Below are 224,416 nucleotides of genomic sequence, written 5' to 3' on the forward strand. Positions count from 1 at the left end.
TCGGTTTCGGCCATTTCCAGCACCGCACCGCCGGTTTCCTGATTGGCCTGGCCGATGGCTTCACGCACTTGCGCCAGGGTGATGCCGAGGCTGGCCAGTTTTACCGGATCGGGCTGTACCTGATACTGCTTGACCATGCCGCCGAGGGTGGCGACTTCGGCGACGTTGGGCAGGGTCTTGAGCTCGAACTTGAGGAACCAGTCCTGCAACGCGCGCAACTGCGCCAGATCGTGCTGGCCGCTGCGATCCACCAGCGCGTACTGATAGATCCAGCCGACCCCGGTGGCATCCGGGCCCAACGCCGGTTTGGCACTGGCCGGCAGACGACTCTGAATCTGGCTCAGGTACTCCAGCACCCGCGAGCGCGCCCAGTATTGATCGGTGCCATCCTCGAACAACACGTACACAAAGCTGTCACCGAAAAACGAATAGCCGCGCACGGTTTTCGCTCCCGGCACCGAAAGCATGGTGGTGGTCAGCGGATAGGTCACCTGGTTCTCGACGATCTGCGGCGCCTGTCCGGGGTACGGCGTGCGGATAATCACCTGCACATCGGACAAGTCCGGCAGTGCATCGATCGGCGTGCTCTGCACCGACCACGCACCCCATCCCGTGACGGACAGCGTCACCAGCAGCACCAGAAAACGGTTGGCCACGGACCAGCGAATCAGCGCGGCAATCATGGCTGGCTCCCCGAGGCTTGGCCGTCCGTCTCAAGCGGGGCGGCTACGATGCCTTTCAGGCTGGCCTCGGAGTCGAGCAGGAACTGGCCGGAAGTCACAACCTTCTGCCCTTCTTCCAGGCCTTGGAGGATCACCGTTTTGCCGTCGCTTTCCTGTCCGGGCCGTACCTCCACCGGGCGATAGTGACCCGCGTCCTCGGCCAGCATGACCAAGGCACGCTTGCCGGTGCGGATCACCGCTTCGCTCGGCACCCACAGGCTGTCCTGCCCGGTCAAGCGGTTCAGCCGTACTTGAACGGTCATTCCCGGACGCAAGCGACCCTCGGGGTTGGCCAGTTCGACGCGCACGCGCAGGGTGCGGCTGTCCGGGCTGGTGTCCGGCAGAATTGCGCTGACCTTGCCGTTGAACACGGTGCCGGGAAACGCCGGCAATCGTGCTTCGATGGATTGCCCTTCGGTGATGGAACCGGTCTGTGCTTCCGGCACCGCCACGGCGAGCCATACGCTTCCCAGACCATTGATCCGCGCCAGCGTCTCGCCGCTCGCCACGGTCATGCCGGTGCGCACATTGAGTTCCTGTACCACGCCGCCCACCGGGCTGGTGACGGTGAGGTTCGGCTGAACCTTGCCGCTGCGTTCCACCTGGGCAATCAGGCTCGATGGCATGCCGGTCAGTTGCAAGCGTTGGCGCGCCGCCGAAATCAGCTCTTGGTCGCCGCTGCGCCTGAGGGCCAGAAACTCGGTCTGCGATGCCGCCCAGTCCGGTACGAGAATGTCCGCCAATGGCGCCCCCACCGCCAGCACATCTCCCGGTGCCAGGGCATAGACCCGTTCGACAAAACCGCTGGTGCGAGTCTGGATCACCGCCACATCGCGCTCGTTGAAGGCCAGTACACCGGTCACGTCGAGGCTGGAGGAAAACCGCCCGCGCACAACCGTTGCCGTGCGCAGCCCCAGATTCTGGGTCAGGCCCGGATCGATGCTGACCGTCGCATTGCCTGCGCCTTCGCTGGCGTATCGCGGCACCAGTTGCATGTCCATGAAGGGCGACTTGCCCGGTTTATCGAACTTCTGCTGCGGGTACATCGGGTCGTACCAGTACAGGGCCTTGGGTTCGGTGCCCTGCTCCGCTGCCGCACCGGATTCGCCAGCCATGCGCTGATAAGCCACGCCGTAGCCCGCAGCAACACCCACCGCAAGGGCGAGGCCGGCCAGCCAGAAGCTGTTGTGTTTTGGTAGGTTCACAGGCTGCTCTCCCCGTAGGCGAAATGCAGTCGCGCAGCGGTCAGTGCGCGCTGTTCTTCCACGTCGATCTGTTTGAAGCGAGCCTCGATCAGCTCACGGCGCGCGTTGACCACCGCGTTCAGATCGCCCTTGCCCGCGCGATAACTGGCCAGACTCAAGTCGACTTTTTCTTTGGCCAGCGGCACGAGACTTTGCTGACTGCGCAGCAGCGCCCGGTCGAGGCGCGCGTAGTCGGCCAACTGGTTTTCCAATTGCTCGGTGTGCTCACGGGACAGGGCTTCGCGCTCGGCTTCCAGTTGGCTGAGCTCGGCTTGTCGGGCGGCGATTGTCGGGTTCTGGCGCGTCTCGGGAAACAGCGGCAGATCCCAGGAAAACTGCACGCTGACCATGTCGCCGAATTCGCGGCCACGGTGCTGGTAATCCACTTCCCAGCTCCAATCGGACTTTTTCTCGGACACAGCTTCTTGCACCTTCGCCTGCGCTTCGCGGGTCATGGGCGCAAACGCGGCCAGTTCGGGATGGTGTTGCAGTTGGTGATTGAAGGTGACGGGCTCGACCGACCATTGCGGCAGGTTGCCTTCGGGTATGTCGTTGGCGGCGGTGCCGATCCAGCGTTTTAGCGCCGCCCGGGCCTGGGTGCGTTCCAGCGTCAGGTTGTCTTCTTGCTCCGCCAGTCGGGCAGCTTCCTGCTTGGGCGTTACAGCGTCGGCGGGTTGCGCCCGACCGCCGGCGATCTGCGCCCGCACGGTATCGCTCAGCAGGCGGTTCTCCTTGTAGAAGTCCTGAAGCAGCGCCTGTTTGCGCTCCACCGAATAGCTGCCGATCCATGCCAGCGCGGTGGCCTGACGGACTTTCAGCCGTTCGATGCGACGTTCTGCCGCCGCACGCTCGATGGCTGCATCGGCGACTTCGATGCGCGCCTTGCGCTTGTCGCCATTGGGCATTTCCTGGCGCCAGCCGACCATTTGCATGGTCATGAAGTCCTGGTCGAGGCTATAGCGATCCGGACCGCCCACGGGATAGTTCTGCACGCCCAGCACCAGTTTCGGATCGGGCAACTCCCCCGCCGGGATGGCGGCGCTGCTGGCGGCCTGGATCTTTGCATCTTGCGCATTCAGCGACGGCGCATTGGTTTCCGCCAGCCGCAGCGCTTCATCGAGTGTCAGCGCGGCGGCGAAACCCGGCCACGCGAGCACGCTTGCCGCAAAGCCGGCCGCGAAGGGCCAACCTGTGCACTTGAGTTTCATGTTTACGATTCCTGTGATCGTCCGCTGCGCGCGGCGTAAAACACGCGCACAGCCAATCCACTCCGCCGGGGCGGAATGAGTTTTCAAGGGAGACAGGAATCAGACGCGGGGCGGTCGCCAGACCCCGGACGGGGTCGCTACGGGCAGGGAATCACTGAAGAAAGAATGCGTCACGGGGCTAAACACGGTGACAGGCGGCTTGAGGATCGCGACTTGCAGCACGCCGCCGGTCTTGCACTCCTGGCCTGGCTTGCAGGGTGTGCCATGGTCGGCAGGACTTTTCATGTCCTTGCAGCAATCCATGCCCATGCCATCCATCATCGCCATGCCCATGGCTTGCATCGGGCAGGGTTCTGTCGGTGTCTGCACGCCCGCCATCCCGCTGAGGGGAAGCGCCAGGCTGATCAGGAAGACGAGACAAAACCGCAGGTAGCGTTTCATGGCCGGAAGTCTAGTTGCGAGAAACGGGATTCACAATCGGATGCCGGCGATATCAGCGGATGAGCATTAAGCCAGGATTAGCAGCGGAAAATCATGCAGCGCTCGAACGATCACCTAACCTCATTGATTGTGTGTTCAACCGGAATCGCCAGTCCCATGCGCAACGCCTTGAAGTCATTGATGTTCGTCGCCCTGATCCTGCTCGGTCCGGGGCTGGCCATGGTGTCGGCAGCTGAAGCGCCGGGCGCGGCCGACAGCGGTGCCCCGCTCCCCGGCGTGACCCAGAATGATCTGCAAGCCCTGCAACAACGCCTCGACGGCCTCAAGCAGCAGATCTCGTCCGCCAACAATTACAATCAGCTCGAAGGCCCGCAGGATCGGGTGCAGGCGTTCATTCTCGATATTGATCGGCTGTCGGCTTCGCTGTTGCCGCAACAGGCACAACTGACCGTGCAACTGGGCGTTCTGGGGGCGGCGCCCACGGAAACGGTAGCCGCCGAACAGGCCGATATCGCCGCACAACGGGCGGCGCTGATCGAGCAGAAGAACAAGGTCGATACCGCGCTGAAGAATCTGGCCACGCTCAAGCAGAACGCTACCGATCTGATCACCCAGATCGCCGGCATTCGCCGCACGTTGCTGGAAAGCGAACTCACCCTGCGTACCGACAGCGTGCTCAGCCCCGATTTCTGGTCGCCGATGGTCGACCCCGATCCTACCGATCGCCAACGCCTGCAGATGTTCGTCGACCAGATCAAGGAAACCGGCAACGAGGCCTGGCAGCCGGGGCAACGGATCTACACCAGCGTGCTGGTGGTGCTGTCCTTCATGGTCTGGACCCTGGGCCGACGGCTCGCCGACCGTTGGCTGGCGTGGGTGTGTATTCATCGCATGCCCGAAGGCCGCTTGCGCCGCAGTTCGCTGGCTTTCGCCTCGGCGCTGGCGACACTGGCAACCACCGCGATGGCCCTGGAGCTGCTGTATTACGCCTGCACCCGGCATGTGCCGCTGCCGCCGATGCTGGCGACGTTCTCCGACGAATTCCAGAAAGTCGTGTACGCCTGCGTGATGATCACCAGCCTGAGCCGCGCCTTGCTGTCCACCGAGCACCCGTCGTGGCGGTTGCCGGCGATTGCCGAACCGGTAGCCCTCACGCTCAAGCCTTTCGCCAGGGTCCTGGCCGCGACGCTGCTGGTACTGATAACGGCGGTGCAGGTCGGCAATTCGTCCGGCATGAGCAGCCAGATCGTGATCACCGGCCGTGGCATCATCGCGCTGGTGGTATTGGCCATCGTCACCGTGCTGCTGATGCGCGTCGGCAAGGTGCGCAAGGCGCTGGCGGCGGCCGGAGATGCGCAGGTGACGGGCAACACCCTGACCGGGGTGATTTACACCGTGACCACGCTGGCGATGGTCATTTCACTCGGCGCGTTGCTGGCTGGCTACGTATCGCTGGCGCGGTTCATCACCTATGAACTGGTGTGGGCGTTTATCGTACTGTCCGGTTTCTACCTGCTGATGCAGTTGCTCAAGGACAGCTGCGAATACTTCTTCTCGCCCCGCCACTCCAGCGGCAAGGCCTTGAAGCAACTGCTGGGCGTCGGCGACCGGCGCCTCGAACAGGCCTCGACCCTGCTGGCCGGCTTGGGTCGGGCGGCGTTGCTGTTGCTGGCGGGGATCACGCTGTTCGTGGGCGGCATCGGCACCACGTTGGGTCAATTGGCCAACAGCATCGGCACCATTCTCGGCGGCGCCGGCCTGCGCAAGCTGAACATCGTTCCCGGGCATTTGCTCAACGCGGTGCTGGCGCTATTGATCGGTATCTACCTGATCCGTGCCCTGCGCCGCTGGCTCGACAATGAGTTCCTGCCCAAGACCGACATGGACCCCGGTATGTGTGCGTCGCTCAGCACGCTGTTTTCCAACATCGGCTACGCGGTGGTGATTCTGCTGACGCTGTCGTCGCTGGGCGTGCAGTGGACCAACTTGGCGTGGATCGTCAGCGCGCTGTCGGTGGGGATCGGTTTCGGTCTGCAGGAGATCGTGAAGAACTTTGTCTCGGGACTGATTCTGCTCACCGAACGCCCGGTCAAGGTCGGCGACCTGATCAGCATCAGCGGCGTCGAGGGCGACATCCGCCGGATCAACGTGCGCGCCACTGAAATCCAGCTCAGCGACCGCTCCATCGTGATCGTGCCCAACTCGCAACTGATCTCGCAGAACCTGCGCAACGTCACCCTCGGCGGCAGCGCCCAGGGCGTGGCGACGCTGGAGCTGATGTTCCCGCTGGACATCGACCCCGAGCAGGTCAAAGGCCTGCTGCTCGACACCTACAAAGAGCACGAAACCATCCTCGGCAAACCGGCGCCGTTCGTGCGCTTCAGCAAACTTTCACCCGATGGCATCACGTTGACCGTGACGGGTTACGTCGACAGCCCGAGGATTGTCGGCAAGACCAAGAGTGATTTGTTGTTCGAGATTCTCAAGCGGCTGGGGGCGGCGGGGATTGAGTTGGCCAAGCCACCGCAGCCGGGCAGCTGAGGCCCTTCAGCCCAATGGCCCGATACCATCTATAGTCACATCGTTCACCTCATGGGGATTCGTCAGAAGTTTGCTGTTGGCCGTGTTCGATCAGAACTCCAGTTCCCCTGACAACCCAAGTGAAAATGGAGAAAGTCATGGCCTTGGTCGATCCGCGGAACAACGAATACGACGTGAACAAACTTGGCACTGCCAGCATCGTCGGGCACGTGAGCACTGACAGCGCCCGAATCTGGATTCGTGTCTATAAGGCGGGAGAATGGGCGCTGGTCTGGTCCGAAAAGGCGTTGGTCGGGGACCTGTTCACGCTAGATGGCAAAACCATTGAGCTGTTTCTAAAAGGTCAGGGATGCGACCCCAAAAACATACGGTCGTACAAGTTCAGTGAAGACTCGGATCTGACCAATACCTTCGACATTACCAATCTGAAACCGAACACCACCTACTACTATTACTTGATGAGTCAGAAGCCTACGTCCAAAAGTATGTGGCGCAGAACAGAAATCGGATATCAAAAGATCTACTCCTTTACCACCATGGCGCAATCCATGCCCGATTTCAGCTTCGGATTCTATAGCTGCCATGACCCGTTCAACGCCAATAACAGCAATGGTGCGTGGCCCTTGTTTCTCAGCAGAGCCAACAACGCAAAAGTCAGATTCGTCATTGGCGGTGGCGATCAGGTCTATGTGGACTGCCAGGAAAACAAATACTTTCCGGACATCTGGGAATGGCTGCAGAACAACAAGGACGATCTGATCGCGGCTTTTACAAAAGACGGAAAGCTGCTCACCGCGGGCCTTGATGCTTACCTTCTGAGCCTCTACCGCTGGTATTACCGTGTGTACTGGAATTTCCCTCAAATGCAGGAGATCTTTTCGAAAACGCCTCAATACATGATTTGGGATGACCATGAAATCATGGATGGCTGGGGATCGCGAACCAACACGGAGCGTCTGGAAATTCTTTCAAGGTACTTCAAGAAAGACGACCCCGACATTGACCAGCAACTTATAGACTCGATGTGGAACGCGGCAAGAACAGCCTATTTTGAATATGGCCACAGTCACAATCCTCCCACCAACATTGTAAGGTCGTTATTGAAAACGCCCGAAAAATGCGTCTGGGACTATAACTTCATAAAGGGGACAACCCCATTCTACGTGCTCGACCTGCGCGGGCATCATGATGTTGAAAGAGCCCAGAACAGACTGCTTGGAGATGATCAGGTTGCACGCTTTCTAGGCTGGCTGGATACGCCGCCCGTCAAAAAATCAAAAATCGTGTTTGTGGTCAGTTCCGTTCCAGTCGTTCACTGGCGATCCATCGTATTGACGGCAGGGTCCTTGATTAACAGCCTCAAGGACGACTTCATGGATGAATGGGATCATCCCTCCAACCATGTTGAAAGAAATCTTCTGCTGGGAAAAATATTCGCTGCCTTCGATGCCGAAGGCCGGACGTTGGTGTTCTTGAGCGGCGATGTTCATTGTGCTGCCGCCTTCAGGTTGCAACATAAAATCTATCGCCAGGCCAACGTTTACCAGATCACTTCTAGTGCCATTTCGCGAATGCCCGCCGGGCAGGCTGTCTCTGCCGGAATAGCCAAATCCGGTACGCTCAGTGGTAATGACAATGTCCAGTTCGAGCACCTGTTCAGCCATTCGGAAGACAAGAACTTCGCCATTTTCCATGTAAAAAACAGTGATTCGATAACCGTCGACCTTTGCTGGCCGGGCGGCACCGAAGGCGAAGCCGTCATAAAGACCCTCGAGTTGGAATAGACCACAAAAGGGGACAGATTTATTTTCTGAAAATAAATCTGTCCCCCTTTTGTGCTTTCGGCCGAAACCGTTGCTTTGATTCAGGAAGGCAGGCTGCTCTGGGCAATCGGCTCGATTTCGGTACACGTCGTCGGCTCGCTCGCAATGACTGCGACGGGGCTGTTGTCCTATCAATTGATTGGCACGCGTTAAGGAGACCGAAATGAAAGGTTTTCTGGTGATTTTCTTCACTCAACAAAACCGCCGCCATCAAGGAAAGATGCTCGGCGACTGGCTTGTCGATCTGGCAAAGGAACTGGGCCTGCGCGGCGCGACCCTTTCCACCGGGATCGAGGGATTCGGCCACACCGGCCGGCTGCATTCCTCGCATTTTTTCGAGTTAGCGGATCAGCCGACCGAAATTCGCATGGCGATTACGGAGGAAGAGTCCGAACGAATGTTCAAACGGCTGGAGGCGGAAGACATTTCGGTGTTTTACATAAAGACGCCGATTGAAATGGGCTTTGTCGGTAAAAAGGCCGACAGCCCTCCGCCATAGCGAAGTCTTGCAGACAAAACCAAAACGATGCGGGTTATATAACTTGCCTCACTCTTCAGTGGAAAGGCTCGGCTCCTGGCTGGCTTCAGCTTCCATCTTCAAGCGGTCAGCCTTGCTGATGTACTTGGGCTTGTTGCTTTTCGGCGCCAGTTTGGCGTTGGCCTTTCTGGATTTTTCCTTGAAGAGTTGTTGCAGCTTTTTCTGACGGTTCATGTTTTTTGACCTGCTTGAAAGTTGGTGAATGATATCAGCCCTGAGTCGGGTTCAAGCGAGCACTTCAGTGATCCACCGCACCTGCCGGGTCAGGTCCTGTACCTTCTCTTCGGGCACCGCATGTCGCGCGCGACCGAAGTGCGTCAGAGTCTGCTGTTTGTGCCGCAACCGGTGCCGCCACTTGCTGACAAACGCCGGGCTGCGCGCCTGCAATTGCAGCGGGCCGAAGTACAGTTCTTCGGCGGTGTACGTCACCGGGCCGTCGCGCTCGGCGACGATGATTTCGTAGTCGAAGCGGTTTTCCTGCAGGACTTCCTCGCAGAGGATCCGGTAGTCGTTGTCCATCAACCATTGGCGCAGCGGTTGTTCGCCGCCGTTGGGTTGCAGGATCAGGCGTTCACGGCCGCTCAGGCGCGCTTTGCCAGCTTCGAGAATGTCGCGGATGGTCTCACCACCCATGCCGCACATCGTAATTGCATTGATCCCGTCGTCCGGTTCGACAGCCATCAAGCCATTGGCCAGACGCACGGTGATCTGCTGCTGCAGATCGTTCTCGCACACGGCACGTTCAGCCGAGCGAAATGGCGTCAGCGCCATCTCCCCCGCCACCGCTGCTTCGATGGCGCCGCGACGCATCAACGCCACCGGCAGGTAGCCGTGATCCGAGCCGATATCGGCCAAGCGCGCACCGGCGGGTACGTGTGCAGCGACACGCTCCAGGCGCATGGACAAAGTCTGTTGGTTCAACCGCAACCCCTTTTACATTGAGCGTCCGGCACCAGTGGCCGGATCGGGGCGCGATTCTGGGGGGCTGCGCGGTGTATTTCAAATTTATATGACCGGGCGCAATGATCAGACCAACACCGTCAACCATGCCGACAACAACAGCAAAAACGCCAGCACGGCATTCATGCGCCTGAATGCCCGTGGCGAACCAAAGAACCGCGCACTGCCCACTCCCAGCGCCGCCCACGCCGTCATGCACGGCAGACAGACCAGCAGAAACACAAAGGCCAACAGCACCATCCGCGTACTCTCGTCACCGCTCCCACCAAACACGCTCACCACCGCCACCGCCATCATCCACACTTTGGGATTGATCAGTTGCAGGCCGGCGGCGCCATAAACGCCGATCCCTTCTTCATCCGCCGTTGCCGGGTCAAGGGACGGCGGCGTACTGCGAAAAATCTGCCACGCCAGCCAGCTCAGCCACAGCACTCCGGCCCAGGCCATCGCCTGCTGCAACCGGGGATAGCGCAGCAATGTTTCGCCGACGCCGAGCCCGACCACCAACACCACCAGCGCCGCCGACAGACAGGCACCGAAGATGATCGGCAGCGTGGCCACCATCCCGCGTCGCAAACTGTGGCTCATCACCAGAATATTGGTCGGCCCCGGGGTGATCGAGGCAACGAAGGAAAACAGCAGAAAGGGCAACAACGATTCCATGGCATGGACTCCGGATCAGAACAGGAGTCCATGGTCGCGGTTGCATGGGGTTCAGTCTGGAAGGTTTGAGCAGCGCTTGCGGTAATCCGCCGGGGTCAGGTGATAGGCGCGGCGAAACCAGCGGCCCAGATGGCTTTGATCGGCAAACCCGAGCGCACTGGCGACGTTGGCGGGCGTTTCTCCTCGCGCCAGCATTTGCCGGGCCCGAGCCAGTCTTAGCTGGATCAAGTAGCCATGGGGTGCCAGACCGAAAGCCGACTTGAAGGCCCGGGTCAGCCGAAAGCGATCAACCCCGCAGGCCCGGGCCAGATCATCCAGGCCGATGTCTTCGAAGGCATGGGCATGCAGGTAGTCCCGCGCCACCTGCGCCACGCGCGGCAAGCGTGGATCGAACGCCTGACGTTTGCGCCAGTCGAGGTGGGACGTCAAAGCCCCCAGCAAGTGGTCGACAGCGCTCTGCCGGACGATGCGCAGGTCGCCGTGATGCAAGGCGTGAAAGGCTTGATTGATGGAAGTGGCCAGACGCGGATCCTGGCTCAGGGTGTCGGCGAATCCGAGCTGGCGGTTGTCCGGCGCCTGCTCGAACAGCGCCAGCAACTCGCGCTCCAGCCAATGCGGATCGAGATAGAGCATCGAATAGGTAAAGCCTTCCTCGGTGGGCGCGTGCCCGTCGTGAATCTCCCCCGGCTCCAGCATGAAGATCTTGCCCGGCGTACTGAAGTGCCGCACCCGCCGGCAATCGAACTGTTGAACCCCTTGCTCGGTGACACCCACCAGAAAACTGTCATGCCAGTGCGGATCGTAGGCATGCCCCTGGAAATGGGCACGAATCGACTCGATGCCGGTATCGGCATCCTGGGACAGGTCGATCCAGTTGCGTTTGTCCACGCAAGGCTCCAGAAAAACGGGTTCAGCCGCTACGTTACCGCGCTTCACGTCGATGCGTTTAGAAGATTTGTGCAGGTTGCCCGACGCAGGCGAGACGCAAATTTAATGAACCCTCGGTTTCACCGCCCGCCTAACCGAATGACCATCAGGAGGTAGCTCATGCAAATCGAAACCACGTGGATCGTACTGGCCATCATTCTTTTGCTCGTGGAACTGTGGGCAATCAACCGAGTGCGCAAGAGCGAAGGGAAATCGAGCAACAAGGGCGTCTGGATCGTACTGATCGTGTTTGTACCACTACTGGGACTGATCGCCTGGGCGCTGGCCGGACCGAAACACGCAACCCAGGCCTGAATCTGCGAAAAGCGCAATACAACCAGGCCCCGATCATTCGGGGCTTTTTCATGGACGGCGGATTTGTATCGCACTGTGTACGCAATGCCTGCTGATACACACGCCCTTAACTCGGGAGCAAAACCGAAACAGCACGGATACACCGGCAGGCTTTACTGGGATCCAGTTCAGAAGGGTTCACCCAGAACCCCATCCCCGTCGATTGCAAAGGAGCCTGACCATGAAACAAGCACTGCACACCACCGCTACCGGCAACTCCCGTCGTCGCCTGCTGGGCCTGTCGATTCTCGCCACCGCCCTGATGCAATTCGGCGCGTACGCCAACGCGCAATCGGCGGCGCCGGAACCGGTCAAGGTCGTAGCCGCCAGCGTGAAAGCCGACCTGCCCTTCGGCCCGTTGAAACATGTGAAAGTCGGTGTGCTGGACGTGGCCTACGCCGAAACCGGCCCGGCCGATGGCCCGGTGGTAATTCTCCTGCACGGCTGGCCGTACGACATTCACAGCTACGACGAAGTCGCACCGATTCTGGCGGCCAAAGGTTATCGGGTGCTGATGCCGTACGCCCGGGGTTATGGCGACACGCACTTCCTTTCCGACAAGACTGTGCGTAATGGGCAGCCTGCGGCGCTCGCCAGTGACGTGATCGATTTCATGGATGCACTGAAAATCAAAAAAGCCGTACTCGGCGGCTATGACTGGGGCGCACGCTCGGCGGATATCGTCTCGGCGCTGTGGCCGGAGCGAGTCAAAGCGCTGGTGTCAGTCAGCGGCTACCTGATCGGCAATCAGGCCGCCGGCAAGAACCCGCTGCCGCCCAAGGCCGAGCTGCAATGGTGGTATCAGTTCTACTTCGCCACCGACCGCGGTGCCGCCGGTTACGCCAAGAACACCCACGACTTCGCCAAGCTGATCTGGCAGACCGCCTCACCAAAATGGGCCCTCGACGACGCCACGTTCGACCGCAGCGCCAAGGCCCTGGAAAACCCGGATCACGTCGCCATCACCGTGTTCAACTACCGCTGGCGTCTGGGCCTGGTGCAGGGTGAAAGCCAGTACGAAGCGCTGGAGCAGAAACTCGCCACCGCGCCATCGATCAGCGTGCCGACCATCACCCTGGAAGGCGATGCCAACGGCGCGCCACACCCGGCGCCCGAGGATTACGCCAAACGCTTCACCGGCAAGTACGAATTCCGGCTGATCAACGGCGGCATCGGCCACAACCTGCCGCAGGAAAGTCCGCAGACCTTCGCCAAGGCGATCATCGACGCCGATCACCTCTGAAGCAGTACGCCGAACGGCTCGTCATTTGACGAGCCGTTTTTCCTTGGACGGCCGATAACCGAAATAGGCGCTGTAGCACTTGCTGAAATGACTCGGCGACACAAACCCGCAAGCCACCAGCACATCCACTTGGGACAACTCGGTGTGTTGCAGCAGACGCCGGGCCTCGGTGATCCGCAATTCCATGTAATAACGCTGCGGTGTGGTGCCCAGTTGTTCCTTGAACAGCCGCTCCAGCTGACGCCGGGAACGCCCGGCATACACCGCCAGTTGTTCCAGCTCCAGCGGTTCTTCGAGGTTGGCATCCATCAGCTTCACCACTTCGCGCAACGGCGCGCTGACGCTGATGTTTTCGGTGGGTTTGATCCGCCGGTAACGCGATTCCTCGAACGCCAGAATGTCTTCAATGCCCTCGACCAGCGCCTTGTCGTGCAGACCCTTGATCCAGTCCAGCGCCATGTGGAATGCCCCGGACGGACTCGATGCCGTCAACCGGTCGCGGTCGATCACATAGGGCTCGCTGCTGACCTGGGTCGCTTTGGAGATTTCCGCCAACGCTGGCCGATGCTCCGGGTGAATTGCACAGCGATACCCTTCCAGCACCCCTGCCCGCCCCAGAAACCATGAGCCGTTCCACAACCCGGCGAGTATCACTCCCGCCTCGGCGGCCATTTTAAGCAGGCCGATGAACTCGTCGCTGGCCTTCAATTCCGTGCGGTAACCGCCGCAGATCACCAGCAGGTCCAGCTCCTGCAACACACTCGCCTCAAGCCGTGAATCCGGGCGGATCACCAGCCCCAGATCGCTGATCACTTCGCCGTCGCTCAGGCCGAAGGTGCGGGTGGAAAACAGACCGGGGCGCAGCAGATTGGCGGTGACAAGGGTGTCCAGCGCCTGGGTAAAGGCCGGCAGGGAAAAATGCTCCAGCAGCACGAACCCGGTGCGGGTCATGCGCCCCGCACCGGCGGAAGGCTCGTTCAGGTAGCGAAGGTTCTTGCCCTTCATGCCACCGCTGAATTGACGTCGTTCGATCAAGATGCGGTCCATCAGTTACTTGTTATGCCGCCATGCTAACCGCCGGGACGGCAAAATACTCGGGAATGAATGCACCGGGCCCAAGCCTGAACGACCGTGCCTGAGGCCTGCGTCCCAACGTCGCAGGCCCGGCACCTTGGCAAACGCCGCACAAGGCTTAAAATCGCGCCTCCTCTTGCAGTCGCCCGACCGGCGCCTGCCCGCAGCCATGACAACCCTCAGGTTTGAACAGCCGGCCACTTTCACCAAGTGCGCCAGGCCCAATCGTCCTGCCCGTTCGGCGGTCGTTTGTCTTCAACACACTTCGGCTTGGCACTCGCATGCGCAGAGGCGCACGTTCCGCTGTTCGATCACTTGAGGTTTTTATGACACCGCGTTTGCTGGCCATGGCGCTGGCGCCCCTGCTCGGGCTATTCATTGTTGCCCTGGGCAACGGCTTTCTGTCTTCCTTGACCACCCTGCGCCTGGGCGCGGCCGGCGAATCGGCGACGATGATCGGCATCGTGTCCTCGGCCTATTTCGCCGGCCTGACGCTTGGCGCGATCTTCAATGACCGGCTGATCCTGCGCATCGGCCACATCCGCGCCTACAGCAGCTTCGCCTCGCTGATCGCCGCGACAATCCTGCTGCAAGGGCTGTTTTATGACACCTGGGGCTGGGTCGTCCTGCGCTTGATCAACGGCTGGGCCACGGTCGGCGTGTTTCTGGTGATCGAGAGCTGGCTGCTGCTGGCCGGTGACGCGAAAATTCGCGGCCGTCTGCTGGCGCTGTACATGATCGTCCTCTACGGCGCCGGGGTACTGGGTCAGGCGTTTTTGGGAAAAATCACCGGGCTCGGCGACACTGCGCCATTCATGGTTGCCGGCATGCTCGCGACCCTGTCGGTGCTGCCGATCGTAATCCTGCCGCGCGTGTCGCCGTTGCTGGAACAAGTCGAACCGCTCAAGCCACGGGCGCTACTGGGTGTGTCGCCCACCGGACTGGTCGGCTGCTTCGGCTCCGGCGTCACCATCGCGGCGATCTACACCCTGCTGCCGCTGTACCTGCAACGCATCGGCCTGAACGTCGGCGAAGTCGGCAGCATGATGGCATGGACGATCCTCGGCGCGATGCTCCTGCAATACCCGGTCGGGCGCTGGTCCGATCGCAAGGATCGTCTGCAAGTGCTGACCGTACTCTGCGCCGCGTGCACCGTGCTGTCGCTGGTGATCGTGCTGGTGCCGCTGTCCTCGGCCATGCTCGCGGCGATGTTGTTCCTGCTGGGTGGCGGCGTGTTCGCGTTGTACCCGGTTGCGGTCAGCCACGCTGCCGACCGTGCACCGGTCGAAACCTTGGTGCCGATGATTCAGGGCATGCTGCTGATCAATTCGCTGGGCTCGGCGATGAGCCCGCTGCTGATTTCCCCGGCGATGAACGCTCACGGCGAAACCGGCCTGTTCTGGGCCTTCGCGCTGGTCAACCTGGCCATGGTGACGTTCTTCTTCTGGCGCCGAGGCAAGCGCCCGGTGCCGGCCAACCCGGCGCCGTTTGCGGCGGCAGCGACGTTCTCGCCAACTGGCGCGGAGCTGCGGGTGACCGAGGATCTGCGGCAGGCCGCGCAGGAACATCCGCCGATGGTCGACGCGTTGAGTGGCGAAGCGGCGCCGCCAACGGGATCGCGCTACGAAGCCAGTTGAGTTCTGGCAGGCATAAAAAAACCGGTGACCTTCGTCACCGGTTTTTTATTGCCTCTGAATCAGTGCGGCGCCCGAGGAATGGTCTTCATCAGGTCTTCAGGGCTGATATGCCCCACCACACTGCCCGGCTGCGGCATGTTCAGGATGTGGCCCTTCATCTTGCCGATCACGTGCATCTCGCACGGCTTGCAGTCGAACTTCAGGGTCAGCACTTCATCGCCGTGAATCAGCTGCATTGGCGCGACTTTGGTTTTCACGCCGGTCACGCCTTTGGCCTGTTTCGGGCACAGGTTGAAGGAGAACCGCAGACAGTGCTTGGTGATCATCACCGGCACTTCGCCCGCCTCTTCGTGGGCCTCGTACGCCGCGTCGATCAGCTTCACGCCGTGACGGTGGTAGAAGTCACGAGCCTTCTGGTTGTAGACGTTGGCCAGGAACGACAGATGCGCCTCCGGGTACACCGGCGGTGGCGTGGTCTCGGCCTTGCGCGAACCGCGCGGGTGGGCGGCAACGCGGGCGGCGGTCAGCGCTTCGATCACTTCGCGGCGCAACGACTTGAGCTGCGAGTTCGGGATGAAGAACGCTTGTGGCGCATCGAGTTTGATCGAGGTCGCGTGGTACTCGGTGGTGCCGAGCTGGCCGAGCAGGTCATGCAAGGTGTCCAGCGCCTGTTCCGGTTTGTTGGCGACGCCGAACGGGCCGTCCAGCGCAACGCTGGCGCTGATGCCCTCTTCACTGGTCACGGTCAGTTCCAGACGCTCTTCACGCAGCTTCGCCAGCCAGCTCACGCCGATACGACGCTCGGCGGACGTCTTGAGCAAGGCCTGCTGCCAGTTGTGGTCGAGGTTGCGGTTCAGCGGGTGGTTCGGGCGCAGCTTGTACAGGCCTTCCGGCATTTCGTTCGGCTCGACGCGGTAGCGGTAGCGCTTCTCGCCTTCTTCCTCGAACTCGCCCTTGGCTTCGGCGATGTTGGCGCGGAAACCCACCACTTCGCGTTTGACCAGCACGTTGAGGCCGTCGCCGTTGGACAGCGGCTCGTGGGTGATCACTTGCATGTCACGCTTGCCGACTTTCTCGACCGTGCCCACCGCCAGACCGGTGAAGGTCGGCGAATCGAACGCGCCGATGTCGATCTTGCGCTCGCTGACGAAGTAGTCGGTGCTGCCACGGTGGAAGGTCTTTTCCGGGTCCGGCATGAAGAAATGCGCGGTGCGGCCGCTGGAGGCGCGGGCCAGGTCCGGGCGGTCGTTGAGCACGTCGTCGAGGCGCTGGCGGTAATAGGCGGTGATGTTCTTCACATAGCCCATGTCCTTGTAGCGACCTTCGATCTTGAACGAACGCACACCGGCCTCGACCAGCGCGCGGATGTTGGCGCTCTGGTTGTTGTCCTTCATCGACAGCAGGTGTTTTTCGTAGGCGATCACGCCACCCTTTTCGTCTTTCAGGGTGTACGGCAGACGGCAGGCCTGGGAGCAGTCGCCACGGTTGGCACTGCGCCCGGTCTGCGCGTGGGAAATGTTGCACTGACCGGAAAACGCCACGCACAACGCGCCGTGGATGAAGAACTCGATAGCGGCATCGGTTTCATCGGCGATCGCGCGGATTTCCTTGAGGTTCAGTTCACGGGCCAGTACCAGTTGCGAGAAACCGGCCTGATCGAGGAACTTCGCCCGCTCAAGGGTGCGGATGTCGGTCTGGGTGCTGGCGTGCAGCTCGATGGGTGGAATGTCCAGCTCCATCACGCCCAGGTCCTGGACGATCAGCGCATCGACGCCGGCGTCGTACAACTGATGGATCAGCTTGCGCGCCGGCTCCAGTTCGTTGTCGTGCAGGATGGTGTTGATGGTGGTGAAGATGCGCGCGTGATAGCGACGGGCAAATTCCACCAGTTCGGCGATTTCGCTCACCTCGTTGCACGCGTTGTGGCGCGCCCCGAAGCTCGGGCCGCCGATGTACACCGCGTCGGCGCCATGCAGGATGGCCTCGCGGGCGATGGCCACGTCACGGGCGGGGCTGAGCAGTTCCAGGTGATGTTTGGGCAAGGACATATGTTTTTTTAGTCAGGCTGTCACGGTCGAGGCGCGCATTGTAGCCGCGAAACGCGCGAGCGGCACGCCTGTGCTGCCGGGTGGCAGCCCTGCTCAGGGCAGAACTGCCAAACCGAACCGCAAACTCAGGCCTTCGCGGCCATCGCAGTCACTTCCACCTTCATCCCTTCAACCGCCAGAGCCGCCACGCCAACCGCCGCTCGCACCGGCCATGGCTTGGCGAAGAAACGCTTGTACACTTCGTTGAACGCAGCGCGATCAGCCATATCAGTCAGGTAGATGGTCAGGTGCAGCACGCGGTCCATCGAACTGCCGGCCTTTTCCAGCGCGACTTTCAGCGCCTGCAACGTGCATTCGCTTTGCGCGGTGACGTCGCCCAGTTCCAGGCTGCCGTCGGCACGGGTCGGAATCTGGGTCGACATCAGGATGCCGTTGAATTCGGTCACGTCCGAAGAGATCGAGTCTGCATCCGGATCCGGGGTGTAGGTGATGTCTTGGTTGGCCATGGGAAAGTCCTTCGCTGGCAGTGAGGACGGCGCCATCGCGCGCCGTTTCGGGCGGCCAGTTTACAGACACGCTCGCCGGTTGGAAGACCAGACATCGAGTGTTACCCGTGCGCCAATATCCGTCGCAACTCCAGCGCATTGCCCAGCGCCGCTCCGCTGGCGGTATTGTCGAAGATGCACCAAGTGTCGACGCCATCGACAGCCGCCACCCGCAAATCACCGGCGAGCCTTTCCAGATACGCCGAGTCATAGGGGCTGTAATAAATGCGCGGCGAGCCGTGCAGCCGCCAGTAGCGCACGCCCGGCCAGCCGCACGGAGCCGCATCGGCGCTGATTCGCGAGGGATCGACCACCGCTTGCGCGATGCGATATGCCATCAACAACAGCTCGGCGGCGGCCCAGGTTTCGTGGCGCGGCTCCAACACCACGGCCCCGGAATAACGCTGGCGCAACGCGATGAAAAAGGCCTCGGCAATCGGTTCGTCAAACGCCAGCGACGGCGGCAATTGCAGCAGCAGACAACCCAGGCGATCTCCCAGTCCCGAACACTGCTCAAGAAATGCATCGAGCTCCGGTTCGCAGTCCCGCAGACGTTGCTCATGGCTGATCGACTTCGGCATCTTCACGCAGAAGCGAAAGCCGTCCGTTACCGACTCGGCCCAGCGGACGTAGGTTTGGCGCTTGTGCGGGCGATAAAAGGAACTGTTTATTTCCACGCCATTGAGGTGTGCGGCATAGCGTTGCAGGTGGGTGCCCTGCTCCGGGAATGACGGCCAGTATTCGCGAGGCAGGCTCCAACCCGCGCAACCAATAAAGATCGACGACGCACTCAAAACAGCACCTTGCCCGCTTCGCGCATGAAGATTTCCACGGTTTTCGGGCCGATGCCGTCGAAGGCTTGCAAACGCTTTTCGAAGTCCTGGCGGTCGGTGCTCGCCTCGACCATGTTCATGACCCGCCCGGCATACTCTTCATTCAGTTGGGCAGCCAGCGCGAGCAGTCGCTTGGCGGTGGTTTCGTCGTAACGCACGTAATGCGCCTCGCCAAGCATCCGCACCAGTTCGCGGTGAGTGCAATGGCCGAGCTTGCGCGGCGTATCGCGCTGGTGTCGTTCAACGATCACTCGATAGGCTTCGGCCGCAATCTCGGCCTGGATGCGTTTGCCCATCAGGAAACTGGCGAGCAGCCATTTGAAAAGCGCTGATTCGCTTAGCGGGTGGAGGCTGATATGCAAGTCTTCGGCGTTGATGGTTTTGGTCATGCAGCTTTTGAGCGAACGTCGGCGTGATGAGTGCGAGGCAGGCGACGAATGGTTTTTGGGGCAAAAAGCGTCAGGCTTCTCCTCGTTGGGTGATGATCGATAAACAGGTTTGGGTCGCGCCGTTTAAAGGCATGTCGGAATGCGTCCGGATGCCTACAAATCCTTGCGCCAGAGCCTACCGCTACGCCAGAATCCGCCGGCTTGTGCGCCTTGGGGTCGGCCGGTAACTTGGATCGGGTCACTGATTTCCAGTGATCGGGTTTAGTAGCCCGTTGGTATTTGAAGAGTGCACAGGTGTCTGTCAGTCAGGTATTCCCATACCTGTATTTGATGGTGGTTGTGCGTAGGGTGCCCCCGGGCACGCCGGCTTTCTTCTTTTCCCCGGTCTACTAACCTGCGCACAGCTGCCTCCACCCCTGTTTAGTAGCTCGGGTCTGGCGGCTTCAAAACAGGAAAAGAATGAATATGTTCAAGGTAACTCCGAATCCTCCGGTCACCGAACCGGCCAGCATCACCGATCCAACTTCCCCCTACGAATGCCCTGACTCGAAGAAATTCAACGAAGCCGCCAACCGCGCCCTCGACTACCACCTGGGCCCGATATCAGCCCACATGATGGCCGCGCCCTACTCCCCCAACCGCCTCTACCAGGCCAACCCGGCCAGCAACAACGAATCCCTGCTCGCCGACGCCGTCGAAACCCTCGGTTCGGCCAACGTCATGCTCAACAACTTCGTCGACCTCCTCGAAGGCCCCCACCGCAAGACCGCGCAAGGCATCGCGCAGATCGTGATGCTGGCGGAACTGGCGGTGAATCAGGTGCTGGATAACGTTGTGCCGACGGAGTAATCCCTAGCACCGCAATACCCTGTGGGAGCTGCGGTGCGACGATTCGACTTGCCAGCGATGACGTGCGATAAGACGACATCGATATCGAATGTGCCAACCTCATCGCTGGCAAGCCAGCTCCCACAGATTCCGTGTGCAACCAGCCACTCCAAGTCTCGTCGAGTGGACATCCAACAGAACCCAATTATGCTCAAAGAAACCCCGCCCTCCCGCGAGGTCGACAGTCTGTGCACGCTCCACGAAACACCTGCTCCAGCACCAACCAAAGGCCTCGGGTACGCGACGTTGATGAAGTGCTCCGGCCTATAACAACAAGCACGACGGAGAACACCCATGGCCGTACTCGACAGCATGTCCACCGGCAGTGCGCCGCACCCGCACCACAGTGTCAGCAAAGAGGAGCGCAAGGTCATCTTCGCCTCGTCCCTCGGCACGGTGTTCGAGTGGTACGACTTTTACCTCTACGGCTCGCTCGCCGCGATCATCGCCAAGCACTTTTTCGCCGGAGTCAACGAGACCACGGCGTTCATCTTCGCCCTGCTCGCCTTCGCCGCCGGTTTTGCAGTGCGGCCGTTTGGGGCGGTGGTGTTCGGGCGCTTGGGCGACATGATCGGGCGCAAGCACACCTTTCTGATCACGATTGTGATCATGGGTGTGTCGACGGCGATTGTGGGGCTCCTGCCCGCTTACGCGACCATCGGGGTCGCGGCGCCGATCATTCTGATTACCCTGCGGTTGCTGCAAGGGCTGGCGTTGGGCGGTGAATACGGTGGCGCGGCGACTTATGTGGCCGAGCATGCACCGAAGGGCAAACGCGGGTATTTCACGTCGTGGATTCAGACCACCGCGACGCTGGGGCTGTTTCTCTCGCTGCTGGTGATTCTGGCCTGCCGCACCGCGCTGGGCACCGAGGCATTCGAGGCCTGGGGCTGGCGGATTCCGTTCCTGTTGTCGATCCTGCTGCTGGCGGTGTCGGTGTACATCCGTTTGCAGCTGAACGAATCACCGGTGTTCAAGAAAATGAAGGAAGAAGGTAAATCCTCCAAGGCGCCGCTGACCGAATCCTTCGCCCGCTGGGACAACCTGAAAATCGTGATCATGGCCCTGCTCGGCGGCACCGCCGGGCAAGCGGTGGTCTGGTACACCGGGCAGTTCTACGCGCTGTTTTTTCTGCTGCAAACCCTGAAGATCGACCCGCAGACCGCCAACCTGTTGATCGCCGGTTCGCTGTTGATCGGTACACCGTTCTTCGTGATTTTCGGCAGTCTGTCCGACCGCATCGGGCGCAAGGGCATCATCATGGCCGGGTGCATTCTGGCAGCGGTGACCTACTTCCCGATCTTCCACGCGCTGACCCAGTACGGTAACCCCGACGTGTTCGTCGCCCAGGAAAAGAACCCGGTCAAAGTGGTCGCCAACCCTGACCAATGCTCGTTCCAGTTCGACCCGGTGGGCAAGGCCAAATTCACCAGCTCCTGCGACCTGGCGAAAACCATCCTGGCCAAACGGGCCATCCCGTATGAAAACGTGGTGGCCGAACCGGGCACCGTGGCCCAGGTGCGCATTGGCGACAAGGTCATCGAAAGTTTCGAAGGCACGGCCATGCCGGCCGCCGACTTCAAGACCCGCAACGATGCCTTCACCGCCAGCCTCGGCACGGCGCTGAAAGAAGCCGGGTATCCGGAAAAGGCTGATCCGGCCAAGACCAATTATCCGATGGTGCTGCTCCTGCTGACCGTGCTGGTGATCTACGTGACCATGGTCTACGGCCCGATTGCGGCATGGCTGGTCGAGCTGTTCCCGGCGCGCATCCGCTACACCTCGATGTCGCTGCCCTACCACATCGGTAACGGCTGGTTCGGCGGGTTCCTGCCGACGGTGGCGTTCGCCATGGTCGCGGCTACCGGGGATATCTACTACGGCTTGTGGTACCCGATTGTCATCGCGGTGATGACGGCGATTCTCGGCATCTTCTTCATGCCGGAAACCAAGGATCGCGACATCCATCACACCTGACACCGTGGCGGCCCTCTTTCATCGAGAGAGGGCCGCCGCTTGTTTCAACGCACGTTGCGATACAGCATCAACCTTGCGCTTTCGTGCAGTCCCCGGGTCAGCTCGACCAGTCGTTGAAATTCCTCGGGATGCGCATCGGCGACGTTCTCCAGCGGTGTCGCCGATTTCAGGTCGTGCAACGTCGGCGCACTGCCGTCGTGTTGCATTTGCAGCAAATGATCCTTCGTCACTCCGCCGATCAGCGGGAACGTTCCTTCGCGCAATACCAACGGCACCACCCGCTCGCCTTCAGGCGCCGGTTGCTGCAGGTCGCGGCCCATGGCACGGTTGTCGAAAGCCACGCCGGCCATACCCGCCACGGTTGGCAGCAGATCGGCAAGCCCCACCGACTCTTCGATCACCTTGGGTTTCAGCAGTCCCGGCGCATGAATCAACATCGGCACATGATTACTTTCCAGCCCCAGTTGTTCGAAAGCCGGCGGCATGTGCGGGATGCGGCTGATGCGCGTGTTGTGGTCGCCGAAGAACACGAAAATCGTGTTGTCGTAGTATCCGCCAGCCTTGGCCAGTTCCATCAGGCGACCGATGTTGAAGTCCAGCAACCGCACCGCGTTGTATTGCTCGACGCTGCGCGAGCCGGCGTTTTGCACCTGCTCCAGCGAGAGATTGCTGACTTCGAATCCGTCGTTGTCCTTGGGAATGGTGAACGGCCGGTGATTGCCCGAGGTCTGCACGTAGGCGAAGAACGGTTTGTCCTTGGGCAGTGCGCGCAGAATCTCATCGCCTTCCTTGAACAGGTCCAGATCGGAAATCCCCCACACATCGACCCGTGGCGAACGCCAGTCGCGCTCCTCGTACAGGCGCACGCCGTCGATGCTCTGCTGGATCAGTGCATTGATATTGGCCCAACCGGCGTTGCCGCCGATCATATAGAGCTTCTGGTAGTCAGTGAACGCGTTGATCAGCGTGCGCTGGTTGGTGATCAGCGGATGGCGGGTAGCGGTCTCCTGACGGGTCACGTCGGGGACGCCGGTGATGCTCGCCCATACGGTTTTCGCGGTGCCGGTGACCGGGACGTAGAAATGTTTGAAGAACCAGCTCTCCTTTGCCAAACGATCAAGATTTGGTGTCGGGTTCAACGGGTTGCCATAGGCGCCCACCGCGCTGGTACCGAGGGATTCGAGCATGACAAACATCACGTTCGGCGCCCTCTTACCCGCGACGCGATAAGGCTGCACGGCTTGCTGACGCTCAAAGGTGAGGTTTTGCACATCCGGCCGATCCACCCCCAGATAACGGGAAATCACCGAGTAATGCGCCCGCACCTGCGCCTCGTCGAACTGCGCCTGCCCGGCCTTGAGCGTGTCGTAGAGAAACAGCACCGGGTTCAGGCCCACGGCGGCAATCTGTCCGTTGCCGGAAAAGAACGCATCGCTCCAGCGCAGCGGCACCGGGTTTTCCAGGTTGAGCTTGTCGACCCGGCCCAACAGCGCCAGCAGGACGGTCACCAACCCGAGCCCCGCGCCTATGGCGACTGAACGGCGGCGAATCGCCCGAGGTTCACGGGCCAGTGTCAGCCGTTCCAGGCGCACAAAACCGTAGAACCACAGCACAAGCACCGCGAGCCAGCCCAACGCAATCCACAGCACCGGATAGGTTTCCCAAACCATTTGCTGCGAGATCTGCGCATCGTCCAGATAACGCAGCACCGTGGCGTTGATCCGCACGCCGAGGTAGGCGTAATGGCCGAAGTCGATGATGTACACCAGACCGATCAGACCCAGCGCCAGCAACAGATAAACCCGGGCCACGCCGCGCAATCTCGGCACAGTGGTCAGATTCCAGCGCGGCAACCACGCCAGCACCGCCAATGGCAACACCAGCAATAGCGCCAGCCTCAAGTCGAAACGAAAACCTATGCCCAGGGTTTGCAGCCAGTGTGGATCGATAAAGAACTGCGCGACATCTCCCCCGGAAAACCCGAACAAGAACACCAGCCGCAGCAAGGCAAACAGCAGAAACGCCAAACCTGTCGCGCCCAAGCCATAGCGCAGGCGACGCGATTGCAACCACCCCATTGTTTACCTCTGTGTTGTTCGTTGAGATGGCAGGGATTGCCACGCGGTCTTAATGCAAAGTCCAAATCCGGCAATCACGCAATAACCCGCCAGCAGCGGATCGATCAGGTAATCCCAGTAGTTTTCCGAAGGCTTGAGGCGCAGCGCGAACGCCAACGTGGCCAGTGCCAGCATCGCCACACCCAGCGAGTTACGCAGCCACAACAGCACCAGAGTCGCCAGCCCGACAACCACGATCATCGGCCGTGGATTGAAGCCCCACCGGTAAGGATCGACATACGTCAGGCCCATTGTCGCCGGGTACAACAGCACCGTCAGCACCACGAACAGTCCCAGAATCTGACCCCGTGTCAGCGGTGTCAGTTGAGGAACCACCCCCAGGCGCAACAACGCGGCCCAGCTGAGAAACACCAGCGTGGTGATCGCCAGATCATCGGTGAAACTACGCACATACGCCGCCAGCGGCAGGCCGTTGAGCGAAATGAAGCTGACCAGTGCCAGCGCCGGTAACAGCCACGGACGCCAGCGTTGAGTGAATTGAAAGGAACCCAGCAAAACAAAACCGAGCAGGATGAAACTCAAATGGGCTTGCCAGAGAAACAGCATCACAGGCGCTCCGCCAGCCAGGCATCGTTGAAGCTGACATGTTTGATGAAAGTGTTGTTCCAGGAATAAACCAAGTGATACAGGCCATCGCTGCCACGGCTGAAGTACGGGTATTCGTACTCGAATTCACAGCCTTCGGGCTTGCACACGCGGTAGTCGAGGTTGCTCAGGAAACGCTGTTCCAGCGGCAAACGCTGAGCGCCACTTGAGGCGCGAAAGCCTTCGCCGATGATTGCCTTGTAGGCCTCTGGCGAAAACGGCTGGCCGAGGGGATCGGGGGACTGGTCGAGTTCGATGACATTGCGCCAGTCGTTGAGGTTGGCATTGGTGCCGTACAGGCTGAGCTTGAAACGCCCGTCGCGCAGGTCATTGAGCGCCACCAGCAAACCGTCATCGGCGGTGCCCACGGCTGCCAGCGACGAGTTGGGGTTGGCCGGTTCCAGCGGATACGGTTCGCTCCAGGTTTGCCCGGCGTCTTCGGTGCGACTGGCCAGCACCTTGTGATGGGTTTCACCGGCATAACGCAGCATCGCCACGGCGCGGCGCTCGTCCTGCGGCACGATAGTCGGTTGCAACGAATGCTTGCCCCGGCTGATGCGGAATTTGTCGATCACGGCGCCGTCCGTGCTCAGGTACAGGTATTCGGCGAACTTGCCCATGAACTCGTGATATACCGGCAGGCCGATCGAGCCGTCGGCATGAAACACAGGCGCGGCGCGCACCAGAGTGCTGATGTTGAAGAACGGCGAAGTGATCAGCTGTCGAGGTGCGGTCCAGTTGCGCCCCAAGTCATCGGAGACCATCACGTTGATCGCACTGGTGGCCCAGCCGCCGACGGACACCGACACGTAGAACATCCACAAACGCTGGTCCGGCGCGAGAGCGATCACCGGATTGCCGAGTTTACGGATGTAGCGCTGGGTGTCGGCCACCGTCGATTCGCGTGTGGCCAACACTTGTTCGGCGCCCCACTCCGCAGTCTTGGCGTTGAAGCGCGCGGTGCGGATCTGCACGTCGGCGGCGCCTTCGCGCGAGCCGGCGAACCACACGGCCATCAGGTCGCCGCCGGGCAACGCAGTGACCGAAGACGAGTGCACGAAATCATCCAGTTCCGAGGACACGAAACGACTGCTGTACATCGGCTCGGCCGCATTCGCCGAGGGCCGGGCGGCAGGCGTTTCAACTGCGAACTGCGCCAGCACATGCTCCGGGTGACTGCGCCACGCCGCGATAAAAATCAGGCTCACCGCAAGCGCGGCGACAACGAACTTCAAACGAAAGGACAAGGCACGCATAGGCAGCTCATGGCGGTTACGAGATGGCAGACCATCGAAAGAACATCCCTGTCATCGGCCCGGATCGTCCGGCAAACGGCGCCGGCGCCCGGTAAGCATCGACAACGGCAGGTTGTCGCGTACCTGAACACTTTCAAACAGCGCGGCCGCGATGTGCACGATGACCAGCGCCAGCAAGGCATCGGCGGCAGTTTCGTGGACTTGCAACGGCCAGTCGGCGCCCCACAGGGCATCGATTTTTTCCATGGCCCAGCCGCTGAGGCCGACGGTCAGCATCGCCAGCAGCATCGCGATCATCACCAGTGCGCCAATCGGCGAATGCCCGAGACGATGCTCGGGCCGCCCGGCGATCAGCGACCGGGCATGGGCCGCCAACCGTGACGGCGTCGGCCAGAAGTCCGACCAGCGCGCACTGCGCGGCCCGACGAATCCCCACACCAGACGCACCAGCAGCCAGCCCATGGCGTAATAACCGAGCCAGACATGCCAGTCGTCACCGGCTTCATTGAAGAAGTAGTTGGCGGCAAAGACCCCGGCGATGGACAGGTGAAACATCCGTACCACCGGGTCCCAGAGGCGCAGGGACTCGCGTGGCATCAGCCCTTGATCTCGGTTTTCACCGCTTTGCCGCTGACCGGATCGTGATAGATCTCGACCTTGCGTTTGTCCTTGTCGAAGCCATAGATCTCGTAGCAGTTGCCGTCGGTGACCTTGAACTTGCTGATTTCGTAGCCCTGGGATTTCAGTTGTTCCTGAAAGGCTTTCTGGTCCTGCCACTGCGAACGTTCGGCCGTGGTGCATTGCGGGCCGGCGACGGCCAAGGGGCTGGCGACAATCAGGGACAACAGCATAAGTTTGCGCATGGAAGCACTCTCGCTGGATGGAAAGGCCTCACTGTGCAAAACCAAGCTTAACGAAAGCTTAGTTGGCAACGAGTCGTAACATCTTCGCCGCCACAAGGGCTGCCAAGGCAGCAAAGCGAGCGGCATGATGCCGCCGAACACGCGCCCGATTTCCTACAGAGAAAATGCCATGCGCCTACTTCTGGTCGAAGATGACCGCGCCCTCGGCCAGGGCATCCGCGTCGCCCTGAGCAACGAGGGCTACACCCTCGACTGGCTGCAGGACGGCGTCAGTGCGCTGCATGCATTGCGCAGCGAAAGCTTCGATCTGTTGCTGCTCGACCTCGGCCTGCCAAGGCTCGACGGGCTAGCGCTGCTGCAACAATTGCGTGCCACGCAGCACGATTTGCCGGTGTTGATCCTCACCGCCCGAGACGGCACCGCCGAACGCATCGCCGGGCTGGATGCAGGCGCTGACGATTATCTGGTCAAGCCGTTCGATGTCGACGAACTCAAAGCGCGCATCCGTGCTCTGCTACGACGCAGTCAGGGCCGTGCGCAACCGGTGCTGGAACATGCTGGCGTCTGCCTCGACCCAATCAGCCAGCAAGTCACCTGGCGCGGCAGCACGGTGGTGGTCACGCCGATGGAATATCAGTTGTTGCATCAACTGATGGCCCGCCCCGGCAAAGTCGTCACCCGCGAACGCCTGTCGTGCACCTTGTACGGCTGGCAGGAACGGGTCGAAAGCAACACCCTGGAGGTGCTGATTCACAACCTGCGCAAGAAGCTTTCCGCCGAACTGATCCGCACCGTGCGCGGTGTGGGTTACGTCGTGGAACTCAAGCCATGAACTCGATACGCGCGCGGATTCTGCTGCCGGTGCTGTTTCTAGTGTTGCTCGGCGATGTGCTGATCAGTTGGGCGGTTTTGCGTTACAGCCACCATGAAATCGAAGAAATCTACGACGCCCAACTGGCGCAAAGTGCTCGCCTGCTGCAAGGCGTGCTGGCGCAGCGTGCGCCCGGCGACAACGATTGGGAGCGTCTGCATCAGGCCTTCGACGAAGCGATGAGCCGGGTCGGTGATGGCGAGGCGGCTCATCCCTATGAGACACGGTTGACCTTTCAGGTCTGGCGCAACGACGGTCAGTTGCTGATGCGTTCGGCCGAAGCGCCGATTCTGGATGCACCGCCCGCCACCCTCGGCGCCCATGACCTGATGGAAAACGGTCGCGACTGGTGCGCCTTCCTGCTCCAGGATCCGCGACAAGGCCTGTTGATCTGGGTCGGTGAGCGCGACGATATTCGCCAGGACCTGATCACCCGCATCGTCGGCCATACCCTGTGGCCGAGCCTGATCGGCGTGCCGTTGCTGACCATTTTGATCTGGCTGACCATCGGCTGGGGTTTGCAACCGCTGCGGGCCATGGCCCGCTCGATCCGTGGTCGCGACACCGACACCCTGAAACCGCTGCACCTGAGCCCCCTGCCCCAGGATCTGGAGCCGATGCAGACCGCGCTCAACCGCTTGCTGCAACAGATCGACAACCTGCTGGCCCGGGAGCGACGCTTTATCGCCGATGCCGCCCACGAGCTGCGCACGCCGTTGGCAATCCTGCGGATTCACGCGCAGAACGCGCAGTTGGCCAACACCCCGCAACAACGCGAAGAAGCACTGGAGTTTCTGGTCAGCGCCGTGGACCGCGCCACGCGCATCGCCAGCCAGTTGCTGACCATGGCGCGCATCGAACCGCGTCTGGCGTCCCCGGAAAACTCTCACGTCGAATTGACCGCGCTGGTGCGCGAGGAACTGGCCGAGCTGACGCCACTGGCCCTGGAAAAAGACGTCGAGCTGATCCTCGACAGCGATCATCACTGCCCGGTCGACACCGATCCGGTAGCGTTGGCCATCGCTCTGCAAAATCTGGTAACCAATGCGCTGAACTTCGCGCCACCCGGCAGCGAGGTGCGGGTTCAGGTGCAGCCACAGGCCTGCGGTTCGGTGTCGATCAGCGTCGAAGATGCCGGCCCTGGCATCGATGAGCAGCAATATGCGCGGCTGTTCGAACGCTTCTACAGCGAGGGCCACGCCAATGGCGCCGGTCTCGGGCTGGCCATCGTGCAGATGATCGTGAGCAAGATCGGCAGCACCTTGCAGCTGTACAACCGACCCGAAGGCGGGCTGCGCGCCGAGCTGCGAATCCCTGCGGGATCAACCGAACCTGCGCCGGGCATTTAACGAAATTTTCATGTTTGCCTGCCTATGATCCGGGCCTTCGTTGGGGAGTAACCTGCTTCCGAGCTCCTCGGAAGCGTTCGTATCAACATATTCGGCAACATGCCGTGGTGCGAACACCTTCGGGTTGGTGAGACCGACGACACATCCATGCCGAAAGTCGGGCGTGTGGTTGTGTCGTTGACTCATGGCCCGACTGGAAGTATTGCCCGTGAATCCTGTTTCCCTGATCTTCCTCGCACTCGCCATGTCCACGGATGCCTTCGCGGCCGCCATCGGCAAGGGCTCCAGCCTGCACAAACCACGCCTGACCGAAGCCCTGCGCACCGGCCTGATCTTCGGCGTCATTGAGGCGATCACCCCGATCATCGGCTGGCTCATCGGCCAGGCCGCCACTCGCTGGGTGGAAAGCTGGGACCACTGGATCGCCTTCACCCTGCTGGTCGCGCTGGGCCTGCACATGATCTACAACGGCCTCAAGCATGAGGAAGCGGAAGAGGAAAAACCGGGGCAGCACTCGTTCTTCATTCTCGCTGTCACGGCCTTCGCCACCAGCATCGACGCGCTGGCCGTCGGCGTCGGCCTGGCGTTTGCCGATGTGAATATCTGGGTAGCCGCAGCCGCGATTGGCCTGGCGACCATGACCATGGTCACCATTGGCGTGATGCTGGGTCGGGTGCTCGGCACCGTGGTCGGCAAGCGTGCGGAAATCGTCGGTGGCGTGGTGTTGATGATCGTCGGCGCGACAATTCTCTACGAACACCTTTCGGCTTGATCCTGAATACCGGTGTCAGGGCGTTTGCCAACGTCCCGGCACCGGCGTAATCCGTTTGTGTCATGTCGCTGTCATTCTCGGTTGCTAACGTCCTCGCGCCTCTTTGCTCCGACTGCCAAGGTGACCTTCCCGGTGTACTCAAGCCCGACGCGCCAGACCATCATCCTCAGATCCGCCGATATGTCCTGCGACGATTTCGGCGCGTTGTTCTCCCGTATGTTCGGCAATCGTTACGGCGACACACCGCCACCGCCCAAGGACATCATCATCGGCGGCGTGTACGGGCGGCACGACGGGGTCAGTTTCCGGCGCATGCATTACCGGGGCGATTTCACGGTGGCGTTCCCCGAGCCCTACGACGAAATCACCTTCGTGATTCCCACCGCCGGCCGGATCATCTTCAACGACTCCGCCGAATCCCTGGGCCTGCCGCACATCGGGTTGGCCATCGACAAGGCGGATCTGCGCTCGATGCGCTTCGTCGACAATCATGCCCAGCACGGCATGTCGATCAGCCGCGCCGCGCTCACCGAACGCCTGTCGTCACTGCTGGGCCGACCGATCGTGCACAAGCTGCATTTCGAGCCGAGGGTGGATCTGAACAGCCCGGCGTTTCAGGGCATTCGCGCATTGATCGACCTGGCCACCGGCACCGAATTCGACCTGTTGTTGAACGCCGGTTCGCTGATGCCATCGCGCCTGCGGGAGATGCTGGTGGACGCCGTGCTGGAAGCCTGGCCGCACAATTTCAGCGAAGCCTTGCGCCGCCCCGAAGCATCGATTGCGCCACGGCATGTGAAGCAAGCCATCGAGTACATTCAGGCGCATCCCGAACAATTGGTCAGCGGGACGGATCTGGCGGGGCTGGTCAACGTCAGCCTGCGGGCGTTGCAGGAAGGTTTCCGGCGTTTTGTCGGCACCTCGATTGTCGCCTACCAGCGACAGGTCAGGCTGGAGCGTGCCTGCGAAGCGCTGAAGCGAGGTCCATCGTCTTCGGTGACCGACGTGGCCCTGCAATACGGATTCAGCAACGTCGGCCGGTTCTGCCAGTATTTTCAGGATGCCTACGGCGTGAGCCCCGCAGAAATGCGAAAAGGACTGCGCTGAGGCAGTCCTTTTCTTCACCTTTGGTTGATCAGAACTGATAGCTGGCCTTGAGCCCGCCGCTGAAGCCGTGGCTGTCGCCCCCGCCGCTGGCTCCGACTTCGGCGCCCAGGCTAAGCGCGCCGAGGTTGGCCATCAGGTTGACGCCGCCGCTGAACTGATCGCGGTTGTCGAACGCCGCGCGCTGTTCGATATCCAGCCCCAGCAGATGGCCTTCGCTGTCGACCTGATGATCGCCCAGCACACGCTCGTAGCCGACCCGCACACCCGGCACCAGTTGCCACGCGCCCACCGGCATCGGGGCGAACGAGACGTCGAGATTGGCCACGGCGCTGCGGCGGGTTTGCTGGAGACTGTCAACGTCGAGGGCCAGTTCGCTGCCCGTCTCCCGGAAGCCCGACAGGTCCAGACGGCTGACGCGCACACCGAGGCTCGGCTCCAGAACCACATCGTTCATCGGCAGGCGATAACCCAGCGCCAGCGTCGCGCCGCTGAGATTACCGTGGGTGTCGCCCTTCGCCGAACCGAGGCCGCCGCCGAGGTCGCGCTTGCTGTCGTAGTCAACGTAACCGGCGCTGAGGTTGGCATCGGCAAACAAACCACGCTCCAGACTGGTGAAGCCATAACGGGCACCAAGATTGAGGAAGGTGAAATCAGTGTCAGCCTCGCCACCCGCCCCGCCGACAGTGCCTTTGCTGTAACCGATACCGCCGCGCGCGCTGAGTTGTTCGGAGAAGCGCTGGGTGACGCCAACCATCAGGCCCTGACTGTGTTCGTTGCTGCTTTGCGCATGGGCCGAGCCGTCGGTGCCCAGATAACCGGCGAGCACGGTGCTCCACAACCGGTACTGGCCGACTTTCAGGTCGGTGCCACTGGCGAATGGCGAGGCGGCTTGTTCAATCATCGCGTTCTGACGCAGCAAGTAACTGGCGGCGTCCGCATGGACCTGGCCGCCCACCGTGGACTCGACGCCACCGAGGGTGCCGGCGTCGATAGCCGATTGCAGGTAGTAGTTATAGGCGCTGTAGGTGCCGGACAGTTTGCTGTTCTGCATCTCCTGCAACAGTTGCGCACCGGCGGCGGCGTTGCCGATCAGCCCGGCCTGACCCGGCAGGCTGTTGTACTCGACCATTTTGCCGCGCAACACGTAAATGGTTTCCTGGGACAGACCCAGGCCCTGTTTGAGGTAGTTGTCCATGCTGCCGTATTGCGCGGTCACCTGGTCCAGGCCCGCTTGCAGATAACTCGCTTCCACACCCAGCAGCGGCGCGTAAACCGCGGCCATGCTCGGCGGCATCATCGCCAACGTCTTGGCCACACGGGCGGCGGTGTAGTCGTTGGTCGCCAGGTAGTTGCTCATGATCGTTGCGTTGTCGACCCCGGCGATGCTTTGCAGCACGGCGGCCGTCCAGCCGGTGCGGTCTTTGCCGGCGGTGCAATGGAACAGCGCGGCACCGTCGACGCCCGCCAGTTCATTGAACAGCACGCCCAACTGACCGCGCATGCCGGCGTCGCTGACAAAGGCGCGGTTGGTCTCCTGCATCATCGCAATCGCATCGGCCGCGCTCTTGAACGAGACCGTGGTGATGTTCGCGCCCGACGTGGTGGCGCCGATGATGTCGATGTTCTGGTAGGTCGCACCGCTGATCATCGTGTCCGGCGTACCGGCGATTTCGCTGGGCGTACGCAGGTCATAAACGGCCTTGATCCCTAGACCGTTGAGGGTCGCCAGATCCGACGCTGTCGGCGTCAGCGCATTCGAGCGATAAAACACACCGGCGCGCATCGTGCCGTCATGGGTCGTCGAGTAGGCCGTGGTGATACCGGCGACATCGCGGAAGTTGTCGATGCCCTGCAGGCGCGGGGTATCAAGGGTGGCCGCGTGGGCGACGGCAATGGACAAACTCAACACGGACAGCGAACACAGAAGACGTGGAAACACGATGCAGCCTCATTGGAAACCGGTTGGGCTGCCCACTATCTATAACGAAATGTGACTGAATATGGCAAAACCTCGAAAAGCGTAAATGGCGGCGCGATCTGTCCGGTGGGCGCGCGTTCTGTCCGTCAGGCAGGCTAAATCCCTGCCGAACTTTGACGTTTTTTTTGCAAGAGGCAGGGTAAAGTGCCCTCTCCGGCCATCCTGGAAGCAGTCAATGAACCTCCAAAGCCCTCAAGACGCCGACGATGAAATCCTCAATCAGGCGGCGCACTGGTGCCTGCGCCTGCAAGACGAAACCTGCACACCTGACGAACGCCAGGCCTTCCAGCAATGGATTCAGAGCAGTCCGCGCCATGCCTTCGAGTACGCGAAGATGCTTGAGGTCTGGGAGTTGAGCGATCAATTGCCCGACGAGCAAGACAAGTCGAAAAAACGCAAAGCCACGACGCTGCCGTGCAGCTTCGAAGAGTTTCAACGCAACCTGGCGCAGCGCAATTAGCATCGTGCGAGGATCGACGCCAACAGCAGAAGGCGTCACTTGAGGCAACGCCTTGTCCTTGATTGAGGGTTAGAATCCCTCGGGTTCGGCTAACCAGCTTAAGGATGATCCCGGCATGTCCTCCCTCGACACCTCCCTGCAAGACACAGCCGCCCCCGACGGCGTCTGCTTCGGCTGCGGCGGCAGCAACCCGCACGGCTTGCACATCAAGAGTTTCTGGCATGAAGACGGCGTGCACGTCATGGCCGAGCACGTGCCCGAGGCCAAATACTGCGGCTGGCCGGAGCTGGTTTACGGCGGTTTGATCGCGATGCTGGTGGACTGCCATTCCAACTGGACCGCGATGGCTTACCACTACCGCGCCGAAGGCCGTGAAGCCGAAAGCCTGCCGCGCATCAACTGCGTCACCGGCAACCTTGGCATCAAATTCATCAAGCCGACGCCCATGGGCGTGCCGCTGACGTTGAAAGCCCGAGTCGACGGTGAAGTCGGACGCAAGAGCCGGGTGATCTGCGAGGTGTACGCCGGGGATGTGCTGACGGCGGTGGGTGATTCGGTGTTTGTGCGGGTGGATACGGAGCAATTGGCGGCGGCCGCTCATGGGCGGAATGCAGACCAATGAGTACCAAAGCAATAAACATGGCACTGATTGTCGTCATCAGCCTGATGGGGGTTGGCACCCTGAATTGGCTGATGAACGAATCCTGGCTGATCGCCACGCAAGCAAGCGGCGAAGATGCGTTCTTGTATCTGATAATCGAGATTTTGCAGGCGGTGGCCATCCACTCGGTGGTAGTGGCATTCATCCCGCTGCTGTTGGCGTTCTTTAGAAAAACACTCGCCAGTTATGTCGTGCTGTTACTGATGCTGTCGCTCTACATGCTGCTTATCACCGGTATCAACGCGGTCGGCCCGGCCATCGCCGGACTCATGATCGCAGCAGTGGTTTATGCGGTGTTCACAAAATCAGTCAACCTGATCCGGTACTTTCGCGCGAAGTGACCCGATTCACCGTTTTACCTGGAGCCTCCGCCATGCCCGATCGCAAAATCATCATCCCCGAATCCATGAAAACCATCGTCGAACGCGCCGGTTACGCCCCGGCGATTCTGGTCGGCGACACGCTTTATTGCGCCGGCCAGGTGGGCCGGACGGCTGATTTGAAGGTCATCGAAGACCCCGAGCAGCAATTCATCCGTGCCTGGGAAAACCTCGACGAAGTGCTGAAAGCCGGTGATTGCACCTTCAACGATGTGGTGGAGATGACCACCTATCACGTCGACATGAGCCAACACATGCCGGTGTTCCGTGACGTGAAAAACCGCGTATTCCCCAAAGGCTTCTGCGCCTGGACCTGCATCGGCGTCAGCGAACTGGCCCATCCGGGGCTGCTGGTGGAAATCAAATGTGTGGCGGTGCGCAGGCGCGCTATACCTGAGTAACGCCATTCCCCCTCATTGAGGTGTTGAACGATGGACTTGACCCTCTACTACCACCCGTTGTCGTCCTACTGCCACAAGGTGTTGATCGCCCTTTACGAACACGGCACCGCGTTCGACAGGCGTGTCATCGACCTGTCCAGCGAAGCCGAGCGGGCCGAACTGCGGGCCCTGTGGCCACTGGTCAAATTCCCGGTGCTGCAGGATCGCGCACGCCAGCGCAGCGTGCCGGAGTCGAGTGTGATCATCGAATATCTGGATCACTATCACGCCAGGGCTGGTCGACTGATCCCCACAGACTGGGACACCGCGCTGCAAGTGCGTTTGTGGGACCGGTTTTTCGACAACTACGTGATGACGCCGATGTCGCAGATCGTCGCCGACCGCATCCACAGCAGAAACGCCGACCTGAGCAGCCAGCGCACGTTGCTGAACACCGCCTACGACATGCTGGAAAATCAGTTGGCGACCCATCCATGGATCGCCAGCCCGGACTACAGCATGGCCGATTGCTCCGCCAGCCCGGCGCTGTTTTATGCCAGTACGCTGGTGCCGTTTGGCGCCGACCGCCCTCGTCTCAGCGCCTATTTCGAGCGGCTGGTGCAGCGCCCCTCTTTCCGCCAGGTGATCGACGAAGCCAAACCGTGGTTTGACTTCTATCCCTTTGCCGAAGCGCTTCCCCAACGGTTCCGTTGAGCAAGCGCCTCACGCCGGCTGGTGACTGGTCACGCAGTGAATGCCGCCTCCGCCGGCCGCGATGGCGTCGATGTTGATCTGCACCACGTCGCGGTTCGGGTAGAGCCTTTTCAGCAGGTCGAAGGCTTTCTTGTCGGCGTCCTTGTCGCCAAACTCCGGGGCGATCACCGCGCCGTTGATCACGAAATAGTTGATGTAGCCGGCCGCAAAATCGTCATTGTCCTTGTTGAACTTGGTCTTGCGCGGCTTCAACGGTGGCGAAACGGTGTGGATCTGCAACGGGCGACCTTCGGCGTCGGTGGCCTTTTTCAGGATTTCCAGATGCGCCAGCGTGACCTTGTTGTCGTAGGATTTCGGGTCGGTGTCGAGGTTGGCGATCACCACGCCGGGCGTGACGAAGCGCGCGTAGAAATCAACGTGGGCATCGGTGATGTCCTTGCCCTTGATGCCCGGCAGCCAGATGATCTTGCGCAAACCGAGGCGCGCTTTCAGTTCCGCCTCGACATCAGCCTTGCTCCAGCCGGGGTTGCGGTTTTCATTGACCCAGCAGCTTTCGGTCATGATCGCGGTGCCGTGGCCGTCGACTTCAATGCCCCCGCCCTCGCCCACCAGTTCGCTGCGGACGTAGGTCGCTTGCGCGTCTTGCGCCACGCGTTTGGCGATCTTCGCGTCCTTCGAGTGCTGCTGCTTGTTGCCCCAGCCGCTGAAGTTGAAATCCACCGCGCCCAGGCCGTTCTTGTCGTCGATGACAAAATTGGCGCTGATGTCACGCATCCAGATGTCGTCGAGGTTGGCGATCTGGTAGGTGATGTTGGACGTGCCGCAAATTTCTTCCGCCAGGCTGCGTTCGCTGCTGCGGCAGTAGATGATCAGCGGTTCGTAACGAGCGATGGCACGGGCGATCCGGCCCAGCGCTTCCTGGACGTCTTCGGTGAAGTCTTCCCAGATCGCGTCCTGCGCGCCGAAGGCCATGTAGGCGCGTTCGTGCTTGTCGCCCTCGTCGGGCATGAACCAGCGACCTTCGCTGGCCGCCAGCACGCGCGCCGGGGACAGGTCGAGGCCCATGACGGCAGCGCCTACGCCGGCGGCGACTGAAACCTGTTTGATGAACTCGCGACGAGTCGGCATGTGTACGTTCCTGATGTGGAAGGGGCCACCGAAGTGGCCCGGAAAAATCACTTTGCAGTGGCGGTCTTGAACTTGGTCCAGGTGCGCATGCGGGCGCGCATGTCAGCCTGGGGAATATCCTTGCCCGGTATCAGACGAGCATAGGTCGCATCGTCGAGGTAGATGTCCGGGTTGTTGCGCATCGCCTCATCCACGTTTGGCCGGGCCTTGGCATTGGAGGTCGGGTAGCCGGTGAAATTGCTGATCGCGGCCATGTTCTCCGGGCGCATCACGAAATTGATGAACGCATAGGCATATTCCGGGTGTTTGGCATCCACCGGAATGGCCATGGTGTCCATCCACACCGTGGTGCCCTCACGGGGCACGCGGTACTGGAAGCGGGTCTGCTTGCCGGCGCTGTCCGAGGTGCGCTGGGCCTGGGTCATGTCGCCGCTGTAGCCGAGGGACAGGCACAGGTTGCCGTTGACCAGATCGGTCACCGGTTGCGACTGGAACTTGCGGATGTACGGCCGCAGCTTCATCAGCAAGTCACTGGCCGCCGCCAGATCCGCAGGCTTGGCGCTGCGCGGATCACGACCGAGATAATTGAGCACCACGGCCAGCACTTCGTCCGGCGAGTCGATCATCGAAATCCCGCAATCGGCGAACTTCGCCGCCAGCTCCGGCTTGAACAGCATGTCGAGGCTGTTGACCGGCGCATCGGCCATGCGCTGCTTGATCTGCTCGGCGTTGTAGGTCAGGCCGATAGTGCCCCAGGTATACGGCACGGTGGCCTTGTTCGAATGCTCGTAATGGCTGCGCAGTTTTTGCAGGCCCGGTTCGATGTCGTTCATCGCCGTGATCTTCGAAGCATCCAGTGGCAACAGGCTGCCGGCGCGCATCAGGCGTTCAGCCACGGTGTCACCGGGGAAGATCAGGTCGTAGCCGCTGCCGCCGGAGAGCATCTTGGCCTCCAGGGTTTCGCTGCCGTCCATCACGTCGTAGATCACCTTGACCCCGGTTTCGGCGGTGAACTTTGTGAGCGTGTCTTCAGCGAAATAGTCCGCCCAGTTGTACAGGCGCAAGGTCTTGTCTTCAGCGTGTACGGCGGGCATCAAACCGGTCAGCGCCAGGCCCAGAGCGCCCAGCAACCACTTGTGTGAAGTAGGCATATCAGACTCCTTGAGGATTCCAGCGGGCGTGAAGGTGACGGCCGTCCTGACTCAACAACGCGCCGTACATTTCCGGGCGACGGTCGCGGTAGATGCCCCAGCTCAGGCGCTCTTCACGCATGGCTGCCAGATCCAGGCTTTGCACCAATACGCCGGTGCTGGCGCGATCGGCTTCGGCGAGCATTTTTCCCTTGTGGTTGCAGATGAACGACGAGCCGTAGAAATTCATTTGCAGCGTCGCATTGGTGCCGGCCACTTCGCGGCCAACGCGGTTGGAGGCGATCACCGGCAGCAGGTTGGCAGCGGCGTGGCCGCGCATGGTCATCTGCCAGTGGTCCCGCGAATCCAGATTCGCGCAGCCCGGTTCCGAGCCGATGGCGGTCGGGAAAAGCAGCACCTCAGCGCCCATCAACGCCAGACAGCGAGCGGTTTCCGGGAACCACTGATCCCAGCAGATGCCAACGCCGAGGCGACCGAACGCGGTGTCCCAGACCTTGAAGCTGGTGTCGCCGGGACTGAAATATTCCTTCTCCTGATAGCCGATGGCGTTGGGGATGTGGGTCTTGCGGTACACGCCCAACAGCCGCCCGTCGGCATCGGCCACGCTCAGGGAATTGAAGTAGGCATTGCCGGCCTTCTCGTACCAGCTCAGCGGCAGCACCACGCCAAGTTCCCGGGCCAGCGCGGCGAAGCGCGACAGCACCTGACTGTCGCGGTACTCCTCGGCCAGCGCCATGTGATGGTGACTCTGCTCGATGCAGAAATACGGCGTGGCGAACAATTCCTGCAACAGGATCACTTGCGCACCCTGCGCTGCTGCTTCACGCACCAATTGCTCGGCGCGGTCGAGGTTGCTTTTCAGGTCCCAGGTGCACGGCATCTGGATGGTGGCGACTTTGAGCATCGTCATCGATCACCCCTCCACCGGACAGGCAGGCTGCTGTTGGGTGATGCAGTGCACACCGCCGCCGCCATGGGCCAGATGATTGATCCGCACCGGCACCACTTCGCGGCCAGGGAACGCCTTGGCCAGGGTTTCTGCCGCGACATGGTCGGCCTCGATGCCGTACGCCGGCATGATGATCGCGCCGTTGGCGATGTAGAAATTGGTGTACGAGGCGCAGAACACTTCGGCTTCGGTGTCCACGGCATCGGTGGCTTCGTACAGCTCGATCAGCTCGAACTTGCGGCCCTGGGCGTCGGTGGCCAGTTCCAGTGCGCGGCGGTTTTCCCGCACCACTTCGGCGTACACCGAGCTGCGATCATGAGTGGCATCCACCAGCAACACGCCCGGACGGGCGAAGGCGCAGACGCCATCGACGTGACCGTCGGTCATGTCGCCGGTGACGTAGTCCGGATCCCCCGGCAGCCAGATGGTTTTCTTCACGCCGAGCAAACGACTGAAGATATCTTCCATCTCGGCCTTGCTCACGCCGGGGTTACGGTTCGGGTTGAGCAGCACCGATTCGGTGGTGATCAGCGTGCCTTCGCCGTCCACGTGAATCGCGCCGCCCTCATTGCTCAGCGCTGTGCCGAAGCACTCGCCACCCAAATGATTGAGTACGCGGCGGGCCAGGCTTTCGTCCAGATCATGGGCCGACTTGCCGCCCCAGGCATTGAAGCGCCAGCTCACACCGGCCAGACCTTGCTCTGGATGAACGACGAAGCTCGGGCCGGAGTCGCGGCACCAGCTGTCGTTGACCGCCAGCGGAATCAATTCGATGTTCGGCCCGCACAAGGCTTTGGCGCTGGCGATGGCCAACGGATCGACAACCATTTTCACCGGTTCGAACCGGGCGATGACGTTGGCGACGCGGGCGAAATTTTCCTGCACCAACGGCAACGTGACGCCCCAGCCCGACTCCCACAGGGCCTGATTGTGTGGCCAGACCATCCAGGTCGCCGCATGCGTCACCCACTCTGCCGGCATCATCCAACCGCTGTTGTTGTTTTTGTTCTGCTGCATGGTAAAAAGCCCTTTGAGTTAAGCCATTGTGTTCAATGAAAACAGCCTTGGCGGCGTTGACGTGCATGCTAATGGCGGCCTGACGGGCAAACAAACGATGGATTTAGCGGAAAACTGATTAGAGGAACTTATCGATCATGCTGAAACACTGGCCGCCCCTCAGCTCGTTGCGCGGCTTCGAAGCCGCCGCAAGGCTGGGCAGTTTTCACAAAGCCGCCGAGGAACTGAGCCTCACGCAGTCGGCCATCAGCCAGCAGATCCGCAGCCTTGAGGCGTACCTGGAGCAGCCGCTGTTTTTCCGCAGCGGGCGCAGCGTGGCGCTGACCGACGCCGGCCACGATCTGCTCAGCACGACTCAGGCGATGTTGCAGCAACTGTCGGTTGGCATTCGGCGGTTGGGGCAGTACCAGAAACCCAATCAACTGGTGCTCAACACCACGCCGGCGTTTGCCCGGCATTGGTTATTGCCACGGCTGGGGGATTTCCGCCGTCATCATCCGAATGTGGATCTGTGGATTTTCAGCACCGATGAAGTGCCGGACATGGCGACCCAGACCATCGATCTGGCGGTGCGCGACGACATCAGTTCTCAGGCCGAATGCAGCTTCAAAGTGCTGCACGCTGATCGACTTTATCCGGCGTGCCATCCGAGCCTGCTGAGCATGCCGAGCGCACAGCGGACGACGCTGCACGGCGAGCGGGAAATGGACTGGAGCCATTGGGCGGTGGAGTCCGGGATCGACGTCGGCCAGCAGGATCAGGGCCTGAACTTCTCTGATCCAGGCCTGTTGCTGGACGCTGCCTGCGGTGGGCTCGGCATTGCGCTGGTCAGCCAGTTGCTCAGTCGCAAGGCCCGGGCCGACGGGCTGTTGCAGCCCTTGGTGGACGACACTATTCGCGGCCCGAACTGGGCGCTGCTGACTCACCGCGACAGCGAAGGCGATCCGATGGCCCGCAGTTTCACCGAGTGGTTGCTGGCGAACCTGAGCGATCAATAACCGGAGCGTGGCGGGCCATCACCTCGGCGATCCAGTCGATGAACACCCGCAGCTTGCGGCTGATGTGGCGGTTCGGCGGGTAGGCAACGTAGAGCGGCATCGGATCGAGGCGCCAGTCTTCGAACAGCGGCACCAGATCACCGCTGGCCTCGTGGGCCCTGGACATGTACTTGGGCAACCACAACACGCCCAGCCCCGCGAGGCCCGCCGACAGGTAGGCATTGCCGTCATCGACGGCCAGCACGTGGCGGCCCTTGATCTGCAGATCTTCGTGTTCGTTGTGCAGGGCATACGGCACCGGTTTGCCGGTGCGTGCCCAGAGGAAACCGACCACCCGGTGATGGCTGTCTTCCAGCTCCCGGGGATGCGCCGGGGTGCCGGCGCGGGCCAGGTAACTCGGCGCGGCGTACACGCCAAGTTGAAGATCCGCCACCTTCCGGGCCATCAGCGACTGATCCCGTAGCTCCCCGCCACGCACCACGCAGTCAACGTTTTCATCAATGATGTCGACGATCCGGTCGCTGACGCCCATGTCGATCTGGATTTCCGGGTAACGCGCACAAAACTCGGGCAGCGCCGGCACCAGAATCAGATTGGCCAGAGGGCTCGGCACATCGACCCGCAAGCGACCCTTGGGCTGCGCCGCCGCGCCAGGAAGACTGGTTTCGGCATCGTCCATGTCCGCCAGCAGCTTGATCACCCGCTCGTAGTAAGCCGCGCCGTCCGCCGTGGCGTTGACCTTGCGCGTGGTGCGATTGAGCAACTTGACCCGCAGGCGTGCCTCCAGTTGCTGAATGAGCTGGGTCACGGTGGTCTTGCTCATGTGCAGGGTCTCGGCAGCCTTGGTGAAACTGCCCGCCTCCACCACCCGTGCGAAGGCCTGCATCGCGTCAAAGCGGTCCATATTCAACCTCTAATGGCGGCTCGATTGTTTGGAATTTGCAAACAGTGATCGCCAAGGTTGCGCGTTTATCGCGTCGACGCAAGTCCCTAGAGTTTCTCCATCACAGGTTTCAAACCATTGAAGGAGACACCCCATGCCCCATGCCCAGCCAAAACGCGACGTGGTTTTCCCGCCCGGACGCCATGCCCTCTACGAGCGCAATCGCTATTCGCCGGCGGTTCGCTCCAACGGTTTTCTGTTCGTCTCAGGGCAAGTCGGCAGTCTTGAGGACGGCTCGCCCGAGCAGGATCTGAAGCAGCAGGTGCGACTGGCTTTCACCAACCTGAATTCGATTCTCGGCGCAGCCGGTGGCAGCTTCGATGACGTGGTGGACGTGACCGTGTTCATTGTCGACCCGCAATCGACCTTCGAAACCATCTGGGAAGTGGTGCCCGAGTTCTGGGGCGAGGCGCCGTATCCGACCATTACGGCGGTCGGCGTGACGTGGCTTTACGGGTTTCAATTCGAGATCAAGGTGATTGCCAAAGTGCCGGAGGCGTAAGTCGGTGCGCAGGGAGCGCTCACACTTTTGCAACACACTCGGGAGCGTAATCCGCCAGACTTTTCCCCGAACTCCCGAGAACGAGTAAGCATGAACGTTACGATCCGCAACGAACGCCCTGAAGACATCAGTGCCATCGCCCGAATCACCGAGGCCGCGTTCCAGCACGAAGAACACTCCAGCCACACCGAACAATTCATCGTCAACGCGTTGCGCCGCGCCGGTCAGCTCAGCGTTTCAATGGTGGCGGTGGAGAACGACACGGTGGTCGGCCATGTCGCCATTTCACCGGTCACGATTTCCTCCGGAACACAGGACTGGTACGGCCTCGGCCCGATCTCCGTGTGCCCGACCCGCCAGCAGCAAGGCATCGGCTCGGCACTGATGAAAGCCTCGCTGGCGGAGTTGCAGCGTATCGGTGGTGTTGGTTGCGTGGTGCTTGGCGATCCGGGCTACTACGGCCGCTTCGGCTTCAAGGCCCATGCAGGCCTGGAACTGCCAGGGATTCCGGAGGAGTACTTTCAGGCGTTGTCGTTTGACGGCGAGTTGCCGGTGGGTACCGTCAAGTATCACGAGGCTTTCGACGCTACTGCATAAAAACCAAAAGAACCAAAAGAACCAAAAGGGGACAGATTTATTAAATCAAATAAATCTGTCCCCTTTTAAGATCGCGGCCTCCACCTTCCGGACAAGCCTGCCCGTCGCAATAATCTGTAAACTCTCCCCTCTTTCACCGCCCTCTCATCCAGGCGGCCATCACCTCTTTATATTGCGGAGTCAGCCTTGCGTCTGTTTCACACCTCCGACTGGCACCTTGGGCAAAACCTGCACGGGCAGGAGCGCGATTTCGAGCACGCCTGTTTTCTCGAGTGGCTGTTGCGTCAAATGAAGCTGGCGCAGCCGGACGTGCTGCTGATTGCCGGTGACATCTTCGACACGGTCAATCCACCGGTCAAAGCCCAGGAACGCCTTTACGATTTCATCGTCAGCGCCCACGAGCAGCAGCCGTTGCTGACTATCGTGATGATCGCCGGCAACCACGACTCCGGCTCGCGGATCGAACTGCCCGCACCGTTGATGCGGCGTTTGCGCACCCATGCGTTGGGCCGGGTGTTGTGGCTGGATGACGGCCAGCTCGATTCGGAACGTCTGTTGTTGCCGCTGCCGGATGCGTCCGGCGAGATCGCCGCGTGGTGCCTGGCGCTGCCGTTTCTGCGGCCTGCCGAGGTGACTGGCGCGCATCTGGGTGACAACTATCTGCGCGGCATTGGCCAGGTGCATGAATGGCTGATCGAAGCGGCCAACGCCAAGCGCCAGCCGGGTCAGGCACTGGTCGCCATCAGCCATGCACACATGGCCGGTGGGTCGGTATCGGAAGACTCCGAACGCAGCCTGATCATCGGCAACGCCGAAGCCCTGCCTGCCAGTCTGTTCGGGCCGAGCATCAGCTACGTCGCCCTCGGCCATTTGCACAAGCCGCAGAAGGTCAATGGCGAAGAACGGATTCGCTACAGCGGCTCGCCGATCCCGTTGTCGTTTTCCGAAATCAGTTATCAGCATCAGGTGCTCGACGTCGTTCTGGACGGCGAAACCCTGGTCAGCGTCGAGCCAATGCTGATCCCCCGCTCCGTCAATCTGCAACGCCTCGGTCCTGCGCCGCTGGCGGAAATCCTGCTGCAACTGGCCGACCTGCCGAACATCGACCTGCTGGCCGAAACCCAGCGCCAGCCGTGGCTGGAAGTGCGCGTGACCCTCGACGAGCCACAACCGGATCTGCGTCATCAGGTCGAAAGTGCCCTGCAAGGCAAGGCTGTGCGACTGGTGCGGATCGCCGCCGAATATGCCGGCAACCGTGGCGCTGACGGCGTCGACGACGGCGGCGCTCTGATCGAGCTGGACCAACTCACGCCGCAGGAATTGTTCCGCCGCGCCTGGCTCGACAATTATGGCAACGAGGTCGACGAGCAGACCCTCAAGGACTTCGCCACGCTGCTGCAGGACGTACAAATGGAGGGCGAGCAGCCATGAAGATTCTCGCCATTCGTTTGAAGAACCTTGCTTCGCTGGCCGGTCCGTTCGAGATCGACTTCACCGCCGAACCGCTGGCCAGCGCCGGTCTGTTCGCCATCACCGGCCCCACCGGCGCCGGCAAAAGTACCTTGCTCGATGCCTTGTGCCTGGCGCTGTTCGGCGCTGTGCCGCGTCTGAACAACACCGGGCGTGACGCCAAGGTGCCGGACGCCGACGGCGAAATCGCCACCGGCGACCCGCGTACCCTGCTGCGTCGTGGTACAGGCGAAGGGTTTGCCGAAGTGGATTTTGTCGGTGTCGATGGCCGCCGCTATCGCGCTCGCTGGGAAGCCAACCGCGCCCGGGAAAAGGCTGGCGGCAAGTTGCAGGCCAGCCGCCAGAGCCTGCGCGACATCGATCAGGATCAACTGCTCGCCAGCCAGAAAGGCGAGTACAAGGTTCAGCTCGAAGCCGCGCTGGGCCTGAACTTCGAACAGTTCACCCGCGCCGTGCTGCTGGCCCAGAGTGAGTTCAGTGCGTTCCTCAAGGCCGATGACAACGACCGCAGCGAACTGCTGGAAAAACTCACCGACACGGCGCTCTACACCCGCCTCGGCCGCCGCGCGTTCGACAAGACCAAAGAGGCTCGCGAAGCCCACAAGCAGCTGCAGGATCAGGCTACCGGCGTGACCCCGCTGCCGCCCGAGGCCCGTGCCGAACTCGACGAACGCTTCAACGCTGCCCAGCAGCAATTGAAGTTGCAGCAGGCGCAGCTCAAACAGATCGAGCAACAGCACGACTGGCTCAAGGAACTGCTGCGACTGCAAGACTCGCAACAAGCCGCCGCCGAACAGCTGCGCAGCGCCGAGCACGAGCGAGAGTCGCTGGCCGGTGAGCGTCTGAAGCTCACCCGCCTGGAACAGCTCGCCCCGCAACGGCACCAGTTCGCCCGTAAAACCGAACTGGATGCACAGCTGACGCCACTCGCTGCGCAGATCCACGCGCACACCCAACAGCAAGGCGAACTGGCTGAGCGCCAGACGCGACTGGAACAGGATCTCGCCGCAGCGCAGATCGCCCTGACCCAGGCGCAAGCGCAGCAAAGCGAAAGCGCACCGCTGTTGCGTCAGGCCTTCGAAGAGCAAAGCACCCTCGCCCGCCTCGCCAAGGATGTCGCGTCCGGCACCGAAGCGAAGCAATCCGCCGAACAAGCCTGCACCCAGGGCCAGAGCACAATCCAGACCTTGCTCGATCAGCAGAAACAGGTCGCCGAACGCTTGCAGCGCATTGCCGCCGATCTTGAGCAGAGCGCTCAATTGGCACCGTTGAGCGAAGCCTGGAATGCCTACCGCGACCGCTTGCAGCAACTGATGCTGATCGGCAACCGGTTGAACAAGGGCGAGAGCGAACTGGCGAATCTCCAACAGAACGCCGCCCGAGCAACCGAAGAACTCGCCACACAAAAGCAGCAGCTGGAAGTGCTGTTCAAGGAGGCTGGCGCGGAGCCGGACGCCGTCGCCGAGCAGATCGGCATCCTCGGCACCCTGCTACAGGACAACCGCAAACAACTGCGCGCGGTAGAAGACCTGGCGCGCCTGTGGGCCAGTCAGCAGGACCTGGACAAGCGCAGTGCCGAGTTGCAACAGCGTCAGCTCGATGCGCAACAGGAGCGCGAGCGCCGGACCCAGGACGGGGTGAAAACCAAATCTGAACTGATCGTCGCCGAACAGACCTTCAACGTCACCCGTGAACTGCTCGAACGTCAGCGTCTGGCCCGCAGTGCCAGCGTCGAAGAGCTGCGTGCGCAGTTGCAGGACGACCAGCCGTGCCCGGTCTGCGGCAGCAACGAACATCCATATCACCAGCCGGAAGCTCTTCTGCAAAGCCTCGGCCGTCACGATGAAAGCGAGCAGGCCAGCGCGCAGCAAGCGGTCGATCAACTGAAGGAAAAACTCACCGAACTGCGTACCAGCGTCGGTGGCGTGATTGCCCAACAGAAAGAGTTGCTGCAACAGCAGGAACAACTGGCGGCACAACAGCAAGCACTGACGCTGAGCATCGAGTCTCATCCGCTGGCTGCGCAATTATTGAATCAGGACAGCGACAAGCGCGCGGCCTGGCTGACGCGCCAGAACGATCAACTGAACCAGAGCATCACCCAGGACGAACAGCGCCAGACCGCCCTGCTCACGCTGCAACAGGACGCGGCGCGCCTGACCCAGCAATTTCGTCAAGCCGAAACCGCTCACCAGCAAGCGGCCCAGCATCTGAGCAATCAGCAACGCGAGCTGAACGCCGACCGTCAACGTCTGGACGAAGAGCTCGCAGCCTTCGCCACACTGCTGCCCTCCGAGACGCACGAAGCCCTGCGCGCCGAACCGGCCGCGACCTTCATGCAGCTTGACCGGCAGATCGCCGAGCGTCTGGCGCAAGTTGATCAGCAAAAAGACGAACTGGCCGAACAGCAACAACGCCAGCAGACGCTTGAGAAGGAACAGGATCGCCAGCAAAGCCGCGTGCAGCAACTGCAAAACGCTGAACAGCAGCTCAACGCACTGACCGCTCAGCAACAGGCCAGCCAGGAGAAACTGGCGCAATTGCTGGGCGCTCACAACTGCGCCGAACACTGGCAGCAGCAGCTGGAGCAGGCTGTGGAACAGGCGCGCAACGCCGAATCCACCACGACTCAGGCGCTGCAAGCCGTACGCACGCAGCTTGTGCAAATCGCCGCCGAACTCAAAGCGCAGCAGGAGCGTTTGCAGGCGCTGGAAACCGAAGATCGCGATCTGGCCGGCAAAATTGCCGACTGGCGCGCTCGTCACCCGGAACTGGATGACGGCGGTCTCGAAGATCTGTTGCGGGTCGACGACGCGCAGGTCGGCGAGCTGCGCGAGCGTTTGCAGCGCAACGATAAGGCCCTGGAACACGCCAAAGTGCTGTTGCAGGAGCGCGATCGCCAGTTGCTTGAACATCAGGCACAACACAACGGCGACCTCGAAGCCGAGCAACTTGTCACTGCCCTCGCCGACCTGCAGAACCAGTGCGGCGTCAGTGAACAGCTCTGTGCCGAACTGCGTGCCGAGCAAGTCGAAGATCAGCGTCGGCAGAACGCCAACGCCGCACTGGCGCAGCAGATCGCCGACGCCTATGCCGAGTATCAGCGCTGGGCGCGCCTCAATGCCTTGATCGGTTCGGCCACCGGCGACACCTTCCGCAAGATCGCCCAGGCCTACAACCTCGACCTGCTGGTGCATCACGCCAACGCGCAACTGCGCCAACTGGTCAAACGCTATCGCCTCAAGCGGGGCGGCAGCATGCTCGGCCTGCTGGTGATGGACACCGAGATGGGCGATGAACTGCGCTCGGTGCATTCGCTGTCCGGCGGCGAGACCTTCCTGGTGTCGCTGGCCCTTGCATTGGGTCTGGCATCGATGGCATCGAGCACGCTGAAGATTGAATCGCTGTTCATCGACGAAGGCTTTGGCAGCCTCGATCCGGAGTCCCTGCAACTGGCCATGGACGCCCTCGACGGTTTGCAGGCTCAGGGTCGCAAAGTCGCGGTAATTTCCCACGTGCAGGAAATGCACGAGCGGATTCCGGTACAGATTCAGGTACAGCGCCAGGGCAATGGTTTGAGCACACTGGAGGTGAAATGAACACGCTGTATTCGTTCCGCCGCTGCCCGTACGCGATGCGCGCGCGGATGGCCCTGCGCTATTCGGGCGTGCCGGTAGAGATCGTTGAAGTCAGCCTCAAGGCCAAACCGGCCGAGATGCTGGCGATCTCGCCCAAGGGCACGGTGCCGGTGCTGGATGCGGATGGCCAGGTGATCGATGAGAGCCTGGAGATCATGCGTTGGGCGCTGGCGAAGAACGATCGGGATGACTGGCTACTCGGTGGCGACTCCAGGATTGCCGAGTTGATCGAAGCCAACGATCAAGTGTTCAAGGTGCACCTGAATCGCTACAAGTACGCCGAACGTTATCCGGAACAGCCGATGGAGGTCTATCGCGCGGAAGGTGCGCTGTTCCTGCAGAAGCTCAATGAGTTACTCGAGAACCGCGACTACTTGCTGACCGATCATCCTTGCCTGGCCGATATCGCGCTGCTGCCCTTCGTACGCCAGTTTGCCCATGTCGATCGCGACTGGTTTGCGACGACGCCTTATGAGCGATTGCAGGCTTGGCTACAGCGCTTTCTTGAGTCGGACCTGTTTACCGCCATCATGAAAAAGTAAGCGCCTTACGCCAGCACCTGGCACATGCCGATGGCCGAGCAATCCACTTGGAACGGTCCGAAAAAACTCGCTTCGGTTTTCACCGGTGGATTGCCGGCCAGCAGCCCTAGCGCATTGGCCCGTTCGATGTTGTGGGCGATGGTGTGATTGGCCTCTATGGCCCGGGCCAGCCCGCCGACCGAGCCCTGGCCGAATCCCAACAGGGACGCGCCATTGGTCATGATCGCCAGACCGGCGATGACCCAGAATCTGTAGCCTTTCATGCTCCGACGGCTCCCGCGAGTTCAACTGAATCTACCGCTGCGTTTTGCGAGCGGAGTTCGAACTGGACGGCGGGATGCGCGACCTGGATCGGCGCTTCGAATGTGTGTTGCGACTGCGACGAGAGGCTGACGAACAGCACCATGACCAGGTACAGACCGATGGCCAGGTAGGCGCCGCGTTTGGCGGAAGTGATGATTGAACTGGCCATGATGTGTGCTCCGTGGACAATGTTTCGACGCCCACAGATTCAATCAAAAAAGCCGGGGTAACCACTCAGCGTTTACCATAGTAACCATCAGCTTCGTTGATTATTTAGCCGGTCTATCTCGGCGTTTGAAAATGTCTATCGCCTGACAATACACGCGCAAAAAACTGCCCAAGGCTGCGATCTTTTGATTTTGCTTTTGATAAACAAGATCAAAGGATCGCAGCCTTGGGCAGTTCCAGGGCGTGACGGAAATTTCAGTGTTGGGCTTTGTGATCCAGCGCGGCGTAGAAGTTGGCGCTCTGTTGCAGGTATTTCTGGGTGTAGCTCTGGGTGTGGGATTTTTTGTCGCTGATTTCAACGTTGGCGCTGGCTGGCAGAGCCACGGTGGCGGAGATGGCGGAAGCGGCGATGATCGAGAAGAGATTGAAGTTCATGGCGGTAACCCTCGTGTTCGGTTGGCTTGCTTGCCCGGTTGGGCCGTGAAGCAAACTTAACGCTCGAGGGTTGCTCGCTTGAAATGCTTTGTACCATTACCTGTTATCAGCAGGATTAATACAAAGCGTCAGGCCCCGTAGACCGGGGCCTGCGGCTTATTGACGCACGATAAACTTGAGGTCGCTCGGGGCATCCATCGGCAGTTTCTGCACGGTTTTGCCCAGCAGACCGGTCTTGCCGTCGCGCTCGACCACGACAATCTGGTTGCTCTTCTGGTTGGCGATCAGCAGAAATTTGCCGCTCGGATCGAGGCTGAATTCACGCGGGTGATCGCCTTCCACCGAACGTCGCTGCAGTTCCTTGAGCTGGCCGTTGGCCGGGTCGATGGCAAATACCAGCAGCTGATTGGCGGTGCCACGGTTGCTGACGTAGAGGAATTTGCCATCGGCGGACGCATGCAGCGCCGCAGCGGCTTTGTCCGACGTCGGCTGGCCGCCCGCCAGATCAACCATTTGCGTCTGGGTCAGCACGCCGTCCTTGTAGTCGAACACCGCGACTTGCGCGCTCATTTCCATGGTCAGCCAGGCATGCTTGCCGTCAGCGCTGAACAACAGATGACGCGGCCCGCTGCCCGGTGGCAGTTGCACCGAGGCGGTTTTTGCCGGGGTCAGCGGCAGGTCCGGGTTGGCCTTCGGATCAAATTGATAGATGAAGACCTTGTCCGCGCCCAGGTCATTGGAGAACACATAACGGCCGTCCGGCGAGGAAATCGTCGAGTGCACGTGGTTCGAGGCCTGACGCTCGGGATTGACCCGGCTCGCCGGGTGCGCGCTCATCTGCACCACCGGCTTGAGCTTGCCGTCGCTGCCCACCGGCAACACCGCGAGGGTGCCGCCCGGATCTTCAACCACCGAGTAGTTGCTGACGAACAGATGACTGGCGTCGCCGCTGAGGCTCGAATGGGTCGGCTCGTTGCCCAGGCTCTGGACCTGATTGATCAGGGTCAGGGCGTGAGTCTTGGGATCGATCGAATAACTGCTGACGCGACCGACCGGGTCTTTCTGGCCCGGACCGTTTTCGTTGACCACGAACAACCGATGCTGGTCCTTGGACAGGGTCAGCCACGACGGGTTTTCGCTCTTGATCACTTGCAGCGGCTTGGCGGCGATCTGGCCGGTGGCGCTGTCGAAGCTCATCCGGTAGATGCCCTGGCTGGTGCCGGCGGTGTAGGAGCCGACCAGCAACTGGAAGCTTTCGGCCGAGGCACTGGACAGGCCCATCGCACCGACGCTGCCGGCCATCAGCAACGGCCAGAATTTACGCATGTTCATTCGGTTTCATCCTCGTCGTCGGCGCTGCTGAGCACATCGCCGAGGCAGACCAGACGGTGTTCGCCGACAGTTTTGGTGTCGCTGGCAAAACCGATGATCAACCAGCTCTGCAGGTCCTGGTCAAACGTCGCCGCTTCAACCTGGGCCGGTGTGAACTCCCAATGCTTGGCCGTTCGGCCATCGATGCACTCGATATGCAGGTTATCGTCTTCATCGAGGGCGAATTCGAAGGCGTGCAGGCCGTCGATTTCGACCATACCGCAGTGTTCGAGGGCGTTGAGAAGGGTGTCTGGTACGGCAGTCATGTCGATCATGTCTTTCAGGGGGAAAGTGGCAATGATAGCTCAATGTGGCCGCCGGGCCTCAGGGGACCTTGTCCACACAAGGCCCGGCGATTCGGCTTAGAGCGCTTCGCGTGAAGGCTTGCCGTCGACCAATCGCTGAATCCGCAGCGGGTTGGCGTTTTTCAACGGTTCCGGCAGCAGGTTGTCGGGGTAGTTCTGAAAGCACACCGGGCGCAGGAAACGATCGATGGCCAAGGTGCCGACCGAGGTGCCGCGCGCATCGGACGTCGCCGGATACGGTCCGCCGTGGACCATCGAATCACACACCTCGACGCCGGTCGGGTAACCGTTAAGCAGAATTCGGCCGACCTTCTGTTCCAGCAACGGCGTCAGCTCCGGGAATTGCGCAAAGTCAGCCGGTTCGCCAATGATCGTCGCCGTCAGTTGCCCATGCAGACCGTGCAGCGCCGCACTCAGTTGCACCTGATCCGCCACTTCGACGATCACCGTAGTCGGGCCGAACACTTCCTCTTGAAGTACTTCATCGACATCGATCAACAGGCTGGCATTGGCCTTGAACAACTGCGGATGTGCTTGATTACCCAACTGAGGGTTGCCGGCCAGATGCTCGATACCGGCATGCGCCAAGAGTTTTTCCAGACCCTTGCCGTAGCTGCCGAGGGTCCCGGCATTGAGCATGGTTTGCGCCGGTTGATCAGCGATCAGCGCGGCGAGTTGCTCGACGAACGTCGTGAACTGCGGCGAGCGAATGCCGATCACTAATCCCGGGTTGGTACAGAACTGACCGCAGCCCTGCACCACCGATGCAGTGAGATCTCGAGCGACGGATTCCGAACGAACGGCCAAGGCCTGAGGCAGGATGATCACAGGGTTGATGCTCGACATCTCGGCGAACACCGGGATCGGTTGGGGCCGTGCCGCTGCCATGTCGCACAGTGCCCGTCCACCCTTCAGCGAACCGGTGAAGCCGACGGCTTGAATGGCGGGATGCTTGACCAGCCATTCACCCACGCCGCCGCCATAAATCATGTTGAACACGCCGGCCGGCATCGCGGTTTTTTCTGCCGCCCGAATCACCGCGTCGGCCACGAGTTCGGCCGTGGCCATGTGACCGCTGTGGGCCTTGAACACCACCGGGCAACCGGCGGCCAGCGCCGACGCGGTGTCGCCGCCAGCGGTGGAGAATGCCAGCGGAAAGTTGCTCGCGCCGAACACCGCCACCGGGCCCAAGCCGATGCGGTATTGGCGCAGATCGGGACGCGGCAGCGGCTGGCGATCCGGCAGCGGCAGATCAATCCGCGCACCGTAGAAATCACCACGCCGCAGGACTTTGGCGAACAACCGCATCTGGCCGCTGGTGCGGCCACGCTCACCCTGAATCCGTCCGGCAGGCAGCGCGGTCTCACGGCAGACCACCGCGACAAAATCATCGCCCAGCGCGTCCAGTTCATCGGCGATTGCATCGAGGAACTGCGCGCGTCGTTCGGCGCTCAAGCTGCGATAGGCCGGGTAGGCAGAAGCGGCCGCTTTGGCGGCAGCGTCCACTTCCTCGTCCGTGGCCTGGATGAAATCGTGAGGCAAGGGTTCACCCGTCGTGGCGTCGATGCTGTGCAACTTGACGCTGCCCGCCGCGCTGCGACGCCCGCCGATGTAGTTGTGACCGAGAATCTGAGTCATGGGATCTCCTTAAAGGGTGCCGATGCTGTCCGGTTGGAAAACCGCTTCAACCGGGGCGATGCCGTTGACCAGCGGCGCGCCGAATTCGGCCTGGCTGATCTCGAACACGTCGCCGGGCTGTGTGCGAACGCCGTCAGCGAACGACAGGGTCGCGGTGCCGAAAAAGTGAATGTGCACGTCGCCCGGACGCAGGAACTGGCTGTACTTGAAGTGGTGGTATTCGAGGTTCGCCAGGCTATGGCACATGTTGGCCTCGCCGCTGAGGAACTCGTTCTGCCACAGCACTTCGCCGTCGCGCAGGATGCGGCTGGTACCGGCCAGGTGTTGCGGCAATTCACCCACGCGCAGTTCCGGGCCGTAGCTGCAACTGCGCAGTTTCGAGTGAGCCAGGTACAGGTAGTTCTTGCGCTCCATGACGTGATCGGAGAATTCGTTGCCCACCGCGAAACCGAGGCGATACGGCTTGCCGTCGTGGCCGATAACATAGAGGCCGGCCATCTCCGGCTCTTCGCCGGCGTCTTCGGCAAACGGCGGTAGCGGGAACGGCTGCCCAGGGCGCACGACGATGCCGCCATCACCCTTATAGAACCATTCCGGTTGCACCCCGGCCTGCCCCGCCGCCGGTTTGCCGCCCTCCACGCCCCATTTGAAGATGCGCATGGTGTCGGTCATCGCCGCGTCGTCGCCGGCCTGCTGGTGCATCTTGTCCCGGGCCGATGCGCTGCCGAGGTGCGTGAGACCGGTGCCGCTGACCAGCAGGTGCGCGGGATCCGGGTGGTCCAGCGGCGGGAGGATGCGCAGGTCTTTGAGCAACTGCGCATAGTCGTGGCTGATGCCGAGGCCGAGGGCCTGCACTTGCTGCGCGAGGGTGCTGCCGGCTTCAATCGCGGCCAGGGCGAGATCACGAACCGTGCGCGCATCCTGCACTTCGCGCACCAGACCGCCCTCGACCACCCCGACGCGGCGCTCGCCGTTACTCAATTCGAATTGAACCAGATGCATGATGTTCTCCTGTTGAATCAAACGCTGAATCGGTATCAGGTGCGCGTTGCGCCGCGTGCACTCGCTGCAAATTGGTCGACTGGCAATACGTGTTTACGCTCCAGCAAGCGATAGACGACGCCCGTCAAAATCAGCCCGAACACCATCACCCCGGACAGGAAGTACAGGCCCGACGCGAGGTTGCCGGTGTATTCCTTCAACGCGCCGATCACGAACGGGCCGATGTAGCCGCCGAGGTTGCCAACCGAGTTGATCAAGGCAATGCCCGCCGCCGCACTGGCACCGGCAAAGAACCGCCCCGGCAAAGTCCAGAACACCGCCGTGCAGGAAAACAGCGCGAACGCCACAAGACACAACGCCGCCAGTTGCGCCACCGGCAAGGACAGCCAGGCACTGAGGAACAGGCCGAGGGCGCCCAGCACATAAAGCACCGCCAGATGCCCATAGCGATCATTCATGCGGTCGGAACTGCGCGGCACGATCAGCAGGCCGACGATGCCGAAGATGTACGGCACCGACGAGACGAAACCGGTCACCAGATCGCTGCCGCCGAACTGTTTGATCAGAGTCGGCAGCCACAGGCCAAGTCCATAGATGCTCAGTGTCACCGGCAGATAGAACAGCGCCAGCAGCAACACACGTTTGTCCTTGAGCGCATGCAGCGGATTGCCGTGGCGGGTCTGGCCGTACTCCTGCAGATCCTTTTTCAGCTCGCCGGTCAGCCAGTCCTTCTCCCCCTGATCCATCCATTTCACTTGCTGCGGGCCATCCGGCAGCCAGCGCAATACCGGCCAGGTCAGCAGGATCGCCGGGGTGCCGATGACGATGAACAGCCATTGCCAGCCATGCAGACCGAGGATGCCGTCCATGCCCAGCAGGCCGCCGGACACGGGGCCGGTGATCATCATCGCGATGGGTTGGGAAAGGATGAACAGCCCGAGGATCTTGCCGCGATGGCGCACCGGGAACCATTGGGTGATGTAGTACAGAACGCCGGGAAAGAACCCCGCCTCCGCCGCGCCAAGCAGAAAGCGCATGACGTAGAAACTGTGCGGACCCTGGACAAAAGCCATGCCGATGGTAATCGCGCCCCAGGTGATCATGATCCGCGCGAACCAGCGCCGCGCACCGAAGCGTTCGAGCATCAGGTTGCTGGGGATCTCCAGCAGAAAGTAGCCAATGAAAAACAGCCCGGCCCCGAGGCCGTAGGCGGCATCGCCGATGCCGATGTCAGCGCCCATGTGCAGCTTGGCGAAGCCGACGGCGGAGCGATCCACATAGGCAATCAGGTACAGCAGGATCAGGAATGGAATCAGTTTCAGCGTGATGCGCCGGACAAGCCGCAGTTCCTGGCTCATGGGATCGGTCTCCGATTGTTGTTTTTATGGAACCTCGGGGGACGCCTCTCGCGGAAAACCGCCAGGGCCATCCCTCCGTCGAAAACGACTATATAGTAATACTAATTACCCAACAACACTTCCAAACAGTCGATTTTGCGCTTATGTTTAGCCGAGGCTCGCAAACAATAGTCTTACAATAAGAGAATCGATCATGTCTGATAAGCACCCCACCCTGCGCTCCGCCCAATGGTTTGGCACGGCCGACAAGAACGGCTTCATGTACCGCAGCTGGATGAAGAATCAGGGCATCGCCGACCATCAGTTCCATGGCAAACCGATCATCGGCATCTGCAACACCTGGTCGGAACTGACGCCGTGCAACGCGCACTTCCGCCAGATTGCCGAGCACGTCAAACGCGGTGTGATCGAGGCCGGCGGCTTCCCGGTGGAATTCCCGGTGTTCTCCAACGGCGAATCAAACCTGCGCCCGACCGCCATGCTCACCCGCAACCTGGCGAGCATGGACGTCGAGGAAGCGATTCGCGGTAACCCGATTGACGGCGTGGTGCTGCTGACCGGTTGCGACAAGACCACCCCGGCGCTGCTGATGGGCGCGGCCAGTTGCGACGTGCCGGCGATCGTCGTCACTGGCGGGCCGATGCTCAACGGCAAGCACAAGGGTAAGGACATTGGCTCCGGCACGGTGGTCTGGCAGCTCAGCGAACAGGTCAAGGCCGGCACCATCACGATTGACGATTTTCTTGCGGCCGAGGGCGGCATGTCCCGCTCGGCCGGCACCTGCAACACCATGGGCACCGCGTCGACCATGGCCTGCATGGCCGAAGCACTGGGCACGTCCCTGCCGCACAACGCGGCGATTCCGGCGGTGGATGCGCGGCGTTATGTGCTGGCGCACATGTCCGGCATGCGTGCGGTCGAGATGGTGCGAGAAGACTTGAAGCTGTCGAAAATCCTGACCAAGGAGGCTTTCGAAAACGCGATCCGGGTCAACGCAGCGATTGGCGGTTCGACCAACGCGGTGATCCACCTCAAAGCCATCGCCGGGCGCATTGGTGTCGAGCTGGATCTGGACGACTGGACCCGCATCGGCCGTGGCATGCCAACCATCGTCGACCTGCAACCGTCCGGACGTTTCCTGATGGAAGAGTTCTACTACGCGGGCGGCTTGCCGGCCGTGCTCCGGCGCCTCGGAGAGGCCAATCTGATTCCGAATCCGGACGCGTTGACGGTCAATGGCAAATCCATCGGCGAGAACACCAAGGACGCACCGATCTACGGCGAAGACGAAGTAATCCGCACCCTCGACAATCCGATCCGCGCCGACGGCGGGATCTGCGTGTTACGCGGCAACCTGGCGCCCCTGGGCGCGGTGCTCAAGCCGTCCGCCGCCACGCCGGAACTGATGCAGCACCGTGGCCGCGCGGTCGTATTCGAGAATTTCGATATGTACAAGGCGCGGATCAACGACCCGGAGCTGGATGTCGATGCGAACTCGATTCTGGTGATGAAAAACTGCGGGCCGAAGGGTTATCCGGGCATGGCCGAAGTCGGCAACATGGGTTTGCCGGCCAAGTTGCTGGCCCAGGGTGTGACGGATATGGTGCGCATTTCTGATGCACGCATGAGCGGCACCGCGTATGGCACCGTCGTGTTGCACGTCGCCCCGGAAGCGGCGGCCGGCGGGCCGTTGGCGGTGGTTAAGGAAGGCGACTGGATCGAGCTGGACTGCGCCAGTGGGCGTTTACACCTGGATATTCCGGACGCTGAACTGGCGGCGCGCATGGCGGATCTGCAACCACCGCAGCAGCTGTTGGTGGGTGGTTATCGTCAGTTGTACATCGACCATGTGCTGCAGGCGGATCAGGGTTGCGACTTTGATTTCCTGGTCGGCTGTCGAGGTGCTGAAGTCCCCCGCCACTCCCATTAACACCGCTGTCCTCTGTGGGAGCTGGCAAGCCAGCTCCCACATTTGCTTTGTGTATCTGCCTCAAGATTGTGTGGTGCCTGCTATGATGCGCGGCATCTCCATCGCTCAGGATCGTGCCGCTCCCCATGGATTACCGCAAACCTTCCGACCGCAAAAGCATGCACTCGCGCATTGTCCAGGAACTGGGCATGCAGATCGTCTCCGGCCGTTTTCTGCCCGACGACAAACTGCCCGCCGAAGCCTTGCTCTGCGAGGAATACGCGGTCAGTCGGCCGGTGTTGCGCGAAGCCACGCGGGTGTTGGTGGCCAAGGGGCTGGTGTACTCGAAACCGCGGGTCGGCACCGTGGTCAAACCGCGCCGCGAATGGCACATGCTCGACCCGGACGTACTGCACTGGCTGATGCAAAGCAGCCCGCAGAATGAGTTCTTCAACGTGCTGACCAGCGTGCGCAGCATCATCGAACCGGCCGCCGCCGCCCTCGCCGCCCAGCACGCCACGGATGCTGACATAGCAGCCATCGGCGAAGCCTACCAACGCATGGAAGCTGCACCGACCCCGGAAGCCTTGCTGCAACCGGATCTGGATTTCCACAGCCGCATCGCCGACGCAACCCACAACGACTTGCTGGCGAACCTGTGCAACATGCTGTCGGTGGCAATTGCCGAGGCGTTGAAGCATTCCAACCAGCGGCCGAATCTGCATGAACTGGCGTTGCCTCGGCACAAGGCGATTCTGACCGCCATCGAGAACCGTGATGCGTTGGGGGCTCGGCATGCGACGTTGGTGCAGCTGGATGATGCGCGGAGTGCGCTGAGTGTTGTGCTCGGCACCGAACTTTCCTGAAGACATAAAAAAGCCGCAACCCTTGGGTTGCGGCTTTTTCGTTTCAGGCTCGCCGATCAGTGAGCAAACAACGAATTGCCCTTCTGCCCCGCCAGTTTCTCCGGCTTGATCAGGAACTTGGCCAGTGCCGGCAGCAGCCACAGCGCACCGAACATGTTCCACAGCAGCATGAAGGTCAGCATCAGGCCCATGTCGGCCTGGAACTTGATCGCCGAGAAGATCCAGGTGCACACGCCGATGGCCAGGCACAGGCCGGTGAACAGTACCGCTTTACCGGTCGACTTCAGGGTCTGGTAATAGGCTTCCTGCAACGGCAGGCCGGCACGCAGGAAACTTTCCAGACGGCTGTAGATGTAGATGCCGTAGTCCACGCCGATCCCCACACCCAGCGCCACCACCGGCAGCGTCGCTACCTTCACGCCGATGCCCATGAACGCCATCAGCGCGTTGCCCAGTACCGAGGTCAGCACCAGTGGCAGCACGATGCACAGGGTCGCCGCCCAGGAACGGAAGGTGATCATGCACATCACCGCCACGCAGATGTACACCAGAATCAGGATGGTCAGTTCAGCCTGCTTGATGACTTCGTTGGTGGCTGCTTCGATCCCGGCGTTACCCGCCGCGAGTATGAATTCCAGACCGTCCTTGTTGTTGTCCCTGGCGAATTCCTGCACGGCTTTCACCGCACGGTCGAGGGTTTCAGCCTTGTGGTCGTTGAGGAACACCAGCACCGGCGCCAGCGAGCAACTGTTGTTGTACAGGCCATCGGCACGGGCGATGGAGTTGTTCAGCACGTCCGGGTTGCGCGACAGGGTTTCCCATTTCAGGTTGCCCTCGTTCATGCCCTTGATCATCTGCTTGGACACGGTCACCAGCGAGATCGCCGACTGCACGCCCTCGGTGTTCTGCATCTTCCACATCAGCTCATCGATCGGCGCCATGGCTTCGTAGCGCGAACAGCCTTCGGACTTGGTCTTGACCATCACCACCAGTACGTCGGAGCTGGTGGAGTAGTTGTTGATGATGAAGTTGTTGTCCTTGTTGTAGCGCGAGTCCGGACGCAGTTCCGGCGCGCCCTGGTCGAGGTCGCCGATCTTCAGGTTCTGGCTGTACCAGAGGCCGCCACCGAAGGCGATCAGCGCCAGCGCGATGGACACAGGTGCGACTTTCGGGCTGGCGAAATTCGACAGCAGGCGCCAGAACGGATGTTCGCGGTTCGCATCCTTCTTGCTCTTGGCGATGGCGCGCTTGCTGATGCCAACGTAGGAAATCGCCACCGGTAGCAGGATCAGGTTGGTGAACACGATCACCGCAACGCCGATGGACGCGCCGATAGCCAGTTCGCGGATCACGCCGATGTCGATGATCAGCAACGTGATGAAGCCCACCGCATCCGCGAGAATCGCGATCATCCCCGGCAGGAACAACTGCCGGAAGGTGCGCCGCGCGGCGGTCAGGGCGTTGTCCGCCTCGCTCGATTGCAGGGCAATACCGTTGATCTTCTGCACGCCGTGGGAAATGCCGATGGCAAAGATCAGGAACGGCACCAGCATCGAATACGGATCGAGGCCGAATCCGAAGAAGTGCATCAACCCCAGTTGCCAGACCACCGCCACCAGCGTGGTGCTCAACACCGCCACGGTACTGCGCAGGCAGTTGGTGAACCACAGCAGCAGGATCAGGGTGATGACGAAAGCGATGCCGAAGAACATCACCACCATCACCAGACCATCGATCAGGTCCCCGACCTTCTTGGCGAAACCGACGATGTGGATCTTGACGTTGGGGTTCTGCGCCTCGAACTTGTTGCGGATCTTGTCTTCCAGTTCATGGGAGAACTGGCGGTAGTCCAGCGCCAGCAACTTGCCCTGGTCCTGCGGGTCGGGGTAGGACTCCAGCAGCGGGATGTCGACGATGCTCGACTTGAAGTCGTTGGCCACCAGACGCCCGACCTGACCCGACTTGAGCACGTTGTTGCGCAGCATGTCGAGGCTGTCCTGGGAGCCGTCGTAGCTCTGCGGGATCACTTCACCGCCGGCGAAACCTTCCTCGGTCACTTCGGTCCAGCGCACGCTCGGGCTCCACAGCGATTTCAGGCCGGAGCGGTCGACGCCGGAGATGTAGAACACCTCGTCGTTGATCTGGCGCAGGGTCTCCATGTACTCCTTGGAGAAGATGTCACCGTCCTTGGCCTCCACCGAAATGCGCACGGTGTTGCCCAGGTTCGTCAGATCGTTGCGGTGCTCCATCATCTTCTCGATGAACGGATGCTTGAGCGGGATCATTTTTTCGAAACTGGTGGACGGCCGGATCAGCGTGGCCTGCCAGAACAGGAAAATGCTGACCAGCAGGCAGATCACGATCACTGCCGGGCGGTTGTTGAAGATCAGGCGTTCGAGGAACGTCGCCTTGTCCTGATGATGAGTGCTCAAGGAAGTCATAGCCCCGCCTTCTTATTATTGATTCGGCTCATTTGCCCAGCTCGGTGCCGTTTGGCGTGGTGGTGTGGACGCCACCCTGCCCGCTCAGGATCAGGTTGCCGTTGCCGGCGGCGGTGACCGACGACAGCGAGATGCGATCCGGGCGGTTGAACACGCTGAAGGTTTCACCGTTGTCGCTGCTGCTGATCACCGTGCCGCCGTTGCCGACGATGATGATGGAGCCGTCGTCGAGCCGCGTGGCACCGGACAGGCCGAACTCCAGCGCACCGCGCGCAGCCTTCAGTTCAACCTGCTGCCAGGTGCTGCCGAAATCGGTGGAGCGGTAGAGGTTGCCGCGCAGTCCGTAGGCCAGCAGCGTGGAAGGCTGGGCGGTGCCGATCACACCAAACAGCGAGCCTTGATACGGGCCGTCGATTTTTTCCCAGGTCTGGCCCCAGTCGGCGGAACGAAACATCGCGCCCTGCTCGCCCACAATGAACAGCCCGGCGTCCTTGACGGCGGCGATGGCGTTGAGGTGGAACTGGTCCTGGTTGTCGAGGCGGTCGCTGACGTCTTGCCAGTGCTTGCCGCCATCGGTGGTCTCGAGCAATGCGCCGTAGGCACCCACGGCCAGGCCGTTGTTGAGGTCCTTGAACCAGAGGTCGAGCAGCGGCGATTCGCGCTTGAGGTCTTCGAACTGTTTGGTCCAGGTCTGACCGCCGTCTTCACTGGCGAGGATCTGCGCGTCATGGCCGACAGCCCAGCCGTGCTTGTCATCGACGAAATACACGGCCGTCAGCAACTGGCGGCTCGGCACCTTGGCCTGGGTCCAGGACTTGCCCTGGTCGTCGGAATAGAGAATGTGCCCGCGATCCCCGACCGCCACCAGCCGGGATCCGGCGTGAACGACATCGAGCATCAGGCTTTTCGGGGCCTTGGCCGATTCGATGGCGTAGACCACGTCGGCGGGCGCTTCGGCAGCCAGGACAGGCGCCGACAAGGTGGCAAAGCCCAGCAGAGAGAGTGCTGTGGCCAGCAACGCGGTGTTGCGAAACGCCGGCGGGCGGCAACGACTCATAGACCTTCCCCTATTTATTATTGTTAGGCCATTCGGCCTTCAAGGGCGCCGCAAGCGTGCTCCGGCGGCGGTTGGTCAGAAGCATAGTCCTGAAACCCGCAATCCAGAGCCACTTCGGAAGCTGGCTCATCCTATCGGGCATTCGAAACGTCTGACAATCGGCGCAACGTTATCTTTTGTTAACCGAAAGGGATTACGTCGGCGGCTGAATGCGCGGGCATTCGTCCGACTGATGGAAGGGAATCTTGCGTGGGGGACTTGCACGATCGGTATTATGGTATACCATCAGACGCACAGACACTCTTTATCCCCTACGGAGCAGCTCATGAGTTTCGAAATTCGCAAGATCGTCAGCTATGTCGAAGAGACGTTCATTGAAGGCGGCAAAGCGGCCGACACGCCTGTAACCATGGCCGGCCTGGCCGTCGTGATGAAAAACCCGTGGGTCGGAAATGGCTTTGTCGAAGACCTCAAGCCGCAGATCCGAGCCAACTGCTCCGACCTCGGCGCGATGATGGTCGAGCGTCTGGTGGGCATCATCGGCGGCGCCGAGAAGATCGAGGCTTACGGCAAGGCTGCGGTGGTCGGTGCCGATGGCGAGATCGAACACGCCTCGGCGGTGATCCACACCCTGCGTTTCGGCAACCACTACCGCGAAGCGGTGAAGGCCAAGAGTTACCTGAGTTTCACCAACAAGCGTGGCGGTCCGGGCACTTCGATTCAGATCCCGATGATGCACAAGGACGACGAAGGCCTGCGCTCGCACTACATCACTCTGGAAATGCAGATCGAAGACGCCCCGCGTGCCGACGAAATCGTCGTGGTGCTCGGTTGTGCCGACGGAGGCCGCCTGCACCCGCGCATCGGTAACCGTTACATCGATCTTGAAGAACTGGCTGCCGAAAAAGCCCAGTAATCACAATAAAAAGGCATTGCAGGAGCGCTCCATGATTCGGCCTACCGCTGAACTCACCCCGGCCGGCACCAGTTATCTGGCGACCGGCCAAGGCCAACCCGTGGTGTTGATCCACGGTGTGGGCCTGAACAAAGAAATGTGGGGCGGCCAGATCGTTGGCCTGGCCACGCAATACCGGGTGATCGCCTACGACATGCTCGGCCATGGCGCCAGCCCGCGACCGGCCAGCGGCACCGCCCTGCTCGGTTATGCCGATCAGTTGCTGGAGCTGCTCGACCACCTGCAATTGCCCTTGGCATCAGTGATCGGTTTTTCCATGGGCGGTCTGGTGGCGCGGGCCTTTGCCCTGCATTACCCGGAGCGCCTGAAAAGCCTGGTGGTGCTCAACAGCGTGTTCAACCGCAGCGAAGAGCAGCGCGCCGGGGTCATCGCCCGCACCGCGCAGGCTGCCGAACATGGGCCGGACGCGAATGCCGAAGCGGCGCTGTCGCGCTGGTTCAGCCGTGAGTATCAGGCGGCCAACCCGGCGCAGATCGCCGCGATTCGCCAGACCCTGGCCGGCAATGACCCGCAGGGTTACCTGACCACCTACGAATTGTTCGCCACCCAGGACATGTACCGCGCCGACGATCTGGGCAGCATTCAGGCGCCGACGCTAATCGCCACCGGCGAGCTGGACCCCGGATCGACGCCGGAAATGGCCGAGCAACTGGCCGCGCGCATTCCCGGCGCGAAGGTTGCCGTGCTGCCCGAGCAACGGCATATGATGCCGGTAGAGTCGCCTCGGCTGGTGAACCAGACACTGCTGGAATTTCTCGAAACCGCACACGCCCGACAAAACCATATAAAGGGGATCGTTGCATGACACTCGCACGCTTCCAGATGTGCATCGGCGGAGAATGGGTCGACGCCCTCTCCGGCAAGACTTTCGAAAGCCTCAACCCTGCGCTGGCCGAGCCTTGGGCCGAACTGCCCGACGCCGATGAAGCCGATGTCGAACGCGCCGTGCAAGCCGCACAGACCGCCTTCGAAAGCCCGGCATGGCGTGGCCTGACCGCCACCGCTCGCGGCAAGCTGCTGCGTCGTCTCGGTGACCTGATCGCAGAAAACAAGGAACAACTGGCGCAGCTGGAAAGCCGCGACAACGGCAAACTGATCCGCGAAACTCGGGGTCAGGTCGGTTATCTGCCGGAGTTTTTCCACTACACTGCCGGCCTTGCCGACAAGCTCGAAGGCGGCACCCTGCCGCTGGACAAGCCCGACCTGTTTGCCTACACCGTGCACGAAGCCATGGGTGTGGTCGCCGCGATCATTCCGTGGAACAGCCCGCTCTATCTGACCGCGATCAAACTGGCGCCGGCGCTGGCAGCGGGCAACACCATCGTGATCAAGCCGTCGGAACACGCCTCGGCGACCATTCTGGAATTGGCGCGCCTGGCCCTCGAAGCCGGAATTCCACCGGGCGTGGTCAACGTCGTCACCGGTTACGGCCCGAGCACCGGCGCCGCCCTCACCCGTCATCCACTGATCCGCAAGATCGCCTTCACCGGCGGCGCGGCCACGGCCCGACATGTGGTGCGCAGCAGCGCCGAGAACTTCGCCAAGCTGTCGCTGGAACTGGGCGGCAAGTCGCCGAACATCATCTTCGCCGACGCTGATCTCGACAGCGCAATCAATGGTGCAATTGCCGGGATTTACGCGGCGTCCGGCCAGAGCTGCGTATCCGGTTCGCGACTGCTGGTGCAGGACGAAATCTACGACGAGTTCGTCAGCCGACTGGTGGAACGCGCCCGGCGCATCCGCATCGGTAACCCGCAGGATGACAGCAGCGAAATGGGCCCGATGGCTACCGCGCAGCAACTGGCGGTGGTTGAAGGTCTGGTGGCGGATGCCATCGCTGAAGGTGCGCGCCTGCGACTGGGTGGCAAGCGCCCGAGTGGCGTCGGTGACGGCTGGTTCTATGAACCGACGCTGTTCGAGTGCGACCGCAATTCGATGAAGATCATGCAGGAAGAAGTCTTTGGTCCGGTGGCCTCGGTGATTCGTTTCAAAGATGAAGCCGAAGCACTGGCGATTGCCAACGACTCGCAGTTCGGCCTCGCCGCCGGCATCTGGACCCGTGATCTGGGCCGCGCCCATCGCCTGGCCCGGGACGTGCGTTCGGGAATCATCTGGGTCAACACCTACCGCGCGGTGTCGGCGATGGCACCGATCGGAGGCTTCAAGAACAGTGGCTATGGACGCGAAAGCGGCATCGACTCGGTGCTGGCCTACACCGAACTGAAAACGGTGTGGATCAACCTCTCCCAGGCACCGATGCCTGATCCGTTTGTGATGCGCTAGGAGTCCAGCGACATGATCGAACCCGGTATTTACAAAGACGTCATGAGCTCGTTTCCGTCCGGGGTCACGGTGGTCACCACCCTCGACCCGGACGGCAGCATCGTCGGGATCACCGCCAGCGCCTTCAGTGCTCTGTCGATTGATCCGGCGCTGGTACTGTTCTGTCCCAACTACGCCTCCGACACCTACCCGGTGCTGCGCGACAGCAAGCGTTTCGCGATCCATTTGCTGTCCGCCGACCAGACCGCCGAGGCCTACGCTTTCGCTGGCAAAGGCAAGGACAAGGCCAACGGCATCGACTGGCATTTGAGCGAGCTCGGTAACCCGATCCTCGCCAAGGCCACGGCGATCATCGAGTGCGAGCTGTGGCGCGAATACGACGGCGGCGACCACGCGATCATCGTTGGCGCGGTGAAGAACCTGATCCTGCCGGAGCAACCGGTGACGCCGATGATTTATCACAAGGGCAAGCTCGGCGCGTTGCCGACACTGGGTTGAGCGGAGGACACATGAGCAACGAGAAATATGAGCAAGGCCTGAAGATCCGCACCCAGGTGCTCGGCAAAGACTATGTGCAGCGCTCGATCAAGAACGCCGACGACTTCAACCGCCCGCTGCAGGAAATGGTCACCGAATACTGCTGGGGCCATGTCTGGGGGCGCGAGGGCCTGTCGCTTAAGGAGCGCAGCATGATCAACCTGGCGATGATCTCCGCGCTGAACCGCCCGCACGAACTGAAACTGCATGTGCGTGGCGCCTTGCGTAACGGCCTGAGTCGTGAGCAAATACGCGAAATTCTGCTTCAGGTCGGTATTTATTGCGGCGTCCCGGCAGCCGTGGACAGTTTCCGGCTCGCCCGTGAAGCCTTCGCCGAAGCCGACGCCGAGGCCTCCAGTTAACCCCTCGGCTGTTTTGATGCCCGTCTGGCATGGACAGCCACCTTAAAGAGCGGACCCCATGAAACGCCTGCCACTCGACGACAGCTTCAAGGTCAATCGCAACCCCGTCACCCTGCGCGAAATCGTGCTGGATAAACTGCGAAGCGCCATCATGAACTTCCAGCTGCTACCGGGCGATCGCCTGGTGGAGCGCGATCTGTGCGATCGCCTGGGCGTGAGCCGTACGTCGGTGCGTGAAGCCTTGCGTCACCTGGAATCCGAAGGCCTGGTGGAATTCGCCGACGCCAAGGGCCCGCGCGTGGCGATCATCACCCTCGCCGATGCCGTCGACATTTATGAACTGCGTTGCGTGCTTGAAGGCTTGATCGTCCAGCTGTTCACCCTGCGCGCCAAGGCCAAGGACATCAAGGCCCTGGAAAAAGCCCTCGACGAGAACCGCAAAGCGCTCAAGGATGGCGAGCTGCAACAGGTGATCGACTCGGTGCAGGGTTTCTACGACGTGCTGCTGGAAGGCTCGGGCAACCATGTGGCGGCCACCCAGTTGCGTCAGTTGCAGGCGCGCATCAGCTACCTGCGAGCAACGTCGGTATCCCAGGAAAACCGTCGCGGCGCCAGTAATCACGAGATGGAAAAAATGGTCGAGGCGATCAAGAGCGGCGATCCGCTGGCGGCGCATCAGGCGTGCGTCGATCACGTTCGTGCGGCGGCGGCAGTGGCCCTCGATTACCTGAAGCGCAAACAGGAAGAAACCGGCGCCACACCGGCGATCACCCTGCCCATCGCGCTGAAAGAACCGCGCATAGGTCACTGACATGTTCAGCCCGAGCTTTTGCCCGAAATGCGGTGGCGCTGACCTCGGTCAGCAGGTGCCGCCGGGCGATACGCACGAGCGCCTGATGTGCCGCAGCTGCGGCTACATCCACTATGTGAACCCGAAAATCATCGCCGGCTGCATCATTGAGCAGGACGGCAAATACCTCTTGTGCCAACGGGCGATCCCTCCGCGCCCGGGCACCTGGACCCTGCCCGCCGGTTTCATGGAAAGCGGCGAAACCACCGAACAGGCCGCCCTGCGCGAAGTCTGGGAAGAAAGCGGCGTACGCGCGGAAATCGTCTCGCCTTACTCGATCTTCAGCGTGCCGAAGATCAGCGAGGTCTACATCATCTTCCGCGCCCTCGCACTGGAGATCACCGGCCAGTACGGCCCGGAAACCCAGGACTGCAAATTCTTCGCCCCCGAAGACATTCCGTGGGACCAGATCTACTACCCGGCGATCCGGCAGATCCTCGAACGCTACATCGAGGAACGCCAGGCCGGGGTGTATGGCATGTACATGGGCAATGACGACAGCGGCAAGATTCATTTCATGCGTTGATCGCGCTGCTTACGGCGCCATCCCTTCGACAATAACGATCTCCGCCCTCGCCCACTCCTCCCGGTAGCTCTTCGCTTCCTGATACGCCGCCGAGCGATAGCACGCCACCGCCTGCTCGTAACTGTCGAACTCGATCACCACACTGCGCTGCGGCGTCGTCCGGCCTTCCACCGCTTCGCTGCGCCCGCCTCTCGCCAGAAACTTCGCACCAAACTCGGCGAACGCTTTCGGCGCGCGCTGGGTGTATTGGCTGTAGTGATCGGGATCGGTGATGTCCACGTGAGCAATCCAGTACGCCTTCATAGTGACCTCTTGGTTGAATTTGTATTATGGTATACCACGAATTTCATCCACATCGAGAGTCCAGCATGGCCTTCAACAGCATCGAAGAAATCATCGAAGATTATCGCCTCGGCAAAATGGTGTTGCTGGTCGATGACGAAGACCGGGAAAACGAAGGCGACCTGCTACTGGCCGCCGACCGTTGCACGCCCGAAGCGATCAGTTTCATGGCTCGTGAGGCTCGGGGGCTGATCTGCCTGACGTTGACCGACGATCACTGCCAGCGCCTGGGGCTGGAGCAGATGGTACCGAGCAATGGCAGCGTGTTCAGCACCGCGTTCACAGTTTCCATTGAAGCGGCGGTCGGCGTGACTACCGGGATTTCCGCCGCTGACCGCGCTTGTACGGTGGCCGCTGCGGTGGCGCCAAATGCTCGCGCAGAAGACTTGGTGCAACCCGGCCATATCTTCCCGCTGCGCGCCAAGGAAGGTGGCGTGCTGACCCGTGCCGGCCACACCGAGGCCGGTTGCGATCTGGCGCGTCTGGCGGGTTTCACCCCGGCCTCGGTGATCGTCGAGGTGATGAACGACGACGGCACCATGGCCCGTCGTCCGGATCTGGAAGTCTTTGCGCGCAAGCACGGGATCAAGATCGGCACCATCGCCGACCTGATCCACTATCGCCTGAGCACCGAACACACCATCGAACGCATCGGCGAACGGGAATTGCCGACGGTGCATGGCACCTTCCGTTTGATCACCTTCGAAGACCGCATCGAGGGCGGCGTACACATGGCGATGGTCATGGGTGAATTGCGCCGTGAGGAACCGACGCTGGTGCGTGTGCATGTGATCGACCCGCTGCGGGATCTGGTCGGCGCCGAGTACAGCGGGCCGACGAACTGGACGCTGTGGGCAGCGCTGCAACGGGTCGCCGCCGAAGGCCATGGCGTGGTCGTGGTGCTGGCCAATCATGAGTCGTCGCAGGCGTTGCTGGAGCGGGTGCCGCAACTGACACAGCCGCCACGGCAGTTCAGTCGTTCGCAATCGCGGATCTATTCGGAGGTTGGCACCGGGGCGCAGATTCTGCAGAACCTGGGCGTCGGCAAGCTGCGCCACCTGGGCCCGCCGCTGAAATACGCCGGTTTGACTGGCTACGATCTGGAAGTGGTCGAGAGCATTCCGTTCACCGAATAACCCTGTTTGCCAGATAGCCGGTAAGGCAAAGTGCTTGCACAAAGTTTGGAATACCATAATATGATATTCCATAGACCGGACGACCTGAAAAACCGTCCAGCTACTGCTCCCGACAGGCGGGCAACAACGCAAGCCCGCTCAAAAACACAACAATGAGGGCGTAAAAATGGTGTTGAACAAAGCTGCAACCGCGATCTTTCTTGCGGGACTGCTGAGCGTGACCGGTCAGGCCGCGATGGCCGCCGTGAGTGTGAACTTTGTCAGCTGGGGCGGTAGCACCCAGGATGCGCAGAAACAGGCTTGGGCTGATCCGTTCAGCAAGGCCAGCGGCATCACCGTCGTGCAGGACGGCCCGACCGACTACGGCAAACTCAAGGCCATGGTCGAAAGCGGCAACGTTCAATGGGACGTGGTCGACGTCGAAGCCGATTTCGCCCTGCGCGCCGCGTCCGAGGGCCTGCTCGAACCCCTCGATTTCAAACAGATCCAGCGCGACAAGATCGACCCACGCTTCGTCAGCGACTATGGCGTCGGCTCGTTCTTCTTCTCCTTCGTCCTCGGCTATAACGAGGGCAAACTCGGCGCCAACAAGCCGCAGGACTGGAGCGCACTGTTCGACACCAAGACCTACCCCGGCAAACGCGCCCTGTACAAATGGCCGAGCCCCGGCGTGCTTGAACTGGCCCTGCTCGCCGACGGCGTACCGGCCGACAAGCTCTACCCGCTGGACCTGGATCGCGCCTTCAAGAAACTCGACACCATCAAGAAAGACATCGTCTGGTGGGGCGGCGGCGCGCAATCGCAGCAACTGCTGGCCTCCGGTGAAGCGAGCATGGGCCAGTTCTGGAACGGCCGGATTCACGCCCTGCAAGAAGACGGCGCACCGGTGGGCGTGAGCTGGAAACAGAACCTCGTAATGGCTGACATTCTGGTCGTGCCAAAGGGCTCGAAAAACAAGGACGCGGCGATGAAGTTCCTGGCCAGCGCCAGCAGTGCCAAGGGTCAAGCGGACTTCTCCAACCTGACCGCCTATGCCCCGGTCAACGTCGACAGTGTGCAGCGTCTGGACTCGACGCTGGCCCCGAACCTGCCGACTGCCTACGCTAAGGATCAGATCACTCTTGATTTCGCGTACTGGGCCAAGAATGGCCAGTCCATCGCGACACGGTGGAACGAATGGCTGGTCAAATGAAAATGGCGGCCACCGCGTCCCGTCCCTCCACTGCCACCGGGAGCGCCGCCAGCGCTGCCGGGTCGGCCGCCGGAAAAAAGGCCAGTACGATGGCGCCAGCCCCGTCCCTCAAGCAACGCTGGCGCGGCGCCGGCAACCTCGCGCCGGCGCTGCTGTTCCTCGGCCTGTTCTTTCTCGCGCCGTTGATTGGCCTGCTGTTGCGCGGCGTGCTGGAACCGGTGCCGGGCCTTGGCAACTACGAACAACTGTTCGCCAACTCGGCTTACGCACGGGTGCTGTTCAACACCTTCTCGGTGGCAGGACTGGTGACGGTGTTCAGCCTGTTGCTGGGCTTTCCGCTGGCATGGGCGATCACTCTGGTGCCGCGCGGCTGGGGCCGCTGGATCCTCAACATCGTGCTGCTGTCGATGTGGACCAGTCTCCTCGCCCGCACTTATTCGTGGCTGGTGCTGTTACAGGCTTCGGGCGTCATCAATAAAGCCTTGATGGCCATGGGCATCATCGATCAGCCGCTGGAAATGGTGCACAACCTGACCGGCGTGGTGATCGGCATGAGCTACATCATGATCCCGTTCATCGTGCTGCCGTTGCAGGCGACCATGCAGGCCATCGACCCGATGATCCTGCAGGCCGGCTCGATCTGTGGCGCGAGCCCGTGGACCAACTTCTTCCGGGTGTTCCTGCCGCTGTGCCGGCCGGGTCTGGCGTCCGGCGGGTTGATGGTGTTCGTGATGTCGCTCGGTTACTACGTCACCCCGGCGCTGCTGGGCGGGGCGCAGAACATGATGCTGCCGGAGTTCATCATTCAGCAGGTGCAGTCGTTCCTCAACTGGGGCCTGGCCAGCGCCGGCGCCGCGTTGCTGATCGTCATCACGCTGGTGCTGTTCTACGTCTACCTGAAGCTGCAGCCGGAATCCCCGGTTGGCGCCAGTAACGCGAGGTAAGCCGAGATGCTCCTGACCCCCAATGCCATGAGCCGCCGGATGCGCTTCGGCCTGTACGCCACCACCGGGCTGATCGCGCTGTTTCTGCTGCTGCCGATCGTTTTTATTGTCCTGCTGTCGTTCGGCTCGTCCCAGTGGCTGGTATTCCCGCCGCCGGGCTGGACGCTGAAATGGTACGGCCAGTTCTTCTCCAACGCCGACTGGATGAACGCAGCGGCAGCCAGCCTCAAGGTTGCGGTACTGACCACGATCTGCGCCGTGGCCCTAGGTTTGCCGACTGCTTTCGCCCTGGTGCGCGGACGCTTCCCCGGCCGGGAAATGCTCTACGGCCTGTTCACCCTGCCGATGATCGTGCCGCTGGTGATCATCGCCGTGGCGGTGTACGCGCTGTTCCTCAAGCTCGGCTACACCGGGACGATGTTCGCCTTCGTCGTCAGCCATGTGATCGTTGCGCTGCCGTTCACCATCATCTCGATCATCAACTCGCTGAAGCTGTTCGATCAGTCGATTGAAGATGCGGCGGTGATCTGCGGGGCGTCACGCCTGCAAGCGGTGTTCAAGGTGACCTTTCCGGCGATTCGTCCGGGGATGGTGGCCGGCGCCCTCTTCGCTTTCCTGGTTTCGTGGGACGAAGTAGTGCTGAGCGTGATGATGGCCAGCCCGACCCTGCAAACCCTTCCCGTGAAAATGTGGACCACCCTGCGCCAGGACCTGACGCCCGTGATCGCCGTCGCCTCGACGCTGCTGATCGGCCTGTCGGTATTGGTCATGGTGATCGCCGCCGCGCTGCGCCGGCGCAACGAAATCAGCGCCTGAGCGCCAGGAGTACGACATGAGTGCCGTGATCAAAGACGCATCCCAGCAGAACGACAAACCCCTGGTCAGCCTGCGCAACCTGAACAAGCACTACGGCGATTTCGCCGCCGTGGACAACATCTCGCTGGACATCAAGGACGGCGAGTTCCTGACCTTTCTCGGCTCCAGCGGCTCGGGCAAAAGCACCACACTGTCGATGCTCGCCGGGTTCGAAACCCCGAGCAGCGGCGAGATCCTGGTCAACTGCCAGTCGCTGGTCAACGTGCCGCCGCACAAACGCGACATCGGCATGGTGTTCCAGCGTTACTCGCTGTTCCCGCATCTGTCGGTGCGCGACAACATCGCGTTCCCGCTGGCGATCCGCAAACTCGCGGCGGCCGAGCGTGACAAACGTGTCGACGCGATGCTGAAACTGGTGCAACTGGAGCAGTTCGCCCATCGCCGCCCTTCGCAACTGTCCGGCGGCCAGCAGCAACGGGTCGCCATCGCCCGGGCGCTGGTTTACGAGCCACGCATCCTGTTGATGGACGAACCCCTCGGCGCGCTGGACAAGAAACTTCGTGAAGATTTGCAGGATGAATTGCGCCAACTGCACCGCCGCCTCGGCATCACCATCGTCTACGTGACCCACGATCAGGAAGAAGCCATGCGCCTGTCCCAGCGCATCGCGATTTTCAGTCACGGCAAGATTGTCGGGCTCGGCAGCGGTTATGACCTGTACCAGAATCCGCCGAATGCATTTGTGGCGTCGTTCCTCGGCAACTCGAACTTCCTCAAGCTCAAGGCACAGGGCAACGGCGCGGCGAGTTTTGAAGGGCAGTCGCTGTCGATTCGCCTGACTGCCGGATTGCAGACCGGGCAGGATGTTTTGCTGATGGTGCGCCCGGAAAAGGCGTTGGCGTTGAGTGTGCAGCAGGCGAATGACGAGCCGTTGGCGGCGGGTTGGAACGAGGTTTCGGCGAAGGTGGTCGAGGTGCTGTTTCTGGGTGAGAGCCAGACCTGCAGTGTGGTGACTTCCGGCGGGACTTCGATGACGGTGAAGGCGCTGTCGGCGGCGGGGATGCCGTTGAAGGCTGGCGATCCGGTGCAGGTGCGCTGGGCGACGTCTGATGCCTGCGTCTACACCGAGTGGGCCGAAAGCGATCTGAACAAAGCCGCGGGTGCTCACTGACCTGCGGACGTTTCGCGTGTTACTTGCGGCCACCGCAACGTCGGGTTGCGGTGGCCTTTTTTTCAAGCGATGGCCGTAAAACCTTCGATCTGATCAGGCCAGGTCGTCAACACCTCAAACCCGTCCTCCGTAACCGCCACCATGTGTTCCCACTGCGCCGACAGCGAGCCATCCTTGGTCAGCACGGTCCAGCCATCCGGCATGTTCTTCACATGGCGCTTGCCGGCATTGAGCATCGGCTCAATGGTGAAGATCATCCCCGCTTTCAGCTTCAGGCCCTGATTCGGGTAGCCGTAATGCAGCACTTGCGGCTCATCGTGATAGACCTTGCCGATCCCGTGCCCGCAGTATTCGCGCACCACGCTGAAACCTTCCCTTTCCGCCAGACTTTGAATCGCATGACCGATGTCACCCAGGGTGGCGCCCGGACGCACCACGCGAATACCGGCGCACATGGCCTCATAGGTGGTCTTGATCAGATGCTGCGCCTGGGCTGAAGCCTCGCCGACCACGTACATGCGGCTGGTGTCACCGAACCAGCCGTCCTTGATCACGGCGATGTCGAGGTTGAGGATGTCGCCATCCTTCAAAGGCGTGCCCGATGGAATGCCGTGACAGACCACGTCGTTGACCGACGCGCAGACGGTTTTCGGGAAGCCGTGATAACCGACGTTGGCCGGAATGGCTTTCTGCACATTGACGATGTAGTCGTTGCACAAGCGGTCGAGTTGATCAGTGGTAACGCCAGCCTTGACGTGCGGCACCAGCATCGCCAGTACCTCGGCTGCCAGTTGGCCGGCCACGCGGGATTGGGCGATTTCAGCCCGGGTATTGATCTTGATCGGGTTTCTCATGCCTTGGCTGCCTCTTGAACCGGGATGTTCTGCGCGGCATCGGCCAAGGCACAGATTTGTTGCAGATCCAGACCACCCGCCAGCTCGGCGCGAATCAGCAACCGGCAAATGGCGTGGTGATCAAGGTCGGGATAGAGCTCGGCGAGCATGCCGATGCGCATCCAGTGCTCGGCCTGCGCGTTGATCGAGCGGCTCAGTGCGTTGCTGGAGATGCGCAGATTCTCGTGCATGTCCTCTGAAATCTTTACGATGCCCATGACAAAATCCGATATGGAATATATATGTAACGTATATTAATCGGGCATTCCTTAGAATTGCAAATTTCGCTGACGAGTCAAATCGCAGGCAAAAAAAAGCTGCCAGAGTTGGCAGCCAAAATCATGAAAAGCACGCGATGTATTGAGGGCAAGTATGGACACCCGATAATGACAGTGTCATGACAGCGCTAGATTCATTGAACCGCCCTCCGCGCGTCATCAGGTTGTCATTGAAGCCATTGCAGAATCCTCGCAAACCGCCCGGGCCTGGGGCGGTGGATTTTGCAAGGATTCCCATGAAAGAAGACGCCTCGGTATTTGCTGCCATCGATCTCGGTTCGAATGCGTTTCGAATGATGATCGGCCAGTCGGTCCGCAGCAGAAAGGGCTTCATGATTCAGGAAGTGAAAACCTTGCGTGAACCGGTGCGGCTGGCCGAGGGATTCGATGCCCGGGCGCTCGACGAAATGGCGCTGGATCGCGGCTGGCAGGCCCTGGCGCGGTTCGGCAAAAAGCTGCGCGGATTCGAGCAGGGCCCTGAGCGCCCGCTACTTTCGCAATGGCGAGATTTCCCCCGGAGCCCTTCAAGAGGCTGAGCGTGTGGCCATCCTGCAATTCGAGAAAGTCGCCCGCCGCTATCGCGCCCAGGGCTGGCAGCAGACCATCGGCTCCTCGGGCACGGCACGGATGTTGGCCAAAGTGCTCAAGGCCAATCGCCTGAACGACTACGGTCATGGCGGCATCACCTACGGCGGCCTGCTGCGGCTGTCGCTTCGCCTGCTGGAAGTCAGCAATGTGCGGCAACTGAAACTCGCCGGTCTGCAGCCCCATCGTCAGAGCATCCTGCCCGGCGGTCTGGTGGTCATGCTCGCCGCCTTCAAGGTGTTCGGCATCGCGCAAATGCAGCCGTCGGAGCCCGGTTTGAGGCTGGGTGTTCTGCACGGCCTGATGAGCAACCACTGATCGGTTTTCGCTGCCGGATATTCATCGTCAGATCAAGCTGTTCATGCCGCTGAAGACGCCCTTTGAATACTCGATGACGCCTCTGTGTAAACCTCGGTAAATCGCTCCCTTCCCCTCTCTGATTTCGTTCTATGGTTAGATCGAAATGGCTGAATTGCACGCTGACTAATGGTTGCGACAGTTGATGTCTGCGCCTATGTTGCACGCGAGCTTTTCCCCCGCGAATGGAACGCGATCAACACCACAAAGAGGTGAAGAAATGTCAAAGGAATCACGCCCTGCCGTACTTGGGCTGATCGGCAATACTCCGCTGGTACAAGTCACCCGCTTCGATACCGGTCTGTGCACTCTGTTTCTCAAGCTCGAATCCCAGAACCCCGGCGGCTCGATCAAGGATCGTATCGGCCTGGCGATGATCGACGCCGCCGAGCGCGACGGTCGCCTGCAACCCGGTGGCACCATCGTTGAAGCCACTGCCGGCAACACCGGCCTGGGCCTGGCATTGGTAGGCCGCGCCAAGGGCTACCGCGTCGTGCTGGTGGTGCCGGACAAGATGTCCACGGAAAAAGTCCTGCACCTCAAGGCCATGGGCGCCGAAGTGCACATCACCCGCTCCGATGTCGGCAAGGGCCACCCCGAGTATTACCAGGACGTCGCCGCCCGTCTGGCGAAAGACATCCCCGGCGCATTCTTCGCCGACCAGTTCAACAACCCCGCCAACCCGCTGGCCCACGAATGCAGCACCGCGCCTGAAATCTGGGCGCAAACCGAGCATGATCTGGATGCCATCGTGGTCGGCGTCGGTTCCGCCGGTACGCTGACCGGTCTGACCCGTTTCTTCAAACGCGTACAACCAGACCTCGAGATGGTCCTGGCCGACCCGGTCGGTTCGGTCATGGCTGAATACAGCCGCAGCAAGCACCTCGGCACTGCCGGTTCGTGGGCGGTGGAAGGCATCGGCGAAGACTTCATTCCGTCGATCACCGACCTGTCGAGCGTGCGCAGCGCCTACTCGATCAGCGACGAAGAAAGCTTCGATCACGCCCGCCAGTTGCTGCGTTCCGAGGGCATTCTCGGTGGTTCGTCCACCGGCACCCTGCTCGCTGCCGCGCTGCGTTACTGCCGTGAGCAGACTGTGCCGAAACGTGTGGTCAGCTTCGTCTGCGACACCGGTACACGCTACCTGTCGAAGGTCTACAACGACCAGTGGATGACCGATCAGGGCCTGTTGCAGCGCAAACGCTACGGCGATTTGCGCGACCTCATTGCCCGTCGCTTCGAAGACGGCAAAGTGGTCAGCGTCGGCCCGGACGACACCCTGATGACCGCGTTCCAGCGCATGCGCCTGGCGGATGTTTCGCAACTGCCGGTGCTGGTGGAAGGCAAACAACTGGTCGGTGTGATCGACGAATCGGACATTCTGGTGCGCGTACACGAAGATGCCACGCTCTTCAGCAAACCCGTCGCCAGCGCGATGACGGACAAACTGCAAACCCTCGCCCCCGCCGCGACCCTGGCTGAACTGGAAGCCGTGCTCAGCAGCGGCCTGGTGGCGATCATTGCCGACGCCTCGGGCTTCCACGGCCTGATCACCCGCGTCGACATGCTCAACCAACTACGGAGATCCCTTGCATGAGTCAGCACGACAAGAACGCCCGCCCGCAGGGTTTCGCCACTCGCGTGATCCACGCCGGACAAACGCCGGACCCGACCACCGGCGCGCTGATGCCGCCGATCTACGCCAACTCCACCTATCTGCAAGACAGCCCCGGCGTGCACAAGGGGTTCGACTACGGCCGCTCGCACAACCCGACGCGTTTTGCCCTGGAGCGTTGCGTGGCGGATCTGGAGGGCGGCACTCAGGCATTTGCCTTCGCGTCCGGGCTGGCGACCATTTCCACCGTGCTCGAACTGATCGACGCCGGGTCGCACATCGTCTCCGGCAATGACTTGTATGGCGGAACGTTCCGCCTGTTCGACAAGGTGCGCCAGCGCAGCGCCGGGCATCGTTTCAGTTACGTCGACCTGGCCGACCTGTCCGCGTTCGAAGCATCGTTACAGGACGACACACGCATGGTCATGGTCGAAACCCCGACCAACCCGTTGCTGAGTCTGTCCGACCTCGCCGCCATCGCGCGCATCTGCAAGGCGCGCGGGATCATCTGCGTGGCCGACAACACCTTCGCCAGCCCGTGGATCCAGCGTCCGCTGGAACTGGGTTTCGACATCGTGCTGCACTCGACCACCAAATACCTGAACGGTCACTCCGACGTGATCGGCGGCATCGCGGTGGTTGGCGACAATCCTGCGCTGGCCGAGCGCCTGGGCTTCCTGCAGAACGCTGTCGGCGCCATCTCGGGCCCGTTCGACGCTTTCCTCACCCTGCGCGGCGTGAAGACACTGGCGCTGCGCATGGAACGTCATTGCAGTAACGCACTGGATCTGGCTCGCTGGCTGGAACAACAGCCTCAGGTGAAGCGCGTCTACTACCCTGGCCTGGAATCCCATCCGCAGCACGAACTGGCCAGGCGTCAGATGCGTGGTTTCGGCGGGATGATTTCCCTGGATCTGAACAGTGATCTGGCAGGCGCTCGCCGCTTCCTGGAGAACGTGCAGATTTTCGCCCTGGCCGAAAGCCTCGGCGGTGTGGAAAGCTTGATCGAGCACCCGGCGATCATGACTCACGCGACCATCCCGGCCGAAACCCGTGCCAAGCTTGGTATCGGTGACAGCCTGGTGCGTCTGTCGGTGGGCGTCGAGGATATCGAAGACCTGCGGGCGGATCTGGCGCAGGCCCTGGCCAGTATCTAATCCGCAAAAACGTCAAAGCCCGCACGAGGCGGGCTTTGGTGTTTGAGTAGGCGGCCAGTGCTGGTCTCTGGCTTACGAGGTTTATCAGGACTCCCACAGTACAGGCAATGTGCTCTGCTGCTTCACACGGCATAAGGGCTGGAACCCAGCGCGGGGTTCTTTCTAACCGTGTACCCTTCGGAACGCGCCCAACGCCTCCTCGCTATCCGCTTGCGCATCAGTCTGCGTCTTCGCCTACATTCTTGAGCCTAGCAAACACGCTGTGTTGCGCTACGCGTTTTTTAGATTGATTGTTTTCTAGCGTTTGCCTGCAAGGAAGCTAACCGACTATCGCCTTCAAGGCCCTTCCTCCTGCCACCCGCCGAGGGCGAACTATACTTTTGAATTCGCTGTCCGGATTTCATGTAAACCGTCGACACCCGTGCGCCTTGTGGTGCGCCCGTGCCAATCGCCAATCTGGTTAACCCCGGGCCAACGAGCCGCGCCGTCACCGATGTTCGACGGGCAATGCTCGGATGCTTTGTGGCTGATGGGTCGTGGAGAAAATCATGAAACACAAGCTTTGGTCAGGCCTGGTCCTGGCGGTCGCGGCAATGATGGTAGTGATGCCCGAAGTCTGGGCGGCGCAGGCGCAGGCTGTGGCGTCTGACGGGGCGGATCATGTGGGTGCAGGTTCGGTAGCCTCGGATGGCTCGGATCACGTTGGCGCCAAAGCCGTCGCATCTGACGGTGCCGATCATGTGGGCGCTGGGGCCGTCGCCTCTGATGGGGCCGATCACGTGGGCGCTGGGGCCGTCGCTTCCGATGGGGCCGATCACGTGGGCGCTGGGGCCGTCGCCTCTGATGGGGCCGATCACGTGGGCGCCGGCGCAGTCGCTTCCGATGGGGCCGATCACGTGGGCGCTGGGGCCGTCGCCTCTGATGGGGCCGATCACGTGGGCGCTGGGGCCGTCGCTTCCGATGGTGCCGACCACGTGGGCGCCGGCGCAGTCGCCTCCGATGGCGCAGACAAGGTGGACGCCAGACGGCTCGCCTACTCTCGCCGTGGCGTGGGCTCCGATCAGGTAGCGTCCGCCCTCATGACCGGCAGCTATTCAGACCAGTTCAACAGTCCTCAGTAGTGCTTTTTGGCGCGACCGGCGGCCCGCCGGTTGCGCCGCACTAGCACATTTGTGCTAATCGACCACCCCGTTCCCTGGCGTTATATTCCCTCGCAACCCCCGACATTCCCCAACATTGCCGCTGCGCAGTGCGCGGGATCGTTGTGCCTGGAAAAACAACAACATCAAGGAAGCAACACCATGAAACTGCATCTCTGCCTCACCAGAATCACCGTCCTGGGTGCCCTGCTCCTCGGCGCCACCGGTTGCCAGACCGCCAAGCCCACCGAAGACAGCATGCGCGAACGGGCCCAGACCGTCATCGGCAAGCCTGTTTCCAAAATCGGCAACATCCGCAACGACAGCACCCTGACCTACTACACCGCCTACACCGCCGCCGGCGAATACAACTGCGAACTGCCCAGTGGCGCAATCATCGCGGTCGCCAGCATGGGCATCATGACGCCTCCGCTGTCCTGCCTGCCCAAAGGCGCGTCGCCGATTCCGGTCCAGTAAACCGTTACACCGCCTTCTCATCCGGTAAAGGATTGCGTTCGATCATGAAAACACTCATCGCCACTCTCAGCCTCGCCGCCGTCGTGCTCACCGGCTGCGCCACACCGAAACAATGGGAAGCCACCGGCGGCAGCAAGACCGATGGCGTCGTCCAGGTTTCCTATGAACTGGGCCAGTTCGAAAGCGGGCAAACCTCCGCTGCACAGGGGCTGGCCACGGCCGAAGGACGCTGCAAAGTCTGGGGCTACAAGAGCGCCGAAGTCTCCGGCTCGGAGAAAAATATCTGCCGCACCATGGGCCAGTACAACTGCCTGCAAACCACCATCACGCAGGACTATCTGTGTAAGCGCTGACCGCTTCGGTCTGCCGGTCGCGCAGCGCACGCAAGGTCGCGCGCAGCTCGGCCGGGCGTACCGGTTTGGAAAGAATAGCTATCTGGCGGTCATGCAGGGCCGCCTGGATTTTCTCGATGTCGTGCCCGGTGATGATCATGGCCGGCACCGCAAAACCCCGCTGACGGCGAACTTCGTCGATGCACTCGATACCGGTGCTGTGCGAGCCGAGATCATAGTCGGCAACGATGATGTCGCAATCGGTGACCAGCCCCTGCCCCGTCAGTTCGGCCTGCACGACACAGCCCCAGCGCTCCAGCAGCGCCGAGGTCGCCAGCAGAACGTTATGGTCATCCTCCACCAGACACACCTTCAACCCCGTCAGCAATCCGACTTGACGAACCTCGTCGCGACTGACCGGCAACTGCGGTGCCGCCCGTGACAACCCCAGCAGCGTCACAGCCGTGCCATGCCCCAGCCGCGAGCGAATCAACACATCGACACCGATCATCTGCCCCAGCCGCTTGACGATCGACAGGCCCAGCCCCACGCCTTCAACGTCCTTGTCACGCAATTGACGGGCCCGATAAAACTCCTCGAAAACCCTGGGCAGATGCTCCTCGGCGATGCCGCTGCCACGGTCATACACCACGATGGCCAACCCCGCGCCCTTTCTACGCACGCCCACCAGCACCGGCCGCTGCGCGCCATATTTGAAGCAGTTGGACAGCACGTTCTGCACCATGGTCGCCAACAGGGCCGGGTCGGTGCGCACCCAATGCTCGCAGCGGTGCAGGCGCAGATCGACCCCGGCCCAACGCGCGGCTTCGGCATTCTGACGAATCAGTTCCGTCAGCCACTGCCCCAGCTCCAGCGTTTGCATCCTGGGTTGAACCCGGCCGTTATCGAGGGTGTACAGATCGAGGATCGAGCGGAAAAGCTGCGACACGTTGAGCAGCGACCGGTCGATATTGTCCACCAGCCGCCGCTCTTCCTCGCCCAGCCGCGACTCGCGAAGACACGCGGTAAACAGGCCGATGGAGTGGATCGGCTGGCGCAGGTCGTGACTGGCCTGGGCCAGGAATCGCGATTTCTCCAGATTCGCCGCGACGGCCTCTTCAGAGGCCTTGCGCGTGCGCTCCAGCAGCAAGTGCGCGTACACCGGAATCACCGTGCTGGTGATCATCAGCATCAGCACCATGAACGGTTGCGCCTGCCAGTACGGCGTCAACCGATAGACCGCCAACAGTGCCAGCAAGGCCAGCACCGTGGCAATCGCCAGATAGCGCGAGCCGTAGCGCATGCCGTTACCGAGGTTGACCCAAACCATGACGGCATAGATGGGCAGCGCCGCCTCGCCACCGACCACCAGACCAAAGCAGGTGCCGGTGTAATCGTGGACCATGCCGAAAATCCGCCGCGCCGGATAATGCCCCGGCCAACGCACGATGGCCTGGCGCAGCCCGACGGAGGCCAGCAAAAACAGGGCAATGTAAGTGACGACCGGCAGATAGGTATCGAAGTGCTGGTCCGGCAGGAAACCGAGCACGGTCATGTAAACCAAGGCGATACTGGCGATGATGATGCGCAGGTTAGCCTGGTCGAGCTCGGTGTTCTTCTCGAACTTCATGGGGAACGTCCTTGTGCGGTAATCGTCAGATTCAGCACGAATCGACAGGCAATGCCTTCGCCCGGTGCTAAGGTGCACGCCGTGAGCAATGCCTACCCAGGGAGGGTTGTGCCATGACATGCCGAATCATCATAGCCGACGATCATCCGCTGTTTCGCGAAGCGATGCTGCGCACGGTTCAGCGCCTGCTGCCTGAAGCACTGATCGACGAAGCCGGCGACCTCGACAGCGTGCTCGCCCTGCTGCCTTCCGGTGATGAGCCGGACACCTTGATCCTCGATCTGCGCTTCCCCGGCCTGACTTGCGTCAGCCAGCTCGGTGAGCTGCGCCGACGTTTGCCGCGTACCACGCTGATCGTGGTGTCGATGGTGGATGACGAGGCGCTGATCGGCGAAGTCATGTCAGCGGGCATCGACGGTTTCATCGGCAAGAACATCGCCCCCGATGAAATCGGCGAGGCCATCCTGGCGATCCGCGAAGGCGAAGTGCTTGTGAAGTTCGCCCCGTCGGGCCTGCTGCCACTGGAAACTGGCGCCACCCTCACCCCGCGCCAGCAGGATGTGCTGCGGCTGATTGCGCAGGGCAAGACCAACAAGGAAATCGCCCGTGAGCTGGATATTTCCCCGTTCACGGTGCGGATTCATGTGTCGTCTTTGTTGCGGGTGCTCAACGTGCCATCGCGGGCAGCGGCGGCAGTCAAGTATTCCGGTGCGGGTTAGTGTCCGCAGCCGTGATTACGGATCAACCTGTGCCATCAGTTCCTGCACCGACTCCTGGCGTTTCGCATAACGCTGCGCCAGCACCGCGCAGACCATCAATTGAATCTGATGAAACAGCATCAGCGGCAGGATCAGCACACCGATGGTGCTGCCGGCGAACAACACCTGCGCCATCGGCACACCAGTGGCCAGGCTCTTTTTCGAGCCGCAGAACAGGATGGTGATGCGGTCTTCCAGGTTGAAGCCAAACAGCTTGCCCAGTAGCGTCGACGCCAGCAGCACTAGCCCCAGCAGGACGCAGCAGGCCACCACCAGCCCCAGCAGGTCGATGACCGGGATCTGATGCCAGATGCCTTCGTTCACCGCCTCGCTGAACGCGCCGTAGACCACCAGCAGAATCGAACCCTGATCGACGAACTTCAGCCAGTTCTTGTTTCGGCCGACCCAAGCGCCGATCCAGCGGCGGGCGATCTGCCCTGCGATGAATGGCAGCAGCAGTTGCACGCTGATTTTCAGGATCGCGTCGACGGTCGAGCCTCCGTCGCCATGCACGTTCAACAACAACGTCACCAGCAACGGCGTCAGAAAAATCCCGAACAGACTGGACGCCGCCGCGCTGCAAATCGCCGCCGGAATGTTGCCCCGGGCCAGCGAGGTGAAGGCAATCGCCGATTGCACCGTGGCCGGCAGTGCACAGAGATAGAGCATGCCCATGTACAGGTTGTCACCGATCATCGGCGACAACAGCGGTTTGAGCGCCAGCCCCAGCAGCGGGAACAGGACAAAAGTCAGGCTGAACACCAACAGATGCAGGCGCCAGTGACCGGCGCCGGCGATGATCGATTCGCGCGAAAGCTTGGCGCCGTGCAGGAAAAACAGCAGCGCAATTGCAATGTTGGTCAGCCAGCCGAAGCCGACCGCGACCTGGCCGCTGGCGGGCAGGAAGCTGGCAAGCAGCACCACGGCGACGAGGGTCAGGGTGAAGTTGTCGGGCAGGAATCTTGGGCGCGTCATGGTTTGTTCATCCGGGGGTTGCCAGTACGTGGAAGCGACTCTAACGTGACTGGAAATTACCGACTAACGCCGAAGAGCCGCAAGATGCCGCCAAAAGGACACGACAAGAGCGTCAGACGCAGCATCCCCGGGCTGCCGAGCCTGCCGCGCCCGTTGTACGGACGCACCGAATCGCTGCCCAATCGCGCCCTGACCCGCCGCCACAGTCATCCGTGGGTGCAATTGTCTTACGCGATCCAGGGCGTACTTGAAGTACAGACCGCCGCCGGTCGTTTCGTCGCCCCGCCAGAGCGCGCCGTGTGGATTCCGGCGGGGGTGCCCCATCGGGTATTCAGTTCGCCGCACACGGAAATGCGCGGCCTGTACATCGATTGCAGCGTGGCGGGTTGGGCGCTGGAGCGCTGTCATGTGCTCGGCGTGAGCGATCTTTTGCGCGAGTTGATCCGGGCCTTCAGTCAGATTCCTGTCGAGTATGACCAGAGCGGCCCTCACGGGCGCTTGGCGCAGGTAATCCTCGACCAATTGGCCGAAGCCCCGCAAATCGACCTGATGCTGCCACTGCCTCAGGACATCCGTTTGCGGCAGATTTATCAAAGTCTCGAGCAACATCCGCAACAGCAGACCACACTCAGTCACTGGAGCGAAAAGTTCGGCGTGACCGAGAAAACCCTCAGCCGGCTGTTCTTGCGCGATACCGGCCTGACTTTTCGCGCATGGCGCCAGCGCTTGCGTCTGCTGGGTGCGCTGACGCCGCTGGAGCGTGGCGAACGCGTCACGGAAGTGGCTCTGGCCTGCGGTTATGATTCGACGTCGGCCTTCATCGCAGCCTTTCGCCAGCAGTTTGGCGAAACGCCCGGAGAATTTTTTCGATGATTTTTGTCGATATTTATCGAATTAAGACATGCCAATCGGCAAACTTCAGGGTAGAGTTTCGCCCATCAAGAATCTTTGACATCTTTCGACGATAACAATGATCTACAACCCTTTAGCGAACCTGTCGGCGGTAACAGCATGATCGAAGTCACTGAAGTCTCCATTGCTCAACTGCGCTCGGCGCTCGAATCCGGCCAGACCACCGCGGTTGAACTGGTCCAGGCCTATCTGGCGCGCATCGATGCCTTTGACGGCCCGGACACCGCCACTGCCCTGAACGCGGTGGTCGTGCGCAACCCCGAAGCCCTGAAAGAAGCCCAGGCCTCCGATGCCCGCCGCGCCAAGGGGCAAACCCTTGGTCCGCTGGACGGCATCCCCTACACCGCCAAGGACAGCTATCTGGTCAAAGGCCTGACCGCTGCGTCCGGCAGCCCTGCGTTCGCCGATCTGGTGGCCCAGCGTGATGCGTTCACCATCGAGCGCCTGCGTGCGGGCGGCGCGATCTGCCTGGGCAAGACCAACATGCCGCCGATGGCCAATGGCGGGATGCAGCGCGGGGTCTACGGCCGCGCTGAAAGCCCGTACAACGCCGCTTATCTGACTGCGCCGTTTGCTTCCGGCTCGTCGAACGGTGCCGGCACCGCCACTGCTGCAAGCTTCTCGGCATTCGGTCTGGCGGAAGAGACCTGGTCGAGCGGTCGTGGCCCGGCATCCAACAATGGCCTGTGCGCCTACACGCCATCCCGCGGGGTGATTTCGGTGCGCGGCAACTGGCCGCTGACGCCGACCATGGACGTGGTGGTGCCCTACGCCCGCACCATGGCCGATCTGCTGGAAGTGCTCGACGTGGTGGTCGCCGAAGACACCGACACCCGTGGCGACCTGTGGCGCCTGCAACCCTGGGTGCCGATCCCGAGCGTCGCCTCGGTACGCCCTGCTTCCTATCTCGATCTGGCGGTGAAAAGTGACGCCCTGGCTGGCAAACGCCTGGGCGTGCCGCGCATGTACATCAACGCCGACCCTGAGGCCGGCACCAGCGAAGCACCGGGCATCGGCGGCCCGACCGGGCAACGCATCAACACCCGCGCTTCGGTGATCGACCTGTGGAAACAGGCCCGTCAGGCCCTCGAAGCGGCCGGCGCCGAAGTCATCGAAGTGGATTTCCCGCTGGTGTCAAACTGCGAAGGCGATCGTCCGGGCGCACCGACCGTGTTCAATCGCGGCATCGTCTCTAAAGAGTTCATGCACGATGAGCTGTGGGATTTGTCTGCCTGGGCGTTCGATGATTTCCTGCGCGCCAATGGCGATCCGAAACTCAATCGTCTGGCCGACGTCGACGGGCCGAAAATATTCCCTCACGATCCGGGCACCCTGCCCAACCGTGAAGGCGACCTCGCCGCCGGGATGGACGAATACGTGCGCATGGCCGAACGCGGCATCACGCCGTGGGATCAGATCCCGACTTTGCCGGACGGTCTGCGCGGCCTGGAGAAAACCCGCAAGCTCGACCTCGAAGACTGGATGGATCGCCTGGGCCTCGACGCTGTGCTGTTCCCGACCAACGCTGACGTGGGTCCGGCTGACGCCGACGTCAACCCGGCCTCGGCGGACATCGCCTGGAGCAACGGCATCTGGGTTGCCAATGGCAACCTCGCGATCCGCCACCTCGGCGTGCCGACCGTCACCGTGCCGATGGGCGTGATGGCCGATATTGGCATGCCAGTGGGGCTGACGTTTGCTGGTCGTGCCTATGACGACTCGACGTTGCTGCGCTTGGCGGCGGCGTTTGAAGCGACAGGGTCGAAACGCCTGGTGCCGCCACGTACGCCGGCACTGGTGGCAGGCAAGTAAATGCAAAACGGCGGGATCAATTGATCCCGCCATTTTTTTATCGCTCTGCCAGTTCTTCCAGCAAATCCGCCGAAGGCACGAAGAACAGACTGCCGGTCACCGCCGTGCTGAAGTCCAGCAACCGATCATAGTTTCCGGGTGGCTTTCCGACGAACATGTTTTCCAGCATCTGCTCCAGCGGTTCGGGCGAACGTGCATAACCGATGAAGTAAGTGCCAAATTCACCTGCGCCGGGCCGACCGAACGGCATATTGTCGCGCAGGATCTTCACTTCCTCGCCGTCCTTGGTGATGGTGGTCAACGCGCTGTGGGAGTTGCTCGGCTTGACCGAATCGTCGAGCTCGATATCGGACAGTTTGGTCCGCCCGATCACCCGTTCCTGCGCTTCGACCGGCAATTCGTTCCACGCCTTCATGTTGTGCAGATACTTCTGCACCAGCACGTAACTGCCACCGCTGAACGCGGGATCTTCATCGCCGACGAGCGTGAAATGCTCGGCTTTGCGTCCGACCGGGTTCTCCGTGCCGTCGACAAAACCGATGATGCTGCGCATGTCGAAATAGCGGAAACCCTGCACTTCGTCGGTCACGGTCACGACGCCGTCCAGCGACGACATCAATTGCGTGGCCAACTCGAAACACAGGTCCATCTGATCGGCACGAATGTGCAGCAGCAAATCACCGGGCGTGGAAACCGCGCGCCGTCCTTCTACACCGAATTCACGAAAGTCATGCAGCGACGCCGGTCGCGGACTGCCGAACAGGCGATCCCAGGCGCTGGAAGAAAACCCGCAAACGCAGGACAGGTTGCCCGAGGGCACGCGCTTGCCGACCGAGCGTGTCAGGCCTGCGATATCGGCGCACCAGCCGCGGACTGTTTCAGCCGCCTCGGCTTCGGCGTTGAGGGTCGCCACGATGAATATCGCAGCGCTGGTGATCGGGCTGCAGACGGCTTGAGGATCTGGCGTGTCGATGATCGTCGCTCCTGGCATGATGGACTGACTCGATAGCGAGGTTAGCAAAGAAGTGTTGAATGAAGTATTACCCGCATCTGCCCATCTCACCTGACAGTTCGTTATTCACGAACAATACCCACGAAATAAACGATTTTTCTTCCTCGGAATTCTCCTACTAGCATGGCCCCGTCTACCCCGAAAAACATAAAGACAGGGAGAACGACATGCATCCCCTCAACATCGGCGAACCCTGGATGTGGGCCGCCTTCATCGTTTTTGTCCTCGCCATGCTGGCCGTTGACCTGTTTGTCTTCGGCGGGCGCAAGGCACATCGGGTCTCGGTGCGCGAAGCCTCATCCTGGGTGATTGCGTGGTGCATGCTGGCAATGGCCTTTGCCGGGCTGCTCTGGTGGTACCTGAACGGCGAATTCGGGCCCGAAATCGCCCAGCGCAAGACCCTGGAATTCCTCACCGGTTATTTGATCGAGCAGTCGCTGTCGATCGACAACATGTTCGTCTTCGTGATGATTTTCGGCTATTTCGCCGTGCCGCCGGAGTTGCAACGTCGGGTGCTGTTGTACGGCGTGCTCGGCGCGATCGTGATGCGCGCGGCGATGATCTTTGCCGGGGTGTGGCTGGTCTCGCAGTTCACGTGGCTGCTGTATGTGTTCGGCGTGTTCCTGATCATCACCGGGATCAAGATGCTGGTGTTCGCCGAACAGCAACCGGACCTCGATAACAATCCGCTTCTGCGCTGGGTGCGCGGGCATCTACGGATCACCAACGGCTTTCACGGTGAACGCTTTTTCGTGCTGCAGAACGGCGTGCGCTGGGCCACGCCGATGTTTCTGGTGCTGGTGCTGATCGAGGCCAGCGACTTGATGTTCGCGGTCGACAGCATCCCGGCAATTTTCGCCGTGACGACCGATCCGTTCATCATTTTCACCTCGAACATCTTCGCAATCATGGGCCTGCGGGCGCTGTACTTTTTGCTGGCGGACATGGCCGACCGCTTTCACCTGCTCAAGTACGGACTGGCGCTGGTGCTGGTGTTCATCGGCGGGAAGATGACGGCGATGCCGTGGTTTCACATGCCGGTGGAGTGGTCGCTGGCGATTGTCGGCGGGCTGATTCTGGCGTCGGTGTTGCTCAGTCTGGTGCTGACGAAGGGTCAATCGCCCGAGGAAAGTCAGGCGAAATAAAAGCCGTGGGAGCCAATGGCTCCCACGGCTTTGAACCTATTTATCGGACTTGATGCTGGTCCACACCCGCGTCCGCACCCGCTCCAGTTTCTGCGGCAATGGCTGCACCACATACAGCGTCTTCAGCGCCTCGCTGGTCGGTGTCAGGTTCGGGTTGTCGGTGATTTCCTTGTTGATCAGCGGCAGCGAATCCTTGTTGGCATTCGGGTAGCCGAGGAAGTCACTGATTGAGGCGATGACCTTCGGATCGAGCAGGTTGTTGAGGAACTCGTGAGCCTCTTCAACGTTCTTCGCGCTCTTCGGAATGGCGAAGGTGTCGAACCAGATCGGCGCGCCCTCCTTCGGCAGACGCCAGTCGACCACCACGCCGTTCTTCGCCTCTTTGGCGCGGTTACCAAACTGGTAGAAGCTGCCGGAATAACCGATGGCCACGCAGATGTCGCCGTTGGCGATGTCGGTCATGTACTTGGCCGAGTTGAAATAGGTGACGTAAGGGCGAACCTTGAGCATCAGGTCCTTGGCTTTCTCATAGTCGGCCGGGTTCTGGCTGTTCGGGTCGAGGCCGAGGTAATGCAGGGCCAACGGCAGGATTTCCGACGGTGAATCAAGCATCGCCACGCCGCAGGATTTGAGCTTTTCCATGTTCTCGGGCTTGAACACCAGATCCCAACTGTCCACCGGCGCATTCTCGCCGAGTGCAGCCTTGACCTTGGCCGGGTTGAAACCGATCAGCACCGTGCCGACCATGTACGGCACGCCGTACTGATTGCCAGGGTCGTTGGAATCGAGCAACTTGAGCAGCGCCGGGTCCTGATGGCTCCAGTTCGGCAGTTTGGACTTGTCGAGTTTCTGGAACACGCCGGCCTTGATCTGGGTATCGAGGAACTGGTTCGACGGCACTACCAGGTCATAGCCGGAGTTGCCGGTCAGCAGCTTGGCTTCGAGGGATTCATTGGTGTCGAAGGTGTCCCAGGTCACTTTGATCTTGCTTTTGGCGGCGAAGTCCTTGGGCACCGACGGCAGGATGTAATCCGCCCAGTTGTACACCCGCAGTTCGCGCTGTTCGGCCTGGACGGCGCCGGCCAGCAGCGTCAGCCCACAGACAGTGGCGCCCAGAATGCGTTTCATCGTGACCATGTTGTGTTTCCCCGAATGCAGCGTGAGTCGATGGTTTTTATGTTCTGTACACGGCAGCGGCTGTCAGGTCAGCCAAGGGCAAGGAAGGCGCAGCGTCTTGTTGTGGCTTCGATTCTTGCCGACAGCGTAGCCGCAGCACAGTAGCCGGTTGGCCAAAAGGGGATCGATATGGCCAATTTGCGTGACCATCAGAATACTGAAACGACAATGCCCGGTGAATGGCCGGGCATTGTGTGAAGCAGCTGTGCAGGCGATCAGTCAGTGAAACCCAACCGCGCCGCCCTGCTCTGCTGTGCCTGCCCGCGCGTCGCCAGGCAGTAATACAACGGGCAGGTCACGATGAGGCCGACCAGCCAGGAGAGGTCCGCGCCCTCCACGAGATTGGCGTACGGGCCCACATACAACGATGTGTTGGCAAATGGCAGCTGCACAATGATGCCGATGAAATAGGCAATGATCGCGTGCAGATTGAAACGCCCATAAATTCCGCCATCGGCACGAAAGATCGAGGCGATGTCGTAGCGGCCGCCCTTGATCAGGTAGAAGTCGATCAGGTTGATCGAGGCCCACGGCACCAACACCAGCAGCAGCGCCAGAATCAGGCCGATGAACTCGGAAATGAAATCCGCCGACGCCCCCAGCGCCACCACGCAGCAGCCCGCCAGCACCACGCTGGACAGTATCACCCGCACCTTGATGCTCGGCGTCCATTGGCTGGCGAAGGTCTGAATCGAGGTGATGATCGACAGCACCGCGCCATACAGATTCAGCGCGTTGTGGCTGATGATGTTGAGCAGGAACAGCACCATCAGAATCGGCCCCAGCCAACCGGTGGACTGCTTGACCGCCGCCATCGCTTCGGTGCCCTCGGGTGTCGCCAGCACCGCCACCGCGCCGAAGGTAAACGACAGAATCGTGCCCAGCGTGGCGCCCAGGTAAGTCGCGATAAATGGCTTGCTGATACCGATGTCCGCCGGCAGGTACCGGGAATAGTCCGAGACGTACGGCGAGAAACTGATCTGCCAGATAATCCCCAGCGACACCGTTGCCAGCCACCCGGACAGATTGAAGCTGCCACGGGTGAAGAAGTCCGCCGGCAAGTCGTGGGCAAAGATGTAGATGAAGCCGGCCAGCAACGCACTGCCCATCACCCAGGTGCCGATGCGGTTGAGCGTATGGATGAAGTTGTAGCCGATCACGCCGATGGCCGTAGCACTGAGGGCGCCGATCAGAATGCTCAGCGGCGCAGGCACCGACGGCGCAATGCCGACGATGGATTTGCCGGCGAGCACGATGTTGGAAATGAAGAAACCGATGTAGATGATTGCGGCGAAAAACACGATCAGCAGCGCACCGTAACGCCCGAACTGACCACGACTCTGCACCATCTGCGGAATGCCCATGCGCGGGCCTTGCGCCGACGCCAGGGCGATCACCACGCCGCCGATCATGTGCCCCAGCGCAATCGCCAGCAGCCCCCAGAACAGGTCGAGATGAAACACCTGGACCACCATGGCGCCGGTGACGATGGGCAGTGGCGCAATGTTGGTGCTGAACCAAAGGGTGAAAAGGTCGCGGGCCTTCCCGTGGCGTTCCGCGAGTGGGACGTAGTCGACCGTATGATTCTCGATCAACGGATCTTGCCGGGACATCTGGGACATATATGAACTCGATTGGGTCTGTTCTTATCGTTGTATGAAGCCAAACCGGGGACGTTCTTGGCCGCCCCTCAGATGAACACCATATTATGGTATTCCAACATTTTCACAATACTGATCCGCTGTTTGCGGCGGCAACTGATCCGGCATCCTCCCCGAAAGCCAGGCTTTACGGCTAGACGAAAGCCCCGCAAATGTTGAGTTTCCGACGAATGCACCACGTTTATCGTTTCACCAAAAAAGCGCTTGCAATCGATGTATTACGGTATACCATCAGACCCACAAACGAATAAAAACACGCTTCACCGCACTCGAGGATTGACCAATGATCGATGCTGCCGTCTACAAACAAGTCATGGGCTCGTTCCCGTCTGGCGTCACCGTCATCACCACGCTTGATGACGACGGCCAGATCGTCGGCCTGACCGCCAGCGCGTTCAGTTCGCTGTCGATGGACCCGGCCCTGGTGCTGTTCTGCCCCAACTACAGCTCCGACTCCTATCCCGTCCTGATCAAGAACAAACGCTTTGCCATTCACGTGCTGTCCGGCGGCCAGCAGAGCGAAGCCTACGCCTTCGCCCGCAAAGGCAAGGACAAGGCGCAGGGCATCGAGTGGACGCTGAGCGAACTGGGCAACCCGATTCTGGCGAACGCGACAGCTATCATCGAGTGTGAGCTGTGGCGCGAATACGAAGGCGGCGACCACGCGATCATGGTCGGCGCGGTGAAAAACCTCATCGTCCCTCAGCAGGACGCCGGCCCGCTGGTGTACTGCCACGGCAAGATGGGCGCCCTTCCCGCCTTCGCCTGACCCGCACGATTGCACTTAAACAGGCCGGCAAGCGACCGGCCGACCACAAGAGATTCGAGGTAGCGTCATGAAATTTTCCCTGTTCGTACACATGGAACGCTGGGACGAAAGCGTCAGCCACCGTCAACTGTTCGAAGACCTGACCGAACTGACGTTGATGGCCGAGGCCGGTGGTTTCAGCACCGTGTGGATCGGCGAACACCATGCCATGGAATACACCATCTCGCCGAGCCCGATGCCGCTGCTGGCCTACCTCGCCGCCAAAACCACCACCATTCATCTGGGCGCCGGCACCATCATTGCGCCGTTCTGGCATCCGCTGCGAGTCGCGGGTGAATGCGCCCTGCTCGACGTGATCAGCAACGGCCGGATGGAAGTCGGCCTGGCGCGTGGCGCCTATCAGGTGGAATTCGACCGCATGGCTGGCGGCATGCCTGCTTCCAGCGGCGGCCAGGCGTTGCGGGAAATGGTCCCGGTGGTGCGCGCCCTGTGGCAAGGCGACTATGCCCACAACGGCGAGATCTGGAAATTCCCTACTTCCACCAGCGTGCCGAAACCGGTCCAGAAGCCGAACCCGCCGATGTGGATCGCCGCCCGGGACCCGGACTCGCACAACTTCGCCGTGGCCAACGGCTGCAATGTGATGGTCACGCCACTGATGAAAGGCGATGAAGAAGTCCTCGACCTGAAGAACAAGTTCCAGACAGCACTGGACAACAACCCGGATGTGCCGCGTCCACAATTGATGGTGCTGCGTCATACCCACGTGCACGCGGCGGATGACCCGGAAGGCTGGAAGGTTGGCGCGAAAGCCATTTCACGTTTCTATCGCACCTTCGATGCGTGGTTCGGCAACAAGGAAACTCCGGTTAATGGCTTCCTCGCCCCGAGCCCGGAAGAGAAATTTGCCGGCCGGCCGGAGTTTGAACTGGAGAGCCTGCACAAGACCGCGATGATCGGCACGCCGGAAGAGATCATTCCGCGTATCAAGTACTACCAGGAACTGGGGGTGGATGAGTTCAGTTTCTGGTGCGACAACAGCTTGCCGCATGCGGAGAAGAAGAAGTCGCTGGAGTTGTTTATCAAGCACGTGGTGCCGGCGTTTAGATAGACCTGCCACCCGACATATGAAAACGCCCCGAGATGTTCGGGGCGTTTTCATTTGGGGATTAAAGGCAACGATGGCTCTGTCGGATCAGGCAGAAAGAAGCGCGCTGTCAGCCAGCATGTTGCCATTGCCGTGACGAACAGTACGACCATTCCGAACATCTCATCGGAAAAGGTCGCACCCTTAACGTCCGATACAACGGCCAGGACAAACGGTGTCACCCATAAAGTCGCCAACGCGGCGCCCGTCAGTGCAATCACTGAGCAGGCTCGGTTCGTCCGTTTGACCTTCATCAGTGCAATCACCATCGCGAACACCAAAAACGGTACAAGAAATATCACCTCAGCGAGCAAGGGACCGAGAAACGGCATCAACATCAACTCCCCTCCCACGGCCTCACCCATCAGCCGTGGATTCATGGCCAGATGGAAGATCGTTGCAAGGGTCTTGATGATGCTGCCAATGAAACCCGGGACCAGTGGACAAAGAAGAAAAGCGAGGAACACTTTCAGACGCGGGTATTTTTCCACTTCACTCAACGTCTGGATCCTTTTCGGACAATTAGCTCCGTCATTGTTTTGGTCCCTAGTCGAAAAATTCTTTTCGTCGATAAACAACTCGGTCAGTTTGCGGCGTCACCGGGAGTTCACCAGCACCAAATGAAACTACCCAGTTACACCCCAGATTGGAGTCCTGATAGGCGGCGTATTGACACACTATGCCCTCCACTTCTTCAGCGTCCTCCTCGCTATCCTCCTCAAGATAAAACTTGATCAACCATCCATGTTCATCTCGAGATAAAACCACCATCCTGAAGTTTGGAGTAATTGCACCCAGCATTGCTTGAACAAGCATCAAAACCTGGAAATTCCAGTCTTTCAGATCCGCCAGATCTTTCATCTTTGAGTCCAGTAAGGGTTGGTAGGGACAATGCTTGGTTTTGTTCTCCCCTTAATAATAAAGACATTGGTCGGCTGGTTATCATAACCAGCGCCCTTATTCACATTAATCCCGGTCACGCCTTCATTTTGACAATCGGAACCCGGATGTTTCGCAGATCAACCAGGGAAAACCGGCCACAGCATCTGAGAACGTTCCAAGAAGCGAAACATCCGACAGATCCGGCGCACTTCACTTCAATGCTCAACAGCCCGTTTCGTCGCCACATCCTCCGGCGCCAGTACCCGGCCATCGGCTGACAGCAATTCCAGCTTCCTGATCGGCTTTCCCTTCTGCGCATCGACCATCACCGACCCCGGCTCACCGGGCTCGAACATGAACTCCCCGCCCCACTGCGACAGCGCGACGATCACGGTTTGCAGCGCCCGCCCCTTTTCCGTCAGCACGTATTCCTTGTAGGCACTACCATCGGACGCCGGCACCAGGCGCAGGATGTCGCGCTCCACCAGGCTTTTGAGGCGAACGCTCAAGATGTTCTTGGCGATTTCCAGACTTCTCTCGAAATCGCCGAAACGGCGGATGCCTTCCAGTGCATCACGGACGATCAGCAACGACCACCAATCGCCGATCAGGTCCAGCGTCCGGGCGACCGGGCAGACATTGCCGGCAAGGCTTTTGCGCTTCATTTCGGGTGTCTCCAGCAATTCGGCAGGTTCGATTCGGTTGCATCTTACAACCTGCGTTGCAAAAACCGATAACGCCATGCGCCAGGAACTTAGCACCTGCGTACAAGTGGCCGAGCTGCTTTGTCGCGATAGTGATTGCTGCCACCACGGCAACCACATAGAGCCAACCTCCAAGGAGTTTCCATGAGCACATTCACCACCCAAGACGGAACCGAGATCTATTTCAAGGACTGGGGCAGCGGCAAGCCCGTGTTGTTCAGCCATGGCTGGCCGCTGGACGCCGACATGTGGGAATACCAGATGGAGTACCTGAGCAGCCGCGGCTACCGCACCATCGCCTTCGACCGTCGTGGTTTCGGGCGCTCCGAGCAGCCATGGACCGGTTACGACTACGACACCTTCGCCGATGACATCGCGCAACTGATCGAGCACCTGGATCTACGTGACGTGACCCTCGTCGGTTTCTCCATGGGCGGCGGCGATGTCAGCCGCTACATTGCGCGTCACGGCAACGAACGTGTTGCCGGGCTGGTGCTGCTGGGCGCGGTGACGCCGCTGTTCGGACAGAAACCGGACTTCGCCGAAGGCGTCGACAAGTCGGTGTTCGACGGGATCAAGGCCGGCCTGCTGAAGGATCGTGCACAGTTCATCGCCGATTTCGCCGCACCGTTCTACGGCACCAACCAGGGCCAGAAGGTCTCCGATGGCGTACTGACGCAAACCTTGAACATCGCCCTGCTGGCTTCGCTGAAAGGCACGCTGGATTGCGTCACCGCTTTCTCGGAAACCGACTTCCGCCCGGACATGGCGAAAATCGATGTGCCGACCCTGGTGATTCATGGCGACGGCGACCAGATCGTGCCGTTCGAAACCACCGGCAAACGCGCCGCCGCACAGATCAAGGGCGCCGAACTGAAGGTGTATGCCGGGGCGCCCCACGGCTTCGCCGTGACCCATGCGCAGCAATTGAATGAAGACCTGCTGGCGTTTCTCAATCGCTGAGTCCGTGTGATCTGAACACGCCTTGCAAAGGGCCGCCGACAACCCTGTCGGCGGCCCTTTTTTTCGTTGTCCCGGATTCCGGTGCCATGGCGAGACCCAGCATTTACGGGGCTTCTAAGCCTCTGCATCACGTTTTTATCTTCACATGCCAGCTTAATAATATTTTACCGATAACCACCCCCTCCCTAGTCTGATCCCAAGCACAGAGAACAGGTCGACAGCGACCTGAATCCAACGGCCTCGTGAGAAGGGATCAGAGATGACCACTGAAATAATAAAAACAGACACGCTTGTTGTCGGCGCCGGTCAAGCGGGTGTGGCCATGAGTGAACACCTGAGCAAACTCGGTGTGCCGCACCTGGTGCTGGAGCGCAGCCGCATTGCCGAACGCTGGCGCACCGGGCGCTGGGATTCGCTGGTGGCCAATGGTCCGGCGTGGCACGACCGCTTTCCGGGGATGGAATTCGACGATGTCGATCCGGATGGTTTTGCCCACAAGGAACGCGTTGCGGACTACTTCGAAGCCTATGCGAAGAAATTCAATGCGCCAATTCGCACCGGCGTCGATGTGAAAAGCGTGGTGCGCAATGTCGGGCGTCCGGGTTTCACCGTAGAGACCTCCGAGGGCGTGATTGAAGCGGCCCGCGTCGTCGCCGCCACCGGCCCGTTCCAGCGTCCGGTGATTCCGGCGATTGCGCCGAAGGATGAACGTCTGCTGCAGATTCACTCGGCCGACTATCGCAACCCGCAACAGCTGCCGGCCGGTGCGGTGCTAGTGGTCGGTGCCGGTTCGTCGGGCGTGCAGATCGCCGACGAATTGCAGCGTTCGGGCAAGCAGGTTTACCTCTCGGTCGGTGCCCATGACCGCCCTCCTCGCGCTTATCGCAACCGCGATTTCTGCTGGTGGCTCGGCGTACTCGGCGAGTGGGATCAGGCCGCAATGAAACCCGGCCGCGAACACGTGACCATCGCCGTCAGCGGCGCCCACGGTGGCCGCACCATCGACTTCCGTGGCCTGGCCCATCGCGGCATGACTCTGGTCGGTGTGACCGAGTCATTCAGTAACGGTGTGGTGACCTTCAAGCAAGACCTGCGCGACAACCTCAAGCGTGGCGACGAGAACTATCTCGCGCTGCTGGATGCCGCCGACGCCTACATCGAACGCAACGGCCTCGATCTGCCGCTGGAACCGGAAGCCCGGGAAACCTATCCGGACCCTGAATGCGTGAAGAACCCGCTGACCGATCTCGATCTGGCTGCCGCCGGGATCACCTCGATCATCTGGGCCACCGGTTTTGCCGTGGATTATTCCTGGCTGAAAGTTGCCGCGTTCGACGACAACGGCAAACCACAACACCAGCGCGGTGTGTCCAGCGAAGCGGGTGTGTATTTCCTCGGTCTGCCGTGGCAGTCACGACGCGGGTCGTCGTTCATCTGGGGCGTGTGGCACGACGCCAAGCACGTGGCCGATCACATCGCCACCCAGCGCAAATACCTGGCCTATCGCGATGCCGAACAACGCGAAGCCGCGCTGCACAACAACGCTGTCGACACCGTCGACGCTTGATTTCCCTCTTCCATACCGGCGCCTGTCGCGCCGGGATCGATTTCGTCAGGAGCCTCACATGAGTCAGCCAACACACACCCGCATTCGCATGTTCAACACCAAGGACACTTACCCGAACCAGACCCTGGACAACGATCTGTGCCAGGCCGTGCGTGCCGGCAACACCGTGTATGTCCGTGGTCAGGTCGGCACCAATTTCGATGGCGAACTGGTCGGCCTCGGCGACCCGCGCGCGCAGACCGAACAGGCCATGCGCAACGTCAAGCAATTGCTCGAAGAGGCCGGCAGCGACCTGAGCCATATCGTCAAGACCACCACTTACCTGATCGACCCGCGCTACCGCGAGCCGGTGTATCAGGAAGTCGGCAAATGGCTGAAAGGCGTGTTCCCGATTTCCACCGGGCTGGTGGTGTCGGCCTTGGGTCAGCCGCAGTGGCTGATGGAGATCGATGTGGTTGCGGTGATTCCCGAGTAATTCGACCTTAGCGAAAGGAGGCCACACATGACATTTTCCATCGCCGCCCGTTGCCCCGAAACCGGTCAGTTCGGCATCGCCATCAGTTCCTCCAGCATCGCCGTCGGTGCCCGCTGCCCGTGGCTGCTGCCCGGTGTCGGCGCGGTGTCGAGCCAGAACATCACCCTGCCGTCGCTCGGCCCGGAAGTGCTCGCCCTGATGGAGCAAGGCCTGGCGCCGGAGGCGGCGCTGGACAAGGTGCTGACTCGCAACGGCTACAGCCAGTACCGGCAGATCACGGCGATCAACCACCTCGGCCAGACCGCACATTTCAGCGGCGCGCAAACCCTGGGCGTGCACAACGCCGTGTCTGGCGAACAGTGCGTGGCGGCGGGCAACATGCTCGCCGGGCGCTCGGTGATCGAAGCCATGGTCAGCGCCTTCGAGGATGGCGAAGGCCAATTGGCCGATCGCCTGCTCAAGGCTTTGCACGCCGCTCAGGCCTTGGGCGGTGAAGCGGGTCCGGTGCATTCAGCGGCCGTGGTCGTGGTCGGCGAGCTGACCTGGCCCATCGTCAACCTGCGGGTGGACTGGGCCGATGAAGACCCGATCGGGCAATTGCAAAAACTCTGGGACGCCTATCGTCCGCAGCTGCAGGACTACATCGACCGCGCTCTCGATCCGGCCAAGGCACCGGGCTACGGAGTTGCCGGAGACGACCGATGAGCGACAGCGTCGCATTGCTCAAGTCGCTGGTGAGGTTCGACACCACCAGCCGCGAGTCCAACCTGCAATTGATCGACTTCGTGCGCAGCTACCTCGAAGGTTTCGATGTGCCGTGCGAGCTGATCTACAACGATGAGCGCAGCAAGGCCAATCTGTTCGCCACGATTGGACCGGCGGATTTGCCTGGCATCGTGTTGTCGGGGCACACCGATGTGGTGCCTGCCGATGGTCAGCCATGGACCGTGCCGCCGTTCGAATTGAGCGAGCGCGACGGCAAGCTTTACGGTCGCGGCACCGCAGACATGAAGGGCTACATCGCCTGCGTGCTCGCATTGGTGCCGTCGTTGATCGAAGCACCTTTGCGTATGCCGGTGCACATTGCCCTGTCCTATGACGAAGAGGTCGGCTGCCTCGGCGTGCGTTCGTTGCTCAAGGTGCTGGAGCAGCGTCCGGTCAAACCGCTGTTGTGCATCATCGGAGAGCCGACCGAACTCAAACCGGTGCTCGGGCACAAGGGCAAACTGGCGATGCGCTGCGATGTCCAGGGTCACGCCTGTCACTCGGCCTATGCGCCGCTCGGGGTCAACGCCATCGAATGCGCCGCCGAGCTGATCGGCGAACTGGGACGCATCGGTCGGCAGCTAAAGGATGAACACCTCGACCCGCGTTTCGACCCGCCGTACTCCACGGTGCAAACCGGTGTGATCAGCGGCGGAAAAGCCCTGAACATCGTCCCTGCCGACTGCCGTTTCGACTTCGAAATCCGCGCCCTGCCCTCGCAGGATCCGGCGGTCGTCGCCCAGCAGCTCAAGGTTTACGCCGAACAACAAATGCTGCCGCGCATGCGGGCCGTCAGCGAACAAAGTGATATCCGCTTCAGCGAACTGTCGGCGTATCCGGGGCTGGCGACTGATACCCGGAGCCAGGCAGCGCAATTGATCGCCACGTTCTGTGGTTCGGATGATTTCGGCACGGTGGCGTTTGGCACTGAAGGCGGATTGTTCGACGCAGTGGGGATTCCCACGGTTGTGTGCGGCCCCGGGAGCATGGATCAGGGCCACAAGCCGGACGAGTTCGTCAGCCTCGATCAACTCAAGGCCTGTGATGAGATGCTGCAACGGATGCTGGCGTCGATTCGACTTTGAAAAACCGGTCTTGCTGCTGGACTCATGTCCGCAGTCGAGCCGCAGGATCACCGACAGACAGCTGCTCCAATGGAGGTCAGCTGCGTGACCGTTCATGGCTCTGAAACACCCGAAACAGAGCACTTTCAGCTGACAAGAGAGCCTCGTTTTTTTAACGCCTGAAGCAACAAAACTACTAATTTATCTCTCCCCTTTCCTTGCCCATGATCGACCCCAACAAGAAATGCGCCGTCCGTGCCGGCGCTCACTGAAGTACGTCCACGTACTCGTCCTTGCCTTGGAGTTCGTCATGGCCACCTCTGCAACAACATCCGCACCGCTCATTGAGAAACACACGATCGGCTACGTGCCGCCCGAAGATCGCCACGGAAAGGTCAGGGATCTGTTCACCCTCTGGTTCGGCGGCAATATCGCGCCGTTGCCCATCGTCACCGGCGCCCTCGGCGTGCAGTTGTTCCACCTGAATCTGGTGTGGGGCATCGTCGCCATTCTGGTCGGCCATCTGGTCGGCGGTGTGTTGATGGCGCTGCACTCGGCGCAAGGCCCGCAGATGGGCATTCCGCAGATGATCCAGAGCCGCGCGCAGTTCGGCTCCCTTGGCGCGCTGCTGGTGGTGTTGATTGCCGGCGTCATGTACATCGGTTTCTTCGCCTCCAACATCGTGCTCGCCGGCAAGTCCCTGCATGGCGTCGTCGACAGCGTTCCGGTGCCGGTCGGCATCGTCATCGGCGCGCTTGGCTCGGGAATCATCGGGATCATCGGTTACCGCTTCATCCACGTGCTCAACCGCATCGGCACCTGGGTACTGGGGATCGGGATTGTGGTCGGCTTCGGCTACATCCTGACTCACGTGCAGACCGCCGACTTCCTCACCCGTGGCAGTTTCAATCTCTCGGGCTGGCTCGCGACGGTGTCGCTGGCGGCGTTGTGGCAGATCGCGTTTGCGCCTTACGTTTCGGACTATTCGCGTTACCTGCCGGCCAATGTGCCGGTGGCCGCGACGTTCTGGACCACTTACCTTGGCTCCGCACTGGGCTCCAGCCTGTCGTTCATTTTCGGTGCGGTCGCCGTGCTGGCAACGCCGGTGGGCATGGACACCATGGACGCGGTGAAACTCGCCACCGGCTCGATCGGCCCGTTGATGCTGGTGCTGTTCCTGCTCAGCGTGATCAGCCACAACGCGCTCAACCTGTACGGCGCGGTGCTGTCGCTGATCACCTTGGTGCAGACCTTCGCCTACCGCTGGATTCCGACCGCCAAGAGCCGCGCGGTGATTTCGCTGATCGTGCTGCTGGCCTGCTGCTTCGCTGCGGTCGGCGCATCGTCGGACTTCATTGGCCATTTCGTCGACATGGTGCTGGTGCTGCTGGTGGTGTTGGTACCGTGGACAGCGATCAACCTGATCGACTTCTACGCCATCCACAAAGGCCAGTACGACATCGCCTCGATCTTCCAGGTCGACGGCGGCATCTATGGCCGCTACAACCCGCAAGCCTTGCTGGCGTATGCGATCGGCATTGTGGTGCAGATTCCGTTCATGAACACGCCGCTGTACGTGGGCCCGGTGTCGGCGCACATCAACGGCGCGGACCTTTCCTGGCTGGTGGGATTGCTGGTGACGTCGCCGCTGTATTTCTGGCTGGCCAGTCGGGACAGTGCTTATCGCCGGCGGCTGATGACCGGGAAACTGGCGGGCACTCTCTGAGATTGACTCGATGCACCAACAAGGCCCGCCCTGTGCGGGCCTTCTGCATTGCGTTGTGCTATTTCTTTACGCCCGACCACAACCGGAGATGGAATTCCAATGCTGCGAATTCTGGGCAAAGCCTCATCAATCAATGTGCGCAAAGTGCTGTGGACCTGTGCTGAATTGAACCTTTCCTTCGAACGCGAGGACTGGGGCTCAGGTTTTCAATCGACATGGACGCCGGAGTTCCTCGCACTCAATCCCTGCGCGATGGTGCCGGTGATTCAAGACGATGACTTCACGCTGTGGGAATCGAACTCGATCATTCGCTATCTGGCATCGCGTTATAGCGGCGAACAGCTTTACCCGAGCGAGGCGCGCGCCCGCGCGCGGGTGGACCAATGGATAGACTGGCAGGCTTCGGAGCTGAACAAGTCCTGGTCGTACGCGTTCATGTCGCTGGTACGCCAGTCACCCGCGCATCAGGACAGCCATACTCTTGCGGCCGGTTGCCGGGAGTGGGCAAGGCACATGGAGATCCTCGACCGGCAACTGCAAAAGACCGGTGCCTATGTCAGCGGCGAGCAGTTTTCCCTCGCCGACATCCCGATCGGTCTGTCGGTCAATCGCTGGTTCGAGACGCCGCTGGAACATCCGCACTTGCCGGCGGTGAGCGCTTATTACGAACGCTTGAGTCAGGGCCCCGCTTACCGATTGCATGGACGAAACGGCACGCCTTGATGCCGGTCATTTGTTTTTGAACGCCTCACGCCGCGCCTGTCGTTCGGCGGCGTACGCCTCTTGCGGCTGGCTGATCAGATCCTCGCGCCGCAACAGTTCCCCGCAGTGGTCGCACAGCGGTCCGAGGCCGGCGCTGTGGTTGCAGTTTTTGTGGGTCATGTTCACGGCCAGCCCCTCCTCCGGCGACTTGCACCAGGTTTCGCCCCAGGCGCGCAACGCAATCACCACCGGGTAGAACGCCTCGCCTTTCGCGGTGAGGTGGTACTCGTAGCGTTTCGGCCGCTCGTTGTACAAGCGACGCTCGACCAGTCCATCCGCCTCCAGGCTTTTCAGACGGGCGGCGACCATCTGCGGCGTACCGCCCGTCTGGGCCTGGATCTCGTCGTAGCGATGACTGCCCATGAACAACTCGCGCAAAACCAGCACCGTCCAGCGGTCGCCGACGATCGCCTCGGCCCGGGAAATCGGGCACAACGTATCGGGAAGACTATCGTTTACAGCCATCAGGGCTTGCCTCTTCTACAGTTACTATGATTATCATATCTACAAGATGCGGGAACAAGCCCTGAGCATCGATCACTCTCATTGCCGGAGTACATCGTCATGTCGAAACCTCTCTATCCACTCGACAGAACTGCCTACCTGCTGGTCGATCCTTACAACGATTTCCTCTCGGACGGCGGCAAGATCTTTCCGCTGATCAAACCGATCGCCGATCAGAACGGCTTGCTCGACAACCTGCGCAAACTCGACCGCGCCGTGCGGGGCCTGCAGATTCCGGTGGTCATCGTACCGCATCACCGCTGGGTCAAAGGCGACTACGAGAACTGGGATCACCCGACACCCACCCAAAACAAGATCATGCACATGCACCACTTCGCCCGAGGCGAATGGGGCGGTGAATGGCACCCGGATTTTGCGCCGAAGGATGGCGACATCATCGCTCAGGAGCATTGGGGCTCCAGCGGTTTTGCCAACACCGACCTGGATTTTCGCCTGAAACAAAAAAGCATCACCCACGTAATCATCGTCGGACTGCTGGCCAACACCTGCATCGAAGCCACAGCGCGCTATGCATCGGAACTCGGCTATCACGTCACGCTGGTGCGCGACGCCACTGCCGCCTTCAAGGAGGAAATGATGCACGCGGCCCACGAACTCAACGGCCCGACCTTCGCCCATGTCGTCACGACCACCGACGAACTGATTGCCAGCCTCGACACTCAGGGTGAGTCGAAATGAGTCTGACCGGCCACCTGCTGATTGGCGCCTCTGACGCCCCTGCCACCGAGGGCACGATGAAAGCGCTGAATCCGGCAACCAATCAACTGATCGAACCAGAGTTCGCCTTTGGCGGCGCGGCCCAGGTCGATCAGGCTGCAACCCTTGCCGACGCGGCATTCGACAGCTACAGCCATACCTCGCTGGCCGAACGCGCGGCGTTTCTGGAGAGTATCGCCGACAACCTCGACGCCGTTCGTGAGGAACTGGCCGCCCGCGCCGCGCTGGAAACCGGTCTGCCCCAAGCGCAACTGGAAGGCGAAGCCGCCAAGGCCGCTATCCAGTTCCGCCAGTTCGCCGACGTGGTGCGCAAAGGTCGCTTCCTGCAACTGGCCATCGACCCGGCGCAACCTGAGCGTCAGCCACGGCCACGCATGGATCACCGCCTGCAGAAAGTCGCCATCGGCCCGGTGGCGATCTTCGGCGCCAGCAACTTCCCGATCTCCTATTCGGTGGCCGGCGGCGACACCGCCTCGGCACTCGCGGCCGGTGCGACGGTGATTCTCAAGGCCCACAACGCCCACCCCGGGGCCTCGGAAATCCAGGCCCGCGCCATTCGCAAGGCCGTGCAGGCGCACGGTTTGCACGAAGGTGTTTTCTCCATGCTGCGCGGCAGCGGCAATGCCATCGGTGAGGCGCTGGTCGATCACCCGCTCATCAAGGCGGTGACCTTCACCGGTTCGGAACTGGGCGGCATGGCGCTTTATCGTCGTGCACAGTTGCGTCCTGATCCGATTCCGGTGTTCACCGAAATGACCAGCGTCAACCCGACCTTCATCCTGCCCGCAGCAATGGCGGCACGTGGCGCAGAGATCGGTGACGGTTTCGCCGAGCGGATGCTGGTCAATGTCGGGCAAGCCTGCCTGTGTCCGTCGATCCTGATCGCGGTCAAGGGCAATGGCTTGCAGGCATTGCGCAGCGCCATGATCAAACGAATCAGCGATGCGCCGGCACGCACGATGCTGACCCCGGGGATTCACGGTTCATACGTCAAAGGGCTGGTGGCAATGGAAAGCGTCGGAGCGAATCTGGTGGCAGTCGGCGCGCCAGCGGATGGCCCATTCGAGGGCCGCTCGGCGCTGCTGGAAGTGGATGGCCAACGCCTGCTCAGCGAACCGGCGCTGGCCCATGAAGTGTTCGGCCCGGCGGCGTTGTTGGTAACGGTCAACGATGAAGAAGAGATGCTGGGGGTCGCCCGATCATTCAAGGGTCAACTGAGCGCAGCCATTCACCTTGAAGACCGCGATCTGGACCTGGCCCGGCGTCTGCTGCCGATCCTCGAACGCCGCACCGGACGCATTGTGGTCAACGCTTTCGCCCATCCGCAGGAAGTGACTTTCGCCACCGTACACGGCGGGCCGTTCCCGGCCACCTCGGACAGTCGCTTCACCTCGGTCGGCATGACCTCGGTCGAGCGCTTTTTGCGGCCGGTGGCGTATCAGGGCTTTCCCGATGCATTGCTGCCGGAGGTGTTGCGCAACGCCAATCCACTCGATCTGCCCCGCAGCATCGACGGCCAATAAAAAATGCCCGGTTCGGCGGATCACCGAACCGGGCACTTTTTTCAATCAAATAAGAAGGTCTTCATAGAAAGCACCGTACGCCAGTTCAGGGTGTTCGATCTGGATCTCCAGAATCCAAACACCGGCATTCGGCGCCTGATCGAAGTCACCAAGATTGCCGCCGCGGTAGATCGCATGAGGAAAATCGCTGACCCGGTGGCCCTTGATGTCCAGGTTCAACTTCCAGCCCATGGCCTCGGCCTGATCGGTGGCGTAGCGGTACAGTTCGACACCCGTTACGCCTTGGCGCCAGAAGGCTTCGACCTTGTCGAAGAGTTCCTTGGAGGCCGCCGCACAGGCAATCATCTGCGGATCGGAACCGGTGACGAACGTCGCCCCGGCATCGCCTTCATGGCCTTCCCAGACCACGCCCATGTCGATGAAGAAAATGTCTTCCTCACCCAGTACCGGGTCGCCTTCGGAGCGCTCCTTGAAAGTCTTGAGCGTATTGGAGCCGAAGCGGATCAGCAGCGGATGCCAGATCCGGTCCATACCCAGTTCGACGAGGATCTCTTTGCCCCGTGCATGAGCTTCCGATTCGCGCATGCCAGGTTTGATCACCCTGGCGATCTCGTCCACCGCCTTCCAGGTCAACTGCTGGGCGTGGCGCATGGTTTCCAGCACAAAACGCCCACCTACTGCTTCTTTACCGCTCAGGGCTGTGGTCATCGCTGATTCCTTCTGGCTAATCGCTTGCGCTGTATAGTTTTTTATATTGCGAAACAGGACGCCTAAGATACAACCATGACACAACGTGTCAATTCTCTTCTGCGCGCACCACACCGCGCTCCTCGAGCAAGCGCACAAACATGCTCAGACTGCGCGACACCGTACCCCGCCGCCATACCAGCCACGTTGTCAGATAGCGAAAATCCGCCGCCAGCGGCCAGACACTCACCGTCGCGCAACCCGGCATGCTCTGCAGCATGCTGCGCGGCATCAGGGCCAGACCGGCACCTGCGCTGACGCAGGCGAGCATACCGTGATAAGACTCCATTTCGAATATCTTGCCGGGCACCGCAGCGTCGGTGCTGAACCATTTTTCGAAGTGATGGCGGTAGGAGCAGTTCGAGCGAAACGCATAGATGTTCTCGCCGTTCACGTCCGCAGCACGCTTGATCGGGCCGTGGTGGAGCGGCGAGATGATGACCATTTCCTCTTCGAATGCCGGAATGCCTTCCAGCGCCGGATGCAAGACCGGACCATCGACGAACGCAGCCGCCAGGCGCCCGGAAAGCACACCGTCAATCATCGTCCCCGACGGGCCGGTCGACAGGTCCAGATCGACCTTCGGGTGTTGCTGGTTGTAGGTCGCCAGCAAACCGGGAATGCGCACCGCTGCGGTACTTTCCAGCGAGCCCAGCGGGAATGCGCCTTGCGGTTCCTCGCCGGCCACTGTAGCTCGCGCTTCCTGCACCAGGTCGAGAATCCGCCGCGCATATTCCAGAAAACTCCAGCCCGCCGGCGACAGACGCAAGCGGCTTTTCTCGCGGATGAACAAGTCGACGCCCAGATCCTCCTCCAACTGCTTGATGCGCGTCGTCAGGTTCGACGGCACGCGATGGATCTGCGCCGCCGCCGCACTGATGCTGCCGTGCTCGGCAACAGCCTTGAAGATTTCCAGTTGCACCAGATCCACAGTCATTCTCCAATCGTGAAAGAAACGATCTTTATTATTCAGTTTCCAGAAATCAAACGCCACCCTACTCTGAGCGCATCCACTGACCTCGCAGGACGATGCCATGAGCCCGATTTCCAGCCAGACCCACGCCATCTCGATCAACCCAGCCACCGGCGAGCAGATCGGTCACTACGCTTTCGAATCCGCCGAAGCACTCGACGCCGCGCTGACCCGTGCCGCGTTCGGTTTCGGCAAGTGGAAACGCAAGCCACTGCAAGACCGCTCCCGCGCCTTGACCGCGCTGGCCGGTGCCCTGCGTGACAGCAGCGAAGCCATGGCGACCATGATCACTCGGGAAATGGGCAAGCCGATCGCCCAGGCCCGCGGCGAAATCGAGAAATGCGCCAAACTCTGCGAGTGGTACGCCGAACACGGCCCGGCCATGCTCAACGCCGAAGCAACGCTGGTCGAAGGCGGCAAGGCGCGCATCGAATACCGTCCTCTGGGGCCGATCCTCGCCGTGATGCCGTGGAACTTCCCGATCTGGCAAGTGCTGCGTGGCGCCGTCCCGGCGCTGATTGCCGGCAACACCTACGTGCTCAAACATGCGCCGAACGTGATGGGCAGCGCCTACCTGTTGCGTGACGCCTTCACCCGCGCCGGTTTTGCCGATGGCGTGTTTGAAGTGATCAACGTCACCCCGGAAGGCGTGTCCAGCGCCATCGCCGATCCGCGCATTGCCGCCGTGACGCTGACCGGCAGCGTCCGCGCCGGCATGGCCATCGGCGCACAGGCCGGTGCCGCACTGAAAAAATGCGTACTGGAGCTGGGCGGCTCTGATCCATTCATCGTGCTCAACGACGCCGATATCGATGAAGCCGTGCAAGCAGCAGTGATCGGTCGTTACCAGAACTCAGGGCAAGTCTGTGCCGCCGCCAAACGCCTGATCATCGAAGAAAGCGTGGTCGAAGAGTTCACTCGCAAATTCGTCGAAGCCACCCGCCAGTTGAAGATGGGTGATCCGTTGTCCGCCGACAACTACATCGGCCCGATGGCCCGTTTCGATCTGCGTGACGAACTGGATCAACAAGTGCGCGACACCCTAGAAGAAGGCGCCACCCTGCTGCTCGGCGGCGGCAAGGCCCAAGGGCCTGGCAACTACTATGAGCCAACCGTGCTGGCCGACGTCACCGACCGCATGACCTCGTTCAAACAGGAACTGTTCGGCCCGGTGGCATCGATCATCACCGCTCGCGACTGTGCTCACGCCGTGGCCCTGGCCAACGACAGCGAGTTCGGTCTGACCGCCACGATCTACACCGCCAACGTCGCCCTGGCCCAGCAGCTGACCAGCGAACTGGAAACCGGTGGCGTGTTCATCAACGGCTACTCCGCCAGCGACCCGCGCGTGACCTTCGGCGGCGTTAAGAAAAGCGGCTTCGGCCGCGAGCTGTCGCACTTCGGTGTGCGCGAGTTCTGCAATGCGCAGACCGTGTGGCTGGATCGCCGCTGATCCAATGAACAAAGCCCGGAAGCGTTTGCGCTTCCGGGCTTTTTCATTTACGCCGCAGCCTGTTGAGGCTCCGATACCGTCCGATCTTTACTTAGCAGCCCCAGCACGACGGCCGCCGACGCCAGCAACCATGTACCGGCGCCGCTCAAGGCTTTCATCGACTTTGCCCGCAACGTTCGCGACGGCAAAACGAGCCAGTTACAGATACTTCAACCACGCGATGTCCCGTCGCCGGGCCTTCAATGCCGAGAACCAGCGCACGGCCGGGAACAACGCAACCGCCAGCACCATCGCCGCCAGCCACACCGCCGCCACCGACGAGAAGCCGAAATAACTGCCCTGATTGAGCCCGACCAACGCCACACCGATCAGGTACAGCACCTTCAGTGCATACAGATGCAGCAGATAGAAAAACATCGGCGCCGAACCGAACACCGTCAGCCAGCGAATCCAGCGTCGATCCTGCGCGCGCTCGAACACCAGCAACAGCAGCAGCCCGACGCTCACCGTCAGCGTGATGAACAACAGCGACGGCGGGTACTTGGTGATGTTGAGAAAACTCATCAGGGTTTGCAGGCTGCTGTCACTGATCGACCACGGTTTCTCGCCGTAACCGTTGACCAGCCGCAACGTCACGAAACCCAGCAGCCCGGCGACACCACCGATCAACAAGCGGCGCTGGCGCACGCCTGCATCGGCAGCGCGGGCGAACCACGGCCCCAGCGCGTAACCCAGACCGATCACGCCGATCCATGGCAGCAGTGGGTACGAGGTGCGCAGACGCAAGCTTTCACTGACTTCGATCCAGCCCCGATCATGCAGGATTGCCCATGGCACGTGCAGTGCCGACTCGGTTCCAAAGTGCAGTCCGTCGAGCAGGTTGTGCCCGGCGATGATCGCCAGGCTCAGCGTCAACAGCAGCCAGCGTGGCAGCCAGACCAGCAGCGACAGCGCGATCATGCTCAGGCCGATCGCCCAGATCACTTGCAGGTAGATCACGGTCGGTGGCAGCTGGAACGTCCAGGCGAAATTCACCAGGGTGAATTCGAGCGCTACCAGAAACAGTCCGCGCTTGAACAGGAAGGCACTGACATCAGCCTTGCCGTCGTACTTCTCGCCGAACAGCCACGCCGACAACCCGGTCAGGAGCACAAACACCGGCGCGCACAGATGCGCCAGAGTGCGGCTGAAAAACAGCGCCGGTTCCGTACTGGCGATGTCCATTGGATCGGACACCTGACGATGCAACAGAAAGGTTTCGCGCACGTGATCCAGCAACATGAACAGAATCACCAGGCCACGCAGCGCATCAATGGACAACAACCGGCCAGTCGCCGGCGGGACGTTTCGGGGAACAGCAAGGCTCATGAAAGGTTCGCAATCGAGTGAGGAGTTCGACCGGGCCGCGTGCAAACGGCCCGACTATTTACGTTACTTTATAACATAAAAACCCGCTTCAATTGCTAACGGCTCTCAAGCCGTGCGCAGTTGCTCAAGCAGCACCTGCAACGGATGACGCACTGCTCGGTCGGCCTGGCGCTTGACCTGGCTGCGGCACGAATAACCGGTCGCCAGTGCTTCGCCCCGCTCTACCGGCGCCTCGATCTGCTTTGCCCAGGACTGCTCGTAAATCACCGCCGAGGTCTCGCGATTGCGCGCTTCGTGCCCGTAGGTGCCGGACATTCCGCAGCAGCCGGTAGCCTGAGTCGTCAGTTTCAAGCCGACACGTTCGAACACTTGCTCCCATTGGCGAGTCGCGGCGGGTGCGTTGGTTTTTTCGGTGCAGTGCGCCAGCAGGCGGAAGCTTTCAACCTCTCGCGAATCCGTCCGCTGCGGCATGACCTTTAGCAGCCACTCCTGCACCAGCGCCACCTCCGGGCATTTTTCCATCCCCGGCACTTTCAGATATTCCTGGCGATAAACCAGCGTCATCGCCGGATCTAGCCCCACGAGCGGCACACCGATCTCGGCCAGCGCGCGCAGTTGCCCGGCATTGCGCAACGCCGCGCGATTGAACGCCGACAGGAAGCCCTGCACATGCAGCGGCTTGCCGTTGGCGCTGAACGGCGCCAGATAAACCTGATACCCCAGTCGCGAAATCAGCTCGATCAGATCCGCCAGCAGTGGCGCCTCGAAATACCGGGTGAACGCATCTTGTACCAGCACCACGCTGCGCTCACGTTGCGCCTGGGTCAGCGCCGCAAGCACCTCGACCGACGCTGGCTGAACCTGCCAGCGGCGCATCGCCGCGTGGAAATCGAAACGGCTGAGTAACGGCACATCGAGCATGCCGCCGAGACGCTCGATCAAGCGACGGCTGAACGAGGCCCCCATCAAGCTGTTATAGAGCAACGGAATCCGCGCCATGTACGGAATCGTGTATTCCAGCGAGGCGATCAGATAATCCCGCGCCGGCCGCAGGTAACGGGTGTGGTACAGCTCGAGGAACCGCGAACGGAAGTCCGGTACGTTGACCTTCACCGGGCACTGCCCCGCGCAGGACTTGCACGCCAGGCAGCCGGCCATGGCGTCGTACACCTCGTGGGAGAAGTCTTGTTCCTGCGCGCGGCTGTTGCGCCAGCGCTGCAATAACGTGCTGAAAAACGGCGGACGGCGACTGGCATCGGACAACACATCGACACCCGCTTCGCCCTGCAAACGCAGCCACTCGCGAATCAGCGAGGCGCGGCCTTTTGGTGATTGCGCGCGCTGGCGGGTGGCTTTCCACGACGGGCACATCGCATCGTCGGGATCGAAGTTGTAGCAGGCGCCGTTGCCGTTGCAGTGCATGGCCGCGCCGTAGTCCTGCCAGACTTTTTCGTCGATCTGCCGATCAAGTTCGCCGCGCAGGGTCACTTCGTCGATCTTCAGCAATGCAGCGCCGGGAATATCCGGCGTGGCGATCTTGCCGGGATTGAACTGGTTGAACGGATCGAACGCCGCCTTCAAGGCTTGCAGCGCCGGGTATAACTCGCCGAAAAAGGCCGGTGCGTATTCCGAGCGCAGGCCTTTGCCGTGCTCGCCCCACAACAGGCCACCGTAACGCTGGGTCAGCGCGGCGACGCCGTCCGACACCGGTCGTACCAACGCCGCTTGTTGCGGGTCTTTCATGTCGAGAATCGGCCGCACGTGCAGCACGCCGGCATCGACGTGGCCGAACATGCCGTATTGCAGATTGTGGCTGTCGAGCAGTTCGCGCAGTTCGGCGATGTACTCGGCCAGGTGTTGCGGCGGCACGGCGGTGTCTTCGACAAAGGGCTGCGGCCGCGCTTCACCGGCGACGTTACCGAGCAAACCCACCGCACGCTTGCGCATGCCATAAACGCGGTTCACCGCCGCATGACCGACGGCCAGCGTGTGGCCCAATCGCTCGACTGTCGCATCGTTACCCAAGTGCTGAACGAAAGCCTCGACCCGGCCTTGCAGCTCCTCGGGATCGTCGCCGCAGAACTCCACCAGATTGATCCCCAGCGTCGGCCGTTCGGCGCTTTCCGGGAAATACTCGGCGACGCCGTGCCAGACGATGTCCTGCATCGCCAGCAACAACACTTTGGAGTCGACGGTTTCAATCGACAGCGGCTTGAGCGCCATCAACGCCCGCGCGTCACGCAACGCGTCCATGAAGCCGGCGTAACGAATGTTCACCAGCATGGTGTGCTTGGGGATCGGCAACACGTTGAGCTTGGCCTCGACCACAAACCCCAGTGAACCTTCGGCGCCGCACAGCACGCTGTTGAGGTTGAAACGGTTGTCGACCTCGCGCAGGTGCGCCAGGTCGTATCCGGTCAGGCAGCGGTTGAGGTCGGGGAAGGTTTCCCGGATCAACTCGCCCTGCTCATCGATGATCTGCCGCGCGCAGCGATACACCTCGCCGGCCCGGCCCTCGCGGGCGCATTCTGCTGCCAGCTCACTTTCTTCCAGCGGGCGGCCATGCAAACGCTCTCCACCACGCAGAACCATATGCAGTTCCAGAACGTGGTCGCGGGTCTTGCCATAAGTGCAACTGCCCTGGCCGCTGGCGTCGGTGTTGATCATGCCGCCGACGGTGGCGCGGTTCGACGTGGACAGCTCCGGAGCGAAAAACAGCCCGGCGGATTTCAGTGCCGCGTTCAGTTGATCCTTCACCACGCCGGCCTGTACCCGCACCCAGCGCTGTTCAACGTTGATTTCAAGAATGCGGTTCATGTGCCGCGACAGGTCGACGACGATGCCGTCGGTCAACGACTGACCGTTGGTGCCAGTACCGCCACCGCGAGGGGTGATCACGACTTTCTGGTACGCCGGCTCGGCAATCAGGCGTGCCAGCAGCGCCACGTCGTCAGCATCGCGCGGGAATACCGCCGCTTGCGGCAAGCGCTGATAGATCGAGTTGTCAGTGGCCAGCACCACGCGGCTGGCGTAGTCGGCACTGATTTCGCCACGAAAACCACTGGCTTCAAGAGCTTTGAGAAACTGTTGGTAATCGGTGTTCAACGTGGTGGAAGGCGACAGCTGGGCAATCATCGGGCGTGCAATCTCGGTCAAAAACGGGCCGTGTGGCGGTGAACAGTTGTGCGCAATGAATGATTGCGTCACGCTCCCGCCATCTCATAGGCCTTATATTCATTGCAGAGCGATGCCGGGACAACCGTAAAATCGACCCGCAATCCATGACTAAAACGAATGAATCCGCGAACTCTCACTCCCTCGATGTCGTTGCTGCTGGCGTTTGAAGCCGCCGCACGCCATGAAAGCTACACCCGCGCCGCCCACGAACTGTCGCTGACCCAGAGTGCGGTCAGTCGTCAGGTGCAGATTCTGGAAAAGATGCTCGGCATGCGCCTGTTCAGTCGCGAAGGCCGGCGGGTGATCCTTACCGACGTCGGGCGCATGTATCAGCGCGAACTGTCTGAAGCCCTCGGGCAGATCCGCAGTGCGACGTTGCAGGCAATGGCGTTCGGCTCGGGAATTCATAGCCTGCGCCTGGCGACTCTGCCGACCTTCGGCTCGAAATGGCTGTTGCCGCGCCTGAAGGATTTCTACACCGCGCACCCCGGCATGACCGTGCACCTGCATTCGCGCATCGAAGCCATCGACTTCGACACCAGTGAAATCGACGCGGCGATTTGTGTTGGCGGCGGTGACTGGCCGGGGCTGACCGCCCACCGCCTGCACACCGAAGAACTGGTGGTGATCGCCAGTGCGCAATTGTCCGACGCCGAACGTCGTGCGGCCGACCAGGATATCGCCGGGCAGCTTCTTCTCAATGTCAGCAGCAACGCTCAGGCCTGGTCCGAGTGGTTCAGCCATCACGCCCTGCCCCATCGCAGCATGCGCATCGGGCCGAGCTTCGAGATGACCTCGCACCTGATCCAGGCCGTGCGCGCCAATATCGGTATCGGGCTGGTGCCGAGGATTCTGGTGGAGGATGAGCTGCACAGCGGTGAGCTGCTGCAACTGGGGGAGCCGATCAGCAGTCGGCGCAGCTATTACCTGGTGTACCCGGCGCGCAATGAGTCGTTGGCGTCGTTGAAGGCGTTTCGGGATTGGCTGGTGCAGACGCTTTGAGTTGGCGAGCCTGAACCGGGGAGTTGGCAACCGGGGCGAATAATCGCCCCTTATATCGGCTAACGCTTCAGCGGTGGTGGTGCCTTTGGACCCTTGATCAGTGGTTGATCCAACAACTTCCCGTCAGGTCCGACGAATAGGCGTTCCAAATGTTTCGGCATTGGTTGCGGTGCTCTGGCAGTCATGATGATTCCTCTGATGCTGGGCTGAACTCAACCCATTTAACCTTCGCGGAATCTATCAGCAAAAATTCGGCGCCAATAGGATCCAATTTGCCATCGTCGTTGAGCCAGCGTGGAAACTTCATCAAAAACTGACCGGCATTCGACTCCGGTGGCCACTCGACGGGCCAGCCTAGAACGCGCCTTTCATCATCCAGATGAAGGGTGATGAATCGGTCATACTGAGCGAAGGCGCAGAACCATTCACTGGGATAGGAAGATTGTTTCGTTACGTTTCTGCTGCGCAACCACCTATGCAATTTGCCATTGGTAGCCAGACAACAAGCGATCAACCCCAACAGCAACGAAGCAAAAAATGCCCAGCACGCTTCAGCCTTGGCATCCCACTTTCCTACGGAAAATCCCTTCTCCCCCACCCACACACAAACCGCTCCGATCCCCAACACAATCCCGTGAATCACAAACGTAAAAATCAACGCCTGCAAAATCTGCCCGAACGTATCCGGCCGCTTGAACGCCGTCAGGGAATAGAAAATCCAGGTCGAGACAAACCCCGGGATCAGGTACTGCAACAGCGGAATCACCTCTTTCACCAGATCATCCATGATCGGTCGCTCCTTGAATCAAAAAACCAATCCTCCAGAAACAGCAATGCCGGCCCGTAATGGGCCGGCATTCAAAGCCTAGTGCACGCTGGAAAGACGCTTGCGATCAACTGTCACCGCGCATTACGCATCCTGCAGAATCAGATCCGCGCCCTTCTCCGCCACCATCAGCACCGCCGCATGGGTGTTGCCTGACGTGACGTTGGGGAAGATCGACGCATCGACGATCCGCAACCCGTCAAGGCCATGCACCTTGAGGCGCTTGTCGACCACCGAAGTCTGCTCATCCGCGCCCATCGCACAGGAACCGCACAGGTGATAGATCGAACCGCAGTTATCTCGGAAGTACTGCAGCATCTGCTCGTCGCTTTCCACCGCCGGCCCCGGCAAGACTTCATCAACCGTGATGCCCTTCAGCGCCGGAGCGCCCATGATCTTGCGCATCAGGCGACTGCCCTGGATGACCTCGTCGATGTCCTTCTGCGTGCTCAGGTAGTTCGGGTCGATCATCGCTGCATCGCGCGGATTTTTCGAAGCAATCTCGATGCGCCCACGACTGGTCGGGCGGCACGGGTTGAAGCACAGCAGAAAGCCTGAATACGGCTCGGGCTTGAGGCTGGCCTTGTTGTTTTTCGGAATCTGGTACGACAGCGGGTTGAAATACAGCTGCAGGTTCGGATGACTCTGTTCCGAATTGCCACGGAAGAATCCGCCGGCCTGATTGACGCTCATCGCCAGCGCGCCTTTGCGGGTCAGCAGGTATTTCACGCCGAGCTTGAACTGGCCAAACAGCGAGCTGAGCTCATCGTTCAGGGTCGGGACGTTGGCCTTGTAGTAATAGCTGACGCACAGGTGATCCTGCAGGTTCTGCCCCACCGCCGGCAGGTGCTTGACCAGCGGAATCTGGTGCTTTTCCAACAACGCACGATCAGCCACGCCGGACAGTTGCAGGATCTTCGGTGTGTCGACGGCGCCCGCACACAGGATCACTTCCTTGCGCGCCGTGAAGGTCCGCACCACGCCATGCTGAGTGATGGAAATGCCGGTGGCGCGCTGCTGGCTTTCATCGAACAGGACACGATCGACCAACGCGTAATGCTCGACCGTCAGATTCGGCCGACTCAGCGCCGGGTGCAGATGGGCGAAGCTGCTGGAGCTGCGTTGACCGTTGCGGGTGTTGACGTCATAGATGCCCGCACCTTCGAATTTCGGCCCGTTGAAATCGTCGCTGCGCGGGTAACCGAGTTCATCACAGCCCTTGAGGAACACGTCGCAGATCGGGTGGGTCTGGCCGGCCATCGGGGTGATGCTGATCGGGCCGCTGCCGCCGTGATATTCGCTGTCGCCCAGCGGATGGTTTTCCAGCTTGCGAAAGTACGGCAGCACGTCCTTGAAGCCCCACCCGTCGTTGCCGTTGGACGCCCAGTCGTTGAAGTCATGGGCCTGGCCGCGCACGTAGATCATCGCGTTGATCGAGCCCGAGCCGCCCTGGACCTTGCCGCGCGGGGCGTAGATTTCACGATTGCCCAACTGCTTCTGCGGCTGGCTGTAGTACATCCAGTTGAAGGTCGGGTTGTAATACATTTTGGCGAAGCCGACCGGGATCTTGAACCACAGGGAACTGTCCTTGCCGCCCGCCTCCAGCAGCAGCACCGTGTGTTGGCCCGAGGCCGAGAGCCGATTGGCCAGGACGCAGCCAGCGGCGCCTGCGCCAGCGATGATGTAGTCGTATGTCATGCACGGTTACCGCGTAAGTCTTTTTATCGAACCCGCCCGTTGCCGGGCGGGGAAATCCCGTCAGCCCTTGGCCGGCGATGTGTCTTTGACGTCGGCCGGAGTCGGGGCCATCTGCAGGTGCAGACGTTCACCGGTGTACGGCGAATGCTTGCGCACCACGTCCATGTTCAGCTCCACGCCCAGGCCCGGCTCGGTGGACGGGATGATGTAACCGTCCTCCCACTGCAACGGCTTTTTCAGGACCTCGGCGTGGAAGCCGCCCCAGGTCTCGATGCTTTCCTGGATCAGGAAGTTCGGCGTGCAGGCCGCGAGCTGGAAACTCGCCGCCGCACCAATCGGCCCGTTGTACAGATGCGGGGCGATTTGCGCGTAATAGGCCTCGGCCATGCTGGCAATCTTCTTGCCTTCGAGCAGGCCGCCGCAGCGCGCCACGTTCATCTGCAGAATCGACGCACCGCCGGCCTGCAACAGCTTGAAGAACTCGTACTTGGTGGTCAGGCGTTCGCCAGTGGCGATCGGAATGCTGGTCTTGGCCGCGACTTGCGCCATGGCCTCTTCCTGGCCTGGCGGCACCGGTTCTTCGAACCACAGCGGATCGTATTTCTCCAGGCGCTTGGCCAGACGAATTGCCGAGGACGGCACCATTTGTCCGTGGGTACCGAACAGCAGATCGCACTTGTTGCCCACCGCTTCGCGGATCTTGCGGCAGAAAGTTTCGCAGCGCTCCAGCACTTCCAGCGAAATCTGGTGCCCGGAGTACGCGGTGTACGGCCCGGCCGGGTCAAACTTCACGGCGGTGAAGCCCTTGTTCATGTTGTCGATGGCGCACTCGGCGGCCAGGTCCGGGTCGTCATAGTCGTACTCGCCACGGCTGTTGACCGGGTACAGGTAGGTGTAGGAACGCAGGCGTTCGTGAACCTTGCCGCCGAGCAGTTCGTAGACCGGCTTGTTCGCAGCCTTGCCGATGATGTCCCAGCAGGCCATTTCCAGACCGCTGACCACGCCCATCATGGTCAGGTCGGGACGCTGGGTGAAACCGCTCGAATAGGCCTGACGGAAGAAGCGTTCGATGTGGTGCGGATCCTGATTCAGCAGGTAGCGCTCGAACACGTCTTCGATGATCGGCAGCATGGCTTTGGGGCCGAAGGTCGCGGCGTAGATTTCGCCGACACCTTCGATGCCGCAGTCTGTCTTGAGCTTGACGAACAGCCAGTACATGCCGCCGATGTGCGGTGGCGGTACGGCGACGATATGGGTTTCAAGGGCGACGATTTTCATCTCAGGCACCTGTCTTTTTCAGAGATTTGCGATTGATTCGGGCACGCAGGGTCACGGCAGCCAGGGTGCCGATCAGACCGATGGCGGCGATGTAGCCGAAATAGAGCTTGTAGCCGAGGGCGCCGGGGAAATGCTCAGTGAGGTAGCCGTTGATCAACGGGATAAAAGCATCCGGCATGTAACCGACCACCGAAACGATGCCGATGGCCAGTCCGGTGATGCGCAGCGGAATGTTGCAGCTGTCGAGGATCGCCCAGTACAGACCGCGAATCGCGTAGGTCATCAGGCCGATGAAAATCACTGTCGCGATCAGCAGCCCCATGCTGTTGAGCGCCGGGAACACGATCAGGCCGACAATCGCCAGACTCGCCAGCAACAGCGCAACGATCAGCACCGAGATGTTCGAAAACTTGTCCCCCAACCAACCGCCACCGATGCCGCCGATCGGGCGCATCCACAGTTTAATCGTGGTGATGGTGCCGGCCATGACGGCGGTCAGGCCGCTGCCTTGCAGGTAGTCCGAGAAACTGTAGGTGGCCCAGAAGATGTGATAACCGCAAAACACGATCGCGGTGACCAGCCACAGTTCAGGAATCTTCACCAATGTCGCCAGATCAGTGAACAGATTGAACTTACCCTTCTCCACCTGCGGCGTGTCCTCCATCGACGTCGGGTCCTTGATCAGCACCAGCACACAGCCGATGGCGATACAGGTGAAGGCGTAGAGATAAACCACGTGTTTGAAACCTTCGGCAGTGGACTCGCCACGGGTTTCGGTGGCGTAGGCGAACAGCCCGAGCGCAACCGTTGCCAGCAGCGCTTCGACCAGTCCGCGCCCCCCATCGAGAATGCCGAAGAAACGGCCCTGCTCGGTGTGATGGGCAATCATCTTCACGCGCTTGAGCACCGAGGCCCAGAACGTCAGGCCGGTGGTCAGCCCCCAGCAGCCGAAGATGATCATCAGCCCGGTCATCGACGGCGCCGTCGAATACCACAGACCCAGCGCGCCAGTGGCCACCAGCGAAAAGAAAATCAGGAAACGCGGCGCGATACGGTCGGCCAGCCAGCCGCTCGGCAAGTAACTGAGCAGGAAAATCGTCCCCAGCATCGAGTACAGATAACCCAGCTCGCTGTGGCTGATCTGGAACACCTCGAGCATGGTCGTCTGATAGACCTGACGCAGGTACAGAATCGGGTAGATCGCACCGGCGGCGAGCACCAGCAACATCAGTTGGAAATAGCGACTTCCCTTGTCGCTGCGGCTTTTCGAAGCCGAGTTGGAACCCTGAACAGCGGCAGCAGTGGATGCATGCTTGGACATTGAAGTGACCTCGGGCGACCCGTGCTCCGGGCGCCCCTGATAATTGTTTTTATAGGTGTAGCGTGAGGCGTGCTGCGGTGGATCAGTACTTCATGACCACAAGGCGGGTCTGGGTGAATTCGAGCATGCCGTGCTTGCCGTCATCGCCGCCCAGGCCCGAGCGTTTCCAGCCGGCGTGGTAGCCCTGATACGGATCGGCCGGGGTACGGTTGACGTACAACTCGCCGGCTTCGATGGCGTTGGCGACTTTCTGCGCGGTGCGGTAGTTCTCGGTGTAGAGCACCGACGACAGGCCGAACTGGTGATCGTTGGCCATGGCCAGCGCTTCGTCGATGTCGCGGTACGTGAGCACCGGCAGCACAGGGCCGAAGATTTCTTCCTGGACGATTTCCATGTCCTGGCGGCAACCGCTGAGCAGCGTTGGCGGGTAGAAATGCCCCGGCCCCTCAGGCAGCACACCGCCGCTTTCGAGGACGGCGCCGTCGGCAATCGCGCGCTCGACCATGGCGTGAATGTTCTTCTGCGAACTGGCGTTGACCAGCGGGCCCATCAGGCTGGCGTCCGAGGCGCGGTCACCGAACTTCACGGCGACGATCTTCGCTTTGAGTAATGCGAGGAATTGGTCGTGAACGCTTTCCTGCACGTAGACCCGCTCCACCGCCGTGCACAACTGGCCGCAGTGAGTGGTCTTGGAGGCGATGATTGCGCTCGCGGCGGCTTCAAGATCAGCGTCGGCTTCGATGATTGCCGGGGTCTTGCCGCCCAGTTCCAGCGACGGCTTGGCAATGTTGGCCTTGCAGTAGTCGAGGACGATGCGCCCGGCGTTGACGCTGCCGGTCAGGGTAATCAGGCCCACGGCTTTATGCGTGCAAACGGCTGCAGCGGTGGCGTGATCCATGGTCAGGATGTTGACCACGCCGGCCGGCATGCCCGATTGCTCCACGGCTTTGGCGATTTCGAACGCCGATGTCGGGGTGTTGTTGCTCGGGCGCACCACCACGGTGTTGCCGGCAATCAGCGCCGGAGCGATTTTGCGCAGCAAGGTGTAGACCGGGTAGTTGAACGGAATCAGGCACGCAACGACGCCAATCGGCTCGCGGTGCAGGAACAGGTTTTCGTCAGGGCTGTCGCTGGGAATGATCTCGCCTTCGATGCGGCGCGCCCACTCGGCGTGGTAACGGGTGATCTGCGCGGCATAACGGGCTTCGCTGCTGGCGTCGCTCAGGCTTTTGCCGGACTCGGCGGCCAGGGCGGCGCCGATGGATTCGGCGCGATCCTCAAGGGCAGCCGCAAACGCTCGCAGGTGTTCGGCGCGCTCGATGCTGGTGAATTTGCCCCAGGTCTTTTGCGCCTTGGCGGCAGCATCGACTGCCGCCGTGGCCTCTTCGGCAGTGGCGGCCGACACCTGGCCAATCAATGCTTCAGTGGCCGGGTTGTAGACCGCGATCAGCGCCGCGCTGGCCGGTTCGATGAAGTGGCCGTTAACAAAATTTCGCTCGACTCGCATGTGCATCGCCCATCGTTTGTTTTTATCGATGGCGCCAGTCTTGTCATCGACAGCGGGTTCAACAAACGATTTATCCGGCGATCAAACATTCGAAAAAGGCATGTTACTCAGGAAATCGCCTTCGAAGGCTCAAGCTGGCGCTGCGCCAGCCAGATCTCTTCCTGCAACCACTGACTGAACGCCTGCAATTGCGGCATCTGCGTCTGTTCCGGGCGGGTCACCAGCCAGTAGGACTGGTGACCCTCGACATGGACGTTATGCACTTGGGTCAACTGCCCGCTGGCCAGCTCCGAGGCAACCATGTGCCAGTCGGCAATGGTGATCCCCAGGCCATCGACCGCTGCCTGAATCGCCAGATCCAGCAGGTCGAATTCATAACCGCCCTGGGTATCGACGCCGCTGATGCGCGCCGCGTCGAGCCAGTGTTTCCAGGTCAGGTAGCGCTGATCTTCCCGGGCCAGCACATGCAGCAGCGTCAGGCGATTGAGGTCGATGCCCTGATCGCCGCCCTCCCGCGCGTAAAGCGTTGGCGAGCACACAGCGATGTGCCGTTCCTGAATCAGCAGCGAACTGTCGAGCCCGTCCCACTCGCCGTCGCCAAAACGGATCGCGCAATCGAGGGTGCTGGTTTCCGCGAGGCTGTCCTGCAAGCGGGTGGTGATGCTCAGTTCCAGTTCCGGATGCTGCTCGCGCAATCGCCCGAGGCGTGGCATCAACCAGCGGCTGGTGAAGGTGGGCGGCGCGTTGATGTGCAAGCGGTTGGCGTGGGTTTTCTGCTGGATGCTGCGCACCGTCAGCTCGATCTTGTCGAACGACTGATGCAGCGCCCGCAGCAGAATCTTGCCGGCGCCGGTCAGTTCGAGATGGTGATGGCGGCGCTCCAGCAGACTCTCGCCGAGCTGTTCTTCCAGCTGCCGCACCTGACGACTGACCGCGCTCTGGGTGACATTGAGCAACTCGGCGGCGCGGGTGAAGCTGCCGGTGCTGCCAGCCACTTCGAATGCTTTGAGCGCATTCAGGCCGGGCATTTTGCGTTTCATACAAGGCACTCGAAAACCACTGACAAGGCGCAAAGCATCCCACGACACTGGCGAATTGTCCTACAGGATTTTCTGAGTAACATGCATTCGATGCAGGTTTCCCTGACGTTTTTATCGTTTGTTCTGCAGCGGGCGGATGGCAAAACTGCGCGGCATCTCTAATAAAAACAATCGAGAGCCGCTCCATGCCCTTCCCTGCATTTTTGCGCCTGCGCACCACCTCCATCGCTCTGTTCTGCAGCATTGCCGCCCCGGCCATGGCGGTCCAGGTCACCGACAATCTCGACCTTGGCGGCGCCATTCGTGCCCGTTGGGACGTGGACCCGGATCGCGACATCCAGAAGTTCGGCCTCGACACGGTGTTCCTCAGCGCCAAGTACAACTCCGACTCGTGGATCGGTGAAGCGCAATACCGCTTCTACGGCCGCTCCTACCCGTATCAGTACACCAAAAACTACGGCGACATCCGCTTCGCCAAGTTCGCGTGGGTCGGCTACAAGTTCAATCCCGACCAGCAAGTGCAAGTGGGCCTGAACACCGTGCCGTTCGGTTTGCAGCCGTACTTCGGTAGCACCTTCTACGAAACCCTGGGCAACGTCATCGGCCTGGAAGACGTGCAACAGATCGGCACCAAATACATCCAGCAAAGCGGCGACTGGAATATCCAGGCCGGCTACTACCTGCGTCCGGCCTGGCAAGGCAAAGGCACTAGCAAAGGCGTGACGTATTCGAGCGTGGTGTCCGAAGCCGACAGCTACGTGGCCGACGGCAGCAACAACCAGGAGCGCAACACCGTGGTGCTGCGGGTCGCCAGGTCGCTGGATCTGGGGCCTTGGAAATCCGAAGTCGGAATCTCCGCCCTGACCTCGACCCTCGAAAACAAAGACACCGACAACGACGGCCGACGCAACGCCGTGGCCGTGCATTACCTCGGCAAGAATGGCCCTTGGGGCGTGCAGTTGCAGGCGGCGCGGCAGCAGATGTCGCCACGCAATGCCAGCACCGATGAACTGGTGACGCTCGGCGGATACGACGGCACTTACAACGTCGCCAGTCGCGGCAATCTGTATGTGGCTGATTTGAGTTACGACGTCGGCGGCAAATATCTGTTCGACCAAGTCAGCGGGATCAAGCTGTACGCCAACTACAGCGCCCTCGACAAGTCTGCCAGCGGCTTCAAGACGTCCGAGCGAATGATCCTCGGTACCTCATTCTCGGTAAGCAAGTTGTGGGTCGCGACCGAATGGCTGTTCGGCAAAAACGATCCGTACATCGGGGGCAGCAGCTACACCCAAAGCCTTGGCGCCGGTGGGCTGGATCAGTGGGAGAACCAGTTATATGTGAACGTCGGGTATTACTTCTGACGTTAAAAAAAATCGCAGCCAGGGCTGCGATTTTTTTTGCCTGCCCGTTGCGAATTCACCTTGCATCCGCACCGCCTCGATAGTCAGATAGCCCTCACCCCAAAACAACAATAAACCGCCCGATCCGGAGTCTCGCCTCCATGCGTCAACTGCCCTCGCTCAACACCCTGCGCGTGTTCGAAGAAGTCGCCCGTCATCGCAGTTTCAGTCAGGCCGCTATCGGGTTGAACGTCACCCAGGGCGCGGTCAGTCGCCAGATCAAACAGCTTGAAGACTACCTCGGCGTGGCGCTGTTCGTGCGCACACCGCAAGGGCTGTCGCTGACCGAAGCCGGCAGCAATCTTTCCCCGCATCTGGCCGAGGCCTTCGACCACATCGAACGTTCTCTGCAAGCGGTGCGCGTGCCCAATCTGCGCCAGCGCTTGAAAGTGCTCGCACCGCCGACCTGGGCCACGCGCTGGCTGTCGCCACACCTGCGCGCGTTCTGCCAGCGCTACCCGGACATCAACCTCAGCGTCACCAATCAGATCGGCCACGACAGCCTCACGGAAGTCGATTGCCACATCCGCTTCGGCCTCGCAGCAGCGCCCCATTGCTCCAGCCAATTGTTGGTGATGGAACGGCACATCGCAGTGGCCAGCCCGGAGCTGTTCAACGGCGATCAGCCGCCGGATCTGCGGGAATATCCATTGCTGCACATCCTGCACGACGGCAAGCGTTTGAAGGTCTGGGAGAACTGGTTGGCGGCCATGGGCCGGGACGACATCGATGCCGGGCAAGGGCTGGAATTTAGCACCCTGGATCAGGTGATCCACACCGCGCTGGCCGGCGGCGGTCTGGCGGTGATCGACCGGCAGATGATCGAAAAGGAACTGGCCAACGGCAGCCTGCTGCCGATCACCCCGATTGAGGTGATCGGCCCTTATGGCTATTGGCTGGATGTGACGAATGACAAGCAAGGACTGTCGAAAGTGAAGCTGTTTACCGAGTGGCTAGGGGTTGTCAGCAACCCCTGACCTGCACTCATCAGACGGGCGTGGCGACTTTCCCGACCGACGTAACACCGACCTCCACCGGACTCTGCGCCTTGCACGCCTGACTCAACGTCAACGACTTGGTCTCCGGCGCCCAGGCCCACGACAGCCACGCACCGATCGCCAGGATCGCCGCAAGAATCCCCATCGTCGGGCTCAACCCGATCCCTGCCACACTCACCGGCAACAGGAACGTACTCACCGCCGAGCCCAGACGACTCACCGCCGTCGCCAGACCAATCCCGCTGGCCCGCACTTCCGTCGGGAAACTTTCCGCCGGGAACACGCCCACCAGATTGCTCACCGCCGACAACACCAGCGTGAACACGCCGAACACCAGCACCATCAGCCACGCCGCACTGCCCGGCAACACCGCCAGCAGAAACAACGCTACCGCCAGAATGATGAACGAGTTGATCAAGAATCCGCGCCGGGTGAATTTGATCGTGCACCAGATGCCGATCAACGCGCCGAGGATCAGCAGCATGTTGAGCATCAGCTCGGTGCCGAAGCCTTCGGCCAGGCCCATCTTCTGCAGGATCGACGGCAGGAAGGTGTAGATGGCGAAGTACGGCATGACGATGCACACGAAGAACAGGCAGTTGAACGCCGTGCGCTTGCGGTATTCGCGGCTGAACAGCACCGCGTAGCCCGAGCGGGTTTCGCTGGAACGGGTTTCGTCCAGCTCGACATTGTCGCCCAAGTGTTTTTTAACGATGGCACGGGCTTCCGCCACGCGGCCCTGATTGACCAGCCAGCGCGGCGACTCCGGCGTACCGATTCGCGCGATCAGAATCAGCGCAGCGGGGACCGCCGACGACGCCAGCATCCAGCGCCAGGCATCGTCACCGAGACTGAGCATGGCCGTACCGACGAAGGTCGCTGCAACATAGCCGAAGGTCCAGATCACGCTGAACGAACCCAGCAACACGCCGCGATGTTTCTTCGGCGCGAACTCGGCGAGCATCGCGTGGCCGACGCTGAAATCCCCGCCCAGACCGATGCCGATCAGCACCCGGCAGAGAAACAGGCTCATGGCGGTTTCGACGTAGAACTGCATCACCGAAGCGATAGTGATCAGCACGAAGCTGACCAGGAAGATTTTCTGCCGGCCGACCTTGTCCGAGATCCAGCCGAAAAACAGACTGCCGAGAAACAGGCCGATCAGCGCCGATGCGCCGATCAGGCCCTGCCAGAACGCATTGAGCTGCATCTGCGGGCTGAGCAAGGTGAATGCGATACCGATCAGGCCAAGAATGTAGCCGTCGGTGAAGTGCGCGCCGAAGGTCAGGCCAGCAATCTTGATGTGGAAGCGCCCGATGGGCAGGTCATCGATCTTTGCGGGTTGAGCGGACATATTCGTCTCCAATTGTTGTTATTGACGGAGAAACGGAAAGCGCTGGGAGAAACCTGCGGGAGCAAACTCCCACAGGATTCGGGGTGGTCTATAGACCGCCCATCAACAGGTATTTGATCTCCAGATAGTCATCCAGACCGTACTTCGAACCTTCACGCCCAAGGCCCGATTCCTTGATGCCACCGAACGGCGCCACCTCCGTGGAGATGATCCCTTCGTTGATGCCGACCATCCCGGCCTCCAGCCCTTCGGCCATGCGCCAGACCCGGCCGATGTCGCGGCTGTAGAAGTACGCCGACAAGCCGAACGGCGTATCGTTGGCCCGCGCCAGCACCTCGGCCTCGTCCTTGAAACGGAAGCACGCGGCCACCGGGCCGAAGGTTTCGTCCTGGGCGATCAACATGTCGCCGTTGGCTTCGGTGAGGATGGTCGGCTCGTAGAACGTGCCGCCCAAGGCATGACGACGGCCGCCGCACAACAGCGTGGCGCCCTTCTCCAGCGCATCGCTCACGTGGGCTTCAACCTTGGCCAGCGCAGCGGCATTGATCAGCGGACCTTGCTCAGTCTCGCCGTCCAGCGCGCTGCCCACGCGCATCGCCGCCACGGCTTCGGCGAGTTTGCCGGTGAAGGCTTCGTAGACACCGTCCTGAATGAAGAAGCGGTTGACGCACACGCAGGTCTGCCCGGTGTTGCGGAATTTCGAGGCCATTGCGCCCTTCACGGCCGCATCGATGTCGGCATCGTCGAAGACAATGAACGGCGCGTTGCCGCCCAGTTCCAGCGAGACCTTTTTAAGGGTGTCGGCAGCCTGGCGCATCAGCAATTTGCCGGTGCGGGTCGAGCCGGTGAACGACAGCTTGCGCACCACGCTGGATGCTTGCAGCGCGCCGCCGATGGCCACCGCGTCGCCGGAGACGATGTTGAATACACCGGCCGGAATCCCGGCCTGCTCGGCCAGCACCGCCAGGGCGAACGCCGACAGCGGGGTTTCTTCCGACGGTTTGAGGATCATTGTGCAACCCGCCGCCAGCGCCGGGCCGACCTTGCGGGTGACCATCGCCAGTGGGAAGTTCCACGGTGTGATCGCCGCGACCACACCGATGGCCTCCTTGGTCACGATGATCCGCGCATCGGCCTTGTGGCTCGGGATCACATCGCCATAGGCACGCTTGGCTTCTTCACCGAACCACTCGAGAAAACTCGCGGCGTAGACCACCTCGCCCTTGGCTTCGGCCAGCGGTTTACCCTGCTCGCGGCTGAGCAGGGTCGCCAGATCCTGCTGGTTGGCGAGCATCAGATCGCTCCAGCGTTTCAGGCGCTGACTGCGCTCTTTGGCGGTGAGTTTGCGCCAGGCCGGCAAGGCACGATTGGCCGCCTCGATAGCGAGGTTGGTTTCCTCGGCACCAGCCTTTTGCACGTCGGTGATCAACTCACCGTTGGCCGGGTTGCGCACCGGGTAAGTGGCGCCGCCCTGGCCCCACTGACCGTCGATAAAGTTGCCGTGACGGATCAACTCGCTCATGCCACCGCCCCCTGCAACGTGAAGCGCTCATGCCCCGGACGGGCCGTGCGCAGGATGCGTTTGCCGGCGGTGTAATCGTTGATCACGTCGCACGGGGTGTAGTTGCGTTCCAGCTCATGCAGCTCTTCCGCATCGAGTTTTGTTTCCAACGCCGCCAGTGCGCTGTCGAACTGCGCCGTGGTGTCGGCGCCGACCAGCATGCAGTCCACGCCCGGATGATTGGCGACCCAGGCCTGAGCGATCTGCGCGTTCGACACGCCACGGGCACGGGCCACGCGCTGCACCGAATGAGCGATTTCGAAAGAGGCTTCGTCGCTGTACATCTGCTGGGTGAAGAAGTCGGTCTGGTTGCGGGTCGATTGCACGTCACCGGTCAACAGACCACGGGCCAGCGGACTGAACACCGACACGCCGATGCCCTGATCGCGGCAGAACGGAATCATCTCGCGCTCTTCTTCGCGGTAAGCGCAGTTCAGTTGCAGCTGCATGTTGATCGGCTTGACCCAACCGTTGCGCTCGCAGGCCATGAGGATTTTCGCCAGTTGACCGGTGAGCATGGTCGAGACGCCGATGTAACGCGCCTTGCCGGAACGCACGATGTCGTTCAGTGCGCCCATGGTTTCTTCGACCGGGGTGTTCACATCGAAATAATGCAGCATGAACACATCGACATAATCCATGTCCAGACGCTTCAGCGAGGCATCGATGCTGTCCATGATGTGCTTGCGCGAATGGCCGCTGGCATTGATTGCGTTGCGGGTGCCGTAGCCGACCTTGGTGGTGATCACCAGGTCTTCGCGACGGGCCAGACGCTTGACAATGCGCCCCACCACTTCCTCGCCGACACCGGCGGAATAGAAGTCCGCCAGGTCAATGAAGTTCACACCGTTGTTGAGGGCGTGGGCGACGATCGGCTCGCTTTGTTTTTCATTGAAGATCCACGGCTTCCAGTCCGGGGTGCCCATGTTCATGGTACCCAGGCACAGGCGGGAGACTTGCAGGCCGGAGTTGCCCAAACGAATGTATTGCATGGCGCGAACCTCAGGCTTTTGGCGTGTAGAAAGGGTTGCTGATGTGGTTGACCACATCTTTGAGCTGCGCGGTTTCCGGCTTGCCGGTCAGGGCGGCGCGGATCGCGGTGCGGCAGGCGTTGTAGTTGTTCAGGTAGACCGCATCGAGGTCGTCGCAGGCCGGGTTGACCCAGTTGGCGGTGACAATTGCCCACTCGTCTTCGGCTTCCGGCGGCAGCGTGCCGTCGAGCAGCGCTTCGAGCACAGCCTTGGCGATACCGGCCTGGGAAGCGCCCCACGTTGCGTTGCCGTGCAGGTCGCTGCTGATCGCAGCCTTGTTGACGTACAGGGTCATCGGCTTGACCGGGATGTTCGGCTGGGCGATCACCATGAACGGGCAATGGCCCTGGCTCGGCGACGCCAGGCTGTTGGCAAACGCCTGCCCCGCCGGGCCATTGCGCGGGCCGATCAGGATATTGATGTGCGCGGCGTTCACGCCCGGGCCTTCGAAACCTTCACCGATGTACAGGTCGAGTTCTTTCATCAGTCATTACTCTTTGCGATGCAGAGGTTTTTTTTGGGGGTGATCGACAGCTCACGCAGACCGAATAGCCAACGGGATCAATAACGGACGTGGGGAGACGCGAAGGGAGAATCGGGACATGGCTGCAAACGCTCTCTGGTTGTTATTGATGAGCTGTGTTTGCGATTTTTTAACACCGGGTATCAGGGCACCCGTAACCATTAAAAATCATGGGGCAATGACTTTTAGTCATAGCCTTTTGTGGTGGCGAAAAAATCCCGCTCGAAAGCGGGACTTTTCGGACTGCACCTGGTTACGCGACGACGGGGATCATCGGATCAGCAGCCGCCAGCGCGATGGCACGGTCAGCGGCCGGCGGGTAGATCCACTGAGTGTTGATCTGGGTCTTGAGCGATTTGCCCTCCTCCTTGACCAGTTTCACCTGACGATCCCAGCCTTCTGTGTACACAGCGCCCCAGGCGCCGAGGTCGAGGCAGGTCACGTATTTCGGCTGACTGTATGGCGTCGGGTCGACACCCAGAATCTGCGCCGCGACGTTGTTGCCGGCATGTCGGCCGAGGGAAATCGCATGCTGGCAGGTCATCAAGGCGAAGTTGCCGATATCGTCGGTGGCCGCATAAGCCACGTCACCGGTGGCGAAGATATCGTCCTGACCGATGACTTTCAGGTGTGCATCAACATGCAGGCGCCCCTGACGATCACGTTCGGCTGGAATCTGCTCGGTCAGGGAGCTGGCGCGTACGCCGGTAGTCCAGACCACGGTTTTTGCCTCGATGCGCTGGCCGTCCGACAAGTTCACGCCGTTTTCATCGACCGACAGGACCGATACACCCAGTCGCCATTCAACGCCCAACTCAGCGCTCGCGTCGGCAATCGACACGCTGATGGCTTCGCCCATGGCCGCGCCGACTTTCTGTCCACGGTCGACAATGATCACTTGAACGTCAGCCTGATCGCCCAGCACTTCGCGCAGACGTGCCGGCATTTCGGTGGCGGTTTCGATGCCGGTGAAGCCGCCGCCGGCGACCACAGTGTTGCGCGCCTGGCGGCTTGAGCATCCCGCTCACCGACATCACTGACTGAGCAACACCTCAGACAGGCAAAAAAAAGCAGAAACCGATCACACGGTTTCTGCTTTTTCATTTCGGCCGCTCTGCCCTCAGAGGCAATCACGCACCGATTTGCGCAACGAGCCGGACTTGGCCCACGGCGGCCCTTGGTACAACGACACGCGGCTGCCGTCCTTGTATTTGACGATATCGAGAATCTCGTCAGCGGTGACGATACTCGGCGCTGTGATCCTGTAACCGTTGGAAATCGCGACCTGCGAGGTCTTGGGAATGTCCTGCTGCCATAGCGGCAACACACATGCGGCGTAGTCTTTGGGAGCCTTGCCGCTGATCTTGCTGAAGTTCGGTTCGCCCGGCACCAGAGATGCCGGCAGTGAACAACCGGCCAACGCTGCCATCAGCAGGCCCCCGATCAACATCCGCATAATCAAACCTTCATCTGAAAAAACGCGAATTTACCCTTTAACTGTTCGAACATCCATCGTGGCGCAATGCTTTTGCTCCCTGAAAACCGGTGCTGTCTGCTCCTCAGCCGCCGATTGCTCCGACCAACGGCAGCTGATTCGTGCCCGTTCAGTTCACTGACCAGAACCGCTTGCCTTGCTCCCGGAAAATACGACTACTATTTTCTACCGAGAATGTTCAGGAGGTGATCATGCGGCTCAATGAATACGAACACGAACTTCAACGTGACCTGCAAAGCGTGGCATCGGATCTGAGATGGTCGGCCGTCGACCTCAAGCGCATTGCCGAGCAGTTGCGCAAATCCGGCAACGAGGCGGATGCACAAACGGTGCTCAGGTCCTGCGAGGTGCTGCAAAGCGATGAAGAACGTCTGCAACTCTATGCCAGGGAAGTGAAGGCCCGTGCCATCAGCCGAACGAAAGTCCACTGACACCCTGCAACAAAAAGCCCCGGAAAATCCGGGGCTTTTTTCATTACAGGCCTTCAGCCAGTCTTACGGCCGTGCGTGCGACTCTTGTAACCGGGAAGCGCAGCGGCATACGCCAGCGCTTCCTCCCGGCTGGCGAACGACGCCAGTCGATCACCCTGCGTGCAGACCCGCCACGGGCCGTTATTCACGCTGAGTACGTCGTAGCCATTCATGTGCATTCTGTTCAGCATCGCCATGCTCATAGGCACCTCCTGTCGACCATCGATCAACTGCACTTTTGCACCTTACACCGGGTTCGCCAGCCTGTGCCGACCAGACGTCGCCCCATATCGGCGTCAAGTGTCTGGCACTTTTGCGCTTTGCGACCACTCTGACATCACAACGGCGTCTAAACCAAGGCACGGCTTGAATATTGCATTTTGATGACAGATTCATGACATTCGGCAATCGGGTAACAAATGAAAGTACGTGCAACCATCATCTGCGAACAGGATCGACACATTCTCCTGGTGCGCAAATCCCGATGCCGCTGGAACTTGCCGGGGGGCAAGGTCGAGCCCGGCGAGACCAGGACTGACGCCGCGACGCGTGAACTTGAGGAAGAAACCGGACTGCTCGCCGATAGCATGCTGTATCTGATGGAGCTGGAGGCTGGCGGCACGCGCCACCATGTTTACGAGGCGTCGGTACTGAATATTGATGAAGTACGGCCACAGAACGAAATCGTCGATTGCATCTGGCACCCGCTGAACGCGGTACAGAACCTGACTGTCAGTGAGGCGACCCTGCAAATCCTCCGCGCCTTTCAGCGCCGGCTCTGATTCAACCGGCGAACGCCCGGCGCCCGGCACTCATCTCAGTGCGCAACTCACCGATGAAGTTGGAGATGTCACGAATGGTGACCAGATGCTCCGGTGACACGCCGTTGAGCAGCAGATCGACACGCCCGCTGTCGGGTTCGTAAACCTTGATCTGCAACAAGCCCTGCCCCGTTTGTGTGCAATCACAGTAAAGGGGCGAAAAGCCGGATTCGACGATGCGGCAAATGTCGGCAATGGCAAGCATGGGCAGACGCCTCGCAGGCGAAAGATCGGTCGATCGATTTAGCATAGATGAGCTTTTTCGACCTTGCGCGAGCGCCCCTCCGTAAAAAACGCCAACCGCTTCACATCCTTGCGCAACACCGATCAGTTGGCGTCGCGCCCCCAGATCCAGTTCCAGATCCCCGGCAATTGCACCGGATCCGAGCTCTTCTGCACCGTGCGCGCTAGTGCTGCTTTTTCCAGCAGTGCATGATCGTCATAGAACGGTTTGTCGGCCAGGCGCACGCCTGTGGCAGCAGCGCTGTCGAGCAGAATTTGCAGATACTCGCGGGCATGTCGCGCGGTATAGCGGTTGAGGTCATGGAACGTGACCACCACCGGAATCACCCCGTCCACCGTCGGCAGCTCACCGAGGGCGATTCGCTCACGCACTTCCGACAGCTGACGCAACATATTGGCCCGGCGTCGGGGACTGCCATTGAAACCCCAGATCTTGCCGTCGTTGGCGCTCAGATCTGTAAGCAATACATGCAGGCCATGTCGCTGATAGGCCGCGAACGTACGTTTGTCGTAGTTCCAGAAGGGTGGGCGCAGCAAAATCGGTGGTGCGCCGGTGATCGCTGCGATGTCCGCCGTGCCGTTGGTCAATGAGGTTTCGAGTTCCTGCGGATCGAGCGATCGGTGGTTGGTGTGCCAATGGGTCGCTGTGTGAAAACCAAGAATGTGCCCTTCATCGTGCTCGCGATGCATGATCCGCCGACCGATCTCACTGTTGCCGGCCCGCGGCGCACGGGTCTGGACGAAAAACACCGCTTTGATATTGGGCTGCAACGGGTTGTCTTTCAGGCTGTCGAGCACGGTTTCGGTGGGGTTGTAGAAACTTGAAGCGCTGGGACCGTCATCGAAGGTCAGCAGAAACCTGACCGGCGCCTGCGCATCCAGCCGCGACCGGGTTTGCGCGGTCATTTCGATGGGAGCCGCAATGCAACCGGCCAGCCCGGTGATGATGGACGCAGCGCAGAAAAGCTTGAACCAGAGTTTCATGTTTTGCCTTGAGCCCGACCGTCGCGGTCACGTTGTCGATTGGCAAAACTCCCTCGCCGCTGCTGCCTCCCTGTGGCCCACCGAAATGGGCCGAGGTTGGATAAAGATAACAGGGTTTGGTTCCGGCGCTCGCTCAGCGCGCCAGTGCCTGCTGAAACGACGTATCGATGACGCCTGCCGTGGCCAGCGGAGCCGGCAGCGCCTTGACCTTGAACAGGAAATCCGCAGTGCCTTGCAAGTCGGCAGCAGCTTGCTGATCCACCGGGCCGACGGTCATGTGCGCCTGGCGCAACCAGTGCCGCGAGACTTCCTGATCGAGATTGGCCTTCTTCGCCCACAAGTCCGCATATTCGTCGGTGTGGCTGTCGACCCAGGCTCGGGCCAATTTCAGGCGTCCGAGAAAATCGGCGATCGCTTCACGCTTGCTGTCGATGGACGGTGCAGAAGCCGCTATGGCGCTCAAGCCCGGCATCAGGTTTTTCGCGGTCAGAATAGGTCGTGCACCGGAGAACACGACCTGCTGGGAAATGTACGGTTCCCATACCGGGAAGGCATCGATGCTGCCTTGAGGCAACGCGGCAGAGGCATCGATCGGCATCAGCTTGACGAAGTCGACGTAGTTCTCCGGCAGGCCGCCCTGCTCCAGCGCCCGCAGGGTCAACTGCTGGCTCCAGGCACCCGGCCAATAGGCGACTTTCTTGCCCTTCAGGTCTTCGATGGTTTTCACCGGCGAATCCTTTGGAACCAGTAGAGCGATGGTATCCGGGTTCTGCCGCGACACGCCGATCAGTTTTACCGGCGCCTGTTTGGCGGCGAGGAACAGAAAACCCGAGTCGCCGAGAAAGCCCAGATCCAGCGAACCGGTCTGCAACGCTTCGGCCAGCGGTGCGGCGGCCTGGAAGTGTTTCCAGTCGATGGTGTAGGGCGCGTCCTTCAATACGCCGGACGCTTCTACCGAGGCGCGGATGTTGTAGTAATTCTGGTCGCCGACATGCAGGACCACAGGTTCGACAGCGTAAGTCAGAGGCGAGGCAATCAAGGCGCTGGTCAACGCAGCGCGTAGGAAACGGGAGAGCTTCATGGCGAGTCCTGCAAAGGGGTTTTATATAGACCATAACGCTCTTACAAATCGCATTTGAAATTCGATTAATGAATAAGCTCAGCACCGCCGACAAGCGCTGTTGGTCTAGCAACAGTGGCCCGGCACAGTGTTTTCCCGGCAACAGTTCAAAGCGCGTAAATCGCATCAAAACCCCGTAAACACGGGGCTCAAGGCATATGGCACAGAGCCTGCAATATTCCATTCATGCAGGAAGCATTCGATAAAAATATCTTTCTGGACATAAGAAACTGTTGCCTTGCCGGAGCGTGCCCATGAAATCCCGCTTACCGTTTTCCCGCATCAAAACGCTGCTCGCGGCCTGCGCTGTGGCCCTGAGCCTGCAACCTCTCGCCCACGCAGCGGAAACGCCGCCCGCCGAAGTGCATCTGGACTATGCCTATTACTCCCCCGTCAGCCTGGCGCTGAAACATCTGGGTTATCTGGAAAAGGCCCTGCCCCAGAGCAAGGTCAACTGGGTACTGAGCCAGGGCAGCAACCGTTCGTTGGAATACCTCAACAGCGGCGGCGTGGATTTCGCCTCGTCGGCCAGCCTCGCGGCAGTATTGAGCCGCGCCAACGGCAGCCCGATCAAATCGGTGTACGTTTACAGCCGCGCCGAGTGGACCGCACTGGTGGTGCGCAAAGACTCGCCGATCCAGTCCGTCGCCGACCTCAAAGGCAAGAAAATTGCCGCCACCAAAGGCACCGACCCTTACCTGTTCACCCTGCGCAGCCTGCAACAGGCCGGGCTGAAAAAGGACGACGTGGAGCTGGTGCACCTGCAACACCCGGACGGCCGCACCGCGCTGGAAAAAGGTGACGTCGACGCCTGGGCCGGCCTCGATCCGCACATGGCCGCCAGCCAGGTACAGGCCGGTTCGCGCCTGCTGTATCGCAACCGCGACTTCAACAGCTACGGCGTGGTCAGCGTCACCGAGCAGTACGCCAAGGAACACCCACAAACCATCGACACCGTGATCAAGGCCTATGAACAGGCTCGCGAGTGGTCGGTAAAGAACCCGGACGAACTGGCCAAACTGCTCGCCAGCGAATCCGGCCTGCCGCTGGATGTGGCCAAACTGCAACTGTCGCGCACCGACCTGAGCAGCCCGCAACTCACCGCCGCCGACGTACTGGCGTCGAAAGCCGCCGCGCCGATTCTGGTCTCCGAAGAACTGGTGCGCCGTGGGGTGAATGTCGATCATGTCATCGATCAATTGATCGACACCGGTTTCCAGCAAGTCGCCGCCCAGTAACCAATCGGGCTCACAACAAGTCCGCGCCCGTTGCGGATTTGTCGTGAGCGGAGAACCGCCCATGAGCAATGACCTGCCCGCCCGCCTCGCCGTGCCGCTGTCGCGCCGACAAATCCTGCCGTTGAATCCGCCCTGGCGGCGCCTTAGAGGGTTGGCCCTGCCGCTGCTGATCGTGATCGCCCTGGAGATCATCGTGCGCGTCGGCTGGCTGCCGTCCTATCAAATGCCTGCGCCGAGCGAGATCGCCCTGACCCTCTTCGATCTGGCCGAAGGCGCACTGTGGAAACACATCGGCGCCAGCCTGATCCGCGTGCTGATCGGGTTTGCCATCGGCGCGAGTCTGGCCTTGGTATTTGCTGCGTGGGTCGGCCTGAGCCGTGAGGCGGAGGCGTACCTGGAGCCAACCTTTGCCGCGCTTCGCTCGATTCCCAGTCTGGCCTGGGTGCCGCTGTTGCTATTGTGGCTGGGCATCGACGAGACCTCGAAAATCGTCCTGATCGCCATTGGTGCGTTCTTCCCGGTATACGTCAACGTCGTCGCGGCAATCCGCAACATCGACCGCAAACTGGTGGAAGTCGGCCGCATCTATGGTTTCAGTCGCCTGCAACTGGTGCATCGGATTCTGCTGCCCGCTGCCCTGCCCGGCCTGTTCACCGGGCTACGCAGCGGCATGAGTCTGGCGTGGATGTTTCTGGTGGCGGCCGAGCTGATCGCGGCGACCAAGGGGCTGGGTTACTTGTTGAGTGACGGGCGCGAAACCTCGCGACCGGACATCGTACTGGCGGCGATTATCGTGTTGGCGCTGCTGGGCAAACTCAGCGATGGGCTGCTCGCCGCGCTCGAGCGCCGCTGGCTGGCCTGGCGCGACACCTTTACCGGCCAGGGCAGCAAGGACTGATCTGCACAACTAAGCTGAATCTTCAGGCAGTGTTCGCCGGAGGTTCGGCCAATGTGCGGAAGACTTTCGCAATACCGCGGCATCCACGATTTTGTCGCGGTGCTGAGCATTCCCGATGCGCTGATCAATCACGTCGGCGACGCACCGCTCGCGCACTACAACGCGGCGCCCACCACCGCGCTGGCCATTCTTCATCAACACGAACAACGCTTGTACGCCGATAACCTGCGCTGGGGTTGGCGCCCGCACTGGGCCAGGGACCGCGCGGCGCCGATCAATGCGCGAGTCGAAAAAGTCGTCCACGGCCCGTTCTTTCGGGCGATCTGGCGTCACCGCCTGATCGTCCCGGTCGACAACTGGTTCGAATGGGTCGACGGGCCGGACAAGAGCCGCCAGCCCTGGCTGATCCATCGAATCGATCATCAGCCGGTTTTCTGCGCCGCCATCGGCCAGTTTCCGACACCCGATGCGCAATCGAGGGAAGACGACGGTTTCGTGATCATCACCGCCGACAGTGAAGGTGGCCTGCTCGATCTGCATGATCGCCGGCCCATCGTGTTGTCCGCCGAGGGGGCACGGGAATGGCTCGATCCCGCCACACCCGTTGAGCGTGCCGAGCAAATGCTCCTGTCCGAAGGGTTGGGCAGCGAAGCGTTCAAATGGCACAAAGTCGGCAAAGCTGTCGGCAACTCACGCAATCAGGGTGCGGAGTTGATTGAAGTGGTGGCTTAAATATTTTGCGGGCCGGCACGTCTATCGAATAATCGGAAGACGTGAGTCAAATTGATATCACGCAGCAAGTGAGAACCGTTCGTTACAGACAGTGTTTCAAACTCGAAACAATCATTGAATCAGTCGCTTGATTAAAAGCAACCGCCTGTCTGACATTTCAATCGTCATACATACATTTAGTAACGCTACAGATAGCATGCGCGCCGCATTTCCTATTGGCATATCAGTTGACCAAAGAGTCAACAAACCGGGAATACCCTACAAACTTACAAGCCTTGCAGAGAACTAAGTTGCGCGACGATTTTGCAATCAAACAGGCCAACGGCCTGGAGTGTATTTATCTGTCCATGACAGAACGCTTTCAACTCGACTGTTTTATCGCCCACTACATAAAGACTCGAAACCTGCGTGACGTACCCGAGATCGACCGCATCCTGCGCGCCACTCTCCAAAACTATCCCTGCCACCCGCCGGTGATGGTCAACGAGCTGAATGCCTGGATCGACAAGACCTTGGGTTATCGGGCTTCGCACCCCGATTTCACACAGCTGGACGATCTTTGATGAAACGAAAAAGCCCCGCAATCGCGGGGCTTTTTCGTGGTAGCGCTCAAGGTTTGAGCGGGCGTTCCTGGTCGCGATCGGACAACTCGCGGCTGTCGTCATGTTTCCAGGTCTGCTCCTTGTGTTTCTCCCGCTCGATCTCTTCTTCGCTCGGTTCTTCATCTTCTTCGGGACGTTTCTGCTCGGTTGCCATGTTCACCTCGCTGCCATAAGTCGTCAGTCATCCTTACAGCGTAGAACAGATTCAGACAGGCAACTTACAACCACCAGCGCAACAGAAAGAAGAACGCCATGCTCAATAGCATGCTAAGCAACGTATTACGCGTGTAAATCACTAATCCAATCGCCACTAATGAACTCAGCAGATAAGGGTTATCCCACTGCAGATTCAGCTGTTTATCCGGCATGAACACGATCGGCCCGCAAATCGCGGTCAACATACCCGGTACGGCGAAACCCAGAAATTGCCGTGCGTTACTGCTCAAACGCACCGGCAAGCGCGGCTCAAGAAACACGTAGCGGTTGAGGAACACAAGAATCCCCATGCCGAAAATCACTGCCCAGATGATCATGTGCGCTCCCGATATAGCTTGTTGCAAATAAACCCTGCGGTCATTCCCGCCAGCCCCGACAGCACCAGCGCCGAGCCCCACTGCCAATAACTGAACAACACCGAGCAGAACAGCGACACCGCCACGCAAACCACGGTCGGCACGTTGCGCACCACCGGGGTGATCAGGGCGATGAAGGTCGCGGCAATCGAGAAGTCCAGTCCCAGATGCTCAAGCCCCGGAATGCTGCTGCCGAGCACGATGCCGGCCAGGGTGAAGAGGTTCCAGGCGATATAGAACGTCAGGCCGACGCCGAGGGCATACCAGCGATTGAACTGCTGACGGTCGTGCTGACTGGTCAGGGCGAACAGTTCGTCGGTGAGCAAAAAGCCCAGGCCAATGCGCCAGCGACCCGGCAACGGCGAAATCACATGGCGCATGCTCATGCCGTAGAGCAAATGCTGCGAAGTCAGCAGCAGCGTGGTCAGCAGAATCGAGAAAATCCCGGCCCCTCCCTTGAGCATGCCGATCGCCACCAGTTGCGCAGCGCCGGCAAATACAATGCTCGACAAGCCCTGCCCTTGCAGCGGCGTAAGGTTGGCTTCGATCGCCATGGAGCCGGCCAGCAGCCCCCATGGCGCGGTCGCCAGGGATAACGGCATGATCGCCGCGGCTCCGCGAAAAAAGGCACTGCGCGGAATTAATGAGTCGGACATAACGCTCTTCAACCGTGAGAAAAGACCCCGGACTCTGCCAGCAAATGCCTTTTGCTGGCTTGAACAATCTTGCGCAATTGCCGGAAATCGCCCAGCTGCAAACCAATTAGCGGCGTACCATGACAGCCATTCACATCTGCGTCAGGGAGACGACATGCTGTATCGAATTGCCGCCGACGGGCTGGTGCTGTTTCACCTATCGTTCATTCTGTTCGTGCTGTTTGGCGGGCTATTGGTGCTCAAGTGGCACCGAGTGGCGTGGCTGCATCTGCCGGCCGCAACCTGGGGCGTGATGGTCGAGGTGTTGCACCTGACCTGCCCGCTGACCTACTGGGAAAACCTGATGCGCCACGCTGCCGGGCAAACCGAGTATGCCGGCGGCTTCATCGAGCATTACGTCTGGCCGATCATCTACCCGGCGGGACTGACCTCGCAGATTCAGCTTGTGCTGGGGGGAGTGGTGCTGATGATCAACCTGCTGGTATACGGACGTCTGTTCCGTCAGTGGAAACTGCGTCGCGCCGCCCGCATTCCGTTCTAACGCGACTTCAAGGCTTCCAGCCAGGCCGGATCGAGGCGCATCTGATCGGTATCCAGACCGAGCGCCTCCATCCGCGCCTTGTGCGCCTCGACTTCGCGGCGTAATTGCGAATGATCGCTGGAGTTACCGTCCAGTTCATGCATCTGCGTCAAGCCCAGGTGATAGAAGCGCAGCACTTTCATCGCTGTCGGATCACCCCTCTCGACCGCCGCCGTCACGTGATGCATGACATTGGTGACACTCATCAGGCTGCGCTTGAGCCGCCAGCCGTACACCGCCGGGGCCATCCAGGTCTGATTCCAGAAACGTCCGCGCAACAACGCCGCCGTCAACAGAAATGCGCCGAACACCCCGCCTACATTGAACCGCAGGTTATCGCCACCCGGCTCGCCGAACAGCGCCACCGCCACGGTCGAAAACGCCATCGCCAGCACCAGGAACAGCACCGCGATAATCAGCGTGCTGCGCCGGGTCTGCTGGCGATAGGTGATGGCATCGATCGGTTGAATCTCGAACATCGCGACAGGCTTCCATGGCTTGAAATAAAAAGAGGCCGGCGCATTATCGCCTCTGAGGCGGATTTAGCTATGCTGGAGCTCCTTTTCATCTTTTCATCGTCCAGCGGGGGACATGGCGATACCACGCAGATCGTGCCATCTTCATTCATGGATACACTCTATTCGGATGCCATTGGCCAGGCCGGCAATGGCATCGTTTTAAGGATCACTGCATGACCCAACGACACGTAATCAATGCCTCAGTCAGCCCAAAAGGCAGCCTGGAAACTCTTTCCCAACGTGAAGTTCAGCAACTGAGCCAGGCCGGAACCGGCAGCACCTATACCCTTTTTCGCCAGTGCGCCCTGGCCATCCTCAATACTGGCGCCCATGTCGACAACGCGAAAACCATTCTGGAAGCCTACAAGGACTTCGAAATCCGCATCCACCAACAGGATCGCGGCGTGCGCCTGGAACTGTTGAACGCCCCGGCCGACGCCTTCGTCGACGGCGAAATGATCGCCAGCACCCGGGAAATGCTGTTCAGCGCCCTGCGCGACATCGTCTACACCGAAAACGAACTCGATGCCCTGAGCATCGACCTCAGCACCTCCCAGGGCATCAGCGACTACGTCTTCCACCTGTTGCGCAACGCACGCACTCTGCGCCCGGGCGTCGAGCCGAAAATCGTCGTGTGCTGGGGCGGCCACTCGATCAACACCGAAGAATACAAATACACCAAGAAAGTCGGCCACGAACTGGGCCTGCGCAGCCTCGACATCTGCACCGGATGCGGCCCGGGCGTGATGAAAGGCCCGATGAAAGGCGCGACAATCGCCCACGCCAAGCAACGTATTCACGGCGGCCGCTACCTGGGCCTGACCGAGCCGGGCATCATTGCCGCCGAAGCGCCGAACCCGATCGTCAATGAGCTGGTGATCCTGCCAGACATCGAAAAGCGCCTGGAAGCCTTCGTCCGCGTCGGCCACGGCATCATCATCTTCCCAGGCGGCGCCGGTACTGCCGAAGAGTTCCTGTATCTGCTGGGCATCCTGATGCACCCGGACAACGCCGGCCTGCCGTTCCCGGTAATTCTCACCGGACCGAAACATGCCGCGCCGTATCTGGAACAGCTCGACGCCTTCGTCACCGCCACCCTCGGCGAAGCGGCGAAACAGCACTACGAAATCATCATCGACGACCCGGCCGAAGTGGCACGTCAGATGACTGCTGGCCTCAAAGCGGTCAAGCAGTTCCGCCGTGAACGCGCCGACGCGTTCCACTTCAACTGGCTTCTGAAGATCGACGAGGGCTTCCAGCGCCCGTTCGACCCGACCCACGAAAACATGGCCAACCTCAAGCTGCATCGCGACCAGCCTCCGCATGAACTGGCAGCCAACCTGCGCCGCGCGTTCTCCGGAATCGTCGCCGGCAACGTCAAGGACAAGGGCATTCGCCTGATCGAAGAACACGGTCCGTATCAGATCCGTGGCGACGCCGCGATCATGCAACCGCTCGATCTGCTGCTCAAAGCCTTCGTCGCCCAGCACCGAATGAAACTGCCGGGCGGCGCGGCGTATGTGCCGTGCTATCGCGTTGTTTCCTGACCGCACTCGATGCAGTTTGCCCGTGAGGGAGTGAGCGCACTCCCTCATGGCGCATCGACACTACCGAACCGCCCTGTTCTCTGACACAAAAGCCCCTCTGATTCCCCACGACAGCCATCGTGTGGCCGTCTAAGCTGGGCGTTTGTTTTTTCAGGGACGATCCATGAAACGTTTTGCCGCCTGCCTGTTGTCTCTTCTGGCTCTGACAGCCAATGCGGCAGATCTGCAACTGCTCACCGACAATCATCCTCCGCTGCATTTCCTTCAGGGCGATCAACTGGTGGGCTTCGGCGTGGATGTGGTGCAAGCCCTGGCCGCGCAGACCGGCGATCGCATTCACCTGCAGCAAGTGCCATTGCTGCGTGCCCTGCGCATGGCCAGCGAGACTCCGGACACCGGCGTATTTACCGTGCTGCGCACCGACGCACGGGATGACCGCTACCAATGGGTCGGGCCGTTGATCGAAGTCGAAACCGCGCTTTACGCCCGGGATAGCTTCCATCCACCCGTGCGCAGCCTGCGCGAGGCCGATCACCTGGGCCGGATCACCGTGCCACGCAAATGGCTGGTCTACAGCTATTTGCAGGAACAGGACCTGACCAACCTCTACGGCGTGGAAACTCCGGAACAGATGATGCGTTTGTTCAGTCTCGGGCGGACCGACTTTGTGGTGTCCGACACCTTGTCCAGCGCCGCCCTCGCCCGCGAGCAAGGCATGGAACCGGGGCGTTTGCAGTACCAGTTGTCGTTGATGAAGCAAGACACGTACATCGCATTCTCCCGACAGACCGACCCCAAACAAGTCGCACGCTGGCAGCAAGCGCTGGATACTCTGCGCGCCGACGGTCGCCTGGAGAAAATGCGCCAGCGCTGGCTGAGCAATACCCTGCCGCGCTGATCACGCATCAACACCTTTGATAACAACTATCTGAAAAGGTGTTTTTTCTTCTGGCGTCCGTGGCCATAAAGTGGCGGTCATCTTCTTCCCGTTTTCTGGTGCACCCCATGAAAGACTTTATCGCCCTCGGGTTCATCATCGCGCTGATCGGCGCCACCTCCGCGATTGCCAACGCCCATGGCAACGGGCACGTCGTTGCCATGACGAGTGTCGGCCAGTCCGGCATCGTCGGCCTTGGCAGCGCAGCCACGGGCAGCCTGGAGCAGACGCTCTACGTTGCGCAGAACGCCTCCGAGTACGGTTACAACTACTGAGCCACCAGGCGCACCGCCAACGCCTTGGCCTGCGACGCAACATCGGTCACCGCCGTACTTTCCCACCACATCCCTCTCAGTGGCGGGCCCATCGCGAACAGTCGTTGTGACACGTTTCCCTGCGCATCCAGCACCGCACCGTCTACCGCCGCCGCAATTCCCAGCGCCAAAGGCCCCGGTTGCACCAGCCCACGGGCCAGCAATTGTTGCGGCAAGGGTCGGTCGACGCGGCGCCAGTCATACTCGATACCGCTGGAATTGATCAGCGCCGCGCCTTGCACCACGCGTGTTTCATTTTCACCCCGACGACGGATGCGAATCCCGACACCAGCGCCCGACACCGGTTCCAGACCTTTATAGGACGCTGCGTGAATACGCAGGCGTCCTTCGCGGTGCAGACGCGCAACCAACTCCGCACTCAGTGGAGGCGAACGATGGTGATGGCTCTCCCACCACGGCCGCACATGCCGCACGAATTGCCGGCGCTGTACATCGCTCGCCTGGCTCCACAGCCGACCGATGTGCGCGCGTACGATGTCCAGCGGTGCCTGCCAGTCGATGCCTTGATTGATGGCATCCCGGCAATGCCGGCGCAATTCACGCAGTAACTGGCGTGGCGTGCGGATACTGTGATCCTCGGCGAGGAAGTCCACCCACGCAGGCGGCTGGCGACGGACATGGGGCAGCAGCCCGTGCCGGGAAAACACCTCGATCGGCCCGCGATGCCCGGCCTGCTCCAGCGAAACCACGGCATCGACCATGGTCAGGCCGGAGCCGATGATCAGCACGGTCGATTGCGGATCGAGCTGGCGCATGGCGCCCACATCCCAAGGATCGAGCCCAGCCGCGTTGAGGCCGCTGGATTGCGTTTGCGGCGTACGGGCGGCGGGGAACATACCGGTGGCGAGCACCGCAAAAGCGCCTTGCAGTCGCCGGCCATCGCTCAAGGAGAGCTGCACCGAATCGGCTGAAGCCTGTACATCAATCACCTCTGCGCGCACGTGCTCGACCGTCGAACCATGCTGCCTGCCCACCAGCTGCGCTTCAGCCAGTCGCTGCTGCACATACACACCGAACAGACCTCGTGGCGGAAACAGTTCACTGACTGGTACATGTTGCTGATCCGACTCCGGCCAGCCGCCGCTGGCAATGTGATCAGTCAGCCATTGAGTCAGGTCCTCGGCGTTGCTGGGGTCGACGCTCGTTCGCGCTGCGTTGCCATTGAGCGTATGGCCCAGTTCAACCGCGCTGTACGCTTCGCCCCGGCCCAATTCGGCCCGGGGCTCGACTACCAGAATCCGTCGCCGCCCCGGCAGGCGCAGCAATTGCACCGCCAGCATCGTGCCGCTGAGGCCGCCGCCGACAATCAGGATGTCGGCCGTATCGGTTTGAGTCATGCCGTTCTCGCTGCAGAGGATTTGCTCAAGTCAGTGTCGTGCAGACGCTGCGAGCGAGTCTAGACAGACGTAACCTTTTTCTCCTGCCGACGCAGTTCACCCAGGTTTCGATAACCGCTGCCCGGATGGATCTGCGGCAATTTCGGCCCTTCGCCAAACAGCTTCTCGCGTAACGTTCCGGGTGCGTAATCGGTCTTGTAGACGCCGCGTTTCTGCAGCTCAGGCACCAACAATTCCACGGCGTCGATGAAGGTTTCGTGGGTCAATGCGTAGGCCAGGTTGAAGCCATCGACGTCGGTTTCGTCGACCCATTCCTGTAGCAGGTCAGCGACGGTTTCCGGGCTGCCGACGAACAACGGGCCGAAACCGCCGATACCGACCCAGTCGGCCAGCTCATTCGGAGTCCAGACCTTGTTCGGGTCCGCTGTCGAAAACGCTTCCACGGCAGACTGAATCGCGTTGGTATGTACGTGCTTGAGCGGTTCGTCCGGTTTGAAGCGGCTGAAGTCGATACCGGTCCAGCCCGAAATCAGCGCCATCGCACCCTCGTAACTCACCCAGGATTTGTATTCTTCGAACTTGGCTTTGGCCTTGGCATCGGTCTCGCCGAGGATCACGGTTTGCAGGTTGAAGATCAGGATCTTCGACGGATCTCGCCCGGCCTCGGCGGCGCGACGGCGAATGTCAGCCACGGTTTTCTTGAGTAGCACTTTCGACGGTGCCGCGACAAATACGCACTCGGCATGTTCAGCGGCAAACTGTTTGCCACGGCTGGACGCGCCCGCCTGATAGAGAACCGGTGTGCGCTGCGGCGACGGCTCGCAAAGGTGAATGCCCGGCACGTGGAAGTGTTTACCGTGGTGGCGGATCTCGTGGATCTTGCTCGGGTCACTGAAGATCCGCCGCTCGCGATCCCGCAAAATCGCGCCATCTTCCCAGCTGCCTTCCCAGAGTTTGTAGCAGACCTCCAGGTATTCCTCGGCGAAGTCGTAGCGCGCGTCGTGTTCGGTCTGGGCTTGCTGGCCGATGTTTTTCGCACCGCTCTCCAGATAGGACGTGACGATGTTCCAGCCGGCGCGGCCCTTGGTCAGGTGATCGAGGGTCGACAGGCGTCGGGCAAATGGATACGGATGCTCGAAGGACAACGATGCGGTAAGACCGAAACCCAAGTGCTCGGTGACCAGAGCCATCGGCGGGATCAATTGCAACGGATCGTTGACCGGCACCTGCGCCGCCTGCCGGATCGCTGCTTTGCCGTTGCCGTTGTACACGTCGTAGATGCCCAGCACGTCGGCGATGAACAAGCCGTCGAACTTGCCGCGCTCGAGGATTTTCGCCAGATCGATCCAGTACTCCAGATCCTTGTACTGCCAGGAACGATCGCGAGGGTGCGCCCACAGGCCCGGCGACTGGTGGCCGACGCAGTTCATATCGAAGGCGTTGAGACGGATTTCGCGGGGCATCAGGCGGCACTCCCGATGTTCAGGAGGCGTTTAGAGGTTTGATTTGAAGCGGTCATGTAAGGCGACTCCGTGGTTTCCGGATGAGGATGCGGAATAGTTTGCAGGAGTCGTGCCTGAATATATTTTCTTTATTTATCAATAAATTGAGACAACAACTTAAAGCAATCCGAGCGAAAGGCAGAGCAAACTGTTTATCCGCTGTCGGCCTTGCAACAGTCAGATCACCACATTGCGCACAAACCGTACCGCCACTGCCCCGTCATTGCGATAGGTGTGCGGCTGGTTGCTGGCGAACATGAAAAACTCACCGGCGGCGATGTGCTGGGGTTGATCGCCGAGTATCAGCGTCAGGCAGCCCTCGAACACGAAAATCTGTTCGCTCCAGCCTTCGGCATCGGCTTGCGAAGGATAAACCTCCCCAGGTTGCAGGCACCATTCCCATTGCTCCACTTCCCGGGTGGCCGCTGCCTTGGACAACAGCACCGCTTTACTGCCGGGAATGCTGCCGGCCCAGGCCAGTTCGTTGATACGGCCCGGATCGCGGTTATCCGGGGCCTGGATCAGATCACTGAAGGCCACACCCAGAGCTTCGGCAACCCGGTCAAGCGTCGTCAGGCTGACGTTTTTTTCACCTGCCTCGATGGCCACCAACATGCGCCGGCTGACCCCGGACTTTTCCGCGAGAGTCGTCTGGCTCATGTCGGCGGCGTGGCGCAGGCGTCGGACGTTCTGGCTGACGTGTTGCAGGACCGAAGCCCGTTGTACAGAATCTTTGTGCACTATATTGCTCACTGGCTAGGGTTGGGCAGTATACTGCGCAACATTTGGCGCATTGTGCGTCCCCTCTTCAAAAGTGCGCAAGATCATGACGTCAGCCAGCTCCCCCCAAACTCCCCTGCGCTTTTCCCGGTTCAGCAAAGCCGAGTGCGTGCTCGTGCTGATCACCATGCTCTGGGGCGGTACCTTTCTGCTGGTGCAGCACGCGATGACCGTCAGCGGCCCGATGTTTTTCGTCGGCCTGCGCTTTGCCGCTGCGGCGAGCATCGTGGCGATGTTTTCGTGGAAACACATGCGTGAACTGACCTTGTTCGAGCTCAAGGCCGGTGCGTTCATTGGCGTGGCGATCATGCTCGGTTATGGCTTGCAGACCGTTGGCTTGCAGAGTATCCCGAGCAGCCAGTCGGCGTTCATCACTGCGCTATACGTGCCGTTCGTGCCGTTGCTGCAATGGTTGGTGCTCGGTCGTCGTCCCGGTTTGATGCCGAGCATCGGGATCATGCTGGCGTTTACCGGGTTGATGCTGCTGTCGGGGCCGGCCGGTGCATCGTTGAATTTCAGTCCCGGTGAAATCGCCACACTGATCAGCGCCATCGCCATAGCGGCGGAGATCATCCTGATCAGCACCTATGCCGGACAAGTCGACGTGCGTCGGGTGACGGTGGTGCAACTGGCGATGACCTCGGCGCTGGCGTTTTTGATGGTGGTGCCGACCGGTGAGGCGCTTCCAGACTTTTCATGGCTACTGCTGAGTACAGCCCTGGGGCTGGGCGCAATGAGTGCGGCGATTCAGGTGGCCATGAACTGGGCGCAGAAAAGTGTTTCGCCCACCCGCGCGACCTTGATCTACGCCGGAGAACCGGTGTGGGCCGGGATCGCCGGACGAATTGCTGGCGAGCGACTGCCAGCGATTGCACTGGTGGGCGCCGGGCTGATCGTGGCAGCGGTGATTGTCAGTGAGTTGAAGACCAAGGGCAAAGCGACACAAGCGGTCACAGAAGAGTTCGAGCGCGAGACAGAAGGCTAAGCGAGGTTTTTGCGACTACCTTGTAGGATTCAGAGACATCCTCGCGTTTGGCGATCCGGGAGCTGGCACGTATGATGCTTCACAAACTTCCGCAGATTAGAAGCCTATGTCCCTGATAGTTCTACTGCTTCTGCCTTTTGTGGGCAGCTGTCTGGCAGCCGTGCTGCCGCACAACGCACGTAACGCCGAATCCCTGCTGGCAGGCCTGGTCGCTTTGATCGGCACGGTCCAGGTCGCCTTGCTGTTCCCGCAGATTGCCCATGGCGGCGTGATCCGCGAAGAGTTCACGTGGCTGCCCAGCCTGGGCCTGAACTTCGTCCTGCGCATGGACGGTTTCGCCTGGCTGTTCTCAATGCTGGTGCTGGGCATCGGCACTCTCGTTTCCTTATATGCCCGCTATTACATGTCGCCGGATGACCCGGTGCCGCGTTTCTTCGCATTCTTTCTGGCGTTCATGGGCGCCATGCTCGGGCTGGTGATCTCCGGCAACCTGATCCAGATCGTATTCTTCTGGGAGCTGACCAGCCTCTTCTCGTTCCTGTTGATCGGCTACTGGCACCACCGCCACGACGCGCGCCGTGGTGCATACATGGCGTTGATGGTCACCGGTGCGGGAGGGCTATGCCTGCTGGCGGGGGTCATGATCCTCGGCCATGTGGTCGGCAGCTATGACCTGGACAAGGTCCTGGCCGCCGGCGATCTGATTCGTGCACATGCCCTCTACCCCATCCTGCTTCCCCTCATTCTCATCGGCGCCCTCAGCAAAAGCGCCCAATTCCCCTTCCACTTCTGGCTGCCCCACGCGATGGCGGCGCCGACACCGGTTTCGGCCTATCTGCACTCGGCGACCATGGTCAAGGCCGGGGTTTTCCTGCTCGCCCGGTTGTGGCCGTCGCTGTCCGGCAGCGAAGAATGGTTCTACATCGTCAGCGGCGCTGGAGCCGCCACACTGTTGCTCGGCGCGTACTGCGCGATGTTCCAGAACGACCTCAAGGGCCTGCTGGCCTACTCGACCATCAGCCACCTCGGCCTGATCACGTTGCTGCTGGGCCTGAACAGTCCACTGGCGGCCGTCGCAGCGGTGTTCCACATTCTCAACCACGCAACCTTCAAGGCCTCGCTGTTCATGGCTGCCGGGATCATCGACCACGAAAGTGGTACCCGCGACATCCGCAAGCTCAACGGTCTGTTCAAACTGATTCCGTTCACCGCCACCCTGGCGATGGTCGCCAGTGCGTCCATGGCCGGCGTGCCGTTGCTCAATGGTTTCCTGTCGAAAGAAATGTTTTTCGCCGAAACCGTGTTCATCAATGCCACCGCGTGGGTTGAAGCTGCACTGCCAATCGTGGCGACCATCGCCGGTACGTTCAGCGTTGCGTACTCGCTGCGCTTTACCGTCGACGTGTTCTTCGGCCCGACCGCCACCGACCTGCCGCACACACCGCACGAGCCGCCACGCTGGATGCGTGCACCGGTCGAGTTGCTGGTTTTCACCTGTTTGCTGGTAGGGATTTTCCCGGCACAAGTGGTCGGCCCGTTGCTGGCCGCCGCCGCGTTGCCGGTGGTGGGTGGCGTGCTGCCTGAATACAGCCTGGCGATCTGGCACGGCCTCAATGCTCCGATGATCATGAGTCTGATCGCCATGTCCGGCGGCATCGTGGTCTATCTGCTGCTGCGCAATCAGCTCAAGCGCGGTCGTTTCAAATTCCCGCCACTGGTAGGCCGCTTCAACGGCAAGCGCCTTTTCGAGCGCAGTCTGGTGGCAATGATGCGTCTGGCCCGACGCCTGGAGCGGCGGATCGGCACCAAACGCCTGCAAACCCAACTGTTCCTGATGGTGTTGGCGGCAGTGCTGGCCGGCCTGATCCCGATGCTGCACAGCAGCCTGAGCTGGGGCGACCGGCCGAAGATCCCTGGCTCCATCGTGTTCGTGACCCTGTGGCTGCTGGCAATCGCCTGCGCCCTCGGCGCCGCGTGGCAGGCCAAGTATCACCGTCTCGCCGCCCTGACCATGGTCAGCGTCTGCGGTCTGATGACGTGCGTGACCTTCGTCTGGTTCTCGGCACCGGACCTGGCCCTGACGCAACTAGTGGTCGAAGTGGTGACCACGGTGCTGATCCTGCTCGGCCTGCGCTGGCTGCCACGGCGGATCGAAGAGGTTTCGCCGCTGCCGAGCAGCCTGCGCAAGGCCCGTGTGCGGCGTCTGCGCGACTTGCTGTTGTCGATTGCCGTCGGTGGCGGCATGGCGCTGCTGTCCTACGCAATGCTGACCCGGCAGACCCCGAACGACATTTCCTCGTTCTACCTGAGTCGCGCCCTGCCTGAAGGCGGCGGCAGCAATGTGGTCAACGTGATGCTGGTGGACTTCCGTGGTTTCGACACCCTCGGTGAAATCACCGTGCTGGTGGCCGTGGCGCTGACCGTATTCGCCCTGCTGCGACGCTTCCGCCCACCGAAAGAAAGCCTGCAACTGCCAGCCCAGCAACGCCTGCTGGCGCCGGACGTAGTCACCGATCTAGTCAATCCGCGTTCGGCCAGCGACACCGCGCTCGGTTTCATGATGGTGCCGGCGGTGCTGGTGCGCCTGCTGCTGCCGATTGCGCTGGTGGTGTCGTTCTACCTGTTCCTGCGCGGGCATAACCAGCCAGGTGGCGGGTTTGTCGCCGGTCTGGTGATGTCAGTGGCGTTCATCCTGCAATACATGGTCGCCGGCACCCAGTGGGTCGAGGCGCAAATGAGCCTGCGACCGCTGCGCTGGATGGGCACCGGGTTGCTGTTCGCCACGGTCACTGGCCTCGGCGCAATGGTGGCGGGTTATCCGTTCCTCACCACGCACACCTGGCATTTCAGCGTGCCGGTGCTGGGCGACATCCATATCGCCAGCGCACTGTTCTTCGACATTGGCGTGTACGGGGTGGTAGTCGGTTCGACATTGCTGATCCTCACCGCCCTCGCCCACCAATCGGTCCGGGGCCACAAAACCGCCGCCATCAAGGGAGCCGTCTGATGGAAGAAGTCATCGCAATCGCCATCGGAGTGCTCGCCGCGTCCGGGGTCTGGCTGATCCTGCGTCCACGGACATTCCAGGTGGTCATGGGCCTGTGCCTGCTGTCCTACGGCGTCAACCTGTTCATCTTCAGCATGGGCAGCCTGTTCATCGGCAAAGAACCGATCATCAAGGACGGAGTACCGCAGGACCTGCTCAATTACACCGACCCGTTGCCTCAGGCGCTGGTGCTGACGGCGATCGTTATCAGCTTCGCCATGACCGCGCTGTTCCTCGTGGTGCTGCTCGCGTCGCGGGGCCTGACCGGCACCGACCACGTTGACGGAAGGGAGCCCAAGGAATGACGGCGATGACCCACCTGATCGCCGCACCGATCCTGCTGCCGCTGCTGACGGCTGCCATCATGCTGATGCTTGGCGAAAAGCACCGGCCGCTGAAGGCGAAGATCAACCTGTTCTCCACCATGCTGGGCCTTGTGGTTTCCTTGCTGTTGCTGCAATGGACCCAGACCACCGGCGTGCCCGGCTCCATCGGCGTCTACCTTCCGGGCAACTGGCAGGTGCCATTCGGCATCGTGCTGGTGGTCGATCGGCTGTCGGCCTTGATGCTGGTACTGACCGGGATCATCGGCGTCAGCGCTTTGCTGTTCGCCATGGCGCGCTGGGATGGCGCAGGCTCGAGCTTCCACGCACTGTTCCAGATTCAGTTGATGGGCCTGTACGGCGCATTCCTGACAGCGGACCTGTTCAACCTGTTCGTGTTTTTCGAAGTGCTGCTTGCGGCATCGTACGGTTTACTGCTTCACGGCTCGGGCCGGGCGCGGGTGTCGTCGGGGCTGCATTACATCTCGATCAACCTGCTGGCATCGTCGCTGTTCCTGATTGGCGCGGCGCTGATCTACGGCGTCACCGGCACGCTGAACATGGCTGACCTCGCGATGAAGATTCCGCTGGTGCCGGAAGCCGACCGCGGCTTGCTGCATGCTGGTGCGGCGATTCTTGCGGTGGCGTTCCTGGCCAAGGCCGGAATGTGGCCGCTGAACTTCTGGCTGGTGCCGGCTTATTCCTCGGCCAGCGCGCCGGTGGCGGCGATGTTCGCGATCATGACCAAGGTCGGCGTCTACACCCTGCTGCGCCTGTGGACGCTGCTGTTCTCCGGCCAAGCCGGGGCTTCGGCTTACTTCGGCGGCGACTGGCTGATCTACGGCGGCATGGCGACCATGCTCTGCGCAGGCGTGGCGATCATCGCCGCACAACGCCTGGAACGCATGGCCAGTCTGAGCATTCTGGTGTCGGCCGGGATTCTGCTGTCTGCCGTGGGTTTCGCCCAGCCGAACCTGATCGGCGCGGCGCTGTTCTATCTGGTCAGCTCGACCCTGGCACTCAGCGCGCTGTTCCTGCTGGCGGAACTGATCGAACGTTCACGCACCGCCGTCGAAGTGCCTCTGGAAGACGAAAACGAACTGTTGCCACGTCCGCAGCAATGGCAACCGCCGGTCAAGGGCATCAACCTCGACGATGACCAGAAAGCCGTGGTCGGCCAAGTGATTCCGTGGACCATGGCCTTCCTCGGCCTGAGCTTCATCGCCTGCGCGCTGCTGATCATTGGCATGCCGCCGCTGTCGGGGTTCATCGGCAAGCTGAGCCTGATCGGCGCCCTGCTCAATCCGTTGGGGCTCGGCACTGGCGAACCGATCTCGAATGCTGCCTGGGCGTTGCTGGCACTGTTGATCCTGACCGGACTCGGCTCGCTGATGGCGTTCTCGCGCCTGGGCATCCAGCGCTTCTGGTCGCCGGAGGAGCGCCCGTCACCCGTGTTGCGCAAACTGGAATGCACGCCGATTTTCCTGCTGCTCGGTCTGAGCATCGCCCTGACCTTCAAGGCTGAACCACTGCTGCGTTACACCCAGGCCGCCGCAGACGCGTTGAACAACCCGCAGCAATACGTGATGGCGGTGCTTGGCACTCGCGCCGTACCAAGCCCGGAAGCCAAGGCTGCGTTGCTGGAGGTGCAACCATGAAGCGCCTGTTCCCTGCTCCGTGGCTGTCACTTGCATTGTGGTTGCTATGGCTGGTGCTGAACCTGTCGATCAGCCCCGGCAACCTGCTGCTGGGCGCAGCACTGGGTTTCTGCGCGCCGCTGATGATGCGCAAACTGCGCCCGCAACAGATCCATATCCGCCGCCCCGGTACAATCCTGCGCCTGTTCCTGCTGGTTGGACGTGATGTGGTCATTTCCAATCTGGTGGTGGCGTGGGGTGTGCTCAACGCGGGACGCCGGCCGCCCCGTTCGCGCTTCATCAAGGTGCCTCTGGACCTGCGTGATGCGAACGGTCTGGCGGCGCTATCGATGATCTGTACGGTAGTGCCCGGCACGGTGTGGTCAGAGCTGGCGCTGGATCGCAGCATTCTGTTGCTGCACGTCTGGGATCTGGATGACGAGGCGCAATTCATCCAGCACTTCAAGGTCACTTACGAGCGGCCGTTGATGGAGATTTTCGAATGAGCCCGCTGCTGTCGAATGCCATTCTGCTGACGCTGTTCCTGTTCTCGCTGGCGATGGTGCTGACACTGATCCGCCTGTTCAAAGGGCCATCGGCACAGGACCGGGTACTCGCACTGGACTACCTGTACATCGTCGCCATGCTGATGATGCTGACCCTGGGGATTCGTTATTCCAGTGACACCTATTTCGAAGCGGCGCTGCTGATCGCGCTTTTCGGTTTCGTCGGCTCGTTTGCCCTGGCGAAATTCCTGCTGCGTGGAGAGGTGATCGAATGAACGTTGAATTGTCTCTGTGGGTGGAAATTCCGGTGGCGATCCTACTGGTACTCAGCGGCGTGTTTGCCCTGATCGGTGCAGCCGGGTTGTTGCGGATGAAGGATTACTTCCAGCGCATGCACCCCCCGGCGCTGGCCTCGACCCTGGGCGCGTGGTGCGTGGCGCTGGCGTCGATCATCTGTTTTTCCGCGCTCAAGTCCGGGCCGGTGCTGCACGCGTGGCTGATCCCGATCCTGTTGGCGATCACCGTGCCGGTGACCACCCTGCTACTGGCGCGTGCGGCGCTGTTCCGCAAGCGCATGGCCGGGGATGATGTGCCGGCCGAGGTCAGCAGCCGCCGTACTGAAACCGGCAGTTAGAGCCAGGCGACGGCCAACAGCCCGGCTCCCAGAATCAGACATAACGGTGAGTAAACCCAAGTGTCGAGCCGGGCAAAGCGCGATCCCTTCACTTCCTTGAAAAAACCCACCAGTTCCGAATCGCCGATCGCCCGCGCAAACATCAGCAGCGCAATTGCACTGATCACCCACTGCAACGCCCAGTGATGCACTGGCGAAAACCACCAGCCCACCCTCATGCACACCAGTGCGGCAATCAGTAGCAGGACCGCCGCTACCACCAGCGTGATCCAGCCTGACGGTTTGAACGCCGGTTTGAGCGCCTGCCCGCCGTTATCCACCGGAACCTGCGGTATCACCGCCACGGTCGCCCACTGTCCACCCATCGCCCAATACACGTGCATCAGGCTGATCGCCGCAAATATCGTCACCAGCCATTGAGCCAACACAAAGGTCATGGTCGAGAATCCTTGAAAGGGATTTGAACAAAACATCCTAGTCGGCATTTTTCCATATGCACGACCGGTCGGCGGTGCGGTAAAGTGCCGCCCCATGAAACTCACCCGTTCCGATCGCTCACTGCTGGCCTGGATGCTCTATTGCTGCGTCCTGTTCAATGTGTTCGCCTGCAGCATCGGTCACGGACAAATGGTCGGCATGCAGCTCAACGGTACTGGTGGCCAGTTCTGCACCGTCGACCCGAGCACCCAGGCGCCACTCGCGTCCAATCCCACTGAAGAAAAATTGCCGACCCTGGCCAAAGCCTTTGGCTGCCCGCTGTGCTCTACCGGCGGCATGGGCCCGGCGTTCAACTCCAGTCTGACCCTGGCGATCCTGCCGGAACAACACAGCCCACCGCTGCCGGTCATCGTCAGCGCCGACCTCCCTGCCCGGTTCACCTGGCCTTCGGCCAATCCCCGCGCCCCGCCGCTCGCCTGAGTGTCTTTACCTTTTTGATTTGTCAGCCCACTGCGCCAGCGCGCGGCGTTCGCCTGTGCGCTGGCTCCTAGACAAGCATTCAGGATTCAATCAATGAAACAACTTACCTTGCTGGCGAGCCTGTGCGGCTGCCTGTCCGTCAACGCCTGGGCACAATCCACGGTGGATTTGGCGCCGATCACCATTGACGGCGAATCCGCCGCCGAACCGGGACTGAGCCTCGACCAGCCCAGCGGCATGGCCTCGCGCCTCGGCTTGAGCATACGCGACACCCCGGCCTCGGTGGCCATCGCCAATCGCTATGACATCGAACGCCACGGTGCGCAGAACTTCCAGGACGCCGCCAACACCCTGCCCGGCGTCAACGCCAGTGCCCCGCCGGGCTTCGGCGGTTTCGTCTCCTATCGCGGTTTCACCAGCAGCCAGATCACTCAAATGTTCAATGGCGTCAACGTCTCCGGCGGACTGGCGCGGCCAGTGGATTCGTGGATTTATGACCGGGTGGAACTGGTCGGCGGCCCGTCGTCGCTGATCAATGGCGCAGGCTCGGTGGGCGGCTCGCTGAACTACGTGACCAAACTGGCCACTCGCGACGAGCAAGTCGCCGAGGGCCGGGTCAGCTACGGCACCTATGACACTACCGAAACCGCGTTCGGCCTCAACCACGCTCTGAGCCAGCCCGGCGCCGACGTGCAGCATTACACGCGTCTCGACGTCAGCCACAACACCAGCAACGGCTACATCGACCGTCAGGAGCGCGATGCCTGGAGCATGGCGTTCTCGCTGCTCAGCGACCTGACGCCGAACCTGTCGCACACTCTGGCCCTGGAATATCAGGACGAACACGAAGACAGCCCGTACTGGGGCACCCCGGTGCTCAACCCCAAGGCTGGCGAGTTGAAAATCGACCGGCACAACCGCTTCAACAACTACAACGTTGAGAACGGTCGCTACGAGCAACGGACGATCTGGGTGCGCTCGATCATCGATTACCGGATCAACGACAGCACGACCCTGCGCAACACGCTCTATCACCTCGACAGCCAGCGTGATTACCGCAACCTGGAAACCTACCAGTACAACGCTGACAACAGCGCGGTGAATCGCTCCACGGCCTATCAGGTCCGGCACCAGGGTGAGCAGGACGGCAACCAGTTCGAGTTACGCCATGACAGCACGCTGTTCGGCCTCGCCACCACTTGGTCCGGCGGCTTCGAATACAAGGTCAACCAGACCACCAATTCGCCGCTTAACGTCAAAGGCGCGAGCACCGTGGACCCGAACAATTATCGTCCGGGGCACTTCTATGACATTCCGGGCACGAAGCCCGGCTTTGTCAGCGACAAGACCAACGAGGTCACCACCAAGGCCCTGTTCGCCGAGAACCGCCTGGCGCTGACCGACAAGCTTTCGTTGCTCACCGGCCTGCGCTACGACGACATCGATCTGGACGTGACCAACCATCGCACGGTGACGGCGAGCAACCCGCGCCATCTCAAGCGCAGCTGGGAACCGGTCACCGGGCGCGTCGGCCTGACGTATCAATTCGTTCCGGCAGCCAATGTCTACGTGCAATACAGCACCGCCGCCGAACAACCCGGTGGTACTCAGGACTTCGATGTTTCAACGGGCAAGCAATGGGAAATCGGCAGCAAATTCGACTACCTGAACGGCCGTGGTTCGGCGACGGTGGCCGCCTACACCATTGAGCGGAAAGACTTTGCCATCACTGATCCGCTGGACCCGACCAACAGCATTCCAGTCGGCCAGCAGACGTCCAAAGGCATCGAGATTGCCAGCTCACTACGGATTACCGACAAGCTGCTGGCCGAGGGCAACGTCGCCTGGGTCGATGCGCAATACGACGAGTTCAACGAGAAGAACGCTGCCGGCGTGGTGGTTTCACGCAAGGGCAACACGCCGACCAACGTGCCGGACCGGGTCGGCAATCTGTGGTTGACTTATGACTTCTCCCCACAGTGGCAAGGCGGGGTTGATGCGCGGTATGTGGCGTCGGTGTATGCAGACAATGCCAACACCATGACCGTGCCGTCATACACCTTGTTCGGGAGTTTCCTCAGCTACAAGGTCGATTCGCACACCACCGTCACTGGCCGCGTGCGTAACCTGACGAACGAGGTGTATGCCGAATTCGCCCATGTGTCGCCGGCGTATTACCTGGGCACGCCGCGCACCTTTGAACTGGCGGTACAGACCCGATTCTGATTCACCCTGGCGAGGGAGCACGCTCCCTCACTACAAACCTGCCTGAACCTTGTCTGCTACATCCTTCGGCAACCATGCCTGCCAAACATCCGGATGGGCCTTCATGAACGCCTCCGCCGCTTCCCGTGGCGGGGTGTGTTTCTCGCTCATTTCGGCCAGTGCCTTGTTCAGATCCTCGATCGGAAAATCGACTTTGCTGAAGAACGCCGCGATCTGTGGGTATTGCTTCTGGAATGGCGCAGATACCCCGATCGATAGCTTCGAAGCCAGTGAACGGGTCGGTTTCGGATTGGGATTGTCGGCGTCCGTCAGGGTCTTCCAGGCCTCGGCGTCGAACGGCGGCTCTTCCAGCTGTACCAGTTTGAACTTGCCGAGCAACGGCGTCGGCGACCAGTAATAGAACAGCACCGGTTTGCCCCGGCGGATCGACGAACTGATTTCGGCATCCAGCGCCGCGCCGGAACCGCTGCGAAAATTGGTGAAGTCATCCTGCAGCCCATAAGCCGTGAGCTTCTGCTTGTTCACCACTTCCGAGGTCCAGCCGATCGGGCTGTTGAGGAACCGCCCCTTGCTCGGGGTTTCCGGATCCTTGAACACGTCCTTGTACTTCTTCAGGTCACTGACGCTACGCAGGTCCGGTGCCAGCGGCTTGATGCCTTTGGCGGCATCGCCCTTGATCACGTACTCCGGCACCCACCAGCCTTCGGTGGCACCCTTGACCGTATCGCCCAGGCTGGCGACCTTGCCTTCAGCCTCGGCCTTGACCCACACCGGACTTCGCCCGGCCCACTCCTCACCGATAACCTGAATGTCATTGTTGGCCAGCGCGGTTTCCAGGGTAATGGTGGTGCCTGGCAACGTGTCCGTCGGCAGGCCGTAACCCTTCTCGACGATGATCCGCAGGACATCGGTGATCAGGCTACCGCTTTCCCAGTTCAGGTCCGCGAAGTGAATCGGGGTCTGTGCCGCATTGGCCGCCGGCACCGCAGCTATCAAGCCCATTGTGGCCAGCCCTGCGGCCAGCCACCGTCGAAATCCGTTCATGCTTTGCACCTCGTGCTGTTCACAGCAATAGCAGGATGGCCTGACAGAAGACCGCCAGCCTCTGAATACTCAGTCAACTGACTGTAGACGAGGTTCCTGCTTTTTCAGGGGCATCACACGGACGAGGCTACTTTTCAGACATTTCCTTCAAGCGTTGAAGCTCGCGTCTGACCATGCTGGCGTATTCAGCAGGCTGCAAAGCGTAGATCTGCGAGGCGACCCAACCGAGCCAGGCACCCTTCAATTCGGCCTTTGCATCGAACAGGCGCCGGGCTTCGTCGCGGGCGCTGTCGAGGTTCTGCAGATGGAAATCGGCGCGACTCACAGCTGTCACTCGCTGGCCTTGAAGGTCACCAGCTCGCCCTTGCGCCATTTGGCGGCTTTGGCGGTGACGGCTTTCAGGGTCTTGGTCAGGCCTTCCTGCAATTGCTCATTGGCAGCGAACACGGTGACCGCGCTGTGACCTTCCTTGAACACGATGGCATGGCCGTCGGCCGTGCTGACGAAGGCATAGTCGCCCAGTCCGTACACGGTCATCTTGATCTCGCGAAAACGGATATCCATCTTGCCGCCTTCACGGCTGGGCAGTACCGAAGCGCTGAAATGATCGCCGACCTTGAGCTTGAGGCCGGGCTTGTCGTCGACCACCAATGCGCTTTCGGTGTCGATTTCGGCAACGTAAATGCCTTCGGCGTTTTGCTCGGTGATGTAAACAAAACGCGATTGAAACTGCTTGACCAGCTTTGCCCGCAAATCACCCAGCACGAACAAAGCATGCATATCGAGGTTACTGACTGCCAAAGAAACATCCCCACACTTGAAAGAGTGCCGCACGCGAAAAACGCGCACGACGTTAAAAACGGCCAGGCCGATGATGTTGCGTAATGACTCGAATAAAAGCCTGAACGAGCCAAGTGCTCATTCAACGCGAGGTTCACAAGACTACTGGAATGCCACTCGCGAAACCTGCAAAGACGTTCTCCAAATGTTGAAGGAAAACGCCTCACGGTCGGCCAGAGAAAACTGACTACGAACTTTAGGGAAAAAACCCACCAAGAAAAGCACTTTTCCGACATATCGCACGCAAAAAATTGCTTTAGATAACGTCATGCCGTCAACAGGTGTTGGCGATTCTAGAGCAGCGACGCCGCTCACGACTACCCGCAACCGTCTGTAAATGCGGGTCAATCCATGAAAAGGACTTCATATGTGCACTTTGACGCATTTTGCCGTGACTCACGAACCCGTCTTTGCCTTGAACACTCCAGTGTTCGAGACTGATCCTACAATCGATCCTTGTGGACGGGAGCCGTTGTTTCAGGTGGTCCCGGCGGGCAACAGCTTTTTCCATATCAGGGAAAAGTCGACGGGGCTTGTCAGAGGTTTCCGCGAAGATCATAACGCCGCCTGCGCCCTCGCCCGTTCTCTGGAATCGCGAATCGAACTCCTGACCAGCGAGCACCTCAGATAAAGAGAGTGATCGATCCCGCCATCCTTCAAGGAGTACACCATGGAACTGCCTGCCTACAACCTGACAACCCTGTTCGATCAATTGGGGCTGCCTTCGGAGGAAGCGGCGATTGACGATTTCATCGAAGCCCATCCGCTGGAAGCCGATACCAAGTTGATCGACGCCGACTTCTGGAGCCCGCAACAAGCGCAGTTGCTCAAGGAATGGCTGCGTGCCGATGGCGAAGAAGCGGTGATGGTCGACGAGCTGAATGTGCGCCTGCACCGGGGCAAATGATTTCGATCAGTGCAGGCTGTTCTCTGGTCTGGCGTCCAACTGCGCGAGCCACGCCGCCCTGCACTCCTCGGCTTCATCGCGACTGGCGAAAGCGGTGCCGCGCTGCTCGCCATTGAGCAGCACCACCCAGCAGACACTTTGCCCCATCGCGCGCAGTCCGGCGGGTACACCGCTGCCGATCATCACCGCGATATCGACTCTGCATTGCATGCTGACCTCCCAACTTCATTAGCAACCTAACTATGTAGGCATGTTAATGAAGTGGATCAAGAGGAAACAGCAACGCCGCTGCACAGCTTAATTGCAGTTCCGGCAACAATGCCTCAGCGCGGCTTCTCCGGTTTGTAGCCCAGACGCAATCCACCCCAGTGGCGACCCTTGACGATGATCGGCACCGACAGGTCGTGCATCAGCTCGCCGGTATCGCGGGTGTAGGTCTGCAACAGCACCGGTTGCTGATGACTGCCGCAACGGATGCCAGTGCGGTCAGCGAATTTGCGTTTGGTGCGATTGTTGAGGGTATCGACCTGCACATCCCCGGTCAGCGGCTGGCTGAACACCTGATTGTGGGTCGGCACATAACCTTGCTGCGTGCAGGCGATGGCGAACACCAGGCCTTCGTGGCGCGGCAGTAACGGCTCCTGAATCGCCGGCAGCACCTGATCGGTGTAGCGGTCGAAACGAGTCTGGAACTTGGCAGGCTGGGTGTTCGGGATGGGCTGATACTGGCGGTCAAACAAATCTTCCAGGCTGATCCGCCCCTGCTCGATATCGGCCTCGAAGCGCGCGGCAATCTGGCTCGCACCTTCGCGGGCCAGGTCGTAGATGCGCTGGTGATAGTCATCCAGACCGACTTCGGCCAGGCGCTCGCTGATGGTTTCCGCCTGTCCCTCCATCTGCACCGCCGCCTCGGCCAGGCGCCGGGTCTGCTGATCGCTGATCGCCAGATCGCTGCGCATCTGCTCGATGGCGGTGAACAGGCTGTCAAGCTGTTCGCGGTTGGTCTCGGCACCCCGGGCGATTTCACCGACCTGGGTTTCAACCCCGGCAGCCAAGAGCGCGATGTTTTCCAGGTGCTGCCCGGTGTGTTCGACCTGCTCGACACCAGTGTGCAAATCGTCGGAGAGCTGGCGGATCTGCTCCACCACCTGCGCCGTGCGTTGCTGAATGTCGGCGACCATCTCACCCACTTCGCCAGTGGCCGTCGCGGTGCGAGCCGCGAGGCCGCGCACCTCATCCGCCACCACCGCAAAACCGCGACCGTGTTCGCCGGCCCGGGCCGCTTCAATGGCGGCGTTCAATGCAAGTAGGTTGGTCTGGCTGGCGATGGACTGAATGACCAGCGTCACGCGCTGGATGTCATCGCTGCGCTGGCTCAAGGCTTCGATCAATTCGCGGCTGGCATTGGCACGCTGGCTGAGTTGATGCATGCGCGAGATCGAATCCACCAGTTCGGTGCGCCCCGCCGCGCTGCTGTGATGGGCTTCGCTGGCAGCACCCAATGCTTCACGACTGAGCTGCGAAGTGGCCTGCTCAGTGGCGATCATGACTTCTGCGTTGTTGACGATCTGAGCGGCAGCATCGAGTTGCGATTGCAGTTTTCCGGCCAGTTCCTTGACGGAAAACGCCACACCGGCAGCTGACAGCGCGTTATGACTGGTGGTGTAGGAAAGGTCGCGAGTCAGCTCGGACATCGCGTTGCTGCTATCGACCGGCTGCGCATCGGGGACCGCACGGGAGCGCAGGCGCGGCAGCCAGACAATCAGCACCGCCAGCGGCATACCCACGTATAACGGCCATTCGCCGAAGGTCATCCCGGCCAGCAAAAGCATCAGGGCGATGCTCTGCAAGGTCGGCGTCAGCCAGCGATTCTTCGGCAAAACAACTGGTGCAGGCAGAGCCGCAACCAGAGATCCATCTCTCGTCATTTCGTTACCCCACGCTTGTTCTCATTGTTGTGACTGCATTAAACGCCACTACAAGGCCATTATCCATGGTCCGTTAGTCGTGGGTCTGTGGCAGGTCAATGGAACGGTGCGGGTGTTTCCGGCAGACGAGAAAAAGCAAAGATCGCAGCCTTCTGCCGCTTTGAACAAAAGCTGCAGAAGGCTGCGATCTTTTCGCGACGACCCGCATTGAAGGGGTCGCCTCAGGAATCAGGCCTGACGCTGGTGCTTGTCGATCTGCTCGTGACGCTCTTGAGCTTCGATGCAGTACTTGGTGGTCGGGCTGATCAGCAGGCGTTTCAGGCCGATAGGCTCGCCGCTGTCGTCGCACCAGCCAAAGCTGTCTTCCTTGATACGCTCAAGGGCTTGTTCCAGTTGAGGCAGCATGCGCTGGTCGCGATCGATCGCGTTTACCAGCCAGGTGCGCTCTTCTTCCACCGAGGCGGCGTCCGCCGGGTCAGCCGGAGTGTCCAGGCTCTCGATGGCAATACGGTTCTGCTCAATGCGCTCATGGGTTTCGACTTTCATGTTCTGCAACAGCTCTTGAAAGAAAGCGTGTTGCTCGGCATTCATGTAGTCATCTGCCGGCATGGCCAGCAACTTGTCCTTTGTCATTGATATCTCTATAAAAAACGTGCATTAAGGCGAATTAGGGAGCGTTCCGGCGAACCGCCTGCGGTCATCGGAAAGGCATCGTTTATTGCAAACGCCACCCGGCACTCAATTTACGAAGGGGCGGCAGTCTAAGGCCCGTTTGAGGCCTCAGCAACTCTAAATACCGGGAATTTGTCCGACAAAGCCCGGAAACTGCTCTGACACAGGCTTCAGGCGCTCATCGGAGTGCGTTTATAGCAAGAAATTCAGTCGAGCGGCTGTATATAGAAGACAAACGGTGGACGAGCGGCGCTTTGTCGCAATTCGTTACGGTCGGTCACCGCAAAACCCACCCCATCGCAAAGACTGACAAATCCCCCCAACCTCGGCTACGTTATGCCCTCCCCGGTTCGACTTGAAGGAACGTGTCATGAAACTGATCGGCATGCTGGACTCCCCTTACGTGCGCCGCGTGGCGATCTCCGCCAAGTGCCTGGGGATCGAACTGGAACACGATCCGGTGTCGGTGTTCCGTCACTTCGAGCGCTTCCAGCAGATCAATCCGGTGGTCAAGGCGCCGACTCTGGTGCTCGATGACGGCGAAGTGCTGATCGACTCGACCCTGATCCTCGACTACCTCGAAGCCCTGATCGGCAAAACCCTGCTGCCCGCCGACCTGTCGCAACGGGTAAAAGCCCTGCGCCTGATCGGTCTCGGCCTCGCCGCCTGCGAAAAAGCCGTGCAGCTTTACTACGAGCGCAACCTGCGCCCGGCCGACATTCAATATCAACCATGGGTCGAACGCGTCGAAGGCCAACTCGCCGCCGCCTTTACCGCCCTCGAACACGAACTCGAAAAACACCCGCTGCCCACCGACGGCCCGCTCCAACAGGACGGCATCACCCTCGCCGTCGCCTGGAGCTTCACCGGCCTCGTCGTCCCCGACCAAATCGACGCGGAGCGCTTCCCGCGCATCGCCCAATACACCGAGTACGCCGAAAGCACCCAGGCGTTCATCAGCACACCGATGACCTGACCATGAGCGCCACTGAAACCGCCGCCCCGGCCCTGAAAGAAATCTTCAACGCCGAGCGCCTGCAACATATCGCCACAGAAATGAGCGCCGTGTACCCGGCGTTCAAGGCCAAGGCCTTTCTCAAGCACGCCAACGACGGCCTAGCCGACCTTTCGGTCATGCAACGCATGGCCCGCGTCAGCGAAAGCCTGCACGCCGTGCTGCCACTGGACTACGCCGATTCCCTCGACGTACTACGCGAACTCGCTCCACGCCTGAACAGCGGCTTCGTCAGCATGTGCCTGCCGCACTACGTCGCGAGCTACGGCGCGCACGCGTTCGACACTTCAATGGAAGCCCTGAAGTATTTCACCACCTTCGGCTCTTCCGAATTCGCCATCCGCCACTTCCTGCGCAACGACCTGGAACGCTCGCTGGAACTGATGCACGACTGGGCACGAGACGAAAACCACCACGTCCGCCGCCTCGCCAGCGAAGGCAGCCGCCCTCGCCTCCCATGGTCGTTTCGCCTGGAGCCGGTGCAGGCAAACCCGCACCTGGCCGCAGGGATTCTTGACCGGTTGAAGGCGGATGAGAGTTTGTACGTGCGCAAGTCCGTGGCGAATCATTTGAATGACGTGACCAAGGAGCATCCGGAGTGGGTGCTGGATACGGTTGAGGGATGGGCGCTGGAGAACAAGCACACGGCTTGGATTGCCAAACATGCGTTGCGGAGTTTGATCAAACAGGGCGTTATGCGGGCTCTCACTGTTATTGGTGCGGGGGCCAAGGCTGAGGTTGAGTTGCTGGATGTGAAGGTGGAGCCGGCAGTTGTGCGGCTTGGTGAGACGATCACTCTGTCGTTTACGGTTCGGTCGTTGGTGCCGGTGGAACAGCGGTTGGTGATTGATTACGCGATTGACTATGTGAAGGCGAATGGCGGGACTTCGACCAAGGTTTTCAAGTTGAAGACGTTGGATTTGGCTGGGTTTGGGAGTGAGGTTGTGTCGCGCAGGCAAGTGATCAAGGACTTCACCACGCGCAAGCACTATGCGGGGGAGCATGCGGTGCATGTGATGGTTAATGGGGAGCGGTTGGGGAGTACTGCCGTTAACATTCTCACTTCATAGTTATAAAAGACAGTTTCGCCCTTTTGGCTCGGAATTGAGTTTATGCGTTGAGTTCCTGATCCAGCACCTGAATCACAACCAACCTCACAACAAGCGCTGGTGCGCACTCGCCACGCAAGTCACGCACCAGGCCCATCTGCACAGTTACCACTGGCCGCTTGCGAGACAGCCGACGATTTCCCAACCGCTGTATTCCCACCAGGAATATCGATCATCGGAGCAACTTCTGGCCAGACTGGCCATGTGGATTTCACCCGCTGTTTGTTGGGTACCGAAAGGCGTGCCAACAGAAGCTGTTATTTGATTGACAGTTTGAGGAGCCTTAATGGTGATCGGATGTACAGAAGCATTCGCAACGGTGGCGGTGAAAGCGAGCGTTGCGGATACGGCCAGAGCAGTGATGGACTTTTTCATTTTCGAATCCTTTCAGTTATCTGACATGCGTCTTGTGCATTGGCCTGACCTGCCTTAATCAATAATCTGAACAGATCGGGCGCTCGTAAAAAGCCTACCACCGCGCTGCCGGCTGCACAGTCGCTCAACTGTGCTATTGACAAGCTGATGGAGTGAGGGGAGAGATCTTTTTGAACGCTCACGACTCGGGCAACGCGTCGGGTTCTTTTCCTGTCTATCACCCTGCGCGCAATGGTGGCGCCACGCCATGAATGATAAGGTTCAGCCTCAAAATCACGGACGACACCTCGTGCACAAACGATCTCTTGCTGCAGCAGCAATAACCTTCACCATCAGTCTTTCCGCTCTCGCCTCTCCTGTGCCGCAGGAAGAGCTCGAAGAGTGCCAACGAATAGAAAACTCGGCCAAACAGGTCATGAAAAGCAGGCAGCAAGGCGCGCCCATGGATTCGGTGTGGGAACTGGCCGAAGCGGCAGCCAAGCAGAACGAGTATGTGGGTGAGTTGTTCAAGACGCTGATTCGCGAGGCGTACGCGATTCCTCAGTACTCAAGCGAGAGCTTGCAGCAGAAAGCGATCAGCGATTTCCATTCCAATTTCTACAAGGCTTGCATCGTGACGGCGGAAAAGCGAGCAGGCGCCAACGGCTGAGCTCATCGAGCAAAAAAGCGCCTGATTCACGGCCAGTCCTGCGACCATGACCACTTGTGCGATGCCCAGAGCAGTCTTGCGATGTGCAGGCTCAAGGATGGCGGCGAAGTTGCTGAGCATTTCGCTAGCGGAATCGAGGGATTCGCTAGCCACAAGTCCCCTGTGTCTAAAAAACCGGCCACCCTGCATAATCCGCGCAAATTCCTCCATCAACCCAAGTCCGACCGTCATGCCTGAAGAGTTCGAAGTCCCCAGTCCTCACGAGCAACACGTTGAACACACCACCCATCATGCCCACGCAAAAGGCGATCGCTTTGCCAGCAAGATTGCGGTCATGACGGCGATCATGGCGACGGTAGGCGCCCTGATGAGCTATCAGGCCGGTTCGACGGAGAGTGAGGCGGCCATGGACAAAAACAACGCCGCCATCCAGAAGACCGAAGCGGCCAACGAGTGGAACTACTACCAGGCCAAGTCCAGTCGGCAGAACCTGTCGGAACTGGCCAGCCATCTTCCGGGACTTGATTCCGCTCATTACGTTGCCGAGGCTCGGCGCTATGCGGAGCAGAAAGAGGAAGCCCGCAAAAAGGCGGAAACTCTGGAGCAACAGGCGCGAGAGTGGGACGAGAAGTCAGAGCAGGTTTTGCACCAGCATCACCGCTGGGCCCAGGCCATGACAGCCATTCAAATCGCCATTTCACTGGCGGCCATCACCCTGCTGACGCGCAAGGAGTGGCTCAGGCGCGTCTCGTTTGGCGCGGCGGGCTTGGGGGTCATGCTGGGCTCGCTGGCCTGGTTGCATATCTGAATGAGGTAGAAACCGCTGAAGCCGACGAAAAAAGGAACAGATTCAGTGCATGAATCTGTTCCTTTTCGCTTGGGAACGGCCCCAGCCCCTTCGGTTCCACGTTCTCCAATGCCTGCTTCACCGCCAATGCCCCCGACATCATTCTCGGCGCGGTCTTGCGGCGGGCAGGTGCCAGAATGGCGACCTTCCAGGGATTGACTCGAACGGGCCTACTGCGAATTGCTGCGCCCCGGCAACATCCGCACCAAGGTGTTATCCCGCACCCAGTAGTGGTGAAAAAGCCCCGCCGCCGCATGCAGACCGATCAGCCAGTAGCCGGTGCTGCCCAGCAGTTCATGCCAGTATTTGAGTCGTTTGGCAAAGTCCGGATCGATAGCCACCAGAGCCGGGAGATGGAAGCCGAAGTACGGAAACGGTTTGTCGGCAGCGGCGAGCATCAGCCAGGCCAGTACCGGAGTGACGATCATCAGTACGTACAACGCCAGGTGCATCAGGTGTGATATGCCGGTCTGCCAGGCTGGCGGCTTGGGGGTGATCGGCGGCTGCGGCGTCAGGCGCCCGAGCAGGCGAATCCATACCAGGGCGAAGATACCCGCACCAAATGCGCCATGCAGGCCCATCAGCAGACCTCGGGCTTCACTGCCTTTAGGCATAAAACCTTTGATTTCAACACAGGCATACACGCCGACGAACAGCGCCAGCATCAGCCAGTGAAGCGTGATTGATAGTTTTCCATAACGGGTTACGGTGTTGTCGCGGGTCATAAGAAGCGCCTCGTGATTGTCGTGGGCGACGGTCGATTCGTTCGACAGTCTCGATCTTGTTGCCGGGCAAACCGACGGTGCCACCCTGCCTGCCCAGTCTTAAGGCAGTCTGAAGATAGACTGCCCGTTAACTTTTTTTCACCTTCAGACTTCGTTAAGAAATGGTTTGGATACTTCCCTCGAACCTAATGAGGGAGGTGTTAAGCCCATGCCCGATTCCGTCTGGAACATTCCCCTGCCCCTGCACTTCGGCCAGGCCGAAACCCCGCCGATGACATTGAACGGCGCCTTGCCGGACGATGCGCTGCGAGAGACGTTCGAAGCCTTCATCCAGCATCGGTTCCGCAAGGCCCATGGCGCCGATATCCGGCACTTCATGCCCGAGCTGTTCGGTGTTCACACCGGCGATGGCGAGTTGTGCGCGGTGGCCGGGGTACGCCGCGCCCATCTTGAACCGCTGTTTCTGGAGCGTTATCTGGACGAGCCTATCGAACCTTTGATCAGTGCCGCTGCCGGTCGACCGGTGGAGCGCCGCGACATTGTCGAAGTCGGCAACCTCGCCTCCAGCGATACCGGCAGCGCGCGTATGAGCATCATCGCCATCACCTATCTGCTGGCCATGGGTGGCCTGGAATGGGTGACCTTCACCGGCAATGTCGGGCTAGTCAACAGCTTCCATCGTCTGGGCCTCAAACCCGTGACATTGTGCGCCGCGGATCCGGAACGCCTGGGTGACGAGCGTCAACACTGGGGCAGTTATTACGAAAGCAAGCCCTGGGTGCATGTCGGCAATATCCGCGCAGGCTTCTTTCATTTACGCAATATCGGCCTTTTTACCCGGCTTGGACTGCAGACCTCGCTGGAAGGAGCCTGCCATGTCGCTTGAACGGCAACAATTCCAGGAAACCCTGCGCAGCCATGCCGGGCGCAACGACAACACTATCGCGCTGTGGGGTGACAACCTGAAGCTCGATTACACGACGCTGTACAGCGAAGTGATGTATCGCCAGCAACGTCTGCGCGATGAGCACGTGACGGTCATTGCGCTGGCATTGGAAAACGGGGTCCAGGCAATGCTCTGGGATCTGGCGGTGCTGTTCGAAGGTTTGACGTGCGTGACTCTGCCACCGTTTTTCAGCCCGGCACAACGCGCCCATTGCCTGTTGCAAAGCAAGGCTGAATGGGTGATCGCGGGGCCGGAGCAGGAGCGAGAGTTAAGCGCCGCGGGGTATGAACAACACGGCGAGTTCTGGCACCGCCGCTTCAGCGATCCCAGTGGGGTGCTCGCCGGCACCGCCAAACTGACATTTACCTCCGGCACCACTGGCACCCCGAAAGGCGTGTGTCTGAGCGCGGACAGCCTGCTTCGGGTAGCGCGCGAACTCGATCAGGCCAGCAAACCCAACGCACCGCGCCATCACCTGGCGTTGTTGCCGTTGGCGATTCTGCTGGAAAACCTCGGTTGCTACGCCGCGTTGTATGCCGGCGCGACACTGAGTGTGCCAAGCCAGAAGACCCTGGGCATCCAGGGGGCGAGCAGTGTCGACCTGCCGCGCCTGCTTGGCTGTCTGGCCAGTCGGGCACCCGAAAGCCTGATTCTGGTGCCGCAACTGTTGTTGCTGTTGGTCAGTGCCGCCGAACAGAAAGTCTTCGATCCGCAATCCCTGCGTTTTGCTGCGGTCGGTGGTGCGCGGGTTTGCGAAGATCTGTTGCACCGAGCCCAACGAGTGGGCCTGCCCGTGTACGAGGGTTACGGATTGTCCGAGTGCGCCTCGGTGGTCTGCCTCAATCGTCCCGGGGCGCGCCGTCCGGGAAGCGTCGGGCACCCTCTGCCCCATGTGGAGGTGCGCCTGGCCGAAGACGGAGAGGTACTGGTCAAGGGGGCGACCCTGCTCGGTTATCTCGGTGAGCCGGCCTGCACCGAGCAATGGTGGCCGAGCGGTGATCTGGGTGAATTCGACCCGGAAGGTTTTCTCTATCTCAAGGGTCGCAAGAAGCATCAGTTCGTCACCAGTTTCGGGCGCAACGTCAATCCGGAATGGGTCGAATCGGAACTGACCCAACGCCGTCACATCGCTCAGGCCTTCGTCTACGGCGAAGCCATGCCACATAACCACGCCTTGCTCTGGCCACACAGCCCGGCGTGTACCGATGCGCAACTGGCGGCCGATGTCGCCGCCACCAACGAGACCTTGCCCGACTATGCCCAGGTGCACCACTGGACACGCCTGACGCACCCCTTCACTTCGGCCAACGGTCTGCTCACCGCCAATGGTCGCCCACGCCGTGACGCCATTGTTTCGCTGTACCAGGCGCAACTGACTGAATTCGCCAAATCTCGGGAGTCCGCATCATGAGTTTTTTCGACACCCTGCAAGAAGCCACACACGAGGAGCGTCACGCGCTGTTCAACCTGCCGATCATCCTCGATGCCCTGCAGGGCAAGGTGAGCCTTGAGAGTTACCGGGCATTTCTCGTCCAGGCCTACTACCACGTACGCCACACCGTACCGCTGATGATGGCGTGCGGCGCTCGCCTGCCGACGCACCTTGAATGGCTGCGCAAGGCGGTATGCGAATACATAGAGGACGAATATGGTCATGAACAATGGGTGCTGGACGATATTGAAGTCTGTGGCGGCGACCGGGAGGCTGTGAGTGACGGGCAGCCATCACTGCCGATCGAGTTGATGGTCAGCTTCCTTTACGATCTGATCGCTCGGGGTAACCCGGTGGGTCTGTTCGGTATGGTCAATGTGCTGGAAGGCACCAGCATCGCCCTGGCCACCCATGCGGCCGGCAGTATCCGCGAGCGCCTGGGGTTGCCGGAAACCGCTTTCAGTTATCTCAGTTCTCACGGCGCACTCGACATCGAGCACATGCAAACCTATCGGCACCTGATGAATCAGTTGCAGGATCCCGCCGACCAGGCCGCGGTGATCCACGCCTCAAAAGTCGTCTATCACCTCTATGCCGATATGTTCCGTGGCCTGCCCCGCGATGCGGAGGCCCATCATGCAGTTGCATGAAACCCGGGTGGTCCTGACCGGTGCCAGCGGCGGCATCGGCCTGGCCATCGCCGACGCCCTTTGCGCAGCCGGCGCGCAGGTACTGGCAGTCGCAAGGCATCAGGCAGTTTTGCAGCCATTGCTTGAGCGTTATCCGCAGAACCTGTGCTGGGTCGCCGCCGATCTGACGTTTCTGAGCGACCGGCGCAAGGTGCTGGCCGCCGCCGAGGCGATTGGCGGCCTCAACCTGCTGATCAACGCAGCCGGGATCAATCACTTCGCCATGCTCGAACAGCTCGACGACAGCGAAATCAACGCGATGCTGGCGGTGAACATCAGTGCGCCGATCTGCCTGACCAGACTGTTGCTGCCACTGCTCAAGCAGGCTGATAGCGCGATGGTGGTCAATGTCGGCTCGACCTACGGTTCGATCGGCTACCCAGGCTACGCCAGTTACTGCGCAACCAAGTTCGCCTTGCGCGGATTTTCCGAAGCCTTGCGCCGCGAACTGGCAGACACCCGCGTCGGCGTGCTGTACGTCGCCCCCCGTGCCACCCGCACATCGATGAACAGTCTCGCGGCCCAAGCACTGAACGATGCGCTCAACGCCAGCGTCGACGACCCGCAAACCGTGGCCGCTGCAGTGGTGCATGCGATTGCCGGTGATCGACGCGACCTTTATCTGGGTTGGCCCGAGCGGTTTTTCGTGCGCCTGAACAGCCTGCTGCCCATTCTGGTGGATCGCGGTCTGCGCAAGCAGTTGCCATTGATCCGTCGCTTGAGTGAAAAAATCGACAGCGAGGCGCCAAAGCCATGAAACGACTCTTCGCGCCTATATTGCTGGGTGCCTCACACAGTCTGGGCACTGGACGCCGTCGATCAGCAGCGACAGCCTGTACTTCCGGGGCGATCATCTCTACCGTCAAAAACGCTACGCTGAAGCCAGGGCAGCGCTGCTCAAGGCCCGGCAGGCCGCTCCCCGTCCTGGCCGGGAAAGTGCCGATGCAGGGCGCTACAAAGAAATCGACGCGTTGCTGGTGGACGTGAACAAGAAACTCGAATGACAGGAGTCCGTGTGCGTTTATTACTGATTGAGGATGACGTTGCGCTCGGTGAAGGCATTCACCAGGCGCTGGGTCGCGAAGGTTATACCGTCGACTGGCTCAAGGATGGCAGCAGCGCCCTGCACGCCTTGCTCAGTGAATCCTTTGACCTGGCGGTGCTGGATCTCGGCCTGCCACGCATGGACGGCCTGGATGTACTGCGTCGGGTCCGGGCCAGCGGCGCCAACCTGCCGGTGCTGATCCTCACCGCTCGAGATGCCACCGAGGATCGCATCGCCGGTCTCGACGCCGGTGCCGACGATTACCTGGTCAAACCCTTTGATCTGGCAGAGCTCAAGGCACGTCTTCGCGCCTTGCTGCGGCGCAGCGCCGGCCGCGCACAGATGCTGATCGAGCATGCCGGCATCAGCCTCAACCCCGGTACCCAGCAAGTCAGCTATCTGGGCGAACCGGTGGTGCTGACGCCCAAGGAGTATCAACTGCTGCATGAATTGTTGTCGCCGCCGGGGCGGGTCCTGACCCGCGATCACTTGACGCGACTGCTCTATGGCTGGAACGAAGAAGCCGAAAGCAACACCCTGGAAGTGCACATTCACCATCTGCGGAAAAAATTCTCCACCGAGCTGATCCGTACCATCCGTGGTGTGGGGTATCTGGTGGAGGAGCGTCAATGACCTCGATCCGTCGCCGTACCCTGACCCTGATAACCGGCCTGCTGCTTGCCGGCCTGTTGGTACTCAGCGTGTTCAACCTGCACGACAGCAACCATGAAATCGCCGAAGTCTACGACGCGCAACTGGCGCAGAACGCGCGTCTGCTGCAGGGCGTCATGCGCATGCCTTTGACGGGGCACGAACACGCGGACCTGTACCGCGCCTTCAACGCTGCGCTGGCTGAAGGGGTCCCTCGGGGCGACGGTCATCCCTATGAGCGAAAGCTCGCCTTTCAGGTGTGGAACGCCAGGGGCGAGGTATTGGTACACACCGCCAGCGCACCGACTTTCACCACGCCACCGTCCCAGCCTGGCTTCAGCGATGTGGTGGACCTTGACCAGCGCCAGTGGCGAGCCTTCATCCTCGAAGACCCGCAGAACGGTTTCCGTATCTGGGCCGGCGAACGCAGTGATGTCCGTGCCGACCTGGTCGACCGCATCGTCCGTCACACGCTATGGCCGAACGTAGTCGGCAGCCTGATCCTCGCGGCAATGGTCTGGCTCGCCATCGGCTGGGGGCTCAAGCCCCTGGCCAATATGGCGGCGACACTTCGTGCCCGGCACAGTGGTTCCCTCGAGCCCTTGCAACTGACGCCGTTGCCCAGCGAGCTGGAACCCATGCAGGCGGCGCTCAATCGCATGCTTGCGCAGATTCAGGAAGTACTGGGGCGCGAACGTCGCTTCATCGCCGATGCCGCCCATGAGATGCGCACGCCGCTCGCCGTGTTGCGTTTGCATGCGCAAAACCTGCAGGAAGCCGGCACCGAAAAGGAGCGGCGCGAATCGCTGGATTTCCTGATCGCAGGCGTGGACCGCACCAGCCGCCTGGTCAACCAGCTGCTGACCATGGCCCGCCTGGAGCCCAAGGCTGACGCGCCCGTCCACCCACGAATCGACCTCGGCGAAACCGTGCGCAACACGCTGGTGCAACTTGCGCCGTGGCTGCTGAGCCGGCATCTGGAAGTGGCATTCGATACCAGCGACCACCCTTTCAACGTTTACGCCGATGCGGCCGTCATCGACATCGCGCTGAATAACCTGATCACCAATGCCGCCAATTTCTCACCCGAGCATGGCGTGATTTCAGTGTTTCTTCATCAGGCAGACGGCTTCTATCACCTGAGTGTCGAGGACCAGGGGCCAGGTATTGATGAAGCGGACAGGCCCCGGTTGTTCGAGCGCTTTTACAGTCGTGGCAATCCGCAGGGGGCAGGACTGGGATTGGCCATCGTCAATACCATCGCAACGCGCTTGCACGGACGCATCACGCTGGCCAACCGGGCAGAGGGCGGGTTACGGGCGACGTTGTCGATTCCGGTCGGCTGAGTATTGCGCGGTTTGCCGTTCAGAAGAGAAATCAAGATGACACGATTGGCCGTGCGGCAGCGTTTGACTCGGCGGATTCCATTCGGGAGCGCGGCAAGGTTTCCGGCACCGCCACCCAAAGCAGCACCAGCGCTGCCATCGCCACCGTCGCCAACGTCAGAAACGCAGCGCTGTAGCCTGCCTCCTGAACCACAATCCCCGCCAGGCTGTTGCTCAATGCCGCCCCCAGACCGAACACCGTCGAAATCGCCCCGAGGCTGACGTTGAAGTGCCCGGTCCCCTGCGTCAGGTCTTTCACCACCACCGGAAACAGCGCGCCGAAAATCCCCGCGCCGATACCATCGAGCAGTTGCACCGAAACCAGCCACCACGGATCGTTGGACAGCACATACAACACACCGCGCAGCGGCAGGATCAGAAAACCCGCCAGTAGCAAAGGCTTGCGCCCCCACAGGTCGGCTTTCGCCCCCACCAGCAGCGCAACCGGCACCATCACCAGTTGCGCCGCGACGATGCAGGCGGACGTGAGCGGCGTGGCCATCTGCAGATTGGCCTGTGCCAGTTTTTGACTCACCAGCGGCAACATCGCCGCATTCGCCAGATGAAACAGCGCACAGCAAATTGCGAACATCAGCAGCGGCCGGTTAGTGAGCAATACGGAAAGCCCCGAAGGCTGCTTGCCCTGCCCCGATTCGCTGGGTGAAAGACCTCGTGCGAGATCGTGGTCAATGGCGTCGGCCGATACGAACGAGACGGCAATCACACTGGCCAGCGCCATGACCGCCATCAAATAAAACACCGCGACCGGGCCGAACAGATACGCGGACAAACCGGCCAGCAGTGCGGCGCAGGCGTTGCCGGCGTGGTTGAAGGTTTCGTTGCGTCCGGTTCTTCGCGTGAAGGCGCGAGGCCCGGTGATCCCGAGAGTGATTGCGCAAATGGCCGGGGCGAAGATCGATGCGGCAGCGGCACTGATGGCTTGCGTCACAGCCACCAGGCTGAAAGAAGTCACGAACGGCAGCAGCAGACAGCTTCCGGTCACCACCAGCGCAGCAATCGCGATCAATGCCCGTTTGCAGCGTGTGCTGTCGACCAGCGCGCCCGCCGGGGTTTGGGTGATGAGCGCGGCGATCCCGGCAATCGTCATGACCAGCCCGATACTCGCCGGCTCCCAGTGGTGAACCGCCAGCAGATAAATCGCCAGATAAGGACCGAGCCCGTCGCGTACGTCGGCGAGGAAGAAATTCAGGCTGTCGAGGGACAGGTTATTGCGGCGATCAAGGTGAGTGGCCACGGGAAGCGTCTTCGTTGTCGAGGTTCTGCGAGATGACTCAACCTCCGCAATTTGAATGACCTTTTGCCGGGCGTTTTAGTTGCATGAAACAGCCGTCCTTTACCGGCCCATCAACAGTTCGCGCTCGCCTTCACACAACCCCACCACATAATCCCAAACCACCCGTAACCGCACCGACTTGTGCAACTCCCGCCGAGTGCTGATCCAGTAACTGCGCTCGATGCTCTCGTCCGGCAACAGTGCCACCAGATCAGGATCGGCCGCCGCCATATAACAAGGCAGCACCGCAATCCCCAGCCCCGAACGCGCTGCCTGTTGCTGGGCGATCACGCTGGTGCTGTGAAACACCACGCGCGGATTGCGGCAGAAGCTGTTGAGAAACATCAGCTCCTGACTGAACAGCAGATCATCGACATAGCCGATCCACGCATGCCGCCCGAGATCCTCGCGACTGCGCAGCGGCGGCGCGCTGTCGAGATAAACGCGGCTGGCATAGAGCGCAAGCCGGTAATCGGTGAGTTTGCGGGTGACCAGCATGTCTGCCGCCGGCCGCTCCAGATGAATGCTGATTTCCGCCTCGCGGTTGAGGATGCTGACGAAGCGCGGCACCGCCACCAGTTCCACTTCCAGCCCCGGATAGCGCTCGAACAGCCCGATCATGCGGCTGGCGAGAAACATGATGCCCAGCCCTTCCGTCACGCCGACGCGGATTTTGCCCAGCGGCGCGGTGGACTGGGTGATTTCTTCCTGGGCCAGCAGCGCGACGTTTTCCATGGCTTCGGCGTGTTTGAGCAGCGCCTCCCCCGCCGGGGTCATTTCGTAGCCTTGGGCATGCTGGACGAACAGCGCGGTGCCGAGGCTTTTTTCGATGGCCTCGATATGCCGGGCGACGGTGGCGTGGGTGGTGTTCAGGCGGCGGGCGGCCGTGAGCAAGCGACCGCTGCGTTGCAGCTCAAGAAAGAACCGCAGGTCGTTCCAGTCGAACATGGCTTGTCCTTGTCGGCTATCGTCAGGAAGCGCTGTTTGAAAACGCACAGCGGCTGCGCAAAAACTAACATTCTTTTAACGAAAGCTAACAACTAGGATGACTGACAACAAAAACAATAAGCGAGGTCAGGGAATGCAGACTTCCCTTGATGAATTCGATTACATCGTGGTCGGCGCCGGGCCGGCCGGGTGTTTGCTGGCCAATCGACTGTCGGCGGATCCGCAGCAGCGCGTGCTGTTGCTGGAGGCCGGCGGGCGCGACAACTACCCGTGGATTCACATCCCCGTGGGTTACCTGTTCTGCATCGGCAACCCGCGCACCGACTGGTGCTTCAAGACCGAAGAACAACCGGGCCTCAACGGCCGTGCGCTGAGTTATCCGCGCGGCAAGGTGCTGGGCGGCTGTTCGTCGATCAACGGCATGATCTACATGCGCGGCCAGGCCAACGACTACGACGGCTGGGCCGCCGAGGGCAATCCGGGGTGGGCCTGGAAAGACGTGCTGCCGCTGTTCAAACAGAGCGAAAACCACTTTGCCGGCGCGGCAGATTTTCATGGTGACCGGGGTGAGTGGCGGGTCGAACGTCAGCGCTTGTCCTGGCCGATTCTGGATGCGTTCCGCAGCGCTGCCGAACAGAGCGGCATCGCCAGCATCGATGACTTCAACCAGGGCGACAACGAGGGTTGCGGCTACTTTCAGGTCAACCAGAAGGCCGGAGTGCGCTGGAATGCGGCGAAGGCGTTTCTGAAGCCGATTCGCGATCGAGCCAATCTCACGGTGTTGACCGACGTCGAGGTGGATCGCGTGTTGTTCGAGGACGGTCGCGCCTCGAAGGTCAGCGCCCGCTTGCAGGGTCAGATGAAAAGTTTCAAGGCGCGCAAGGAGATTGTGTTGTGCGCCGGCTCCATAGGATCGCCGAGCATTCTGCAACGCTCCGGAATCGGCCCGCGTCCGCTGCTGGAAAAGCTCGGTATCGGCGTGGTGCATGAACTGCCGGGCGTCGGCGGCAACCTGCAGGATCACCTGCAACTGCGGCTGATCTACAAACTGGAAAACGCCCGCACCCTCAACCAGATCGCCGGCAGCCTGTGGGGCAAGATGGGCATGGGCCTGCGTTATCTGTATGACCGCAGCGGGCCGTTGTCGATGGCGCCGAGTCAGCTGGGCGCGTTTGCCCGCTCGGGGCCGGAACAGACCTCGGCCAACCTCGAATACCACGTGCAGCCGCTGTCGCTGGAGCGCTTTGGCGAACCGCTGCACAGCTTCCCCGCGTTCACCGCATCGGTGTGTGATTTGCGGCCGCAGAGCCGTGGCCGCATCGAGATTCGCTCCGCCGATCCGCAAGCAGCGCCGTTGATTCAGCCCAATTACCTCAGTCACCCCGAAGACCTGCGCGTGGCCGCCGATGCGATCCGTCTGACCCGGCGCATCGTCAGCGCCCCGGCCCTGCAAGCCTTCAACCCGGTGGAGTACCTGCCCGGTGCCAGCCTGCAAACCGAGGAGCAACTGCACGAGGCGGCGGCGAAGATCGGCACGACGATTTTCCACCCGGTCGGCACTTGTCGCATGGGCAACGACGCGGACGCGGTGGTCGATGCGCAGTTGCGGGTGCATGGCGTGCCGGGGCTGCGAATTGCCGATGCGTCGATCATGCCGCGCATTACCTCCGGCAACACCTGTTCGCCTACGCTGATGATTGCTGAAAAAGCGGCACAGCTGATGCTCAACCCCGAGACAAGGAACATCACACCGAAAACGGAAATGGCCCACACCCTGTAGACATCGCGCATCACCCGGACACGCAACACCAGTGGAAACAACAAAAACAATCACTGTGAGGGATACCGATATGTCAGAACACGCTCAGCCGCTGGACGCCGTGCGCAGCACGGACGCCGGCTCCGATACCCGAAAGGTCATCTTCGCCTCGTCCCTGGGGACGGTGTTCGAGTGGTATGACTTCTTTCTCTACGGCGCCCTGGCGGCGGTGATCAGCAAGCAGTTCTTCGCCGGGGTCAACGACACCACGGCGTTCATCTTCGCGCTGATGGCGTTTGCCGCAGGCTTCATCGTGCGGCCGTTCGGGGCGCTGGTGTTCGGTCGGTTGGGGGACATGATCGGGCGCAAATACACGTTCCTTGCGACCATCATCCTGATGGGCGTAGCGACGTTCGCCGTGGGCCTGCTGCCGACCTACGCCAGCATCGGCATTGCTGCGCCGATCATTCTGGTGGTGCTGCGCATGCTTCAGGGCCTGGCTCTTGGCGGCGAGTATGGTGGGGCCGCGACTTACGTGGCGGAACACGCGCCGATCGGCAAACGGGGTTTCCATACGAGCTGGATTCAATCCACCGCAACCCTTGGCCTGCTGCTGTCACTGCTGGTGGTGCTCGGTTGCCGCTACTTCACCGGTGACCAGTTCGAAGTCTGGGGCTGGCGTATTCCGTTCCTGCTGTCGATCGTGCTGCTGGGGATTTCCACCTGGATTCGCCTGAGCCTGCACGAGTCGCCGGCCTATCTGAAAATGAAAGAGGAAGGCAAGGCCAGCAAGGCGCCGATCCGCGAATCCTTCGGCAAATGGGAAAACCTCAAAGTCGTGCTGATCGCCCTGTTCAGCATCAACGCCGGGCAAGCGGTGACCTTCTACGCCGCGCAGTTCTACGTACTGTTCTTCCTCACCCAATTCCTGAAAATGGACCCGGCGGTGGCCAACAGTCTGCTGATCATCAGCGTAGTGATCGGCGCACCGTTCTTCATCATTTTCGGCTGGCTATCGGACAAGGTCGGGCGCAAACCGGTGCTGATGCTTGGCTTGCTGCTGGCCACCGCGCTGTACTTCCCGATTTTCAAATCCCTGGCCCACTACGCCAACCCGGCCATCGACCACGCCAGCCAACAGGCACCGATCACCGTTGTGGCAGACCCGGCCACCTGCACCTTCCAGTTCGACCCGGTGGGCAAGGCCAAATTCGACAGCCCGTGCGACAAGGTCAAGACCTTCCTGGTCAAGCAGGGCCTACCCTACTCCAGCGTCGCAGCGCCTGCCGGCAGCGCGGTGCAAGTGAGCGTCGGCGATGTGAAAATCGACGGTTTCGACGAGGCCGCCCTGCGCGGCGCAATCACCCTCGCCGGCTATCCACAACAGGCTGATATGCAGCAGATCAACAAGCCGATGATCGTGGCCCTGATCGTCGCGCTGATCATCATCTCTGCCATGTGCTACGGCCCACTCGCAGCACTGATGGTCGAACTGTTCCCGACCCGCATCCGCTACACCTCGATGTCCCTGCCGTACCACATCGGCAACGGCTGGTTCGGCGGTTTCCTGCCGACCGTGTCGTTTGCGCTGGTGGTGTACACCGGGGATATTTTCTACGGGCTGTGGTACCCGGTGCTGATTACCGGGGTGAGCCTGGTGGTGGGGATGATCTGCCTGCGTGAGACGAAGAATATCGATCTGGACAAGAACTGATTGATCGGCGTGTGGCGAGGGCGCAATGCCCTCGCCACCCTGCGGCATTTCAGACCTCCGCCTCCAGCAATTCAAACTTCACCTGATCGGGATAAAACGCGACGTAGTCCTTGATCTGGCTGACCGAAATCTTCGGATGTTCGTACGTCCATACCGCATTCGCCCCTTCATGCCCCGGGACTTGCAGACTGAAATAGTTGGCATCGCCCTTGTACGGGCAATAACTCGTGTGGTCGGTGCGGGCGAAGTACTTCTCGTCGATGTCTTCGCGGGGGATGTAGTAGACCGGCGGGTAATTGGCTTCGAGCAGTACCAGTGCTCGGGCCGAGGCGGCGACCTGGATGCCATGGAACTTAACCAACACACAACCTGGTTGCTCGGCGATGGTGATGACGGGGCTGGGACCGGAGGTTTTCATCGGTTTCTCCTGACTGCGGCGAAGGGAGCGTTTCAGGTATAACCCATGCGACCGGATTACGCCGGGTTCGCAGCCGAACGGTTTTTCCGCCCATAAAAAAACCGCGGCCGGCGAAGGCTGCGGTTTTCCCGTTTCAGATTGTCCGTTTTCAGATCAGGCGACGATATCGGTCGACACGGCCTGCCCCACCACGCCCACCGCGAAGTCCACTGAGCCCTGGCCTGTCAGGTCGATCATCAGGCTGGTCTGGTTGGTCTCTGCGAAGTAAGTCAGGATCGCGTCACCCGCGTGGCCGGTGAAGCCGCTGACGAAGTTCAGCGTGGCCGCGCCGGTGACAAACCCGGCGATGCCCGACAGGTCGATCTTGTCCAGGCCGCTGGTGAAATCCATGATCCAGTCCGGCGCGGTCATGGTCGAGTCGCTGGCTGCGCCGAACACGAAGGTGTCCGCGCCTTCACCGCCCCACAGCGTGTCACCGCCGCCACCGCCGTAGATGATGTCGTTGCCGGCACCGCCGATGAGTTCGTTGGCCGCGCTGTTGCCGATCAACAGGTCATTGCCCGAACCGCCGATGGCGTTTTCCACGGTCACGCCATAGGCGATGGACACGTTGCCCACCAGACCGCCGACGTCGGAGAACGAACCTTCGTTGAGGTTGATCTTCTGGTTCTGGATGAAGCCGGAGAAGTCCAGGGTGTCGTTGCCGCCTCCGTCCCACACTGAGAACACCACTTTGGAGGTGTTCGAAGTAGCGCTGTAGTAGTCGCGGTCGGCGTTGGAGTTGAAGCCGTACACGGTGTCATCGGCGCGGGTTTCGAAGTTGGCCCCGTAGAGTTTCTGCACGGCGACGATGTCGTCCAGCAATGGAGCCGAAGCGTAGGCGCCGCTGCCGTCCTTGCTGAAGTTCTGGTCGGTGTTGGCTTCGCTCCAGTAGCTCATCAGGCTGTAGCCACGGGTGTCTTCGGCGTATTTGGCGTCGTTGTAGGTCGGGTTGCCGTTGCCGGCGTTGTAGGCGCCCGGGTGCGACAGGCCGAGGGTGTGGCCGATTTCGTGGGTCAGGGTCTGACGCCCGTAGTTGTTGGTGTCCGGGGTCTTGTTGACCTGATATTGATCGTTGATCAGGTACCACGACTGGCCGTCATAGCTGCTGCCCTGTGGCAGGTAGGCGAACGCCGCGCCGCCGGTGCTGACGTCGTAATTGCCAAACGTCATGTGACCGTCGCCGCCCTTGCCTTCGGTGAAGGTGACTTTGGCCACGTCTGACCACGATTGCATCGACAGCACGGCCTGGGCTTTCTGCTGGGCGCTGAACTCGCTGAAGTTGCCGAGTTTCGGGTTGTAGTTCGACGGTTTGTCGGTCAGGAAGGTGTAAGTCAGATCAATCTTGCCGTCGGCATTTTTGTCCTGCCATGACATGCCCTTGCGCAGGATTTCGTCGGCGGCCTGGTCGGCGGTGAACGACGGTTTGCCGTTGACGGTCCCGGTGCCACGGTCATACAGGTGGCTGAAGGTGTCGACGGCGGTGAAGGCGCTGCTGGCCTGGGAGGAAGGTTGAGACATGGTGTACGTCCTTGTTGCTGAAGAGTCAGTGTCAGACAGTAAAACGGCGATCTTCTGGCGAGATCGTCCTGTCACTCGCCCTGTTGAGGCGATTCGAACCTGACACAGTGCCAGTCGTGAGCGCCATTCAATTTCTCGATAGCGTCCCCGATTGCCCTGACGCGGGCGGTCATGACCGGAAATCTTTTTATCTGTATATCCATACAGATAAAAGTTGCCCCGGCGCCCGACTCAGGCCATCCTGTGCGCCTCTTCGGGCAATGATCGACGACGGTGGTTATGCGGCTGTACCTCTGTGAAAAACCTTCCCAGGCCAAAGATATTGCGGCCGTGCTGGGCGCAAGGCGCCGGGGCGACGGCTGCTGGCTGGGAACGGACGTCACGGTGACCTGGTGCATCGGCCACCTGCTGGAAACTGCTCCGCCGGACGCCTACGACGCGCGCTACAAACGCTGGGTGCTGGCGGATCTGCCGATCATCCCCGACAAATGGAAAATGACCGTCAAGCCGCGCACCGCCAGCCAGTACAAAGCGGTCAAGCGTCTGCTCGGCGAGGCCAGCGAACTGATCATCGCCACCGACGCCGACCGTGAGGGCGAGATGATCGCCCGGGAACTGGTGGAACATTGCCGCTATCGCGGGCCGATCCGCCGCTTGTGGCTGTCGGCGCTGGACGAAGCATCGATCCGCAAGGCCTTGGCGGCGCTCAAACCGGGCGCTGAAACCTTCAGCCTCTATCACTCGGCATTGGGGCGCTCGCGGGCGGACTGGCTGATCGGGATGAACATGAGTCGCCTGTTCACCCTGCTTGGCCGGCAATCGGGCTATCAAGGCGTGTTGCCGGTGGGCCGGGTGCAGACGCCGACCCTGCGGCTGGTGGTGGATCGCGACCGCAGCATTGCCGATTTCGTACCCGTCGCGTACTGGGCCATCGATGTGCAACTGCTGCATGACGGCACGGCGTTTACGGCGCAATGGCGTGCACCGAGCGATGCCTGTGACGATCAGGATCGTTGCCTCAATCAGGCTCTCGCCCAACAAGCGGCCGCCGCAATCAGCAGCGCCGCCAGCGCCCGGGTGGTCAAGCTGCGCACCGAGCGCATACGCGAAGTGGCGCCCCTGCCCTTCGATCTGGGCACGTTGCAGGAAGTCTGCTCGAAGAAACTCGGCCTCGGCGCCCAGGAAACCCTCGACATCGCTCAGGCCCTCTACGAAACCTACAAAGTCATCACCTACCCGCGCAGCGATTGCGGCTACCTGCCTGTGAGCCAGCACAGCGAAGCGCCGGGGATTCTCGCGGCGCTGCGCCAAGCCGACCCGAGCCTCGAAGCACTGCGCGAACATCTGGAGCCGCAGCGCCGCTCCCGCGCCTGGAACGACGCCAGGGTCAGCGCCCACCACGGCATCATTCCCACCGCCGCCGCGAAGAATCTGGAACGCCTGACCGGCAAGCACCGCGCGGTCTACACGCTGATTCGCGCGCGGTATCTGGCGCAGTTCCTGCCCAATCACGAATACGACCGCACCCAGGCCGATTTCGATTGCGCCGGGGAAGCCTTGCGCGCAGTCGGCAAGCAAATCATCGAGCCGGGCTGGAAACGCGCGTTGCCGGAAGCACTGGCTCCGGCCAAGGGCCGTGAAGCCCCCGCACCACAAACTTTGCCGACACTGTCCCAAGGAGCCGAGTGCGCCGTTGCTGACGTGAAACTCAAGGACCTGTGGACGCAGCCGCCCAAGCCCTACACCGAAGGCGATCTGATCAAGGCGATGAAGAACGTCGCCAAACTGGTGGAAGATCCGCTGCTCAAGCAGAAACTCAAAGACACCACCGGGATCGGTACCGAAGCTACCCGCGCCTCGATCATTCAGGGCCTGCTGGATCGCGGTTATCTGGTGAAAAGCGGCAAGGCCCTCGCCGCCACGCCCGCGGCGTTCAGCCTGATCGACGCGGCACCGCGAGCGATTGCCGACCCCGGCACCACGGCGATCTGGGAACAGGCGCTGGACATGGTGCAGAGCGGCGAGATGAGCCTGGAAGAGTTCGTCACCAAGCAAGCCGCGTGGATGAGCAAGCAAGTGACCCGTTGCGCCGGCCTGAGCCTGACCATCAGCGGCCCACCCCCTGCCGGCAAAGCCGCTGCACCGTGGAAGAACAAGCGCAAGACCACTCGGCGCAAAGCCACCGGTACCAGCAAACGTGCAGCGAAACCGGCAGCTAAATAGCTCGCTGCGCGCTACTGTTTCTGCAGTGATTGTCAGGAGCCAGCGGCATGTCTGTCATCGAACTGCGCGTCGCCCGGCGCGACGAACTGGACACCATCGAAAACCTGATGCAGTTCTACACCTACGACTTCAGCGAATGGCTGCCGCTGAAGCTGAGCGGGCATGGTTTCTTCCCGATCCAGTTGAAGGACGATTACTGGCACCAGCCGGCGACCCGGCCATTCCTGATTCACGTCGACGGCGAACTGGCGGGGTTCGTGACCGTCGATGATCACATCCTCATGGAAGGTGTCGACTACAACATCGGCTATTTCTTCGTCAGCCGGCGATGGCGTGGCCAAGGCGTCGCGCAGTTTGTCGCCTCTGCCCTCTTGAGCCATCTGCCCGGTCAATGGCAGATTTTCCATGTCGACGCCAACCTGCCTGCGCAGCGGTTCTGGGCCAGGGTGATCCCCGAGGTGAGCGGCGGCGACTTCACTCGCCAGCAGAAAACCGTAGACGGTTACCCCTGCACGTTCTACTGCCTGCGCAGCCCTTCCCACGCTGCCTGAACGGCCCTTTTCTCATTCCAGAAAGACTTTGTCCGACAATATGTAGTGACCAAAAATAATCACTACAAAACCGTTGACGGCGTCGTTTGGCTTTTGCATGATGCAGACGTCTCCCCGATCGGGAGCACTGGCAACACGCTTGAGCAAGCTCGTCTGACCGCCGAGCTGTTTTTTCCGGATACACGCTGCCCACAAGGCAGATTGAAGAAGCTGACCTGGCCTGAACGTCCAGTACAAGGACGAGAAGCGCTGGCGAAAATTCTCAAGACGCTTGTGGTCGACCCTGAAAACGTCGTCAAGGAGCCTCCCGATTTTCGCTGCTTCTCCTCGTTGTGACGCTATTGCGTAGCAGTTATTCAACACGACTACATGCAACAGACGCATGACCCCGTACTTCACACGGGCGACCGCTGACGTCCTGGTTTCGGTGCCAGGGATCAACTAACCGATGGGCTACCTGTATTAGCGAATCAACTTTGAAAGATCACCAGACTGGTCAAGGGGCAATATCATGAATCTGAACAATCAACCTACTATCGAAGAACTGGCTCGTATGTTCGCTGCGCAAAAAGACAGCCACGACAGCCATATTCTGTGGATCAGCAAGTCGGGTCAGGTCCACATCGACTGCCTGTCGCCCCATGCTGGTGAAGAAGAGTTCGACCGGAACAACCAGAACCTGCTGGCCCGCCTGAAGATGTACCGCCGCGGCCACGGCTATGTCGGCAAGAAAGCCGCGGCCGACAAGGACTTCATCGGTAATGTTCTGCAAACGCTGAAACAGGCGTGGGACTCGATGCAGAACAAGAACGAAGTTCGGGTGATTGATCGGTTCTGCTAAGTTAAAACTTCAATAGACAAAGGGCCTGCTTCGGAAACGAAGCAGGCCCTTTTTATTGCTCGCAAACAATGCTCATGAACGAGTTTCAAGTACCAGCTTCATGAACGCCTCCGCCGCCGCACTGTGATAGTTGTTCTGGCGCCGCAACAACGCCGCCCCCCGCTGCGGCGCCTCACTCTCGACCCGCAACCGGCGCAACGCCCGATCCTCGGTCGCAATCGCCTCCGGCAACATGGTCGCAATCGGCGCATGCCGAATCACTTCCAGCAACGTACTCACCGAATTCACCTCGATCTGCACCTTGGGCGTAATCCCGTGCTGACGAAAATACTCGTCAATAGACAGCCGCGTGATGAAGTCCGGCGCCAACAGAGCGAAATCCAGCTGCGCAATGTCATCCGGCGTCAGCACAGAAGCACTGTCATACAGTGGATGCTCACGCCCGACCATCACCCCGAGTGTCTCGACAAATGCCGGAATGCATTCAATGTCCGGGCTGCGCACCGGGGTGAAGGCAATCGCGATATCCAGCGAGTCATCCGCCAGTCCGGCCTCGATGTCATCCATCGACAGCTCGAAAATCTCCAGGTGAATCCCCGGATATCGCGCCACGTAATCGCGCACCAACGGCCCGACCAGATACGCCATGAAGGTCGGCGTCATGGCCAGGCGCAGCGAGCCTCGGGACAGATCCTTCACGTCATGCAACGCGCGCCTGCCCGCCTCCAGCTCCACCAGCACCCGCCGCGCACATTCGATGTAGGCCTGGCCGGCATCGGTGGGTTTTACGGAGCGCGAGGTGCGGTCGAACAGATCCACGCCAAGGCTTTCCTCCAACTGGCGAATCTGTTGCGACAGGGTCGGCTGCGACACGTGCAGCGCTTCGGCCGCCCGGGTGAAACCGCCGTGATCGGCCACGGCCAGCAGGTAACGCAAATGTCGCAGTAGCATGGGCTCTCCATCTATAGGAAGTACTTATGCCTTTCATTGTATATCGGTCTTGGACGCTATGGATCAATCGGCAGAAGATGAATTCCACACAGCAAGCCAACCCCGAAAGGAGAAACACCATGCAATCTCAAGCCTACAACGACAGCCGTATCGCCCTGACCACTCGCGCCCTGGATGCCAAAGCACAGAAAAACCTGTCATGGCAGGACCTGGCCGACGGCACCGGCCTGAGCCTGGCCTACGTGACCGCCGCCCTGCTCGGCCAGCACCCGCTGCCAAAAGCCGCTGCCGAAGTGGTCGGCGACAAGCTGCAACTGAGCGCCGAAGACGTCGCCGCCCTGCAAATCATCCCGCTGCGCGGCAGCCTCGATGGTGTGCCAACCGACCCGACCATCTACCGCTTCCACGAAATGATCCAGATCTACGGCACCACCCTGAAGGCACTGGTTCACGAACAATTCGGCGACGGCATCATCAGCGCGATCAACTTCAAACTCGACATCAAAAAAGTCGAAGACCCTGAAGGCGGTTCCCGCGCCGTGGTCACCCTCGACGGCAAGTTCCTCCCGCTGCGTCCGTTCTGATCCCTCCGGGCCCGCACCCCGCGTGCGGGCCCCATCCAAACCTGAATTGCCAAGTCGTCACCACATCCGTCTGGAGGCTGTCCCATGAAAAAAATTCTGCTGTCCCTGGCCCTGCTCGCCGGCCTTTGCGCTCAAGCCCAGGCCAGTGAAGAAGCTGTCGCCTATCGCTACGGCATGCAACTGGACATCGCGCAAGTCGTGAGCATCACCCCGGTCGCCGACGTCTGCGGCGTGGTGCCGGTCGAAATGACCTACCTCGACAGCAATGGCACAAAACACATTCTTCAATACAGCGAATTCGGTACCGGCTGTTCGAACTGAGAGGACAACACCATGAAAAACCTGATCGAAGGATTCCTGAAGTTCCAGAGCGAAGCGTTTCCGCAACGCACTGAACTGTTCAAATACCTGGCGACTACCCAAACTCCGGGCACCTTGTTCATTACTTGCTCCGACAGCCGCGTCGTACCGGAACTGCTGACCCAGCAAGAACCCGGCGAACTGTTCGTGATCCGCAACGCCGGCAATATCGTACCGTCCTACAGTCCGCACCCTGGCGGGGTTTCGGCGACGGTGGAGTACGCGGTAGCCGTGCTCGGCGTCACCGACATCGTGATCTGCGGCCACTCCGATTGCGGCGCCATGACTGCCATCGCCCAGTGCAAATGCATGGATCACCTGCCCGCCGTCAGCGGCTGGCTGCAACATGCCGAGTCGGCGAAAGTGGTCAACGAATCGCGACCACACGTCAATGACGCCGCCAAGCTCAGTTCGATGGTGCGCGAAAACGTGATCGCCCAACTGGCGAACATTCAGACTCATCCAAGCGTGCGCCTGGCCCAGGAAAAAGGCCTGCTGAACCTGCACGGCTGGGTCTACGACATCGAGACCGGTTCCATCGATGCCCTCACAGCCGACCGTCGCACCTTCGTCTCGCTGGCCGAGCAACCGTCGACCTGCGCAGTGCATGGCCAAACGGTCAATGCCGCCTGAACCGGACGCCCCGCACCTGCCGGGGCGTTTGCTTTGTATCAGCGTGTAGCCAGCGCCCCGCCAGACACAGTTTCATGCACCCGCGCCGGGAGGCGGACACATCAGCGATACAGCGTGCGCCTTGAATAAGCCCTGACGCTGCATCCCTCCTCCCGACACAAGGAACATTCGATGAACAAGTTGTTTGCAGGACTGGCCCTTACCGCCGCCATGGCCGGCGCCACCTCGGCGATGGCCGCCGAGAAACCTACCGTGGTGCTGGTGCACGGTGCCTTTGCCGATTCCAGTAGTTGGAATGGTGTGGTGAAGATTCTGGAAAAGGACGGTTATCCGGTGATCGCCGCGGCCAACCCGCTGCGCACGCTCAAGGGTGATGCGCAATCGGTCGCCGACGTGCTGGCCGGGATCAAGTCGCCGGTGGTGCTGGTCGGTCATTCCTATGGCGGACCGGTGATCAGCGAAGCTGCGTACGGCAACGCCAACGTCAAGGCGCTGGTGTATGTCTCGGCCCTGGCGCCGGAAGCCGGTGAAACCGTGGCCGGACTGGCCGGAAAATTCCCCGGCAGCACCCTCGGCCCGACCCTCGCGCCGCCCGTTGCCCTGAAGGACGGTGGCAAGGATCTGTATATCCAGCAGGACAAGTTCCACGACCAGTTCGCCGCCGATGTACCGAACGCCGACGCGAAACTGATGGCCGCCACCCAGCGCCCGGTCACCGAGGCCGCTCTGAACGAGGCGGCCAGCGAGCCGGCGTGGAAATCGATTCCGTCGTGGTTCGTATACGGCGACAAGGACAAGAACATCCCGCCGCAAGCCATGGCGTTCATGGCCGAACGGGCGCACGCCAAAAAGACCGTAGTGGTCAAGGGTGCGTCCCATGTGGTGATGGTGTCGAATCCGAAAACCGTGGCCAGCCTGATCGAATCCGCCGCCACCGCCAAGTGACACGAAAACGCCGCGCCTGTCATTGCGACAGGTGCGGCGTTTGTGTTTTAGCGTTTTACGCCCAGATCGATTTGCGTCATTCGGCTGCGGACAGTGAACACACCGTCACCCGAAAGAATCGCGCTGCGGGCAAACAGGCGACCGCTTTCCCAGTTCGAAAGCCCCAGCTCCGGCTTGTTCAGCGCGTACTGTCCATCGACCCAACGGGTTATGCCGTTACCCACGAACGGCGCATTGACCGCGCTGTAGAAACGCTCCTGAACCGCCGCGTCTTCGCTGATCAGCGACACTGTGAATTGCGGGCTGTAGCGGTTGAAAAGCGCGATGGCCTGATCCAGATCGTCGACGATCATCAGGCTGGTTTCCGGGGTCTCTTCCCATTCCCACTCACGGCCCAGTTGCGCTTGCGGCAATGGCTCGGCCAAGGCTTCGGTCTGATAACCCTCGGCACGATAGACCTCAACCGTCGCGTTCTGCCACTCGCTCGGCAGATAACCTTCACTGCCTTCGACGATGTGCAATTTGCAGCCCTGACCGCGCGCGGTGCCGGCCTGCTGCAAGGCATCGAGGAACAACGGCACCAGCTCAGCGGCACGGTCGCGCTGGATCAAGCAGACGTTCAAGGTGTTGCAGACCTTACGATCCAGCGAATTACGCACCACGGCGGCAAAACGTTTTGCGTCTGCATCACGATCGGCAATCAGCCACGCGCCACCGGTGCCGTGCAGGCTGACGGCGGTGCCGGCCTGCTGGGCGATACTGCCCAACTGGCTGACCGCACGGCCCGAACCGCGGGCCACCGCCAGCGACAGACGCCGGTCGGCGAACATCGCCCAGCCGGCGGCGTGGTTGACGCTCTCGACCAGCGACACCGCACCCGCCGGCAGGCCGGCATCGGCCAGCGCCGGGTTCAGGGCGTGGGTGACGATGGCTTGCGCGGTGCCCAACGCATCACTGCCAATGCGCAGTACGGCGGTGTTGCCGGTGCGCAGTACGCCAGCGGCATCGGCGAAGACGTTTGGTCGACCTTCAAAGACGAACGCGACGATGCCCAGCGGCGACACCACCTGCTCGACCTTCCAGCCGTCATGCTCGACACTGCTGATCACTTTGCCACGGGTGGCCGGCGCGTCACGCCAGGCGCGCAGGCCGGCGATCATGTCGCGGCGCATGCGCTCATCGGCGAGCAAACGGGTGGTGGACCGACCGCGTGCCTTGGCCCGTTCGATGTCGGCCAGGTTGGCGGTTTCGATCAACGCCCAGGCGTCCGGATTTTCCAGGCGTTGAGCGAACAGGTCGAAGAAACGGCTGATCGCTTCATCCGGCACCGTAGACAACGCAGTAAACGCCGCCGCTGCACGTTCGATCGCCACCGAAGCGGCCTGCTGATCCACCACTGGAATCAGCAACAACTCGCCACTCACCTGCTCCACCAACAGGTGGTCGCCGGGTCGGAAACGCTCGGCCAGTTCGGGGCTGACCACGGTGACGCGGTTACCAGCGAAAGGGATAGGCGTGCCAGCGACGAGACGTTCGAGCGCGAGAGACATGAAGCAGATTCACCATATTGAGGGCGGCCGGAAAATGTATAGCTTGCCCACCCTCAAAGCAACACAGGCTCAGAACACCGACCAGCCAATCCGCGAGCTGAGCATTTCCAACGCTGCCATGCCCGCCAGCGAGTTGCCCGCCGCATTGAGTTCCGGCGACCACACGCACACCGTGAACTGCCCCGGCACTACCGCAACGATGCCGCCACCGACACCGCTCTTGCCCGGCAAACCGACGCGGTAAGCGAAGTTGCCGGCCTCGTCGTACAGGCCGCTGGTGGCCATGATCGAGTTGACTTGCTGGGTCTGGCGGCGGGTGAGGATCTGTTCGCCGCTGTGTTTGCAATAGCCGTCGTTGGCCAGGAAGCAGAACGCCCGGGCCAGGTCGATGCAGCTCATACGCAACGCGCAGTGACTGAAGTAGCTGCGCAGCACCGCTTCAACGTCGTTGTGGAAATTGCCGAAAGATTGCATCAGGTAGGCCATCGCCGCGTTGCGTGCGCGGTGCTGGTATTCGGAATCGGCGACCTTGCCGTCGACCATCACCTGGGGATTGCCCGACAGCCGTCGCACGAAGTCGCGCATCGACAAGGCCGGTGCGGCAAAACGTGACTGATTGATATCGCAGATCACCAGTGCCCCGGCATTGATGAACGGGTTGCGCGGACGGCCGCGTTCGAACTCCAGCTGCACCAGCGAGTTGAACGGCTGGCCGGACGGTTCGTGGCCCAGGCGTTCCCAGATCGCCTCGCCGGAGTGTTCGATGGCCTGCACCAGGCTGAACACCTTGGAAATACTCTGCACCGAGAACAGCGTCTCGGCATCGCCGGCGCAATACATCTCGCCGTCGTTGCCGTACACCGCAATGCCCAGTTGATCGGGCGGCACGGTGCCGAGGGCGGGAATGTAGTCAGCCACTTTGCCCTGCCCGATCAGGGGCCGGACAGCGTCAAGGATCTCGTTCAACAGCGCTTGCATGCCGGGTCTCGAAGTCTCGCCCCATGGGATTGCGGGGACACCGTGGCTAGACGCTGCGCCCGCCGGCCGAATCACACCGCGTTCGTGTATCGCACTGTATACGACGCGGCGACAGACACACCACGAGCACAAATCCCCCCATTCGCGACACATCACCGATACAGCCCGACGTTCAAATGAACCTGTCGATCGGCAGCCCCGATCAATCCTTTGAACTCACTTATCGCATCGGAGAATCACCATGATCAAACTCTCGAAAACCTCCCTGACGCTCGGCCTGCTGCTTGCCGGTGGCCTGGCCCTGTCCAACGCGGCGTCGGCTTCCGAGGCGTTCAGCGTCAAGCAACTGGATCACGGCTACAGCCAGACCCAGGCCGACACCCCGGAAAAAACCTCGGAAGGCAAATGCGGCGAAGGCAAGTGCGGTGCCGGCGAATAACCCTCTGCACGGGGCACACCAGTGCCCCGTTTCCACTGAATTGAATGGAGTCGCACCATGACCACTGCTCTCTCGACCGCCGTCAAAGGCCTGCACCTGAATCTCGACCGCGCCGGCCAGTGGCTGGCACCGCTGACCCTGCGCCTGTTCATCGCCTGGGAGTTTTTCGAATCGGGTCTGGAAAAATTCAACGGCCAGAACTGGTTCGAAGACATTCAGGACCGTTTCCCGTTTCCCTTCGATCACTTGCCGGCGACGCTGAACTGGGAGCTGTCGATGTGGGCCGAACTGATCTGCGCACTGGCGATCCTGATCGGACTCGGCACGCGGATCTCGGCGATTTCGTTGATCGTGGTGACCGTGGTCGCCACCGCTGCCGTGCACTGGCCGGCAGACTGGTCGTCGTTGAGCGAACTGGCCCAGGGTTATGCGATCACCAATAAAGGCTTCGGCAACTTCAAGCTGCCGGCGATTTACCTGGCTGCGCTGGTGCCGCTGGTGTTTGCCGGGGCCGGCAAGTTGAGCGTGGATGCGTGGCTGGCGCGTTTTTTCTGGAAACACGCCAGCCGTTGAGGATCAATGCGCCCGGTCAAGGCCCGCGAGCAACGCGCTGTCGCGACTGTAGATGTCCGGCGCGTAGAGCACGCGGCCCTGCCCGTCGACTTGTGCCGTCCAGTAAGTCATGAGGATCGGCACCGGGTTGCTCAGGCGAAACTCATGGGTGGTGCCGGTGGCGAGCAAGGTGTCGGTGCGGGCTATTTCCGCCGGACTGAGCAGGAAGTCACGCAGCTTCATCGGGTGCTCGACCCGCACACAACCGGAACTGAACGCCCGCGGCCCCTTGTCGAACAGCGCCTTGCTCGGCGTGTCGTGCAGGTACACCGAGAACGGGTTCGGGAAGCGGATGACCATTTGCCCCAGCGGATTGCGCGGCCCGGCATCCTGACGCAGAAGGATGTTGCCGGGGTTGTCCCAGTCGATGTCGGCGGCGGCCAGTGGCTGGCCGTTGGCGTCGAGTACTTGCAGGTTCTGACGGCTGAGGAAAGTCTGGTCCTTGCGGATTTCCGGCAGCTTGTCTTCTTTCCAGATGGTCGGTGGCACGGTCCAGGTCGGGTTCAGGGTCAGGCGCGTGACCCGGGATTTGAGCAGCGGCGTCTGGCGCTCGGCGCGACCGACCTGAGTACGGGTCTGCCACACCGGCTGACCGCCCTGGTACAGGGTCAGCTCCGCGGCGGCAACGTTGACCAGCAAACCATCGGGCTCCATGTCCTGGGCCAGCCAGCGGAAACGCTCAAGGTTGACCCGCAGTTGTTCGCGACGGGTCAGCGGGCTGATGTTCATCTCGGCGATCGTCCCCGGCCCGACCACACCGTCGGCCTGCAACGAATGGTTGGCCTGGAAGCTTTTCACGGCTTCGACCAAAACACCGTGATAAGCGTTGTCCGGCGTGCCGACCACACTGCTCAGATAACCTTCGCTGTACAGCCGCCGCGCCAGCTCCGGCACGCGTTTGTCTTCCATGTCCGGGCGCAGCAACGGCCCGTTGCCCACCGATTGCCAGTGCGGCAAGGCCAGCAGACGTTGTGCGGCATAGAGATGACGCAGGTTCTGGTATTGCGCCAGGCGCGGGCGCGCCAGATCGAAGGCGGCAGCTACGTCATGCATGCCCGGCACGGCGATGGCGAGCAGCTCCGCCTGACGATCGCGGGGCGTATCGTCGGAATGCCACAACGGTTCGAAATGCGACTGCAGCAGACGACCGTAATGCAGATCCTGCAAGGCTTGCAGGTAATTGCGACTGATGTCGATGTCGGCGCACAGTTCGCCATCCTGCGGGGCCGTGTCGGCGACCGGATAGCGTTTCGGATTGAGGCCATCGTCGGCCAGCAGCTGCAATTGCGCGTGCAAGGCCGGCAATTGCCCCGCCGCTGCCCACACCGGCATCCAGTCCTGCTGCCGGTAGAACGCCTGCAACTGTTCCAGGGCCGGGCCACTGAGACGGGCGGCAATCGCCGGGCAAGCCTGCGGTAGACCGATAAGCACGGCCTGCAACGGACTTTGCGGCTCCACGGGCGCCTCCGCCGCCAGTGTCGGGAGCGCCGGCAACGGCTCTTCGGCACAAACGACAAACGGCGCAGCGAGCAGACAAATGCTCAAGTAGCATGCGTACTTTTTGAACAACTGCTTTACTCCAATCCATGGCCGTCTTGATTGACGGTCAACCTTACATCAGGTGCGGTGATACAGTCAGGTCCGATTCGCGGGCCTGCCGGGGACGACTGGACGTCAGGAGCCAAAGTGCCAAACAAGTAGCCAGTGAGGATTCACTTTAAATGTTGACGTTTTTGCGCCGACTTCTGCTGACTGCCACTGCCATCGGGCTGGTGACCAGTCAGGTTTTTGCCGCCGGCACCTCGCAGCCGGTTCTCTACAACAGCCTCGCCCACGCCGCTCCGGAACTCAATCCCCAGGCGCTGAAAGGTGCCTTGAACGCCATGCAATGCGCAATCAACAACGGAGCGAAGCAGTCCCGTCACCTGGCGATCATCGATTATTCGCAACCGTCTACCGAGCGACGCCTGTGGATCTTCGACCTGACGAAGAAAAAACTGATCCTGCGCGACCTGGTCGCCCACGGCTCGAAATCCGGGGACAACTTCGCCACCCGGTTCTCTAACCGCGAAGGCAGTTTTCAGTCCAGCCTTGGACTGTTTCGCACCCAGGAAAGTTACGAAGGCACTCACGGTTATTCGTTGCGCATGGACGGTCTGGAACCGGGCGTCAATGACATGGCCCGTGACCGTGCCATTGTGATCCACGCCGCCGACTACGTGAATCTGTTCTGGAGCAAACGTACGGGCCGGCTAGGCCGCAGCCAGGGTTGCCCGGCGGTGCGGCCGCAAGTCGCCAGACGCGTAATCGACAGCCTGAAGGACGGCCAGTACATGTTTTCCTGGTACCCGGACCAGCACTGGCTGAAGTCCTCGCCGTACCTCAACTGCCAGCCACAACAGATTGCGAGCATTCTCAGTACCCACGGCAGTTGAAAACAGCCGCTGTCAAAACAATCCCCTGCTCTCACAGGGGATTTGTGTTTTCAGGGTTTCATTACAACTTTGTCATTGAGTTGTCGGTTTGCCGAGCGGATCGCTCGGTAGCCTGAAGTTGTTCCGGCACCACTGCCGATCCACTTCACCGACCCGAGTGACTCATCATGAAAACCCTGATCCTTGCCTTCACCGCCCTCCTCTCCACCGGCACCGTGTTCGCCGCCGAAATGCCGGACAACACGGTCATTCACGACACCAACGGCTTCTATGTGCACCTGGATGTCGACAAAGTCCTTTCCAGCACCGATATTTCCCAGACCTGCGGCGTCATTCCCGCACGACTCAACTACCTCGACCACCAGGGCCGCGAACATGTGCTGGACTATCAAGTGCAAGGCAGCGGTTGCACCAACTGACCAATGAGGCGCAGTGCCCATGAATATCCTTGTCGTCGAAGACGAACCCAAGGCCGGCAATTACCTGCTCAACGGCTTGCAGGAACTGGGTTACAACGTGAGCCTGGCACGGGACGGCGCGGACGGTCTGCACCTGGCGCTGGAGCACGACTTCGACGTGATCGTGCTGGATGTGATGATGCCGAAAATGGATGGCTGGGAGGTTCTGCGCCGGCTGCGCAAGGAAGCCGACACGCCGGTGCTGTTCCTCACTGCCCGTGACGACATCGCGGATCGGGTCAAAGGCCTGGAACTGGGCGCCGACGACTATCTGATCAAGCCGTTTTCCTTCGCCGAGTTGGTGGCACGCCTGCGCACCCTGACCCGGCGCGGGCCGATCCATGAAGAAGAACAATTGCAGGTGGCCGATTTGCAGATCGACGTACTCAAGCGCCGGGTGACCCGCGCCGGCAGCCGGATCACCCTGACCAACAAGGAATTCGCCCTGCTGCAACTGTTCGCCACCCACACCGGGCAGGTGCTATCGCGTTCGCTGATCGCCTCGCGTGTGTGGGACATGAATTTCGACAGCGACACCAACGTGGTCGATGTCGCCGTACGCCGCCTGCGGGCGAAGATCGACGATCCGTTCCCGCTCAAGCTGATCCACAGCGTGCGCGGTATCGGCTACCGCTTCGATACCCAGCCATGAAAGTCACCGGCACTTACTCCCTGACCTTGCGTCTGGCGCTGGTGTTCGCGGTGCTCGCCTTTGCTGCACTGGCGGGCCTGGGCGCGGCGCTTTACAACCAGCTGGAAGAGCAATTGACCCGTCGTGACGACATCCAGTTGGTCAGCCGCATCGATCAGTTGCGCACCATCCTCAACGACAGCAACACCCTGGAGCTGATCAAGAACAAACCGGCGCTGTTCCAGAACATGCTGGGCAATCGCGAAGCGCTGTTGACCATCGGTGCGCCGGGGCAACCGCCCTTGTTCGTGGTCAACCCCAGCGAACTGGCACTACCGAGTGTGCCCGCCGTGCCGGTCGACCATGTAATGGCACTGAACGACGTGCAGCATCTGCCGAGCATCAACGGCGTGCCGTTCTCGGCGGTGGCGGCCAGTATCGATTCCGGCGACCAAGGCAATCTGCAGGTGCTGATCGGCAAGGTGATGAGCGAACGCACGGCGATGCTCGCCAATTACCGGCTTAGCGTGTATGGCCTGGCGTCACTGGCGGCGATTGTCCTGGCGCTGGTCGGCTGCCTGCTGGTGTATCGCGGCTTGCTGCCGCTGCGGCGGATTGCCCGGCATGCCCACGGGATCGGTATCGCCAACCTCGGCGAACGTCTCGATCGCCACGGCACGCCTCGGGAATTGCAGCCGATGATCGAAGCCTTTAATGCGATGCTGGACCGGCTCGATCGAGGGGTTGCGCAACTCAGTCAGGTTTCCACCGACATGGCCCACGAACTGCGCACGCCGATCAACAACCTGCTCGGAGAAACCCAGGTCGCCCTGCAACAGCACCGCAGCGTCGACGCCTATCAACAGCTGCTCGCCTCCAACGTCGAAGAACTCGAACGGCTGGCGCGGATGCTCGACAACATGCTGTTTCTCGCCCGCACCGACCCGGCCAGTGCCTTGAGCCAGCGTCAGGAACTGGACGCCCGCGACGAGATGCAACGCATCGCCGATTATTTCGAAGGCCTGGCTGCCGATGTCGGCGTCACCATCGAGGCCCGTGGCAGCGGCGTGATCTGGGCTGAGCCGATGCTGCTGCGTCGGGCCCTGGCCAATCTGTGCGCCAACGCGATCAAGTACGGCGCAGCGGATTCGACGATGCAGGTTGAGGCCATTGCCAAACCGGATGGCAGTTACCTGCGGGTGCGTAATCACGGGGAGACCATTCCCCCGGAGCATCTGTCACGGCTGTTCGAACGTTTCTACCGCGCCGACCCGTCCCGCGAACGTTCGGCCCAGTCCAACGGTCTGGGCCTGTCTATCGTGGCGACCATCATGCAATTGCATCAGGGCCGCTACAGCGTCAGCAGCGTTGACGGCATCACCTGCTTTGAGCTGTTCTTTCCTGCACGGGAGACGCGAGACGCAAGTGTGTGAAGGCACCGAGCGCAAACGCCGCGAACATTAGCGCCGTAGCAACGCCGAAGGTCATGTGCAATCCGCCGGCGATAACCGCCGCTGACGCCTGAGTCAGGTCGTCCGTGGCCAGGGCAAACACTGCACCCATCGCCGCTGCCCCGGTGATCAACCCCAGATTGCGTGACAACCCGAGCATGGCCGAGACCACCCCGCGCTGATCCTGCCCGACACCCGCCATCAGCCCGGTATTGTTGGCGGCCTGGAACAGCGCATAACTCAATGCAACCACTGTTATCGGCAACACATAGGCAAGCAGTCCGAGGCTCACCGGCAATAGCGCCAGCAAAGCGCAACCGCAGGCCAGTCCGAGCAACGCACCCGGCACCATCCGCCGCGCACCGAAACGATCCACCAGACGCCCCGCCGGTACGCCGCTGAATGCCGCCAACAACGGCCCGATCGACAACACCAGTCCGACCTGAGTGCTGGAAAGACCCAAGCCTCGGCTCAGGTAAAACGGCCCGACCACCAGCGTGGTCATCATCACCGTTGTGACCAGCAAGGTCAGCGCCAAACTGCTGCTGATTCGCGTGTCGGCAAACAATGACAAGTGAATCAGCGGCGCCTTGCTCTTCCTCTCGACCAGGATGAACAACCCCACGCCCAACAGACTGATCAGCAACAACGTCTGGGTGAACCCTTCGATCGTCATCGCCAGCGCATAGGCCGCCAGCGTCAGCATCAGCACCGCGGTGCCAGGATAATCAAACGCAACAGGCGAGCGTGCGGTTCGATCCTTCGGCAGATAGCGATACACCAGCCATGCATTGAGCAGCCCCAACGGCACGTTGATCACAAAAATCGACTCCCAGCCGACATGCGCCATCAACAGTCCACCGAGCGAAGGCCCGAGGGTCGTGCCGGTGGCCGACATCGTGGCCAGCAACCCCATCGCGCTGCCGGCCCGGGATTTGGGCACCGCATCGGCAACCAGTGCCACGGTCAACGCAAACATGATCGCCGCGCCCAGGCCTTGCACCGCTCGCGCTCCGATCAGCCAGGCAAGGCTCGGCGCCAGTGCACAAGCCAGCGATGCGGTGGTGAAAATACCGATACCGATCAACAGCAAGCGCCGCCGACCGAAGCCGTCACCCAGCCGCCCGACGCTGACAATCAGCGTGGTGATAGCCAGCAGGTAGGCCAGGACGATCCACTGCACTTGTTGAAACGTCGCATCGAATGCTGCCGCCAGGGTCGGCAGTCCGGCGTTGGCGATGCTGGTGTCCAGCGACGGCATCAGCATCGACAGCGCCAGACTGGTCAGCGCCCAGCGGGCTGAAGGGCTCAGGGGTTCTCGGTGCATGGGGGGCTCACAGGGCAGAAGTCATGCGGCATAGCCTGAGCCTCGACAACACAAGGCGCAAGACGCATGCTTTGCACTTGATACCTGCATGGAACGCCATGTCATGAATGCGCCGGACCTGAACCTGTTGATCACCCTCGACGTGCTGCTGAGCGAAGGCAGCGTCGCTCGCGCCGCTCAGCGTCTGCGTCTGAGCCCGTCAGCCATGAGCCGGTCGCTGGCCCGTCTGCGCGAAACCACCGGGGATCCGCTGCTGGTGCGCGCCGGTCGCGGACTGGTGCCGACCCCGCGCGCGCTGGAACTGCGCGACCGGGTCAGTTATCTGGTGCAGGAAGCCGAGGCGGTTTTGCGCCCGGCAGAAGTGCTCGATCCCGGCCAATTGCGGCGCACGTTCACCCTGCGCAACACCGACGGTTTTGTCGAAACCTTTGCCGCCGCGCTGCTCGCCCGCATCGCCGAAGAGGCGCCCGACGTGCGCCTGCGCTTTGTACAAAAGGCCGACAAGGACAGCACGCTGCTGCGCGAAGGTCGGGTGGATCTGGAAACCGGCGTGGTCGACGACAGCACCGACCCGACGCTGCACAGCCGCATCCTGTTCCGCGATCAGTGGATCGGTGTGGTGCGTGAGGGGCATCCATTGAGCAGCGGCAAGGTCAGCGCCAAACGCTTCGCTTCGGGCCAGCACATTCTGGTGTCACGTCGCGGGCGCAGCAGCGGTCCGGTGGACGAAGCGCTGCTCGCCTTCGGCCTGACACGGGACATCGTCACTTCGTTCGGCGGGTTTTCCGCGGCGCTGACGCTGGTCCGAGAATCCGACCTGATCGCCACCGTCCCGGAACGTCACACCAGCAAACTGCGAACGGGTCTGCACAGTTTCGCCCTGCCATTCCGGATGCCGGACATCAGCGTGTCGATGCTCTGGCATCCGCGCATGGACGCCGACCCGGCGCACCGCTGGCTGCGCAATTGTGTGCGGGAAGTCTGCGCCTAGCGCGCCTCCCCGTCCTTGGGTTTATAAAACAGGAATTTCCCGGTCTCGGCGGTCTTGGTGTACTTCTTCGCCCAGCTCGGGTCGACGTTGTGATCGTGGAAGTACAAAGCGCCGTGGGTGCGATCGGGGAGCTGACGGTTCAGGGCCTTGCCGGCGATTTCCTTGGCCAGCGCATATTCGGCGTCTTCCTTGACCTGATCGGACTTGCCGTCGCACCACCAGGAAAACTGGCAGCTCTTGGTTTCCGAGCCCTGCTTGACCACCTCGCACACAGTGCCCGGAAAACCGTCGTGACCGAGGCGGTTCATCACCACGCTGGCCACGGCCTCCATTTCCGCCGTGTCCTTGCCCTTGGCTTCCCAATAGATACTGCGAGCCAGACAGGTGATGGGATCGTCCAGCGGCGCGGTGCCGGCCGGGTCGACGGCTTGCACCTCTTTCGGGGTGATGGCTTCGGACTTCGGCGCAGGAGGCGCGTCGGGTTTGTCGGCAGCCTTCTCTTCCAGTACCTCGGCTTTCGCTTCGGCCTTTTCCTTGATCGGCGCCTGATCCGTCGCCAGCACCGCGCCGCTCAGCAGGGTCAACACAAGACAACAGATCAGCCCGTGCAATTTCATGATCGATTCTTCCGGCAGCGCCCGTCGCGGGCAAAGTGTTACGTGGCTGAGACGCCCGGTTTCCGGGGGTTTCGCAGAGTGTAGACGGCAGAATTCGGCGCAACGTTCCGTGCTGAAAACCACACAATGAAGAAAAAAGACATTGCACGACCCCGGGGCGTTTCGCGCATCATGGACGCACTCAGCCCAAGGGAGATTTCCATGCGCTTCATGCCATCCGTTCTGCGATTCGCCGCGTTGTCCACGGGCCTGGCGCTGGCCGCTTCGGCCATGGCCAGCGACGAGTCGCAATTGATCGAGTCGATCAACAGCTACCGCAGCCAGCCGCAGCGCTGCGGCACGCAGGCATCCAGTGAATTGCCGCCGCTGTCGGCTGACCCGCGCCTGCGTTTGCCGGCCAGTGGCATGGTCGATCTGCAACAGGCCATGGCCAGCGCCAGCTACCCGATGGTCAATGTGCAGGCGATCACCCTCAACGGTCCGCGGGATGCAGCGGCGGCGATGAAGGCGATTCAGGAGAGCTTCTGTCAGGTGGTGCTGGATCCGCAGTTCGTCGATATCGGCGTCAGCCGCGCCGACCGTGACTGGCGCATCACGCTGGCGCGACCGCTGCTGTCGGCACGCCTGGGCGACGGACAAGCCGAAGGCCAGAAATTGCTGACGCAACTCAACGCCGCCCGCAGCCAGCCGCGCCAGTGCGGCGGCCAGTCGTTCTCCGCGGCGGCGCCACTGGCGTGGAACGCAGTGCTCGGCGGTGTCGCCCAGGATCACAGCCGCGAGATGGCCAACAACAACTATTTCGACCACAAGGACCGCAACGGCGGCACCCCCGGCGACCGCGCCGAACTGGCCGGCTACAGCGGCCAGCAGGTCGGCGAGAACATTGCTGCCGGGCAGGACACCGTGCAGAAAGTGGTTGCCGGCTGGCTCGCCAGCCCCGGCCATTGCGCCAACCTGATGAACCCGCAGTACCGCGAACTGGGCGCGGCCTATGCAGTCGATCCGAAGAGCAGCGCCGGCATCTACTGGACCGCGATGTTTGGCGGGGAATAATTCTCAAGGCACCCTCCCATCAGAAGGATGCAAAAAACCGGAGCCAGGCTCCGGTTTTTTATGGGTCAGTGGGTCCTCATCCCCGCCGCATACATCGCCAGTTTCAGCAGACTCGCCACCACCGCCAGCGAAAGCACGCTGCCGGACCAGATCAGCAGTAGCCAGCCGAGTCGTTTGTACCAGCGACTTTTCAATTCACGCATCTCAATGGTAGCCATCGCCGATCCTCACTTTGCCGCGGAACACGTAGTAGTTCCAGAAGGTGTACATCAGGATCACCGGCAGGATGAACAGCGCGCCGATCAGGGCGAACAACTGGCTGGTAGCCGGTGATGCCGCCGCCCACAGGCTGACCGACGGCGGAATGATGTTCGGCCAGATGCTCAGCGCCAGCCCGATATAACCCAGGAACATCAGCACCAGGGTGAACACGAACGGCCAGTGGGTGTGTCGCTGACGCAACGAGCGCAACAACCCGAACAGCGCCACTGCCGCCAGTACCACCAGCCCGGCGAACACGGTCAGGTGCGCATGGTTGAACCAGCGGGTGGCCAGTTCCGGATGCAGTTGCAGCGTCCACACGCCGATCACTACCACCATCGCCAGCAACAGCCAGGCCAGCGGACGGCTGTAGTGACGCATCCGCGACTCGAGCATGCCTTCGGTTTTCACCAGCAGCCAAGTGCTGCCCAGCAAGGCGTAAGCGATCACCAGACCGACGCCGCAGACCAGCGGGAACGGTGCCAGCCAGTCGAGACCGCCACCGGCAAACTGCCGATCCACCACCGGAATCCCGGCCACATACGCGCCGATCACCACGCCCTGGGAGAACGTCGCCAGCAGCGAGCCGCCAATGAACGCCCAGTCCCACAGATGACGTTTTTCAGCCGGCGCCTTGAAACGAAACTCGAACGCCACACCACGGAAAATCAGCCCCGCGAGCATGAAGATCAGCGGCAGATACAACGCCTCCAGAATCACTCCGTAAGCCAGCGGAAACGCGCCGTACAGCGCCGCGCCGCCTAGCACCAGCCAGGTTTCGTTGCCGTCCCAAACGGGTGCGACGGTGTTCATCATCACGTCGCGTTCCTGCTCGTCGCTGATCATCGGGAACAGGATCCCGAGGCCCAGATCGAAGCCGTCCATGATCACGTACATCATCACCCCGAAGGCAATGATCACGCCCCAGATCAACGAGAGATCGATACCTTGAATACCCATGACTCAACGCTCCTTTATCAGTGGATCCGGGTCGCGGATTCGAGGTTGTCGGTAACCGCCGAGAGTGGCCAGCGCGGGGTCTGTATCTGGGTGCCTCCAGGCGGGTGTTCGTGGTGTGGCTGCGGGCCTTTGCTCACCAGTTTCATCATGTAGCCGATGCCAACGGTGAACACCGAGCAGTAGATGACAACGAACAGCGCCAGCGAAGTGCTCATCTGCGCCACCGAGTGATGGGACGCGGCGTCATGGGTACGCATCAGGCCGTACACCACCCACGGCTGACGCCCGACTTCGGTGGTGATCCAACCCGCCAGCAACGCGACCAGACCACTCGGTCCCATCAACAGCACCAGCCGCTGGAAGCCACGATGACGGTAGACCTTGCCGTTGCGCCGCAGCGCCAACCCCAGAATGCCGACCAGAATCATCAACATGCCGAGCCCGGCCATCACGCGGAAGCTCCAGAAAATCACGGTCGAGTTCGGCCGGTCTTCTTTCGGGAAGCTTTTGAGCGCCGGAATCTGCTTGTCGAGGCTGTGGGTGAGGATCAGGCTGCCGAGGTACGGAATCTCGATGGCGTATTTGGTTTTCTCCGCCTGCATGTCCGGGATGCCGAACAGCACCAGCGGGGTTGGTCCGTTGTCGGCGTTTTCCCAGTGGCCTTCGATGGCGGCGATTTTTGCCGGTTGATGCTCCAGGGTGTTCAAGCCATGGGCGTCACCGACCACCGCTTGAATCGGCGCGACGATCAGCGCCATCCACAGCGCCATGGAAAACATCTTGCGCACCGGTTGGGTGTCATTGCCGCGCAGCAAATGCCAAGCCGCCGAAGCGCCGACGAAGAACGCCGTGGCGACGAACGCGGCAATCGCCATGTGCGCCAGACGGAACGGGAACGACGGGTTGAACACAATGGCCAGCCAATCCAGCGGCATCACCCGGCCGTCGACGATTTCGAAGCCTTGCGGGGTCTGCATCCAGCTGTTGGAGGCGAGAATCCAGAAGGTCGAAATCAGCGTACCGATGGCGACCATCACCGTGGCAAAGAAGTGCAAGCCACGGCCGACACGATTCCAGCCGAACAGCATCACCCCGAGGAACCCGGCTTCGAGGAAGAACGCCGTCAGCACTTCATAAGTCAGCAACGGCCCGGTGATGCTGCCCGCGAAATCAGAGAATCCGCTCCAGTTGGTGCCGAACTGGTACGCCATGACCAGACCCGATACCACGCCCATGCCGAAGTTGACGGCGAAGATCTTCGACCAGAAATGGTAGAGATCGCGGTAAGTGTCGTTACGGGTTTTCAGCCACAGGCCTTCGAGCACCGCGAGAAAACTCGCAAGACCAATGGTGATCGCCGGGAAAATGATGTGGAACGAAACCGTGAACGCGAATTGAATTCGCGCCAGGTCCAGTGCCTCCAGGTTGAACATGATGATGTCCTCATCAAGGCTGAAAAAGCGGCAACACACGGCCGGGCCACCGCCAGGCGCGAACGCCTGCAGCCAGTCAAAATGCAAAAGGGTTGGATCGCGTGGGTCGGCTACGCGACCGACGACGGGATCAGGTTGCTCGCCTCGGCGGCTTCGAGACGGATCGCCACGAATTTGGAGGTCGGTGTATAGGTGCGATCACCGTAGCTTTCCAGCGGCACCAGCGGGTTGGTTTCCGGGTAGTACGCGGCAGCCTGACCCGCTGGAATGTCGTAGGCGATCAATGTGAAACCGCTGACCCGACGCTCACGTTCGTCGCCCCACAGCGCCACCAGATCGACCTTCTGCCCCGGTTCGAAACCGAGCCGGCGGATGTCCTGCTCGTTGGCGAACACCACGTCGCGCATGCCGTAGACCCCGCGATAACGGTCGTCGAGGCCGTACAGCGTGGTGTTGTACTGATCGTGGGACCGCATGGTTTGCAGAATCAGATGCGGTTTGACCGGCAGGTTGCGCACGCCTTCGCTGATCAGATGTTCCGGCAGCACGCACGGGGTGAACTGGGCTTTACCGGATTCGGTGTTCCAGACACGCTCGGAGGCGTCGTTGCCGAGGTGGAACCCCCCGGGGATCAGCAGCTTCTCGTTGAAATTCTCGAAGCCCGGTATCACGTCGGCAATCAGGTTGCGGATGCGCCCGTAGTCGCCCACCGCCCACTCCCAGTCGATCGGATGCTTGCCCAATGTGGCGGCGGCGATCCCGGCAATGATCGCCGGCTCGGACTTCAGATGGGCCGACTTCGGTTTCAACTGGCCGAACGACAGGTGCACCATGCTGAAGGTGTCTTCCACGGTCACGCCTTGCGGGCCTTCGGCCTGTACGTCGATGTCGGTGCGGCCCAGGCACGGCAAGATCAGCGCGTCGCGCCCGGTCACCAGATGGCTGCGATTGAGTTTGGTCGAGATGTGCACGGTCAGGTCGAGTTTGCGCATCGCCGCGTGGGTGCGCGGAGTGTCCGGCGTGGCTTGAGCAAAGTTGCCGCCCAACCCGATAAACACCTTGGCTTCGCCACGTTCCATGGCGCCGATTGCCATTACCGTGTTGTGGCCATGCATGCGCGGGACCTTGAAGTTGAAGCGCTTTTCCAGGGCGTCCATCAGCGCTTTCGGCGCCAGTTCGTTGATGCCCATCGTGCGGTCGCCCTGCACGTTGCTGTGGCCACGCACCGGTGACAGCCCGGCACCCGGACGGCCAACGTTGCCGCGCAGCAGTTGCAGGTTGATGACTTCCTGCAGGGTCGGCACCGAGTGCACGTGCTGGGTCAGGCCCATGGCCCAGCACATGATCACGCTCTTGGCGCGGGCATACATGCGCGCGGCCAGTTCGATGTCATGCAACGGCACGCCGGACTGCTCGACGATGTGCTCCCAACTTGTGGCATCGACTTCGGCCAGATAGCTGTCGAGACCCGACGTGTGTTCGGCAATGAATGCGTGATCGAACACCGGTTCGCCGCCGGTGGCCTGGGCTTCACGCTCCCACTCCAGCAGGAACTTGGCCATGCCGCGAATCATCGCCATGTCACCGCCCAAGGCTGGACGGAAGTATGCAGTATTGGTCGCTTCCCAGCCGTTACTCAGCATCTCGATCGGGTTTTGCGGGTTCTGGAAACGCTCCAGCCCACGCTCCTTGAGCGGGTTGATGCACACCACTTGCGCGCCGCGCTTCACCGCTTCACGCAGCGGTTCGAGCATGCGCGGGTGGTTGGTGCCGGGGTTCTGGCCGATCACGAAAATCGCGTCGGCGTGGTGCAGGTCTTCATAGACCACCGTGCCTTTGCCGACGCCCAGGCTTTCGCCCATGCTCACCGCACTGGCTTCGTGGCACATGTTCGAGCAGTCCGGGAAGTTGTTGGTGCCGTAGGCGCGGACGAACAACTGATAGAGAAACGCCGCTTCGTTGCTGGCACGACCCGAGGTGTAGAACTCGGCCTCGTGGGGCGATTTCAGGCCTTTGAGATGCTTGGCGATCAGTGCGAACGCCTCATCCCAAGTGGTTTCGACATAGCGATCGACCCGGGCGTCGTAACGCATCGGATGGGTGATCCGGCCCTGATATTCAAGCCAGTAATCGCTTTGCTCGGCCAGCGTCGACACCGTGTACTTGTTGAAGAACGCCGGATCGACCAGGCGGCCGGTGGCTTCCCAGTTCACCGCTTTGGCGCCGTTCTCGCAGAACTTCAGCATGCTCGCGCCGGGTGCTTCACCCCAGGCGCAACCGGGGCAGTCGAAGCCGCCGTTCTGGTTGGTCTTGAGCATGGCGCGGATGTTTTTCAGGGCGTTTTCACTGCCCAGCCAGTTCTTGGTGAGGCTGATCACAGCGCCCCAACCCGCAGCGGCGCCCTTGTAGGGTTTGTAACGGTCGACTTGTGACATGGGACTTCTCCATGACGATGCACACAGGCAAAAACCTGATCGGATTTAAACAGCGACGACTGACTTTCAAGTTCAAAAGCCGTCGTTTCGTTTGACGGGGCCAAGGATATGAACCGCTGCAAAAACTTGTCTAATCGCTATTAATGACTGCGTTATCGAAAGCGTCTATCACGGCTTTAAACCCTTTAAATCCGGTCACTTGCAAAACTAAGAGGCGCAAGAACCCGAATAATTATTTCATCATCGACAGCATCAATCGGCCGGTCATTAATAGTGATTGGACGCTGTCATAAGTTGCTCATAACCTGCGCCGACCCAATCCCTTCAATAGCGGATTTCACCCAAGCGAGGCTGTCATGTCAGAGCGCGTCTTGATCGATGGTTACAACCGCCGCGTCGACTACCTGCGCATGTCGGTCACCGACCGCTGCGACTTTCGCTGCGTATATTGCATGGCCGAAGACATGCAGTTCCTGCCGCGCCAACGGGTGTTGACGCTGGAGGAGATCTATCAACTGGCGCAGAGCTTCGTTGCGCTGGGCACCCGCAAGATCCGCCTGACCGGGGGCGAGCCGTTGATTCGTCCCGGCGTCGTCGGGTTGTGCAAGCAAATTGCTGCCCTGCCCGGCCTGCGCGAACTGTGCCTGACCACCAACGGCTCGCAGCTCGGCAAACTCGCCGGCCCGCTGTTCGACGCCGGGGTCAAACGCCTCAACGTCAGTCTCGACAGCCTCGATGCCGAACGCTTCAAGCAGATGACCCGCACCGGCGACCTGGCACAAGTGATCAACGGCATCGATGCCGCCCGCGAGGCCGGATTTACCCACACTAAACTCAACTGCGTGGTGATGCAGGGCCGCAACGATCACGAGATCAACGACCTGGTGCAGTTCGCCATCGAGCGGGATCTGGACATTTCCTTTATCGAGGAAATGCCGCTGGGCATCATCAGCGAACACAGCCGCGCCGAGTCGTTTTTCTCAAGCACTCAGGTGCGCGAGCGGATCGCCGAGCGCTACACGCTGATCGACTCTGCCGAGTCGACCCAGGGCCCGTCGCGCTACTGGCGGCTGGCAGAAGCGCCGCACATTCGACTGGGGTTCATCTCGCCCCACAGCCATAACTTCTGCGGTACCTGCAACCGGGTGCGGCTGACGGTCGAGGGGCGTTTGCTAATGTGTCTGGGTAACGAACATTCTATGGATCTGAAAGCGGTACTGCGTGCCCACCCCGGCCAACCGGAGCGACTGGAGAAAGCGATCATCGACGCGATGAAGCTCAAGCCTTACCGGCACAACTTTGAAGTGAACGACGACGTGCAAGTGGTGCGTTTCATGAACATGACCGGCGGCTGAACCGCCACGTTTTCAAGGCAAAAAAAGCATGATCATCCGGCCCAAGATCAATCAGTTCGCCGTCCTGTTTACCCTCAAGGGTTCGATTGCCAAGCGCATCGCCCTGCGCACCCTGATGGTCACGCTGCTGGCGTCGGCCATCGTGCTGGTGGAAATGCTCCACCCGAGCAACTTCACCAAGGTCAACGCCACGCCGTTCACCTTGCTTGGCCTGTCGCTGTCGATCTTCATGAACTTTCGCAACAACGCCTGTTACGACCGCTGGTACGAAGCGCGCAAGGCCTGGGGCGAAGTGATCGTGCATGTGCGCTCGGTAATTCGCGAAACCCATGTGATCCGCGAATCGGCACAGCGTCGCCTGTTGCTGCTCAACCTGTGCGGTTTTGCTCACGCGCTGAATGCGCGACTGCGCCGGGAAGACGAAGCCGCCGCCAGCGCCGAGTGGACCACCCCGCGACACGACGCACAGGTGCCGGACTACAGCGGGCGCATCCTGCAAACCGTCGGCCAGCAATGTTCCGATCTGCATGAAGCGGGCGATCTCAGCGAATGGCGCTACATGCTGCTGGCCAACCACCTGACCAGCCTGACCCAGGCACAAGCAGTGTGCGAGCGGATCAAGAACACCCCGCTGCCCTTCCCTTACACCCTGCTGCTGCACCGCACGATCTACCTGTTCTGCATCCTGCTGCCGTTCGCCATGGCCGAACCGCTGGGCTGGCTGACGCCGCTGTTCACGGCGATTGTCAGCTACACCTTCTTCGGCCTGGATGCGATTGCCGATGAGCTGGAAGACCCGTTCGGCCGGGATGAAAACGATTTGCCGACCGATGCGCTGGTGCGGGGTATCGAGCGGGATATTCTGGCGGAGCTGGGGACTGAGCCTTTGCCACCGGCGCTGAAACCGGTGGACTACGTCCTCAGTTAATCGACTGCCTTCCCCTTTGGGGAAGGAAAGTCATCAATCCAGATGCGCCCAGGTCATGCGAAACGAAGCGCCGCCCCACGGTGAATCGCCGACCTCGACCTGCCCACCATGGGACTGCGACACCCGCCGCACCAGCGCCAGACCGAGGCCGAAGCCGCCCGTGCGGCGGTCGCGGCTGGCGTCCAGGCGCGAGAACGGTTCGAAGATTTTCTCCCGTCCTTCCAGCGGCACGCCCGGCCCGTCGTCGTTGACCTGCACTTCGTACTGATCGCCGATGCGCACCAGCGACACCTCGACCCGCTGTTCAGCATAACGAATGGCGTTGCGCAGCAGATTGATCACCGCCCGCGCCATGAAGCGAGGCTCGATCCGCACCTCTTCGACCCGGCATTCGCCTATCAACAGTTGCACCCCGGCCGCCTCGGCTTCCAGGGCTACACTGCCCACCACACTGTCGAGCCAGTTGGCGGCCTGAATGTTTTCGCGAGTGATGACCGTCGCGCCGCGCTCAAGGCTGGCGTAAGTCAGCAGTTCGGAGACCATTTCTTCCAGTTCGCCAAGGTCGGCGTACATGTCGGCGATCAGTTCGCGGTTCTGGCTGGCGTCCGGCTGTTGCTTGAGCTGGTCGAGTTCGAACGACAACCGGGCAATCGGCGTGCGCAGTTCATGAGACACGGCGTTGGTCAGTTCACGCTGATTGGCGATCAGGCCTTCGATGCGCGCCGCCATCAGGTTGAAGTGGCCGGCCAGGTCGCGGATGTTCGAACGTTTGGACAGCTGGATCCGTACCGAGAGGTCGTTGTCGCCGAAGCGCTCGGCGGCCAGTCGCAGTTTTTCCAGATCGCGCCAGTGCGGACGGACCCAGAAGTACAGGACGATGCCGAGCAGCACCGCCAGCATCAGATAGGCCGCAGCGATGTAGAACGGCATCAGGCTCGGCTCGGGCGGCAATTTGATGCTGAGCAGTTGCGAACCACCGTCGATGTTGCTGATGAACTGGGTGTAGTCGTGACGGATCACCAGCAGGCCCTGGGCCAGTTCGGCTTTTTCCTCATCGTTGAGGTTCAGTTGATCGGCCTCGACCAGACTCAGCGTCAACCCGTAGTGCGGGCGCAGCGCCTCCAGTTGCGCCTCGCGCGCCGCACCTTGCTGGTCACGCATGTGCTCGATCAGCGACCAGGCCTGGCCCCGCACCGCCTCGCGGTTGTAGGCCTGCATCTGGTTGTCGAGCAACGCGTTGAAGGTGTGTTCGACGGTTTGCAGTGCCGCCACCAGCCCGACTGTCATCACCAGAAACAGCCCCAGAAATAACCGCAGCATCTACAACTCCCACGCGAACGGATTGAACAGATAGCCCTTGCCCCACACGGTCTTGATGCACACCGGTTCGCGGGGATTGTCCTTGAGTTTGTTGCGCAACTTGCTGATGTACACATCGACGCTGCGATTGAGACCGTCGAAAGCGATGCCGCGCATGCGGTTGAGAATGTCATCGCGCGACAGGATATTGCCGGCGGCGCTGGCCAGCAGCCACAGCAATTCGAATTCCATGGTGGTCAGCTCGATCAGTTCGCCCGCCAGACGCACTTCGCGGCAACTGCGATCGATGATCAGATTGCCGAACTCCAGAGAGCTGACCACGCCACTGTCCGGCACCTGCCGGCGTTGCAGGGCACGCAGTCGCGCCAGCAGCACCGGCGGCTTGATCGGTTTGATCACGTAATCGTCGGCCCCGGACTCCAGGCCCAGAATATGGTCGAGGTCGTCTTCCTTGGCCGTCAGGATGACAATCGGCGTGTCCGACACGCTGCGGACTTCCCGGCATACATGCAGGCCGCTTTGCCCCGGCAACATCAGGTCGAGCACCACGACTTTGGGCTTGAATTCGAGAAACGCGGCCACGGCCAGATCGCCGCGATGCACGGTGCGTACCTCGTAGCCATGTTGTTCGAGAAAGTGTGCGATCAGCGCGGCCAGGCGCTCATCGTCTTCCACCAGCAGGACTCTGCCAAAACCCAGGTTATCCATAACAACCGTCGCCAACCCTCAGTGAAGTGGGCGCCATTATGGCGGCATTCGCGGGCGAGACGTTTGTCGCGGGCAGCAAAAACCGGCCACTTGGGCCGGTTTTCGTTGATGTTTCATACTCTTAAGAGTTTTTAACAATTCATGCCGCGACAGGCACGCCGCTGTGGAAACGGAATTCCTCGTCCGGCGATTCGATCAGGTCCTGCTCGGCGGCGCGGACTCTCTCGATCACCTGGGCAATGTCCTTGGCGTCGCCGTACTGATAGGCGAGTTTCAGGTAACCCTGGAAATGCCGGGCCTCGCTTTTCAGCAGGCCGAAATAGAACTTACCGAGTTCTTCGTCCAGATGCGGCACCAGTGCTTCGAAACGTTCACAACTGCGGGCTTCGATGAAGGCGCCGACCACCAGGGTATCGACCAGTTTTACCGGTTCGTGGCTGCGCACCACTTTGCGCAGGCTCGAGGCATAACGGCCGGCGTGGAGCTGGCGCAGTTCGATCTTGCGCCGTTTCATGATGCGCATGACCTGTTCGTGGTGCACCAGTTCTTCCCGGGCCAGACGCGACATCATGTTGATCAGATCGACATGGGAATGGTACTTGGCGATCAGGCTCAACGCGGTGCTGGCGGCCTTGAACTCGCAGTTCTTGTGGTCGATCAGCAGGGTTTCCTGATCGGCCAGCGCGGCCTGCACCCAGGCGTCTGGCGTGCGGCAGCCAAGGAATTCGTGGATTTCGGGAAGGATCATGGGGCTCACGGTCAAAGGTGTTCGAGCGAAGGGCGCCGATTATACCGGCCTGCCCGCAGACCACCAGCGCCAGCCCTTGATATGCATCAAGTCGCGGACGGATGCGCAGCAACTATAGTTGTGCAACGCCGTGCCTTTTCATTGCTGGAGACTCACTCATGCAAGCCATTCGCAGCATTCTGGTGGTCATCGAACCCGAACACGCGGAAAGTCTGGCGCTCAAGCGCGCCAAGCTGATCGCCGGGGTGACCCAGGCCCATTTGCACCTGCTGGTCTGCGACAAGAAGCACGATCACGCCGGTATGCTCAGCGTGCTCAAGGCCGCGCTTTTGGCGGACGGCTATAGCGTCACCACTGAACAGGCGTGGAACGAGAGCCTGCACGAAACCATCATCGACGTGCAGCAGGCCGAAGGCTGCGGGCTGGTGATCAAGCAGCATTTCCCCGACAGTTCGCTGAAAAAGGCCCTGCTGACCCCGGCGGACTGGAAACTGCTGCGCCACTGCCCGACCCCGGTGCTGCTGGTGAAAACCTCCGCCTCCTGGAAGGACCGAGTGATTCTGGCCGCTGTCGATGTGGGTAATGCCGATGGCGAACACCGCCACCTGCACACCACCATCATCGACCACGGCTATGACATCGCCAGTCTGGCCAAAGGGCATCTGCACGTGATTACCGCCCATCCGTCACCGATGCTCTCGGCGGCGGATCCGACCTTCCAGCTCAAGGAAACCATCGAGGCACGCTATCGCGAGCAATGCCGGGCATTCCAGGCTGAATTCGATGTCGATGACGAGCATTTGCATGTCGAGGAAGGCCCGGCGGACGTGCTGATTCCGTTCATGGCGCACAAGCTGCAGGCCGCCGTGACGGTGATTGGCACCGTGGCGCGAACCGGGCTTTCAGGGGCATTGATCGGCAATACCGCCGAAGTAGTGCTGGATGCGCTGGAAAGTGATGTGCTGGTGCTCAAGCCGCAGGAGGTTGAAGACCATTTGGTGGAATTGGCGGTGAAGCATTAAACATTGCGGGTCATCCTGTGGCGAGCTCACTCGCCACAGGTAACGCTCACTCGCCGAGCGCATCCTTGAGGAAACCGGGCGCGATGTAGCGCTGATAATGCGCTTCCGACAGCAGGAAAAATTCCCGATCAATGGCATCGCGCAGTTCCGGCAGGTTCCAGTCGCGAAACTCCGGCAGCAGCACCATCCCGTAGGCTTCCAGATTAATGATCACCCGCGCGCCTCGCGCGATCAGCTGATACGCCCAGCAATATTCCGACTGATGCGGCACGAAGCGGATCTTGCGCTGTTCAAGCTGCTGGCGCAGGCGCGCCGGGTCGAAGACCTCGACCTTGCTGGCCATCACTTGTGACAGCAATTGTTCAAGACGCAGCCATACCGCACGTTTTTCCTCTTCGTTGTAACCGTTCCAGTGGATCACTTCGTGGTGGAAACGCTTGCAGCCACGGCACACCAGATCACCGTAAACAGTGGAGCAGAGGCCGACGCAGGGGGTCTTGATGGTCTGATTGGGCATAGAATGGGCAAAACACTTGAAACGCGGAACAGGTCGGCATGTTAGCCCTTTGTCCGGTATTCATCACCCCTCAAACGTCAGGGACAAGGGCTGGATCAAGGTTTGCCCCACCCGTGCACAACGCAACCAAAGTCCAATAGAGCGCGACTTACCTTTAAATTTTTTTTGCCGTAGAATCAGCCAGCCTTTTTAGGCGCCAATGTCCGTTAGAAGCTGTTTTCAAAGCGTCACGAGCACAGTCGTTCCTTCAGAGCGGTGTTGGCGATGGGTTTTTCCAGCGGGGAAAAGCCCAACGCCAACCCTCATCAGCTCCCCGTTCTGCAGGCGTAAAACTTTGAAAGCAGCTTCTGTAAGGAATTGCCGGTAATTCTGGCCGAACGACCCACAACGTCGTGAGGAGCATGAGTACGGCAATTTCGGGATGAGCGTCCCGGACACCCATTTGGGACCACTGATGAGGGTAATAACTGTGCTTGAAGCCTACCGCAAACATATCGAAGAGCGTGCAGCCCTGGGTATCGTTCCCCAGCCGCTTAACGCCGAACAAACTGCAGGCCTGGTCGAGCTGCTGAAGAATCCTCCGGCTGGCGAAGAAGCTTTCCTCGTTGACCTGATCACCAATCGCGTACCACCAGGAGTGGACGAAGCCGCCTACGTCAAGGCCGGTTTCCTCTCAGCACTGGCCAAGGGCGAAGTCTCCTCCCCTCTGCTGGACAAAAAGCGCGCTGTAGAACTGCTCGGCACCATGCAGGGCGGCTACAACATCGTGACCCTGGTCGAACTGCTGGACAACGCCGAGCTGGCGCCAGTGGCCGCTGAAGAACTCAAGCACACCCTGCTGATGTTCGATGCCTTCCACGACGTGGCTGAAAAAGCCAAGAACGGCAACGTTCACGCCAAGGCCGTGCTGCAATCCTGGGCTGACGGCGAGTGGTTCAAGAAGCGCCCTGTGCTGGCCGACAAGATCAGCCTGCGCGTCTTCAAGGTGACCGGCGAAACCAACACCGACGACCTGTCCCCTGCTCCTGACGCCTGGTCGCGTCCAGACATCCCGCTGCACGCCCTGGCCATGCTGAAAATGGCCCGTGACGGCATCGTTCCGGACGAGCAAGGCAAGACCGGCCCGATGAAGCAGATCGAAGAAATGCGCGGCCAGGGCTTCCCTATCGCCTACGTCGGTGACGTGGTCGGTACCGGTTCCTCGCGTAAATCGGCGACCAACTCGGTTCTGTGGTTCTTCGGCGACGACATCCCTTACGTGCCGAACAAGCGCGCTGGCGGTTTCTGCTTCGGCAGCAAAATCGCTCCGATCTTCTACAACACCATGGAAGATGCCGGCGCACTGCCAATCGAGTTCGACGTATCGAACATGAACATGGGCGACGTGATCGACCTGTACCCGCACGCTGGCAAAGTCTGCAAGCACGGTACCGACGAAGTCATCACCACCTTCGAAATGAAGACCCCGGTCCTGCTGGACGAAGTCCGCGCCGGCGGCCGTATCCCGCTGATCATCGGCCGTGGCCTGACCGAGAAGGCTCGCGCCGAGCTGGGTCTGCCTGCGTTCGACCTGTTCAAGAAGCCTGAAGCACCGGCCGAAAGCACCAAGGGTTACACCCTGGCGCAGAAAATGGTCGGCAAGGCCTGCGGTCTGGCAGAAGGCAAAGGCATCCGTCCTGGCACCTACTGCGAACCGAAGATGACCACCGTAGGTTCTCAGGACACCACCGGTCCAATGACCCGTGACGAACTGAAAGACCTGGCGTGCCTGGGCTTCTCCGCTGATCTGGTGATGCAGTCCTTCTGCCATACCGCGGCTTATCCAAAGCCGATCGACGTGACCACTCACCACACCCTGCCTGACTTCATCATGACCCGCGGCGGCGTTTCCCTGCGTCCGGGCGACGGCATCATCCACTCGTGGCTGAACCGCATGCTGCTGCCGGACACCGTAGGTACCGGTGGCGACTCGCACACCCGTTTCCCGATGGGCATCTCGTTCCCGGCCGGTTCCGGTCTGGTCGCGTTCGCCGCAGCCACCGGCGTCATGCCGCTGGACATGCCGGAATCGATCCTGGTGCGCTTCAAAGGCAAAATGAAACCTGGCATCACCCTGCGTGACCTGGTTCATGCCATTCCTTACTTCGCTATCCAGAACGGTCTGCTGACCGTCGAGAAGAAAGGCAAGAAAAACGCCTTCTCCGGCCGCATCCTGGAAATCGAAGGCCTGGAAGGTCTGACCCTGGAACAGGCGTTCGAACTGTCCGACGCCTCGGCCGAACGTTCGGCTGCCGGTTGCACCATCAAGCTGTCGAAAGAGTCGATCACCGAGTACCTGCAGTCCAACATCACCCTGCTGCGCTGGATGATCGGCGAAGGCTACGGCGATGCGCGTACCCTGGAACGTCGTGCTCAAGCGATGGAAGCCTGGATCGCCAACCCGCAACTGATGGAAGCCGATGCCGACGCCGAATACGCCGAAGTCATCGAAATCGATCTGGCCGACATCAATGAGCCTGTACTGTGCGCGCCGAACGACCCGGACGATGCCCGTCTGCTGTCCAGCGTTGCTGGCGAGAAGATCGACGAAGTGTTCATCGGTTCGTGCATGACCAACATCGGTCACTTCCGCGCTGCCGGTAAACTGCTGGATCAGGTCAAGGGTCAGCTGCCAACCCGTCTGTGGCTGTCGCCGCCGACCAAGATGGACGCTCACCAACTGACCGAGGAAGGCTACTACGGCATCTACGGCAAGGCCGGCGCACGCATGGAAATGCCAGGCTGCTCGCTGTGCATGGGTAACCAGGCACGCGTTGAGCCGAACAGCACCGTGGTGTCGACTTCGACCCGTAACTTCCCGAACCGTCTGGGCGACGGCGCGAACGTCTACCTGGCTTCGGCTGAGCTGGCGTCCGTTGCTTCGATCCTGGGTCGCCTGCCGACCGTCGAGGAGTACATGGAATACGCTGGCAAGATCGACAGCATGGCGGCCGATGTTTACCGCTACCTGTCCTTCGACCAGATTGCCGAGTTCCGTGAAGCTGCTGCGAACGCCAAGATTCCGGTCGTTCAAGCCTAACGCTGCAACGCAATGAAAAACGCCGCTCATCTCGCGATGGGCGGCGTTTTTTTATGCCTGTGAAAACTCATGCATTCAGCTTGAGCGCTTGCTGAACCGCCTCATCCACACTCAATCCGCTCAACAGCACCTGCTCGAGCTCCAGCGCTGGCAGTTGTGCCAGTACGGTCTGCGCCTCATGCTTGAGGCGCGCCAGAATCAACAGCTTGTCTTCGGCCCGCACCTGCAGGAAGAACGCTTCCAGCGCTTCGATGCTGGTGCCATCCAGATCCGGCGACTCTTCCAGACTCAGGATGATCGTGTGCACCGCCGTCGGCGCATGGCGGGCCAGCCGCAGCGCGCCGCCGAGAATCCGTTCCACGTTAGCGAAAAACAGTGCCTCACTCGGCCGCACGATCAACACGCCGGGGATTTCCCGGGCATCCGGATGGCGCTGCACGTCGACATAGTCGTGACCACCGCCCATTTGCCCCAGCACCTGGATATCCGCCGATGACATCTGCTTGAGCATCAGCACCACGCTGATCGCCACCGCCAGCAGCAAACCGTCGAGCACGCCCAGCACCAGCACCGCCGCCACCGCGCAAATCACCAGCAAGCGATCACGTCGCCAGATGAAGTAGCGACCCAGCGGTTGCAGGCTCAGCGCCCGTCCCAAGGCGTGAATCACAATCGCGGCCAGTACCGGCTCCGGGGTCAGGGCGATGTAAGGCAGCACAGTCAAAACGATCAGCAACACCACTGCCGCCGCGACAACTCCCGCCAACCGTGATGTAGCGCCCGCCGCCTCATTGGCCGACGTTGCCGAATACCCGGCACCGGCGGGCATGCCGTGAAACAGGCCCGACACCAGATTGGACGCGCCAAGAGCCAGCAGATCGCGATTCGAGGACACACGGTCGCCATGCTTCAGGGCAAACGAGCTGATCGAACCATAGGATTCGGCATACAGAATCATCACCATGGCAAACGCCAGTTCACCCAGACGCAGCCAGTCGGCAAACGGCATGTTCGGCAACTGCGGCATCTCCAGCGCCAGATCGATACCCCCGATCAGCTTCACCCCGTAGGCCGGCAGGTTCAGCCATTGGCTGGCGGTAATGCCCAGTGCCACGACGATCAGCCCGCCCGGCACCCGGCGAAAACGGGCACAGGCCATCAGCACCAGCAACGCCACCAGCGCTACACCGGCACCTGCCAGATTCCATTTCGACCACTGCTCAATCAACTGCGGCAGAAAGCGAACCAGGTTGCTCTCAGTCAGGTGGACATCAACGACGCTCGCCACCTGCTTGAGGATGATCGTCACTGCCAATCCCAGTGCGAAGCCACGCAACACCGGTTTGGCGATGAAGGACGTCACACTGCCAAGCTTGAACAGCCCCGCCAGCAGAAACAGCACACCGGTCATCATCACCAGACCGACCGCCAGACTCAGACGCAATGCCGGATCGCCGCCAGCCAGCGAGGCCGTGGCAGCCGCCAGCACTGCCGCCGATGACGACGTGGCCGAGACCACAGCAAAGCGGCTGGTGCCCATCAATGCGTAACACAGCAGCCCGGCGAACAACGCGATCACCCCGGCCTGGGGCGGCAACGCGGCAATGCTGGAATACGCCACGGCCTCGGGCAGCAACAGACCGGCAATCGACAACCCGGCCAGCAGGTCCTGACTGCGACTTTGTACTTCGGGTCGGGAGGAAGCGTTTAGGGATTCAGTTGACAATCGGACCCACCCACCCTGGCAGATACCGAGCGTCCTGACTGCGGGCCAAATTCATGGCTTTCGTCTGCAATTTGGGACTGAGGTCACGGATCTGATCACTGGCAATGCGGCTGCGAAAGAAATCCGCCCAGAGAAACTCGCTGTAGGGCGTGGCGTCCTTGGCGTAGCCACCGGCCCGGCGCAAGCGTCCAGCGAGGCTGCGATAAGGGTCGTCCTGCAGATCGGCAATGGATTTGGGAATGGCTTCAAAGGTGCGCCGGACACCGCGCCCGTCGTAAGGATGTGCCCACTGGTTGAAGTTCATCACGTTCCAGAAGGTAACCGTGTCGACAAATGAAAGGTCTTTGAGCACTAGCAAGGAGGCCTTCTTGACCTCTTCTTCGATCAGCGCGAGACCAAAGTGATGGTGATCGACGATGTAATAGACACCTTCAGGCCCGAGCACACTGGGAAACCAATGATTGTCCAGCGCTGCCGCCCGCTCCTTGCGTTTGAGTTTTTTCCATTCCTGGCGCTTGTCGGCGACTTCGGCGAGGCCGACCGTAAGCTGTGTGGGATGGAGTTTTTCCAGTTTGGCGCTGATCAATTGGGGTCGGGCACGGGGCATAAGGCATCTCCGGGAAAAGTGCCTTTCAAGCGTAGCCGTTTATGCCTGGGGATGTGTGCTCTGGATCAGGCACTGAGAGGGTCTTGCAAAAGCGGGGGCGAATGGCTCGCCCCCGTCTGGAGCTGCTGGCCTGGAATCAGGCGGCCAGCGAGTAGATCAACGCCGAAATTGCCACCAGGCCTACCGCGGTGACAAACACGTTCGACGCCTGGCCGCGATAACGTGCCATCGCTGGCACTTTGCGGATCGCGTACATCGGCATCAGGAACAGGATCGCCGCGATGACCGGGCCTCCGATGGTTTCGATCATGCCGAGGATGCTCGGGTTCAGGGTCGCCACGATCCAGCACACCACCAGCATGAACGCTGCAACAATGCGATCCAGTGCCTTGGCACCCGGGCGCTTGCCGCTTTTCACGATCAAGCCCTTGAGGCCTTCGCTGGCACCGATGTAGTGACCGAGGAACGACTTGGAGATGGCCACGAACGCGATCAACGGCGCCGCGAACGCAATGGTCGGGTTGCTGAAGTGGTTGGCCAGGTACGACAGGATCGACAGGTTCTGCGCCTTGGCTTCAGCCAGTTGCTCCGGCGACAGGGTCAGTACGCAACTGAAGACGAAGAACAGCACCATCACCACCATCAGCAGGTGGGCACGCGACAGGATCTGCGAACTGCGCTCGTCGGCGTGAACACCGTAACGACGCTTCTGGTCCACCGCGAACGCCGAGATGATCGGCGAGTGGTTGAACGAAAACACCATCACCGGAATCGCCAGCCACAGCGTGTGCAGCAGCGCCGACGGCGCCGGCACCTGCGAAGCGGTGCTCAGGATGCCGCCGTTCCAGTGCGGAATCAGGTACACGGCGAGGAACAGCAGCGCAACGATGAACGGATACACCATCAGGCTCATTGCCTTGACGATCACTTGCTCGCCGCAACGCACCACGGCCAGCAGGCCGAGGATCAGCACGAACGACAGCAACGCGCGCGGTGGCGGCGTGATGTGTAGTTGGTGTTCGAGGAAGCTGGCGACGGTGTTGGTCAGGCCAACGCTGTAGATCAGCAGGATCGGGAAGATTGCGAAGAAGTACAGCAAGGTGATCAGCGCGCCGGCCTTGATGCCGAAATGCTGTTCCACCACCTCAGTGATGTCGGCGCCTTCACGACCGGAGAGCACGAAGCGGGTCAGGCCGCGGTGTGCGAAGAAAGTCATCGGGAATGCCAGCAGCGCGAGGATCACCAGCGGCCAGAAGCCACCCAGACCTGCGTTGATCGGCAAAAACAGGGTACCGGCGCCGATGGCCGTCCCGAACAGTCCCAACATCCAGGTAGTGTCATGGCGATTCCAGCTCGACAATTGGGCTGGTGCTGCCGTTTCAAAGCGTTGTTCGACGCTATTGGCCTGATCATTCATCCGGTCGGATCTCCGCATTCCGGTCACTTGCCACTCGGTCAGGACGCGTCGGAAAAAACCGACAGACATGCTCCGGCCGAAACAGGGGCGCGATTCTCCGCGATAAATGAGCGGAAGCAAAGACTTAGCTGAGGAATGGTTGTACGGAGCAGATTGGAGGATTGTCGTTTTTGGGAAAAAACCTGTCGATGACAGATACGTCTGATGTCGTTTTATGGCACGTTCCGGCGCCGAATGCGTCATGGGGAAAACCCGATCAAATCGATCGGGCCAACATGAAGCCAAGGGACATGCAAAAGATGCCCAGACCCAGCAAGCCCCAGATCGGGCGCATTTCTTTCCTGTTTTTGATTCGTATTTTTTCAGCCCACTCATCGTGCTCCCGTTCCAATTGTTCCATTCTGGCTTTGGCGTCATAGGTACTCATGTTGATTTCCTTTTGGGTCATGTGTCTGAAGATTGCGAAAGCCAACGCTCAAAACCTGAAAAAGACGCCCGCCAATGCCGCGCTTGCCGTTAACACGCCGGCCACTACCGCGACTGGATAAAAATACGTCTCCCACTTCAGCTTCTTTTCTTCCGCCAGAAGCTTCTGCCTTTCAGCCACAAGTTTTCGCGTTTCGTTATGCAGCCTGTCGAGTTCCAGGTTTTCACGGTTGTTCTGAAGCATTGGCCTTCCTTGGCTGATGGCAATTTCGGTCCAGGTCGCCGTTCCATCCTGAAAAGCGCGTCCTGTCCTGCTCTCTATGGTTTCGTGCTTCACATCTCGCCGTATAGCGGATAAATCCGGCAGCACTCGTAGGCAACATCCGTAAATCCCGCAGGACGGGGCATCCGTTTCCTAACGTTTTTAAACAAACTCACCGATTGGCATTTTCGGCTATACCCAATGGCGAAGCGACTGACAGCCCTTTCCAGCCCCCTGCCCCATGGAGCCTTCCCATGCCCCTCGTCCGCGTCGAACTCAAGAAACGCCCCGACCCGACCTTCACCAAACGCGTCGGTGAGCAGATCTACGCCGCCATGCGCAGCACGATCAATGTGCCGGAGCACGACAACTTCCAGATCCTGGCCGAGCACGACGGCGAGCATTTCGTCTTCGATACTCAATACCTGGGGATCCAGCGCAGCGACCAGTTGGTGATCATCCAGATCACCCTCAATGAGGGCCGAACGCTGGAGCAGAAAAAGGCGCTGTACCAGACCATCGCCCAGAACCTGAACACGCACCTGTCGATCCGTCTGGAAGATGTGTTCATCAACCTGGTCGAAGTAAAGAAAGAGAACTGGTCTTTCGGCAACGGCATCGCCCAGTACGCCAGTTGATGCACCTGCTAGCGATCCGCCGGCGCGGCGTCCGCGAGTTGTTCGGCACCGCCAACATCGACTTCTGACGAAGCGCCCGCGCGCGCCCCGTATCAGCTCCTACACTGGCTGGTGCGGGGCAATGCCGGCCATTGCCAAACCGCTCTGCAATCAGCACTCTGACACGACTTTCGCGACCGACACGCCGACGATCACAGGAGCCGAGCAATGCCCGCCACCGTTCTGGTACTGGTTGAAACCATCAATGACTATCTGCCCATTCTTGAACGACAGGGCTTTCACCTGATTCTTGCCCCGACTCCCGCCGAACGCGCCCAGGCCATTGCCACTCACGGTGCTCGTATCGATGCGGTGCTGACCCGTGGTCCGCTGGGGTTGTACGCCGAAGAAATCGCCGCATTGCCCACGCTGAAAATCATCTGCGTGATCGGTGCCGGCTACGAACAAGTGGACCTGCAAGCCGCCAGCAACCGGGGCCTGACCGTCACCAACGGCGCCGGCGTCAACGCCTCGTCGGTGGCCGACCATGCCATGGCATTGCTGCTGGCGCTGGTACGCGACATTCCACGCTGCGATGCCGCCGTGCGCCGTGGCGAATGGCCGAAGATCATGCGCCCGTCCCTGGCGGGCAAGCGGCTGGGGATTCTTGGTCTCGGCGCAGTGGGCATGGCCATCGCCAAACGCGCGAATCTGGGTTTCGACATGGAGATCAGCTACCACAACCGCCAAGTGCGCAACGACGTGCCCTACGCCTTTTGCTCGACCCCCACCGAGCTGGCGCGAGCCTCTGACTTTCTTGTGGTTGCGACACCCGGCGGTATTGGCAGTCAGCATCTGGTGACCCGTCCCGTGCTCGATGCCCTGGGGCCGAAAGGCTTCATCGTCAATATCGCTCGAGCCAGTGTCATAAACACCGCGGACCTGATCACTGCCCTCGAACAACGGCGGATTGCTGGCGCTGCACTGGATGTATTCGATCACGAACCGCAGGTGCCGGATGCGCTGAAAACCTTGAGCAACGTGATTCTCACCCCGCACGTCGCCGGACTGTCACCTGAAGCCACCCAAGGCACCGTGGATCTGGTGGGGAAAAACCTGGTGGCGTTCTTTGCCGGGGAGCCGGTACTGACACCCCTTACGCTGCCGCCGAAGCAGAACAACCAGCGCGTGCACTAAAGTACGCCGAGCAACGTCCATAGCCGTCGCGATTCGGCGTCGGCCGAGATCAGCTCGCCGAGCAGTTCACTCAACGGCTTGTTGCCCCACTCCACCCCGCGCCGGATCAGGTATGGCACTGGGCTGTGGGGTTCGGTGCGGGCCAGGTATTCGGCGATCAGCAGCAATTGCCGATAGGCCTCTTCACGGCTCGCCGGCTCACGAAAGACCTGCGCCACAACGGGGACTTCCTCGACCGGTTGCGCCTCTACCACGGGGGCTTCGACGGGGGCGACCGGCGCCGGTTTTTGTGGGTGCATGGCGATGAACTCCTGAACCAGTTTCAGCAGCGCTTGAATGATGCCCTGCAAGGGCTGCAGACCCGGCCCCTGATCACCGAGGTACGTATCGCTCCAGGCGTTCAAACGTTGCAGGTGTTGCTGGCTCAGCAGCAGATTGCCCTGTTGGCGCAGCCAGAACGCCAGCGGCGTGGCGCGCACCTGTTCGCTGAGCTTCTTCTGTTCATTGCGTGCGGTCTCCGCTGAAGCCTTGGCATTCTTGCTGTCATTGACCTGCACCTGTTGCACCTGCAAGCGGCGCCAGGTTTCCAGGTTGTACGCCTCGAAATCGCTGTTGTGCGAGCCGAACAGCGGCACCCGGGTCAGCAGCACCTCACTGTACCGACGCACCAGCCATTCCAGCGGAATCACCCGCCATGACTGATCACCCTCCTCGGCCTGCGGGTGCAGTTGTTCGGGATAGCGCTCACACAATCCGGCGATCAGCGCCAGGCTACCGGGCAATCCGTCCAGCCCCTGAAGATGCAGCCAGGCCTCGCCGAGCCAGGCGCTGAGCATCAGGTCCTTGCTGCGCTCGATCAGCAGCGTGGTGGTGAGTGTTTCCACTGCCGGCCAGTTCGCCTGTTTCAGCGTCGATTGCCAGACCCCGGTCGGCAGGCTCGCATCGTCTTCACGGCGCAGGTCGCGCAATTGATCGAACTCGCGTTCGTAACGCAGATCCGCACCACAAGGCGCATCAGGGCTGATCGGTGCAAGCAACTGATCGATCAGGTCGGGCAAGGTTGCAGATGGCAGGCTCACAGGCCCTCCTCACGGGATTCAATGGCGGCAGTAGTGCCGGTTGCCTGGAACGGTGAACGCGGCGCCCGGGTCGGCAACGGTGGAATCGACAGCGGCAGCTTCGAACCCTGACTCATCAACGACAGTCGCACGAACATCCGGGTGAATTCGCTGGTGACACTGTCATTGAGCGCGGTAACCGGAAGGCGCAGGGTCAGCGGAAAGTCCGTGTAATCCATGCTTGGCTGGCGCTGAACCGAGAAGTGCGCGCGCATCAGCCGCAGCAGCGACCATGGCCCGCCGTACTCCCAGCCCGCCTCCATATCCCGCACCACCAGGTTCGGTTGCAGCGGGTCATTGACGGGGCGCTCGCGACCGTTGCGCGCCCAGCGCAGGGTCAGGCGGATCGGCTGGCCGACCATCCAGCGCAGGTTCGGCTGCTCGGCGGCGGGATAGCTGATCTGCTGATTGCCGGCCAGCAAGCCCCCGGCGATCACCTGATCGGCACCGCGCTCATCGTCGCGGTCGGTGCGCCAGCGGACGTCCATCTCGACACCGAGAAGGCCGCTCTTGTCGCGCACGAACAGCGGGGTCAGCCAGAGGCTCGCCTGCTTCAAACGGTTGAGAAAGTCTTCCGCCGCCAGCCGTTCCGGGGTCTGACTCAGCACCAGTCCGGCCTGGGCCACCGGCAGGCGTTTGTCGATGACTTCCAGAAAATGCTGGACCCGCGCCGGGTCGGCATCCTGCGCCTGCAAACCGTTGGCAAACGGAAAGCGGTCAGCCAGATACTGATTGAAATAGTTGGCCAGTTCATTCCACGCCGCCGCAGCCTGCTGTTGTTGCAGGTACTGGCAACGCTGCATGGCCGACTGTTGCAACTCCACCGCGCGCATCGCCAGAGTGCCGCGCCCGCCCGCCAGATTGGCGGTCTGCAACACCTGCACGCAGGAACCGGTGTCCATCTCGATGAAATCACGGCTGACCAGTTGCTCGATCTGCGCCGGCGAGCTGGCCGGGTTGGACTCCTTGAACTTAAGCAGTTCGTCGTTGAGCGCGCTGAACTGGGTCACCCGTTCGTAATCCAGCGCCGAGAGATTGCCCTGTTGAGTCATCAGCCACTGCAGCGCCGAAGTGCGCCGCTCGGTGATGCCGAGCATGGTGTTGAATTGCTGCTTGAGGCTCAGTTTCAAATCCTGCACATCGCTGGCGCCGTACAGTTGCAGGCCGAGGTTTTTCGAGCCGTCCCACTGACTGATTTCAGTCCGGCCGCCGAACAGCGGTTGTGCGGTGATTTCATCCAGACCGTTGACGATCTGCGCCATGGCCCGGCGATTCAGTGCGCCTTGCAGACGCGCCGCCAGATCACTGCGATGGACTTCGACAAAGGCCTTCTGCAAAGCCATTGCCTGCTCGGCCTGCACGTTGAACACCGCGTAAGGATGCGTCTGATCGTTGTGATCCTTCAGGCTCAGCCACATGGCCTTTGCCGCCGCACCTTCTGCCGCTTGCAGCAACGCCTCACGATAAACCGGCGGAATGCGCGGCAGTTCTTCGGCAACGTAACTCTTGTAGCTGGCGAAGTAGTTGAGCGAGGTATTGAGGTCGTCACCATCGACGGTCTGACCTTGCAAGTTGACGTTGTCTTCGGTGGCGCGCATCGCGATGGACACGAAGTCGCGTTTGAACAGCGCCTGCACCGCGTTATTGAGCTTCACCACCTGATCCTGCAACGCCAGTTGCCCGCTGCCTTGTTGCACCAGCAAGTTGCCGCGCGAACCGATCTGGGCGATCCACTGGTCACGGAAACTCTGCTGCAACTTGCCCGCCTGGGCATCGAGTTGTTGCTCGACCGCAGGCCCGAGCAGCGTGCTCTTGCGCACCTTGTCGAGAAATTCGCGGTAGCCCGGCACCAGCTCCTGCCCCTTGCCGCGGCCCCAGGTCGAGTTGGTCAGGGCAATCGCGGCTTGCAGGTCGTCGATCAGCGCACGCAGGTCCTCGAGTTCGCTGAGGCTGTTGCCACTCCCGGCCTCGAGCTGCTCCAGATGCAACTTGAGATAGCCGGCACTGCTGACAAAGTTGTCGGCCAGGAAATACTGATCGAGCCAGCGTTCCATCAGTCCGTTGAAATTGCTGACGATCAACGGCCGCTCGACACTCAAGTCCAGCGCCTGCAAATCACCGCTGTCCCCCGCCGCCAGCAGCCGGTTGTAATAAGCGGCGTGAGGTAACGTCGCTGCGTTGAGGTTGAGCGACAGCGCGTTGTTGCTCAGTTGCACCAGATCGTCCAGCGGTGCCCGCTGATTGTTCTGCACCTCAGCGAACAACTGGTTCTGTTGCTCCAGGCGCAACGCCCGGTCCACCAGGTCCGTGGCTTTCTGGTAGTTCTGCCACTGGGCCGGGTCTTCGCTTTCGACGCTGTTGCGCCGATCGGTCGTGCGGATCGCCTTGAGCTTCGCAAGCTCCGCCACCAGCAACGCATGCAGCGGCTGAACCATATGACCCTGGGCAGCCTGGAACACCGCCCGTTCGATCTTCAAGTCCACGGAAGAAATCCACGAAGACGGAAACGCCAGCGACACGTAGTGCCAGTGAGGTGCCTTTTCCAGCACCCGCCAGAAGCTCTGCACGTTGCGCCGGGTCGGCTCGACGCGGTGCGCCTCATCGGTGACCGTAACGTAGCTCTTGTGCGCGCGCTGCATCAGCCGCGCCAGTTCATGGGCATCCTTGACCGACTGGTTCCACACCCAGAACATCGCCAGCGCCCAGACGACCCCGACCACCAGCGCCACGCCGGCCGTCAGCCGTTGCCAACGCTGACGCAAGCGCAACAGCCGTGGTACGCCCAGCGCCAGACCACGTTCGCCGATCAGGCGCTGGCGCCACAGCTGACGCATGAACACGCTGCGCTGCAGGCCACTGTCATCGGCGCTGAAGCCGTCCAGTGCGTCGTCGGCCGGTTGATTGGCGCTGAAGTACACGCCGCGAAAACACGGTGCCTCGCCCTGAGCGTTGCCCTGAAACACCGGTTCCAGCACGTTCTGCAGACCCCGTCGCAGCGTTTCGAGACGCTCGGGCAAGGCGTACAGGTCCGCAGTCAACTGCCCGGACAACGTACCGAGTTCAATCACCGCTTCGGCGACGGCGCGGTGCAGGCGATCCAGCGCCTGATCGCTCCACTGCCCCTGCCACACCGCATCTCGCGCAAACGGCGATGACCACCCCAGGGTACGTTCGCGTGCCTCATCCGGCAGCGCGCTGATCAGGTCCTGAAATCCCGGCAGTTCCTCAAGACCGGTGACGATCACGTACACCGGCACGCTCAAACCAAAACGTTGCAACAGGTCGATGAAGCGTCGGCGCGCCGCAAGACCCAACTGCGTCGCCTGCTCCAGATTGCCCAGGCGACTGACCGGCACGGTCCAGATCACCCCGTCGAGCGGACGCTTGCTGCGCAGGCGCAGGATCAGTCCAAGCAACCGCCACCAGCCACCCCGTTGCAAATGCATGCCGTCTTCCGGCAGAAACAGGCCTTGGGGCACCACCAGCACCGCCCCTTCAGGGTCCGACCACCAACGGCCGAACCAGGCCGGTTTGTCGGTGGGTTGCAGGCGCCATTCGGTCACCAGTTGCGTGCCCTGGATCTCATCGCCGAGCATCAGCAGCCATGGCAACTGATAGCGATCGTGAGTGCCCTGCTCTTGCTCCATGTGCCGCACAGCGAGATAGAAACTGCGGATCGCCGCGCCGCTTCGAGTGCGCAGCCACCACACCGCCACCCCGACGATCACCAGCAGCAACAGCACCGCCACCACCCACGCGACGATCGTCAAGGTACTCATGAGTCTTGCTCCGGCACCGCTA

The 224,416-nt window shown here is 60.9% G+C and carries 224 protein-coding genes and 4 pseudogenes (2 of these 228 only partly in view); 119 read left to right on the plus strand and 109 right to left on the minus strand.

Going from position 1 to position 224,416, the window contains the following annotated elements; genetic code table 11:
- The 4 genes from CAF87_RS13475 to CAF87_RS13490 all read right to left on the minus strand — a co-directional run.
- Positions 1 to 683 carry the beginning of an efflux RND transporter permease subunit gene (locus CAF87_RS13475; protein WP_085731834.1) on the minus strand. The gene continues 2,476 nt to the left of window position 1, outside the view, so 683 of the gene's 3,159 nt are visible here — the first part of the coding sequence; the start codon lies at positions 681 to 683; its stop codon lies off the left edge, out of view.
- Positions 680 to 1,927, minus strand: a complete 1,248-nt coding sequence (locus tag CAF87_RS13480) for an efflux RND transporter periplasmic adaptor subunit (RefSeq protein ID WP_085731835.1) — start codon at positions 1,925 to 1,927, stop codon at positions 680 to 682. The genes CAF87_RS13475 and CAF87_RS13480 overlap by 4 nt, the downstream gene beginning before the upstream one ends.
- Positions 1,924 to 3,174, minus strand: coding sequence for a TolC family protein (locus CAF87_RS13485; RefSeq protein WP_085731836.1), 1,251 nt, complete (start codon positions 3,172 to 3,174; stop codon positions 1,924 to 1,926). The genes CAF87_RS13480 and CAF87_RS13485 overlap by 4 nt, the downstream gene beginning before the upstream one ends.
- Positions 3,175 to 3,273: 99 nt before the next feature.
- Positions 3,274 to 3,615, minus strand: coding sequence for a hypothetical protein (locus tag CAF87_RS13490; RefSeq protein WP_085731837.1), 342 nt, complete (start codon positions 3,613 to 3,615; stop codon positions 3,274 to 3,276).
- 156 nt (positions 3,616 to 3,771) lie between these two features.
- Here CAF87_RS13490 and CAF87_RS13495 point away from each other — a divergent pair, with 156 nt between their 5' ends.
- The 4 genes and pseudogenes from CAF87_RS13495 (at position 3,772) to CAF87_RS13510 (ending at position 8,478) form a co-directional block, all read left to right on the plus strand.
- Positions 3,772 to 6,156: a DUF3772 domain-containing protein gene (locus CAF87_RS13495; protein WP_085731838.1), complete on the plus strand. Its 2,385-nt coding sequence runs from the start codon at positions 3,772 to 3,774 to the stop codon at positions 6,154 to 6,156.
- Positions 6,157 to 6,293: 137 nt separating this feature from the next.
- Entirely contained in the window at positions 6,294 to 7,940 is a 1,647-nt protein-coding gene (locus CAF87_RS13500; RefSeq protein WP_085731839.1) for an alkaline phosphatase D family protein, read from the plus strand.
- 57 nt (positions 7,941 to 7,997) lie between these two features.
- Positions 7,998 to 8,132: pseudogene (locus CAF87_RS29515) on the plus strand (fluoride efflux transporter CrcB); the annotation flags it as partial.
- Between the two features lie 10 nt (positions 8,133 to 8,142).
- Complete coding sequence (locus CAF87_RS13510) at positions 8,143 to 8,478, plus strand: DUF190 domain-containing protein (protein ID WP_085731840.1); 336 nt, start codon at positions 8,143 to 8,145, stop codon at positions 8,476 to 8,478.
- 48 nt (positions 8,479 to 8,526) lie between these two features.
- Here CAF87_RS13510 and CAF87_RS13515 read toward each other — a convergent pair whose 3' ends face one another.
- From CAF87_RS13515 to CAF87_RS13530, 4 genes are all read right to left on the minus strand, one after another.
- Positions 8,527 to 8,691, minus strand: a complete 165-nt coding sequence (locus tag CAF87_RS13515; RefSeq protein ID WP_085731841.1) for a DUF2986 domain-containing protein — start codon at positions 8,689 to 8,691, stop codon at positions 8,527 to 8,529.
- Between the two features lie 51 nt (positions 8,692 to 8,742).
- Positions 8,743 to 9,438, minus strand: coding sequence for a tRNA (adenine(22)-N(1))-methyltransferase TrmK (locus CAF87_RS13520; protein WP_085731842.1), 696 nt, complete (start codon positions 9,436 to 9,438; stop codon positions 8,743 to 8,745).
- Between the two features lie 105 nt (positions 9,439 to 9,543).
- Complete coding sequence (locus CAF87_RS13525; protein WP_085731843.1) at positions 9,544 to 10,140, minus strand: LysE family translocator; 597 nt, start codon at positions 10,138 to 10,140, stop codon at positions 9,544 to 9,546.
- A 51-nt stretch (positions 10,141 to 10,191) separates the two neighbouring features.
- On the minus strand, positions 10,192 to 11,028 hold the full coding sequence (locus tag CAF87_RS13530) for an AraC family transcriptional regulator (RefSeq protein ID WP_085731844.1): 837 nt from the start codon (positions 11,026 to 11,028) through the stop codon (positions 10,192 to 10,194).
- A 159-nt stretch (positions 11,029 to 11,187) separates the two neighbouring features.
- Between CAF87_RS13530 and CAF87_RS13535 the strand changes: the two genes are divergently transcribed.
- Entirely contained in the window at positions 11,188 to 11,382 is a 195-nt protein-coding gene (locus CAF87_RS13535) for a PLDc N-terminal domain-containing protein (RefSeq protein WP_085731845.1), read from the plus strand.
- 220 nt (positions 11,383 to 11,602) lie between these two features.
- Positions 11,603 to 12,664, plus strand: a complete 1,062-nt coding sequence (locus CAF87_RS13540; RefSeq protein ID WP_085731846.1) for an alpha/beta fold hydrolase — start codon at positions 11,603 to 11,605, stop codon at positions 12,662 to 12,664.
- Between the two features lie 21 nt (positions 12,665 to 12,685).
- On the opposite strand, the gene CAF87_RS13545 is transcribed toward CAF87_RS13540, so the two are convergent.
- Entirely contained in the window at positions 12,686 to 13,711 is a 1,026-nt protein-coding gene (locus CAF87_RS13545; RefSeq protein WP_085731847.1) for a GlxA family transcriptional regulator, read from the minus strand.
- Positions 13,712 to 14,064: 353 nt separating this feature from the next.
- Here CAF87_RS13545 and CAF87_RS13550 point away from each other — a divergent pair, with 353 nt between their 5' ends.
- The gene (locus CAF87_RS13550; protein ID WP_085731848.1) at positions 14,065 to 15,375 is read left to right on the plus strand and encodes an MFS transporter; all 1,311 of its coding nucleotides are present in this window, start codon (positions 14,065 to 14,067) and stop codon (positions 15,373 to 15,375) included.
- Between the two features lie 59 nt (positions 15,376 to 15,434).
- Here the strand turns inward: CAF87_RS13550 and CAF87_RS13555 are convergent, their stop codons facing one another.
- The 4 genes from CAF87_RS13555 to CAF87_RS13570 form a co-directional block, all read right to left on the minus strand.
- Complete coding sequence (locus CAF87_RS13555) at positions 15,435 to 17,423, minus strand: U32 family peptidase (RefSeq protein ID WP_085731849.1); 1,989 nt, start codon at positions 17,421 to 17,423, stop codon at positions 15,435 to 15,437.
- A 125-nt stretch (positions 17,424 to 17,548) separates the two neighbouring features.
- On the minus strand, positions 17,549 to 17,929 hold the full coding sequence (locus CAF87_RS13560) for a RidA family protein (protein WP_065261325.1): 381 nt from the start codon (positions 17,927 to 17,929) through the stop codon (positions 17,549 to 17,551).
- A gap of 101 nt (positions 17,930 to 18,030) precedes the next feature.
- Positions 18,031 to 18,762 (minus strand): DUF72 domain-containing protein, encoded by a 732-nt coding sequence (locus tag CAF87_RS13565; RefSeq protein WP_085731850.1) that lies wholly within the window; start codon positions 18,760 to 18,762, stop codon positions 18,031 to 18,033.
- Positions 18,759 to 19,190 (minus strand): DNA methylase, encoded by a 432-nt coding sequence (locus CAF87_RS13570; protein ID WP_085731851.1) that lies wholly within the window; start codon positions 19,188 to 19,190, stop codon positions 18,759 to 18,761. Before CAF87_RS13570 ends, CAF87_RS13565 begins: the two co-directional genes overlap by 4 nt.
- Before the next feature lie 465 nt (positions 19,191 to 19,655).
- Between CAF87_RS13570 and CAF87_RS13575 the strand changes: the two genes are divergently transcribed.
- Together CAF87_RS13575 and CAF87_RS13580 are read left to right on the plus strand one after the other, a co-directional pair.
- The gene (locus CAF87_RS13575) at positions 19,656 to 20,039 is read left to right on the plus strand and encodes a DUF6124 family protein (RefSeq protein ID WP_085731852.1); all 384 of its coding nucleotides are present in this window, start codon (positions 19,656 to 19,658) and stop codon (positions 20,037 to 20,039) included.
- A gap of 333 nt (positions 20,040 to 20,372) precedes the next feature.
- Positions 20,373 to 22,055 (plus strand): MFS transporter, encoded by a 1,683-nt coding sequence (locus CAF87_RS13580; protein ID WP_085731853.1) that lies wholly within the window; start codon positions 20,373 to 20,375, stop codon positions 22,053 to 22,055.
- 44 nt (positions 22,056 to 22,099) lie between these two features.
- On the opposite strand, the gene CAF87_RS13585 is transcribed toward CAF87_RS13580, so the two are convergent.
- From CAF87_RS13585 to CAF87_RS13605, 5 genes are read right to left on the minus strand one after another with little or no spacing between them, the layout of a single operon-like run.
- Positions 22,100 to 24,133: an LTA synthase family protein gene (locus tag CAF87_RS13585; protein ID WP_085731854.1), complete on the minus strand. Its 2,034-nt coding sequence runs from the start codon at positions 24,131 to 24,133 to the stop codon at positions 22,100 to 22,102.
- Positions 24,134 to 24,136: 3 nt separating this feature from the next.
- Positions 24,137 to 24,739: a hypothetical protein gene (locus CAF87_RS13590; RefSeq protein WP_085731855.1), complete on the minus strand. Its 603-nt coding sequence runs from the start codon at positions 24,737 to 24,739 to the stop codon at positions 24,137 to 24,139.
- Positions 24,739 to 26,034 carry an exo-alpha-sialidase gene (locus CAF87_RS13595; protein WP_085731856.1) on the minus strand — a complete coding sequence of 432 codons (1,296 nt, stop codon included), beginning with the start codon at positions 26,032 to 26,034 and terminating at the stop codon, positions 24,739 to 24,741. The genes CAF87_RS13590 and CAF87_RS13595 overlap by 1 nt, the downstream gene beginning before the upstream one ends.
- A gap of 51 nt (positions 26,035 to 26,085) precedes the next feature.
- Entirely contained in the window at positions 26,086 to 26,631 is a 546-nt protein-coding gene (locus tag CAF87_RS13600) for a cytochrome b/b6 domain-containing protein (protein ID WP_085731857.1), read from the minus strand.
- Positions 26,631 to 26,897 (minus strand): PepSY domain-containing protein, encoded by a 267-nt coding sequence (locus tag CAF87_RS13605; protein WP_085731858.1) that lies wholly within the window; start codon positions 26,895 to 26,897, stop codon positions 26,631 to 26,633. Before CAF87_RS13605 ends, CAF87_RS13600 begins: the two co-directional genes overlap by 1 nt.
- Before the next feature lie 169 nt (positions 26,898 to 27,066).
- Here CAF87_RS13605 and CAF87_RS13610 point away from each other — a divergent pair, with 169 nt between their 5' ends.
- The 4 genes from CAF87_RS13610 to CAF87_RS13625 all read left to right on the plus strand — a co-directional run bounded on the left by CAF87_RS13610 (position 27,067) and on the right by CAF87_RS13625 (position 30,996).
- A complete protein-coding gene (locus CAF87_RS13610; RefSeq protein ID WP_085732256.1) occupies positions 27,067 to 27,729 on the plus strand; it encodes a response regulator in 663 nt (220 codons plus the stop codon).
- Positions 27,726 to 29,117: an ATP-binding protein gene (locus tag CAF87_RS13615; protein WP_085731859.1), complete on the plus strand. Its 1,392-nt coding sequence runs from the start codon at positions 27,726 to 27,728 to the stop codon at positions 29,115 to 29,117. The genes CAF87_RS13610 and CAF87_RS13615 overlap by 4 nt, the downstream gene beginning before the upstream one ends.
- Positions 29,118 to 29,325: 208 nt before the next feature.
- Positions 29,326 to 29,889: a manganese efflux pump MntP gene (gene mntP, locus CAF87_RS13620; protein ID WP_085731860.1), complete on the plus strand. Its 564-nt coding sequence runs from the start codon at positions 29,326 to 29,328 to the stop codon at positions 29,887 to 29,889.
- 132 nt (positions 29,890 to 30,021) lie between these two features.
- Positions 30,022 to 30,996 (plus strand): AraC family transcriptional regulator, encoded by a 975-nt coding sequence (locus CAF87_RS13625; RefSeq protein WP_085731861.1) that lies wholly within the window; start codon positions 30,022 to 30,024, stop codon positions 30,994 to 30,996.
- Between the two features lie 28 nt (positions 30,997 to 31,024).
- Here the strand turns inward: CAF87_RS13625 and CAF87_RS13630 are convergent, their stop codons facing one another.
- Complete coding sequence (locus CAF87_RS13630) at positions 31,025 to 32,935, minus strand: tyrosine-protein phosphatase (RefSeq protein WP_085731862.1); 1,911 nt, start codon at positions 32,933 to 32,935, stop codon at positions 31,025 to 31,027.
- A 214-nt stretch (positions 32,936 to 33,149) separates the two neighbouring features.
- Here CAF87_RS13630 and CAF87_RS13635 point away from each other — a divergent pair, with 214 nt between their 5' ends.
- From CAF87_RS13635 to CAF87_RS13655, 5 genes are all read left to right on the plus strand, one after another.
- The gene (locus CAF87_RS13635) at positions 33,150 to 33,434 is read left to right on the plus strand and encodes a DUF4880 domain-containing protein (protein WP_085731863.1); all 285 of its coding nucleotides are present in this window, start codon (positions 33,150 to 33,152) and stop codon (positions 33,432 to 33,434) included.
- 115 nt (positions 33,435 to 33,549) lie between these two features.
- Positions 33,550 to 34,056 carry a PaaI family thioesterase gene (locus CAF87_RS13640; RefSeq protein ID WP_085731864.1) on the plus strand — a complete coding sequence of 169 codons (507 nt, stop codon included), beginning with the start codon at positions 33,550 to 33,552 and terminating at the stop codon, positions 34,054 to 34,056.
- A complete protein-coding gene (locus tag CAF87_RS13645) occupies positions 34,053 to 34,436 on the plus strand; it encodes a hypothetical protein (protein ID WP_139831726.1) in 384 nt (127 codons plus the stop codon). The genes CAF87_RS13640 and CAF87_RS13645 overlap by 4 nt, the downstream gene beginning before the upstream one ends.
- Before the next feature lie 32 nt (positions 34,437 to 34,468).
- Complete coding sequence (locus tag CAF87_RS13650; protein ID WP_085731866.1) at positions 34,469 to 34,876, plus strand: RidA family protein; 408 nt, start codon at positions 34,469 to 34,471, stop codon at positions 34,874 to 34,876.
- A 30-nt stretch (positions 34,877 to 34,906) separates the two neighbouring features.
- Positions 34,907 to 35,569 (plus strand): glutathione S-transferase family protein, encoded by a 663-nt coding sequence (locus CAF87_RS13655; RefSeq protein ID WP_085731867.1) that lies wholly within the window; start codon positions 34,907 to 34,909, stop codon positions 35,567 to 35,569.
- A 9-nt stretch (positions 35,570 to 35,578) separates the two neighbouring features.
- On the opposite strand, the gene CAF87_RS13660 is transcribed toward CAF87_RS13655, so the two are convergent.
- The 4 genes from CAF87_RS13660 to CAF87_RS13675 are packed head-to-tail and all read right to left on the minus strand — an operon-like array spanning position 35,579 to position 39,814.
- Positions 35,579 to 36,697, minus strand: coding sequence for an agmatine/peptidylarginine deiminase (locus tag CAF87_RS13660; RefSeq protein ID WP_085731868.1), 1,119 nt, complete (start codon positions 36,695 to 36,697; stop codon positions 35,579 to 35,581).
- A gap of 47 nt (positions 36,698 to 36,744) precedes the next feature.
- On the minus strand, positions 36,745 to 37,848 hold the full coding sequence (locus CAF87_RS13665) for an extracellular solute-binding protein (protein ID WP_085731869.1): 1,104 nt from the start codon (positions 37,846 to 37,848) through the stop codon (positions 36,745 to 36,747).
- A 1-nt stretch (position 37,849) separates the two neighbouring features.
- On the minus strand, positions 37,850 to 38,758 hold the full coding sequence (aguB, locus tag CAF87_RS13670; RefSeq protein WP_085731870.1) for an N-carbamoylputrescine amidase: 909 nt from the start codon (positions 38,756 to 38,758) through the stop codon (positions 37,850 to 37,852).
- 3 nt (positions 38,759 to 38,761) lie between these two features.
- Complete coding sequence (locus CAF87_RS13675) at positions 38,762 to 39,814, minus strand: agmatine/peptidylarginine deiminase (RefSeq protein ID WP_085731871.1); 1,053 nt, start codon at positions 39,812 to 39,814, stop codon at positions 38,762 to 38,764.
- 137 nt (positions 39,815 to 39,951) lie between these two features.
- Between CAF87_RS13675 and CAF87_RS13680 the strand changes: the two genes are divergently transcribed.
- On the plus strand, positions 39,952 to 40,812 hold the full coding sequence (locus CAF87_RS13680; protein WP_085731872.1) for a LysR substrate-binding domain-containing protein: 861 nt from the start codon (positions 39,952 to 39,954) through the stop codon (positions 40,810 to 40,812).
- On the opposite strand, the gene CAF87_RS13685 is transcribed toward CAF87_RS13680, so the two are convergent.
- Positions 40,775 to 41,716, minus strand: a complete 942-nt coding sequence (locus tag CAF87_RS13685) for a LysR family transcriptional regulator (RefSeq protein WP_085731873.1) — start codon at positions 41,714 to 41,716, stop codon at positions 40,775 to 40,777. The genes CAF87_RS13680 and CAF87_RS13685 overlap by 38 nt on opposite strands.
- Before the next feature lie 133 nt (positions 41,717 to 41,849).
- Between CAF87_RS13685 and CAF87_RS13690 the strand changes: the two genes are divergently transcribed.
- The 5 genes from CAF87_RS13690 to CAF87_RS13710 all read left to right on the plus strand — a co-directional run bounded on the left by CAF87_RS13690 (position 41,850) and on the right by CAF87_RS13710 (position 48,504).
- Entirely contained in the window at positions 41,850 to 42,257 is a 408-nt protein-coding gene (locus tag CAF87_RS13690) for a RidA family protein (RefSeq protein ID WP_085731874.1), read from the plus strand.
- A 90-nt stretch (positions 42,258 to 42,347) separates the two neighbouring features.
- The gene (locus CAF87_RS13695; RefSeq protein ID WP_085731875.1) at positions 42,348 to 42,854 is read left to right on the plus strand and encodes a GNAT family N-acetyltransferase; all 507 of its coding nucleotides are present in this window, start codon (positions 42,348 to 42,350) and stop codon (positions 42,852 to 42,854) included.
- A 186-nt stretch (positions 42,855 to 43,040) separates the two neighbouring features.
- Positions 43,041 to 44,285: an exonuclease SbcCD subunit D C-terminal domain-containing protein gene (locus CAF87_RS13700; RefSeq protein ID WP_085731876.1), complete on the plus strand. Its 1,245-nt coding sequence runs from the start codon at positions 43,041 to 43,043 to the stop codon at positions 44,283 to 44,285.
- On the plus strand, positions 44,282 to 47,923 hold the full coding sequence (locus CAF87_RS13705) for an AAA family ATPase (protein ID WP_085731877.1): 3,642 nt from the start codon (positions 44,282 to 44,284) through the stop codon (positions 47,921 to 47,923). Before CAF87_RS13700 ends, CAF87_RS13705 begins: the two co-directional genes overlap by 4 nt.
- On the plus strand, positions 47,920 to 48,504 hold the full coding sequence (locus tag CAF87_RS13710; protein ID WP_085731878.1) for a glutathione S-transferase: 585 nt from the start codon (positions 47,920 to 47,922) through the stop codon (positions 48,502 to 48,504). The genes CAF87_RS13705 and CAF87_RS13710 overlap by 4 nt, the downstream gene beginning before the upstream one ends.
- Positions 48,505 to 48,509: 5 nt before the next feature.
- On the opposite strand, the gene CAF87_RS13715 is transcribed toward CAF87_RS13710, so the two are convergent.
- From CAF87_RS13715 to CAF87_RS13750, 8 genes are all read right to left on the minus strand, one after another.
- A complete protein-coding gene (locus CAF87_RS13715; RefSeq protein WP_085731879.1) occupies positions 48,510 to 48,767 on the minus strand; it encodes a hypothetical protein in 258 nt (85 codons plus the stop codon).
- A complete protein-coding gene (locus CAF87_RS13720) occupies positions 48,764 to 48,976 on the minus strand; it encodes a hypothetical protein (RefSeq protein ID WP_085731880.1) in 213 nt (70 codons plus the stop codon). The genes CAF87_RS13715 and CAF87_RS13720 overlap by 4 nt, the downstream gene beginning before the upstream one ends.
- 254 nt (positions 48,977 to 49,230) lie before the next feature.
- Positions 49,231 to 49,410 (minus strand): hypothetical protein, encoded by a 180-nt coding sequence (locus tag CAF87_RS13725; RefSeq protein WP_011334602.1) that lies wholly within the window; start codon positions 49,408 to 49,410, stop codon positions 49,231 to 49,233.
- 156 nt (positions 49,411 to 49,566) lie between these two features.
- Positions 49,567 to 50,742, minus strand: coding sequence for a lactonase family protein (locus tag CAF87_RS13730; RefSeq protein WP_085731881.1), 1,176 nt, complete (start codon positions 50,740 to 50,742; stop codon positions 49,567 to 49,569).
- Positions 50,739 to 51,047, minus strand: coding sequence for a DUF5629 family protein (locus CAF87_RS13735; protein WP_085711602.1), 309 nt, complete (start codon positions 51,045 to 51,047; stop codon positions 50,739 to 50,741). Before CAF87_RS13735 ends, CAF87_RS13730 begins: the two co-directional genes overlap by 4 nt.
- A 96-nt stretch (positions 51,048 to 51,143) precedes the next feature.
- Positions 51,144 to 52,724, minus strand: coding sequence for an aldehyde dehydrogenase (NADP(+)) (locus CAF87_RS13740; protein WP_085731882.1), 1,581 nt, complete (start codon positions 52,722 to 52,724; stop codon positions 51,144 to 51,146).
- A gap of 9 nt (positions 52,725 to 52,733) precedes the next feature.
- The gene (araD1, locus tag CAF87_RS13745) at positions 52,734 to 53,726 is read right to left on the minus strand and encodes an AraD1 family protein (protein ID WP_085731883.1); all 993 of its coding nucleotides are present in this window, start codon (positions 53,724 to 53,726) and stop codon (positions 52,734 to 52,736) included.
- A 35-nt stretch (positions 53,727 to 53,761) separates the two neighbouring features.
- Positions 53,762 to 55,084, minus strand: coding sequence for an MFS transporter (locus CAF87_RS13750; RefSeq protein WP_085731884.1), 1,323 nt, complete (start codon positions 55,082 to 55,084; stop codon positions 53,762 to 53,764).
- Between the two features lie 193 nt (positions 55,085 to 55,277).
- Here CAF87_RS13750 and CAF87_RS13755 point away from each other — a divergent pair, with 193 nt between their 5' ends.
- Positions 55,278 to 57,014, plus strand: coding sequence for an IlvD/Edd family dehydratase (locus CAF87_RS13755; RefSeq protein ID WP_085731885.1), 1,737 nt, complete (start codon positions 55,278 to 55,280; stop codon positions 57,012 to 57,014).
- Between the two features lie 125 nt (positions 57,015 to 57,139).
- Positions 57,140 to 57,859, plus strand: coding sequence for a FadR/GntR family transcriptional regulator (locus CAF87_RS13760; RefSeq protein ID WP_085711331.1), 720 nt, complete (start codon positions 57,140 to 57,142; stop codon positions 57,857 to 57,859).
- Between the two features lie 56 nt (positions 57,860 to 57,915).
- Here the strand turns inward: CAF87_RS13760 and CAF87_RS13765 are convergent, their stop codons facing one another.
- Together CAF87_RS13765 and CAF87_RS13770 are read right to left on the minus strand one after the other, a co-directional pair.
- Positions 57,916 to 60,300: an RND family transporter gene (locus CAF87_RS13765; protein ID WP_085731886.1), complete on the minus strand. Its 2,385-nt coding sequence runs from the start codon at positions 60,298 to 60,300 to the stop codon at positions 57,916 to 57,918.
- Between the two features lie 28 nt (positions 60,301 to 60,328).
- Positions 60,329 to 61,357 (minus strand): YCF48-related protein, encoded by a 1,029-nt coding sequence (locus CAF87_RS13770; RefSeq protein WP_085731887.1) that lies wholly within the window; start codon positions 61,355 to 61,357, stop codon positions 60,329 to 60,331.
- A 325-nt stretch (positions 61,358 to 61,682) separates the two neighbouring features.
- On the opposite strand from CAF87_RS13770, the gene CAF87_RS13775 reads away from it, so the two are divergent.
- From CAF87_RS13775 to CAF87_RS13805, 7 genes are read left to right on the plus strand one after another with little or no spacing between them, the layout of a single operon-like run.
- Entirely contained in the window at positions 61,683 to 62,273 is a 591-nt protein-coding gene (locus tag CAF87_RS13775; protein ID WP_085731888.1) for an amino acid synthesis family protein, read from the plus strand.
- 31 nt (positions 62,274 to 62,304) lie between these two features.
- Positions 62,305 to 63,138 (plus strand): alpha/beta fold hydrolase, encoded by an 834-nt coding sequence (locus CAF87_RS13780; protein WP_085731889.1) that lies wholly within the window; start codon positions 62,305 to 62,307, stop codon positions 63,136 to 63,138.
- On the plus strand, positions 63,135 to 64,616 hold the full coding sequence (locus CAF87_RS13785) for an aldehyde dehydrogenase (RefSeq protein WP_085731890.1): 1,482 nt from the start codon (positions 63,135 to 63,137) through the stop codon (positions 64,614 to 64,616). The genes CAF87_RS13780 and CAF87_RS13785 overlap by 4 nt, the downstream gene beginning before the upstream one ends.
- Before the next feature lie 12 nt (positions 64,617 to 64,628).
- Complete coding sequence (locus CAF87_RS13790; protein WP_085731891.1) at positions 64,629 to 65,114, plus strand: flavin reductase family protein; 486 nt, start codon at positions 64,629 to 64,631, stop codon at positions 65,112 to 65,114.
- A gap of 11 nt (positions 65,115 to 65,125) precedes the next feature.
- Positions 65,126 to 65,515, plus strand: a complete 390-nt coding sequence (locus CAF87_RS13795) for a carboxymuconolactone decarboxylase family protein (RefSeq protein ID WP_085731892.1) — start codon at positions 65,126 to 65,128, stop codon at positions 65,513 to 65,515.
- A gap of 58 nt (positions 65,516 to 65,573) precedes the next feature.
- Positions 65,574 to 66,326, plus strand: coding sequence for a GntR family transcriptional regulator (locus CAF87_RS13800; protein ID WP_085731893.1), 753 nt, complete (start codon positions 65,574 to 65,576; stop codon positions 66,324 to 66,326).
- Position 66,327: 1 nt separating this feature from the next.
- A complete protein-coding gene (locus CAF87_RS13805; RefSeq protein WP_085731894.1) occupies positions 66,328 to 66,891 on the plus strand; it encodes an NUDIX hydrolase in 564 nt (187 codons plus the stop codon).
- A gap of 9 nt (positions 66,892 to 66,900) precedes the next feature.
- On the opposite strand, the gene CAF87_RS13810 is transcribed toward CAF87_RS13805, so the two are convergent.
- Positions 66,901 to 67,194, minus strand: a complete 294-nt coding sequence (locus tag CAF87_RS13810) for a DUF1330 domain-containing protein (RefSeq protein WP_085731895.1) — start codon at positions 67,192 to 67,194, stop codon at positions 66,901 to 66,903.
- Positions 67,195 to 67,259: 65 nt separating this feature from the next.
- Between CAF87_RS13810 and ribBA the strand changes: the two genes are divergently transcribed.
- The 5 genes from ribBA to CAF87_RS13835 all read left to right on the plus strand — a co-directional run bounded on the left by ribBA (position 67,260) and on the right by CAF87_RS13835 (position 72,492).
- Entirely contained in the window at positions 67,260 to 68,369 is a 1,110-nt protein-coding gene (gene ribBA, locus CAF87_RS13815) for a bifunctional 3,4-dihydroxy-2-butanone-4-phosphate synthase/GTP cyclohydrolase II (RefSeq protein WP_085711338.1), read from the plus strand.
- Positions 68,370 to 68,535: 166 nt separating this feature from the next.
- Entirely contained in the window at positions 68,536 to 69,561 is a 1,026-nt protein-coding gene (locus tag CAF87_RS13820; protein ID WP_085731896.1) for an ABC transporter substrate-binding protein, read from the plus strand.
- The gene (locus tag CAF87_RS13825; protein ID WP_085731897.1) at positions 69,558 to 70,505 is read left to right on the plus strand and encodes an ABC transporter permease; all 948 of its coding nucleotides are present in this window, start codon (positions 69,558 to 69,560) and stop codon (positions 70,503 to 70,505) included. The genes CAF87_RS13820 and CAF87_RS13825 overlap by 4 nt, the downstream gene beginning before the upstream one ends.
- Positions 70,506 to 70,511: 6 nt before the next feature.
- Positions 70,512 to 71,321 (plus strand): ABC transporter permease, encoded by an 810-nt coding sequence (locus CAF87_RS13830; RefSeq protein ID WP_085711341.1) that lies wholly within the window; start codon positions 70,512 to 70,514, stop codon positions 71,319 to 71,321.
- Between the two features lie 16 nt (positions 71,322 to 71,337).
- On the plus strand, positions 71,338 to 72,492 hold the full coding sequence (locus CAF87_RS13835) for an ABC transporter ATP-binding protein (RefSeq protein ID WP_085731898.1): 1,155 nt from the start codon (positions 71,338 to 71,340) through the stop codon (positions 72,490 to 72,492).
- Positions 72,493 to 72,554: 62 nt separating this feature from the next.
- On the opposite strand, the gene map is transcribed toward CAF87_RS13835, so the two are convergent.
- Both map and CAF87_RS13845 read right to left on the minus strand, forming a co-directional pair.
- Positions 72,555 to 73,346, minus strand: coding sequence for a type I methionyl aminopeptidase (map, locus tag CAF87_RS13840; protein WP_085731899.1), 792 nt, complete (start codon positions 73,344 to 73,346; stop codon positions 72,555 to 72,557).
- Positions 73,343 to 73,603: a ParD-like family protein gene (locus tag CAF87_RS13845; protein ID WP_085731900.1), complete on the minus strand. Its 261-nt coding sequence runs from the start codon at positions 73,601 to 73,603 to the stop codon at positions 73,343 to 73,345. The genes map and CAF87_RS13845 overlap by 4 nt, the downstream gene beginning before the upstream one ends.
- A 296-nt stretch (positions 73,604 to 73,899) precedes the next feature.
- On the opposite strand from CAF87_RS13845, the pseudogene CAF87_RS13850 reads away from it, so the two are divergent.
- The 5 genes and pseudogenes from CAF87_RS13850 to yecR all read left to right on the plus strand — a co-directional run bounded on the left by CAF87_RS13850 (position 73,900) and on the right by yecR (position 79,346).
- Positions 73,900 to 74,566 (plus strand): annotated as a pseudogene (locus CAF87_RS13850) (hypothetical protein).
- Between the two features lie 259 nt (positions 74,567 to 74,825).
- Complete coding sequence (locus tag CAF87_RS13855) at positions 74,826 to 76,202, plus strand: pyridoxal-phosphate dependent enzyme (RefSeq protein ID WP_085711346.1); 1,377 nt, start codon at positions 74,826 to 74,828, stop codon at positions 76,200 to 76,202.
- The gene (locus CAF87_RS13860) at positions 76,199 to 77,377 is read left to right on the plus strand and encodes a cystathionine gamma-synthase (protein WP_085731901.1); all 1,179 of its coding nucleotides are present in this window, start codon (positions 76,199 to 76,201) and stop codon (positions 77,375 to 77,377) included. The genes CAF87_RS13855 and CAF87_RS13860 overlap by 4 nt, the downstream gene beginning before the upstream one ends.
- 1,301 nt (positions 77,378 to 78,678) lie before the next feature.
- Positions 78,679 to 78,993, plus strand: coding sequence for a hypothetical protein (locus CAF87_RS13870; protein ID WP_085731902.1), 315 nt, complete (start codon positions 78,679 to 78,681; stop codon positions 78,991 to 78,993).
- 44 nt (positions 78,994 to 79,037) lie between these two features.
- Positions 79,038 to 79,346, plus strand: coding sequence for a YecR family lipoprotein (gene yecR, locus CAF87_RS13875; protein ID WP_007950440.1), 309 nt, complete (start codon positions 79,038 to 79,040; stop codon positions 79,344 to 79,346).
- Here the strand turns inward: yecR and CAF87_RS13880 are convergent.
- Positions 79,318 to 80,955 carry a hybrid sensor histidine kinase/response regulator gene (locus CAF87_RS13880; protein WP_085731903.1) on the minus strand — a complete coding sequence of 546 codons (1,638 nt, stop codon included), beginning with the start codon at positions 80,953 to 80,955 and terminating at the stop codon, positions 79,318 to 79,320. The genes yecR and CAF87_RS13880 overlap by 29 nt on opposite strands.
- A 113-nt stretch (positions 80,956 to 81,068) precedes the next feature.
- Here CAF87_RS13880 and CAF87_RS13885 point away from each other — a divergent pair, with 113 nt between their 5' ends.
- Complete coding sequence (locus CAF87_RS13885) at positions 81,069 to 81,674, plus strand: response regulator transcription factor (RefSeq protein ID WP_085731904.1); 606 nt, start codon at positions 81,069 to 81,071, stop codon at positions 81,672 to 81,674.
- A gap of 15 nt (positions 81,675 to 81,689) precedes the next feature.
- On the opposite strand, the gene CAF87_RS13890 is transcribed toward CAF87_RS13885, so the two are convergent.
- Positions 81,690 to 82,688 carry a bile acid:sodium symporter family protein gene (locus tag CAF87_RS13890; RefSeq protein WP_085731905.1) on the minus strand — a complete coding sequence of 333 codons (999 nt, stop codon included), beginning with the start codon at positions 82,686 to 82,688 and terminating at the stop codon, positions 81,690 to 81,692.
- Positions 82,689 to 82,772: 84 nt separating this feature from the next.
- Here CAF87_RS13890 and CAF87_RS13895 point away from each other — a divergent pair, with 84 nt between their 5' ends.
- Positions 82,773 to 83,561 (plus strand): helix-turn-helix domain-containing protein, encoded by a 789-nt coding sequence (locus CAF87_RS13895; protein ID WP_085731906.1) that lies wholly within the window; start codon positions 82,773 to 82,775, stop codon positions 83,559 to 83,561.
- Positions 83,562 to 83,699: 138 nt separating this feature from the next.
- Complete coding sequence (locus tag CAF87_RS13900) at positions 83,700 to 85,412, plus strand: amidase (RefSeq protein ID WP_085731907.1); 1,713 nt, start codon at positions 83,700 to 83,702, stop codon at positions 85,410 to 85,412.
- A gap of 37 nt (positions 85,413 to 85,449) precedes the next feature.
- Here the strand turns inward: CAF87_RS13900 and CAF87_RS13905 are convergent, their stop codons facing one another.
- Positions 85,450 to 86,403, minus strand: a complete 954-nt coding sequence (locus tag CAF87_RS13905) for a Dyp-type peroxidase (protein ID WP_085731908.1) — start codon at positions 86,401 to 86,403, stop codon at positions 85,450 to 85,452.
- 188 nt (positions 86,404 to 86,591) lie between these two features.
- Here CAF87_RS13905 and CAF87_RS13910 point away from each other — a divergent pair, with 188 nt between their 5' ends.
- A complete protein-coding gene (locus CAF87_RS13910; RefSeq protein WP_085731909.1) occupies positions 86,592 to 87,569 on the plus strand; it encodes a TerC family protein in 978 nt (325 codons plus the stop codon).
- Between the two features lie 36 nt (positions 87,570 to 87,605).
- Here CAF87_RS13910 and CAF87_RS13915 read toward each other — a convergent pair whose 3' ends face one another.
- Positions 87,606 to 88,706 (minus strand): polyamine ABC transporter substrate-binding protein, encoded by a 1,101-nt coding sequence (locus CAF87_RS13915; RefSeq protein ID WP_085731910.1) that lies wholly within the window; start codon positions 88,704 to 88,706, stop codon positions 87,606 to 87,608.
- Between the two features lie 254 nt (positions 88,707 to 88,960).
- Complete coding sequence (locus CAF87_RS13920; RefSeq protein WP_085731911.1) at positions 88,961 to 90,367, minus strand: cytosine permease; 1,407 nt, start codon at positions 90,365 to 90,367, stop codon at positions 88,961 to 88,963.
- A gap of 322 nt (positions 90,368 to 90,689) precedes the next feature.
- Here CAF87_RS13920 and CAF87_RS13925 point away from each other — a divergent pair, with 322 nt between their 5' ends.
- Positions 90,690 to 91,175 carry a flavin reductase family protein gene (locus tag CAF87_RS13925; protein WP_007950450.1) on the plus strand — a complete coding sequence of 162 codons (486 nt, stop codon included), beginning with the start codon at positions 90,690 to 90,692 and terminating at the stop codon, positions 91,173 to 91,175.
- Between the two features lie 67 nt (positions 91,176 to 91,242).
- Positions 91,243 to 92,286, plus strand: a complete 1,044-nt coding sequence (locus tag CAF87_RS13930) for an LLM class flavin-dependent oxidoreductase (RefSeq protein WP_085731912.1) — start codon at positions 91,243 to 91,245, stop codon at positions 92,284 to 92,286.
- Between the two features lie 47 nt (positions 92,287 to 92,333).
- Here the strand turns inward: CAF87_RS13930 and CAF87_RS13935 are convergent, their stop codons facing one another.
- The 3 genes from CAF87_RS13935 to CAF87_RS13945 all read right to left on the minus strand — a co-directional run bounded on the left by CAF87_RS13935 (position 92,334) and on the right by CAF87_RS13945 (position 93,869).
- Positions 92,334 to 92,813 carry a hypothetical protein gene (locus CAF87_RS13935; protein WP_256576023.1) on the minus strand — a complete coding sequence of 160 codons (480 nt, stop codon included), beginning with the start codon at positions 92,811 to 92,813 and terminating at the stop codon, positions 92,334 to 92,336.
- Between the two features lie 55 nt (positions 92,814 to 92,868).
- Positions 92,869 to 93,183 carry a hypothetical protein gene (locus CAF87_RS13940; protein ID WP_085731913.1) on the minus strand — a complete coding sequence of 105 codons (315 nt, stop codon included), beginning with the start codon at positions 93,181 to 93,183 and terminating at the stop codon, positions 92,869 to 92,871.
- Between the two features lie 236 nt (positions 93,184 to 93,419).
- On the minus strand, positions 93,420 to 93,869 hold the full coding sequence (locus CAF87_RS13945) for a helix-turn-helix domain-containing protein (RefSeq protein ID WP_085731914.1): 450 nt from the start codon (positions 93,867 to 93,869) through the stop codon (positions 93,420 to 93,422).
- Between the two features lie 183 nt (positions 93,870 to 94,052).
- On the opposite strand from CAF87_RS13945, the gene CAF87_RS13950 reads away from it, so the two are divergent.
- From CAF87_RS13950 to CAF87_RS13980, 7 genes are all read left to right on the plus strand, one after another.
- On the plus strand, positions 94,053 to 94,871 hold the full coding sequence (locus CAF87_RS13950) for an alpha/beta fold hydrolase (protein WP_085731915.1): 819 nt from the start codon (positions 94,053 to 94,055) through the stop codon (positions 94,869 to 94,871).
- Between the two features lie 259 nt (positions 94,872 to 95,130).
- Positions 95,131 to 96,438 carry an NAD(P)/FAD-dependent oxidoreductase gene (locus tag CAF87_RS13955; protein ID WP_085731916.1) on the plus strand — a complete coding sequence of 436 codons (1,308 nt, stop codon included), beginning with the start codon at positions 95,131 to 95,133 and terminating at the stop codon, positions 96,436 to 96,438.
- Positions 96,439 to 96,496: 58 nt separating this feature from the next.
- Positions 96,497 to 96,913, plus strand: a complete 417-nt coding sequence (locus CAF87_RS13960) for a RidA family protein (RefSeq protein ID WP_007950460.1) — start codon at positions 96,497 to 96,499, stop codon at positions 96,911 to 96,913.
- A 27-nt stretch (positions 96,914 to 96,940) separates the two neighbouring features.
- Positions 96,941 to 97,618 (plus strand): DUF1028 domain-containing protein, encoded by a 678-nt coding sequence (locus CAF87_RS13965; protein ID WP_085731917.1) that lies wholly within the window; start codon positions 96,941 to 96,943, stop codon positions 97,616 to 97,618.
- A complete protein-coding gene (gene argE / locus CAF87_RS13970; protein ID WP_085731918.1) occupies positions 97,615 to 98,763 on the plus strand; it encodes an acetylornithine deacetylase in 1,149 nt (382 codons plus the stop codon). The genes CAF87_RS13965 and argE overlap by 4 nt, the downstream gene beginning before the upstream one ends.
- Before the next feature lie 289 nt (positions 98,764 to 99,052).
- A complete protein-coding gene (locus CAF87_RS13975) occupies positions 99,053 to 100,468 on the plus strand; it encodes a cytosine permease (protein ID WP_085731919.1) in 1,416 nt (471 codons plus the stop codon).
- Between the two features lie 99 nt (positions 100,469 to 100,567).
- Positions 100,568 to 101,191 carry a glutathione S-transferase family protein gene (locus CAF87_RS13980; protein ID WP_085731920.1) on the plus strand — a complete coding sequence of 208 codons (624 nt, stop codon included), beginning with the start codon at positions 100,568 to 100,570 and terminating at the stop codon, positions 101,189 to 101,191.
- 6 nt (positions 101,192 to 101,197) lie between these two features.
- On the opposite strand, the gene CAF87_RS13985 is transcribed toward CAF87_RS13980, so the two are convergent.
- Entirely contained in the window at positions 101,198 to 101,695 is a 498-nt protein-coding gene (locus CAF87_RS13985) for a helix-turn-helix domain-containing protein (protein ID WP_065259801.1), read from the minus strand.
- Between the two features lie 99 nt (positions 101,696 to 101,794).
- On the opposite strand from CAF87_RS13985, the gene CAF87_RS13990 reads away from it, so the two are divergent.
- The gene (locus tag CAF87_RS13990; RefSeq protein WP_085731921.1) at positions 101,795 to 102,433 is read left to right on the plus strand and encodes an isochorismatase family cysteine hydrolase; all 639 of its coding nucleotides are present in this window, start codon (positions 101,795 to 101,797) and stop codon (positions 102,431 to 102,433) included.
- Positions 102,430 to 103,995, plus strand: coding sequence for an aldehyde dehydrogenase (NADP(+)) (locus tag CAF87_RS13995; RefSeq protein ID WP_085731922.1), 1,566 nt, complete (start codon positions 102,430 to 102,432; stop codon positions 103,993 to 103,995). The genes CAF87_RS13990 and CAF87_RS13995 overlap by 4 nt, the downstream gene beginning before the upstream one ends.
- Positions 103,996 to 104,040: 45 nt before the next feature.
- On the opposite strand, the gene CAF87_RS14000 is transcribed toward CAF87_RS13995, so the two are convergent.
- Complete coding sequence (locus CAF87_RS14000; RefSeq protein WP_085731923.1) at positions 104,041 to 104,703, minus strand: M24 family metallopeptidase; 663 nt, start codon at positions 104,701 to 104,703, stop codon at positions 104,041 to 104,043.
- A gap of 88 nt (positions 104,704 to 104,791) precedes the next feature.
- Positions 104,792 to 105,673, minus strand: a complete 882-nt coding sequence (locus tag CAF87_RS14005; protein WP_085711607.1) for a LysR family transcriptional regulator — start codon at positions 105,671 to 105,673, stop codon at positions 104,792 to 104,794.
- Between the two features lie 103 nt (positions 105,674 to 105,776).
- Here CAF87_RS14005 and CAF87_RS14010 point away from each other — a divergent pair, with 103 nt between their 5' ends.
- Positions 105,777 to 107,168 carry an aldehyde dehydrogenase family protein gene (locus CAF87_RS14010; RefSeq protein ID WP_085731924.1) on the plus strand — a complete coding sequence of 464 codons (1,392 nt, stop codon included), beginning with the start codon at positions 105,777 to 105,779 and terminating at the stop codon, positions 107,166 to 107,168.
- Positions 107,169 to 107,366: 198 nt separating this feature from the next.
- Here the strand turns inward: CAF87_RS14010 and CAF87_RS14015 are convergent, their stop codons facing one another.
- Together CAF87_RS14015 and CAF87_RS14020 are read right to left on the minus strand one after the other, a co-directional pair.
- Entirely contained in the window at positions 107,367 to 108,536 is a 1,170-nt protein-coding gene (locus CAF87_RS14015) for a DUF1624 domain-containing protein (RefSeq protein ID WP_085731925.1), read from the minus strand.
- A gap of 105 nt (positions 108,537 to 108,641) precedes the next feature.
- On the minus strand, positions 108,642 to 111,671 hold the full coding sequence (locus CAF87_RS14020) for an FAD-binding and (Fe-S)-binding domain-containing protein (RefSeq protein ID WP_085732258.1): 3,030 nt from the start codon (positions 111,669 to 111,671) through the stop codon (positions 108,642 to 108,644).
- A gap of 159 nt (positions 111,672 to 111,830) precedes the next feature.
- Between CAF87_RS14020 and CAF87_RS14025 the strand changes: the two genes are divergently transcribed.
- Positions 111,831 to 112,715 (plus strand): LysR substrate-binding domain-containing protein, encoded by an 885-nt coding sequence (locus tag CAF87_RS14025; RefSeq protein ID WP_085731926.1) that lies wholly within the window; start codon positions 111,831 to 111,833, stop codon positions 112,713 to 112,715.
- 181 nt (positions 112,716 to 112,896) lie between these two features.
- Here the strand turns inward: CAF87_RS14025 and CAF87_RS14030 are convergent, their stop codons facing one another.
- From CAF87_RS14030 to CAF87_RS14055, 6 genes are all read right to left on the minus strand, one after another.
- On the minus strand, positions 112,897 to 113,502 hold the full coding sequence (locus CAF87_RS14030) for a DUF6338 family protein (RefSeq protein WP_085731927.1): 606 nt from the start codon (positions 113,500 to 113,502) through the stop codon (positions 112,897 to 112,899).
- Positions 113,503 to 113,625: 123 nt separating this feature from the next.
- A complete protein-coding gene (locus CAF87_RS14035; protein WP_085731928.1) occupies positions 113,626 to 115,239 on the minus strand; it encodes a GMC family oxidoreductase in 1,614 nt (537 codons plus the stop codon).
- 60 nt (positions 115,240 to 115,299) lie between these two features.
- A complete protein-coding gene (locus tag CAF87_RS14040; protein ID WP_085731929.1) occupies positions 115,300 to 116,517 on the minus strand; it encodes a mandelate racemase/muconate lactonizing enzyme family protein in 1,218 nt (405 codons plus the stop codon).
- A gap of 1 nt (position 116,518) precedes the next feature.
- Positions 116,519 to 117,838: a nitrate/nitrite transporter gene (locus tag CAF87_RS14045; RefSeq protein WP_085731930.1), complete on the minus strand. Its 1,320-nt coding sequence runs from the start codon at positions 117,836 to 117,838 to the stop codon at positions 116,519 to 116,521.
- An 82-nt stretch (positions 117,839 to 117,920) separates the two neighbouring features.
- Positions 117,921 to 119,345, minus strand: coding sequence for an aldehyde dehydrogenase (gene aldA, locus CAF87_RS14050; protein ID WP_085732259.1), 1,425 nt, complete (start codon positions 119,343 to 119,345; stop codon positions 117,921 to 117,923).
- Between the two features lie 107 nt (positions 119,346 to 119,452).
- A complete protein-coding gene (locus CAF87_RS14055; RefSeq protein ID WP_085731931.1) occupies positions 119,453 to 120,385 on the minus strand; it encodes a LysR substrate-binding domain-containing protein in 933 nt (310 codons plus the stop codon).
- A gap of 185 nt (positions 120,386 to 120,570) precedes the next feature.
- Between CAF87_RS14055 and CAF87_RS14060 the strand changes: the two genes are divergently transcribed.
- Positions 120,571 to 121,749: a hypothetical protein gene (locus tag CAF87_RS14060; RefSeq protein ID WP_085731932.1), complete on the plus strand. Its 1,179-nt coding sequence runs from the start codon at positions 120,571 to 120,573 to the stop codon at positions 121,747 to 121,749.
- Between the two features lie 140 nt (positions 121,750 to 121,889).
- Positions 121,890 to 122,765, plus strand: coding sequence for a LysR substrate-binding domain-containing protein (locus CAF87_RS14065; protein WP_085731933.1), 876 nt, complete (start codon positions 121,890 to 121,892; stop codon positions 122,763 to 122,765).
- 10 nt (positions 122,766 to 122,775) lie between these two features.
- Here the strand turns inward: CAF87_RS14065 and CAF87_RS14070 are convergent, their stop codons facing one another.
- From CAF87_RS14070 to CAF87_RS14095, 6 genes and pseudogenes are all read right to left on the minus strand, one after another.
- Complete coding sequence (locus CAF87_RS14070) at positions 122,776 to 124,140, minus strand: MFS transporter (protein WP_085731934.1); 1,365 nt, start codon at positions 124,138 to 124,140, stop codon at positions 122,776 to 122,778.
- A gap of 88 nt (positions 124,141 to 124,228) precedes the next feature.
- Positions 124,229 to 125,662 carry an NAD-dependent succinate-semialdehyde dehydrogenase gene (locus CAF87_RS14075; protein ID WP_085731935.1) on the minus strand — a complete coding sequence of 478 codons (1,434 nt, stop codon included), beginning with the start codon at positions 125,660 to 125,662 and terminating at the stop codon, positions 124,229 to 124,231.
- Positions 125,659 to 126,693 carry an aldo/keto reductase gene (locus tag CAF87_RS14080; RefSeq protein WP_085731936.1) on the minus strand — a complete coding sequence of 345 codons (1,035 nt, stop codon included), beginning with the start codon at positions 126,691 to 126,693 and terminating at the stop codon, positions 125,659 to 125,661. The genes CAF87_RS14075 and CAF87_RS14080 overlap by 4 nt, the downstream gene beginning before the upstream one ends.
- Before the next feature lie 10 nt (positions 126,694 to 126,703).
- Entirely contained in the window at positions 126,704 to 127,216 is a 513-nt protein-coding gene (gene fae, locus CAF87_RS14085; RefSeq protein ID WP_007950493.1) for a formaldehyde-activating enzyme, read from the minus strand.
- A 292-nt stretch (positions 127,217 to 127,508) separates the two neighbouring features.
- A pseudogene (locus CAF87_RS14090) lies at positions 127,509 to 128,258 on the minus strand (NAD(P)/FAD-dependent oxidoreductase); the annotation flags it as partial.
- A gap of 117 nt (positions 128,259 to 128,375) precedes the next feature.
- Positions 128,376 to 128,711 (minus strand): hypothetical protein, encoded by a 336-nt coding sequence (locus CAF87_RS14095; RefSeq protein WP_085731937.1) that lies wholly within the window; start codon positions 128,709 to 128,711, stop codon positions 128,376 to 128,378.
- Between the two features lie 230 nt (positions 128,712 to 128,941).
- Here CAF87_RS14095 and CAF87_RS14100 point away from each other — a divergent pair, with 230 nt between their 5' ends.
- On the plus strand, positions 128,942 to 129,181 hold the full coding sequence (locus tag CAF87_RS14100) for a hypothetical protein (protein WP_065259780.1): 240 nt from the start codon (positions 128,942 to 128,944) through the stop codon (positions 129,179 to 129,181).
- A gap of 53 nt (positions 129,182 to 129,234) precedes the next feature.
- Here the strand turns inward: CAF87_RS14100 and CAF87_RS14105 are convergent, their stop codons facing one another.
- Positions 129,235 to 129,423, minus strand: a complete 189-nt coding sequence (locus CAF87_RS14105; protein ID WP_085731938.1) for a DUF2188 domain-containing protein — start codon at positions 129,421 to 129,423, stop codon at positions 129,235 to 129,237.
- A gap of 216 nt (positions 129,424 to 129,639) precedes the next feature.
- On the opposite strand from CAF87_RS14105, the gene CAF87_RS14110 reads away from it, so the two are divergent.
- Entirely contained in the window at positions 129,640 to 130,002 is a 363-nt protein-coding gene (locus CAF87_RS14110; protein WP_085731939.1) for an NUDIX hydrolase, read from the plus strand.
- A 1-nt stretch (position 130,003) separates the two neighbouring features.
- On the opposite strand, the gene CAF87_RS14115 is transcribed toward CAF87_RS14110, so the two are convergent.
- From CAF87_RS14115 to CAF87_RS14125, 3 genes are all read right to left on the minus strand, one after another.
- Entirely contained in the window at positions 130,004 to 130,246 is a 243-nt protein-coding gene (locus tag CAF87_RS14115; protein ID WP_085731940.1) for a DUF1652 domain-containing protein, read from the minus strand.
- A 122-nt stretch (positions 130,247 to 130,368) separates the two neighbouring features.
- A complete protein-coding gene (locus CAF87_RS14120) occupies positions 130,369 to 131,268 on the minus strand; it encodes a polysaccharide deacetylase family protein (RefSeq protein WP_085731941.1) in 900 nt (299 codons plus the stop codon).
- 133 nt (positions 131,269 to 131,401) lie between these two features.
- Positions 131,402 to 132,349, minus strand: coding sequence for an ABC transporter substrate-binding protein (locus tag CAF87_RS14125; RefSeq protein WP_085731942.1), 948 nt, complete (start codon positions 132,347 to 132,349; stop codon positions 131,402 to 131,404).
- 293 nt (positions 132,350 to 132,642) lie between these two features.
- Here CAF87_RS14125 and CAF87_RS14130 point away from each other — a divergent pair, with 293 nt between their 5' ends.
- From CAF87_RS14130 to CAF87_RS14145, 4 genes are all read left to right on the plus strand, one after another.
- The gene (locus CAF87_RS14130; RefSeq protein ID WP_085731943.1) at positions 132,643 to 133,626 is read left to right on the plus strand and encodes an aliphatic sulfonate ABC transporter substrate-binding protein; all 984 of its coding nucleotides are present in this window, start codon (positions 132,643 to 132,645) and stop codon (positions 133,624 to 133,626) included.
- Positions 133,627 to 133,687: 61 nt separating this feature from the next.
- Positions 133,688 to 134,524 (plus strand): ABC transporter permease, encoded by an 837-nt coding sequence (locus tag CAF87_RS14135; RefSeq protein ID WP_085731944.1) that lies wholly within the window; start codon positions 133,688 to 133,690, stop codon positions 134,522 to 134,524.
- 51 nt (positions 134,525 to 134,575) lie between these two features.
- Entirely contained in the window at positions 134,576 to 135,256 is a 681-nt protein-coding gene (locus tag CAF87_RS14140; RefSeq protein ID WP_085731945.1) for an SOS response-associated peptidase family protein, read from the plus strand.
- Between the two features lie 290 nt (positions 135,257 to 135,546).
- Positions 135,547 to 135,819, plus strand: a complete 273-nt coding sequence (locus tag CAF87_RS14145; protein ID WP_085731946.1) for a hypothetical protein — start codon at positions 135,547 to 135,549, stop codon at positions 135,817 to 135,819.
- A gap of 46 nt (positions 135,820 to 135,865) precedes the next feature.
- Here CAF87_RS14145 and CAF87_RS29290 read toward each other — a convergent pair whose 3' ends face one another.
- From CAF87_RS29290 to CAF87_RS14155, 3 genes are all read right to left on the minus strand, one after another.
- The gene (locus CAF87_RS29290; protein WP_169430743.1) at positions 135,866 to 136,012 is read right to left on the minus strand and encodes a hypothetical protein; all 147 of its coding nucleotides are present in this window, start codon (positions 136,010 to 136,012) and stop codon (positions 135,866 to 135,868) included.
- Between the two features lie 64 nt (positions 136,013 to 136,076).
- Positions 136,077 to 136,388 carry an AzlD domain-containing protein gene (locus CAF87_RS14150; RefSeq protein ID WP_167443797.1) on the minus strand — a complete coding sequence of 104 codons (312 nt, stop codon included), beginning with the start codon at positions 136,386 to 136,388 and terminating at the stop codon, positions 136,077 to 136,079.
- Entirely contained in the window at positions 136,388 to 137,086 is a 699-nt protein-coding gene (locus CAF87_RS14155; protein WP_085731948.1) for an AzlC family ABC transporter permease, read from the minus strand. The genes CAF87_RS14150 and CAF87_RS14155 overlap by 1 nt, the downstream gene beginning before the upstream one ends.
- Positions 137,087 to 137,240: 154 nt before the next feature.
- Between CAF87_RS14155 and CAF87_RS14160 the strand changes: the two genes are divergently transcribed.
- Entirely contained in the window at positions 137,241 to 137,627 is a 387-nt protein-coding gene (locus CAF87_RS14160; protein ID WP_085731949.1) for a DUF2784 domain-containing protein, read from the plus strand.
- Here CAF87_RS14160 and CAF87_RS14165 read toward each other — a convergent pair.
- Positions 137,624 to 138,145, minus strand: coding sequence for a DUF3087 domain-containing protein (locus tag CAF87_RS14165; protein ID WP_085731950.1), 522 nt, complete (start codon positions 138,143 to 138,145; stop codon positions 137,624 to 137,626). The genes CAF87_RS14160 and CAF87_RS14165 overlap by 4 nt on opposite strands.
- On the opposite strand from CAF87_RS14165, the gene CAF87_RS29035 reads away from it, so the two are divergent.
- The 4 genes from CAF87_RS29035 (at position 138,131) to CAF87_RS14180 (ending at position 140,943) form a co-directional block, all read left to right on the plus strand.
- Positions 138,131 to 138,361 (plus strand): hypothetical protein, encoded by a 231-nt coding sequence (locus tag CAF87_RS29035; protein ID WP_139831729.1) that lies wholly within the window; start codon positions 138,131 to 138,133, stop codon positions 138,359 to 138,361. The two genes, CAF87_RS14165 and CAF87_RS29035, sit on opposite strands and share 15 nt — an antisense overlap.
- Entirely contained in the window at positions 138,358 to 139,731 is a 1,374-nt protein-coding gene (gene ppnN, locus CAF87_RS14170; RefSeq protein WP_085731951.1) for a nucleotide 5'-monophosphate nucleosidase PpnN, read from the plus strand. Before CAF87_RS29035 ends, ppnN begins: the two co-directional genes overlap by 4 nt.
- 163 nt (positions 139,732 to 139,894) lie before the next feature.
- Positions 139,895 to 140,629: an ABC transporter substrate-binding protein gene (locus CAF87_RS14175; protein WP_085731952.1), complete on the plus strand. Its 735-nt coding sequence runs from the start codon at positions 139,895 to 139,897 to the stop codon at positions 140,627 to 140,629.
- Positions 140,630 to 140,736: 107 nt separating this feature from the next.
- Entirely contained in the window at positions 140,737 to 140,943 is a 207-nt protein-coding gene (locus tag CAF87_RS14180) for a hypothetical protein (protein WP_085731953.1), read from the plus strand.
- Here CAF87_RS14180 and CAF87_RS14185 read toward each other — a convergent pair.
- The 3 genes from CAF87_RS14185 to CAF87_RS14195 all read right to left on the minus strand — a co-directional run bounded on the left by CAF87_RS14185 (position 140,937) and on the right by CAF87_RS14195 (position 144,583).
- Positions 140,937 to 142,340 (minus strand): FAD/NAD(P)-binding protein, encoded by a 1,404-nt coding sequence (locus CAF87_RS14185; protein ID WP_085731954.1) that lies wholly within the window; start codon positions 142,338 to 142,340, stop codon positions 140,937 to 140,939. The two genes, CAF87_RS14180 and CAF87_RS14185, sit on opposite strands and share 7 nt — an antisense overlap.
- 59 nt (positions 142,341 to 142,399) lie before the next feature.
- Positions 142,400 to 143,803 (minus strand): LLM class flavin-dependent oxidoreductase, encoded by a 1,404-nt coding sequence (locus CAF87_RS14190; protein ID WP_085731955.1) that lies wholly within the window; start codon positions 143,801 to 143,803, stop codon positions 142,400 to 142,402.
- Positions 143,804 to 144,019: 216 nt separating this feature from the next.
- Positions 144,020 to 144,583 (minus strand): helix-turn-helix domain-containing protein, encoded by a 564-nt coding sequence (locus CAF87_RS14195; protein ID WP_085731956.1) that lies wholly within the window; start codon positions 144,581 to 144,583, stop codon positions 144,020 to 144,022.
- An 85-nt stretch (positions 144,584 to 144,668) separates the two neighbouring features.
- On the opposite strand from CAF87_RS14195, the gene CAF87_RS14200 reads away from it, so the two are divergent.
- The 7 genes from CAF87_RS14200 (at position 144,669) to CAF87_RS14230 (ending at position 151,753) form a co-directional block, all read left to right on the plus strand.
- Positions 144,669 to 145,607, plus strand: coding sequence for a DMT family transporter (locus CAF87_RS14200; RefSeq protein ID WP_085731957.1), 939 nt, complete (start codon positions 144,669 to 144,671; stop codon positions 145,605 to 145,607).
- 106 nt (positions 145,608 to 145,713) lie between these two features.
- Positions 145,714 to 148,614 carry a monovalent cation/H+ antiporter subunit A gene (locus tag CAF87_RS14205; RefSeq protein ID WP_085731958.1) on the plus strand — a complete coding sequence of 967 codons (2,901 nt, stop codon included), beginning with the start codon at positions 145,714 to 145,716 and terminating at the stop codon, positions 148,612 to 148,614.
- Entirely contained in the window at positions 148,614 to 148,958 is a 345-nt protein-coding gene (locus CAF87_RS14210; RefSeq protein WP_003192163.1) for a Na+/H+ antiporter subunit C, read from the plus strand. Before CAF87_RS14205 ends, CAF87_RS14210 begins: the two co-directional genes overlap by 1 nt.
- On the plus strand, positions 148,955 to 150,634 hold the full coding sequence (locus tag CAF87_RS14215) for a monovalent cation/H+ antiporter subunit D (RefSeq protein WP_085731959.1): 1,680 nt from the start codon (positions 148,955 to 148,957) through the stop codon (positions 150,632 to 150,634). The genes CAF87_RS14210 and CAF87_RS14215 overlap by 4 nt, the downstream gene beginning before the upstream one ends.
- A complete protein-coding gene (locus tag CAF87_RS14220; protein ID WP_085731960.1) occupies positions 150,631 to 151,119 on the plus strand; it encodes a Na+/H+ antiporter subunit E in 489 nt (162 codons plus the stop codon). The genes CAF87_RS14215 and CAF87_RS14220 overlap by 4 nt, the downstream gene beginning before the upstream one ends.
- The gene (locus tag CAF87_RS14225) at positions 151,116 to 151,394 is read left to right on the plus strand and encodes a K+/H+ antiporter subunit F (protein ID WP_003225959.1); all 279 of its coding nucleotides are present in this window, start codon (positions 151,116 to 151,118) and stop codon (positions 151,392 to 151,394) included. The genes CAF87_RS14220 and CAF87_RS14225 overlap by 4 nt, the downstream gene beginning before the upstream one ends.
- On the plus strand, positions 151,391 to 151,753 hold the full coding sequence (locus CAF87_RS14230; protein ID WP_085731961.1) for a Na+/H+ antiporter subunit G: 363 nt from the start codon (positions 151,391 to 151,393) through the stop codon (positions 151,751 to 151,753). Before CAF87_RS14225 ends, CAF87_RS14230 begins: the two co-directional genes overlap by 4 nt.
- Here CAF87_RS14230 and CAF87_RS14235 read toward each other — a convergent pair.
- Positions 151,750 to 152,190 carry a DUF3995 domain-containing protein gene (locus CAF87_RS14235; protein ID WP_085731962.1) on the minus strand — a complete coding sequence of 147 codons (441 nt, stop codon included), beginning with the start codon at positions 152,188 to 152,190 and terminating at the stop codon, positions 151,750 to 151,752. The genes CAF87_RS14230 and CAF87_RS14235 overlap by 4 nt on opposite strands.
- Positions 152,191 to 152,284: 94 nt before the next feature.
- On the opposite strand from CAF87_RS14235, the gene CAF87_RS14240 reads away from it, so the two are divergent.
- A complete protein-coding gene (locus CAF87_RS14240) occupies positions 152,285 to 152,671 on the plus strand; it encodes a DUF2946 domain-containing protein (RefSeq protein ID WP_085731963.1) in 387 nt (128 codons plus the stop codon).
- Between the two features lie 93 nt (positions 152,672 to 152,764).
- Positions 152,765 to 154,897, plus strand: coding sequence for a TonB-dependent siderophore receptor (locus tag CAF87_RS14245; protein WP_085731964.1), 2,133 nt, complete (start codon positions 152,765 to 152,767; stop codon positions 154,895 to 154,897).
- Positions 154,898 to 154,927: 30 nt separating this feature from the next.
- Here CAF87_RS14245 and CAF87_RS14250 read toward each other — a convergent pair whose 3' ends face one another.
- From CAF87_RS14250 to CAF87_RS14260, 3 genes are all read right to left on the minus strand, one after another.
- On the minus strand, positions 154,928 to 155,941 hold the full coding sequence (locus tag CAF87_RS14250) for an ABC transporter substrate-binding protein (RefSeq protein WP_085731965.1): 1,014 nt from the start codon (positions 155,939 to 155,941) through the stop codon (positions 154,928 to 154,930).
- Positions 155,942 to 156,068: 127 nt separating this feature from the next.
- A complete protein-coding gene (locus CAF87_RS14255) occupies positions 156,069 to 156,266 on the minus strand; it encodes a hypothetical protein (RefSeq protein WP_085731966.1) in 198 nt (65 codons plus the stop codon).
- A gap of 5 nt (positions 156,267 to 156,271) precedes the next feature.
- Positions 156,272 to 156,742 carry a hypothetical protein gene (locus tag CAF87_RS14260; protein ID WP_085711422.1) on the minus strand — a complete coding sequence of 157 codons (471 nt, stop codon included), beginning with the start codon at positions 156,740 to 156,742 and terminating at the stop codon, positions 156,272 to 156,274.
- A 406-nt stretch (positions 156,743 to 157,148) separates the two neighbouring features.
- Here CAF87_RS14260 and CAF87_RS29520 point away from each other — a divergent pair, with 406 nt between their 5' ends.
- Positions 157,149 to 157,412 (plus strand): hypothetical protein, encoded by a 264-nt coding sequence (locus CAF87_RS29520; protein WP_085731967.1) that lies wholly within the window; start codon positions 157,149 to 157,151, stop codon positions 157,410 to 157,412.
- A 39-nt stretch (positions 157,413 to 157,451) separates the two neighbouring features.
- Positions 157,452 to 157,688 (plus strand): DUF2789 family protein, encoded by a 237-nt coding sequence (locus CAF87_RS14270; protein WP_085687730.1) that lies wholly within the window; start codon positions 157,452 to 157,454, stop codon positions 157,686 to 157,688.
- A gap of 6 nt (positions 157,689 to 157,694) precedes the next feature.
- Here the strand turns inward: CAF87_RS14270 and CAF87_RS14275 are convergent, their stop codons facing one another.
- From CAF87_RS14275 to CAF87_RS14285, 3 genes are all read right to left on the minus strand, one after another.
- Complete coding sequence (locus CAF87_RS14275) at positions 157,695 to 157,898, minus strand: hypothetical protein (RefSeq protein WP_085731968.1); 204 nt, start codon at positions 157,896 to 157,898, stop codon at positions 157,695 to 157,697.
- 113 nt (positions 157,899 to 158,011) lie between these two features.
- The gene (locus CAF87_RS14280; RefSeq protein ID WP_085731969.1) at positions 158,012 to 159,616 is read right to left on the minus strand and encodes a methyl-accepting chemotaxis protein; all 1,605 of its coding nucleotides are present in this window, start codon (positions 159,614 to 159,616) and stop codon (positions 158,012 to 158,014) included.
- Between the two features lie 228 nt (positions 159,617 to 159,844).
- Positions 159,845 to 160,249, minus strand: a complete 405-nt coding sequence (locus tag CAF87_RS14285) for a TraR/DksA C4-type zinc finger protein (protein ID WP_039767046.1) — start codon at positions 160,247 to 160,249, stop codon at positions 159,845 to 159,847.
- A gap of 409 nt (positions 160,250 to 160,658) precedes the next feature.
- Here CAF87_RS14285 and CAF87_RS14290 point away from each other — a divergent pair, with 409 nt between their 5' ends.
- Together CAF87_RS14290 and CAF87_RS14295 are read left to right on the plus strand one after the other, a co-directional pair.
- A complete protein-coding gene (locus CAF87_RS14290; RefSeq protein ID WP_085731970.1) occupies positions 160,659 to 161,264 on the plus strand; it encodes a glutathione S-transferase in 606 nt (201 codons plus the stop codon).
- 2 nt (positions 161,265 to 161,266) lie between these two features.
- Positions 161,267 to 162,373 carry a DNA alkylation repair protein gene (locus CAF87_RS14295; RefSeq protein ID WP_085731971.1) on the plus strand — a complete coding sequence of 369 codons (1,107 nt, stop codon included), beginning with the start codon at positions 161,267 to 161,269 and terminating at the stop codon, positions 162,371 to 162,373.
- A gap of 144 nt (positions 162,374 to 162,517) precedes the next feature.
- Here CAF87_RS14295 and CAF87_RS14300 read toward each other — a convergent pair whose 3' ends face one another.
- On the minus strand, positions 162,518 to 162,787 hold the full coding sequence (locus tag CAF87_RS14300; protein WP_085731972.1) for a hypothetical protein: 270 nt from the start codon (positions 162,785 to 162,787) through the stop codon (positions 162,518 to 162,520).
- Positions 162,788 to 163,034: 247 nt separating this feature from the next.
- Here CAF87_RS14300 and CAF87_RS14305 point away from each other — a divergent pair, with 247 nt between their 5' ends.
- Complete coding sequence (locus CAF87_RS14305; protein WP_256576014.1) at positions 163,035 to 163,436, plus strand: hypothetical protein; 402 nt, start codon at positions 163,035 to 163,037, stop codon at positions 163,434 to 163,436.
- 15 nt (positions 163,437 to 163,451) lie between these two features.
- On the opposite strand, the pseudogene CAF87_RS29700 reads toward CAF87_RS14305, so the two are convergent.
- Positions 163,452 to 163,586, minus strand: a pseudogene (locus tag CAF87_RS29700) (DUF6124 family protein); the annotation flags it as partial.
- Positions 163,587 to 163,665: 79 nt separating this feature from the next.
- Between CAF87_RS29700 and CAF87_RS14315 the strand changes: the two are divergent.
- A complete protein-coding gene (locus CAF87_RS14315) occupies positions 163,666 to 164,244 on the plus strand; it encodes a DUF4337 domain-containing protein (RefSeq protein WP_085731974.1) in 579 nt (192 codons plus the stop codon).
- Positions 164,245 to 164,453: 209 nt separating this feature from the next.
- Here the strand turns inward: CAF87_RS14315 and CAF87_RS14320 are convergent, their stop codons facing one another.
- Complete coding sequence (locus CAF87_RS14320; RefSeq protein WP_085731975.1) at positions 164,454 to 165,008, minus strand: cytochrome b; 555 nt, start codon at positions 165,006 to 165,008, stop codon at positions 164,454 to 164,456.
- A gap of 208 nt (positions 165,009 to 165,216) precedes the next feature.
- Between CAF87_RS14320 and CAF87_RS14325 the strand changes: the two genes are divergently transcribed.
- From CAF87_RS14325 to CAF87_RS14355, 7 genes are read left to right on the plus strand one after another with little or no spacing between them, the layout of a single operon-like run.
- Entirely contained in the window at positions 165,217 to 165,894 is a 678-nt protein-coding gene (locus tag CAF87_RS14325) for a thermostable hemolysin (RefSeq protein WP_085731976.1), read from the plus strand.
- A complete protein-coding gene (locus CAF87_RS14330) occupies positions 165,884 to 167,365 on the plus strand; it encodes an AMP-binding protein (RefSeq protein WP_085731977.1) in 1,482 nt (493 codons plus the stop codon). Before CAF87_RS14325 ends, CAF87_RS14330 begins: the two co-directional genes overlap by 11 nt.
- A complete protein-coding gene (locus CAF87_RS14335; RefSeq protein WP_085731978.1) occupies positions 167,362 to 168,036 on the plus strand; it encodes a TenA family transcriptional regulator in 675 nt (224 codons plus the stop codon). Before CAF87_RS14330 ends, CAF87_RS14335 begins: the two co-directional genes overlap by 4 nt.
- Positions 168,023 to 168,832, plus strand: coding sequence for an SDR family oxidoreductase (locus CAF87_RS14340; RefSeq protein ID WP_085731979.1), 810 nt, complete (start codon positions 168,023 to 168,025; stop codon positions 168,830 to 168,832). The genes CAF87_RS14335 and CAF87_RS14340 overlap by 14 nt, the downstream gene beginning before the upstream one ends.
- Positions 168,798 to 169,079 (plus strand): tetratricopeptide repeat protein, encoded by a 282-nt coding sequence (locus CAF87_RS14345; protein WP_085731980.1) that lies wholly within the window; start codon positions 168,798 to 168,800, stop codon positions 169,077 to 169,079. Before CAF87_RS14340 ends, CAF87_RS14345 begins: the two co-directional genes overlap by 35 nt.
- Before the next feature lie 11 nt (positions 169,080 to 169,090).
- The gene (locus CAF87_RS14350) at positions 169,091 to 169,753 is read left to right on the plus strand and encodes a response regulator (protein WP_085731981.1); all 663 of its coding nucleotides are present in this window, start codon (positions 169,091 to 169,093) and stop codon (positions 169,751 to 169,753) included.
- Positions 169,750 to 171,117, plus strand: coding sequence for an ATP-binding protein (locus CAF87_RS14355; RefSeq protein WP_085731982.1), 1,368 nt, complete (start codon positions 169,750 to 169,752; stop codon positions 171,115 to 171,117). The genes CAF87_RS14350 and CAF87_RS14355 overlap by 4 nt, the downstream gene beginning before the upstream one ends.
- Positions 171,118 to 171,148: 31 nt before the next feature.
- Here the strand turns inward: CAF87_RS14355 and CAF87_RS14360 are convergent, their stop codons facing one another.
- A complete protein-coding gene (locus CAF87_RS14360) occupies positions 171,149 to 172,411 on the minus strand; it encodes an MFS transporter (RefSeq protein WP_085731983.1) in 1,263 nt (420 codons plus the stop codon).
- A gap of 99 nt (positions 172,412 to 172,510) precedes the next feature.
- Entirely contained in the window at positions 172,511 to 173,398 is an 888-nt protein-coding gene (locus CAF87_RS14365) for a LysR family transcriptional regulator (protein ID WP_085731984.1), read from the minus strand.
- Between the two features lie 133 nt (positions 173,399 to 173,531).
- Between CAF87_RS14365 and CAF87_RS14370 the strand changes: the two genes are divergently transcribed.
- Positions 173,532 to 175,178 carry a GMC family oxidoreductase gene (locus tag CAF87_RS14370; protein ID WP_085731985.1) on the plus strand — a complete coding sequence of 549 codons (1,647 nt, stop codon included), beginning with the start codon at positions 173,532 to 173,534 and terminating at the stop codon, positions 175,176 to 175,178.
- A 70-nt stretch (positions 175,179 to 175,248) separates the two neighbouring features.
- A complete protein-coding gene (locus tag CAF87_RS14375; protein ID WP_085731986.1) occupies positions 175,249 to 176,871 on the plus strand; it encodes an MFS transporter in 1,623 nt (540 codons plus the stop codon).
- 49 nt (positions 176,872 to 176,920) lie between these two features.
- On the opposite strand, the gene CAF87_RS14380 is transcribed toward CAF87_RS14375, so the two are convergent.
- Both CAF87_RS14380 and CAF87_RS14385 read right to left on the minus strand, forming a co-directional pair.
- A complete protein-coding gene (locus CAF87_RS14380; RefSeq protein ID WP_085731987.1) occupies positions 176,921 to 177,289 on the minus strand; it encodes a DUF427 domain-containing protein in 369 nt (122 codons plus the stop codon).
- 153 nt (positions 177,290 to 177,442) lie between these two features.
- On the minus strand, positions 177,443 to 178,849 hold the full coding sequence (locus CAF87_RS14385) for a serralysin family metalloprotease (RefSeq protein ID WP_085731988.1): 1,407 nt from the start codon (positions 178,847 to 178,849) through the stop codon (positions 177,443 to 177,445).
- A gap of 279 nt (positions 178,850 to 179,128) precedes the next feature.
- Here CAF87_RS14385 and CAF87_RS14390 point away from each other — a divergent pair, with 279 nt between their 5' ends.
- The 4 genes from CAF87_RS14390 (at position 179,129) to CAF87_RS14405 (ending at position 182,464) form a co-directional block, all read left to right on the plus strand.
- A complete protein-coding gene (locus tag CAF87_RS14390) occupies positions 179,129 to 181,072 on the plus strand; it encodes a DNA topoisomerase III (RefSeq protein ID WP_085731989.1) in 1,944 nt (647 codons plus the stop codon).
- A 47-nt stretch (positions 181,073 to 181,119) separates the two neighbouring features.
- On the plus strand, positions 181,120 to 181,623 hold the full coding sequence (locus tag CAF87_RS14395; protein ID WP_085731990.1) for a GNAT family N-acetyltransferase: 504 nt from the start codon (positions 181,120 to 181,122) through the stop codon (positions 181,621 to 181,623).
- 45 nt (positions 181,624 to 181,668) lie between these two features.
- On the plus strand, positions 181,669 to 181,959 hold the full coding sequence (locus tag CAF87_RS29295; RefSeq protein WP_170931749.1) for a hypothetical protein: 291 nt from the start codon (positions 181,669 to 181,671) through the stop codon (positions 181,957 to 181,959).
- A 175-nt stretch (positions 181,960 to 182,134) separates the two neighbouring features.
- A complete protein-coding gene (locus CAF87_RS14405) occupies positions 182,135 to 182,464 on the plus strand; it encodes a hypothetical protein (protein WP_047293552.1) in 330 nt (109 codons plus the stop codon).
- A gap of 72 nt (positions 182,465 to 182,536) precedes the next feature.
- Here the strand turns inward: CAF87_RS14405 and cynR are convergent, their stop codons facing one another.
- A complete protein-coding gene (gene cynR, locus CAF87_RS14410; protein WP_085731992.1) occupies positions 182,537 to 183,415 on the minus strand; it encodes a transcriptional regulator CynR in 879 nt (292 codons plus the stop codon).
- Positions 183,416 to 183,534: 119 nt separating this feature from the next.
- Between cynR and cynS the strand changes: the two genes are divergently transcribed.
- The 4 genes from cynS to CAF87_RS14430 all read left to right on the plus strand — a co-directional run bounded on the left by cynS (position 183,535) and on the right by CAF87_RS14430 (position 185,937).
- Positions 183,535 to 183,999: a cyanase gene (cynS, locus tag CAF87_RS14415; RefSeq protein WP_085731993.1), complete on the plus strand. Its 465-nt coding sequence runs from the start codon at positions 183,535 to 183,537 to the stop codon at positions 183,997 to 183,999.
- Positions 184,000 to 184,083: 84 nt separating this feature from the next.
- On the plus strand, positions 184,084 to 184,320 hold the full coding sequence (locus CAF87_RS14420) for a DUF2790 domain-containing protein (RefSeq protein ID WP_085731994.1): 237 nt from the start codon (positions 184,084 to 184,086) through the stop codon (positions 184,318 to 184,320).
- Positions 184,321 to 184,332: 12 nt separating this feature from the next.
- Positions 184,333 to 184,992: a carbonic anhydrase gene (locus CAF87_RS14425; RefSeq protein ID WP_085731995.1), complete on the plus strand. Its 660-nt coding sequence runs from the start codon at positions 184,333 to 184,335 to the stop codon at positions 184,990 to 184,992.
- 171 nt (positions 184,993 to 185,163) lie between these two features.
- Positions 185,164 to 185,937: an alpha/beta fold hydrolase gene (locus tag CAF87_RS14430; RefSeq protein ID WP_085731996.1), complete on the plus strand. Its 774-nt coding sequence runs from the start codon at positions 185,164 to 185,166 to the stop codon at positions 185,935 to 185,937.
- A gap of 47 nt (positions 185,938 to 185,984) precedes the next feature.
- Here CAF87_RS14430 and CAF87_RS14435 read toward each other — a convergent pair whose 3' ends face one another.
- Both CAF87_RS14435 and glsB read right to left on the minus strand, forming a co-directional pair.
- Positions 185,985 to 187,487, minus strand: coding sequence for an aldehyde dehydrogenase family protein (locus CAF87_RS14435; RefSeq protein WP_085731997.1), 1,503 nt, complete (start codon positions 187,485 to 187,487; stop codon positions 185,985 to 185,987).
- Between the two features lie 69 nt (positions 187,488 to 187,556).
- Complete coding sequence (glsB, locus tag CAF87_RS14440) at positions 187,557 to 188,465, minus strand: glutaminase B (RefSeq protein ID WP_085711458.1); 909 nt, start codon at positions 188,463 to 188,465, stop codon at positions 187,557 to 187,559.
- A gap of 241 nt (positions 188,466 to 188,706) precedes the next feature.
- On the opposite strand from glsB, the gene CAF87_RS14445 reads away from it, so the two are divergent.
- Together CAF87_RS14445 and CAF87_RS14450 are read left to right on the plus strand one after the other, a co-directional pair.
- The gene (locus CAF87_RS14445) at positions 188,707 to 188,904 is read left to right on the plus strand and encodes a hypothetical protein (RefSeq protein ID WP_085731998.1); all 198 of its coding nucleotides are present in this window, start codon (positions 188,707 to 188,709) and stop codon (positions 188,902 to 188,904) included.
- A gap of 57 nt (positions 188,905 to 188,961) precedes the next feature.
- Positions 188,962 to 189,477, plus strand: coding sequence for a DoxX family protein (locus CAF87_RS14450; protein ID WP_085731999.1), 516 nt, complete (start codon positions 188,962 to 188,964; stop codon positions 189,475 to 189,477).
- A gap of 3 nt (positions 189,478 to 189,480) precedes the next feature.
- Here the strand turns inward: CAF87_RS14450 and CAF87_RS14455 are convergent, their stop codons facing one another.
- The gene (locus CAF87_RS14455) at positions 189,481 to 191,085 is read right to left on the minus strand and encodes a murein L,D-transpeptidase (RefSeq protein WP_085732000.1); all 1,605 of its coding nucleotides are present in this window, start codon (positions 191,083 to 191,085) and stop codon (positions 189,481 to 189,483) included.
- 152 nt (positions 191,086 to 191,237) lie between these two features.
- Here CAF87_RS14455 and CAF87_RS14460 point away from each other — a divergent pair, with 152 nt between their 5' ends.
- From CAF87_RS14460 to CAF87_RS14475, 4 genes are all read left to right on the plus strand, one after another.
- Positions 191,238 to 191,951, plus strand: a complete 714-nt coding sequence (locus CAF87_RS14460) for a murein L,D-transpeptidase catalytic domain family protein (protein WP_085732001.1) — start codon at positions 191,238 to 191,240, stop codon at positions 191,949 to 191,951.
- Between the two features lie 167 nt (positions 191,952 to 192,118).
- The gene (locus CAF87_RS14465; RefSeq protein ID WP_085732002.1) at positions 192,119 to 192,370 is read left to right on the plus strand and encodes a DUF2790 domain-containing protein; all 252 of its coding nucleotides are present in this window, start codon (positions 192,119 to 192,121) and stop codon (positions 192,368 to 192,370) included.
- 19 nt (positions 192,371 to 192,389) lie between these two features.
- Positions 192,390 to 193,061 (plus strand): heavy metal response regulator transcription factor, encoded by a 672-nt coding sequence (locus CAF87_RS14470; protein WP_085732003.1) that lies wholly within the window; start codon positions 192,390 to 192,392, stop codon positions 193,059 to 193,061.
- Positions 193,058 to 194,473, plus strand: a complete 1,416-nt coding sequence (locus tag CAF87_RS14475) for a heavy metal sensor histidine kinase (RefSeq protein WP_085732004.1) — start codon at positions 193,058 to 193,060, stop codon at positions 194,471 to 194,473. Before CAF87_RS14470 ends, CAF87_RS14475 begins: the two co-directional genes overlap by 4 nt.
- Here CAF87_RS14475 and CAF87_RS14480 read toward each other — a convergent pair.
- The gene (locus tag CAF87_RS14480) at positions 194,418 to 195,818 is read right to left on the minus strand and encodes an MFS transporter (protein ID WP_085732005.1); all 1,401 of its coding nucleotides are present in this window, start codon (positions 195,816 to 195,818) and stop codon (positions 194,418 to 194,420) included. The genes CAF87_RS14475 and CAF87_RS14480 overlap by 56 nt on opposite strands.
- Positions 195,819 to 195,921: 103 nt before the next feature.
- Between CAF87_RS14480 and CAF87_RS14485 the strand changes: the two genes are divergently transcribed.
- A complete protein-coding gene (locus CAF87_RS14485; RefSeq protein WP_085732006.1) occupies positions 195,922 to 196,809 on the plus strand; it encodes a LysR family transcriptional regulator in 888 nt (295 codons plus the stop codon).
- Here CAF87_RS14485 and CAF87_RS14490 read toward each other — a convergent pair.
- On the minus strand, positions 196,806 to 197,426 hold the full coding sequence (locus CAF87_RS14490) for a cell wall hydrolase (protein ID WP_085732007.1): 621 nt from the start codon (positions 197,424 to 197,426) through the stop codon (positions 196,806 to 196,808). The two genes, CAF87_RS14485 and CAF87_RS14490, sit on opposite strands and share 4 nt — an antisense overlap.
- A gap of 201 nt (positions 197,427 to 197,627) precedes the next feature.
- Here CAF87_RS14490 and CAF87_RS14495 point away from each other — a divergent pair, with 201 nt between their 5' ends.
- A complete protein-coding gene (locus tag CAF87_RS14495; RefSeq protein WP_085732008.1) occupies positions 197,628 to 198,479 on the plus strand; it encodes a CAP domain-containing protein in 852 nt (283 codons plus the stop codon).
- Between the two features lie 65 nt (positions 198,480 to 198,544).
- Here CAF87_RS14495 and CAF87_RS14500 read toward each other — a convergent pair whose 3' ends face one another.
- The 4 genes from CAF87_RS14500 to CAF87_RS14515 form a co-directional block, all read right to left on the minus strand.
- The gene (locus CAF87_RS14500; protein ID WP_085732009.1) at positions 198,545 to 198,697 is read right to left on the minus strand and encodes a DUF2474 domain-containing protein; all 153 of its coding nucleotides are present in this window, start codon (positions 198,695 to 198,697) and stop codon (positions 198,545 to 198,547) included.
- Complete coding sequence (gene cydB, locus CAF87_RS14505; RefSeq protein WP_085732010.1) at positions 198,684 to 199,700, minus strand: cytochrome d ubiquinol oxidase subunit II; 1,017 nt, start codon at positions 199,698 to 199,700, stop codon at positions 198,684 to 198,686. Before cydB ends, CAF87_RS14500 begins: the two co-directional genes overlap by 14 nt.
- Before the next feature lie 17 nt (positions 199,701 to 199,717).
- Positions 199,718 to 201,133: a cytochrome ubiquinol oxidase subunit I gene (locus tag CAF87_RS14510; RefSeq protein ID WP_085732261.1), complete on the minus strand. Its 1,416-nt coding sequence runs from the start codon at positions 201,131 to 201,133 to the stop codon at positions 199,718 to 199,720.
- Positions 201,134 to 201,243: 110 nt separating this feature from the next.
- Positions 201,244 to 203,568 (minus strand): FdhF/YdeP family oxidoreductase, encoded by a 2,325-nt coding sequence (locus tag CAF87_RS14515; protein WP_085732011.1) that lies wholly within the window; start codon positions 203,566 to 203,568, stop codon positions 201,244 to 201,246.
- Between the two features lie 356 nt (positions 203,569 to 203,924).
- Between CAF87_RS14515 and moaA the strand changes: the two genes are divergently transcribed.
- The gene (gene moaA, locus CAF87_RS14520) at positions 203,925 to 204,923 is read left to right on the plus strand and encodes a GTP 3',8-cyclase MoaA (RefSeq protein WP_085732012.1); all 999 of its coding nucleotides are present in this window, start codon (positions 203,925 to 203,927) and stop codon (positions 204,921 to 204,923) included.
- Between the two features lie 28 nt (positions 204,924 to 204,951).
- Complete coding sequence (locus CAF87_RS14525; protein WP_085732013.1) at positions 204,952 to 205,851, plus strand: bestrophin family protein; 900 nt, start codon at positions 204,952 to 204,954, stop codon at positions 205,849 to 205,851.
- Positions 205,852 to 205,884: 33 nt separating this feature from the next.
- Here the strand turns inward: CAF87_RS14525 and CAF87_RS14530 are convergent, their stop codons facing one another.
- From CAF87_RS14530 to CAF87_RS14540, 3 genes are all read right to left on the minus strand, one after another.
- On the minus strand, positions 205,885 to 207,171 hold the full coding sequence (locus CAF87_RS14530; protein ID WP_085732014.1) for an ATP-binding protein: 1,287 nt from the start codon (positions 207,169 to 207,171) through the stop codon (positions 205,885 to 205,887).
- On the minus strand, positions 207,172 to 207,879 hold the full coding sequence (locus CAF87_RS14535; RefSeq protein ID WP_085732015.1) for a winged helix-turn-helix domain-containing protein: 708 nt from the start codon (positions 207,877 to 207,879) through the stop codon (positions 207,172 to 207,174).
- A gap of 139 nt (positions 207,880 to 208,018) precedes the next feature.
- The gene (locus tag CAF87_RS14540; protein ID WP_011334764.1) at positions 208,019 to 208,627 is read right to left on the minus strand and encodes a tRNA-(ms[2]io[6]A)-hydroxylase; all 609 of its coding nucleotides are present in this window, start codon (positions 208,625 to 208,627) and stop codon (positions 208,019 to 208,021) included.
- A gap of 158 nt (positions 208,628 to 208,785) precedes the next feature.
- On the opposite strand from CAF87_RS14540, the gene CAF87_RS14545 reads away from it, so the two are divergent.
- The gene (locus tag CAF87_RS14545; protein WP_085711476.1) at positions 208,786 to 209,649 is read left to right on the plus strand and encodes a universal stress protein; all 864 of its coding nucleotides are present in this window, start codon (positions 208,786 to 208,788) and stop codon (positions 209,647 to 209,649) included.
- A gap of 46 nt (positions 209,650 to 209,695) precedes the next feature.
- Here the strand turns inward: CAF87_RS14545 and CAF87_RS14550 are convergent, their stop codons facing one another.
- A complete protein-coding gene (locus CAF87_RS14550; RefSeq protein ID WP_085711613.1) occupies positions 209,696 to 210,166 on the minus strand; it encodes a DUF1289 domain-containing protein in 471 nt (156 codons plus the stop codon).
- Positions 210,167 to 210,635: 469 nt separating this feature from the next.
- On the opposite strand from CAF87_RS14550, the gene acnB reads away from it, so the two are divergent.
- Complete coding sequence (gene acnB, locus CAF87_RS14555) at positions 210,636 to 213,245, plus strand: bifunctional aconitate hydratase 2/2-methylisocitrate dehydratase (protein ID WP_085732016.1); 2,610 nt, start codon at positions 210,636 to 210,638, stop codon at positions 213,243 to 213,245.
- Positions 213,246 to 213,312: 67 nt separating this feature from the next.
- Here the strand turns inward: acnB and CAF87_RS14560 are convergent, their stop codons facing one another.
- The 5 genes from CAF87_RS14560 to CAF87_RS14575 all read right to left on the minus strand — a co-directional run bounded on the left by CAF87_RS14560 (position 213,313) and on the right by CAF87_RS14575 (position 217,665).
- On the minus strand, positions 213,313 to 214,971 hold the full coding sequence (locus CAF87_RS14560) for a SulP family inorganic anion transporter (RefSeq protein WP_085732017.1): 1,659 nt from the start codon (positions 214,969 to 214,971) through the stop codon (positions 213,313 to 213,315).
- On the minus strand, positions 214,961 to 215,578 hold the full coding sequence (locus CAF87_RS14565; RefSeq protein ID WP_085732018.1) for a ParB-like protein: 618 nt from the start codon (positions 215,576 to 215,578) through the stop codon (positions 214,961 to 214,963). The genes CAF87_RS14560 and CAF87_RS14565 overlap by 11 nt, the downstream gene beginning before the upstream one ends.
- 136 nt (positions 215,579 to 215,714) lie before the next feature.
- Complete coding sequence (locus CAF87_RS14570) at positions 215,715 to 216,995, minus strand: HAAAP family serine/threonine permease (RefSeq protein ID WP_085732019.1); 1,281 nt, start codon at positions 216,993 to 216,995, stop codon at positions 215,715 to 215,717.
- Positions 216,996 to 217,251: 256 nt separating this feature from the next.
- Positions 217,252 to 217,422 (minus strand): hypothetical protein, encoded by a 171-nt coding sequence (locus tag CAF87_RS29300; protein ID WP_167443778.1) that lies wholly within the window; start codon positions 217,420 to 217,422, stop codon positions 217,252 to 217,254.
- A 48-nt stretch (positions 217,423 to 217,470) separates the two neighbouring features.
- Entirely contained in the window at positions 217,471 to 217,665 is a 195-nt protein-coding gene (locus CAF87_RS14575; RefSeq protein WP_085732020.1) for a hypothetical protein, read from the minus strand.
- A 272-nt stretch (positions 217,666 to 217,937) separates the two neighbouring features.
- Between CAF87_RS14575 and CAF87_RS14580 the strand changes: the two genes are divergently transcribed.
- The gene (locus tag CAF87_RS14580) at positions 217,938 to 218,321 is read left to right on the plus strand and encodes a tautomerase family protein (RefSeq protein ID WP_085732021.1); all 384 of its coding nucleotides are present in this window, start codon (positions 217,938 to 217,940) and stop codon (positions 218,319 to 218,321) included.
- Between the two features lie 207 nt (positions 218,322 to 218,528).
- Complete coding sequence (locus tag CAF87_RS14585) at positions 218,529 to 219,497, plus strand: 2-hydroxyacid dehydrogenase (protein ID WP_085732022.1); 969 nt, start codon at positions 218,529 to 218,531, stop codon at positions 219,495 to 219,497.
- Here the strand turns inward: CAF87_RS14585 and tssA are convergent.
- The 3 genes in view from tssA to CAF87_RS14600 are tightly spaced (each overlapping or abutting the next) and all read right to left on the minus strand, a layout consistent with a single transcriptional unit that may run on beyond the window.
- Positions 219,494 to 220,576, minus strand: a complete 1,083-nt coding sequence (gene tssA, locus CAF87_RS14590; protein WP_085732023.1) for a type VI secretion system protein TssA — start codon at positions 220,574 to 220,576, stop codon at positions 219,494 to 219,496. The genes CAF87_RS14585 and tssA overlap by 4 nt on opposite strands.
- On the minus strand, positions 220,573 to 224,394 hold the full coding sequence (locus CAF87_RS14595) for a type VI secretion protein IcmF/TssM N-terminal domain-containing protein (RefSeq protein ID WP_085732024.1): 3,822 nt from the start codon (positions 224,392 to 224,394) through the stop codon (positions 220,573 to 220,575). Before CAF87_RS14595 ends, tssA begins: the two co-directional genes overlap by 4 nt.
- On the minus strand, positions 224,391 to 224,416 hold the 3' portion of the coding sequence (locus CAF87_RS14600; RefSeq protein ID WP_085732025.1) for a DotU/TssL family secretion system protein. 739 nt of this gene lie beyond the right edge of the window; only the last 26 of its 765 coding nucleotides appear in the window; its start codon lies off the right edge, out of view; it ends in the stop codon at positions 224,391 to 224,393. Before CAF87_RS14600 ends, CAF87_RS14595 begins: the two co-directional genes overlap by 4 nt.

Origin of the sequence: Pseudomonas sp. R38(2017) (genome assembly GCF_002112395.1) — a bacterium.
In the GTDB taxonomy this organism is placed as follows: domain Bacteria; phylum Pseudomonadota; class Gammaproteobacteria; order Pseudomonadales; family Pseudomonadaceae; genus Aquipseudomonas.

Coding starts and splice junctions, on each gene's coding strand:
- CAF87_RS13485 (WP_085731836.1), bottom strand. CDS start 3,174: ATGAAACTCAAGTGCACAGGTTGGCCCTTCGCGGCCGGCTTTGCGGCA.
- CAF87_RS13490 (WP_085731837.1), bottom strand. CDS start 3,615: ATGAAACGCTACCTGCGGTTTTGTCTCGTCTTCCTGATCAGCCTGGCG.
- CAF87_RS13495 (WP_085731838.1), top strand. CDS start 3,772: ATGCGCAACGCCTTGAAGTCATTGATGTTCGTCGCCCTGATCCTGCTC.
- CAF87_RS13500 (WP_085731839.1), top strand. CDS start 6,294: ATGGCCTTGGTCGATCCGCGGAACAACGAATACGACGTGAACAAACTT.
- CAF87_RS13510 (WP_085731840.1), top strand. CDS start 8,143: ATGAAAGGTTTTCTGGTGATTTTCTTCACTCAACAAAACCGCCGCCAT.
- CAF87_RS13515 (WP_085731841.1), bottom strand. CDS start 8,691: ATGAACCGTCAGAAAAAGCTGCAACAACTCTTCAAGGAAAAATCCAGA.
- CAF87_RS13525 (WP_085731843.1), bottom strand. CDS start 10,140: ATGGAATCGTTGTTGCCCTTTCTGCTGTTTTCCTTCGTTGCCTCGATC.
- CAF87_RS13535 (WP_085731845.1), top strand. CDS start 11,188: ATGCAAATCGAAACCACGTGGATCGTACTGGCCATCATTCTTTTGCTC.
- CAF87_RS13540 (WP_085731846.1), top strand. CDS start 11,603: ATGAAACAAGCACTGCACACCACCGCTACCGGCAACTCCCGTCGTCGC.
- CAF87_RS13545 (WP_085731847.1), bottom strand. CDS start 13,711: ATGGACCGCATCTTGATCGAACGACGTCAATTCAGCGGTGGCATGAAG.
- CAF87_RS13550 (WP_085731848.1), top strand. CDS start 14,065: ATGACACCGCGTTTGCTGGCCATGGCGCTGGCGCCCCTGCTCGGGCTA.
- CAF87_RS13555 (WP_085731849.1), bottom strand. CDS start 17,423: ATGTCCTTGCCCAAACATCACCTGGAACTGCTCAGCCCCGCCCGTGAC.
- CAF87_RS13560 (WP_065261325.1), bottom strand. CDS start 17,929: ATGGCCAACCAAGACATCACCTACACCCCGGATCCGGATGCAGACTCG.
- CAF87_RS13570 (WP_085731851.1), bottom strand. CDS start 19,190: ATGACCAAAACCATCAACGCCGAAGACTTGCATATCAGCCTCCACCCG.
- CAF87_RS13575 (WP_085731852.1), top strand. CDS start 19,656: ATGTTCAAGGTAACTCCGAATCCTCCGGTCACCGAACCGGCCAGCATC.
- CAF87_RS13580 (WP_085731853.1), top strand. CDS start 20,373: ATGGCCGTACTCGACAGCATGTCCACCGGCAGTGCGCCGCACCCGCAC.
- CAF87_RS13585 (WP_085731854.1), bottom strand. CDS start 24,133: ATGGGGTGGTTGCAATCGCGTCGCCTGCGCTATGGCTTGGGCGCGACA.
- CAF87_RS13590 (WP_085731855.1), bottom strand. CDS start 24,739: ATGCTGTTTCTCTGGCAAGCCCATTTGAGTTTCATCCTGCTCGGTTTT.
- CAF87_RS13595 (WP_085731856.1), bottom strand. CDS start 26,034: ATGCGTGCCTTGTCCTTTCGTTTGAAGTTCGTTGTCGCCGCGCTTGCG.
- CAF87_RS13600 (WP_085731857.1), bottom strand. CDS start 26,631: ATGCCACGCGAGTCCCTGCGCCTCTGGGACCCGGTGGTACGGATGTTT.
- CAF87_RS13605 (WP_085731858.1), bottom strand. CDS start 26,897: ATGCGCAAACTTATGCTGTTGTCCCTGATTGTCGCCAGCCCCTTGGCC.
- CAF87_RS13610 (WP_085732256.1), top strand. CDS start 27,067: ATGCGCCTACTTCTGGTCGAAGATGACCGCGCCCTCGGCCAGGGCATC.
- CAF87_RS13615 (WP_085731859.1), top strand. CDS start 27,726: ATGAACTCGATACGCGCGCGGATTCTGCTGCCGGTGCTGTTTCTAGTG.
- CAF87_RS13635 (WP_085731863.1), top strand. CDS start 33,150: ATGAACCTCCAAAGCCCTCAAGACGCCGACGATGAAATCCTCAATCAG.
- CAF87_RS13640 (WP_085731864.1), top strand. CDS start 33,550: ATGTCCTCCCTCGACACCTCCCTGCAAGACACAGCCGCCCCCGACGGC.
- CAF87_RS13645 (WP_139831726.1), top strand. CDS start 34,053: ATGAGTACCAAAGCAATAAACATGGCACTGATTGTCGTCATCAGCCTG.
- CAF87_RS13650 (WP_085731866.1), top strand. CDS start 34,469: ATGCCCGATCGCAAAATCATCATCCCCGAATCCATGAAAACCATCGTC.
- CAF87_RS13655 (WP_085731867.1), top strand. CDS start 34,907: ATGGACTTGACCCTCTACTACCACCCGTTGTCGTCCTACTGCCACAAG.
- CAF87_RS13660 (WP_085731868.1), bottom strand. CDS start 36,697: ATGCCGACTCGTCGCGAGTTCATCAAACAGGTTTCAGTCGCCGCCGGC.
- CAF87_RS13665 (WP_085731869.1), bottom strand. CDS start 37,848: ATGCCTACTTCACACAAGTGGTTGCTGGGCGCTCTGGGCCTGGCGCTG.
- aguB (WP_085731870.1), bottom strand. CDS start 38,758: ATGACGATGCTCAAAGTCGCCACCATCCAGATGCCGTGCACCTGGGAC.
- CAF87_RS13675 (WP_085731871.1), bottom strand. CDS start 39,814: ATGCAGCAGAACAAAAACAACAACAGCGGTTGGATGATGCCGGCAGAG.
- CAF87_RS13680 (WP_085731872.1), top strand. CDS start 39,952: ATGCTGAAACACTGGCCGCCCCTCAGCTCGTTGCGCGGCTTCGAAGCC.
- CAF87_RS13685 (WP_085731873.1), bottom strand. CDS start 41,716: ATGGACCGCTTTGACGCGATGCAGGCCTTCGCACGGGTGGTGGAGGCG.
- CAF87_RS13690 (WP_085731874.1), top strand. CDS start 41,850: ATGCCCCATGCCCAGCCAAAACGCGACGTGGTTTTCCCGCCCGGACGC.
- CAF87_RS13695 (WP_085731875.1), top strand. CDS start 42,348: ATGAACGTTACGATCCGCAACGAACGCCCTGAAGACATCAGTGCCATC.
- CAF87_RS13705 (WP_085731877.1), top strand. CDS start 44,282: ATGAAGATTCTCGCCATTCGTTTGAAGAACCTTGCTTCGCTGGCCGGT.
- CAF87_RS13710 (WP_085731878.1), top strand. CDS start 47,920: ATGAACACGCTGTATTCGTTCCGCCGCTGCCCGTACGCGATGCGCGCG.
- CAF87_RS13715 (WP_085731879.1), bottom strand. CDS start 48,767: ATGAAAGGCTACAGATTCTGGGTCATCGCCGGTCTGGCGATCATGACC.
- CAF87_RS13720 (WP_085731880.1), bottom strand. CDS start 48,976: ATGGCCAGTTCAATCATCACTTCCGCCAAACGCGGCGCCTACCTGGCC.
- CAF87_RS13725 (WP_011334602.1), bottom strand. CDS start 49,410: ATGAACTTCAATCTCTTCTCGATCATCGCCGCTTCCGCCATCTCCGCC.
- CAF87_RS13730 (WP_085731881.1), bottom strand. CDS start 50,742: ATGAACATGCGTAAATTCTGGCCGTTGCTGATGGCCGGCAGCGTCGGT.
- CAF87_RS13735 (WP_085711602.1), bottom strand. CDS start 51,047: ATGACTGCCGTACCAGACACCCTTCTCAACGCCCTCGAACACTGCGGT.
- CAF87_RS13740 (WP_085731882.1), bottom strand. CDS start 52,724: ATGACTCAGATTCTCGGTCACAACTACATCGGCGGGCGTCGCAGCGCG.
- araD1 (WP_085731883.1), bottom strand. CDS start 53,726: ATGCATCTGGTTCAATTCGAATTGAGTAACGGCGAGCGCCGCGTCGGG.
- CAF87_RS13750 (WP_085731884.1), bottom strand. CDS start 55,084: ATGAGCCAGGAACTGCGGCTTGTCCGGCGCATCACGCTGAAACTGATT.
- CAF87_RS13755 (WP_085731885.1), top strand. CDS start 55,278: ATGTCTGATAAGCACCCCACCCTGCGCTCCGCCCAATGGTTTGGCACG.
- CAF87_RS13760 (WP_085711331.1), top strand. CDS start 57,140: ATGGATTACCGCAAACCTTCCGACCGCAAAAGCATGCACTCGCGCATT.
- CAF87_RS13765 (WP_085731886.1), bottom strand. CDS start 60,300: ATGACTTCCTTGAGCACTCATCATCAGGACAAGGCGACGTTCCTCGAA.
- CAF87_RS13770 (WP_085731887.1), bottom strand. CDS start 61,357: ATGAGTCGTTGCCGCCCGCCGGCGTTTCGCAACACCGCGTTGCTGGCC.
- CAF87_RS13775 (WP_085731888.1), top strand. CDS start 61,683: ATGAGTTTCGAAATTCGCAAGATCGTCAGCTATGTCGAAGAGACGTTC.
- CAF87_RS13780 (WP_085731889.1), top strand. CDS start 62,305: ATGATTCGGCCTACCGCTGAACTCACCCCGGCCGGCACCAGTTATCTG.
- CAF87_RS13785 (WP_085731890.1), top strand. CDS start 63,135: ATGACACTCGCACGCTTCCAGATGTGCATCGGCGGAGAATGGGTCGAC.
- CAF87_RS13790 (WP_085731891.1), top strand. CDS start 64,629: ATGATCGAACCCGGTATTTACAAAGACGTCATGAGCTCGTTTCCGTCC.
- CAF87_RS13795 (WP_085731892.1), top strand. CDS start 65,126: ATGAGCAACGAGAAATATGAGCAAGGCCTGAAGATCCGCACCCAGGTG.
- CAF87_RS13800 (WP_085731893.1), top strand. CDS start 65,574: ATGAAACGCCTGCCACTCGACGACAGCTTCAAGGTCAATCGCAACCCC.
- CAF87_RS13805 (WP_085731894.1), top strand. CDS start 66,328: ATGTTCAGCCCGAGCTTTTGCCCGAAATGCGGTGGCGCTGACCTCGGT.
- CAF87_RS13810 (WP_085731895.1), bottom strand. CDS start 67,194: ATGAAGGCGTACTGGATTGCTCACGTGGACATCACCGATCCCGATCAC.
- ribBA (WP_085711338.1), top strand. CDS start 67,260: ATGGCCTTCAACAGCATCGAAGAAATCATCGAAGATTATCGCCTCGGC.
- CAF87_RS13820 (WP_085731896.1), top strand. CDS start 68,536: ATGGTGTTGAACAAAGCTGCAACCGCGATCTTTCTTGCGGGACTGCTG.
- CAF87_RS13825 (WP_085731897.1), top strand. CDS start 69,558: ATGAAAATGGCGGCCACCGCGTCCCGTCCCTCCACTGCCACCGGGAGC.
- CAF87_RS13830 (WP_085711341.1), top strand. CDS start 70,512: ATGCTCCTGACCCCCAATGCCATGAGCCGCCGGATGCGCTTCGGCCTG.
- CAF87_RS13835 (WP_085731898.1), top strand. CDS start 71,338: ATGAGTGCCGTGATCAAAGACGCATCCCAGCAGAACGACAAACCCCTG.
- map (WP_085731899.1), bottom strand. CDS start 73,346: ATGAGAAACCCGATCAAGATCAATACCCGGGCTGAAATCGCCCAATCC.
- CAF87_RS13845 (WP_085731900.1), bottom strand. CDS start 73,603: ATGGGCATCGTAAAGATTTCAGAGGACATGCACGAGAATCTGCGCATC.
- CAF87_RS13855 (WP_085711346.1), top strand. CDS start 74,826: ATGTCAAAGGAATCACGCCCTGCCGTACTTGGGCTGATCGGCAATACT.
- CAF87_RS13860 (WP_085731901.1), top strand. CDS start 76,199: ATGAGTCAGCACGACAAGAACGCCCGCCCGCAGGGTTTCGCCACTCGC.
- CAF87_RS13870 (WP_085731902.1), top strand. CDS start 78,679: ATGAAACTGCATCTCTGCCTCACCAGAATCACCGTCCTGGGTGCCCTG.
- yecR (WP_007950440.1), top strand. CDS start 79,038: ATGAAAACACTCATCGCCACTCTCAGCCTCGCCGCCGTCGTGCTCACC.
- CAF87_RS13880 (WP_085731903.1), bottom strand. CDS start 80,955: ATGAAGTTCGAGAAGAACACCGAGCTCGACCAGGCTAACCTGCGCATC.
- CAF87_RS13885 (WP_085731904.1), top strand. CDS start 81,069: ATGACATGCCGAATCATCATAGCCGACGATCATCCGCTGTTTCGCGAA.
- CAF87_RS13890 (WP_085731905.1), bottom strand. CDS start 82,688: ATGACGCGCCCAAGATTCCTGCCCGACAACTTCACCCTGACCCTCGTC.
- CAF87_RS13895 (WP_085731906.1), top strand. CDS start 82,773: ATGCCGCCAAAAGGACACGACAAGAGCGTCAGACGCAGCATCCCCGGG.
- CAF87_RS13900 (WP_085731907.1), top strand. CDS start 83,700: ATGATCGAAGTCACTGAAGTCTCCATTGCTCAACTGCGCTCGGCGCTC.
- CAF87_RS13905 (WP_085731908.1), bottom strand. CDS start 86,403: ATGCCAGGAGCGACGATCATCGACACGCCAGATCCTCAAGCCGTCTGC.
- CAF87_RS13910 (WP_085731909.1), top strand. CDS start 86,592: ATGCATCCCCTCAACATCGGCGAACCCTGGATGTGGGCCGCCTTCATC.
- CAF87_RS13915 (WP_085731910.1), bottom strand. CDS start 88,706: ATGGTCACGATGAAACGCATTCTGGGCGCCACTGTCTGTGGGCTGACG.
- CAF87_RS13920 (WP_085731911.1), bottom strand. CDS start 90,367: ATGTCCCAGATGTCCCGGCAAGATCCGTTGATCGAGAATCATACGGTC.
- CAF87_RS13925 (WP_007950450.1), top strand. CDS start 90,690: ATGATCGATGCTGCCGTCTACAAACAAGTCATGGGCTCGTTCCCGTCT.
- CAF87_RS13930 (WP_085731912.1), top strand. CDS start 91,243: ATGAAATTTTCCCTGTTCGTACACATGGAACGCTGGGACGAAAGCGTC.
- CAF87_RS13940 (WP_085731913.1), bottom strand. CDS start 93,183: ATGAAAGATCTGGCGGATCTGAAAGACTGGAATTTCCAGGTTTTGATG.
- CAF87_RS13945 (WP_085731914.1), bottom strand. CDS start 93,869: ATGAAGCGCAAAAGCCTTGCCGGCAATGTCTGCCCGGTCGCCCGGACG.
- CAF87_RS13950 (WP_085731915.1), top strand. CDS start 94,053: ATGAGCACATTCACCACCCAAGACGGAACCGAGATCTATTTCAAGGAC.
- CAF87_RS13955 (WP_085731916.1), top strand. CDS start 95,131: ATGACCACTGAAATAATAAAAACAGACACGCTTGTTGTCGGCGCCGGT.
- CAF87_RS13960 (WP_007950460.1), top strand. CDS start 96,497: ATGAGTCAGCCAACACACACCCGCATTCGCATGTTCAACACCAAGGAC.
- CAF87_RS13965 (WP_085731917.1), top strand. CDS start 96,941: ATGACATTTTCCATCGCCGCCCGTTGCCCCGAAACCGGTCAGTTCGGC.
- argE (WP_085731918.1), top strand. CDS start 97,615: ATGAGCGACAGCGTCGCATTGCTCAAGTCGCTGGTGAGGTTCGACACC.
- CAF87_RS13975 (WP_085731919.1), top strand. CDS start 99,053: ATGGCCACCTCTGCAACAACATCCGCACCGCTCATTGAGAAACACACG.
- CAF87_RS13980 (WP_085731920.1), top strand. CDS start 100,568: ATGCTGCGAATTCTGGGCAAAGCCTCATCAATCAATGTGCGCAAAGTG.
- CAF87_RS13985 (WP_065259801.1), bottom strand. CDS start 101,695: ATGGCTGTAAACGATAGTCTTCCCGATACGTTGTGCCCGATTTCCCGG.
- CAF87_RS13990 (WP_085731921.1), top strand. CDS start 101,795: ATGTCGAAACCTCTCTATCCACTCGACAGAACTGCCTACCTGCTGGTC.
- CAF87_RS13995 (WP_085731922.1), top strand. CDS start 102,430: ATGAGTCTGACCGGCCACCTGCTGATTGGCGCCTCTGACGCCCCTGCC.
- CAF87_RS14000 (WP_085731923.1), bottom strand. CDS start 104,703: ATGACCACAGCCCTGAGCGGTAAAGAAGCAGTAGGTGGGCGTTTTGTG.
- CAF87_RS14010 (WP_085731924.1), top strand. CDS start 105,777: ATGAGCCCGATTTCCAGCCAGACCCACGCCATCTCGATCAACCCAGCC.
- CAF87_RS14015 (WP_085731925.1), bottom strand. CDS start 108,536: ATGAGCCTTGCTGTTCCCCGAAACGTCCCGCCGGCGACTGGCCGGTTG.
- CAF87_RS14020 (WP_085732258.1), bottom strand. CDS start 111,671: ATGATTGCCCAGCTGTCGCCTTCCACCACGTTGAACACCGATTACCAA.
- CAF87_RS14025 (WP_085731926.1), top strand. CDS start 111,831: ATGAATCCGCGAACTCTCACTCCCTCGATGTCGTTGCTGCTGGCGTTT.
- CAF87_RS14030 (WP_085731927.1), bottom strand. CDS start 113,502: ATGGATGATCTGGTGAAAGAGGTGATTCCGCTGTTGCAGTACCTGATC.
- CAF87_RS14035 (WP_085731928.1), bottom strand. CDS start 115,239: ATGACATACGACTACATCATCGCTGGCGCAGGCGCCGCTGGCTGCGTC.
- CAF87_RS14040 (WP_085731929.1), bottom strand. CDS start 116,517: ATGAAAATCGTCGCCCTTGAAACCCATATCGTCGCCGTACCGCCACCG.
- CAF87_RS14045 (WP_085731930.1), bottom strand. CDS start 117,838: ATGTCCAAGCATGCATCCACTGCTGCCGCTGTTCAGGGTTCCAACTCG.
- aldA (WP_085732259.1), bottom strand. CDS start 119,345: ATGCGAGTCGAGCGAAATTTTGTTAACGGCCACTTCATCGAACCGGCC.
- CAF87_RS14055 (WP_085731931.1), bottom strand. CDS start 120,385: ATGAAACGCAAAATGCCCGGCCTGAATGCGCTCAAAGCATTCGAAGTG.
- CAF87_RS14060 (WP_085731932.1), top strand. CDS start 120,571: ATGCCCTTCCCTGCATTTTTGCGCCTGCGCACCACCTCCATCGCTCTG.
- CAF87_RS14065 (WP_085731933.1), top strand. CDS start 121,890: ATGCGTCAACTGCCCTCGCTCAACACCCTGCGCGTGTTCGAAGAAGTC.
- CAF87_RS14070 (WP_085731934.1), bottom strand. CDS start 124,140: ATGTCCGCTCAACCCGCAAAGATCGATGACCTGCCCATCGGGCGCTTC.
- CAF87_RS14075 (WP_085731935.1), bottom strand. CDS start 125,662: ATGAGCGAGTTGATCCGTCACGGCAACTTTATCGACGGTCAGTGGGGC.
- CAF87_RS14080 (WP_085731936.1), bottom strand. CDS start 126,693: ATGCAATACATTCGTTTGGGCAACTCCGGCCTGCAAGTCTCCCGCCTG.
- fae (WP_007950493.1), bottom strand. CDS start 127,216: ATGAAAGAACTCGACCTGTACATCGGTGAAGGTTTCGAAGGCCCGGGC.
- CAF87_RS14095 (WP_085731937.1), bottom strand. CDS start 128,711: ATGCGGATGTTGATCGGGGGCCTGCTGATGGCAGCGTTGGCCGGTTGT.
- CAF87_RS14100 (WP_065259780.1), top strand. CDS start 128,942: ATGCGGCTCAATGAATACGAACACGAACTTCAACGTGACCTGCAAAGC.
- CAF87_RS14105 (WP_085731938.1), bottom strand. CDS start 129,423: ATGAGCATGGCGATGCTGAACAGAATGCACATGAATGGCTACGACGTA.
- CAF87_RS14110 (WP_085731939.1), top strand. CDS start 129,640: ATGAAAGTACGTGCAACCATCATCTGCGAACAGGATCGACACATTCTC.
- CAF87_RS14115 (WP_085731940.1), bottom strand. CDS start 130,246: ATGCTTGCCATTGCCGACATTTGCCGCATCGTCGAATCCGGCTTTTCG.
- CAF87_RS14120 (WP_085731941.1), bottom strand. CDS start 131,268: ATGAAACTCTGGTTCAAGCTTTTCTGCGCTGCGTCCATCATCACCGGG.
- CAF87_RS14125 (WP_085731942.1), bottom strand. CDS start 132,349: ATGAAGCTCTCCCGTTTCCTACGCGCTGCGTTGACCAGCGCCTTGATT.
- CAF87_RS14130 (WP_085731943.1), top strand. CDS start 132,643: ATGAAATCCCGCTTACCGTTTTCCCGCATCAAAACGCTGCTCGCGGCC.
- CAF87_RS14135 (WP_085731944.1), top strand. CDS start 133,688: ATGAGCAATGACCTGCCCGCCCGCCTCGCCGTGCCGCTGTCGCGCCGA.
- CAF87_RS14140 (WP_085731945.1), top strand. CDS start 134,576: ATGTGCGGAAGACTTTCGCAATACCGCGGCATCCACGATTTTGTCGCG.
- CAF87_RS29290 (WP_169430743.1), bottom strand. CDS start 136,012: ATGGCAACCGAGCAGAAACGTCCCGAAGAAGATGAAGAACCGAGCGAA.
- CAF87_RS14155 (WP_085731948.1), bottom strand. CDS start 137,086: ATGTCCGACTCATTAATTCCGCGCAGTGCCTTTTTTCGCGGAGCCGCG.
- CAF87_RS14160 (WP_085731949.1), top strand. CDS start 137,241: ATGCTGTATCGAATTGCCGCCGACGGGCTGGTGCTGTTTCACCTATCG.
- CAF87_RS14165 (WP_085731950.1), bottom strand. CDS start 138,145: ATGTTCGAGATTCAACCGATCGATGCCATCACCTATCGCCAGCAGACC.
- ppnN (WP_085731951.1), top strand. CDS start 138,358: ATGACCCAACGACACGTAATCAATGCCTCAGTCAGCCCAAAAGGCAGC.
- CAF87_RS14175 (WP_085731952.1), top strand. CDS start 139,895: ATGAAACGTTTTGCCGCCTGCCTGTTGTCTCTTCTGGCTCTGACAGCC.
- CAF87_RS14180 (WP_085731953.1), top strand. CDS start 140,737: ATGAAAGACTTTATCGCCCTCGGGTTCATCATCGCGCTGATCGGCGCC.
- CAF87_RS14185 (WP_085731954.1), bottom strand. CDS start 142,340: ATGACTCAAACCGATACGGCCGACATCCTGATTGTCGGCGGCGGCCTC.
- CAF87_RS14190 (WP_085731955.1), bottom strand. CDS start 143,803: ATGCCCCGCGAAATCCGTCTCAACGCCTTCGATATGAACTGCGTCGGC.
- CAF87_RS14200 (WP_085731957.1), top strand. CDS start 144,669: ATGACGTCAGCCAGCTCCCCCCAAACTCCCCTGCGCTTTTCCCGGTTC.
- CAF87_RS14205 (WP_085731958.1), top strand. CDS start 145,714: ATGTCCCTGATAGTTCTACTGCTTCTGCCTTTTGTGGGCAGCTGTCTG.
- CAF87_RS14210 (WP_003192163.1), top strand. CDS start 148,614: ATGGAAGAAGTCATCGCAATCGCCATCGGAGTGCTCGCCGCGTCCGGG.
- CAF87_RS14215 (WP_085731959.1), top strand. CDS start 148,955: ATGACGGCGATGACCCACCTGATCGCCGCACCGATCCTGCTGCCGCTG.
- CAF87_RS14220 (WP_085731960.1), top strand. CDS start 150,631: ATGAAGCGCCTGTTCCCTGCTCCGTGGCTGTCACTTGCATTGTGGTTG.
- CAF87_RS14225 (WP_003225959.1), top strand. CDS start 151,116: ATGAGCCCGCTGCTGTCGAATGCCATTCTGCTGACGCTGTTCCTGTTC.
- CAF87_RS14230 (WP_085731961.1), top strand. CDS start 151,391: ATGAACGTTGAATTGTCTCTGTGGGTGGAAATTCCGGTGGCGATCCTA.
- CAF87_RS14235 (WP_085731962.1), bottom strand. CDS start 152,190: ATGACCTTTGTGTTGGCTCAATGGCTGGTGACGATATTTGCGGCGATC.
- CAF87_RS14240 (WP_085731963.1), top strand. CDS start 152,285: ATGAAACTCACCCGTTCCGATCGCTCACTGCTGGCCTGGATGCTCTAT.
- CAF87_RS14245 (WP_085731964.1), top strand. CDS start 152,765: ATGAAACAACTTACCTTGCTGGCGAGCCTGTGCGGCTGCCTGTCCGTC.
- CAF87_RS14250 (WP_085731965.1), bottom strand. CDS start 155,941: ATGAACGGATTTCGACGGTGGCTGGCCGCAGGGCTGGCCACAATGGGC.
- CAF87_RS29520 (WP_085731967.1), top strand. CDS start 157,149: ATGTGCACTTTGACGCATTTTGCCGTGACTCACGAACCCGTCTTTGCC.
- CAF87_RS14270 (WP_085687730.1), top strand. CDS start 157,452: ATGGAACTGCCTGCCTACAACCTGACAACCCTGTTCGATCAATTGGGG.
- CAF87_RS14275 (WP_085731968.1), bottom strand. CDS start 157,898: ATGCAATGCAGAGTCGATATCGCGGTGATGATCGGCAGCGGTGTACCC.
- CAF87_RS14280 (WP_085731969.1), bottom strand. CDS start 159,616: ATGACGAGAGATGGATCTCTGGTTGCGGCTCTGCCTGCACCAGTTGTT.
- CAF87_RS14285 (WP_039767046.1), bottom strand. CDS start 160,249: ATGACAAAGGACAAGTTGCTGGCCATGCCGGCAGATGACTACATGAAT.
- CAF87_RS14290 (WP_085731970.1), top strand. CDS start 160,659: ATGAAACTGATCGGCATGCTGGACTCCCCTTACGTGCGCCGCGTGGCG.
- CAF87_RS14295 (WP_085731971.1), top strand. CDS start 161,267: ATGAGCGCCACTGAAACCGCCGCCCCGGCCCTGAAAGAAATCTTCAAC.
- CAF87_RS14300 (WP_085731972.1), bottom strand. CDS start 162,787: ATGAAAAAGTCCATCACTGCTCTGGCCGTATCCGCAACGCTCGCTTTC.
- CAF87_RS14305 (WP_256576014.1), top strand. CDS start 163,035: ATGAATGATAAGGTTCAGCCTCAAAATCACGGACGACACCTCGTGCAC.
- CAF87_RS14315 (WP_085731974.1), top strand. CDS start 163,666: ATGCCTGAAGAGTTCGAAGTCCCCAGTCCTCACGAGCAACACGTTGAA.
- CAF87_RS14320 (WP_085731975.1), bottom strand. CDS start 165,008: ATGACCCGCGACAACACCGTAACCCGTTATGGAAAACTATCAATCACG.
- CAF87_RS14325 (WP_085731976.1), top strand. CDS start 165,217: ATGCCCGATTCCGTCTGGAACATTCCCCTGCCCCTGCACTTCGGCCAG.
- CAF87_RS14330 (WP_085731977.1), top strand. CDS start 165,884: ATGTCGCTTGAACGGCAACAATTCCAGGAAACCCTGCGCAGCCATGCC.
- CAF87_RS14335 (WP_085731978.1), top strand. CDS start 167,362: ATGAGTTTTTTCGACACCCTGCAAGAAGCCACACACGAGGAGCGTCAC.
- CAF87_RS14340 (WP_085731979.1), top strand. CDS start 168,023: ATGCAGTTGCATGAAACCCGGGTGGTCCTGACCGGTGCCAGCGGCGGC.
- CAF87_RS14355 (WP_085731982.1), top strand. CDS start 169,750: ATGACCTCGATCCGTCGCCGTACCCTGACCCTGATAACCGGCCTGCTG.
- CAF87_RS14365 (WP_085731984.1), bottom strand. CDS start 173,398: ATGTTCGACTGGAACGACCTGCGGTTCTTTCTTGAGCTGCAACGCAGC.
- CAF87_RS14370 (WP_085731985.1), top strand. CDS start 173,532: ATGCAGACTTCCCTTGATGAATTCGATTACATCGTGGTCGGCGCCGGG.
- CAF87_RS14375 (WP_085731986.1), top strand. CDS start 175,249: ATGTCAGAACACGCTCAGCCGCTGGACGCCGTGCGCAGCACGGACGCC.
- CAF87_RS14380 (WP_085731987.1), bottom strand. CDS start 177,289: ATGAAAACCTCCGGTCCCAGCCCCGTCATCACCATCGCCGAGCAACCA.
- CAF87_RS14385 (WP_085731988.1), bottom strand. CDS start 178,849: ATGTCTCAACCTTCCTCCCAGGCCAGCAGCGCCTTCACCGCCGTCGAC.
- CAF87_RS14390 (WP_085731989.1), top strand. CDS start 179,129: ATGCGGCTGTACCTCTGTGAAAAACCTTCCCAGGCCAAAGATATTGCG.
- CAF87_RS14395 (WP_085731990.1), top strand. CDS start 181,120: ATGTCTGTCATCGAACTGCGCGTCGCCCGGCGCGACGAACTGGACACC.
- CAF87_RS14405 (WP_047293552.1), top strand. CDS start 182,135: ATGAATCTGAACAATCAACCTACTATCGAAGAACTGGCTCGTATGTTC.
- cynR (WP_085731992.1), bottom strand. CDS start 183,415: ATGCTACTGCGACATTTGCGTTACCTGCTGGCCGTGGCCGATCACGGC.
- cynS (WP_085731993.1), top strand. CDS start 183,535: ATGCAATCTCAAGCCTACAACGACAGCCGTATCGCCCTGACCACTCGC.
- CAF87_RS14420 (WP_085731994.1), top strand. CDS start 184,084: ATGAAAAAAATTCTGCTGTCCCTGGCCCTGCTCGCCGGCCTTTGCGCT.
- CAF87_RS14425 (WP_085731995.1), top strand. CDS start 184,333: ATGAAAAACCTGATCGAAGGATTCCTGAAGTTCCAGAGCGAAGCGTTT.
- CAF87_RS14430 (WP_085731996.1), top strand. CDS start 185,164: ATGAACAAGTTGTTTGCAGGACTGGCCCTTACCGCCGCCATGGCCGGC.
- CAF87_RS14435 (WP_085731997.1), bottom strand. CDS start 187,487: ATGTCTCTCGCGCTCGAACGTCTCGTCGCTGGCACGCCTATCCCTTTC.
- glsB (WP_085711458.1), bottom strand. CDS start 188,465: ATGCAAGCGCTGTTGAACGAGATCCTTGACGCTGTCCGGCCCCTGATC.
- CAF87_RS14445 (WP_085731998.1), top strand. CDS start 188,707: ATGATCAAACTCTCGAAAACCTCCCTGACGCTCGGCCTGCTGCTTGCC.
- CAF87_RS14450 (WP_085731999.1), top strand. CDS start 188,962: ATGACCACTGCTCTCTCGACCGCCGTCAAAGGCCTGCACCTGAATCTC.
- CAF87_RS14460 (WP_085732001.1), top strand. CDS start 191,238: ATGTTGACGTTTTTGCGCCGACTTCTGCTGACTGCCACTGCCATCGGG.
- CAF87_RS14465 (WP_085732002.1), top strand. CDS start 192,119: ATGAAAACCCTGATCCTTGCCTTCACCGCCCTCCTCTCCACCGGCACC.
- CAF87_RS14470 (WP_085732003.1), top strand. CDS start 192,390: ATGAATATCCTTGTCGTCGAAGACGAACCCAAGGCCGGCAATTACCTG.
- CAF87_RS14475 (WP_085732004.1), top strand. CDS start 193,058: ATGAAAGTCACCGGCACTTACTCCCTGACCTTGCGTCTGGCGCTGGTG.
- CAF87_RS14480 (WP_085732005.1), bottom strand. CDS start 195,818: ATGCACCGAGAACCCCTGAGCCCTTCAGCCCGCTGGGCGCTGACCAGT.
- CAF87_RS14485 (WP_085732006.1), top strand. CDS start 195,922: ATGAATGCGCCGGACCTGAACCTGTTGATCACCCTCGACGTGCTGCTG.
- CAF87_RS14490 (WP_085732007.1), bottom strand. CDS start 197,426: ATGAAATTGCACGGGCTGATCTGTTGTCTTGTGTTGACCCTGCTGAGC.
- CAF87_RS14495 (WP_085732008.1), top strand. CDS start 197,628: ATGCGCTTCATGCCATCCGTTCTGCGATTCGCCGCGTTGTCCACGGGC.
- CAF87_RS14500 (WP_085732009.1), bottom strand. CDS start 198,697: ATGGCTACCATTGAGATGCGTGAATTGAAAAGTCGCTGGTACAAACGA.
- cydB (WP_085732010.1), bottom strand. CDS start 199,700: ATGGGTATTCAAGGTATCGATCTCTCGTTGATCTGGGGCGTGATCATT.
- CAF87_RS14510 (WP_085732261.1), bottom strand. CDS start 201,133: ATGTTCAACCTGGAGGCACTGGACCTGGCGCGAATTCAATTCGCGTTC.
- CAF87_RS14515 (WP_085732011.1), bottom strand. CDS start 203,568: ATGTCACAAGTCGACCGTTACAAACCCTACAAGGGCGCCGCTGCGGGT.
- moaA (WP_085732012.1), top strand. CDS start 203,925: ATGTCAGAGCGCGTCTTGATCGATGGTTACAACCGCCGCGTCGACTAC.
- CAF87_RS14525 (WP_085732013.1), top strand. CDS start 204,952: ATGATCATCCGGCCCAAGATCAATCAGTTCGCCGTCCTGTTTACCCTC.
- CAF87_RS14530 (WP_085732014.1), bottom strand. CDS start 207,171: ATGCTGCGGTTATTTCTGGGGCTGTTTCTGGTGATGACAGTCGGGCTG.
- CAF87_RS14535 (WP_085732015.1), bottom strand. CDS start 207,879: ATGGATAACCTGGGTTTTGGCAGAGTCCTGCTGGTGGAAGACGATGAG.
- CAF87_RS14540 (WP_011334764.1), bottom strand. CDS start 208,627: ATGATCCTTCCCGAAATCCACGAATTCCTTGGCTGCCGCACGCCAGAC.
- CAF87_RS14545 (WP_085711476.1), top strand. CDS start 208,786: ATGCAAGCCATTCGCAGCATTCTGGTGGTCATCGAACCCGAACACGCG.
- CAF87_RS14550 (WP_085711613.1), bottom strand. CDS start 210,166: ATGCCCAATCAGACCATCAAGACCCCCTGCGTCGGCCTCTGCTCCACT.
- CAF87_RS14565 (WP_085732018.1), bottom strand. CDS start 215,578: ATGCCCCGTGCCCGACCCCAATTGATCAGCGCCAAACTGGAAAAACTC.
- CAF87_RS14570 (WP_085732019.1), bottom strand. CDS start 216,995: ATGAATGATCAGGCCAATAGCGTCGAACAACGCTTTGAAACGGCAGCA.
- CAF87_RS29300 (WP_167443778.1), bottom strand. CDS start 217,422: ATGAGTACCTATGACGCCAAAGCCAGAATGGAACAATTGGAACGGGAG.
- CAF87_RS14575 (WP_085732020.1), bottom strand. CDS start 217,665: ATGCTTCAGAACAACCGTGAAAACCTGGAACTCGACAGGCTGCATAAC.
- CAF87_RS14580 (WP_085732021.1), top strand. CDS start 217,938: ATGCCCCTCGTCCGCGTCGAACTCAAGAAACGCCCCGACCCGACCTTC.
- CAF87_RS14585 (WP_085732022.1), top strand. CDS start 218,529: ATGCCCGCCACCGTTCTGGTACTGGTTGAAACCATCAATGACTATCTG.
- CAF87_RS14595 (WP_085732024.1), bottom strand. CDS start 224,394: ATGAGTACCTTGACGATCGTCGCGTGGGTGGTGGCGGTGCTGTTGCTG.